This is a genomic window from Pseudomonas sp. SB113 (assembly GCF_040754745.1).
In the GTDB taxonomy this organism is placed as follows: domain Bacteria; phylum Pseudomonadota; class Gammaproteobacteria; order Pseudomonadales; family Pseudomonadaceae; genus Aquipseudomonas; species Aquipseudomonas grimontii.
Genome location: NZ_JBFMHW010000015.1, coordinates 1 through 165,361 on the forward strand (window position 1 = coordinate 1; position 165,361 = coordinate 165,361).

Annotated in this window: 168 protein-coding genes, 1 tRNA gene and 3 pseudogenes; 74 read left to right on the forward strand and 98 right to left on the reverse strand. The window is 59.2% G+C overall.

The features are described from left to right. Positions 1-102: 102 nt before the first annotated feature. On the reverse strand, positions 103-1,155 hold the full coding sequence (locus tag AB1462_RS19440) for an NAD(P)-dependent alcohol dehydrogenase (protein ID WP_259191276.1): 1,053 nt from the start codon (positions 1,153-1,155) through the stop codon (positions 103-105). A gap of 221 nt (positions 1,156-1,376) precedes the next feature. On the opposite strand from AB1462_RS19440, the gene AB1462_RS19445 reads away from it, so the two are divergent. After that, positions 1,377-2,270 carry an AraC family transcriptional regulator gene (locus tag AB1462_RS19445; protein WP_259191275.1) on the forward strand — a complete coding sequence of 298 codons (894 nt, stop codon included), beginning with the start codon at positions 1,377-1,379 and terminating at the stop codon, positions 2,268-2,270. 108 nt (positions 2,271-2,378) lie between these two features. On the opposite strand, the gene AB1462_RS19450 is transcribed toward AB1462_RS19445, so the two are convergent. Continuing rightward, the gene (locus tag AB1462_RS19450; RefSeq protein WP_367247650.1) at positions 2,379-4,043 is read right to left on the reverse strand and encodes an electron transfer flavoprotein-ubiquinone oxidoreductase; all 1,665 of its coding nucleotides are present in this window, start codon (positions 4,041-4,043) and stop codon (positions 2,379-2,381) included. 529 nt (positions 4,044-4,572) lie between these two features. On the opposite strand from AB1462_RS19450, the gene AB1462_RS19455 reads away from it, so the two are divergent. The 14 genes from AB1462_RS19455 to AB1462_RS19520 all read left to right on the forward strand — a co-directional run bounded on the left by AB1462_RS19455 (position 4,573) and on the right by AB1462_RS19520 (position 16,226). After that, positions 4,573-5,322, forward strand: coding sequence for an electron transfer flavoprotein subunit beta/FixA family protein (locus AB1462_RS19455; protein WP_090400395.1), 750 nt, complete (start codon positions 4,573-4,575; stop codon positions 5,320-5,322). A 2-nt stretch (positions 5,323-5,324) separates the two neighbouring features. After that, a complete protein-coding gene (locus tag AB1462_RS19460; protein WP_090400394.1) occupies positions 5,325-6,254 on the forward strand; it encodes an electron transfer flavoprotein subunit alpha/FixB family protein in 930 nt (309 codons plus the stop codon). An 84-nt stretch (positions 6,255-6,338) separates the two neighbouring features. Further along, a complete protein-coding gene (locus AB1462_RS19465) occupies positions 6,339-7,154 on the forward strand; it encodes a substrate-binding periplasmic protein (protein ID WP_367247652.1) in 816 nt (271 codons plus the stop codon). 9 nt (positions 7,155-7,163) lie between these two features. Beyond that, complete coding sequence (locus AB1462_RS19470) at positions 7,164-7,526, forward strand: DUF4398 domain-containing protein (protein WP_090400393.1); 363 nt, start codon at positions 7,164-7,166, stop codon at positions 7,524-7,526. Beyond that, complete coding sequence (locus AB1462_RS19475) at positions 7,523-8,338, forward strand: OmpA family protein (RefSeq protein ID WP_090400392.1); 816 nt, start codon at positions 7,523-7,525, stop codon at positions 8,336-8,338. Before AB1462_RS19470 ends, AB1462_RS19475 begins: the two co-directional genes overlap by 4 nt. A 271-nt stretch (positions 8,339-8,609) precedes the next feature. Next, positions 8,610-10,049, forward strand: a complete 1,440-nt coding sequence (locus AB1462_RS19480; RefSeq protein ID WP_090400391.1) for a PLP-dependent aminotransferase family protein — start codon at positions 8,610-8,612, stop codon at positions 10,047-10,049. Between the two features lie 104 nt (positions 10,050-10,153). After that, a complete protein-coding gene (locus AB1462_RS19485; RefSeq protein WP_090400390.1) occupies positions 10,154-10,645 on the forward strand; it encodes a translation initiation factor 2 in 492 nt (163 codons plus the stop codon). A gap of 162 nt (positions 10,646-10,807) precedes the next feature. Beyond that, the gene (locus tag AB1462_RS19490; protein ID WP_017527406.1) at positions 10,808-11,062 is read left to right on the forward strand and encodes a YkgJ family cysteine cluster protein; all 255 of its coding nucleotides are present in this window, start codon (positions 10,808-10,810) and stop codon (positions 11,060-11,062) included. A 41-nt stretch (positions 11,063-11,103) separates the two neighbouring features. Further along, positions 11,104-11,709, forward strand: coding sequence for an START domain-containing protein (locus AB1462_RS19495; protein ID WP_090400389.1), 606 nt, complete (start codon positions 11,104-11,106; stop codon positions 11,707-11,709). A gap of 103 nt (positions 11,710-11,812) precedes the next feature. Next, complete coding sequence (locus AB1462_RS19500; RefSeq protein WP_090400388.1) at positions 11,813-12,049, forward strand: hypothetical protein; 237 nt, start codon at positions 11,813-11,815, stop codon at positions 12,047-12,049. Positions 12,050-12,262: 213 nt separating this feature from the next. Next, on the forward strand, positions 12,263-12,604 hold the full coding sequence (locus AB1462_RS19505; RefSeq protein WP_015885395.1) for a ribonuclease E inhibitor RraB: 342 nt from the start codon (positions 12,263-12,265) through the stop codon (positions 12,602-12,604). Positions 12,605-13,061: 457 nt separating this feature from the next. Further along, positions 13,062-14,471: a circularly permuted type 2 ATP-grasp protein gene (locus AB1462_RS19510; RefSeq protein ID WP_090400387.1), complete on the forward strand. Its 1,410-nt coding sequence runs from the start codon at positions 13,062-13,064 to the stop codon at positions 14,469-14,471. Between the two features lie 4 nt (positions 14,472-14,475). After that, positions 14,476-15,426 carry an alpha-E domain-containing protein gene (locus tag AB1462_RS19515; protein ID WP_090400386.1) on the forward strand — a complete coding sequence of 317 codons (951 nt, stop codon included), beginning with the start codon at positions 14,476-14,478 and terminating at the stop codon, positions 15,424-15,426. Beyond that, positions 15,423-16,226 (forward strand): transglutaminase family protein, encoded by an 804-nt coding sequence (locus AB1462_RS19520; protein WP_090400385.1) that lies wholly within the window; start codon positions 15,423-15,425, stop codon positions 16,224-16,226. Before AB1462_RS19515 ends, AB1462_RS19520 begins: the two co-directional genes overlap by 4 nt. A 28-nt stretch (positions 16,227-16,254) precedes the next feature. Here the strand turns inward: AB1462_RS19520 and AB1462_RS19525 are convergent, their stop codons facing one another. Beyond that, positions 16,255-17,061: a cytochrome c gene (locus AB1462_RS19525; protein ID WP_090400384.1), complete on the reverse strand. Its 807-nt coding sequence runs from the start codon at positions 17,059-17,061 to the stop codon at positions 16,255-16,257. A 646-nt stretch (positions 17,062-17,707) separates the two neighbouring features. Here AB1462_RS19525 and AB1462_RS19530 point away from each other — a divergent pair. The 3 genes from AB1462_RS19530 (at position 17,708) to AB1462_RS19540 (ending at position 21,896) form a co-directional block, all read left to right on the forward strand. Further along, a complete protein-coding gene (locus AB1462_RS19530) occupies positions 17,708-18,913 on the forward strand; it encodes an acetyl-CoA C-acetyltransferase (RefSeq protein ID WP_367247653.1) in 1,206 nt (401 codons plus the stop codon). A 16-nt stretch (positions 18,914-18,929) separates the two neighbouring features. Continuing rightward, positions 18,930-21,077, forward strand: a complete 2,148-nt coding sequence (locus tag AB1462_RS19535) for a 3-hydroxyacyl-CoA dehydrogenase NAD-binding domain-containing protein (protein ID WP_367247655.1) — start codon at positions 18,930-18,932, stop codon at positions 21,075-21,077. 93 nt (positions 21,078-21,170) lie between these two features. After that, complete coding sequence (locus AB1462_RS19540) at positions 21,171-21,896, forward strand: amidotransferase (RefSeq protein WP_090400381.1); 726 nt, start codon at positions 21,171-21,173, stop codon at positions 21,894-21,896. On the opposite strand, the gene AB1462_RS19545 is transcribed toward AB1462_RS19540, so the two are convergent. From AB1462_RS19545 to AB1462_RS19555, 3 genes are all read right to left on the reverse strand, one after another. After that, entirely contained in the window at positions 21,893-22,864 is a 972-nt protein-coding gene (locus AB1462_RS19545; RefSeq protein ID WP_090400380.1) for a magnesium and cobalt transport protein CorA, read from the reverse strand. The two genes, AB1462_RS19540 and AB1462_RS19545, sit on opposite strands and share 4 nt — an antisense overlap. Positions 22,865-22,906: 42 nt before the next feature. Further along, positions 22,907-23,653: a 1-acyl-sn-glycerol-3-phosphate acyltransferase gene (locus AB1462_RS19550; RefSeq protein ID WP_259191260.1), complete on the reverse strand. Its 747-nt coding sequence runs from the start codon at positions 23,651-23,653 to the stop codon at positions 22,907-22,909. Positions 23,654-23,865: 212 nt separating this feature from the next. Next, positions 23,866-24,558, reverse strand: a complete 693-nt coding sequence (locus AB1462_RS19555) for a crotonase/enoyl-CoA hydratase family protein (protein WP_259191259.1) — start codon at positions 24,556-24,558, stop codon at positions 23,866-23,868. A 336-nt stretch (positions 24,559-24,894) separates the two neighbouring features. On the opposite strand from AB1462_RS19555, the gene AB1462_RS19560 reads away from it, so the two are divergent. Beyond that, a tRNA-Ser gene (locus AB1462_RS19560) sits at positions 24,895-24,984 on the forward strand. Positions 24,985-25,267: 283 nt separating this feature from the next. Beyond that, positions 25,268-25,543 carry a hypothetical protein gene (locus tag AB1462_RS19565; protein WP_367247656.1) on the forward strand — a complete coding sequence of 92 codons (276 nt, stop codon included), beginning with the start codon at positions 25,268-25,270 and terminating at the stop codon, positions 25,541-25,543. Between the two features lie 49 nt (positions 25,544-25,592). Here the strand turns inward: AB1462_RS19565 and AB1462_RS19570 are convergent, their stop codons facing one another. From AB1462_RS19570 to AB1462_RS19630, 13 genes are all read right to left on the reverse strand, one after another. Beyond that, complete coding sequence (locus tag AB1462_RS19570) at positions 25,593-26,759, reverse strand: DUF3596 domain-containing protein (RefSeq protein ID WP_367247658.1); 1,167 nt, start codon at positions 26,757-26,759, stop codon at positions 25,593-25,595. Between the two features lie 94 nt (positions 26,760-26,853). Further along, positions 26,854-27,063, reverse strand: coding sequence for a hypothetical protein (locus AB1462_RS19575; RefSeq protein WP_367247659.1), 210 nt, complete (start codon positions 27,061-27,063; stop codon positions 26,854-26,856). Between the two features lie 170 nt (positions 27,064-27,233). Further along, positions 27,234-28,076 carry a phosphoadenosine phosphosulfate reductase family protein gene (locus AB1462_RS19580; RefSeq protein ID WP_367247749.1) on the reverse strand — a complete coding sequence of 281 codons (843 nt, stop codon included), beginning with the start codon at positions 28,074-28,076 and terminating at the stop codon, positions 27,234-27,236. Positions 28,077-28,362: 286 nt separating this feature from the next. After that, complete coding sequence (locus AB1462_RS19585; protein WP_367247660.1) at positions 28,363-28,989, reverse strand: hypothetical protein; 627 nt, start codon at positions 28,987-28,989, stop codon at positions 28,363-28,365. Between the two features lie 51 nt (positions 28,990-29,040). After that, positions 29,041-29,304 (reverse strand): hypothetical protein, encoded by a 264-nt coding sequence (locus AB1462_RS19590; protein ID WP_367247662.1) that lies wholly within the window; start codon positions 29,302-29,304, stop codon positions 29,041-29,043. 58 nt (positions 29,305-29,362) lie between these two features. After that, positions 29,363-29,569 (reverse strand): hypothetical protein, encoded by a 207-nt coding sequence (locus AB1462_RS19595; RefSeq protein WP_367247663.1) that lies wholly within the window; start codon positions 29,567-29,569, stop codon positions 29,363-29,365. Next, positions 29,566-29,913, reverse strand: coding sequence for a hypothetical protein (locus AB1462_RS19600; protein WP_367247665.1), 348 nt, complete (start codon positions 29,911-29,913; stop codon positions 29,566-29,568). The genes AB1462_RS19595 and AB1462_RS19600 overlap by 4 nt, the downstream gene beginning before the upstream one ends. A 24-nt stretch (positions 29,914-29,937) precedes the next feature. After that, complete coding sequence (locus AB1462_RS19605; RefSeq protein WP_367247667.1) at positions 29,938-30,756, reverse strand: hypothetical protein; 819 nt, start codon at positions 30,754-30,756, stop codon at positions 29,938-29,940. Positions 30,757-30,781: 25 nt separating this feature from the next. After that, a complete protein-coding gene (locus AB1462_RS19610) occupies positions 30,782-33,499 on the reverse strand; it encodes a toprim domain-containing protein (RefSeq protein ID WP_367247669.1) in 2,718 nt (905 codons plus the stop codon). A gap of 12 nt (positions 33,500-33,511) precedes the next feature. After that, positions 33,512-33,745, reverse strand: a complete 234-nt coding sequence (locus AB1462_RS19615) for a hypothetical protein (RefSeq protein WP_154949476.1) — start codon at positions 33,743-33,745, stop codon at positions 33,512-33,514. A gap of 76 nt (positions 33,746-33,821) precedes the next feature. Then, the gene (locus AB1462_RS19620; RefSeq protein ID WP_367247671.1) at positions 33,822-34,193 is read right to left on the reverse strand and encodes a hypothetical protein; all 372 of its coding nucleotides are present in this window, start codon (positions 34,191-34,193) and stop codon (positions 33,822-33,824) included. Further along, entirely contained in the window at positions 34,193-34,480 is a 288-nt protein-coding gene (locus AB1462_RS19625; RefSeq protein WP_065882220.1) for an ogr/Delta-like zinc finger family protein, read from the reverse strand. Before AB1462_RS19625 ends, AB1462_RS19620 begins: the two co-directional genes overlap by 1 nt. Positions 34,481-34,492: 12 nt before the next feature. Next, the gene (locus AB1462_RS19630) at positions 34,493-34,684 is read right to left on the reverse strand and encodes a hypothetical protein (RefSeq protein ID WP_367247672.1); all 192 of its coding nucleotides are present in this window, start codon (positions 34,682-34,684) and stop codon (positions 34,493-34,495) included. Between AB1462_RS19630 and AB1462_RS19635 the strand changes: the two genes are divergently transcribed. Next, a complete protein-coding gene (locus AB1462_RS19635) occupies positions 34,683-34,898 on the forward strand; it encodes a hypothetical protein (RefSeq protein WP_154949472.1) in 216 nt (71 codons plus the stop codon). The genes AB1462_RS19630 and AB1462_RS19635 overlap by 2 nt on opposite strands. A 10-nt stretch (positions 34,899-34,908) precedes the next feature. On the opposite strand, the gene AB1462_RS19640 is transcribed toward AB1462_RS19635, so the two are convergent. Both AB1462_RS19640 and AB1462_RS19645 read right to left on the reverse strand, forming a co-directional pair. After that, the gene (locus AB1462_RS19640) at positions 34,909-35,382 is read right to left on the reverse strand and encodes a YmfL family putative regulatory protein (protein WP_094950363.1); all 474 of its coding nucleotides are present in this window, start codon (positions 35,380-35,382) and stop codon (positions 34,909-34,911) included. A gap of 40 nt (positions 35,383-35,422) precedes the next feature. Next, on the reverse strand, positions 35,423-35,671 hold the full coding sequence (locus tag AB1462_RS19645; protein ID WP_367247750.1) for a hypothetical protein: 249 nt from the start codon (positions 35,669-35,671) through the stop codon (positions 35,423-35,425). Between the two features lie 101 nt (positions 35,672-35,772). Here AB1462_RS19645 and AB1462_RS19650 point away from each other — a divergent pair, with 101 nt between their 5' ends. The 3 genes from AB1462_RS19650 to AB1462_RS19660 all read left to right on the forward strand — a co-directional run bounded on the left by AB1462_RS19650 (position 35,773) and on the right by AB1462_RS19660 (position 38,668). Next, positions 35,773-36,189: a helix-turn-helix domain-containing protein gene (locus AB1462_RS19650; protein ID WP_367247674.1), complete on the forward strand. Its 417-nt coding sequence runs from the start codon at positions 35,773-35,775 to the stop codon at positions 36,187-36,189. Positions 36,190-36,378: 189 nt separating this feature from the next. Next, positions 36,379-37,833, forward strand: coding sequence for an AAA family ATPase (locus tag AB1462_RS19655; RefSeq protein WP_367247676.1), 1,455 nt, complete (start codon positions 36,379-36,381; stop codon positions 37,831-37,833). Next, positions 37,826-38,668 (forward strand): DUF4435 domain-containing protein, encoded by an 843-nt coding sequence (locus AB1462_RS19660; protein ID WP_367247677.1) that lies wholly within the window; start codon positions 37,826-37,828, stop codon positions 38,666-38,668. Before AB1462_RS19655 ends, AB1462_RS19660 begins: the two co-directional genes overlap by 8 nt. A gap of 65 nt (positions 38,669-38,733) precedes the next feature. Here AB1462_RS19660 and AB1462_RS19665 read toward each other — a convergent pair whose 3' ends face one another. The 26 genes and pseudogenes from AB1462_RS19665 to AB1462_RS19790 all read right to left on the reverse strand — a co-directional run bounded on the left by AB1462_RS19665 (position 38,734) and on the right by AB1462_RS19790 (position 57,228). Beyond that, positions 38,734-39,999: a phage late control D family protein gene (locus AB1462_RS19665; protein ID WP_367247678.1), complete on the reverse strand. Its 1,266-nt coding sequence runs from the start codon at positions 39,997-39,999 to the stop codon at positions 38,734-38,736. After that, a complete protein-coding gene (locus AB1462_RS19670) occupies positions 39,996-40,436 on the reverse strand; it encodes a phage tail protein (protein WP_367247680.1) in 441 nt (146 codons plus the stop codon). The genes AB1462_RS19665 and AB1462_RS19670 overlap by 4 nt, the downstream gene beginning before the upstream one ends. Positions 40,437-40,441: 5 nt before the next feature. Further along, positions 40,442-43,117 carry a phage tail tape measure protein gene (locus AB1462_RS19675; RefSeq protein ID WP_367247682.1) on the reverse strand — a complete coding sequence of 892 codons (2,676 nt, stop codon included), beginning with the start codon at positions 43,115-43,117 and terminating at the stop codon, positions 40,442-40,444. Then, a complete protein-coding gene (locus AB1462_RS19680; protein WP_083207100.1) occupies positions 43,107-43,226 on the reverse strand; it encodes a GpE family phage tail protein in 120 nt (39 codons plus the stop codon). The genes AB1462_RS19675 and AB1462_RS19680 overlap by 11 nt, the downstream gene beginning before the upstream one ends. Positions 43,227-43,234: 8 nt before the next feature. Next, positions 43,235-43,570, reverse strand: a complete 336-nt coding sequence (locus AB1462_RS19685; RefSeq protein ID WP_367247683.1) for a phage tail assembly protein — start codon at positions 43,568-43,570, stop codon at positions 43,235-43,237. 51 nt (positions 43,571-43,621) lie between these two features. Continuing rightward, complete coding sequence (locus tag AB1462_RS19690; RefSeq protein ID WP_367247684.1) at positions 43,622-44,137, reverse strand: phage major tail tube protein; 516 nt, start codon at positions 44,135-44,137, stop codon at positions 43,622-43,624. 57 nt (positions 44,138-44,194) lie between these two features. Beyond that, complete coding sequence (locus AB1462_RS19695) at positions 44,195-45,370, reverse strand: phage tail sheath protein (RefSeq protein WP_154845359.1); 1,176 nt, start codon at positions 45,368-45,370, stop codon at positions 44,195-44,197. A gap of 109 nt (positions 45,371-45,479) precedes the next feature. Next, the gene (locus tag AB1462_RS19700) at positions 45,480-45,905 is read right to left on the reverse strand and encodes a phage tail protein (RefSeq protein WP_367247685.1); all 426 of its coding nucleotides are present in this window, start codon (positions 45,903-45,905) and stop codon (positions 45,480-45,482) included. Positions 45,906-45,916: 11 nt separating this feature from the next. Beyond that, positions 45,917-47,662, reverse strand: a complete 1,746-nt coding sequence (locus AB1462_RS19705; RefSeq protein ID WP_367247687.1) for a phage tail protein — start codon at positions 47,660-47,662, stop codon at positions 45,917-45,919. Further along, positions 47,659-48,276 (reverse strand): phage tail protein I, encoded by a 618-nt coding sequence (locus tag AB1462_RS19710; protein ID WP_367247689.1) that lies wholly within the window; start codon positions 48,274-48,276, stop codon positions 47,659-47,661. Before AB1462_RS19710 ends, AB1462_RS19705 begins: the two co-directional genes overlap by 4 nt. Continuing rightward, positions 48,276-49,187 carry a baseplate J/gp47 family protein gene (locus AB1462_RS19715; RefSeq protein WP_367247690.1) on the reverse strand — a complete coding sequence of 304 codons (912 nt, stop codon included), beginning with the start codon at positions 49,185-49,187 and terminating at the stop codon, positions 48,276-48,278. Before AB1462_RS19715 ends, AB1462_RS19710 begins: the two co-directional genes overlap by 1 nt. After that, positions 49,184-49,528, reverse strand: coding sequence for a GPW/gp25 family protein (locus tag AB1462_RS19720; RefSeq protein WP_367247692.1), 345 nt, complete (start codon positions 49,526-49,528; stop codon positions 49,184-49,186). The genes AB1462_RS19715 and AB1462_RS19720 overlap by 4 nt, the downstream gene beginning before the upstream one ends. Then, entirely contained in the window at positions 49,525-50,097 is a 573-nt protein-coding gene (locus AB1462_RS19725; RefSeq protein WP_367247693.1) for a phage baseplate assembly protein V, read from the reverse strand. The genes AB1462_RS19720 and AB1462_RS19725 overlap by 4 nt, the downstream gene beginning before the upstream one ends. A gap of 72 nt (positions 50,098-50,169) precedes the next feature. Continuing rightward, positions 50,170-50,889: a DUF4145 domain-containing protein gene (locus AB1462_RS19730; RefSeq protein WP_367247694.1), complete on the reverse strand. Its 720-nt coding sequence runs from the start codon at positions 50,887-50,889 to the stop codon at positions 50,170-50,172. An 88-nt stretch (positions 50,890-50,977) separates the two neighbouring features. Next, on the reverse strand, positions 50,978-51,436 hold the full coding sequence (locus AB1462_RS19735; protein WP_367247696.1) for a phage virion morphogenesis protein: 459 nt from the start codon (positions 51,434-51,436) through the stop codon (positions 50,978-50,980). Further along, the gene (locus AB1462_RS19740; RefSeq protein WP_367247698.1) at positions 51,426-51,908 is read right to left on the reverse strand and encodes a phage tail protein; all 483 of its coding nucleotides are present in this window, start codon (positions 51,906-51,908) and stop codon (positions 51,426-51,428) included. Before AB1462_RS19740 ends, AB1462_RS19735 begins: the two co-directional genes overlap by 11 nt. Further along, positions 51,905-52,090 (reverse strand): annotated as a pseudogene (lysC, locus tag AB1462_RS19745) (Rz1-like lysis system protein LysC); the annotation flags it as partial. The gene AB1462_RS19740 and the pseudogene lysC, both read right to left, overlap by 4 nt. Continuing rightward, a pseudogene (lysB, locus tag AB1462_RS19750) lies at positions 52,008-52,448 on the reverse strand (Rz-like lysis system protein LysB); the annotation flags it as partial. The pseudogenes lysC and lysB, both read right to left, overlap by 83 nt. Then, on the reverse strand, positions 52,445-52,648 hold the full coding sequence (locus tag AB1462_RS19755; RefSeq protein WP_367247699.1) for a hypothetical protein: 204 nt from the start codon (positions 52,646-52,648) through the stop codon (positions 52,445-52,447). The gene AB1462_RS19755 and the pseudogene lysB, both read right to left, overlap by 4 nt. Beyond that, complete coding sequence (locus AB1462_RS19760; RefSeq protein ID WP_367247701.1) at positions 52,645-53,487, reverse strand: N-acetylmuramidase domain-containing protein; 843 nt, start codon at positions 53,485-53,487, stop codon at positions 52,645-52,647. The genes AB1462_RS19755 and AB1462_RS19760 overlap by 4 nt, the downstream gene beginning before the upstream one ends. Continuing rightward, positions 53,484-53,807 (reverse strand): phage holin, lambda family, encoded by a 324-nt coding sequence (locus AB1462_RS19765; RefSeq protein ID WP_186296032.1) that lies wholly within the window; start codon positions 53,805-53,807, stop codon positions 53,484-53,486. Before AB1462_RS19765 ends, AB1462_RS19760 begins: the two co-directional genes overlap by 4 nt. A 45-nt stretch (positions 53,808-53,852) precedes the next feature. Beyond that, entirely contained in the window at positions 53,853-54,065 is a 213-nt protein-coding gene (locus AB1462_RS19770; RefSeq protein ID WP_367247702.1) for a tail protein X, read from the reverse strand. Beyond that, positions 54,065-54,526 (reverse strand): head completion/stabilization protein, encoded by a 462-nt coding sequence (locus tag AB1462_RS19775; protein ID WP_367247703.1) that lies wholly within the window; start codon positions 54,524-54,526, stop codon positions 54,065-54,067. Before AB1462_RS19775 ends, AB1462_RS19770 begins: the two co-directional genes overlap by 1 nt. Positions 54,527-54,628: 102 nt before the next feature. After that, positions 54,629-55,330 carry a terminase endonuclease subunit gene (locus AB1462_RS19780; RefSeq protein WP_281111977.1) on the reverse strand — a complete coding sequence of 234 codons (702 nt, stop codon included), beginning with the start codon at positions 55,328-55,330 and terminating at the stop codon, positions 54,629-54,631. 4 nt (positions 55,331-55,334) lie between these two features. Then, positions 55,335-56,357: a phage major capsid protein, P2 family gene (locus AB1462_RS19785; protein ID WP_367247705.1), complete on the reverse strand. Its 1,023-nt coding sequence runs from the start codon at positions 56,355-56,357 to the stop codon at positions 55,335-55,337. Positions 56,358-56,397: 40 nt separating this feature from the next. Continuing rightward, a complete protein-coding gene (locus AB1462_RS19790) occupies positions 56,398-57,228 on the reverse strand; it encodes a GPO family capsid scaffolding protein (protein WP_367247707.1) in 831 nt (276 codons plus the stop codon). A gap of 155 nt (positions 57,229-57,383) precedes the next feature. Here AB1462_RS19790 and AB1462_RS19795 point away from each other — a divergent pair, with 155 nt between their 5' ends. Both AB1462_RS19795 and AB1462_RS19800 read left to right on the forward strand, forming a co-directional pair. After that, a complete protein-coding gene (locus AB1462_RS19795) occupies positions 57,384-59,141 on the forward strand; it encodes a terminase ATPase subunit family protein (RefSeq protein ID WP_014717573.1) in 1,758 nt (585 codons plus the stop codon). Then, positions 59,141-60,190, forward strand: coding sequence for a phage portal protein (locus tag AB1462_RS19800; protein WP_367247709.1), 1,050 nt, complete (start codon positions 59,141-59,143; stop codon positions 60,188-60,190). Before AB1462_RS19795 ends, AB1462_RS19800 begins: the two co-directional genes overlap by 1 nt. Positions 60,191-60,269: 79 nt before the next feature. On the opposite strand, the gene AB1462_RS19805 is transcribed toward AB1462_RS19800, so the two are convergent. The 9 genes from AB1462_RS19805 to AB1462_RS19845 form a co-directional block, all read right to left on the reverse strand. Then, positions 60,270-61,730, reverse strand: coding sequence for a hypothetical protein (locus tag AB1462_RS19805; protein ID WP_367247710.1), 1,461 nt, complete (start codon positions 61,728-61,730; stop codon positions 60,270-60,272). A 246-nt stretch (positions 61,731-61,976) separates the two neighbouring features. Continuing rightward, positions 61,977-62,654 (reverse strand): SOS response-associated peptidase family protein, encoded by a 678-nt coding sequence (locus AB1462_RS19810; RefSeq protein WP_367247712.1) that lies wholly within the window; start codon positions 62,652-62,654, stop codon positions 61,977-61,979. Positions 62,655-62,679: 25 nt separating this feature from the next. Beyond that, on the reverse strand, positions 62,680-63,018 hold the full coding sequence (locus AB1462_RS19815) for a hypothetical protein (RefSeq protein ID WP_367247713.1): 339 nt from the start codon (positions 63,016-63,018) through the stop codon (positions 62,680-62,682). Between the two features lie 801 nt (positions 63,019-63,819). Then, a complete protein-coding gene (locus tag AB1462_RS19820; protein WP_367247715.1) occupies positions 63,820-65,490 on the reverse strand; it encodes an ATP-dependent endonuclease in 1,671 nt (556 codons plus the stop codon). 99 nt (positions 65,491-65,589) lie between these two features. Then, positions 65,590-65,805 (reverse strand): hypothetical protein, encoded by a 216-nt coding sequence (locus AB1462_RS19825; RefSeq protein ID WP_367247717.1) that lies wholly within the window; start codon positions 65,803-65,805, stop codon positions 65,590-65,592. Between the two features lie 1,050 nt (positions 65,806-66,855). After that, the gene (locus AB1462_RS19830; RefSeq protein WP_367247718.1) at positions 66,856-67,896 is read right to left on the reverse strand and encodes an EamA family transporter; all 1,041 of its coding nucleotides are present in this window, start codon (positions 67,894-67,896) and stop codon (positions 66,856-66,858) included. Positions 67,897-67,958: 62 nt separating this feature from the next. Beyond that, positions 67,959-68,294 (reverse strand): hypothetical protein, encoded by a 336-nt coding sequence (locus AB1462_RS19835; protein ID WP_032887540.1) that lies wholly within the window; start codon positions 68,292-68,294, stop codon positions 67,959-67,961. 91 nt (positions 68,295-68,385) lie between these two features. Next, positions 68,386-68,964: a DUF4337 domain-containing protein gene (locus AB1462_RS19840; RefSeq protein WP_367247720.1), complete on the reverse strand. Its 579-nt coding sequence runs from the start codon at positions 68,962-68,964 to the stop codon at positions 68,386-68,388. A gap of 55 nt (positions 68,965-69,019) precedes the next feature. After that, a complete protein-coding gene (locus AB1462_RS19845; protein ID WP_259191242.1) occupies positions 69,020-69,385 on the reverse strand; it encodes a DUF2784 domain-containing protein in 366 nt (121 codons plus the stop codon). Positions 69,386-69,493: 108 nt separating this feature from the next. Between AB1462_RS19845 and AB1462_RS19850 the strand changes: the two genes are divergently transcribed. Beyond that, on the forward strand, positions 69,494-70,183 hold the full coding sequence (locus AB1462_RS19850) for an HAD-IA family hydrolase (RefSeq protein ID WP_090400369.1): 690 nt from the start codon (positions 69,494-69,496) through the stop codon (positions 70,181-70,183). 64 nt (positions 70,184-70,247) lie between these two features. On the opposite strand, the gene AB1462_RS19855 is transcribed toward AB1462_RS19850, so the two are convergent. Continuing rightward, positions 70,248-70,994 (reverse strand): 3-oxoacyl-ACP reductase family protein, encoded by a 747-nt coding sequence (locus tag AB1462_RS19855; protein ID WP_090400368.1) that lies wholly within the window; start codon positions 70,992-70,994, stop codon positions 70,248-70,250. A gap of 126 nt (positions 70,995-71,120) precedes the next feature. Here AB1462_RS19855 and AB1462_RS19860 point away from each other — a divergent pair, with 126 nt between their 5' ends. Beyond that, positions 71,121-72,044, forward strand: coding sequence for a LysR family transcriptional regulator (locus AB1462_RS19860; RefSeq protein ID WP_315337938.1), 924 nt, complete (start codon positions 71,121-71,123; stop codon positions 72,042-72,044). A 51-nt stretch (positions 72,045-72,095) separates the two neighbouring features. Here the strand turns inward: AB1462_RS19860 and AB1462_RS19865 are convergent, their stop codons facing one another. From AB1462_RS19865 to AB1462_RS19875, 3 genes are all read right to left on the reverse strand, one after another. After that, the gene (locus AB1462_RS19865) at positions 72,096-72,824 is read right to left on the reverse strand and encodes an aspartate/glutamate racemase family protein (protein ID WP_090400366.1); all 729 of its coding nucleotides are present in this window, start codon (positions 72,822-72,824) and stop codon (positions 72,096-72,098) included. A gap of 13 nt (positions 72,825-72,837) precedes the next feature. Further along, positions 72,838-74,367, reverse strand: coding sequence for an NCS1 family nucleobase:cation symporter-1 (locus tag AB1462_RS19870; protein WP_259191239.1), 1,530 nt, complete (start codon positions 74,365-74,367; stop codon positions 72,838-72,840). A gap of 409 nt (positions 74,368-74,776) precedes the next feature. Beyond that, on the reverse strand, positions 74,777-75,511 hold the full coding sequence (locus tag AB1462_RS19875) for a phosphoadenylyl-sulfate reductase (RefSeq protein ID WP_027603661.1): 735 nt from the start codon (positions 75,509-75,511) through the stop codon (positions 74,777-74,779). A gap of 151 nt (positions 75,512-75,662) precedes the next feature. Between AB1462_RS19875 and thrH the strand changes: the two genes are divergently transcribed. Next, positions 75,663-76,280, forward strand: coding sequence for a bifunctional phosphoserine phosphatase/homoserine phosphotransferase ThrH (thrH, locus tag AB1462_RS19880; RefSeq protein ID WP_367247724.1), 618 nt, complete (start codon positions 75,663-75,665; stop codon positions 76,278-76,280). Positions 76,281-76,419: 139 nt separating this feature from the next. On the opposite strand, the pseudogene AB1462_RS19885 reads toward thrH, so the two are convergent. From AB1462_RS19885 to AB1462_RS19905, 5 genes and pseudogenes are all read right to left on the reverse strand, one after another. Further along, positions 76,420-76,599 (reverse strand): annotated as a pseudogene (locus AB1462_RS19885) (type II toxin-antitoxin system HigA family antitoxin); the annotation flags it as partial. Positions 76,600-76,787: 188 nt separating this feature from the next. Then, complete coding sequence (gene pabB / locus AB1462_RS19890; protein WP_367247726.1) at positions 76,788-78,131, reverse strand: aminodeoxychorismate synthase component I; 1,344 nt, start codon at positions 78,129-78,131, stop codon at positions 76,788-76,790. Positions 78,132-78,233: 102 nt separating this feature from the next. Continuing rightward, positions 78,234-79,220 carry an alpha-L-glutamate ligase-like protein gene (locus AB1462_RS19895; RefSeq protein WP_090400363.1) on the reverse strand — a complete coding sequence of 329 codons (987 nt, stop codon included), beginning with the start codon at positions 79,218-79,220 and terminating at the stop codon, positions 78,234-78,236. After that, positions 79,220-80,752, reverse strand: coding sequence for an inactive transglutaminase family protein (locus AB1462_RS19900; protein WP_090400362.1), 1,533 nt, complete (start codon positions 80,750-80,752; stop codon positions 79,220-79,222). The genes AB1462_RS19895 and AB1462_RS19900 overlap by 1 nt, the downstream gene beginning before the upstream one ends. Before the next feature lie 5 nt (positions 80,753-80,757). Then, on the reverse strand, positions 80,758-81,294 hold the full coding sequence (locus AB1462_RS19905; protein WP_027603668.1) for an ATP-dependent zinc protease: 537 nt from the start codon (positions 81,292-81,294) through the stop codon (positions 80,758-80,760). 273 nt (positions 81,295-81,567) lie between these two features. Here AB1462_RS19905 and AB1462_RS19910 point away from each other — a divergent pair, with 273 nt between their 5' ends. The 5 genes from AB1462_RS19910 (at position 81,568) to prpF (ending at position 88,269) form a co-directional block, all read left to right on the forward strand. Then, positions 81,568-82,278 (forward strand): GntR family transcriptional regulator, encoded by a 711-nt coding sequence (locus tag AB1462_RS19910; RefSeq protein ID WP_090400361.1) that lies wholly within the window; start codon positions 81,568-81,570, stop codon positions 82,276-82,278. Continuing rightward, entirely contained in the window at positions 82,275-83,168 is an 894-nt protein-coding gene (gene prpB, locus AB1462_RS19915) for a methylisocitrate lyase (RefSeq protein WP_027603670.1), read from the forward strand. Before AB1462_RS19910 ends, prpB begins: the two co-directional genes overlap by 4 nt. Before the next feature lie 42 nt (positions 83,169-83,210). Continuing rightward, the gene (gene prpC / locus AB1462_RS19920) at positions 83,211-84,338 is read left to right on the forward strand and encodes a 2-methylcitrate synthase (protein WP_259191227.1); all 1,128 of its coding nucleotides are present in this window, start codon (positions 83,211-83,213) and stop codon (positions 84,336-84,338) included. A gap of 134 nt (positions 84,339-84,472) precedes the next feature. After that, positions 84,473-87,067, forward strand: a complete 2,595-nt coding sequence (gene acnD / locus AB1462_RS19925; RefSeq protein WP_259191226.1) for a Fe/S-dependent 2-methylisocitrate dehydratase AcnD — start codon at positions 84,473-84,475, stop codon at positions 87,065-87,067. Between the two features lie 11 nt (positions 87,068-87,078). Next, positions 87,079-88,269 (forward strand): 2-methylaconitate cis-trans isomerase PrpF, encoded by a 1,191-nt coding sequence (gene prpF / locus AB1462_RS19930; protein WP_259191225.1) that lies wholly within the window; start codon positions 87,079-87,081, stop codon positions 88,267-88,269. A 448-nt stretch (positions 88,270-88,717) separates the two neighbouring features. Here the strand turns inward: prpF and AB1462_RS19935 are convergent, their stop codons facing one another. Next, on the reverse strand, positions 88,718-89,323 hold the full coding sequence (locus AB1462_RS19935; protein ID WP_090407140.1) for a TetR/AcrR family transcriptional regulator: 606 nt from the start codon (positions 89,321-89,323) through the stop codon (positions 88,718-88,720). A gap of 291 nt (positions 89,324-89,614) precedes the next feature. On the opposite strand from AB1462_RS19935, the gene AB1462_RS19940 reads away from it, so the two are divergent. Then, positions 89,615-90,529 (forward strand): DUF808 domain-containing protein, encoded by a 915-nt coding sequence (locus AB1462_RS19940; protein ID WP_367247729.1) that lies wholly within the window; start codon positions 89,615-89,617, stop codon positions 90,527-90,529. Between the two features lie 155 nt (positions 90,530-90,684). Here the strand turns inward: AB1462_RS19940 and AB1462_RS19945 are convergent, their stop codons facing one another. From AB1462_RS19945 to AB1462_RS19955, 3 genes are all read right to left on the reverse strand, one after another. Beyond that, on the reverse strand, positions 90,685-91,113 hold the full coding sequence (locus AB1462_RS19945) for a hypothetical protein (protein WP_367247730.1): 429 nt from the start codon (positions 91,111-91,113) through the stop codon (positions 90,685-90,687). 316 nt (positions 91,114-91,429) lie between these two features. Continuing rightward, a complete protein-coding gene (locus AB1462_RS19950; protein ID WP_367247731.1) occupies positions 91,430-92,218 on the reverse strand; it encodes a VacJ family lipoprotein in 789 nt (262 codons plus the stop codon). Continuing rightward, complete coding sequence (locus AB1462_RS19955) at positions 92,211-93,509, reverse strand: serine/threonine protein kinase (protein ID WP_027607050.1); 1,299 nt, start codon at positions 93,507-93,509, stop codon at positions 92,211-92,213. Before AB1462_RS19955 ends, AB1462_RS19950 begins: the two co-directional genes overlap by 8 nt. 236 nt (positions 93,510-93,745) lie before the next feature. Between AB1462_RS19955 and AB1462_RS19960 the strand changes: the two genes are divergently transcribed. Continuing rightward, the gene (locus AB1462_RS19960; RefSeq protein WP_090407125.1) at positions 93,746-94,168 is read left to right on the forward strand and encodes a hypothetical protein; all 423 of its coding nucleotides are present in this window, start codon (positions 93,746-93,748) and stop codon (positions 94,166-94,168) included. On the opposite strand, the gene AB1462_RS19965 is transcribed toward AB1462_RS19960, so the two are convergent. After that, positions 94,113-95,666, reverse strand: coding sequence for a glycosyl hydrolase family 17 protein (locus AB1462_RS19965; RefSeq protein ID WP_315339257.1), 1,554 nt, complete (start codon positions 95,664-95,666; stop codon positions 94,113-94,115). The two genes, AB1462_RS19960 and AB1462_RS19965, sit on opposite strands and share 56 nt — an antisense overlap. Before the next feature lie 333 nt (positions 95,667-95,999). Here AB1462_RS19965 and AB1462_RS19970 point away from each other — a divergent pair, with 333 nt between their 5' ends. From AB1462_RS19970 to AB1462_RS19980, 3 genes are all read left to right on the forward strand, one after another. Next, on the forward strand, positions 96,000-96,851 hold the full coding sequence (locus AB1462_RS19970) for a glycine betaine ABC transporter substrate-binding protein (protein ID WP_146371517.1): 852 nt from the start codon (positions 96,000-96,002) through the stop codon (positions 96,849-96,851). 262 nt (positions 96,852-97,113) lie between these two features. Beyond that, positions 97,114-97,425 carry a DUF485 domain-containing protein gene (locus AB1462_RS19975; protein WP_024074297.1) on the forward strand — a complete coding sequence of 104 codons (312 nt, stop codon included), beginning with the start codon at positions 97,114-97,116 and terminating at the stop codon, positions 97,423-97,425. Continuing rightward, positions 97,422-99,080, forward strand: a complete 1,659-nt coding sequence (locus tag AB1462_RS19980) for a cation acetate symporter (RefSeq protein WP_090407113.1) — start codon at positions 97,422-97,424, stop codon at positions 99,078-99,080. Before AB1462_RS19975 ends, AB1462_RS19980 begins: the two co-directional genes overlap by 4 nt. Before the next feature lie 178 nt (positions 99,081-99,258). Here AB1462_RS19980 and gltA read toward each other — a convergent pair whose 3' ends face one another. After that, positions 99,259-100,548 (reverse strand): citrate synthase, encoded by a 1,290-nt coding sequence (gene gltA, locus AB1462_RS19985; protein WP_090407109.1) that lies wholly within the window; start codon positions 100,546-100,548, stop codon positions 99,259-99,261. Between the two features lie 365 nt (positions 100,549-100,913). On the opposite strand from gltA, the gene sdhC reads away from it, so the two are divergent. The 11 genes from sdhC to AB1462_RS20040 all read left to right on the forward strand — a co-directional run bounded on the left by sdhC (position 100,914) and on the right by AB1462_RS20040 (position 114,843). Then, complete coding sequence (gene sdhC, locus AB1462_RS19990; RefSeq protein ID WP_003172804.1) at positions 100,914-101,288, forward strand: succinate dehydrogenase, cytochrome b556 subunit; 375 nt, start codon at positions 100,914-100,916, stop codon at positions 101,286-101,288. Beyond that, complete coding sequence (gene sdhD / locus AB1462_RS19995) at positions 101,282-101,650, forward strand: succinate dehydrogenase, hydrophobic membrane anchor protein (protein ID WP_090407106.1); 369 nt, start codon at positions 101,282-101,284, stop codon at positions 101,648-101,650. Before sdhC ends, sdhD begins: the two co-directional genes overlap by 7 nt. 3 nt (positions 101,651-101,653) lie before the next feature. Further along, positions 101,654-103,426 (forward strand): succinate dehydrogenase flavoprotein subunit, encoded by a 1,773-nt coding sequence (gene sdhA, locus AB1462_RS20000; protein WP_053130512.1) that lies wholly within the window; start codon positions 101,654-101,656, stop codon positions 103,424-103,426. 11 nt (positions 103,427-103,437) lie between these two features. Then, positions 103,438-104,142, forward strand: a complete 705-nt coding sequence (locus tag AB1462_RS20005; protein WP_003172807.1) for a succinate dehydrogenase iron-sulfur subunit — start codon at positions 103,438-103,440, stop codon at positions 104,140-104,142. Between the two features lie 261 nt (positions 104,143-104,403). Continuing rightward, positions 104,404-107,235: a 2-oxoglutarate dehydrogenase E1 component gene (locus AB1462_RS20010; protein ID WP_090407103.1), complete on the forward strand. Its 2,832-nt coding sequence runs from the start codon at positions 104,404-104,406 to the stop codon at positions 107,233-107,235. Between the two features lie 44 nt (positions 107,236-107,279). After that, positions 107,280-108,503, forward strand: a complete 1,224-nt coding sequence (gene odhB / locus AB1462_RS20015) for a 2-oxoglutarate dehydrogenase complex dihydrolipoyllysine-residue succinyltransferase (RefSeq protein ID WP_065924489.1) — start codon at positions 107,280-107,282, stop codon at positions 108,501-108,503. A 99-nt stretch (positions 108,504-108,602) separates the two neighbouring features. Beyond that, positions 108,603-110,039: a dihydrolipoyl dehydrogenase gene (lpdA, locus tag AB1462_RS20020; protein ID WP_367247734.1), complete on the forward strand. Its 1,437-nt coding sequence runs from the start codon at positions 108,603-108,605 to the stop codon at positions 110,037-110,039. 204 nt (positions 110,040-110,243) lie between these two features. Next, the gene (sucC, locus tag AB1462_RS20025; protein WP_003233235.1) at positions 110,244-111,410 is read left to right on the forward strand and encodes an ADP-forming succinate--CoA ligase subunit beta; all 1,167 of its coding nucleotides are present in this window, start codon (positions 110,244-110,246) and stop codon (positions 111,408-111,410) included. Then, a complete protein-coding gene (gene sucD / locus AB1462_RS20030) occupies positions 111,410-112,291 on the forward strand; it encodes a succinate--CoA ligase subunit alpha (protein ID WP_003172813.1) in 882 nt (293 codons plus the stop codon). The genes sucC and sucD overlap by 1 nt, the downstream gene beginning before the upstream one ends. 356 nt (positions 112,292-112,647) lie before the next feature. Then, on the forward strand, positions 112,648-113,961 hold the full coding sequence (gene brnQ, locus AB1462_RS20035; RefSeq protein WP_090407095.1) for a branched-chain amino acid transport system II carrier protein: 1,314 nt from the start codon (positions 112,648-112,650) through the stop codon (positions 113,959-113,961). 144 nt (positions 113,962-114,105) lie between these two features. Further along, complete coding sequence (locus AB1462_RS20040; protein ID WP_090407092.1) at positions 114,106-114,843, forward strand: DUF599 family protein; 738 nt, start codon at positions 114,106-114,108, stop codon at positions 114,841-114,843. Positions 114,844-114,945: 102 nt separating this feature from the next. On the opposite strand, the gene AB1462_RS20045 is transcribed toward AB1462_RS20040, so the two are convergent. Then, a complete protein-coding gene (locus AB1462_RS20045; protein WP_090407089.1) occupies positions 114,946-115,197 on the reverse strand; it encodes a hypothetical protein in 252 nt (83 codons plus the stop codon). 158 nt (positions 115,198-115,355) lie between these two features. Here AB1462_RS20045 and AB1462_RS20050 point away from each other — a divergent pair, with 158 nt between their 5' ends. From AB1462_RS20050 to AB1462_RS20075, 6 genes are all read left to right on the forward strand, one after another. Then, positions 115,356-115,832, forward strand: a complete 477-nt coding sequence (locus AB1462_RS20050; protein WP_367247735.1) for a PaaI family thioesterase — start codon at positions 115,356-115,358, stop codon at positions 115,830-115,832. Beyond that, a complete protein-coding gene (locus tag AB1462_RS20055; protein ID WP_090407082.1) occupies positions 115,829-116,281 on the forward strand; it encodes a PaaI family thioesterase in 453 nt (150 codons plus the stop codon). Before AB1462_RS20050 ends, AB1462_RS20055 begins: the two co-directional genes overlap by 4 nt. An 89-nt stretch (positions 116,282-116,370) precedes the next feature. Continuing rightward, on the forward strand, positions 116,371-118,275 hold the full coding sequence (htpG, locus tag AB1462_RS20060; RefSeq protein WP_090410088.1) for a molecular chaperone HtpG: 1,905 nt from the start codon (positions 116,371-116,373) through the stop codon (positions 118,273-118,275). A gap of 111 nt (positions 118,276-118,386) precedes the next feature. Continuing rightward, positions 118,387-119,115 (forward strand): dienelactone hydrolase family protein, encoded by a 729-nt coding sequence (locus tag AB1462_RS20065; RefSeq protein WP_090407079.1) that lies wholly within the window; start codon positions 118,387-118,389, stop codon positions 119,113-119,115. Between the two features lie 219 nt (positions 119,116-119,334). Further along, positions 119,335-120,729, forward strand: a complete 1,395-nt coding sequence (locus tag AB1462_RS20070; RefSeq protein ID WP_259192073.1) for an aspartate aminotransferase family protein — start codon at positions 119,335-119,337, stop codon at positions 120,727-120,729. Between the two features lie 82 nt (positions 120,730-120,811). Then, positions 120,812-121,033, forward strand: a complete 222-nt coding sequence (locus AB1462_RS20075) for an MbtH family protein (protein WP_017527671.1) — start codon at positions 120,812-120,814, stop codon at positions 121,031-121,033. 152 nt (positions 121,034-121,185) lie between these two features. Here the strand turns inward: AB1462_RS20075 and AB1462_RS20080 are convergent, their stop codons facing one another. The 7 genes from AB1462_RS20080 to minC all read right to left on the reverse strand — a co-directional run bounded on the left by AB1462_RS20080 (position 121,186) and on the right by minC (position 127,943). After that, positions 121,186-123,354 carry a mechanosensitive ion channel family protein gene (locus AB1462_RS20080; protein ID WP_090407073.1) on the reverse strand — a complete coding sequence of 723 codons (2,169 nt, stop codon included), beginning with the start codon at positions 123,352-123,354 and terminating at the stop codon, positions 121,186-121,188. A gap of 52 nt (positions 123,355-123,406) precedes the next feature. Continuing rightward, positions 123,407-123,583: a hypothetical protein gene (locus tag AB1462_RS20085; RefSeq protein ID WP_010208820.1), complete on the reverse strand. Its 177-nt coding sequence runs from the start codon at positions 123,581-123,583 to the stop codon at positions 123,407-123,409. A gap of 207 nt (positions 123,584-123,790) precedes the next feature. Beyond that, positions 123,791-125,080, reverse strand: coding sequence for a M18 family aminopeptidase (locus AB1462_RS20090; protein WP_090407071.1), 1,290 nt, complete (start codon positions 125,078-125,080; stop codon positions 123,791-123,793). A gap of 122 nt (positions 125,081-125,202) precedes the next feature. Next, positions 125,203-125,838: an RluA family pseudouridine synthase gene (locus AB1462_RS20095; RefSeq protein ID WP_090407068.1), complete on the reverse strand. Its 636-nt coding sequence runs from the start codon at positions 125,836-125,838 to the stop codon at positions 125,203-125,205. Positions 125,839-125,934: 96 nt separating this feature from the next. Then, positions 125,935-126,189, reverse strand: a complete 255-nt coding sequence (gene minE, locus AB1462_RS20100) for a cell division topological specificity factor MinE (RefSeq protein WP_003175252.1) — start codon at positions 126,187-126,189, stop codon at positions 125,935-125,937. Between the two features lie 3 nt (positions 126,190-126,192). Then, positions 126,193-127,005, reverse strand: coding sequence for a septum site-determining protein MinD (gene minD / locus AB1462_RS20105; RefSeq protein ID WP_065927233.1), 813 nt, complete (start codon positions 127,003-127,005; stop codon positions 126,193-126,195). A 200-nt stretch (positions 127,006-127,205) separates the two neighbouring features. Beyond that, positions 127,206-127,943 carry a septum site-determining protein MinC gene (gene minC, locus AB1462_RS20110; RefSeq protein ID WP_090407066.1) on the reverse strand — a complete coding sequence of 246 codons (738 nt, stop codon included), beginning with the start codon at positions 127,941-127,943 and terminating at the stop codon, positions 127,206-127,208. Between the two features lie 119 nt (positions 127,944-128,062). On the opposite strand from minC, the gene AB1462_RS20115 reads away from it, so the two are divergent. Beyond that, positions 128,063-128,998: a lipid A biosynthesis lauroyl acyltransferase gene (locus AB1462_RS20115; RefSeq protein WP_090407063.1), complete on the forward strand. Its 936-nt coding sequence runs from the start codon at positions 128,063-128,065 to the stop codon at positions 128,996-128,998. Between the two features lie 29 nt (positions 128,999-129,027). Then, the gene (locus AB1462_RS20120) at positions 129,028-130,176 is read left to right on the forward strand and encodes a patatin-like phospholipase family protein (protein WP_259192070.1); all 1,149 of its coding nucleotides are present in this window, start codon (positions 129,028-129,030) and stop codon (positions 130,174-130,176) included. Between the two features lie 109 nt (positions 130,177-130,285). Here AB1462_RS20120 and AB1462_RS20125 read toward each other — a convergent pair whose 3' ends face one another. From AB1462_RS20125 to puuE, 7 genes are all read right to left on the reverse strand, one after another. Next, positions 130,286-131,071: an outer membrane protein OmpK gene (locus AB1462_RS20125; RefSeq protein WP_090407057.1), complete on the reverse strand. Its 786-nt coding sequence runs from the start codon at positions 131,069-131,071 to the stop codon at positions 130,286-130,288. Positions 131,072-131,302: 231 nt separating this feature from the next. Then, a complete protein-coding gene (locus AB1462_RS20130) occupies positions 131,303-132,652 on the reverse strand; it encodes a nucleobase:cation symporter-2 family protein (RefSeq protein ID WP_090407053.1) in 1,350 nt (449 codons plus the stop codon). 195 nt (positions 132,653-132,847) lie between these two features. Further along, positions 132,848-134,134 carry a urate hydroxylase PuuD gene (locus AB1462_RS20135; protein WP_090407050.1) on the reverse strand — a complete coding sequence of 429 codons (1,287 nt, stop codon included), beginning with the start codon at positions 134,132-134,134 and terminating at the stop codon, positions 132,848-132,850. Positions 134,135-134,185: 51 nt separating this feature from the next. Further along, positions 134,186-134,689, reverse strand: a complete 504-nt coding sequence (locus AB1462_RS20140) for an ureidoglycolate lyase (protein WP_090407047.1) — start codon at positions 134,687-134,689, stop codon at positions 134,186-134,188. Positions 134,690-134,774: 85 nt separating this feature from the next. Then, the gene (alc, locus tag AB1462_RS20145; protein ID WP_090407044.1) at positions 134,775-135,770 is read right to left on the reverse strand and encodes an allantoicase; all 996 of its coding nucleotides are present in this window, start codon (positions 135,768-135,770) and stop codon (positions 134,775-134,777) included. 41 nt (positions 135,771-135,811) lie between these two features. Continuing rightward, positions 135,812-136,327 (reverse strand): 2-oxo-4-hydroxy-4-carboxy-5-ureidoimidazoline decarboxylase, encoded by a 516-nt coding sequence (gene uraD, locus AB1462_RS20150; RefSeq protein ID WP_367247738.1) that lies wholly within the window; start codon positions 136,325-136,327, stop codon positions 135,812-135,814. Continuing rightward, entirely contained in the window at positions 136,324-137,250 is a 927-nt protein-coding gene (gene puuE / locus AB1462_RS20155; RefSeq protein WP_090407038.1) for an allantoinase PuuE, read from the reverse strand. Before puuE ends, uraD begins: the two co-directional genes overlap by 4 nt. A gap of 350 nt (positions 137,251-137,600) precedes the next feature. Between puuE and uraH the strand changes: the two genes are divergently transcribed. Both uraH and AB1462_RS20165 read left to right on the forward strand, forming a co-directional pair. Continuing rightward, entirely contained in the window at positions 137,601-137,984 is a 384-nt protein-coding gene (gene uraH, locus AB1462_RS20160) for a hydroxyisourate hydrolase (RefSeq protein ID WP_186731518.1), read from the forward strand. Positions 137,985-138,139: 155 nt separating this feature from the next. Beyond that, on the forward strand, positions 138,140-143,401 hold the full coding sequence (locus tag AB1462_RS20165; RefSeq protein WP_367247739.1) for a DUF6543 domain-containing protein: 5,262 nt from the start codon (positions 138,140-138,142) through the stop codon (positions 143,399-143,401). Here the strand turns inward: AB1462_RS20165 and AB1462_RS20170 are convergent. From AB1462_RS20170 to AB1462_RS20180, 3 genes are all read right to left on the reverse strand, one after another. Beyond that, positions 143,376-144,017: a LysE family translocator gene (locus tag AB1462_RS20170; protein WP_090407029.1), complete on the reverse strand. Its 642-nt coding sequence runs from the start codon at positions 144,015-144,017 to the stop codon at positions 143,376-143,378. The two genes, AB1462_RS20165 and AB1462_RS20170, sit on opposite strands and share 26 nt — an antisense overlap. Positions 144,018-144,081: 64 nt before the next feature. Next, positions 144,082-145,428, reverse strand: coding sequence for an NCS2 family permease (locus AB1462_RS20175; RefSeq protein WP_367247740.1), 1,347 nt, complete (start codon positions 145,426-145,428; stop codon positions 144,082-144,084). A gap of 213 nt (positions 145,429-145,641) precedes the next feature. Then, a complete protein-coding gene (locus AB1462_RS20180; RefSeq protein WP_090407023.1) occupies positions 145,642-146,076 on the reverse strand; it encodes a MarR family transcriptional regulator in 435 nt (144 codons plus the stop codon). An 81-nt stretch (positions 146,077-146,157) separates the two neighbouring features. Here AB1462_RS20180 and AB1462_RS20185 point away from each other — a divergent pair, with 81 nt between their 5' ends. Together AB1462_RS20185 and AB1462_RS20190 are read left to right on the forward strand one after the other, a co-directional pair. After that, entirely contained in the window at positions 146,158-147,324 is a 1,167-nt protein-coding gene (locus AB1462_RS20185) for a PLP-dependent aminotransferase family protein (protein WP_367247741.1), read from the forward strand. A 10-nt stretch (positions 147,325-147,334) separates the two neighbouring features. Further along, positions 147,335-147,937, forward strand: a complete 603-nt coding sequence (locus AB1462_RS20190; protein ID WP_090407018.1) for a glutathione S-transferase family protein — start codon at positions 147,335-147,337, stop codon at positions 147,935-147,937. 46 nt (positions 147,938-147,983) lie between these two features. On the opposite strand, the gene AB1462_RS20195 is transcribed toward AB1462_RS20190, so the two are convergent. Next, positions 147,984-148,880: a LysR family transcriptional regulator gene (locus AB1462_RS20195; protein ID WP_090407015.1), complete on the reverse strand. Its 897-nt coding sequence runs from the start codon at positions 148,878-148,880 to the stop codon at positions 147,984-147,986. A gap of 130 nt (positions 148,881-149,010) precedes the next feature. Between AB1462_RS20195 and AB1462_RS20200 the strand changes: the two genes are divergently transcribed. The 3 genes from AB1462_RS20200 to AB1462_RS20210 are packed head-to-tail and all read left to right on the forward strand — an operon-like array spanning position 149,011 to position 151,947. After that, entirely contained in the window at positions 149,011-150,303 is a 1,293-nt protein-coding gene (locus AB1462_RS20200; RefSeq protein ID WP_016976366.1) for a CitMHS family transporter, read from the forward strand. Position 150,304: 1 nt separating this feature from the next. Then, entirely contained in the window at positions 150,305-151,630 is a 1,326-nt protein-coding gene (locus tag AB1462_RS20205; protein ID WP_367247743.1) for an acyclic terpene utilization AtuA family protein, read from the forward strand. Then, positions 151,627-151,947 (forward strand): hypothetical protein, encoded by a 321-nt coding sequence (locus AB1462_RS20210; protein WP_259192062.1) that lies wholly within the window; start codon positions 151,627-151,629, stop codon positions 151,945-151,947. Before AB1462_RS20205 ends, AB1462_RS20210 begins: the two co-directional genes overlap by 4 nt. Before the next feature lie 49 nt (positions 151,948-151,996). On the opposite strand, the gene AB1462_RS20215 is transcribed toward AB1462_RS20210, so the two are convergent. The 5 genes from AB1462_RS20215 to AB1462_RS20235 all read right to left on the reverse strand — a co-directional run bounded on the left by AB1462_RS20215 (position 151,997) and on the right by AB1462_RS20235 (position 154,779). Further along, positions 151,997-152,368 carry a glutathione S-transferase N-terminal domain-containing protein gene (locus AB1462_RS20215; protein WP_259192061.1) on the reverse strand — a complete coding sequence of 124 codons (372 nt, stop codon included), beginning with the start codon at positions 152,366-152,368 and terminating at the stop codon, positions 151,997-151,999. A 101-nt stretch (positions 152,369-152,469) separates the two neighbouring features. Continuing rightward, positions 152,470-153,015, reverse strand: coding sequence for a GTP cyclohydrolase I FolE (folE, locus tag AB1462_RS20220; RefSeq protein ID WP_003442011.1), 546 nt, complete (start codon positions 153,013-153,015; stop codon positions 152,470-152,472). A gap of 78 nt (positions 153,016-153,093) precedes the next feature. Further along, on the reverse strand, positions 153,094-153,651 hold the full coding sequence (locus AB1462_RS20225) for a Smr/MutS family protein (RefSeq protein WP_090407003.1): 558 nt from the start codon (positions 153,649-153,651) through the stop codon (positions 153,094-153,096). Positions 153,652-153,726: 75 nt separating this feature from the next. Continuing rightward, positions 153,727-154,047, reverse strand: coding sequence for a hypothetical protein (locus AB1462_RS20230; protein ID WP_090406999.1), 321 nt, complete (start codon positions 154,045-154,047; stop codon positions 153,727-153,729). 141 nt (positions 154,048-154,188) lie between these two features. Then, a complete protein-coding gene (locus AB1462_RS20235; protein WP_090406996.1) occupies positions 154,189-154,779 on the reverse strand; it encodes a cysteine hydrolase family protein in 591 nt (196 codons plus the stop codon). 239 nt (positions 154,780-155,018) lie between these two features. Here AB1462_RS20235 and prmB point away from each other — a divergent pair, with 239 nt between their 5' ends. After that, positions 155,019-155,927 (forward strand): 50S ribosomal protein L3 N(5)-glutamine methyltransferase, encoded by a 909-nt coding sequence (gene prmB, locus AB1462_RS20240; protein WP_259192056.1) that lies wholly within the window; start codon positions 155,019-155,021, stop codon positions 155,925-155,927. Between the two features lie 68 nt (positions 155,928-155,995). On the opposite strand, the gene AB1462_RS20245 is transcribed toward prmB, so the two are convergent. Both AB1462_RS20245 and AB1462_RS20250 read right to left on the reverse strand, forming a co-directional pair. Then, entirely contained in the window at positions 155,996-156,805 is an 810-nt protein-coding gene (locus AB1462_RS20245; RefSeq protein ID WP_090406992.1) for a hypothetical protein, read from the reverse strand. Between the two features lie 99 nt (positions 156,806-156,904). Continuing rightward, complete coding sequence (locus AB1462_RS20250) at positions 156,905-157,867, reverse strand: alpha/beta hydrolase (RefSeq protein WP_090406990.1); 963 nt, start codon at positions 157,865-157,867, stop codon at positions 156,905-156,907. Between the two features lie 143 nt (positions 157,868-158,010). Here AB1462_RS20250 and aroC point away from each other — a divergent pair, with 143 nt between their 5' ends. The 4 genes from aroC (at position 158,011) to AB1462_RS20270 (ending at position 161,279) form a co-directional block, all read left to right on the forward strand. Then, complete coding sequence (aroC, locus tag AB1462_RS20255) at positions 158,011-159,102, forward strand: chorismate synthase (RefSeq protein WP_027603936.1); 1,092 nt, start codon at positions 158,011-158,013, stop codon at positions 159,100-159,102. A 10-nt stretch (positions 159,103-159,112) separates the two neighbouring features. Next, positions 159,113-160,273: an MFS transporter gene (locus AB1462_RS20260; protein WP_090406988.1), complete on the forward strand. Its 1,161-nt coding sequence runs from the start codon at positions 159,113-159,115 to the stop codon at positions 160,271-160,273. Beyond that, entirely contained in the window at positions 160,270-160,800 is a 531-nt protein-coding gene (locus AB1462_RS20265) for an acireductone dioxygenase (RefSeq protein ID WP_367247747.1), read from the forward strand. Before AB1462_RS20260 ends, AB1462_RS20265 begins: the two co-directional genes overlap by 4 nt. A 209-nt stretch (positions 160,801-161,009) precedes the next feature. Next, positions 161,010-161,279, forward strand: a complete 270-nt coding sequence (locus AB1462_RS20270) for a response regulator transcription factor (protein ID WP_090406982.1) — start codon at positions 161,010-161,012, stop codon at positions 161,277-161,279. Positions 161,280-161,341: 62 nt separating this feature from the next. Here AB1462_RS20270 and AB1462_RS20275 read toward each other — a convergent pair whose 3' ends face one another. Next, the gene (locus AB1462_RS20275) at positions 161,342-161,620 is read right to left on the reverse strand and encodes a DUF3509 domain-containing protein (protein WP_003172952.1); all 279 of its coding nucleotides are present in this window, start codon (positions 161,618-161,620) and stop codon (positions 161,342-161,344) included. Between the two features lie 395 nt (positions 161,621-162,015). On the opposite strand from AB1462_RS20275, the gene AB1462_RS20280 reads away from it, so the two are divergent. The 4 genes from AB1462_RS20280 to AB1462_RS20295 all read left to right on the forward strand — a co-directional run bounded on the left by AB1462_RS20280 (position 162,016) and on the right by AB1462_RS20295 (position 165,285). Further along, positions 162,016-163,842 carry a long-chain-acyl-CoA synthetase gene (locus tag AB1462_RS20280; protein ID WP_259192052.1) on the forward strand — a complete coding sequence of 609 codons (1,827 nt, stop codon included), beginning with the start codon at positions 162,016-162,018 and terminating at the stop codon, positions 163,840-163,842. Positions 163,843-163,938: 96 nt separating this feature from the next. After that, positions 163,939-164,454 (forward strand): ankyrin repeat domain-containing protein, encoded by a 516-nt coding sequence (locus tag AB1462_RS20285; RefSeq protein ID WP_090406976.1) that lies wholly within the window; start codon positions 163,939-163,941, stop codon positions 164,452-164,454. A 41-nt stretch (positions 164,455-164,495) separates the two neighbouring features. After that, positions 164,496-165,026, forward strand: coding sequence for a hypothetical protein (locus AB1462_RS20290; protein WP_090406973.1), 531 nt, complete (start codon positions 164,496-164,498; stop codon positions 165,024-165,026). Positions 165,027-165,093: 67 nt separating this feature from the next. After that, entirely contained in the window at positions 165,094-165,285 is a 192-nt protein-coding gene (locus AB1462_RS20295) for a PLDc N-terminal domain-containing protein (protein ID WP_090406970.1), read from the forward strand. Positions 165,286-165,361 lie beyond the last annotated feature (76 nt).

Genomic DNA, 165,361 nt, shown 5'->3' on the forward strand with positions numbered 1-165,361 from the left:
TCAGCGGTGTATCTGACACACCGCAACGCAGCCTCGCTTGCGCTCGGCAGCTGCTACGGGTTTACGCGGTGTTGGTATCTACTGGGAGTGGGGTGAGGGCACTCAGACCTTCAAGGTCGCCATGTCGATGACAAAGCGGTACTTCACATCACCGGCGATCATACGGGTGTAAGCCTCGTTGATCTGGCGGATGTCGAGCATTTCGATGTCACAGGTGATGCCATGTTCGGCGCAGAAATCCAGGACTTCCTGGGTTTCGGCAATGCCACCGATCAGTGAACCGGCCAGCACTTTACGGCCCAATACCAGTTTGGCGGCGTTGACCGGTGGGTCCACCGGCTCGATCAGGCCAACCAGGATATGCACGCCATCAAAGCGCAGCACGTCGAGGTAGGGGTTCAGGTCGTGCTGCACCGGGATGGTGTCGAGCAGGAAGTCGAAGCTGCCGGCGGCGGCTTGCATCTGCTCGGCGTCGGTGGACACGATCACATGGTCGGCGCCCTGGCGACGGCCTTCTTCAGCCTTGCTCGCCGAGCGGGTGAACAGTGTGACTTCCGCGCCCATGGCCTTGGCGAACTTGATGCCCATATGGCCCAGGCCGCCCATGCCGAGAATCCCGACTTTGTCGCCGGCCTTGACGCCGTAGTGTTTGAGCGGCGAATAGGTGGTGATGCCCGCGCACAGGATCGGCGCGGCGCTGGCCAGGTCGAGATTGGCCGGGATCTTCACTACGAAGTGCTCGCTGACCACGATGCTGTCGGAGTAACCGCCCATGGTGTTGCTGCCGTCGACGCGGTCCGGGGTGGCGTAGGTCATGGTCGGGCCTTCGAGGCAATATTGCTCGAGGTCCGATTTGCACGCTTCGCAGTGGCGGCACGAATCGACCATGCAGCCCACGCCGACGAGGTCGCCGACTGTATGCGCGGTAACGCTGGCGCCGACGGCGGTGACCTTGCCGACGATCTCGTGGCCGGGCATCAGCGGGTAGACGGCGATGCCCCATTCGTTGCGGGCCTGGTGGATGTCGGAGTGGCACACGCCGCAGTAGAGAATCTCGATGGCCACGTCATCGGCGCGCGGGCTGCGGCGTTCAAACGACATGGGGGCGAGGGGAGTGGTGGCCGACTGGGCGGCGTAACCGATGGCGGTATACATGGCGAAACCTCGCAAAAGCAGTGACAGATGAGGCGGGCCATTCTCCGCGCCACCCCCTGATGCGGCCATGGTGATTGCTCCGAGTCTCATGCCTAAAGCTCCGGAGGAGCAGCTAAAAGCAGCAAGCTACAAGTCGCAAGCTATAAACTGCGTGCTCTCTTGCAGCTTGAGGCTTGAAGCTTGCTGATGCTCAGATCTGAACACTCCCGAGAACTGCTTTTATGCTATTGACCCGCCATCTTGATGCCAACGCCACGCTGGTTTCCCTGATCGAGGGGCTGACGTCTCGCGATGGTTTCTCCCCGACCCACCTGCCGGGTGTGCAAGTGCTGCGCGCCAGTTGCGATGTAGCGCGCGGCCCGCAGATCTACGAGCCGAGCCTGATGTTCGTGGCCCAAGGCAGCAAGGTTGCCTACCTGGGCCCGCGTACCCTGGAGTATGGCGCCGGGCACTACCTGATCCAGGCGATGCCGGTGCCGTTCGAGTGCGAGACGTTCGCCATGGCGCCCGGTGCGCCGCTGCTGGGCGTGACCGTGGGCATTGACCGCGTGGTGCTGGGTGAGTTGGTGATGGCCATGGGCATGCATGCCGGGCCTCCGCCGACCGCGCAAACCCTGGAGTCGATGAGTTCGGTGGTCTTGGATGACGCCATGCGCGGCTGCGTCGAGCGGTTGCTGCAGTGCCTGCACGATCCACTGGAAAGCCGGATCATGGGCCCGGCGCGGGTACGCGAATTATTGTTCACCGCCTTGCGCGGCCCGCAGGCCGATGTGCTGCGTGCGTTGGTAGAACAGCAAGGGCAGTTCTCACGAATCGCCACGTCGTTGAGTCACCTGCATGCCCATTACGCCGAGCCGCTGAATATCGAGACGTTGGCGGGGTATGCGCATATGAGTGCGTCGACGTTTCACGAACATTTCAAACGCTGCACATTGTTGTCGCCGGTGCAGTACTTGAAGCGTTTGCGCTTGCTCAAGGCTCAGCAGTTGCTGCTGGTTGAAGGCATGGGCGTTGCGCAGGCGGCGCATAGCGTGGGGTATCAGAGTACGTCGCAGTTCAGTCGCGAGTACAAGCGCTACTTCGAGCGCAACCCTGGCGAAGAGCGGGCTGCATAGTCATTTCAGGTAAATGCACAATCCAAGTGTGGGAGGGGCAAGCCCCCTCCCACATTTGACCGAGTTTGACTCCATAAAAAAGGCTCCCAGTTGGGAGCCTCGTTTGGCTTACATATTCGGGTAAGTCGGCCCACCCGCGCCTTCCGGCGTCACCCACGTGATGTTCTGCGAAGGGTCCTTGATGTCACAGGTCTTGCAGTGCACGCAGTTCTGGGCGTTGATCTGGAAGCGCTTCTCGCCGTCTTCCTTGGTGATCACTTCATACACGCCAGCCGGGCAGTAGCGCTGCGCCGGTTCATCGTAGAGCGGCAGGTTGGTGCCGATCGGGATGCTTGGGTCTTTCAACTTCAAGTGGCACGGCTGCTCTTCTTCGTGGTTGGTACCGGAGATGAACACCGAGCTCAACTTGTCGAAGCTCAGCTTGCCGTCGGGTTTGGGATAGTCGATTTTCTGGCTGTCTTTGGCCAGTTTCAGGCAGGCGTAGTCCGGCTTGGTGTCGTGCAGGGTGAACGGCATCTTGCCGCCGAGGATGTTCTGGTCGAACCAGTTGAAGCCGGCGCCGATGATCGGGCCGAACTTGTGCATCGCCGGGCCGAAGTTGCGGCTGGCGAACAGTTCTTCGTAGAGCCAGCTGGCTTTGAAGCTGTCGACGTAGTTGGTCAGCTCATCGCCGCCTTTGGATTCGGCAAACAGGCGCTCGGCCACGGCGTCGGCGGCGAGCATGCCGGACTTCATGGCGGTGTGGCTGCCTTTGATCTTGGCCACGTTCATGGTGCCCAGGTCGCAGCCGATCAGGGCGCCGCCCTTGAACACCATCTTCGGCAACGAGTTGATGCCGCCCTTGGCCAGGGCGCGTGCGCCGTAGCTGATGCGCTTGCCGCCTTCGAGGTACTGGGCCAGCACCGGGTGGTGCTTGAGACGCTGGAACTCATCGAACGGCGACAGGAAGGTGTTGCTGTAGGACAGGTCGACGATTAGGCCAACGACCACCTGGTTGTTTTCCAGGTGATAGAGGAACGAGCCACCGGTGTTCTCGTTGCTCATGATGTCCAGCGGCCAACCGGCGGTGTGCACCACCAGGCCTGGCTGATGCTTGGCTGGGTCGATTTCCCAGATTTCCTTGAGGCCGATGCCGTAGTGCTGGGCGTCGGCGTCGCTGTCCAGGTTGAAGCGCTGGATCAACTGCTTGCCGATATGCCCACGGCAGCCTTCGGCGAACAGCGTGTACTTGCCACGCAGTTCCATGCCCGGGGTGTAGACGCCTTCTTTTGGTTGGCCTTCACGGTCGACGCCGAGGTCGCCGGTGATGATCCCGCGCACCACGCCGTTTTCATCGAACAGCGCTTCCTGGGCGGCGAAGCCTGGGTAGACTTCCACGCCCAGGTTCTCGGCCTGCTGGGCCAGCCAGCGGCACAGGTTGCCCAGGGAGATGATGTAGTTGCCTTCGTTGTGCATGGTCTTGGGCACAAAGAAATCAGGCACCTTGGTGGAGGTCTCGCGGCTGCGCAGGACATAGATGTCATCGCGCACCACGGGGGTGTTGAGCGGGGCGCCGAGTTCCTTCCAGTCCGGGAACAGTTCGTTCAGGGCGCGTGGTTCAAACACGGCACCGGAAAGGATGTGTGCGCCCACTTCGGAGCCTTTCTCGACCACGCAGACGCTGATTTCCTTACCGGCTTCGGCGGCCTTCTGCTTCAGTCGGCAGGCGGCAGACAGGCCCGCCGGGCCAGCGCCGACGATGACCACGTCGAATTCCATGTATTCGCGTTCCACAGGCTATCTCCTACTCAAGGCTCAACAGGCTTTTTTCTAATGGGTGGAGGTTCGGTGTCGTGTCCATCATTGCCGTGCGCAAGGGCAGGGCATGACCCACCTTTCTCTCTAGGTGGCGCATTATATATAGACCACTGTCAGCGTCCAATACAAACGTTTGTTTGAATTGCCCGCAGGCTAGGTAAATCAAAGCAACGCGGCTTATGACTGGCCATTTTGCCGTATTGACCGGAATAGGCGTTCCGGTCAATATACGGTCGGTTTTGCGCATACCGTAGGCAGACTAGCGGTTTCAGGCGCACGTCCAAAGACAGGCAAAGGCAAAAAAGGTGACGCGTGCCCAAACAATGGCGCGCAGTTTACACGCCGCGATAAAGAATGACCTCTCAGTCACCACTGACGAACGGTCATCACTTCCCGTGAGCAAGGTCACGCCGAGGTTTTTGGAGGTGCCCTTGTGTGCCGATGAGCATCAACCGCCAGGTTCGCCTAGGCGACTTTCTTTTCACCGGAGAGTAACGAGGAATCCATGAAGGTTCTTGTAGCTGTCAAACGCGTTGTCGATTACAACGTGAAAGTTCGCGTCAAGGCGGACAATTCCGGCGTCGACCTTGCTAACGTCAAGATGTCGATGAACCCTTTCTGTGAAATCGCCGTGGAAGAAGCCGTACGCCTGAAAGAAAAAGGCGTGGCGACTGAAATCGTCGTGGTTTCCGTCGGCCCGACCACTGCTCAAGAGCAGTTGCGTACTGCCCTGGCACTGGGCGCCGACCGCGCCATCCTGGTCGAGTCCGCTGAAGAGCTGACCTCCCTGGCCGTGGCCAAGTTGCTCAAAGCCGTTGTCGACAAGGAACAGCCTCAGCTGGTGATCCTTGGCAAACAGGCGATCGACAGCGACAACAACCAGACTGGCCAGATGCTGGCTGCACTGACCGGTTACGGCCAGGGCACCTTCGCGTCGAAAGTCGAAGTGAGCGGCGACAACGTTGCCGTGACCCGTGAAATCGACGGCGGCGCGCAGACGGTCTCGCTGAAACTGCCGGCCATCGTCACCACCGACCTGCGTTTGAACGAGCCGCGCTACGCGTCCCTGCCAAACATCATGAAAGCCAAGAAGAAGCCTCTCGAAGTGCTGACTCCGGACGCTTTGGGCGTTTCCACCGCCTCCACCAACAAGACCATCAAGGTTGAAGCACCGGCTGCACGCAGCGCGGGCATCAAGGTCAAGTCGGTGGCTGAACTGGTCGAGAAACTGAAAAACGAAGCGAAGGTAATCTAACCATGACTATCTTGGTAATCGCAGAACACGACAACAAAGTGCTGGCCCCGGCCACCCTGAACACCGTTGCTGCTGCCGCTAAAATCGGTGGCGACATCCACGTACTGGTCGCCGGTCAAGGCGCTGGCGCCGTGGCTGATGCCGCAGCCAAAGTGGCTGGCGTGAGCAAAGTACTGCTGGCCGACAACGCCGCTTACGCTCACCAGTTGCCGGAAAACGTTGCTCCGCTCATTGCTGAGCTGGCCGCCGGCTACAGCCACATCCTGGCTGCCGCCACTTCCAACGGCAAAAACATCCTGCCACGCGTTGCCGCGCAGCTGGACGTTGACCAGATCTCCGAGATCGTTTCGGTCGAAAGCGCCGACACTTTCACACGCCCGATCTACGCCGGTAACGCCATTGCCACCGTGCAATCGACCGCTGCCGTCAAGGTCATCACCGTGCGTGCCACAGGTTTCGATCCGGTTGCCGCCGAAGGTGGTTCGGCGGCTGTTGAGGCTGTTTCCGCTGCCCACGACGCAGGCACGTCCAGCTTTGTTGGCGAAGAGCTGGCCAAGTCGGACCGTCCTGAGCTGACCGCTGCCAAGATCGTCGTTTCCGGCGGCCGTGGCATGCAGAACGGTGACAACTTCAAGCACCTGTACGCCCTGGCCGACAAGCTGGGCGCTGCGGTCGGCGCTTCCCGCGCCGCCGTCGACGCAGGTTTCGTACCCAACGATATGCAGGTCGGCCAGACCGGCAAGATCGTTGCGCCACAGCTGTACATCGCCGTCGGTATCTCCGGCGCGATCCAGCACTTGGCCGGTATGAAAGACTCCAAAGTGATCGTCGCGATCAACAAGGACGAAGAAGCACCGATCTTCCAGGTGGCCGATTACGGCCTGGTCGCGGACTTGTTCGAAGCTGTACCTGAGTTGGAGAAGCTGGTCTAATCCAGCCGCTTCACTTATAAAGAGCCCGGTCTTGTGACCGGGCTTTTTTTGGCCTGGGCTTTTTTGAACATCGGAGAAACCGCCATGGAACTGCGCCCCTGGGCCGTACTGCTAGGCCTTACGTTGTTGCCGGGCCTGGCCCTGGCTGCCGGCAAATGTGATCGCCTGGTCATCACCGGCAGCCCGGACGCACCGCCGCTGCTGTGGCGCGATCCCCAAGACCCGACGCATCTGATCGGCGCCACCGCCGATGTCTTGCAACAGGTGGCCAAGGACCTCGGCCTGAAAATCGACCTGCTCTACGGTGGCATTCGTTCCCTGGCCCTGGACGAAGTGCGCAGCGGGCGCATGGACATCCTCGCCGATGCGCCGCTGAACCTCGGCGAGTTGGAAAACCTCGACTACATTCACCCGGCGCTGGTGCAGCTCGATTACCTGGTCTGGACCCGCAAGGATTCGGCGCTGGTCTATACCTCGGCGGCCGACCTGCATGGTCACAAGGGCGCGGTGTCGGAGCGGGCGCGCTTGAGCCGCGACTTTGAAACCTTCGCCGGCCAGCAACTGACCCTGCAACGCCTGCCCACATTGACCGCGGCCTTCCAGAAACTGCTGCTGGGGGAAGTGGACTACGTGCTGGCCGGGCGTTACTCCGGCATGGCCATGGCCCAGACGCTGGGCATGAGCAACGACCTGATCGCCCGTGATATTCCCATCGACCAGCCCGGCCTGTACCTGGCGATTTCCCACAACTCCGCCTGCAATGATCCTTGGCTGCGCGGACAGCTGGCCAAAAAGATGACAGAATTGCCCGGGTCTGGTGTGACGGAAGCCGCGCTGCAGCGCAATCTGGAGCGTTGGAAAGCGCAATTGCAACAACCCGTCGGCACCCCAACAAAGTAGGGATTTTCAGTGACTCTTCGACCTTTTTTCGCGGCCCTCGCCGTTGTCGCTCTGGCGGGATGTGCAGCCGATCCTGCGCCGAATGAACAAATTCGCCTCACCCAGCAAGCCCTGGAACAAGCCAACGCCGTGGGCGCCAGCGCCGATGAATCCCCCGAACTGAAACTGGCCGAAGACAAATTCGCCCAGGCCAAGACCGACATGGCCGAGCAATCCTACAAGGACGCGCGCATGCAGGCCGAACAGGCCGAACTGGATGCGCGCCTGGCCGAAGCCAAAGTGTTGACCCGCAAGAGCCAGGAACAACTGAACGTGCTCAACACCCGCATCACGCGCCTGCGCAAGCAATTGCAGTTGGGAGAAGCCCAATGAGCCCGATGATCCGTGGTTTGAGCTGTGCCGTGTTGCTGGGCAGTGCGGCACTCGGCGGTTGTGCCAGCCACCCCAGTGGCGAACAGGCCTTGCAACAGGCGGGCAGCGACTTCCAGAAGGTCAAGGAAGACGCCAACGTGCTGCGTATCGCGCCCAAGGATGTGATTCGCGCCGGTGAATCCCTGGCACGGGCCGACCGCTTGTCCAGCTACTGGGGCAGCGGCCCCGACGTGGTGCATTACGCCTACCTGAGCCAGCGCTACAGTGCCATCGCCCGCGAACACACCGAGCAGGCGCTTAACGAAGAGCGTGGCGCCAAGCTCGAACTGGAACGCCAGCGCCTGCAACTGGCCCTACGTGAAAGCAAGCTGATCAGCGTGCAGCAGCAGGGTAAATGGCTCGAAGAACAGATCGCCAGCCTGACCACCACCCAGACCGATCGTGGTTTGGTGATGACCCTGGGCGACGTGCTGTTCGATACCGGTGAAGCGGAGTTGAAAAACTCGGCCAACCGCACCGTGTTGAAAATCGTGCAGTTCCTGCAACTGAACCCCAAGCGTGTGGTGCGCATCGAGGGGTACGCCGACAATACGGGTGGTCAGCAGGAAAACCTCAAGCTGTCCCGTGACCGCGCGCAATCGGTGGCCGATGTGCTGGTGGACCTGGGGATCGACGAGAAACGCATCCAGGTCGAGGGCTACGGCGACCAGTATCCGGTGGAAGCCAACGCCTCCGAACGTGGCCGGGCGCAGAACCGTCGCGTGGAAATAGTGTTCTCCGATGAAAAAGGCCAACTGGGCGCCGCGCGCTAAAGCCTTTCACCGATCAAGAATGTGGGAGGGGGCTTGCCCCCGATAGCGGTGGATCAGCCACTATTTGCGGCGACTGACACTCCGTCATCGGGGGCAAGCCCTTTCCCACATTGTTCTGTATACATCTGAATATTCTCTCCACTCACCTTACAGTTTTTACTGTCACTCCCACGCGCGCTCGACTATTGTGGCAACTGTTCCCGTACACTTCTAAACTGTGCCGGTATGTTTCACACAAAAATAAAATACCCGTGAAATCGAGTGCTGCGTCATGACCAATCTGTTGCTTTACCAACGTATCGCCCAGCAACTGGCTGAGGACATCCGTCGCGGTGTCTATCAACCTGGCGAGCGCGTGCCCTCGGTGCGCAAGATGAGCTCCCAGCTCAATGTCAGCCATGCCACGGTATTGCAGGCCTACGCCAACCTGGAAGACCAGGGGTTGATCCGGGCGCGGCCGCAGTCTGGTTACTACGTGCACCAGACGCCAGCGCTCACGGCGCCGACGCCGGACATCGCGCGGGTCGAGCGCCCGGGGTTGGTCACCCGCAGCAGCATTATCCAGCAGGTATTGGGCGAGTCGCGCCGCGAAGGTGTATTTCCGCTGGGCGCCGCCGTGCCGAGCGTCGACTATTTACCGGTGAGGGCGCTGCATCAGCAGTTGGCCAAGGTCACGCGCTTCCAGAGCCCACGTGCCTTCAGTTACATGTTCAGCCCCGGTTTTGAGCCGCTGCGCCGCCAGGTGGCGATTCGCATGCGTGACGCCGGCGTGGTGGTGGACCCCTCCGAAGTGGTGATCACCCACGGCTGTGTTGACGCATTGCAGATGTCCCTGCGGGTGCTGACACGCCCCGGCGACTTGATCGCGGCTGAATCACCGACCTATTACGGTTTGCTGCAACTGGCTGACCTGTTGGGCCTCAAGGTCATCGAGATCCCCAGCGACCCGTCCACCGGCATGAGCCTGGAAGCCTTGCAACTGGCAGCCAACCAATGGTCGATCAAGGCCCTGGTGCTGACCACGCGCCTGAGCAATCCACTGGGCGGCACCATGCCCGAGGAGCGGCAGAAACAGTTGCTGCGCCTGGCTTCGGATTTCGATATCCAGATTGTCGAAGACGATATTTACGGTGAACTGATGTTCGAGTTGGGCCGCACCAAGGCCCTCAAGGCCTACGACCGCCTCGACCGAGTGATCTATTGTTCAAGTTTCTCCAAGACCTTGTCGCCGGGCGTGCGCATCGGCTGGATGATCGCCGGCAAATACCAGCAGGAAATCCAGCGCCTGCAAATGTTCAGCACCCACTCGGCATGCAGCGTCACCCAGATGGGCGTTGCGGCGTACCTGGAGAACGGCGGCTACGACCGGCATCTGCGTTATATCCGCCAGGAATACCGCAAGAACCTCAGCGCGTTCCAATTGGCGGTGCAGCAGTATTTCCCGGAAGGTACCCAGATGACCCGTCCGAAGGGGGGCTTTATTTTGTGGGTCAGTTTGCCTGGGCGGGTCAATACCCAGGAACTGCACGTGCGTGCCCTGCAACAGGGCATCAGCATCGCGCCGGGGTTGATCTTCAGCAATACCGAGCAGTTCAACCACTGTATTCGCCTCAACTGCGGCACCCCGTGGAACCGCGAAGCAGAGCGTGCGCTGATGACCCTGGGCATGCTGGCCAGCCAGTTATGCCAGGAAACGGCAGCCGGTTTTTGAGGTGTTGAACGGGGGCAACTCCAATAGTTGGCTAATCACCGCGCTTGTCATGCCGTGCACAACAAGCGAGCATATGGCCCTCTGCCGTTAATGCTGTAGGCAATATGACCTCGATTGTTCGCGCTGCTTTGGTGATTGGCCTGTTTAGCCTGTGTAACGTCAGCACAGTGCTGGCGGCAGCACCTGTGGCTGAAAACAAGCCCGCTGCCAATACCCAGCAGGATGCTCCGGTACAAAAACCGAGTCCCGCCAAACAAGCCCCCGTCGCTAAGAAGCCAACCGCCACGGCGAAAAAACGTGCGTCGGCGGCGAAAAAATCCAAGTCAGCCCAGGAAGTGGCACAGACCAAACTGCCACCGGCACAGTTGGATTTGTCCCTGCCTTCGGACATGGTCAGGCATCTACAGCCCCTGGGTACTGTGCCCAAGCCCAAGAGCGTGCCGTTGCTGCCGCCGATGTTTGGTGAAAAGCCCACCGACAACAGTGCGTTCCAGATCAACGGCCGTTTGCTCAGCAATGAGATGAAGCTGCAATTGCGCAACGAAGAGCGCCGTGATGTGGAAGGTGCTGCGTTGGAATTCGAGTTCAAACAGTAAACTTTTCCTGCAACGGTGACGCAGGCCTTCGACCATCTGTCGCAGACTGGTCGGTCACTTTTGTTTTGTGCGAAAAACCCCTGTTAACCCATTTTAAAACGGCTGTTTAAGGGCGTACTCTAGCCCGGCCATCCCTACTGAGTCGTCGAGGACCTGCTGGTCATGAATTGCCGTGAAGGCTGTGGCGCTTGCTGCATCGCCCCCTCCATCAGTTCGCCCTTACCCGGAATGCCCAATGGCAAACCGGCGGGCGAACGCTGCCTGCACCTGTCGGTCGAACAGCTGTGCCAACTGTTCGGCCAGCCGGAACGCCCGGCGGTGTGCAGTGATTTCAAGGCGGATATCGATGTCTGCGGTACCGACCAGGCCGATGCGATCCGGTTGATCGGCTGGTGGGAGCAGATGACGGCGGCTTGATGGGCTTTACTATTGGAACTTCAACAATAAGGAATACAACAATGGGTTCGCTGAAACGAATGGCTGTGCTGTGCGGTTTTACGCTGTTATTTGCTGCCACTGCCCAGGCTGAGGATTGGCAAGTCGCCAAGGACGAAGGCGGTATCAAGGTGTCCCTGAGCGAAGTTGCCGGCTCCAAATACAAGGCGTATCGCGGTGTGACCGTGATCAAGGCGCCTGTCGCCAAGATCCAGGCACTTCAGGAAGATGTGGTCGGCGCCTGTTCGTGGATTCATGAGTGCAAATCCCAGAAGCTGGTCGACAAGAAAGGCGATGAGGCCTGGACCTACACCCAGTTCAACGCGCCGTTCCCGGTGACCGATCGTGATTCGTACATCCATGTCACCACCACCAAGGACGCCGACGGCAACGTAACCCGCAAGTTGCAGGGCGTGCCGACCTACAAGCCCGAAGAAAAAGGCTACGTGCGTGTCGCCCAGGTCGAGGGCTTCTGGAAACTGGTGCCTAAAGGCGCCAATGAGACCGAAGTCACCTACCAGGTACACACCGAGCCGGGCGGCAGCGTGCCGTCGTGGTTGGCCAACAAGTTCGTGGTGGACGCGCCGTTCAACACCTTGAAAGCCTTGAAAGAACACGCTGAAAAATAAATGCAGTTGATCCGGTGCCTCCTGACGTGAGTGGAACGTTTGCCGAGCCCTCAAGGTCCAGATAGTTGTAAGCCCACACACGGGTTTTATCGAGGAGGCACCGATGCAAAAGTGGCAGATTACCTTCGTTGATGATCACGGCGTACGGTCCGTGGAGCAGTTCACCTGCGAGCAGAAGCCCAGCCTCGAAGATGCGGCACACATGATTCGCAACAAGCTGGTGCCCGTGGCCGCCGAACTCGACCTCAATGACCTTGAGGGCCGCAAGCCTGAGCCAACGGTCAAGATCCTCAAAGACCAGAACAGTATTCAAATCCTCGACATCTCTCCCGCCGCCTGAACATTCCCTGTATGCCATTCAAGCACCTCTGGTGGAGGTGATAGCTTCGCGCTACTCTGCAAGTGAGATCAGCGAATGAATCGCTAAGGTCTGGTCTTGTCAGCTACATGCTTGTTTTCCCGTGGTGATGTTATTGCCGTGGTACCCGCGCCGGTAACGCGCGGGCTTTGGGAAGCACGGAAAGTCTATCCATCGGTTTGAGGAGGACGTTTCATGAGCACAGCCTATCAAGAAGACATCAGCACCAACGTTCTGCGCCGCATGAAGGAAGGCGGCTTCGACTTCTCACGTTTCCACCCCATTGAGTTCTACGCCATTTTCCCGGATGAGGAACGGGCGCGCAGGGCTGCGGGTGAATTTCGTGGTGAGTCCCTGAATGCCCAGGTCAGTGCGCGCGACGATGGCGCCTGGTACCTGGAACTGAGCAAGATCATGTTTGCAACCTACGACGGCATAGGAGACTTCGAGCAAGACTTTGAAGCAGTGGTCGAACCGCTGGGCGGGATCATCGAAGGATGGGGCGTCAAGCAAGAGGTGCGTGGGTTACCCATGTAGCGCAATTGTATGAGCAACGCAGCGTATCGGCTGACCCTAGGGTCGGCCGATTTTGTGTGTGCAGTGAGAAAATCTACGGAACTAGCACAGCCCTTTTTTGCACCAAAAAAAAGGCCACCCGAAGAGGGTGGCCGAAAGGGAAGACCGGAGGAGTCGGTCGGTACACGAGCTGTCACGGTACCGATTGCGCGATGGTTAAAGCTGTAGGACACATCCTGTTCAGCTGATGGGGATGATTATCCGCAGGCTTCGGCGGGCAGTGAAATCAACTCTGGCTATGCTGTTGATAGCCAAAGCTTGCATTGCCATGAAGCGTGCTGCATTGCAGCGCGCATTCTGCGCACCAGGACGGTGCGACCAGGTCTTTGCTTATATTTAACCCACTGATTTTTAAGTGTTTATGCCGCTGGCACGGGCCTTGCGATGGTTCTTGCGTCCGGGTGACAAGGAGTACGGCATGATCCGCACTTATTACGACGAAATGTACGATGGGGCAGGGCAGGTTCGCCCTCACTACCGCGAGTTCGCCCGCTGGTTGGCCGACACCCCCGCTGAACTGCTGGCCCAGCGCCGGCGCGAAGCCGACTTGCTGTTCCACCGCGCCGGGATCACCTTCACGCTTTACGGGGACGAGCAGGGCACCGAGCGTTTGATTCCTTTCGACACCATCCCCCGCAGTATTCCCGCCAGCGAATGGCGCATGGTCGAGCGTGGCTGCATTCAAAGGGTCAAGGCGCTGAACATGTTTCTCGCCGACCTCTACCACGAACAACGCATCATCAAGGCTGGGATCATTCCGGCTGAACAGGTACTGGCCAACGAGCAATACCAGTTGGCGATGCAGGGGCTGAACCTGCATCGCGACCTTTATTCCCACATCTCCGGGGTCGACCTCGTACGCGATGGCGACGGCACCTACTACGTGCTGGAGGACAACCTGCGTACGCCGAGCGGCGTGAGCTACATGCTCGAAGACCGCAAGATGATGATGCGCCTGTTCCCTGAGTTGTTCGCCGCCCAGCGCATCGCGCCGATCGATCACTACCCCAATCTGCTGCTCGATACCCTGAAAAGCGCCAGCCCCCTGGATAACCCAAGCGTGGTGGTACTGACCCCTGGGCGTTTCAACAGCGCGTTTTTTGAGCATGCATTTTTAGCCCGGGAAATGGGCGTGGAGCTGGTGGAAGGCGCGGATCTGTTCGTGCGCGATGACCGTGTGTTCATGCGCACCACCGACGGCCCCAAAGCCGTGGACGTGATCTACCGTCGCCTCGACGATGCGTTCCTCGACCCGCTGGCGTTCAACCCGGACTCCATGCTCGGCGTGCCCGGCCTGCTGGCGGCGTATCGCTCGGGCAACGTGGTACTGGCTAATGCGATCGGCACCGGGGTGGCGGATGACAAGTCGGTGTACCCCTTCGTCACCGAGATGATCCGTTTTTACCTGGATGAAGAACCCATCCTGCAGAACGTTCCCACATTCCAATGCCGTAAGCCCGACGAATTGTCCCACGTGCTGGCCAACCTACCGGACCTGGTGGTGAAGGAAACCCAGGGCTCCGGCGGCTACGGCATGCTGGTGGGGCCTGCGTCCACGGCAGCCGAAATCGAAGCCTTCCGTGCGCGTATCAAGGCCAAGCCCCAGGCCTATATCGCACAGCCAACCCTGTGTTTATCCACCTGCCCGACCTTTGTCGAAAACGGTATCGCACCGCGCCATATCGACCTGCGCCCGTTCGTGTTGTCCGGCAAGGAAACCCGTGTGGTACCCGGCGGTTTGACCCGTGTAGCGCTGCGTGAAGGGTCACTGGTGGTTAATTCGTCCCAGGGTGGCGGCACCAAAGACACCTGGGTGGTCGAGGACTGATGCCATGTTGAGTAGAACTGCCTCGGATTTGTACTGGATGTCGCGCTACCTGGAACGCGCTGAAAACCTCGCGCGTATGCTCGATGTCAGTTATTCGCTGTCGCTGATGCCCCAGGATGGGCGCGGTGATGGCCTGCATGAGTTGGCCATGCCGCTGCTGATCACCGGCACGCTGGATGACTACCGCGAACGCCACGGTGAACTGCACGCCGAACGCCTGTTGCATTTCTTCGCCCTGGATGCGGCCAACCCGGCCAGTATCTACAGTTGTCTCGGCGCGGCGCGGGCCAGTGCCCATGCCGTGCGTGGGCGAATTACCGCCGACATGTGGGAAAACATCAACGCCACGTGGCTGGATATTCGCGAAATCTCACAGCAGGGCCTCAGCCGCTACGGCATGAGTCGGTTCTGCGAGTGGGTCAAGGAACGTTCCCATCTGTTCCGGGGGGCAACCTACGGCACCATCATGCGCAACGACGCCTTCCGTTTTATTCGCCTGGGCACCTTTATCGAACGCGCCGACAACACCCTGCGCCTGCTGGATGCGCGTTATGAAATGGCCGGCGACCAGGCCGAAGCCGTCACCGATGGCACCGCCCACGCCTACTATCAGTGGAGTGCCTTGCTGCGCGCGTTATCGTCGTTCGAGGCCTACACCGAGATCTACCGCGACGCCCCAGGCGCCCGACAAGTCGCGGAGCTGTTGCTGTTGCGCGCCGATGTACCGCGCTCGCTGCGGGCCTGCAGCGAAGAGATCGACCAGATCCTCGCCAGCCTGCCCGGCATCAACGGCCGTCCGGCCCAGCGCCTGGCGGCCGAGATGGATGCGCGCCTGCGCTTCACCGCGATCGATGAAATCCTCGAGGAAGGCCTGCACGCCTGGCTGACCGACTTTATCCCCTTGGTCCGCCAGTTGGGCGACGCCATCTACAGTTCCTACCTGGAGGCTGCATGAGACTCTCCATCAGTCACGAAACCACCTACCATTACGACGACCAGGTACGCGCCAGCATCCAGTACCTGCGCCTTACGCCCCACGACAGCGAGCGTCAGCATGTGCTCAGTTGGCAGCTGGACCTGCCACGCCCGGTGCGTGCGCAGATAGATCCGTTCGGTAATATCCTGCACGTGCTGACCCTGGACGAACCCCACGACGCCATCATCATCGGCGCCCGTGGCCAGGTGGATATCGATGAGTTGCGCGAGGCCGAGCATGAGAGCCAGTCAGCCTTTCCGTTCCTGCGCTGCACCCGCCTGACTGAGCCGGACGAAGCCCTGCGCGCCTTTGCGCAACAGCATTGCCACCAGCGTCGTGATCGCACCGCGTTGATCGACCTGATGCACGCCCTCAACCAGTCGATGGTTTACACGCCGGGTGCCACCGAAGTCGACACCTGTGCCGCCCAGGCCTTCGCAGGGCGGGCGGGGGTGTGCCAGGACCATACCCATGCGTTCCTGGCCTGCGCGCGCAGCCTGGGCATTCCTGCGCGGTATGTGTCGGGGTATTTGTACACGGAAGACAGCACCCACCTGGCCAGCCACGCCTGGGCCGAAGCCTGGCTGGATGACGCCTGGTACAGCTTTGACGTGACCAACCAACTGGCCCGGCCGGAGCGGCATTTGAAACTGGCCGTGGGCCTGGACTACCTCGACGCTTGCCCGGTGCGTGGCATGCGCCGTGGCGGCGGGCATGAGCAGATGCATGCCAAGGTGTTCGTGGCGCCGACGCCGGTGATCTCGGTCCAGCAGCAATAATCCACTTGCCACAGGGATTGTGGTGGATTCAAGGTAGTTGCTTACGCCCCGCCATATGCTTCAAGTACCCCACCAGCAACTCCAGCTCGCTGTCAGGCAACACACTGGCGGCGAACGCTGGCATCTTCGCCTGTGGCCAGTGCCTCAAGCTCTGCGGATCGCGGATATAGCGCTTGAGGAAGTCGCCGCTGAAATATTCCGTAGGGTTGTAGGGAATATTCAGGTCCGGTCCCACCTGTGCATCGCCGCCGCCATTGAGGCGGTGGCAGGCCAGGCAGTTCTTCTGGAACAGCGCAAAGCCCTGGTTGACCGGATCATCGGCCGCCAGCCTCGGGTCGGGCAACAACGCCGGAAAACGTTCGGCCACCGTCGTCAGCTGCTTGATCCCGGAGATCTGGAACGGCCACTGTTCCGGGCTGATATGCCCGGCTTGGGGATCGGTCCACACCAGGTAGAACGGCCCGGCGCTCGGCTTGCCGTCTGCCAATGGCGGCCAGGGGTGGGCCGGGTCTTCCACGGCCAGCCAGGCGCGCGCGCCGTTTTTTTGCAGCAACGGTGCGGCCGTCAGTTCCGCGGCGAATCCATCGAGGGCAACGGCTTGCAGATGCTTATCGGGCGGGAGACCCGGTAGGAGCACTGCCAGCGGTACGGCGCGATAGGTCATGTTGCGTTTGTAGGAGACGTCATCGACGACCTGCACCGTTTGCGCGTCCGGATGCTTGAGCAGGTCGGCGGTTTCCCACGTTTTGCGGGTGTGATCCAGCTCGACGGTCAATTGTGCCGCCGAGGCGGGCAGGGCGAGCAACAAGGCAAGGAGTGCGAAGGTCGGTTTCAAGACGGCGGCCCCGTGTTAAGTGGCGATGGGGCCCACGATACCGGAAAAGCGCGCGTAAAAAGGCAGCCCCTGCAACAGGATCGCTATGCACGAAGTCCCGACAGGTGCTGCCAAAAGCGGTAATCCCGATGCAATAAGTGCACAGAATGGAGGGCGGACCGTTAGCCAATAACCTTGGTCAGGTTGGGCAAGATCAGAATCAGGGTGGTGGCGAACAGAATAAGTCCCGCCTGACGTACTTTCGAATGTTTGAACATGGCTGACTGCCTTTTGTTGTTATTCCTGAGCGTCAAATGCGTGCCGGTGTGATGAGTATCGCAAGGTGACGTGTCGCTTTTCTTACAGCTGCTCCAGCAAAACCCGGCAGCAACTTCTTACTGATTGAACCTTAGAGCCCTCGTTCTTTGCGGCTTAGACCCATTTAATATCACTTAATAAGAGTTTCAGCTTAAAAAGACATGAGGCATAACGCCATCTTGGCGCCAATGCCTTGGCTAGACAGCTAAAACGATTAATCACGCAATTACCTTAGGTACCTACCGTTCGTCCGAGTGTGGCGGTCAAAAGCAATGAGCGCATCCGTCATTGAAACCGTGTCAATCGGGCCTAAGGTAAGGGCACTACTGCGCAATGGTTCGAGGACGTCATGACCCAAGCTTTGATCTTTGATGCGATACGCACGCCCCGCGGCAAAGGCAAGGCCGACGGCGCCCTGCACAGCGTCAAGCCGGTAAACCTGGTGGCCGGCCTGCTCACCGCGCTGGCGCAACGCAGCGACCTCGACACCCAGCAGGTGGATGACATCGTGCTCGGTTGCGTCACCCCGCTGGGCGACCAGGGCGCCGACATCGCCAAGACCGCCGCCCTGGTGGCGGACTGGGCCGTCAGCGTCGCCGGTGTACAGATCAACCGTTTCTGCGCCTCGGGCCTGGAAGCGGTCAACCTCGGCGCGATGAAAGTGCGCTCCGGCTTTGAAGACCTCGTGGTGGTCGGCGGCGTGGAGTCCATGTCCCGCGTGCCGATGGGCAGCGATGGCGGGGCCTGGGTACTCGACCCGCAGACCAACATGCACAGCCACTTCACGCCCCAGGGCATTGGCGCCGACCTGATCGCCACCTTGGAAGGTTTCACCCGCGAGGACGTCGATACCTTTGCCCTACAGTCCCAGCAGAAAGCCGCCAGGGCACGTGCAGACGGTTCCTTCAACAAGTCGTTGATCGCGGTGCAGGACCAGAACGGCATTGTGCTGCTGGACCACGATGAGTTTATTCGCGCCGACTCCACCCTCGAAGGCCTTGGCAAGCTCAAGCCCAGCTTCGAAATGATTGGCCAGATGGGCTTCGACGCCACCGCGTTGCGGGTCTACAGCCATGTGGAACGCATTCACCACGTCCACACACCGGGCAATAGCTCCGGCATCGTCGACGGTGCCGCGTTGATGTTGATCGGTTCCGAAGCAAAGGGCCGCGAGCTGGGCCTGCAACCTCGGGCGCGCATCGTCGCCACCGCCGTCACCAGCACCGACCCGACCATCATGCTCACGGGCCCGGCACCGGCCACCCGTAAAGCGCTGGCCAAGGCCGGTTTGCGCATAGAAGACATCGACCTGTTCGAGGTCAACGAGGCCTTTGCCTCGGTGGTGCTCAAGTTCATCAAGGACATGGGTATCGACGCCGCGCGCGTCAACGTCAACGGCGGCTCCATCGCCATGGGCCACCCGTTGGGCGCCACGGGCTGCGCGATCCTCGGCACCCTGCTCGACGAACTGGAGGTGCGCCAGCAGCGCTACGGCCTGGCCACCCTGTGTGTCGGCGGCGGCATGGGCATCGCCACTATCATCGAACGTCTCTGAGCCCAAGGACTTTGTCATGACCGATGCCATTCGTTACGAAAAAGGCCAGGACCAGATCGTGGTGCTGACCCTCGACATGCCCGGCCAGAGCGCCAACACCATGAACGCCGCGTACCGCGACGCGATGGCGGCCACCGTCGCACGCCTGCAAGCGGAAAAGGACGACATTGCCGGTGTGGTTATCACCTCGGCGAAGAAGACTTTTTTCGCCGGCGGCGACCTCAATGAACTGATCAAGGTCGACAAGGCTCACGCCAAGGATTTCTACGACAGTGTGGTGGTGTTGAAGGCGCAACTGCGCAGCCTGGAAACCCTCGGCAAGCCGGTGGTGGCCGCCATCAATGGCGCAGCCCTCGGCGGTGGTTGGGAGGTCTGCCTGGCGTGTCATTACCGCGTCGTGCTGGATGACAAGTCGGTACAACTCGGTTTGCCGGAGGTCACCCTCGGCCTGCTGCCGGGCGGCGGTGGCGTGGTGCGTATGGTGCGCATGCTTGGGCTGGAAAAAGCTTTGCCGTATTTGCTCGAAGGCAAAAAAGTCCGGCCCCAGCAGGCGCTGCAAGCCGGGTTGGTGGATGAACTGGCGGCGGATCGCACTGAACTGCTGGCCAAATCCCGCGCCTGGATTCTCGCCAATCCGCAGGCCAAGCAGCCGTGGGACACCAAGACTTATCAGATTCCCGGTGGCACGCCGTCCAGCCCGAAAGTTGCGCAAATGCTCGCCATCGCACCGTCGATCTTGCGCAGCAAAACCAATGGCTGCTTCCCGGCCCCGGAGAAAATCCTCTGCGCCGCCGTGGAAGGCGCGCAGGTGGATTTCGATACCGCGCACCTGATCGAAACCCGCTACTTCACCGAACTGGTCACCGGGCAGGTGGCGAAAAACATGATTGGCACCTTCTGGTTCCAACTCAATGAAATCAACGCCGGCAGCTCGCGGCCTCAGGGCTTTGCGCCGTACGTGACGTGTAAGGTCGGGGTGCTTGGCGCCGGGATGATGGGCGCAGGCATCGCCTATGTCAGCGCCTGCGCGGGCATCGATGTGGTGCTCAAGGACATCAACCTGGCGGCCGCCGAGAAGGGCAAGGCGCATTCGATGGCGCTGTTGGACAAGAAGGTCAGCCGTGGGCAATTGACCGCCGAGCAGCGCGAAACCACCCTCGCGCGGATTCATCCTACGGCTTCGGAGGCTGATCTGGTCGGTTGCGACCTGATCATCGAGGCGGTCTTCGAAGATCGTGAACTCAAGGCCAAGGTCTCGGCTGCCGCACACCGTGTGGTCGGCGCCGACGCGGTGATCGCCTCCAACACGTCCACCTTGCCCATCAGCGGCCTGGCCACGGCGGTGCCGGATCAAGGCAAGTTCATCGGCCTGCATTTCTTCAGCCCGGTGGACAAGATGCCCCTGGTGGAAATTATCAAGGGCGCCCGCACTTCGGACGAAACCCTGGCCCGGGGGTTCGATTTCGTCCTGCAAATCAAGAAAACTCCGATCGTGGTCAACGACAGTCGTGGGTTCTTCACCTCGCGGGTGTTCGGCACCTTCACCCATGAAGGCATCGCCATGCTGGGCGAAGGTGTGGCTGCGCCGATGATCGAGACCGAGGCGCGCAAGGCGGGTATGCCGGTAGGGCCGCTGGCGGTGTCCGACGAAGTGTCCCTCAGCCTGATGAGCCATATCCGACAGCAGGCTGCCAAGGATCTGCAGGCTGAAGGTAAAGCAGTGCCGAGCCATCCGGCGACGGTGGTGATTGATCTGTTGGTGAACGAGTACAAACGCGCGGGCAAGGCGGCGGGGGGCGGTTTCTACGAGTACCCGGCGGGCGGGCAGAAGCATTTGTGGCCTGAGTTGAAAGCGCGCTTTGAGCGAGCCGACCAGCGGATTTCAGCGCAGGATGTGCGCGACCGTCTGCTGTTTATCCAGGCCATCGAGACCGTGCGATGCGTGGAGGAGGGCGTGTTGATGTCCACCGCTGACGCCAACGTGGGGTCGATCTTCGGGATTGGCTTTGCCGCCTGGAGTGGTGGCGCGTTGCAGTTTATCAACCAGTACGGCCTCAACGACTTTATTGCCCGCGCCCGCTACCTGGCCGAACAGTATGGGGAGCGGTTCTCGCCGCCGGCGTTGTTGCTCGACAAAGCCGCACGAGATGAAGTGTTTCGGTGATCAAAGAGCATCCAGCGGGGCTTGCCTTGGAGGGGTATTTCAAGGCAGGCTCTGGGGTGTGCATTATTCCCATCACCGTGTCAGGTATTTTTTATGTCGCTACGCGTCTGTATCCTGGAAACCGATATCCTGCGTCCAGGCTTGATCGATCAGTACCAAGGGTATGGGCAGATGTTCAAGCGCCTGTTCTCCAAGCAGCCGATTCCTGCCGAGTTTGTCGTGTACAACGTGGTGCAGGGCGAATACCCGTCGGACGACGAAGTGTTCGATGCCTACCTGGTGACCGGCAGCAAGGCCGATTCCTTCGGCACCGACCCATGGATCCAGACCCTCAAGACCTACCTGCTCGAACGCTATGAGCGCGGCGACAAGTTGCTGGGCATCTGCTTCGGCCACCAATTGCTGGCGCTGCTGTTGGGCGGCAAGGCCGAGCGCGCCGGCCAGGGCTGGGGCATGGGCATTCACGATTACAAACTGGATACCAAGGCCCCGTGGATGAGCCCCGAAGTGCCAGAGCTGACGCTATTGATCAGCCATCAGGACCAGGTCACGACCTTGCCGGACAACGCCACGGTCATCGCCTCCAGCGAGTTTTGCCCGTTCGCCGCGTACCACATCGGCGACCAGGTGCTGTGCTTCCAGGGGCATCCGGAATTTATCCATGACTATTCCCGCGAGCTGCTGGAGATTCTTCAGACAACCCTGGGTGAAAAAGTCTACACAAACGGCGTAGCCAGCCTGGCGCGCGACCACCACGGCGTCACCGTGGCGGAATGGATGATGCGCTTCGTGGCGCACAAGCCCGAGGCCCGGGTTTAAAGCCAGCCCGAGCGCTTGAAACTGGCCCACAAGCCCGTGCAGCCGAACGCAATAAACCCGAGCACTGCAAAATAGCCGTAGTGCCATTGCAGCTCGGGCATGTTCTGGAAGTTCATCCCATAAATCCCCGCCACTGCGGTGGGGAACGCCAGGATCGCCGCCCACGCGGCAAACTTGCGCTGCACCACGCTCTGGCGCGAGGCCTCCAGCAACACACCGATCTCGATGGTCTGGCTGGCGATGTCGCGTAGGGTGGTGAGGTCTTCCATCTGCCGTGTCACGTGGATCTGCACATCACGGAAATACGGGCGCATGTTTTTGTCGATAAACGGGAAGCTCAGCTTCTGCAGCTCCTGGCTGATCTCCACCATCGGCGCTACATAGCGCTTGAGCCGCAGTACATCGCGGCGCAGGCCATGGATCTTCTGGATATCGCGCTCGCTCAACGAGCTGCACAATACGTTGTGCTCCAGTTCATCGATCTCGGCGTGGATCGCCTCGCTCACCGGCTGGTAGTTTTCGGTGACGAAATCCAACAGTGCATACAGTACGAAATCTTCCCCATGCTCCAGCAACAGCGGGCGCGCCTCACAACGCTGGCGGACAAAGCCGTAGGACGCCGAGTGACCATTGCGTGCGGTAATGATGTAGCCCTTACCGGCAAAGATATGGGTCTCGATAAACTCCAGCTTGCCGTTCTCGCGTACTGGTGAATAGGTGACGATAAACAGCGCATCACCGAAGGTTTCCAGCTTGGGGCGGCTGTGTTTTTCCAGGGCGTCTTCGATGGCCAATTCATGCAGGTTGAACTGGCGTTGCAGGTTGGTCAGCTCCTGGGCGTTGGGCTCTTCCAGGCCGATCCACACAAAGTGGCCGGGTTTGGCGGCCCAGGCCGCGCCTTCGTCGAGGGTGATATCAGTGACTTTCTTTCCGGCGCTGTACACGGCGGCCGCAACAACTCTACCCATGGTGCTGATCACTTCTTATTAGGGGGACAGGTGTTGGGCAGCTTAGCTGGATGCGAGTTCGATTGTTGCCGAGGATTGCAGTGCACGGTCCATGGCCGTGATGCACTCATCCATCTGCGCCTGACAGGTCTGCATCAACTGCGGGATGTCATCCGAAGTCAGGCCCACAGTAGGAATCGGTGGCAACGAGCGTATGAGCACATCACCGCTGTTCCAGCGATTAAGCCGCATATGGGTGACGTAATTGCTGACACACACCTGCACGATGGGCACGCCAGCGGCGATGGCCATATGAAACGCGCCTTTCTTGAACGGCAACAGGCCTTTGCCCAGGTTGCGCGTGCCCTCCGGAAACACCCAGATCGACGTGTCTTGATGCTGCAACGTATGAGTGGTGGTGAGCATCGCGCGACGTGCCTTGTGTGCATTGCCGCGGTCGATCAGCACATTGCCCGCCAGCCAGAACAGCTGGCCGAACAGCGGGACCCATTTCAGGCTCTTTTTGGCGATACACACAGTGCGATGGGGCACGACGGTGCCCAACACAAACAGGTCATAGTTGGACTGGTGGTTGGCGATGATCACGCACGTGCCCGGCTTGTTGCGCAGGGAGTCGACATCGGTCTTCACCTTCAGCCGCAGAATCCACATGGCCGGCAGCGCATAGAGGCGCGCGCACAAACGACTGTTGTCCGGGTTGAACGGCCGGCAGGCCCCGAGCAGGACGCCCAGCACACCGGCGACCATAAAGTGCAGGCCCATCAATAACATACGTAACAGAAAAAGCATCGACACGGCCCATCGTGACAAAAGGTGGCGCAGTGTACGGATGTGCACTGTATTCGGCAATTGTCCCTAAAGAGGTAGGAGATGGGCGATGTTTAAGCACATGTTTCAATATGTACCAACATAGGCAGGCTAGAGCGGCTAAAGATGTTTCGGATTAATTTGTAAGAAAAAGCCCGGCGCAAGGTCGGGCTTTGATGTTTCGGTTGTAGGTATTAACTCAGGATATGGCCCTGATCCTGGATGATTGCCTCATCCAACGCCTCCAGCAGCGCCTTACGCACCTTCAGTTTGGTGTGCTTATGCGCGTTCATATTCAGTTTCTTCAGCTGACGCGCCGCTTCCAGCGCTGCTGCATGCAGCTCTTCAGGTGCCACCACCTTGTCGAGGAAGCCAGCCTGCAACGCGCCCTGCGGGTCAAACATCTCGGCATTGATCACCGACCGATGAAACGCCGACTTACGCAAACGGTCCCGCGCCAACTCGATACCGGCGTGGTGCATGGTCATGCCGATCGCCACCTCATTCAGGCCAATGCTGAACGGGCCTTCCACCCCAATCCGATAATCCGCCGACAACAACAGGAAAGCCCCCTTGGCCACCGCATGCCCAGGGCACGCCACAATCACCGGGAACGGGTGCGACAACAGGCGACGCGCCAACGTCGAACCCGACGTCACCAGGCCGATCGCCTCTTTAGGGCCGGCCGTCATCACCTTCAAGTCATAACCACCCGACAGAATCCCCGGCGTGCCGGTGATCACCACCACCGCCCGATCTTTCTCGGCCTGGTCCAGCGCTGTATTGAACGCACTGACCACATCCGGAGAAATGGCATTCACCTTGCCGTTGCTCAGGGTCAGGGTCGCGATACCGTCTTCGAGGTGGTAAGCAATCAACTCACTCATGACGCGGTTCCTTGTAGGATTTGTTATAGAGAGGCTGTTTATAGAGGCACATGCACAGACGTTACCCACCACGCCCGCCCCGGTAAAGCACCATGACTGACTGCCCAGTCAGACTTTTCCCGCAGGGTGGGCGCTGGAAGGCCTGGGGCAGGGCGCAACACCCGCCCCAGACGCAGGCCGCCCATGCCCAAGAATGGCAGAATCACCACCCCTTGCCGGGCCAGTACCGGCATAGCCGTCTAACCGCATGAAAATTCTGAAAAAAACCTTTGCCATCAGAAAGGCTTTCGACTACATTAGCGCGCCTCGACAGACTGAACTGGTTTGACGAGATACGGTGAAGTGTCCGAGTGGCTTAAGGAGCACGCCTGGAAAGTGTGTATACAAGAAATTGTATCGAGAGTTCGAATCTCTCCTTCACCGCCAAATTTGAAACGACTAAACCCCTGAAAACGTTAAAGTTTTCAGGGGTTTTGTGTTTCCAGGGGGCCAAAAAAGGCCCATATGGGAACATCCATGGGAATACACGTTGCTTCCTACGCAATTGACGGCTCGCATTAGGAGCCAAAATTTGGGAGAAATTTGGTCGTGTTTGGATGCTGGCTCTTTCCTGAGAAACGAAAATCCATCTCCCGGCGCCGTAGTGGCAAAATAGAATCTTTAAGCTAGCCTGCTTCGTTAGGCATTTCGCCTAACAGGAGCGATGGTGATGGCTGTGTTTTTTATTGGCTATGATTTGATCAAGCCGGGGAAAGATTATTCAAAAATCGTTCCTGCAATTCAAAAGAGCTTTCCAAATTACTGGCACTGTTTGGACTCAACTTGGTTGGTAAATACTGACCACACAGCCAAACAGATTGCGGATTATTTGCTTCAGTTCATTGATGGTAACGACCGACTCTTGGTAGCCCCTGTGTCCAAAGGAGCGGCCTGGACCATAAGCTTCAACAAGGGTTGCCAAGACTGGCTTTCTGCCAATTTGTGATTTCAAACCTGAACTTCTTTTCTTAGCGCAAAAAAGGAGTTCAGGGGTTTTACATTCTGAGCGCGTTTTGAAGTAATGCGATCACATCTGGCCCATCCTCGTTGATCCACATGCCATAGTGCTGCCGAATCATATTCGCACTGGTATGCCCCATCTGCTCCGCGATCCAGTCAACCGAAGCCACGCCGGTGGTAAGCAGCTGGCTGGCGTAGGTGTGCCGACACTGGCCAGGTCCGCGATAACGAACGCCGGCAGCTTTCAAGTGCGCTTTGAAGAACCTGTCCCTCACGACAAAGTCGCTGACGTGCGGCAAGCCGCTCTTGGTGTTCAGGAACACGAAGTGCAGTTTGTGCTTGCGGATGGTCTTGTTGTCCCGCTCGACGACGTCGACCGTGTCCACGGTCTTGAGCTGGTTAATTGCGTCCAGCTTGCGTAAGGCGTCCCACGCTGGCTCCAGCAAACGCACTTTGCGCGTAGAGCGCCGGGTCTTCGTCACCCGGTAGGCCCCGCGCACCTTCGATCGACGAAAAGTCACCGTCCCCTGTTTCAGATCGACGTCCTCCCAAGCCAGCGCGATGGTCTCCGACACGCGTGGCCCTGCCCAAATCATGAACTGCACCATCAGCAGCTCCTGGGTTCGGCTGGTGTGTGTTTCGAGGATCTGCTTGATTTCCGCCCTGGTGAACGGGTCCGGGGCTTCTGGGTCGGGCAGGCGAACGAATAACCCCTCGGTTGGGTCGTGTGCGACCTTCTTCCGGGTGCGGTAAAGCCGGAACACCTGGCGCACGTTGCTGATGATGTCGCGGATGGTCTTGTTCTTCAGGCGCTTCGACAGCGGCCCCTGAATCCACTCTTGCAGGTCAAGGTGGTCAATCTGATCGATCTGAACGTCACCCCAGCGCGGCCTAACATGGACCTCAGCCTTGTTCTTGTACCCCCGGAAAGAGGTCGCGGCCACGCTGTTGCTCTTGATGGTCAGCCACAGGTCCAGGTAGTGCCCAAAGCTGTTCTCTGCCAACTTGGTCGACTCGGGAAAATGCCGGCGGTAATCGAAGGTGCCGGCCTGGATCTCGTACTCGATCACCGTGACCAGGCGCTTTGCATGCTCGCGATTGGCCGGTGTGTTGCCGCCGGGCACCAGCTCCCGGCACAGCTCGCCATTAAAACGAAAATAGACCCGTACCGAATTGCCACGGGCCTCTACGCCATCTGCCATATGCGTCCCCACGCGATGTATTGAAAGATTCTTCCAGGTGAAAGAACAAAGGCCCGTCTCCGGGCCTTTGTGTATTGCGGTGAAGTGTTGCCGATCACTGCTGGCGAAGTAACCAGAACAGGCTGGCACTTTTTCTAGGTGCCGGTGAGGCTCCCGCTAGGGCTTCTTCGGCCCGACGCTTGGCGTTGATGGCCTGGCGCGCTTTACTGCATTTTTGATGGTTGTCGTGGGCGCGGGATCTACCGCACTGATCGCAGACGCCGGTTAGGTCGAGGTTCCAGGGAAACGATTTACCGTTGTTCATGGAAACCCTCATTACCTGTGGTTTGTTGGGGAAGTTTGAGCAGTTCAAGGGTTTTATCCACGGCAGAATCCCACCATTCCAGTGACAGCCCACCACAGATCCTGCGAAGCCATAAAGCCGATGCCGGCGAGAAAGCCGATGGAAATTGCTTTGGTTATCATGGTTTTTCCTCAATCGCCGCAGAAGCAGGCAATAGCCTCGTCGTGGTCGGCAAACATGTCGAATTGGGTGTCGGAGTAGTCGACCATTTGCTGGTAGCTGGGGCGATCGAAGCGAAAGCGGGCTCCGTCACCGGTGAACTTACCGCCGGATACAACTTCGCTTTCCATGCGTGACCACCACGCGGCTTTCTGGCGATCGCTGGCGATGATTGAATAGATCTGCTTGGCCCCCTTGAGAAAGCAGAGGTCACAGTTGCCTTCCAGGGTGCGCCCGTTGATGGTCGTCAACATCAGGTCGAACGGCTGACTGGCCCAAAAGCCCGTCACATCCTGTACGCCAACACCAGCGTCAGCCAGGGGCATCACCATTGAGGCCCACTTGCTTTCAGTGGTGCTTTTGCGGGCTCGTATTTTTGCCACCCGGAGTGGCTCGTCGGCGCGAATTCCCGTCATCATGTCTACCGGTGCTGCCTCGCTTGAAAGGCCAAGGCTGCGCAGGTATTTGTGGATGATTCGAATTTTCAGGTCGACGGTACAGAACCGGGTTACCGGGTTTGGCAAGTACTTCCGTTTCCGGATCAGTGCTTCGAACGGCTCGCCCTGCCGGCTTGCGGTGGCGTATTCCACCACCGCAAACCCGGCGTCATCATCGCGAAACTCCAGCCAAACGATCGGCATCGCCCAGCGCTCGGCGCATTCCTGCACGAACTCCAAAGTTGCAGGGTGTTCCTTACCAGTGTTGGCAAAAGTGACCACCAGATCGGTCAAGTCTTCGTTGTTGTCCAGTACCTGTCGCAGCATGTAGGCGCTTGTCCGGCCACCGGAAAAGCTCACTACAGTCGGCCCAGACATTTTGTAAGGAGAGCTTGATTGCATAGACACTCTCCTATTCACATCCGAAACGATTGATGAATGAACGCAGGCAGAGCCTTATGTTCTGCTGGTTTGGCCCCGTCCCCCTGGATCTCGCACACGAACCGATGCCGCTTCCGGTTGGGCGGAGTCAGTGCCTCAGTCAACCCTGGTACGACGTCGACGCATTGCTCGTAGGCGCTAGGGCCACTCCAGCTATCAGCCCTCACCACCTGGCAATCCGTACGGGTCGCATCCGCGCACAGGTAAAGCAAAAGGAAAACCGTCATGGTGCGTTCCCCGCGCCGCAGTTCGGGCAGTCGTCGAAGCGCTGGCGCTCGCTGAGAAAGCGCCCGCAGCCTTCGCAGTTGATCCGGTCGCGGTAGATGCGGTTGCGCGGGCGCTTGAGCTTGGGCAGCTTGAAGCCGACTGAGCGCAGTGCCTGCCTGTGGTCGAGCAGCGTGGCCTGGACCACCGGCCGTGAGCGCTCGACGATGTATCCGCATGGCCAAAGCTCTAAGCCTTGGGCCAGGTACCCAGCGGCATCTTCCGCCCCCGGGTGGATGGCGTCATCCAGGTTGGCGGTTGGGCCTTTGCCGCCGCGCCACACCAGATCATTGCCGTCCCACTCGCGTGAGTAAGCTACATATACGCGGCCGTCTTCGTTGCGGTAGGCCTCGGCCTCTGACCTGCTGAGGTACTGGCAGTCAACGCCGACCTCTGCGCGAGTGCCGACGTACTCCACTGGCCAGGGCAAATCGGTTTCCCTGCACTCGTATTGCTTCAATGCGTGTTCCCACGAGAACTGCTCTGCCTCGTCGAGATTCGAGGTGTAGCCGCCGCCGTTACGCCAAAACATCGCCCGGCTACCGACGTTACTGCGGCTGTCCTGCAAGAAGAAGAGTTCAGACATGACCAACCTCCTGCTGAGCCACGCTTAGCGCAATCACCACCGACTGCATGATCACTGCCCTCCCATGAACATGCGTGTCAGCGCGTTGGGCTGGCCGTCCGGTGTCATCAGATCGAAAGGAACCCATACCTTTCGGCCGTTTCGGTATTTCACTCGCGCCATGGAGTGCGTGACTTCAACTACCTCTCCTTGTTTGGAACTCATATTGATTGTGCGGCCGGTCTCCCGCGTGACCACGAAGTTCACCTTGTCGCCGACTTTGAAGGCTGGTGTGCTAGCCTCTGCTCCGCTGCTGCTTGGGTTCTGTGCTTGCATGGTGCTGCTCCTTTGTAGTGGTAGGTGTCGGGGAGTTGGCGCTCCTCGACACCATCTTTCAGGCCGGTTTGGCCTGGTCTTTCTCAATGATCGTTATGACTTCGTCCCGGTCTTTCGCATAAGTGAAGGGCAGTTCTCCCCCTGGGCGAGTGATGGGGTAGCGCGACTCAGGCAACCGGCACAGCGCGACGGTGTAGCCGTTGTCGGTAACCCAGCAGTTCTGCTGGACTTGTCCATCCCTATTGCGTTTCGGCGCCCATTTCATGTCCAGGTACCTATCAGTTCTTCCCAGATCGCATCGCCGTCGGGGAGGTACGTGTGCACCTCTTGCTCTGGCGAGTAGTCCAGTTGCAGCACCGCCAGGCAGTCGTCGAACAGCGCGGTGTCGAGGCCTCGCAGGCTGGTCAGCACGAAGGGATAGTCGTAGCCGTTGTAGAGCCCGAGCAGGAAGCGACCGATCACCTCGCTTTGGCCTGTACCGCGCTGGGCGACAGTGACCAGGCGGGCCAAAGCCTCGATACCGGCCTTGCGGATGGCTGGGCGCTTTGCTTCGAACTCTTGCAACTGCTGAAACCAGTTGGGCTGTGGTTTTTCTGGGGTTGTGTTCATGCGAAGTCTCCTTTCGAAAGGCAATCAGAAGGGGTGGAAGTCTTCGTCGATAATCAATTTGATACTGTCCAGCGCGGTGAGGCGCTGCACATCGCTCAGGTCGAGCATTGAGCTGAGCACATCCACCCAGGCCATCAGCTGCCCGCCGTTTTTTGCAGCGCGCGGCGACGGCCCTGCACTCTCTTCGAACCATGCTGCTGTATAGGCGGGTGCGAGCTTGTTGAAGGTGCTGAGGTGATGCTGCCGACGGTGCTCCACTGCGAGCCCAAACACGCCGGCTTGCTTGGCTGACAAGCCTCTCAACGCCAATGCGCCGTTCATGCCTTCTTGCGTGTGCGCACTGCTCAGCTCAATTCGGGCAATGCGCTGGTCGAGCAATTCGCTGCACTTCAGGGGGGAGTTGCTGATGATCGACAGGGCGCCGCGAAAGCGGGTTTCTTCTGCTCCACTCTGCTGGGCGTGGCGGGGGGGGCCGCCGCTGCTGTAGAGGTCGCGCAGCTCATCCCAGTCAAAAGTCGACTCTGTGTTTGGTACCGACTCAAGAATAACGATGGGCTTGCTAGCGTTGAATAATGAGCGTGTACGGCCCGCCGGAGTCGCGTATTCCGGTGAACAGGCCGTGAACTCTTCTTCGCCGAGGAGCTTCCAGAGGTAGCTGATAAGGAACGTTTTCCCGCTACCGGGCCCGCCTACGATATGCAGGAACGGGAAGCTCTGATGTTCAGTTCGGACTTGTTCAGCGTGCAGCGCGCCGAGCCACCACGCCATTGCCACCACACCTTTCGAGCGGAATGCAGCGTAGAAGTCGTCAAAGCGGATCGCGGTTTTCAGTTCGTTTTGCATGTTATTGCTCCTGTTGTTGCGGTTGTTAAACGCCCTGGAATACCCAGCAGCGAATGGTTTTAGGTTTGTCGAAGGCGTCGACCTGGCGAGCCGAGTTGACGGGCTTGTTCGACTCCAGAAATTTGGGCGACTTGCTGGTCTTCAGCAGGCGTTTCAGGTCGCTCAGCGGCGGTACCTGCTGACGTTTGTTGGCAGCCATCTCCACGAACTCGTTGAGGTTCACGGCGATCAGCCCATCGCGACGCGCATGGTTCAGCGCGGCTTTCTCGTCCATGCCATTGAGGAATTCGTACAGGTCCCAAAACTCGCGCACGGTCGGGTGGTCGGCGTTGATTGCCTGCTGCCGCTCCAGGGCCATGCGGTTGATTTCGGCGTGTGCGAGGGCCTTACGGCGTTCACCGAGCGGCACGACACCGGCCAGTGCATCCACCAGACTGCGCAATTGGGCGTGGTTCTTGGCGATACGTACGGTGCGCACACCGGGCTGGGCCAGCAGCTCCTGTTCGTAGCCGGAAGTATTTTCTTCCATCAGGCGCATGGTTTCGGTTTCGCGTTGCAGCGCCTTGACCAGGAAGCCGCTGATGCTGTCCATCGGCATACGCTCCAGCTGCTCGGCGTACTGCTTGGTTTCCGGCGTGTGGTGCTCGCGTGTCAGGTGGACGTGGCAGATACGCTGCAGGATTGGTTCTGATGCGTTCACCGGGTTGTTCTGCGCGATCAGCAGTGCGGCGCGGAACGGCGGTTCGTGGGTGTCGTTGCCGTTGTTTTTCACGCCGGTGGAGCGAACGCTGCGGCCGTTGTAGGCGGTTTTTAATTCGTCCCAGTCGAAGTGTTTAACCGGCTGGCCTTCCTTTTGTTCACGCTCGGACTCGATCAGCACCACCGGTAAGTTGCTGACCTGCGAAAAGTTGCGCGCACGGCTGGCGGGGGTCGCTTTGGACGGGTCGAAGCCTTCGTAATCAGTACGCCCGACCGACTTCCACAGCAGCTCCACCAGGGTGGTCTTACCCGAGCCGGCTTCGCCAACCAGTTCCAGGAACATCAGTGACTTGTGGATTTGGCGGATCTGCTCGGCGTGCAAGGCGCCCAGCCACCAGGCCAGCACCACCAGCCCCTGCACCCCAAAGCAGCGCCAGTAGATGTCGAACCAATCTTCGTTGTAGGTATTGAGGTCGGTGTTGATGTGCAGCACCGGCGACTGGCTCTGCGATTTGATGCTCAGTTTGCCCAGGTCGAAGAAGTCTTCCTTGTTGCGGACCTGCACCTTGCCGGCGTGAAAGGCCAGGTCGTTGAAGACATAGGCGCCATGGTCGCGGCTGTAGCCGATCCATTCGATGGTGTTGACGGTTTTGAGGTTGTCGAGCTGGGGCGCCAGAATTCGTTTCAGCTGTTGGGCGCTGCCCTCAAACATCGCCCCATTGGAGACGTTGAGCAGACGATTTGCGAACTCGGGCGCCGACGTGAGTTGTTTGGCCGTGAACGTGCTTTTAATCGCCGGCCCCTGCGGGCGCTCAATGCGGAAGTAGTACCAGGCCTCATCGGTCAGGTCGTTGCGCATGTAATACAGCGCCTGGAAATTGCAGTTGGCGATGCTGGTCACTGAGCCTGATTGGCGCAGAGCCTTGTAGCGCCGCTGTTCATCAGTCAGCAGTTGGTCTTCATGCCGCTCGGAGCTCTCCAAATCGCCCATGGCGCGGTCGTACTTATCGAGGTCCAGCCGAAACCAGTACAGGCGCTTGCGGAACGTGAAGTTGAATTCCTTGCGCTCGTCGCGCAGGTAGATCAGAAACCCCTTTTCCTCCGCCGAATCAGCCAGCAGCAAGTCGCCGTGGTGGCGGGCTTCGTCCAGATCCTGCTCTATCCGCTCGGCACGTTTGTCATCACCCTCAATCGGCTTCCAGCGCAGGTGAAGGTCGTTCCAATCAACCTTTTTACCGTTGGGCTGCGGTATCACTGCCGCCTTGCAGGTGAAGCCCAGGTCACGGGCTTCTTTCGCCCAGCGGCGTATGTTGGCCTTGGCGACGGGCTCGTTATCCAGTGCCCACACCAGCAGTGGCAAGCGCTTGTCGGCGTCGTGACGCAGTTTGGCCAGGGCCTTGAGTGAGTCGATCGGGCAGGGGGCGCTGGACATCATCGACACGGCCGACACGTCGTTATGCAGCAACGCGATGGCGTCGAAGATGCCCTCTGTTATCCAGAGTTCGTCGACCTCCAGCAGGTCCAAGCTCGGCGGGCACCACCAGACGCCTTTGTAACCGGTCAAGCCTTCGCCGGTAGGGCGGAAGCGCGCTTTCATCTTGCCAAAGCGGTCTGGCCGATCGATCAGCCGTTCCCAGTACCCACCTTTTTCCAGGGCGAAACGCACCGTGGCGCTGCCGATGTTCAGTCGACTGTCCCAGTAGTTTTCCTGGGTGAACCAACCGGCGATCAGCTCAAATTTGAATCCCCGTGCAAACTCCAGATAGGCGCGCGCAGTGGCAAGCGGGTTCTCCGGCGTTGACGGCGCAGTCTTGCTCCAGTCGTTGAACAGGTCGTCGTAAACGTCTTTTACATGCACACGGTGGTCGCACTTTTCCGGCCGTCCGCAGATCAGTGTCCAGGGCGCGTTGTAGAAGGTGTAGAGGGTCTTCTGGCCGCAGGCAGGGCAAACGCCCTTACGCATATAGTCGGTGCCGCGCATGTGCTTGAGCTGGTAATCCCGCTCAATGCGTTGGATGACGTCGGCGCGCAGCCTTTCTTTCATTTCCATCGTGGCTTACTTCGCTTCGTCGAGGCTGTGTTTAAGGGCGCCAATCAGGCTTTTTCGTGCAGCCATCGCAGGGAAGGCCACCAGCAACGAGCCATGCCGCAAACCCTCGGGGATCATGCGAAAGCGGTCGTCATACCAATGCTCGTTGAGCAGCACCGCGTACTGCGCACGCAACTCAACGAGCAGTGCCTCAGCGTGGTCGCGGGGCAGTTTTGCGGTGATGGCGATGTCGATTTCCATGGTCCACCTCGGATTGCGGGCAAAGCTCACCCAAACCCATTGGGAATGGGGCAGGGCAGGGGTTTAAAAGGGAGCGTTACTGAGGGTGTGGCTTGTGTACGGTGCTGCGCTGGTCGAGTAGTTTTTGTGGCAGAAACCGAGCCGGTACCGGGAAGCGTTGGTCAGCGCGGACATCCACCAGGTGGACGCGGGAACTGTCAGGCGCAGTGCCCCAATCCACTCCAATCCAAGTGCGCTGTTTGATGACCTGCAGTTCAGTCCAAGCGTTGTGGACAAGCTTGGGTGCCATGAACACAGGCACTTCCAATGCAAGGGTCAGGTGGCGAATGCAGCGATCGAATAACAGATCGGAATCCACCAGGTGTTCTGCCTCATGGCGTTGCAGGTAAGCGAAAGCAGCGTGTTGCATGCTGCTGCGGTAGTCATGAGTCTGTTGATCAAGGTTCATCACGCACGCTCCATTTCCAGTTGGTCCAGCAGATCGGGTTGATCGTTGGCCGTTTTCATTGCCTGACGACGAATGACCACGTCTGCAACTGGCAGCTTTACAGCTGGGTTGGGCATGCCGCTTGGGCTCAGTTCGTGGGTCATTTGAAACTCAGCACGCACCGCCCAGCCGCAGGCTTCGTTCGTGCATTGCATGTAAGTGATGCGTAGGAAAATGTGTTGGCCTTCGCTGGTACGGATGCGCATGCGGCCGTGGCAGTGGGGGCAGACCAGCTTGTAAGTGCTCATAAACGGCGTCCTTTACAGCGCTTCCGCAGCTTCTTGGGCAATGTTCAGCGGCGTGATTGCGTCACCGATGGCCAGGCGGATGTCAGTGCCGGAGCAGTCATGATTGGTGGTGGCGACGATTTCTTTTAATGTGTCCAGTCGCTGTTGAGCGATCACCAGCAGATCCGATAGATGTTTCCTTTCTTCTTCAAGGATGTAGGTCATGGGTACTCACTCAAAAAAAGAAGTCGAACGCTTGCTGCAACGTTTGCAGGAGCGGCATGAAGCGTTAGAGAAGGTCATGCGTGGTCGAGATGCGATAAAGCTGAGCGACAAGGAAGCGCCGGGGCTAGTCGTGAGCGCCGAAGACATTCGTTTTGCCGTCGACGATGTGGCCACTGCGTTGAAAGAGATCAAGGCGCGGCTCGGCAAGGGCTGAAGGCAAGAACTCACTGGACGGCTCCTTGGCTATAAAGCTGGATCGTCGCGAACACTTCTGCGTAGCGGGCCGACATGTAGGTGATTAGGGCGGCGATGATCGCGTCGGCTTCACGCCTTTCGATCACGCCGTCATCCAGGGCCGCAGACATGATCTGGTCGACCTTGCCTCGCTGGGCCGAGGCCTTGAGAGAACGGCTGTACAACTCCACGTTGTCCAGGTTTTCCGGGACGCTCAGCGGTACGAACATACCGCCGTACATTGAGGCGATGTAGTCGGCCAGGAATGTGGTCCCGGCTACTTGCTCCAAACGGTGAATGTGTTCATCGGTCAGCGGGCGGCTGCCGGCGTTCTCGTAGGCCTGGTTGTCGAACTTCTTCAGCGGCATGCCGAGGTCTGCCGAGGCATACGACCGACCGCCTGGGTAGGCGCCGATGACGGCCATTACGACGCTCTTTCTGCTGTCTAGAACTGGGCGTTTCATCTTCTGGTTTCTCCCTGGAGTCGTCGCCCCTACAGTCATTTCATACGGCCTGTGCTGAGATTTGCTCGGTGGTCTCCGCAAGGATTCCCGGCAGCACTTCCTTGCCTATTACCCGCGAAAGGTCTTGCAGGATCTGGAACGTCAACCGGCCACGAGGCAGCTTTTTGTTGCCAGCCCAGCGCTGAACCACTTGCGTCACCGTGCGCACTTCATAGCCGTGACTTAGGGCGAACTGACGGAAGTTGCTGCCGCGCTCGATCAGCTGTGCTTGGATCTGGCGTTTTTCCATGGCTTGGCTCATGGTTGATGTGTTCCTACTTGGTTAAGATGTACTCATTGCGCATAAGCCTATTTATTCTATTCAAATAAATCAAGCGGTATTTACTCAAAATGCAGAAAAAGTCTCTCGATGCCGTGCTTGAACGCTTGATGACGGTCTTTGCCGTTGATAGCGATAGCGAGCTGGCGCGTAAGCTGGACGTTAATCGACAGACGTTGGGAAGCTGGCGTAGTCGGCAGTCCATCCCTTATGCGTTATGCGTAAACGTAAGCGAGGCTGAAGGCGTTTCGCTGGATTGGCTGCTCACTGGGGAAGGGACAATGTTGCGAGGTGGGTCAGTCGCACCCACTGCTTCGCCAGTCACTAGCCCTCAGGAAGATGCAATCCTGGCTTTGTTCCGGTCCTTGGAAGAGACCGACAGGCGGGAGATACAAAGCGCTGCTGAAGAAAAGAAACGCATAAGGGATATAGAGCAGCGCCTAAAGGATTTGACGGAAGCCCTTGCTGATACTAAACGGCCGGCATAGCCTGTTTCCTTGTTTTCAGATTTTGGTAGGCACAGATCCATAAAATATTAAAAAGAAATTGTGTGCGATAGATGAGGCGTGGAAGCCTTCTTGAGGCCAAATGCCAAATGCGAAAGCGCTCTTGTTTATTGGCCTAGAGATTTTATCCAATTACTTGTTAATGAATACTTTAGGGAAGAGTAATATAAATTGAATATACCTTTGATTTCCACGATTTGTGTTGAAAAGCTTTTTGGGCTGTACGCTTACCGGCTGCCAAACGAGGGAGAGTTATCTAGTGCATCTATCCTTTATGGGGATAATGGGGTGGGTAAAAGCACTATACTTAGGTTGGTATTTCACCTTCTATCTTCGGCAAGCGATAAAGGTCATAGAAAAGCCTTGTTTGTGGCGCCTTTTGAAAGTTTAGAAGTGACTTTGAGTAATGGTGTCAGGCTTGAAGCAACGAGACCTGAAGTTGATGATGCTGAAAGTTTTATTAATGACTGGGGGCGAGATTTAAGGCTGAGTATTTTCAAGGATGGAGTTCTTTTAGGTCGGTGGGACTTTAATCCTGAAAAGCCTAGAGGCGCAGAGGGGATGTATTTAACGGGAAGAAAAGATTTATATAGGACGAAAGTTTACGGGTCAAAAGTCAGTAGCAGAAATTATGCTGAATATTCAAAGGCAATGGCCAGTCAAGGGCGTTTGGAGTTAGGGGATGATGCTTCTAATGAGGTTTACGGAGAGCTAGCTTACATAACGGCATTAGAGCAAAATGTCCCAACTATGTTTATCCTGAATGCCGACAGAAGATTGGACTCGGATGCGGTCTCTGACCCGGGGGATGAAATAGAATTTCGGCAGGTAATGAGATACGAGGAGCCTAAGCGAATAAATGACTTGGTAGTTAGATCTAGAGAGATTGCACTATCTCAAGCTCTGGGCTCAGCGGCAAAATGGGTATCAGGTAAAGCTGTACAGAGCGCTAACTTGGGTACTGAGAACGTTCATTCTGTATACGTTAACGTCGTAAAACATCTCGTGTCCACTTCAAAAAAGAAAGCAGAGGGCGGCCTGCCAAATACTGATGACTTGCTTAAGATGCTTGCGGAAGTTGAGTTGAAGAGTAATGAGCTTGCGATATACGAGTTGGCCGCGCCATTGTCAATAGTTGAGCTAAAGAAATCATTAACGACACGATCTAAAGCAAAAAGAGATCTGGCGGCGGGTTTTTTGAAACCATATGTTGAAAGCCTCAAGGGGCGGATCGAGGCTGTAGATCCGATATATAATGTGCTTCATAGATTTGTGAAAATTGTAAATGACTTCTTAGTCGATAAGAAAATTGAGTACAAAGTGAGTCGTGGATTCAATATTGTTAGCAGTTTAGGTGTGGATTTGACACCGAATCACTTGTCGTCGGGTGAACAGCAACTTCTTTTACTTTTTTGTTATGTGTTGACCGGTAGAGATAAACCTTGCGTTTTTATGATTGATGAGCCTGAAATTTCTCTAAATGTCAAATGGCAGCGTAAGTTGGTCAAGACGTTGCTAGATATCACAGAAGGGGCAAATATACAGTTTGTCTTCGCATCTCACTCTATAGAATTACTTACTCAACATAGGAATCGTGTTGTAAAGTTGGTGAATACGAATGTCTAGTATTCCACGGCGTAGTATTGATGAATTGCTGGCTCGTTATGAGTACGAGCCTGAGCTGAAAGACGTGTATGTCGAAGGGGTATTTGATAAAGAAGTGTTTTCCATGTTGCTGGAAGATACGGAAGGTGTTGTTGAAGCTATTTATGAAATTGACTCTGTTGATGTTCCTGCAGATGTTTTGGCTGAGTTGGGCCTAACTAGCGGAAATAAGCAGCGTGTTATAGCTCTGGCGAAAAAACTATCCGTATTGGGCGATGAGCCAAAATACCGGTGTGTTGTAGATAAGGATCTTGATCACTGGCTTATGAAAGTTGAGGATGTTCCAAAACTTTTTTGGACCGCCCACACGTCAATTGAGATGTATTTTTTTACTGCTGATATTTTGCGCAGAATACTTTTGGTTGGATCAAAAGCAAAAATTGCTAACCTTGAGTCATATTCTTCTTCCGCTATTGGTGCCCTTAGATCAGTATACGCAATGAGGTTAGTCGATCGAGAGTTAGATTGGTGTATGGAATGGGTAGACCCTACAGCTCAGTTTTCAGAAAGGGCTGGAGTTATATTTTTTAATGAGGAAAGCTATGTGAGGCGATTGCTTTCTAAAAATAATAAAATGGCGCTTCTGTCAGAATTTAACGCGGCGCTTGCTGTTTGGCAGGCTAAACTTTTGGGTGATCCTAGAAGTCATATTCGTGGGCATGATTTCGTAAGTATGCTTGCATGGTCTGTGAAAGAGTTTAAAGGGCTCAGAGAGTTTCAGACAACAACAGCAATTGAGCGGATGCTCATACTTACTGCTTCCAAGGCAACTGATTTGATGACTTTGGTACGTTGATTTTTTGACCTCTCTATGATTTTTGAGAGGTCAGCTTCCCTTAATTTTAACTAAATACCGAAGAGTTATCTCGCCGAAGTTACCTTCGCAATCTCACGATTTATAGCCCGCCTTGCATTTTTTTCATTTGCATACAGCCACCGCAACCGTCTCGGCTTAGCCTGATCCCCCGCCGTAATCGTCTTTTCCTTCCCTGTTTTTTGGTCGCGGTAGTACGCGATGATCCCCGTGTAATCGCCCTTGTTCTCCTCCGCCAGATCTTCAACGTTGTCCTCCGGCAGCTTGCTCTCCAGCTCCAGGCTGACGGTATAGCCACCATCCGCACTCAGGCTGTGTTGCACGTTGCCGCCGTACCAGATGATCTCGTCGATTTCCGCCTTCACGCCCTGGAGCGTGTACGTCAGCTCGGGGATCAAATCGGGCCGACCCATGGCCAGGTTGTAGCTGAGCGTGGCGCTGCCGCGTTGTAGGCGCCGGAATTCCGCACGGGCGGCGCGCAGGGCTGACTGCTGGTCGCTGTACGTGTGGCGCAGGTCTTTGAGGTTGTCGCCGCCGCCGGCAATGGCTTCCTGTTTCTTGGCGCTGTTCACGTCGTAGTAATAGGCGCGTACGCCGTCGTAGCTGTCGCGGTCGGCTTGCAAGTAACGGTGCTGGTCGCCGTCGGCACGGGTGAGGGTGATGTGCGGCAAATCCAGACCGCTGGCGGTCTTGCCGCCGCCCGCCGGCAAGCACAGCAGGCACCCTGCTTTGACGCTGGCCACCGCGTCGAATTCTTCACCCAAGCGGCTTATCAGGTTGGCGTCGGATTCGTTGGCCTGGTCGAGCTGCAGGATGGGCAAACCGTCGAGCGCGCCGGCGATGGTGGCGGTGAGGCCGTTGCCAATAGCTATATCGCCCAGGACGTCGCCGAGGGTGGTGTTGCTCCAGCTGCGCTCGCGTTTGGTTTTCAGGCCCTTGCGTAGATCTGCCGATCGAGCGCGGATGCTGAGCACGTCCGGCGCGCCGCTGTGTTCGGTTTCGTCGACGGTGTAGGTGCCTTTGTCGACCAGGCCGGTGTCGCTCCAGCCCAGCCACAGCCGCAGCACCGCGCCCTTGGGCGGGATCGTCAGCAGGCCGTCGTGGTCGCTCAATGTGATGCTCAGTTGGTCAGCCTCGACGCCGCGGTTGTCGGTCAGCTCCAGGCTCATCAGCCGCGGGCTGATCAGTTTGGCGATGTCCAGGCCGTCGACGGTGAGCCGGAAGGCAGGCACGGGATAGGCCGCATCACGGACGTAGCGTTCGGCGGTGTTGCGCAGGTAACCGGTGACCTTGGCGATGACTGGCTCGATCACAGTAGGCCTCGCAGGATGTTGACGCCGATGCTGGTAGCGGCGCCGAGCAGGTCGATGCGGTCGTCGTCGGTGCGCTTCAGGCTCAGGGTGAACTCAATACGCCGTGGGGTGCCGTCGGGGAAAAAGATGGTTTTGTTCTCGCCCAGCCCGTCGATGATCCAAAGCCCATAAATCCGCCCGGTACCCTCGACCATGGGCCAGGCCTTGCCGGTGTTCGCCATCAAGCGTATCGCGTCGAGGCTGAGGGCGCTGCCGGCCAGCTCGGGATAGATGATGCCGGGTAGGGTGATGGCGTCATCACCACGGCCCACGAATTGCCGCGCGGGAGCGGCGCCGACGCGGTTGTTGCTGGCGTGGCGCCAATCGGTTTGGCGTTGCAGTTCCTGGTAGGCGGCAGTTTTGAGGCTGAACACGAACATGCCGAGGGCCATCATCATGGTGGTTATTCCAGGTCAGAGAGTTTGCTGCGCTGACGCGCTTTCTTTTCGTTTTCGATGCGAGCCATCATCGCGCGCACGCTCTTTTCCAGGCTTTGCATGTCGGTGCCAGGTCCTGCCGTGATGGTGATTTCGTAGGTGTCGTGGCTGTCGTAAACAGCGGCTGCGGGCGAGCTGCTGATTGGCGGCGTGCTGTCCACGGCGAACGCAGGCATGGCCGTGGCGCCCAGGGCTAAGGTGCCTGCCGCTGTCAGCTGCTTGCTCATGCTGGTCAGGGCGTTCAACGGTCCTTTCTGCCCACCTTCAAGGCCCTGGGTAAGCCCGGCCATGGTGAACCCGCCCAACTCCGCGAACACGCGCGACGGGCTGTGGATACCGAGTTTTTCCTTGAACCAACCAATGCTGCTGTCTCCGATCGAGCCGATGGCATCTTTCACAGCGCCCAGGCCGGCGGTGAGACCGTTGACCAGGCCGTTGACGATCATGCTGCCGAACTCGGTGAAACGGCTGGGCAATTCGATGCCCAGATAACTCAGCACACCAGCAAATGCCTGGTACACAAGGCCGAGCGGGCTGAAGTTGACCAAGGTGGTGATGATGCCGCCGATGCCCCCGTCGAAACCTGCCTTGATCTCGGTCCAGGCGTTGGTGAAGTAGTTCTTCACCGCGTCCCAGTTTTTGTAAATCAGGTAAGCGCCGGCAGCCAACGCGGCAACAACGGCGGCGATGATCAAGACAATTGGGTTGGCTGCGAGCCCCCACAGTGCAATGCCTACGGTACGCAGAGCCGTGACCAGCGCGCCGCCCATTGTCATGGCGAGCATTCGAACGCCCTGGGCGAACATGGGGAAGACGTTGCGGGCGAGCCCGGTCAGCGTTGGCATAAGCCGGCCGAGCATTTTGGTGATGCCGCCACCCTGAAGGCCGAACATGGTCATGCCGTAGCGCAGCACTGCGAACGGACCCAGCATGCTTGCCATGGTCAGCGCCAAGCCGCCGAACACGAATGCCAGTGCAGCGATTGCGGCCACGACCTTGACCAAGCCACCGGCCAGTTTTGGGTTCTCTCGGGCCCAGGCGCCGACGCTATTGGCGATCTCGCCCAGCGTATTGATCAGGTCTTTCAGATCAGGCGCTACCGCTGCACCGAACTCAGCCATGGCGTTGGTGAAACTGCCTTCTGCGGCCTCCATGACGTTGGTTAGGGTGCCTAGCTGTTCATTCACACGGGTGCGTAGGTCTGCTTGAGTTTGCAGCTTCTGCTGGACTTCCCGATATCCCGCCAGACCCTTGTTCATCATGGCGTCCAGAGTCGACATCGTCTCCGCATCATCCCCGAACAACGTCTGTTTTATTTCTGTTCGATCGGTATCGTTCAGGCCCTTCAGCTTCTCAATTTGCGCATACAGATTTTCCAGTCCAGCAAAGTTGCCCTTGTCATCCGTAAACTTGAACGACATCCCCGGTTTAGATTTCGCGAGCGCTTTGTTCGCTTTGTCGACTTTGTCTTGATTCAGCCCCGCTTGGAAAATTTTGCGGAAGGCGTTGCCTGCGGAACCACCGTCCATAGCTGCCTGGTCCATCATGATTAGCAGCGGCGCCAGTTCCTTTGCAGCATCGATCCCTGACTTCTTGATTACGTCCATCACTGGGGCAATCTTGCTGAAGCCCTGTAGCATGTTTGTTGGGTCAACACCGGCATAGAAACCACGCTGGATGGTATCCATCAGCCCCATCATGTCTTTTTCGCTGGTACGCGTGGCGTCCTGCATCTTGGCGGCGAATTCAGCCGCCTCTGTGGCTCCCATATTCAACTGGACGCCGAGGTATGCTGCGGCCTCACCGGTGCCGCCCAGGATGCTCTGAGCGCTGATGCCCTGGCGCCGAAGCATGGTCATCATGTTTTGGAAGTCGGCCGTGGTACCTGGCAAGCGGTCGCCCAGCTTGGTGGCCAGGTCGGTGATCTTCTGGAAGTCCTCCGAGACCTTGCCGGTGTCGTCCATCATCGACACCTTGAGCTGTGTGGCGGAATCCTCATTGGGCGCAAAGGCCTTCACTGCGGCCGCAACGGGCCGGCTCGCTGCATAGCCAACGCCCAAGCCAGCGGCGCCGTTCACGGCGAGATTGCCGGCGGCACGTTGTGATTTTTCCATCTGATTGCGTGCTGCCGCCGCACGCTTGTGCTGGGCACTCAGCTCGGCCATACGCTTTGATTGCGTACTAATACTGGCATTGGTGGCGTTGATCTGCTCGCGCAGCTGGCGCTCGTGGGTGCCAAGGTTTGTGGTGCTGATGCCGGCGTCATAGAGCTTCGATCGCAGCCCTTGCAGCTGTACGCTCTGTTGTTGGTGCTGCTGCTTGAGCCGAGTTGCCTCGCGCACCGCTGCCTGGAAACTCCGGGTCATTGCCCTGGTCGGCGTGTCGGTGGCTGCGAGTTCCTGACTCAGGGATTTGACGCGGTCCCGTGCTGCGGTGAGAGACGCGCCGGTTTGCTCAGCAGCCGCACGCTGAGCCCGCCAGGCGCTGACGTCTTTCTGTTGGGAGGTGAGTTCTTTCAGGCGGTCGCGAGCGTCCTTCAGGGCGCGTGCAGTCTGGATGCCCCCTTCGCTGATGTGCTTCAGGGGGCGGGTAGCTTTGTCGATGGTACTGAGCAGCACCTGAAGTTTCAGATCATTTGCCATCGGTGGAGCTCCGTACCCTGGCACGCTCGCGCCAGTCCATCAGTTCCTTCAGGCCCAGCTGATCCATGTCAGCCGGTGCCCAGTGAAAAACCACGGCCAGGTCGGCCATGGCGTCCTCTACGCAACGAGGGATGCGTCCGTCTTCATCGATTTCTGTAGCAAAAAACCAGACACCTTGGTGCCAAGGGCAAACAGGTCGGCCGGGTCCATCGACGTGACTTCGACGGCGGTGAGGGTAGGGGTGCTGATGCGCGGCACCACCTTGACCAGGCTGTTGACGTCCATATTCAGCAGCTCTGCCAGGCTCACGCCGCGCAGCTCTCCCGAGTTGGGTTTGCGCAGTGTGATGCTGTCGATGCTGGTGATGCCACGGCGGATAGGCGTGTCGAGGATGACGGTGTTGTCGTCGGCCAACGGTTTTACTTCGGCTTGTTCGGTGGCTTCGTCTTTCATGGGTAGAGCTCCTGGTGCTGAGGGTAGGTGGTTATCGATCGAGGACGGGTATCAGAGGCCGATGGCGCTACGCTGTTTCTCCAACATGTCGACGCCGCCGACCTTCTCGATGAAGTTGAGCAGGTCGATTTCGATGATGTCTTCGTTGTCGACGGTCAGCTTGTAGTAGCTGCAAGTGGTGGTGATGGAGTGCTCGGTGTCTTCACCTGGTGTGGCGTCACCCATTTCAATGGTTTCGTGACGGCCGCGAACGGTCACCTCTACGGCGCTGATTTCCCCGGTGTCGTCCTGCTGGAAGGCACCGGCGAAACGCAGGGGAATGCCCGCTGCGTTGACCGCGCCGAACTGCTTGAGCACGATCAGGTCCAGGCCGCCCAGCTTCCATTCCAGCTGGATGCCGTCGTCGGACATGCCCAGGTCAGCCTTGACCGGGCCATTCATGCCGGCGGCGCGCCAGGCTTCCATTTTGCGACCCAGTGCGGGCAGGGTGACGGTCTTGACCTTGCCCGCGTAGCTGCCGCCGTCGTTGAACAAGTTCATGTTTTTCAGTTTGTGAGGCATGGCCATGGCGGGGATCTCCGGGGTTATGGCACGGGGTTAACTCCCCTCGCGGGGAGGCCCGGTTTATGCGGCAATTGCGGCGGCGAACTGCATCAGGTAGCGGTCGGTGATGCGCTGACGCAAGGTGAGGTCTTCCAGGGGCGGCACGGGGGTGTAGTCGTAGTCGAGGGTCAGCTTGCCGGCCTTGAGTGTGTCCTTGTCGTTGATGTCTTCCGGGTACCAGCACTGCCCGCCGATCAGGTAACCCTGGGCAATCAGCTCTCGGAACTTGGCGTTGATCCCATTGATGATGTCTTTGACCAGGGAGGCGTGCATCGGCTTGTCCATGGCCCACATGTGCGCCTCGGCCATGGTGTCGGCGATGATCTGCGCGGTGCGGGTGTAGTTTTCGAACGCGAACAGCGGATCGTCGCTGCACGTACGGCTGCCCCAGAAGCGGAAGCCACCCTCATTGATCAGAGTGGTGACCTCGTTGCTGTTGAGGTAGTTGGCGTCGGTGGCTGGGTTTTGCAGATCCCAGAACACATCGGCGCTGATGCCGGTCACGCCGTTGACCGCGACGTTGGAGAGGGTCTTGTGCCAGCCGGTTTCTTTGTCAATTTTCGCCCGCAGGCCCAGGGCACGGGCCACCGCCGACGCGGTAACGGTCGCGCTGGTGACCGTGTCCCAGTTTTGGAACTCCGGCCAGATCACCATGACCTCACGTGCGCCGAAGTTTTCGCGGTAGGCGACTACCTCTTCCTTGGTTTTGCAGTCCCAGGCGCTGACGTAGGCGAAGGCGCGCAGGTCCTGGGCAATCGATACCAGGGCGGTGGCCACCGGCTGACTGTCGAGGCCTGGCACGCCGAGAATGCGTGGCGTCATGCCCACGCGGGCCTTGGCCGCTAGCAGGGCCTTCATGCCGGTGTATTTGCCGTCAGCGGTGGTGGTGCCGATCAGGGCGGTGGTGGTAGCAGCTGCGTCTGCGCCTTCCTTCACCCGCACCACGATGGTGTAGGGCTTGGTCTGGTCGGCGATGGCCTGCAGGCTCTTCGCCAGGGTGCCTTTGACGCCGGCTTTGGCGATGGCAGTTTGCACATTGGTCAGCAGGACAGGGGTGTCCAGCGGGAAAGCGAGCGGGTCTGCATCTTCAGCCGTACATACCAGGCCGATGACTGCGGTTGCGATGGTGCGAATGGGGCGGGTGCCGTCGTTGAGTTCGAGAACCCGCACGCCGTGGAGATAATCTGAACCGGCCATGGGTGGTTGCCTGCGCTGTGATGGAATGACAGTGCACAGGCTGCCGCGCGCGCGCCGGTTGGGCGAGCGCGGGGAGTTGTAGCGAGGGTGGGTACAGGTGAACCGTGAGTTATTGAACCTGGTCCGCCAACCATGTAGGAGGGAAGGGTCTCAGTTCGGTCTCAGGAAATACGTCGGCCGACGGCCAATCGCGCAATGCCTGGCGGTATTGCAGAAGCTCGGCAAACTGCTGCGGTGTCAGGGTTGTGCCACCCATCATGTCTTGTTCATCGCGGTGACGGGCGACCACCCATTCATAGCGAGAGAGTTCGGTGGTTCGCCATGTGCGCTCACGTTCATTCAACTCCTGCGAGGACGGCGGTGCTGGCTCGGAAAGCTGCGGCTCGCCATCTTCGCCCGGTCGTAATACCTTTCCGTTGGAGCATGCCTCCAGCAGTTGGGTATGTCGCTCGCGAGTGATTTCATACCCACCATTGTCGATAAGCGCAAAGGCAAAACGCTGATCGTCCTCAACCCATTTAGCCCAGATACTCATGCTGTATCCCCTCAGTAACCAAGCGCGATCCACCGAATGTATGCGGTGCCGCTGAATGTGAAAGTTGAGCCGATATCCTCTCGACGAGATTGAAAGCCTGTCGCGGTAAGGATTCGCCCTTGTGTTGTCACTCCTGACTGACCTTGGGTTGCTCCATCATGGGTTAACCAGGACACACATCCGGGTATTACGTTGAATGAAACGGGGAATGTCACAGAGGTTTCAGCATCAGGAGTGTTCGCAATATGTACGCCCCACTGGACGATTAACCCGCCCAACCACGATGGGAAAACGATTGCACAGTTGCCGTTTCCACCGCCTTTGATAAAGCTGAAACCGAATTTTAAAGTGCGCGGTGTAACCACAGCGGTGTTGCTAGTGCTCGCATCGATCTCGTTTTGGGTTCCGATGGTCCCAGCCAAAAGCGACTGACCGTTCCATTTCAAAGTACCCAGTGCATCCATGATCAGTCGGCCAGTGGTGCGCCCCAACCAATGGAACCCAATAGACGGCGCGTAGGCTTCTGTATCCTGGGCGGCACCTACTTCGCCAGCTTCACGCACAATCATTGCTGAAGCGTCGTAATTATTACCGCTCTTGGATGCCGCTACGATTGGAACCTGTTGACTGACGCTGCCCACAGCCAGCGCCTTATCCTTTTCTGCTTTCAGCGCTAACGCGTTTATAACAGTGGTGGCAAAATTTGGGTCTCCACCCAGTGCGTCAGCCAGTTCTTTCAGCGTGTCCAAAGAACCAGGCGCCGCTGCTACGATGCTTTCGATCGCCAGTTGAACAAATTCGGTAGTGCTCAGTTGTTTAGTTCGAGTACCGACGGCAGCTGTAGGCGCGGTAGGTGTACCGGTGAAAGCGGGGCTGGCTAGGTTGGCTTTCAGCTGTGGGTCAAAGTTCCCGTCATGCCAGACGGTTCTCCACACGAAAGTTCCATCAGCCAGCACTCGCCTGAAGCAAAACTGGTCAGTGCCGTTTCCTAAGTGTCCGGCGATATCGAAAGCCGCGTTCGTCGCTGGGAATTTGATGCGTACGAATACTCCATCCGAGCTGGGCCTATCAGGTGTCGTGGCGACATACGAGCCGAATGTCGTTTTCGTGATGTCTGCAATGGTGCCCACGAGCCCCGGTTGCGCAGCGGACGATATCGCGTCTGTGATGCCGTAACCGCCCAACGTAGTCGGGTTAGTGCCGGACACCACGATTCCATATTTATTGATTGTGACTTGACGGTAAGTCCCAGGCGCTTTGTTGCCTGGCAGGATTGCTTCAAGCGATTCGTCGACGTATTCGCGAGTCGCCAGAACAACGCTTGGATCGATCTTCAGTTCAATGTTGGCCGTGCTGCTGACGATCAGGTTGATCCGAATCACCTGGGTTCGGCCCGACCCTTGGGCCAGCAGCGGTTTGTAAGTCGGCGCACAGTTGGCGACGGCAACCATGTCTCCATCTGTGTCGTACAGCGCAAGCTCACGCACCCACCAACCGCCGACGCTTTCCGGGATGATCTGCTCGGCGATGATTACGCTGGGGTTCGTCGGGTCGACCTTCACCTGGTTGAGCGGCGCACGTCGACGTTCATTGATCAGCTTGGTTTGCAAGCGGTTGGGGATAGGTGCAGTTTCGTTGGCATCCCCCACCCCCATCTGGGCGAAGGTCCAGGACGTACCTAGGGCCGCAGCGTTAGCCTGTTTGGCTTCGCCGACGGCGGTGAGGATCGCGAAGAACTGGCTGTTTTGGTCGGTCATGAGTAAATGTCCATCGTGTCGATATGGTGTTCGCGGCCACCGATGAGGGTCACACCGCTGACGTCAATGTCGCGCTGTGTCGGTGGGTAAACGCTGAGTTCGTCGCCTTCGTACACACAGGCCCCGATAAATACGGTGCCGGTGCTTTCCAGGCTGATGGCCAGGCCTGTCAGGTGGCGGGTGAGCGGCTTGGCGTCATCGATCAGCCAGGTCAGCTCCTGGTACATTTCTTCGGTGATGCCGGTGTCCAGCACGCCGACCTTCAAGGCGAAGGTAGCGGGCACTCCCTCGGGCACCGTCTCCCACCACTCCTGCACCTCAATCAGGTAACCCAACGGCTCGACAACGCGGCGCAGGGCGCCGATGGTGCCTTTGTGCGCGTGGATGTAACGGGATGAACGGATGGCCGCGCGCTTGGTTGCTTCGGTCCAACTGCTGTCCCAGCGGTCGACGGAAAAGGCCCAGGCCAGGTAAGGCAGCGCAGGCAGTGGGCAGGTATCCGGGTTGCACAACTGCCGCAGAGGAATCGGCACCCGTTGAATCTCCGCCAGTGCTTGAGCTGCTTGGCGTTCAAGAAGCGTGGAGTTTCCCGGCAGCAGTTGCTGAGCGCCCATTACTCGGCACCCCGCGTCACGGTCACACCGGTGCAGTAGGGCGCTTGGGCCTTGGTAGCGACGATGTCGACCCAGTTTTCCAGCTCAACCTTGCGCACACCCTCGACAAACAGTGCTGCGTGCAGGGCGGATTCCGACACTTCCATTGCCAGGCGCCGGCGTTGGCTGACGTAGGTCAGTAAGCGTTGCTCAGCGGCGGCAAGAATCGGTTCGGACTCAGGGCCGCTTGTCAGCAAGTAGAGCTTGGCTTTGACCTGGTAGGGGAGGATTTGCGCGCCCTGCACGGTCAGGCGATCACCCACGGGCCGGCGGTCATCGTCGCTCAGGTAGGTCTTGACTCTGGCGAGCAGGTCAGCCGGCGCAGTACCGTCACCGAGTAGCGATTGCACAGTGACTACTGCTACGGCAGGGGATGGGCTTTCAGCTGTGGCGTCGGCAACTCGACCGTCCGCCCCTCGGGCGTGAAAGATGTAGCTGTTGCGCGGGCCTGCGGTACTCAGTCCCTCCCAGGACATTTGCGCCCGTTCGCGCAAACTGTCGTCGCTTTCCATAATCCGCGCGACAGGCGGGACCGCCGTCGGCTTGGCTTCCTGAACCACCAGGCGCTGAACGTTGAAGTTACCCGCCAGTTGGTCCAGGTCGGGGCCTTTGGCCAGGGCCAGCAGGTTCGCCATGGACGCCTCATTCACCCGCTGGCGCCAGATGGTCTCGCGGTAGGCGTTCTCTTGCAGCAGCTTTGCCAGGGGTTCCGATTCCAATTCGAGGCGGGCGGCAATCTGCGCCTGTTCCTCGATCGGCCATAGGCTGATCATGTAAGCCTTACGCTCGGCCAGGATCAATTCGAAGTCGATCTGCTCGACGATCTGCGGCGCCGGGAGCTGGCTGAGGTCAATCGCGGCAAAGGAATTCATACGCTGCCACCCATCTGCAACGGCACGCTCAAGCTCAGCGGCTCATTGCTGTCGATGACAGAGCCTTCCAGCTCCAGCACCGATTGCCCTTGCAGGTTCGCGCCGATGAACTGCACGCGGCTGAGGCTGATGCGGGTTTCCCATCGCATCAAAGCCATGACGGTGCCCGCGTACACGCGAAGGCGGGTGGCGTCGTTGAAAGGGTGGTCCACTAGCTCTGGCAGCAGACTGCCGTATTCGCGGCGCATCACGCGCGTGCCGATGCGCGTGGTGAGAATGTCCGTGATGCTCTGGGCGATGTGGTCCAGATCGCTGATGGTTGCTCCGGTTTCGCGGTTCATTCTGGTTTCCCCGTCTTCGCGCCGCCCGGCAGCACGCCACCGTGCAGGTGCTTGACCACGCTGATGGTGGCCGCGACCACGTCTTCGGAGACTGTCACCAGGCCGACCACGTTCTGGTTGCCGGTTTGGTTGTAATCGCCCTGGTGATTGATGGGGCCGATGATGTTGATCCCGCCCTTGCTGATCAGGCTGGTGGTGCCGCTTTCGGGTAGGGTGGCGTTCAGGTGATGGGCGACGCTGTCGTACTCGATCACCGCGCCGTCAGCGTAGGTGCGACGGTGCAGGCCCGCGCGATTGCCGTTGGCGGGAATGTGGTCGCTGAACAGGCCGGTTACGACGACGCCGTTGGCGAGTTGGCCGGATGGACTGAACAGGATCACCTGTTCGCCTTCGGTGGGCGGATCCCAATCCTGGTCGGCTCCGGCACGCAAGGCGAGCCACGGTAGCCAGGCGGTAGTCAGCGTTCCGGTTTTTACCTGCACGCGCGGGGGTTCCATCTGCACGGCGGCGACGACGCCGAAGCGGATGAGGTTTTCGAGCATGCGGGAGAGGGCGGCGAAGTCGTTCATGGCGCCGATGTTGGCGCCACGCGCGTGGAAGTGCAGCCTAGGCGGGTTGTAATACGTGGCAGTACAAGTTAACTATGCCGCTGGTTTTGGTTGTTTTTTGGGGCGCCGAGGACGAGTAGGGATTTCGCCGGTTAGATCCAGTGCGGCTTTGTCAGTGACGATGACTCGATATATAAACTGCTCAAGAGTTGCAATCAGTATTTTGAATGCTCGTGGATCAGGTGCCCATCCGCGATGTGCAGCGGCACTTCCCGCATCGGTGACAACGCGGAGCGTACTAGCTTCGGTTTCGCCGATAAAACCATCATCTAACAACTTCGAAACTTTTTCTTGTAGAGAAAGGGTTTCGTCTATTTTTAGATGTTCCGTGACTCGATCAAAAGCAGTTCTTAAACCTACGGAAGCAAGTATGAAAGAGTTTGATTCATAAGCTTGATAGGTCTCATCTAGGATTCTGTAAAGTTGCGGGTCAACTCGTCCAATACCCCACACCCAGTCGGGCTTATGGGTCTTTTTTTCCGGCGTAGGATAGGTTTCAATTTTTTTGGGGTAAGAAATAATAGTTTCCCCTGTGACAGGGTGATAGTCACCATCCCAATCTTGATCGTCCCAACTACTTCTATAATAAAATACTTTTTTGCAACCGGCGCACTGAACTAGCTTATGATCTATTTGCCCTTCCATATGGTTTCTACCATCATCCACTACCCACGGCTGATCGAATTCACCATGAATTATGCAAGCTCTCTCTCCATCGCATAGAGGGCAATGTGCAAGGAACTCCTCTGTCATCTTAATAACCCCATTCTGTTCAGTTTAAGTTTTGCTCAGTTTCAAGCTGAACCTTTGAACAGTTTTAACACCGGTAACGCTGTGGAGTCTATGCAGTCAAATGAGAGAGCAAGCTATCCCGAATCAGATCAAGGTCATTGTCGGTAAATCCTAGAACCTCACGTTGCTCATAGCGCACGTCGGGAGCACCGCGCTCTGCACGATCTTTCAACCCGAACTGGTGAACTCTGGCAATCCGAGCGATACGCCCAGTGAACCCCATAGTGATACTGCTGCTGTCACCACGGACCTTCAGATAGGACGCTGTGCGCAACTTTTTGAACATCGTCAGCTTCCGCTGGACCCGGCCCTGTTTACCGCGCAGGTTCCGCTGTTTGCGCGGCGCAAACTTGCTCCCGTCGGGGTTTTCCTGAGCCATGACACGTTTCTGCTGACTGCGGCGCAGCTCCTGCCCAATGCTACGTGCCAGTTTGCCTCGCTCACCTGGCTCCAGCCGATCCAACAGTACCGCCGCCCAGGTCTCCAACGCTTCCAGATTACTCGCCATCAGGCACTCGCCACTCACTAGTGTTGCCCTGGGCCCCAGGCTTCCAGTTCGGATCGAGGTATCCCGCCACATACTGCGGTTCGTTCGGATGCTTCACGGTGGTTTTGCCCTGGTCATCGTTGCCAACGACTACGCGCTCTGTCAGCGCCAGGGTAATGCTGAGGTCCACTTTGTCCTTGTCGAGGATGTCCGCTTCGAACTGAATGCCGTTTTTGACCTTGTCGAGGTTCTCCAGCAACTCGGACTGGTTAACGCTCAGCCAGCCCAGGATTGGCAGAAACACGCTGTCGGGGTGTCCGGCGAACTCGGTGAGGATGATCTGCAGGTCAAAGCTGTACTCAAACGACAGGGTGTGTGCGGCGGTGCAACGGACCTTGCCGTTGTCGATGAAGATCAACAAACGGTCGGGGTTGTGCTTGAACTCGGCGACAGTTGCCAAGAGGTGAGCGCGTAGGCTCTCGGGCTTGTTCATGGGTTGGCCTGCTGGTGTTTGTAGACCATGTCGACCTGGGCCGCGCAGTCAGCCCAGGCAGCTTCGGCGCGGTCTTCGTCAGTCAGTAGGTCACCGTTTTTGAGGGGACTGGTCGCTGGTAGGTGGCACGGCACCACGGCCGGACAGCCAGTCACGATAAGCGGCGGCGCCGGTGATGGCGGGGCGCTCGCGCAGCCGACGAGCAGCATCAGGCAAAAGCTGAGTAGCCCAGTCGCGCAGTTCGGAGTTTTCACGTTTGAGTTCCTCTATAGCTCGCTCGCGTTTTGCCAGGCCCTGACGCAATAGGTCTTGCTGCGTGCGCAGGGCGCCTTGATTTTCGCGTTCCTGTTTCAGGGTGTCGGCGAGGGTGTTGGCGGTTTTCAGGTTGCGGTCGGCGTCGTCGCGGGCTGTCTTTGCCGCATTTTGCGCCCGTTCGGTTTTGCCTTCAGCGACGTCGATGCGTGTTTCCTGGACCCAGATCAGCAACGCGAGGGCGCCGAGAAGGGCGAGGCCGTACAGAGCCTGGCGCAGGGTGCTCACGCGCGGTACCAGCCGAGTTTGTTCATGGCCGCGGCGTCGAGCTGCTTGATGGGGCCGCGCACGATCACGGCCCGAGCGCCGTCCATCAACTGGATGGCCTCGGCCAACAGCAACATATCGTCCTGTTCGGTCGACTCAGGCACCACCAGCAAGTCACCGTCCTGCATCCGTAATTTCTTCACCGCGTCGAAGTCGATCATGCCGCAACCCCTTGCCCGCACTCGCAGCTGGCGTGCCGTTCGTACGCACGTTGTAGCTTTGCGTCGTAGAGATTCCGCAGGTAATCCGGGCCGTTGTAGAGCTTGGCAAACTCGGCCCATTTACGGGCCTTCAGCGCCTTGTGTAGCACCGGGTCGGTTTCAAGGAAGCGGGTGAAGGCGTCAAACTGCTGCGATTCGCCGGCACTCATCGCCGCCACAAAGTCCTGCACGCTGGCGTAGCCGAGGCGCTTCCAATGGAACCCCATGATCTGGAAGGCTCCCCAGGACGCCGACTCCAGGGCGGCGGTGTCGTCGATCAGGCGGGCCATGGCCAGGCGCTGGTGCTCGGAGGTACCGCCGATGTATCCACCAGGCTTTGGGTTGACCAGGGCAGGGTTGGCGGTGGCGAGTTGGTCGGCGTGCCGCTTGAGTTCGCCTGGGTCATCGCCGGCAAGGCGAGCGGTGGCGAGCTGGCGGTACATGATGTGCCGTTCGAACAGGATCACCGGCTTGCCGTTGTCGAGAAAGCCCTTGCCCTTTGACTCGACCTCATTGACCGCGTAGATGCTTGCCAACGGTACGTCGAGGCGTTCGGCTGCGGTCACCAGGTCGTTGTTGCGCAGCAACTGGGCGCAATCGCCGCCGGCCAAGCTGGTCTGGGTTTTGGTGCCAGCGATGCCGTCGGCGACCAAGCCGACTTTTACCTGGTAGGCGCGGACGGCGGCTTCGGTGGCGTTGCCGTACTCACCGTCCGCCACCAGGTTGGCACCGTACTTGTTGAGGTTCTTTTGCAGGATCAGCACTGCTTGCGAGCGATCCCCGTGGCGAAGGGTTGTCATAGTTGCTCTACCTTTCGGTTGAAAAACTTTTTGGCCGCTGCACGCGTACCTTCGACGCCCAGCAACCCGATCACCCCACCGAAAAAAGGCGCAGTGGACGTCGGGATACCGAGCAATGCCAGGCCATGGCTAGCCGCCAGGGCCAGGGTGCCGCACAGCGGCGCCTCGATCAGCATGCGGCGCAGGGTGCCGCCGCCATACATGATCCGAAGGGCCGCGATGACCAAGGCGAGGACCCCGGCGTAAAGAGTCGGCCAGTTTTGTTCGAGCCAGGCGGCGAGCCAGGCCCATGTGTCGGGACGGTCAGGCATGCGCTTCATTCCGTTGTCCAGGGTTGGTGGGTTCAAGGGCTTGGTGCCGAGGTGTCAGTCCCATAGCTGCACCATCTGCCGTTGAGGCGCGCTGGTTTGAGCGTCGGGCATGTTGATGACAAGGCCTTGCGGCAGGATGGGGCCGTGGTCAGCCAGGCCGGGGTTGGCCTCAAGTACGGCTTCGGTGACGCCCGCAGTGCGGCCGTAGAACCGCCAGCAGAGGGCGTCGACGGTGTCGTTTTGGTTGGTGCGGATGGCGACGGGCATCAGATCAGTTCCACAGTGGTACGGGTGCGACCGAGGAAGTCGCGCACAGCCCAGCGTAGGTCGCGTCGGTAGTCGTCGATGTTCGGCGTTAGTGCATCAGCCTTGTCGCTGCCGGTGTTGGTGGCGCTGTAGTCGCGGTAACGCTCGCAGACTTCGGCGCCGGTGCCAGCCTCAATCGCACGGCGGTACAGATGAATCTTTACCGATACGTCCTTGATGCGATCCCCCGGCACGTCAGCCAACGTGGCGTAGCCAGCTGTCTGTTGGCGGATTCGCCATTCGCTCAGTTCGTTGTTGAGATTGATCGCGGCTGCGATCACGGCGGTCTCCAAGCGGGCCGGGGTGACGCTTGCGTCGATGCGCAGGGTGGCGCGCAGGCCGTCCAGATCAATCGAAGGCCAGAACGGGTCAGTGTTGATATGGCCGCTGTCGACTGTGCCGCTGGCTACAAATGCGCTCATGACTGCACTCGAAAATAGATCGCCGGTGGTCGGGGCTTCACGTTCAGGAGGAGCGGCCTGGCCGATCCGCCCCGAGCCGGCGGGGTGCGTGGGGACGCTCGGTCAACTGCCAGTGGCAGCGTGTTTTTTCAGGAGGCGCTCGGCGCTATCCAAATCCTTCTTGCCGCCGCAGCCGTCGTGCAGCTCGATCGCCCGCTTGAGCAGGTCGATACCGGCCTGAATCTGTCCGGGCTGGCCTGGCTCCTCGGCGGTGATGCCATCCAATGTCGCGCGGCCGGTTGCCAGGTACAGCTTGGCGCGCGCCTGGTCGGGCATGTCTTCGGCGTCGGTCAGTTCGACGGTGCGATGCAAGATGCTCAAGTCGAAACTGCCATTGGCCTTTTGCGCTTTCAGCGCGGCCGTGGCGATTTCTTCCGCCACCAGGCAGCCGGTGGTGCGTTCGAAACGGTCCGGCATGATCAGCTTGTGCTTGAGCACGTAGTCGGCGATGTCCAGGGCACCGCTGTAGTCCTCGACGTCAACGCGCCAAACCATGACGGTGGTCATGACGTCGTCCTGAGCACCGTTGCCTGCGGCAAGTACACCCTCGACATACGGGATGTACTCGGGCAACAACTGAGCCTTGAGTGCAGCCTTGCCCTCGTTGGACTGGATGGCTTTCAGGCGCAACCGGTCTTGCAGCAACTGATTCAACTGGTGCTCGTACGCGGTTGCACCGGCCATGGATTGCTGTGGTGCCGTTTTCGCTGCCTCCATGGCCGCGCGTGCGCGGCGCTGGTGGGCTTGGGCGATGCTGAGTGCCATGGGGTTAACCCTCGCTGCCTGCGTCTTCAACCGGCGTGATGTTTTCCAGCAGGCAGCCCAGGCCATATTCCTCGACCACGTACGCCTCGTTCGACGATTCGAAGTTGCTCACGCGGTTCCACTCCGGCTCCTCCTTGAGGTAGCGGCGACGCCCGCCGATCTGCCAGTACACCGACAGGTTGGCGAAGGTGGTGATGAGGATCGTGCCTTCGGGGATGTACGGCACCTCGTACAGCGGCAGACCACCGACGCGGCGTTGCGAGATGATCAGGTCGCTCGCCAGAGTGTTGGTCGCGTCCTGGTCTTTGTTGACTAGGGCCAGGAACTTGTCGTGGACCAGCTCGCGGCCGGTCAGCACCACCAAGCCAGGGTTGCGGCGGTACCAAGGGTCGAGCAACTGGATGGCGTCGTAAACCAGGGCGTCGATGTTCTTGAAATCACCGGTTTTGCCAATGGTGATCTTGCCGGCGACGGCACCTTCCTTCAGCACACGGTCGGGTGCGTGGGTGCGGTACTGCTGGAGCCAGCCGATGTTGACGTCTTCCAGCAGCGGGTGCGCGGTGCGGTCGGTTTGCTCTGCCGCCGAAACTCCGTAGAAACCGATCTGGATACGGTCGAGCGCCTGACGTTGGGCGATGGCGCTGGACAGGCGGGTTTGGAAGTCCGGGAACTTGGCCCAGGCGTCGAGCTGTTTGTAGCTGACGAAGGTGTCGAAGTCGGTTTGTTCGGCCTTGTACTTGTCGCTCGACAGAGTGCCGATGCTGCGCGGCTCACGTTTTTTGACGTTGGTGTTGGTACGGCTGGCAACGGTGCCGCCCACGCCCAGGCCGACCTTTTCGCCTTCCTGTTCATCGACGCCGATTACGTTGACCTTGGTCAGGAACTCGCTCGACTCCTGAATCTTGGTTTCCAGGCGCTGCTGGATGGTTGGGTCGACGCTGAATGTGGCGGTGGCCGATTCAACGCCGTTGAGCAGTGCGACCTGGCCGAGGTAGCCGGTGAAGAGTTTTCGAGTGTCGTTACGCATGGGTGTCTCCGATAGTGGGCTGGGCGGTGTAGGCCGCAGGTCAGAACTCAGCCAGGGCTTGTTTGCCGCCGCCGGTTACCGGTGGGCGCTGGGTTTGGGAGTGGTCTTGGGTTTTGCCGAGGGTGGTTTTCAGCTCGACCAGGTCTTTGCTGAGCTGCTCAACCTTGGTGCTCAGTTCTCCGGAGAACTTCTTCTCGGCGGCCAACTGATCGGGCAGATCCTTGACGTGGTCGGCAATCGCTTCGACGGCCTGGCCGATTTGGGCGAACTCGGCGTCGTCCTTCGCCTGTTTGCCGCCGAGTAGTGCCTGCACCTTGCTGAAGAGCTGGGCGCCGAGGCTGGGTTTGTCCTCGATTTCCTCAAACTGCAACTCGGTTTCCACCGCCTCGGTGAACATCGATGTTGCGGAGTAATGACGGTCTTTGAATGGGCTGGATTCTGGCTTCTGCGCGGAAAAAGACAGTACATCGGTGCCCAGGCTGGCCGGGGAGTCAGTCACCGCCAGGCCGACGATGTAGGCCTCGCCGGTGTCCGAAAAGCTGTCGTCGATTTCGATCGATGTATAAATCTTCTGCTTGGCCTTGTTCATGGCGATCAGATCGGGCGTCGGCTCGACCTGGGCGAACAGGGCCAGCTTCTTCTGGCCGTTGATTTCCACTTCTTCGGTCTTGACCGCGAGCACGTCACCGTAGGCCTTGAAAGGGCTGTCGGGCAGCAGGCTGCGGAAGTGCTCCAGCCAGATGCGAGCACCATAGGTGGCTGGATTGAAGTTCTTCGCCGCCTGTTCCAGCCAGCTACGTTTGATGGTGCGCTTGTCCGAGGTAGCGCCCTCGACGGCGACACGGAACCAATTGCTGCGAAATTTCTTCATGCCGGGAATCCTCAATGCGTTGGGCGCTAAGTGCGTTGCAATGAGGGGCATGGTCGTGACGCGCGCGAGTTGCGGCAACGGGACGGGATTGTAGAGAGCGGGACTACAAGGGGCGGTGCTACTGACTCGCAGGCGTGGGCGGCAGCATCGCGGCCATGACTACGACTGAACTGCTCCCAATCGATCCCCGACGCCAATCCAAGTTCCTGTATTGGATGGGTTGGCGTATCTGCGAGATTGCCGAGGCTACGGGCGAAAAGGAAAAAACGCTACACAGCTGGAAGGCCCGCGACGAGTGGGACCGGGCGGATAATGTCGAGCGCATCGGTGGGGCGCTGGAAGCGCGTCTGGTGCAGTTGATCCTCAAGGAAGGCAAGAGCGGCGGGGACTTCAAAGAGATCGACCTGCTGCACCGGCAGTTAGAGCGACAGGCCCGCATCCAGCGCTTCCAGGGTGGCGGTACCGAAACCGAACTCAATCCCAACCTCGCCAAGCGCAACGAAGGGCCGAAGAAGAAAACGCCGAAAAACGACATCAGCGAAGACCAGATCGAGCTGCTGCGCGAGGCGTTTATCGATGGATGTTTCGACTACCAGAAAGACTGGTACCGGGCGGGCAATCAGCGCACCCGCGTCATCCTCAAAAGCCGGCAGATCGGCGCCACTTACTACTTCGCCCGAGAGGCGTTTATTGATGCGCTGGAAACCGGGCGCAATCAGATTTTCTTGTCGGCGTCGAAGAATCAGGCCTACCTGTTCCGTGGGTACATCCAGGCGTTTGCCCGCGAGGTCATCGGCGTCGAGCTGACCGGTGATCCCATCGTGCTGCCGAACGGCGCCGAACTGTTTTTTCTCGGTACCAACGCGCGCACTGCCCAGGGCTACCATGGCAATTTCTACTTCGACGAATTCTTCTGGACGTTCAAGTTTGAGGAGCTGAACAAGGTTGCGTCGGGTATGGCGATGCACAAGAAGTGGCGCAAAACCTACTTCTCGACGCCGTCTACCATGGCCCATGAGGCCTACACCTTCTGGACGGGCGAGCGCTTCAACAAGGGCAAGCCGGCGGCGCAACACACCAAAGTCGACGTATCCCACGGGGCGCTCCAGCAGGGTAGGTTCTGCGAAGACCGGCTGTGGCGACAGATCGTCACCATCCTCGACGCGGAGCAGGGCGGTTGCGACCTGTTCGACATTGAAGAACTGCGGCGGGAGTACAGCCCGGAAGCGTTCGCCAACCTGCTCATGTGCGAATTCGTCGACGACGGCGCGAGCATTTTCCCGCTGACGGTGTTGCAGCCCTGCATGGTCGACAGCTGGGTCGAATGGGCCGAGGACTATAAGCCGTTTGCGATGCGGCCGTTCGGCGACCGCCAGGTGTGGGTGGGTTATGACCCGGCGGAAACCGGCGATTGCTCGGGCCTGGTGGTGGTCGCACCGCCTTTGGTACCAGGGGGCAAGTTCCGGGTACTGGAGCGTCACCAATTCCGAGGTATGGACTTCGCGGCGCAGGCGAGCGTGATCAAAGCCGTCTGCGACCGCTACTGGGTGACGTACATCGGGATCGATGTCACCGGTCTGGGCAGCGGCGTGGCGCAGCTGGTGCGCCAATTCTTCCCCAATGTCACCACGTTCAGCTATTCGCCTGAGGTCAAGACCCGACTGGTGCTGAAGGCCTACGACGTGATCCACCGGGGCCGGCTGGAGTTCGACGCCGGCTGGACCGACATGGCGCAGTCGTTGATGGCGATTCGCAAGACCATCACCGCAGGCGGTCGCCAATTTACCTACACCGCCGGCCGCAACGACAACACCGGCCACGCCGACTTGGCGTGGGCGCTTTTTCATGCATTGCACAACGAACCGCTGGAAGGGCAGACCACTGCCAATACCGGGCGGATGGAGATTTTTTGATGTCAAACCGCCGCAGAAATACCAAGCAAGTGGCCCAGGCTTCCACGGTTGTAACGCAGGAGTTTATTCCTCGCAGTGAAAGCAAGATGGAGGCGTTCAGTTTTGGTGACCCGTCACCGGTCCTGAGTGGCCGGGAGGTGTTTGATTATCTGGAGTGCTGGTTTAACGGGCGGTGGTACGAGCCGCCGCTATCGCTGGACGGTCTGGCACGGTCTGTGGGTTCCAGCGTGCACCTTCACTCGGGGCTGATGTTCAAGCGCAATTTGCTGAGCAAAACCTTCATTCCACACCGGCTGCTGTCGCGGGCAGCGTTTGAACAGTTCGCCCTGGACTTCCTGTGCCTGGGTAATGGCTATCTGGAAGGACGGCGCTCGATGCTCGGCCCGGTGCGCGAGCTGGTACCGCCATTGGCGAAGTACATGCGCACGGGCAAGGACGGCCGGCAGTTCATGGTCCAGGGCTGGAAGGAAGAGCATGAATTTGAACCGGGTACCGTTTTTCACCTGCGGGAAGCGGATCTGCACCAGGAAGTGTATGGCCTGCCCGAGTGGATCAGCGCCTTGCAGTCGGCGTTGCTGAATGAATCGGCCACGCTGTTTCGCCGCAAGTATTACGAGAACGGTAGTCACGCTGGCTTCATTCTCTACATGACCGACGCCGCGCAGAACGAAGCGGATGTCGATTCACTGCGCAAGGCGCTGAAAGACTCCAAGGGGCCTGGCAACTTCCGCAACCTGTTCGTGTACTCGCCGAACGGCAAAAAGGACGGGTTGCAGATCATTCCGGTCAGTGAAGTGACGGCCAAGGACGAATTCAACTCGATCAAAAACCAGACCCGTGACGACGTGCTGGCAAGTTTGCGTATTCCGCCGCAGCTGATGGGCATCGTGCCGCAGAACGCGGGAGGGTTTGGGTCGATCAGGGAGGCGGCGCAGATCTATGCAGCCAATGAACTGGAGCCGATTCAGGCGCGTATGGCGCAGGTAAATGACTGGCTCGGGGATGAGGTCGTGCGCTTCAAGCCCTATGAAATTCCCGTGGGGGCCTAAAACCCTGCGCAGCAAACGAGGCGACGAACCGGTGCGTCAACACCGGTTCGACGCTGGGGCATTCCACTTGATGATATGTTCAACCGTGGGCGAGGTTTTTTCTTATTTCAAACTCTTCATCTATGCTGATCATTAATCTTTGATGTGCCCTCATTAAATGTTGTGCATCAGTTCCCCAAAATTTTGAATTCTTTTTCATTGTCGCTGGTAATGCCGCAATCCACTTATCGGCCTCGTCAGCAACAAAACTATGCCCCATAAGTTTGTCGTCAAGTACGTCTTGAGCGACGTGTGCCATAGTGAATCGTCTTCCCTCAGGGGTGTTGACGGCTTGAATGCATTTTGTAATCGAACTTTCTAAACTGCTCTCACCTCTTTTATGTGATTCCAAGAGCGACTCAAAAGTGTTGATGGTAAGGAAAATCACGTCGGCAAAAGGGATTGGGGTTTCATTGAATTCGTCCTGTGTTTCCTTGGCAAGCTCAGGATCAACATATTTGGAGATGTCTTCACCTGTCGCAAACCAAAAATCTTCGTGGGTTATAATGACTAGTACGAATTTTTCGTTTTTATAGTTTTCTGTTTGCTTTAGGTTGTACGCTGTTCTCTGACCTTGTTTTATCGATTTTATTAGGCTGGCGGGCAGGCTGCGTTTTAACAATGCTTGGTCAGAAGTTGACTGAACTATTTCTCCTGGCTCAATGGCCTTGCTTTCAAAAATTATGTTTGTATCGTTGCTGTATAAAAAGTCGCATACCTTTCCTTTTAAGCCATTTTTCTTATAGATTTCTTCTATGTTTTTTTCGTTGAGGACTTCAATTTTTGCGTCTATAAATAACTTTGCAATGTAATTTTCCAAATCGATGCCAAAGCGAGCTTTGTAATCAGCCGCTAATTTTTCTTTTAGAAGAGTTGGGATGAAAGTCGCTAGTCCTCCAGTACAGACCATAGAGTTAAAAATGTAGACTCTATCTCCATCTATCAGCAAAGGCCTTTTTCTAAACGTAGCTGGCTGAAAATATTCCCCTTGAGGCTCATCGGCAAGTTCGTTCTCCTTGAAAAAATCTGGAAGGTCATTAATCCGAATGCCGGTGAGAATAAAGTAATTTCTAATATGAACGGCGGGGATGCTTGGACAAAGGGAGTGAAGTAAACTAAGTATGTTTAGCTCAGCGACCCCGTTTTTTGCGTCGTTACACGCGTATAGAAAAACGAATAAGCTTATAGTTATGTAGGAGTCGATAGAAAGGCCGGTAATGCGAGAAAATTCAATGTCATAATAATCGTTTTCTGCGAACCAAAGCCTTTGGCGAAAGATTGTGTACCAGTCCCAATGTGAAGGGCGCTGGTACCAAGCTTGCTGCATTATCATTGGACGAAGGACGGGTATAGGGTCTCCATTTTTTAAATCAACAGCTAAGTGTTGCATTTTATAAATGTTGTTTATGATTTCTCTGAAGTGGTTTTTTGTTATTTCACGTTTCCCGATTGCCCCCTCAATCATTGAAAGTTTAATAGAAAACATAGTGATCCACGGCATTGACTCACTTGGTCTCTCGGAGTCGTTGAATTCGCCAAGGTAACTTATTCCTTCATTTAGTACTGATAGTGGACAGAAAGACGAAAGTTCAGACTTTATGTTGCGTATCTCTCGCTTGTACTTTGTTGTGCTCATTATGAAGGCGTCCTTGGCGATTTAATTGCGGCTTTGGTGAGTTGCCGGAGCTGATGACAGAATTTAACCGAAGATGTTTTTAATATGATAGGAGTCGTATCCCGGTGTGTTTTAGGTTGGCAGGATTAAACTGTCTTCCTTTGCTCTCACGTTACCCACCGCGCTGCTGACCTTGAACCATTCAAAGGCCTCGGCCGGCTCGCCCTGGTGCAACACCATCTGCTCGGCGCGTTCTTTTGGCGTTGCCGGGTCAAGCCATTCGCGGGCAAGGTCCGGCGTCAGTACCACAGGCCTGCGGTCGTGGATGTCCACCATGCCGCCGGCACTATCGGCGGTGATGATCACAAAGCCGTCATGCTCGCCTGGGCCTTCATCGGCGTCTGGCAACTGGCCGATGGCCGCGCACAATACCGGCGCGGCGTCCCGTCTGCGGATCAGATAGGGTTGTTTCTTCGGACCGCCTTCATCCACCCACTCAAACCAGCTGTCGATGGGCGTGATTGCTCGGTGAGGCCAGATCGCCCGGAAGAACGGGCTGTGGGCGACCTTCTCGACACGAGCATTGATCGGCGCGGCGCGGTCCTTCGCCCAATGCGGTCGCCATCCCCAAGTCACCGGATCTGCGTGCAGCAAGTCTCCTTGCATGTGTAACAGCGCAACTTGGGTCGTTGGTGCGACGTTGTAGCGCTCGATGGGCTGGTCTCCCACAGAGTTGACCAGGGCATTGGGCATGCTCAAGGCCGCGACAAAGTCATGAATACCTCGGTACTGCGACAGTCTTCCGCACATGGCTAAGCCCTCTCTCGGTTTGATCTTAGACAATCGTGGTCGGTCGAGGCCTCATTTCATTGACGATCCGTCGCAACTCTTCCGCTTCTCGCTTGTTCACGTAGTTCGACGTGGTCAGGTCTGAGATCTGCTTTCGCATTGCTGCGGCTTCGGCACCGCGCTCTCGGAGATAACCAGCGAACTCGCTGTTCTTGGCTTGTGTTTCCAACAGCATCTGGCTGATCCCGAAAACGTCTGCCCGCGCTTTGCGTAATTGCGCGTTCAGTTCCTGGATCTCATTCTCCAGTAGGCGGCAGTGTTGTCGGTACATCTGTAGTGGAGAAGGGAGGCCGAGCCATCCGAGGGTGTCGCCATCATTGTTCATACGTTCGAACTCAATACTGTATGCGCATACAGTAAATGACGTTTTTCCATGACGCGATTTGAGGCGACGAGCTGTAGGGGAAGAGGGGATTGTGGGTCAGCAAAGTCAGCTGGGATAGATGAAAGTTTGCCCTTCAGCAGCATGAAAAAACTCACTCCAACATAGCATTTGCCGGATGTAGCGGCAAGCGTGAGCGGCTGTACGCCCAATAAACACGGGGCTTGCGGCACATTCGGGTACTACTCAGCCAGGCCTGAGACAGCGGCTGGTATGCCGTCATCGGCGCGGGGTATTGGCGTGCTAAATGCGGGGGTTGACGTGCCACATCGGGGCATTGACGTGCTTCATCACCCGGCGCGCGCCGTCGTCCCCCCACCTCGCCTGCGGGCTAAATGGGTCTCTTTTTCCGCACTTCTGCACTCCCTCCAAAACTAGTGCGGCTGGGGGCTGTCGGGACGTTTCAATACTGTCAAAAGCCTGCGGAAACCTGCGAGGGTGGGTGCGTTTCAATGATGCTCATGCGAACGAACAGCCAAGTATATTCGGGAGTCGGCTCGGGAAAGGGGGAGGGCGCTGGCCGAGGTCCATCAGAAGTTGTGCACGCACGTTGCTGCACAAACACTCCCGGGATTTCAGTAATTGTCACCAAAACTGTCACCAGCTTTGCGCAACGTCACATCGGTACCGCTGGAAGCCTTGAAAATAGTGGAGCAGGTGAAGGGAATCGAACCCTCGTTATCAGCTTGGGAAGCTGGTAGCGAGAGTCCGTAATAATTTAGCTTTGAATTTTTAACAGGGTCTTTACACGGGAATACCCTTTCGATTGGAATCGAAGTGCCATGATCTAATCTTTGATAAAAACTCCCACACGTCACCTGTGGTTGGTTTGATATAGCCAGTAGACGATGGGTCTTCACCCATCTTTTCGAACACTTCAATGAGCCATGATGGTCCGTGCCCAGTTGCTTTGGTTTCGGGTAACCAAGATTCTAACTCACCCTTAGGGACTGTGAACATTCCATATTCTGAAAGTTGACTTAGAAGATTCAATGCCGCCTCTCTCTCTTCTTCATTTAAAATGTCGACTCCTCCATCTCTTTTCATGTTCTTACCCGTGTCGTCCATTGCCTTTTTAACGGCCCCCCTCATCGATGCTAGTGAGTTATGCGATATTTGTGGGACATTCATGCTTATAAGCATGTTTGTCCATGTACTGCCGCCATCCTTTAATACGTCAATATCCACTATGCCCGCTGCCGGTATGCCTAATTGTCTTAATGGTCTAATTATTGTTTGAATTGTTTGTTTGTTTTGGGCGTTTATGAATAAGCAGTTTGGAATTCCTTGTTCGGGAGAGAATCGGAGCAAACGCTCGTTTATTTCCTGATAAAATGCACGGTCTGCGTCGGATTCTGTAACAATCACAAATTCATAGAATAGGCCGCTTAGAACTCCAGTTGAACGCAAAAGAGGGTTTCTCATTAACTCAAGGATGTCTCCGCTCGGTAATACTCTCGATGTTGCGAATCCGCCTCTATAAGTCAGTCTAATTATATTTACCGGTGCTCCTGAGTGGACACATCCCATTACAAACGCTGGGCTATGTGTAGATATGAATACCCGTTTGTTTTCAGAAAGAGCCGCACGCGAGATCTCCAGCCCTAGCTTAGAGGCGAGTGATGGATGAAGGAAAGCTTCTGGCTCGTCAATCAGAATGACTTTGGGATCTCCCGCAATGAGCTCAGTTATAATTCCAGTGAAAGCTTTAACTCCGTCGCTTGCTGCATCTATCAGAAGTGCTTTTGAATGGAAATCGACAGCCTCTGCGTGTATACCTCGTTCCTCAATGTCGTTTAGTGGGGCACGCTTCGAGAGGCGAATCCGTAATTTTCCAAGTAATGTTGGGTCAACCACAAAGTGGGTATCAAAAGCTTCACGAACTATTCGTCTAACCTCATGTCGCTTAGTATCGTCTCGAAGTAATACTTGAAGGCTAGTGTGTGGCGGCTGCTGCAGATCCCCGGCAGGTTGCTCGTTTACAAGATTAATACGGCTGCTGCCGTCCAGCATTAAGGTGGCGTGTGTCAAAAACCATGTGCAAAACGCCCTGGTATTAGAGTCTGGCGATATAATGAATTGTTTTAAAGTTTGAGAGTCGATATTGTTTCTGACGCGAGGTGTTCCGAATATTATAGAGCCTGGGCTAAGTAGGTCGCCTGGGGAAGGTTCTAGGGTGTACTTGCTAATTTCCTTTAAGGCATTTTCTTCGTTATTGTTTTCGAAAGTTAATTTATTTAAAATTAATGTGTTAGTTGAAAGGATTCCAGTGTGGCAATATGAGGCTATCTCAGATATTACTTTGCTTTTCCCAGAGTTGTTAGGTCCTACAAATACAGTTATAGGTGGAATGGAGATTTCTTCAGGTTTGGAGGTTGGAGTACGTCCAAACTTAAGCTCTATATTTTTTATCATTCGACCGTCCACTGGTTGAGTTTGTTTTTCGATTTAATTACTACGGAGAGGGAAGTTGGCTAATTTCAGAACTTCAAACCTCATCTGTAGTCACCCCAGTTACTTATGATTTTCGGTTTTTAGTCGTGCCAAGCCTTGTTTAATGTGCCCGGCGTTTTCACCTATGGTTTCGAGTGCCCCCCGGATATTTTGGCTCACAGTCGATGCGTTTTGCTGCTCTGCCCACAGAGTCAATTCCATCAGAGCAGCTTCCAAGGCCAGTTGGTTTTGATAAAAGCGTTCTAAAACTTCTGCCAGTGAATATTCGTCTGCCACTATTTCCTGCTCCCTCTGAAAATAGCTCAAGCATAGCATTGGGAATGATCCGGAACGCTGTCGCCCACAGAAAGGATAGGACGCGTTGGTACTAAAGTGGTACGTACAGAGGAAGATTGGGCTGCAACTGGCGTGTTATATGGCTTACAGACTTAGTCATTCCAATCCATCATGGGGGCGATGGAGAAGCGGCGCGAGAGGGATCGCGGTGGGGCTAGGTCTGAGGGCTTTGGGATCTGGAACGGATAATGCGAAGGGTCGGCAGTTTATCAGGAATGGGTCAGAGGGGGCTGTGTCTTGATCGTGCGACGCGAAACCCAGTGTTAAGCAAATCTGTCCCCTTTTTTCTTGCACCGAGGGGGCTTTCCCGAAAGGTCTGGAGGCATTGCTGTGCAGGCAGAGGGGGGGTATTTCAAAAAGAGTAATTTCAGTAACCACGTTTGGGTAATGGGCTGGAGGCCGCATATTCCGCAGGGTTCGGTGTTACAAAAAGGAGTAACAGAGAAGTAATTGAAAAGGTAATTTTTTTCCAACTTGTTGTTTTTAAATGGTTTTTATAAAAATGAGAATTACATTTATGAAGAGTAATCAGATTACTTCAATATTACTTAAAAATTACCTTTTGGCCTGAATATAAAACCATTTAAATTCAACGGGTTGAGTGTGAAAAACGGTCAAGATTACTTATGTTACTCTTTTTTTTGCCCCCCTCTAGATTTCGAATCTCGACCCCCTTCGCATGTGATGCGCGCGTAACGCGGTGCAATCTGAGGTCCGTGGGAATGGCTTGGGAACACTTTTGCGCAACCGGCACCGCTGGAGCCCTTGTATTCCGGGTCCTCGGCCGAGCGATCGAGGGTGCGGGTACTTTCGAATCTCTCCTTCACCGCCAAATTCGATGTAAACAAAACCCCTGGTTTCGAAAGAAACCAGGGGTTTTGTGATTTCCGGGGTTTGAAAAACTAACCTCTGTCAAATCACGCAAGTTGGCGAACCGGAATAATAACGGACAAAAACCGGCAGACTCGAAAGTCTCCCCCACACCCGTCATCAATGCCGATGCCGATGATGCACATCCGGAAAATGCGCATGGCTATGCCTCAGCGGACTGTGCACATGCACATGGCTATGGGGTTCCGCTGGATCCCACTCAAACCCATGCTCATGCTGATGATGTTCATCATGCACATGCCGATGCCCGTGTTCCGTCGCGTCATGCTGATGATCATGGGCATGCCGTTCCGTCAGGTGCAGCCAAACGCCCACGGCCATCAACGCCGATGCAATCCAGAAGGCCACTGTCACGGACTCACCCAACATCAGCACCGCAATCGCGGCACCCAGGAACGGCGCGGTGGAAAAATAGGCGCCCGTGCGTGCACTGCCCAGTCCGCGCAACGCCAGCACGAACATCACCAGGCTGATGCCATAGCCCAGAAAACCAACCAGCAAGATCGGCGCCAGCTGCGCCATGCCCGGGATCTGCGCCCCGAGATAAAGCGCCAACCCACTATTCACCAGCCCCGCAATCAACCCTTTGGCCCCGGCGATAAACAGCGCGTCCGACGCCGATACTTTGCGGGTCAGGTTGTTATCGATCCCCCAGCACAGGCACGCCACGGCAACCGCCAGCGGCCCTGTCCAGTCATGGTTGGTGCCACCGCCGTCGGCCCCTGACAACACCACGCCGCCCAGCACGATGGCGATCATCCCCAGGACGATGCGACGGTCGGCGTTTTCCCTGAACACGACCCAGGCGATGACGGCGGTCAGTACCGCTTCCAGGTTGAGCATCAGGGAGGCGGTTGCGCCGGCCGTGCGTGTCAGGCCGAACATCAACGCGACAGGCCCGAGGATGCCGCCGAATGCGATGGCGCCGAGCAGCCAGGGCCATTCCGATGGGCTCAGTCCGCTGGGTTTCCAGCCACGATCACGGATCAGGCGCACGCCGGCGAGGCCGACGCCACTGCCGAGGTAGAGCAGGCCGGCGAGCAGCACGGGCGAGAGGCCCAGGCCGAGGTTTTTGGCGAGCGGGGTGCTGGCGCCGAACAGGGCGGCGGCGGCGAGTGCGTAGACGATACTGAGGTTCATGGGCCATCCTCGAAAGGTTGGCCCATGATACGTCGCGGGTTTAGGTGAAAGCCCGAGCGAATTTACTGCGCGGTTTTCAGCTTGATCACATCACCGGAAATCTTGGTGGTGTAACCGCTGAGCACCCAGGCCCAGAACCAGTTTTCCTGTACTTGGGTGTTGATCAGCGCATCGCCGCCTTTTGCTTTGATGGCGGCATCCTGGGCGCGCACGAAACGGCTGTTCTGGCCGATCGGGATCACGCCGAACAACATGATGCCGGTGGCGCTGGCTTCACTGTGGCCCAGGACGGTGTATTGGCTGCTGTCGTATTGCGGGGATTTGATGGCGGTGCCGGTGCAGCCTGCAAGCGTGAAACCGAGAACTGCTGCTGCAACCACTTTACTGATGTACTTCACTGGGAAACTCCATGGACTAAAGCCCGAGATTCAATTCTCGGGGGCCGCACTTTAATCGCTCCGGCAAGGGATTGAAATCAATCTTCCCTCGTCAGATGTGCAACCACGCCAGGCTACCTAGCACCACCGCCACACCCGCCGCCGCATACGACATGCGCTTCAACCACTCCCTTCTCGTCAACAACGTAATCGCTGCCAGCGAAATCGCGATCTGAATCGCGGTCATCGCCTGGGCCCAGCGATGGTGCTGGTGCAGCGCTTCTTCGGACTTCTGATCCCACTCCCGTGAGGTGGCCTCGAGCTTTTCGGCCTGCTGGCGCACGTCTTCCTTCTGGTGCTTGTAGCGCTCGACTTCTTCCTTGTAATGCGCCGCATCCACCCCCGGAATATGGGTGGCCAGTTCCGCCAGGTTCTGCCGGCTGGACTTGGCCTGGTAGTAGCTCCATTGGTTGGCGGCTTCGGTCTTGATGATGGCCGCGTTGTTCTTGTCCATCGCCGCCTCGCTCTCGGTGGAGCCGGCCTGGTAGCTGAGCATGGCGCCGAGGGTGGCCATCAGCGCGGTCATGACGGCGATGCGACTGGCGAAATTATCCCCACGGCCGTGGGCATGTTCGGTGGTGTGTTCAAGGTGTTTTTCGTGAGGGCTGGGAACTTCGAAGGCTTCGGACATGGGGCGCGCCGGTGAAGGGACTGGGGGAGTCTGATTCTTCACCAGTGAAGCTGTCTCAAGCCTGTCCGTAACGCCGGATCAGGCGCACATACACTGCGATATTGATCGCCAGCACCAACGCGCCCAGGCCCAGTTGGATCTGTGGGGTCAGCCCGGCCGGGTAGATCAGCGTGAGGATGTAATGCTCGATAAACCCACCGCCATAACCGTCCTGCCCGGCGAGGTGGCGAAACAGGTTTTCCCAGCGGGTCAGCGGGCAGGGCAGGTGAAACACTTCGACCGCTACACCCCACGCAGCGGCGGGCAGGTGCAGCCAGACAACCGGGCGCCATTTCAGGGCCAGCAGCCCACCAAACAGTACGAACAGGATGAAACACAGGTGGAACAGCACGAGGCTGTCTGCGGCTAGACGATAGAGCATTGCGCGCGCTTCGAAAGGAGGGGGCGCACAGTCTAAAGGGTTGCTAGCGGGCAAGCGTGGCCGTTATTGTGCTGAATCCTTTTAGTCCTTCCTCCAGGGTTTGTTGTGATGAATGCACCGCGTACCGCAGTCGGTCCGATCAAGGCCGTGATTTTCGATATGGACGGGTTATTGCTGGATACGGAAGGCATCTACACCGAAGTCACGCAGATCATCGCTGAACGCTACGGCCGAACCTACGACTGGGGCATCAAGCAGCACATCATCGGGCGCGGTGCCCAGGATTTGGCCGACTATGTGGTCAAGGCACTGGACCTGCCGATTACTCCGGCTGAATTTCTCGAAATTCGCGAACCGCTGATGAGCGAGCGCTTTCCCAAGGCTTTGGGCATGCCTGGCGCGGAGGCGCTGGTGCGGCACTTGAAGGCGCACAACATTCCGATTGCCGTGGGCACCAGTTCGTCGCGCAATTCGTTTGGCCACAAGACCACCTTGCACCGCGAGTGGTTTGCCTTGTTCGGCACCATCGTCACCGCTGACGACCCGGAAGTCGGCGCGGCCAAGCCCGCGCCGGACATCTTCCTCACCGCTGCGCGCCGCCTGGGCGTTGCCCCTGAGGATTGCCTGGTGTTCGAGGATTCGCCGTTTGGTGTAACGGCTGCGAAGGCCGCCCGTATGACCGCCATCGCCGTGCCCGATGAAGCCATGGCCGACAGCAAGTACCAGCATGCCGACCAGATCATCCGCAAGCTTGCGGACTTCGACCTGGCGGCCTATGGCCTGCCGCCAATCTCCTGACCCTACTTGGTAAAAAATGTGGGAGGGGCGGTGCGACGATTCGACTTGCCCCTCCCACATTGGGTTATGCGCTGAACCCACCATCGATGGTCAGGCTGGCACCGGTGATATACCCCGCTTCCGGCCCGGCCAGGTAGGCCACAAAACTGGCTATCTCTTCCACATGCCCGTAACGCCCCACCGCCATCAACCCGATCAGGCTCTCGGCGAAATCGCTGTTTGCCGGGTTCATATCGGTGTCCACCGGCCCAGGTTGCACATTGTTGATGGTGATGCCACGCGGCCCCAAGTCCCGCGCCAGACCCTTGGTCAGGCCGACCAGCGCCGCCTTGCTCATCGCGTACGGGCCACCACCGCCAAACGGCATGCGTTCGGCATTGGTGCTGCCGATGTTGATCACTCGGCCGCCTTCGCCCATATGTCTGGCGGCTTCCTGGGTGGCGATAAACACGCTGCGCACGTTGATCGCCAAGGTCTGGTCGAAGTCTTCCAGCTTGAAGTCTTCCAGCGGTGCGATGGCCAGCACGCCGGCGTTATTCACCAGGATGTCCAGGCGGCCAAAGGCTTCCACGGTGGCGTTGACCGCGTTGCGGATCGCCGTGGCGTCGGCGCTGTCGGCGTGAATCGCCAGGGCTTTGCCGCCTTCGCTGATCACGCTGTTCTGCAGGGCTTCAGCTTTGGCGGCAGAGCTGACGTAGGTAAAGGCAACGGCTGCACCCTGGGCTGCCAGACGCTTGACGATGGCGGCGCCGATGCCGCGGGAACCGCCTTGGATCAAGGCGACTTTGCCGCTGAGGTTGTGTGTGGTCATGTCGATCTCCGAGTCATTCAAGGCCCAATGCCCTGTTGTTGGAGCCGAGTATCGACCTCACTCACCGCTGCCGGTAGACCGTGATTGCTATAGTCTGTGTAAACCAAAAGTTTAGAGTGGGCCAATATGGAGAGCTTTGGCAGTATCGAATGCTTTGTGCGCAGCGCCGAAGGTGGCAGCTTTGCCGAGGCGGCCCGGCACCTGAGCCTGACCCCGGCGGCGGTCGGCAAAAGCGTCGCCAAGCTGGAGGTGCGCCTCGGCGTGCGGCTGTTCCAGCGCAGCACCCGGCGTCTGGCGCTGACCGAAGCCGGCAAACTGTTCCTGGCCGAAGTCAGCGGCAGCCTCACCACCATCCAGAACGCCGTGGCCAACCTGGCCAGCGCCGAAGGGCGGCCGGTGGGCACGCTCAAAGTCAGCATGGGCACGGTGTTTGGCAATCGCTATGTGGTGCCGTTGCTGGGAACGTTCATGGCGCGCTTTCCGGACATCAGCCCGGACTGGCATTTCGACAACCGCCAGGTGGACCTGATCGGCCAGGGCTTCGATGCCGCCATCGGCGGCGGTTTTGAGCTGCCCCAAGGCGTGGTGGCGCGTAAGTTGACGCCGGCGCATCGGGTGCTGGTGGCTTCACCGGGTTACCTGGCGCAACGCCCAGCGGTGCGCGAGCCCGAAGACTTGTCGCGGTGCAACGGTATCCTGATCCGCTCGCCGCAAACCGGGCGTATCCGTTCCTGGCAGTTGACCAGTGTCGAACGTGAACACCGCCCGCTGGTGCTCAAGCCCGGCATGACCATGAGCGACTCCGAAGCCGCCTGCTGCGCCAGCGCCCAAGGCCTGGGGGTTGCGCTAGTGAGCATGCCCATGGCCGTACCGTTCCTCGACAGCGGCGAGGTGGTCAGGGTGTTGCCCGACTGGTACGTCGACGACGGCAATATTTCCATCTACTACGCCGAGCACAAACTGCTGCCCGGCAAGACCCGGGCGTTTGTGGATTTCATCATCGAGCAGTTTGCCGAAAAGAACCTGGGGCAAAGGTTCAGCGCAATCTAAAACCAGGCGCAGATCAAAACGTGGGAGGGGGCTTGCTCCCACATTGGATTTTCAGCGGCCGAACCGGGTCGGCCAACCAATGACCTTCTTCGGCCGAGGCGTTGCGTACGTCCGGATCTTCGACGTGGAAAGCCCCAACCGCACCAGGGATTCGGCAATGGTCACCGCCGCCGTCACGCCATCCACTACCGGCACCCCGGTGCGCTGGCGAATCTGCTCATCCAGCCCGGCCATGCCGCCGCAGCCCAGGCAGATTACTTCGGCCTTGTCCTCGCTAATGGCCAGTTCCGCCTGGCGCACGATGGCTTCCATGGCGGCCAGCGGGTTTTCTTCCAACTCCAGCACCGCCATGCCGCTGGCGCGCACCGAGGCGCAGCGCTGGTAAAGGCCGGCGAGTTTCAGGCGGTCTTCGATCAGCGGCACGGTGCGGTCCAGGGTCGTCACCACTGAATACGCATGGCCCAGGAACATGGCGGTGCTGGCCGCCGCTTCGGTGATGTCCACCACCGGCACATTCAATAGCTCCTGCAGACCTTCCCGGCCGTGCTCGCCGTAGCCCGCCTGGATTACCGCATCGAAGGGTTGGTCGTAAGCCATCACCCGGTCCATCACGGCGATGGCGGCCAGGTAGCTTTCAAAATTGCCCTCCACCGATTCCGCGCCGAAGTACGGGGTAAGCCCGACAATCTCAGTGCCCGGCGAGGCCACGGCCCGCGCTTGCTGGGCGATGGTTTCAGTGATGGATTCGGTGGTGTTGACGTTGACCACGAGGATACGCATGGAAGGTCCTTACTCAGTGACTGACGTTATCGACGGCAATGCTTTCGCCGCTGACATCGGCGTAGAACGGCTGGCGCTTGGCGATCAGCAGGTACAGCAACCCTGCAATACCGGCGCCAAACAACCAGGAAAACGGTGAGACGCTGGCAAATCCCGGCAACAGCGCCAGCAGGATGGCGATCACGGCTGCAGGAATAAACGCCGCCACTGCGCGCATATTCACCCCACGGCTGTAGTAATAAACGCCATTCGGATCTTCGCTATACAGCTGCGGAACGTCCACCTGGCTTTTACGAATCAGCCAGTAATCGACCATGATCACCCCGTACAACGGCCCCAGCAGCGCGCCCAGGCCGGAGAGGAAATACACGATCACCAACGGGCTATTGTAGAGATTCCACGGCAGGATCAGCACGGCCACGGTGGCGCTGATCAGGCCGGCGCGGCGGAAGTTCAGGTACTTGGGCGCCAGGTTGCTCAGCACAAAGGCTGGCGCGACAAAGTTGGCCATGATGTTCACCGCCACGGTGACGATCAGGAATGCCAGGCAGCCCAGCACGAGAAAGAAGGTATTGGGGATGGCGGCGATGATTTCAGTCGGGCTTTCGATCACCCGGCCATTGAGTTGGAATTGCCCGCCGCACAGCAGCACGGTGATCGCGGCAAACACCAGGATATTCACCGGCAGGCCCCAGAAGTTGCCGACCAGGATGGTCTTGCGGCACGGCGAAGAGCGTGCGAAGTCGCAGAAGTTGAGGATCAGCGTGCCGTAGATCGCCAGCCACAGCGCGCCCCCGGCGAAGATATTGCGCCACATCTCGCCGCCGCTCAGCGGTTCGCGGATCGACCAGGCAATGTTGCCGCCGGCCTGGAAGTACATCCAACCGGCCAGCGACGCGACAGTCAGCAAAATCACCGGCCCGGCAAAGCCTTCATAACGGCGCACCATCTCCATGCCATAGGCCAGGATCACCAGTTGCACGAACCAGATCGCCACAAAACACACCCAGCCCAAGGTGGATAACCCCAGGATCGAGTTGTGGTCATAGTCGGCAAATCCTGGATGAATCGCCGTCAGCAGTACGCGGAAAACCACCGACGCCAGGTAGGTCTGGATACCAAACCAGGCAATCGCGATCACTGCGCGGATCAACGCCGGAATCTGCGCGCCGTGAATGCCGAAACTGATGCGGCTGATCACCGGAAACGGCACGCCGGTCTTCTGGCCCATATACCCGGACAAGTTCATGAAGAAGTACACCAGCGCCGCACCGATGCCCAGGGACAACAGGATCTGCCAGCCGCCCAGGCCAAGCGCATAGAGGCCGATGGCGAACGAATAGTTGGCGATGTTGTGCACGTCATTGGTCCACAGCGCGAAGATGCTGTAGCGCCCCCAACGTCGGCCTTCGACCTTGGTCGGCGCCAGATCCTTGTTGTGCAGGCGTGGGCTGAGCACCAGGGGACCGGGGCTCGCGGCGTCTGGGTTCAGGGCGGAGGAGGGCAGATCCAGTGCGATGTTATTCGAGAGGCTTGTACGCATTCCGGCAGGCTCCAGCACATCTGCCGGGAAGCCGCAGATGGCAAAGTGTATGTAGGTTTTGTATTTATTGTATACAAAGAACATTCCACCTTAAGCCACATGCGTGCCAGTTTTGGATCTATGAAAGTCCTGGGTAATTTGATCTTTATAGGTTGGTTAAATAACTGGCTGAATTTGAAGAAATATAAATTGACCGTTTGAACAGCTATTTATTTTTTGGGCGGTCAGCGTGCGATTCGCCAGGCCAACCCGGGGGAGGGGAGAGGTGTTACGTTATGGTGCGGCTGAAGAAAAATTGCACACATAAATGGCACCAATGGTTACATTTGTGTGTACATTTCCAACACTCAACACAAAAAAAATGTGGGAGGGGGCAAGCCCCCTCCCACATTTTTTTACAGCATCAACTTCAAGCCTTGCTGATGATATTCCCCGCATGCAGCCCGCATTCCTTCTGCGTGGCTTCTTCCCACCACCAACGACCTTCGCGCTCGTGCTGGTTCGGCAGCACAGGACGGGTGCACGGCTCGCACCCGATGCTGATAAAACCGCGCTCATGCAGGCTGTTGTACGGCAGCTCCAGCATACGGATGTAACCCCAGATCTCCTCGCTGGTCATCTGCGCCAGCGGGTTGAACTTGTACAGGGTGCGTTCCGGGGTGGAGAAGGCCGTGTCGATTTCCAGCGCCGCCACCTGGCTGCGGGTGCCGGGGCTCTGGTCGCGGCGCTGGCCGGTGGCCCAGGCGCTGACGCCGGAAAGCTTGCGGCGCAGCGGCTCGATCTTGCGCACGCCGCAGCATTCGCCATGGCCGTCCTTGTAGAAGCTGAACAGGCCTTTCTCCTTGACGAAGGGTTCCAGCTTGCTCTGGTCCGGCGAGATCAGTTCGATATCGATCTTGTAGAAATCGCGCACCTGCTCGATAAACCGGTAGGTCTCCGGGTGCAGGCGGCCGGTGTCGAGGCTGAACACCTTGACGTTCTTGTTCAGCTTCCAGGCCATGTCCACCAGCACCACATCCTCGGCGCCGCTGAAGGAAATCCACAGGTCATCACCGAACTGGCTGAACGCCAGCTTGAGAATGTCCTGGGCAGACTTGTTGGCATAAGTCGTGGCGAGTTCAACGACGTCAAAGGCTTGGTTCATCAGGACGGTTCCTACAGGTCAATGGCGCTGAGCGCTCTATAGGGGAGCGATGGTATCAAAATCCGCCCTGCGTTGCGGCGGCGGGCTTGAATCGCTAGAGTTCGGCAGTCCTTTTGCTCGCTCAACTAACAACATCTAATGGGAGTGTCTTGTGGAAATTGCCTGTCTCGACCTGGAAGGGGTGCTGGTCCCGGAAATCTGGATCGCCTTCGCCGAAAAAACCGGTATTGAATCCCTGCGGGCCACCACTCGGGACATTCCCGACTACGACGTGCTGATGAAGCAGCGCCTGCGCATCCTCGACGAACACGGGCTCAAGCTCGCCGACATCCAGGAAGTGATCGCCACCCTCCAACCGCTGGACGGCGCCATCGAGTTCGTCAACTGGCTGCGCGAGCGCTTCCAGGTGGTGATCCTGTCCGACACCTTCTACGAATTCTCCCAGCCGCTGATGCGCCAACTGGGCTTCCCGACCTTATTGTGCCACCGCCTCATCACCGACGAAAACGACCGCGTGGTCAGCTACCAACTGCGCCAGAAAGACCCCAAGCGCCAGTCGGTATTGGCGTTCAAGACCCTCTACTACCGCGTGATCGCCGCTGGCGATTCCTACAACGACACCACCATGTTGGGCGAGGCCGACCGTGGGATTCTGTTCCATGCGCCGGAGAATGTGATTCGCGAATTCCCGCAATTCCCGGCGGTGCACACGTTTGAAGATTTGAAGAAGGAATTCATCAAGGCTTCGAATCGGCCGTTGAGCCTGTAATTTCTTTCGGTCCGGCTGAGGGCCCTATCGGGAGCAAGCCCCCTCCCACATTCGACACCATTCCAACAGATAAACGAGGTCGAATGTGGGAGTGGGCTTGCTCCCGATGGGGAAGGTAGCGCCACTACCAATGTTCCTGTCAGTCCCCTGCAAGCAATCGCTCATAAGGAATACTCAAGCCTTCATGCAGTCGCTTGATCATCGACAGGCTCAGCTTGCGCTTGTGATTCAGCACTTCGGATACACGTCCGCTCGTCCCGATGAAAGGCTCAAGATCCCGGGTGGTCATGCCTAGCTGCTCCATGCGAAATTTAATCGAGAGGAGATGCAATCTCGGAAGTATTTCCTGACGGGTAGGCAGTCGCTTCATGTGATCCTTCACAGACGGCGGGCGGACGGTTGAAGCCGGACGCTATCCTCCGACGTTCAACTGCGTCTACTGTGGGTCTGATTCAGGTTTTTTCTACTGCTTGGCTCTGCGTCTGAGAGCCAGGAAGGAACTGCGCGCTACAGGTTTTCCAGCGTTTGTAACAACACCCGTACCTTCGTCAGTGACTCCTGATACTCCGCTTCCCACTGCGAATCCGCCACGATCCCACCGCCGCCCCAGCAACACACCTGGCCATCCTTGACCAGCAAACTGCGGATGGCGATGGAGCTGTCCATCTCGCCGCGCACATCCAGGTACACCAACGAACCGCAGTACAGCCCGCGTCGGGTCGGCTCGAGTTCGTCGATGATCTGCATCGCGCGAATCTTCGGGGCGCCGGTGATCGAACCGCCGGGGAAGCTGCCGGCGATCAGGTCGAGGGCGTCTTTGTCGTCGGCCAATGTGCCGGTCACGCTACTGACCAAGTGATGCACGTTGGGGTAGCTTTCCAGGCTGAACAGTTCCGGCACGTTTACCGAGCCAGTGCGGCAGGTGCGGCCGAGGTCGTTGCGCAGCAGGTCGACGATCATCAGGTTCTCGGCGCGGTCCTTGGGGCTGGCCAGCAGTTCGGCGGCGTTGGCGGCGTCTTCTTCCGGCGTGAGGCCGCGCGGGCGGGTGCCTTTGATCGGGCGGGTTTCGACGTGGCGCTCGCTGATGTGCACGAAACGCTCCGGCGACAGGCTCAGTATCGCGCCGTCGTCCGGCAGGCGCTGGAACCCGGAAAACGGCGTCGGGCAGGCTTCGCGCAGGGCGCAGTAGGCTGCCCAGGGATCGCCCATGCATGGCGCGCGAAAACGCTGGGCGAAGTTGACCTGGTAGCAGTCGCCCGCCTGGATGTAGTCCTGGATGCGCACGATGGCCAGGCGGTAGGCCTCGGCGGTGAGGTCGGGCGCCATCGGGCCCTGGAGTTTGAACGTCGCGCAGGTGTCGACAGCCCCCTGGCTGAACAACGCGATCAGCCGTTGCCGTTCGCTATCTGCCAGCGAGGGATGAAACACCAACTGGCTGCTCTGCGCCTGGTGGTCACTGATCAGCGCCCAGGCGTACAGCCCGAAGCGCGCGTCCGGCAGGTGCAGGTCATCCACCGCCAACTGCGGCATGTGCTCCAGGTGCCGACCGAAGTCGTAGCTCAGGTAGCCGATCAAGCCGCCGGCGAACGGCAACTGCAAGCCGGCCGGGATTGCGGCTTCACCCAATCGCGTCAGGTTTCCCCGCAAGCGTTGCAGGAAAGCAGTGCCGCTTTCGTCAGGGGCTACCGTCAAGGTCGCTTCGGGCCAGGCGCTGAGCAGGTCGTAACGCCCACGCTCGGCCGCCGGGCGGCCGCTGTCGAGCAGTACCGCGCCGGGAGCATGGCGAATCGCCGCAAAATACTCGGCGGGGTTGGCCCGGTAGGGCAATGGGTGTACGGAGCAGGTCGACATGCGGGGCCTTGGCGGCAGCGGCAAGCTTCAAGCTTTCAGCTGCAAGTTAAAAAACGGTTGCACATTCTTGCAGCTTACAGCTTACAACTCGTAGCTGTTTTTCTAGCCTTCCACGGGCGGAATATGCCCGAACATCTCCTGCACAAACTTCACCCGCTCTTCCGGGGTTTCCGTCACGCCGGCGGCCTTCAGTTCTTCCAGTCGTGCCTCCACCGCATGGGTGCGCAGGGTCAGGCCGCAGTCGTTGGCGATCTGGATATTGAGCCCTGGCCGCGCATTCAGCTCAAGGATCAGCGGGCCTTTTTCCTGGTCGAGCACCATGTCCACGCCGATATACCCCAGCCCGCACAGCTCGTAGCAGCCGGCCGCGAGCTTCATGAACCCGTCCCAGTTGGGCAGTTGCACGCCATCCACCGCGTTGGTGGTGTCGGGGTGCTTGGTGATGATGTTGTTCAGCCAGGTACCGCGCAGGGTCAGGCCGGTGGCGAGGTCGACGCCCACCCCTATCGCGCCCTGGTGCAGGTTGGCCTTGCCACCGGACTGGCGGGTCGGCAAGCGCAGCATCGCCATCACCGGGTAACCCATCAGCACGATGATGCGAATATCCGGCACGCCTTCGTAGCTGATGCTCTTGAAGATCTGGTCGGGCACCACGCGGTATTCGATCAACGCACGGTCGCGGTGGCCACCCAGGGAATACAGGCCAGTGAGGATGCTGGAAATCTGATGTTCGATCTCTTCATGGCTGATGATCTTGCCCGACACCGTGCGGTAGCGCCCCTCAAAACGGTCCGCCACTACCAGGATGCCGTCGCCGCCGGCGCCCTGGGCCGGTTTGATCACGAAATCGCTGCGCCCGCCAATGATCTCGTCGAGCTTGTCGATTTCTTTCTCGGTGGAGATCACCCCGTACATTTGCGGCACATGGATGCCGGCGGCGATGGCCCGTTCCTTGGTGATGATCTTGTCATCCACGATGGGGTACAGGCTGCGCTTGTTGTACTTGAGCACGTAGTCGGCATTGCGCCGGTTGATGCCCATGATCCCCCGCGCTTCCAGGGCTTTCCAGGTCTTCCAGAAGCCGAACATTACGAGTCAGCCTTGAGGAAGGCCTTGAACCGCACCAGTTCGGTCAGGCGGTAGCCGCGATAGCGACCCATCGCCAGCATGAAGCCCACCAGGATCAGCAGGATCGCCGGGAAGGTGAATACAAAGTAGATCAGCTCCGGCACGCTCATGATGATGTGCGCCAGGGAAGCGGCGAACAGCGTACCAATCGCCACCTTCATGGCATGGCCACCGCCGCGCTCTTCCCAGGTGATCGACAGGCGTTCGATGGTCATGGTCAAAATCACCATCGGGAACAGCGCCACCGACAGCCCGCGCTCCAGCCCCAGCTTGTGGCTGAACAGGCTGATGGCCGCGATCAGCACCACGACGAAGGTCAGCACCACCGACAACCTCGGCAGCATCTGCAACTTCAAGTGTTCCAGGTACGACCTGAGGGACAGGCCCAGCGCCGTGATAATCGTAAACAGCACGATCCCGAAGCCCAGCTGCGTCTCGCGAAATGCCAGGGCAATCAGCACCGGGGTAAATGTGCCCAGGGTCTGCAGGCCGATCAGGTTGCGCAGGATCAGGATCACCAGCACGCCAATCGGGATCATCACCATGATCATGAAGGTCTGCTGGGTTTGCAGCGGCAGGCCGTACAGCGAGTACTCGAGGAAGTTGGCGTCGGTGTTCTCGTCGGTCAGCTTGGCCAGGCGAATCGCGTTCATTTCGCTGTTGTTCAGGCTGAAGGTGACCATGGCTTTCTTGCCGCCATCGACGGTGATCAGGTTTTCATCGCCGGTCCACCACAGCAGGCGGTCGGTGGGCAGGCCTTGCTCGCCGGTTTCCGGGTTGAAGTACAGCCAGTCGTTGCCATTGAAGCTACGCAGCCACAGTTCCGGGGTTTGCGGCTGGTCGGCCACCAGGCGGATGGTGTGGACCTTTTCCACCGGCACATGGGCGATGGACAGCAGCAACTCGACGATCTTGGCCTTGTGCGGCGTGGATGGATCGCCCGCCAGCAACAGCTTCACATTGTCGTCGTTGAGGTTGTTGGTGCGCTTGATGGCTTCGGTGATAAAGGTCTCGACGTCGGCCGAATGCTGGCGGATCGGCGCCAGCAGGGCTTCGGCGGCAATTTTTTCCGGGCCTTCCACGGCGATACTGTCGCGGAACGTCGGGCCCTTGATCTTGGTTTTTTCGCCGCTGTAGCGCTTGGTCAGCACCAGGCGGTAATACAGGGTCTGGTTGCCTTTGGCGCGGCGTGCCGACCAGGTGACCTTGCGGTTGCCGTCGATGCGGTTGACGCTCACCCCGTAGTTATTCGAGATAAAGCTCTCATTAAGGCTGACGAAGTCGCGGCTCAACGGCGGCACGAACATCTGGATCTTCACCGGGTCTTTCGGGTTGGCGACGAACTCGACCTTGGCGTCGATGTTCCACAAGTCGTCGGTGGCGTCCTCGGTGACGGGAATGCCCAGCACGAAAATCTGGTAGGCGGTGACCGAAATACCCAACACCACCAGGATGGCGATCAGGATTCTCAGGTGCAGGGTTAGAGAGCGCATTCGGTTTACTCGGCGGTATGAGCGTCGGCGGCGCAGGCAGGTTTGCCTGCTGCGTATTTAAGACTGGGGTCGACCAGCGCATCAAAGCGTTTGAGCGCTTCGGAGCCGATCAGCAGCGGGTATTGGAAAGCGCTGCGGTCAGTCAAGTTCACTTCGATGCTGCGTAAAGCGGTGCCCATGCAGATGTCCAGGGCAATCACTGGGCGGGCGGTGTAGTTCTTGTCCTCATCGGGGTCGTAGTCACCGGCGCGTCGCTTGATCTTGCTGACGCGGGCCAGGGGGCGTTCGATGGGGTGGGAATGGGCGGTGTCGATGGCCAGGTAGAAGCGCACCCAGGATTCGCCGTTGCGCTTGAAGCGCTTGATGTCGCGGGCGCTGAGGGAGGCGGTCTTGGCGCCGGTGTCGAGCTTGGCGGCCACTTCCAGGTCGATGCCGGCCAATTGGGCGTATTCGTTGAGGCCATACACGGTCTTCTCGGCGGCAGCGCCAAGGCTCGGTATGGACAATAGGCAAAACAATAGGGGGAAGGGCTTGAGTCTCATAGATCCTGAGGCGGTGCAGTGCGATGTTCAATTCAAGGCGACTGGCATTGCTGCGCAAACTCCCTTCGTGCGCCGTTTCATCAAGCGATGTCAGGCAAATGCGGGCGGCATTCTAACATGATGCTTTTTCGGCGCCAGCGCTGGCAGCCGGCCATGCCCCGGTGGAGTGCAGTAGGGGTTATTAGACGATTGTCGACAATGTTGATTTATTCTTTGACTATTCGGGCCTGATTGGCTAGTTTTTGCGACATTGCTTTTAAAGGTGTCGACAATATGCTCGATCAAGCGGAAGCCCCGGTGGCACCGTCAGACGAATCCCAGACCATGTCGGAAAACGTCTTCCGGCGTATCCAGGCCGCCATCGTCAAGGGCGAGATTGCCCCCGGCAGCAAGATCTCCGAGCCGGAACTGGCCCGCACCTACGGCATCAGCCGTGGCCCGCTGCGCGAGGCGATCCACCGCCTGGAAGGCCAGCGCCTGCTGGTGCGCGTGCCCCATGTAGGCGCCAGGGTCGTGTCCTTGAGCCACGCCGAGCTGATCGAACTCTATGAAATCCGCGAGTCCCTGGAAGGCATGGCCTGTCGCCTGGCCGCCGAGCGCATGACCGACGTGGAGATCGAAGAGCTGCGTCAGGTGCTGCACACCCACGAGCGCGACGCAGCGTTCCAGGCGGGTGTCGGCTACTACCAGCAGGAAGGCGACTTCGATTTTCATTACCGGATAATTCAAGGTGCGGGCAACCGCACCCTCACCCAAATGCTCTGCGGCGAGCTGTACCAACTGGTGCGCATGTACCGTATCCAGTTCTCCGCCACCCCCAATCGTCCACGCCAGGCCTTTGCCGAGCATCACCGCATTCTTGATGCGATTGCCGATCGCGACGGTGAACTGGCCGAGTTGTTGATGCGCCGGCATATCGGTGCTTCCAAACGCAATATTGCCCGTCATTTCCCAGGCGGCGCCCCTGATAGAGGTGAGTCATGAGTTCGAACAATAAAAGCACACCCGGCCAGCGTTTCCGTGACGCGGTCGCCAGCGAGCACCCCTTGCAGGTGGTGGGTGCAATCAATGCCAACCATGCGCTGTTGGCCAAGCGCGCCGGCTTCAAGGCGATCTACCTGTCGGGTGGCGGCGTAGCGGCGGGTTCTCTCGGCGTGCCGGACCTGGGCATCACCGGCCTGGATGACGTACTCACCGACGTGCGCCGTATCACCGACGTCTGCGACTTGCCGCTGCTGGTAGACGTGGACACCGGTTTCGGCTCCTCGGCGTTCAACGTCGCGCGCACGGTCAAATCAATGATCAAGTTCGGCGCCGCCGCGATTCATATCGAAGACCAGGTCGGCGCCAAGCGCTGCGGCCATCGTCCGAACAAAGAGATCGTGTCCCAGCAGGAAATGGTCGACCGCATCAAGGCCGCCGTGGATGCGCGCACCGATGACAGCTTCGTGATCATGGCGCGTACCGATGCCCTGGCCGTCGAGGGCCTGGAGTCCGCGCTGGAGCGTGCCGCCGCCTGCATCGAAGCCGGCGCTGACATGGTGTTCCCGGAAGCCATCACTGAACTGGAGATGTACAAACTGTTCGCCGCCCGTGTGAAAGCGCCGATCCTGGCCAACATCACCGAGTTCGGCGCAACTCCCCTGTACACCACCGAACAGTTGAAATCTGCCGATGTTTCCATCGTGCTGTACCCGCTCTCGGCCTTCCGCGCCATGAACAAGGCCGCCGAGAATGTCTACACCGCGATCCGTCGCGACGGCACTCAACAGAACGTGATCGACACCATGCAAACCCGCATGGAGCTTTACGACCGCATCGACTACCACACCTTCGAGCAGAAGCTTGACGCGCTGTTCGCCGCGAAAAAGTGACGAACACGCCTCCCTGAATAACGACAAAATTGGAGAAAAACCATGGCTGAAGCAAAAGTACTGAGTGGCGCCGGCCTGCGTGGCCAGGTAGCCGGGCAGACCGCACTGTCCACCGTGGGCCAGGCCGGTGCCGGCTTGACCTACCGTGGCTACGATGTGCGCGAACTGGCCGCCGATGCGCAGTTTGAAGAAGTTGCCTACCTGCTGCTGTACGGCGAACTGCCGACCCAGGCCGAACTGGCCGCCTACAGCGCCAGGCTGAGTAAGCTGCGTGACCTGCCGCAAGCGCTGAAAGAAGTGCTCGAACGCATCCCCGCCGACGCCCACCCGATGGACGTGATGCGCACCGGTTGCTCGTTCCTCGGCAATATCGAGCCGGAAAAAGACTTCAGCGTGCAACGCGACGTGACCGACCGCCTGCTCGCCGCGTTCCCGGCGATCATGTGCTACTGGTACCGCTTCAGCCACGACGGCAAGCGCATCGACTGTGTGACCGACGAGCCGAGCATTGGCGGCCACTTCCTGCACCTGCTGCACGGCAAGAAGCCGAGCGAACTGCATGAAAAAGTCATGAACGTGTCGTTGATCCTTTACGCCGAGCACGAGTTCAACGCCTCGACGTTCACCGCGCGGGTGTGTGCCTCGACATTGTCCGACCTGTATTCCTGCGTCACCGCCGCCATTGGCTCCCTGCGCGGCCCACTGCACGGCGGCGCCAACGAAGCGGCGATGGAAATGATCGAGCGTTTCGGCTCGGCGGAGGAAGCCGTCGAAGGCACCCTCGGCATGCTGGCGCGCAAGGACAAGATCATGGGCTTCGGCCACGCGATCTACAAAGACAACGACCCGCGTAATGAAGTGATCAAGGGCTGGTCGAAAAAACTTGCTGACGAAGTGGGCGACACCGTGCTGTTCCCGGTCTCCGAAGCCATCGACAAGACCATGTGGGAACAGAAAAAACTGTTCCCCAACGCCGACTTCTACCATGCCTCGGCGTACCACTTCATGGGCATCCCGACCAAGCTGTTCACGCCGATCTTCGTCTGCTCGCGGCTTACAGGCTGGGCCGCGCATGTGTTCGAGCAGCGCGCCAACAACCGCATCATCCGTCCAAGCGCCGAGTACATCGGCGTCGAACAGCGCAAGTTCGTGCCAATCGAACGTCGCTGAATGGGAATACCGACGATCCCGAAGTGGAAACCGGACCAAGTGTGGGAGGGGGCAAGCCCCCTCCCACATTTGCATCGCATTCCAGCCCCGGATCAGCCGGCTCCGTTTGTAATCACCGTGACCGAGTCCTGACGATGAACACTGAGTTTCGCAAACCGCTCCCCGGCAGCCGCCTGGATTACTTCGACGCCCGCGCGGCAGTCGATGCAATCAGCCCCGGCGCCTACGCCACCTTGCCCTACACCTCTCGTGTGCTCGCCGAGAACCTGGTGCGCCGCTGCGACCCGGCCACCCTCAATGCTTCCCTGAGCCAACTGATCGAACGCAAGCGCGACCTCGACTTCCCTTGGTTCCCGGCCCGCGTGGTGTGCCACGACATCCTCGGCCAGACCGCGCTGGTCGACCTCGCCGGCCTGCGTGATGCCATCGCCCTGCAAGGCGGCGACCCGGCCCAGGTCAACCCGGTGGTGCCGACCCAGTTGATCGTCGACCACTCCCTGGCCGTCGAAGCCGGTGGTTTCGATCCGGACGCGTTCGAGAAAAACCGCGCCATTGAAGACCGTCGCAACGAAGACCGCTTCCACTTTATCGAGTGGACCAAAAAGGCCTTCAAGAACGTCGACGTGATCCCGCCGGGCAACGGCATCATGCACCAGATCAACCTGGAGAAAATGTCCCCGGTGATCCAGGTGCGTGACGGCGTGGCCTTCCCGGATACCTGCGTCGGCACCGACAGTCACACCCCCCACGTGGATGCCCTGGGCGTGATCGCCATTGGCGTCGGTGGCCTGGAAGCCGAGAGCGTCATGCTTGGCCGCGCCTCGTGGATGCGCCTGCCGGAAAGCGTTGGTGTCGAACTGACCGGCAAGCTGCTGCCGGGCATCACTGCCACCGACATGGTGCTGGCCCTGACCGAGTTCCTGCGTCAACAGAAAGTGGTCGGCGCCTGGCTGGAGTTCTTTGGCGAGGGCGCGTCCAAACTGACCCTCGGTGACCGCGCGACCATCTCCAACATGGCCCCGGAATACGGTGCCACGGCGGCAATGTTTTATATCGACCAGCAGACCATCGCCTACCTGAAACTCACCGGCCGCGAAGACGAACAAGTCACCCTGGTCGAGCAATACGCCCGTCAGACCGGCCTGTGGGCAGATGACCTTAAAGGCGCGCGATACGAGCGTGGCCTCACCTTCGACCTGTCCAGCGTCGTGCGCAACATGGCTGGCCCGAGCAACCCGCACGCCCGCGTCGCCACCCGCGACCTGGCTGCCAAGGGCATCTCCGGGCAGTGGGATGACGTGCCGGGGCAAATGCCCGACGGCGCAGTGATCATCGCCGCCATCACCAGCTGCACCAACACCAGCAACCCGCGCAACGTGATCGCCGCCGGGTTGCTGGCGCGTAATGCCAACAAGCTTGGGTTGACGCGCAAGCCGTGGGTCAAGTCGTCCCTGGCTCCGGGTTCGAAAACCGTGGCCATGTACCTGGAAGAAGCCGGCCTGGGCCATGAGCTGGAAAAGCTCGGCTTTGGTGTGGTGGCATTTGCCTGCACCACCTGCAACGGTATGTCCGGCGCGCTCGACCCGGTGATCCAGCAAGAGATCATCGACCGCGACCTGTACGCCACCGCCGTGCTCTCGGGTAACCGTAACTTCGACGGGCGTATTCACCCTTACGCCAAGCAGGCGTTCCTGGCTTCGCCGCCGCTGGTGGTGGCCTATGCGATTGCCGGCACCATCCGCTTCGACATCGAGAAGGACGTGCTCGGCCTCGACGCCGACGGCAAGGAAATCCGCCTGCAGGACATCTGGCCGAGCGACGAAGAGATCGACGCGGTGGTCAAGGCCTCGGTCAAGCCGGAGCAGTTCCGCGCGGTGTATATCCCGATGTTCGCGATCCACGAAGACACCGGCCCGAAGGTCGCGCCGCTGTACGACTGGCGCCCGCAGAGCACCTATATCCGCCGCCCGCCATACTGGGAAGGCGCGCTGGCCGGTGCGCGGCCGCTCAAGGGCATGCGCCCGCTGGCGGTGCTGCCGGACAACATCACCACCGATCACCTCTCGCCGTCCAACGCGATCATGCTCGACAGCGCCGCCGGCGAATACCTGGCGAAAATGGGCCTGCCGGAAGTCGACTTCAACTCCTACGCCACTCACCGTGGCGACCACCTGACCGCGCAGCGCGCGACGTTCGCCAACCCGAAACTGTTCAACGAAATGGTGCGGGAGAACGGCAAGGTCAAGCAGGGCTCCCTGGCGCGGATCGAACCGGAAGGCAAGGTCACGCGGATGTGGGAAGCCATCGAAACCTACATGGAGCGCAAGCAGCCGCTGATCATCATTGCCGGCGCCGACTACGGCCAGGGCTCGTCCCGCGACTGGGCCGCCAAGGGCGTGCGCCTGGCGGGTGTGGAAGCGATTGCCGCCGAAGGTTTCGAGCGCATCCACCGCACCAACCTGGTAGGCATGGGCGTGTTGCCCCTGGAGTTCCTGCCGGGCACTGACCGTCACACCTTGCAGATTGATGGCAGCGAAACCTACGACGTGATCGGCCAACGCACCCCGCGTGCGCAGTTGACGCTGGTGATCAATCGCAAGGATGGCGAACGTGTCGAGGTGCCGGTGACGTGCCGCCTGGACACCGCCGAAGAAGTGTCGATCTACGAGGCGGGCGGCGTGTTGCAACGTTTTGCCCAGGATTTCCTGGAATCGGCGACCACCGCCTGAAGAGGATGACCATGGCACACGCAGCGCAAATCAAGATCCCCGCCACCTATATGCGTGGCGGTACGAGCAAGGGCGTATTTTTCAACCTCAAGGACCTGCCCGAGTCGGCGCAGGTGCCGGGAGCGGCGCGGGATGCCTTGCTACTACGGGTGATCGGCAGCCCCGATCCCTACGACAAGCAAATCGACGGCATGGGCGGTGCTACATCGAGCACCAGCAAAACCGTGATCCTCGCCAAAAGCACCCGCGCCGATCACGACGTGGACTATCTGTTTGGCCAGGTCTCCATCGACAAACCTTTTGTCGACTGGAGTGGCAACTGCGGCAACCTGTCGGCGGCGGTGGGTTCGTTCGCCATCAGCGCGGGGTTGGTCGATCCGGCCCGCGTGCCCCGCAACGGCGTGGCGGTGGTGCGGGTCTGGCAGGCGAATATCGGCAAGACCATCATCGCCCACGTGCCGATCACCGACGGCGCGGTGCAGGAAACCGGCGACTTCGAGCTGGACGGCGTGACCTTCCCGGCTGCTGAAGTGCAGCTGGAATTCATGGACCCGGCAGCGGAAGAAGAGGGCGGCGGCGGCTCGATGTTCCCCACCGGCAACCTGGTCGACGACCTGGAAGTGCCGGGTGTCGGCACCTTCAAGGCGACGCTGATCAACGCCGGTATCCCGACGATTTTCATCAATGCTGAAGACCTCGGTTACACCGGCACCGAGCTGCAAGGCGCGATCAACAGCGACCCCAAGGCCCTGGCGATGTTCGAGACCGTACGGGCCTATGGCGCGTTGCGCATGGGGCTGATCAAGCACCTCGACGAAGCGGCCCAGCGCCAGCACACGCCGAAGGTTGCGTTTGTGGCCAAGCCTGCGGATTACATGGCGTCGAGTGGCAAGGCGATCAAGGCCGGCGATGTGGATTTGCTGGTGCGCGCCCTGTCCATGGGCAAGCTGCATCACGCGATGATGGGCACGGCGGCGGTGGCGATCGGCACGGCGGCGGCGATTTCCGGCACCTTGGTCAACCTCGCCGCGGGCGGCATTGAGCGTAATGCCGTGCGCTTCGGGCATCCCTCCGGCACGTTGCGCGTGGGGGCTGAGGCCACCCAGGTGAACGGTGAATGGGTGGTGAAGAAAGCCATCATGAGCCGCAGTGCAAGGGTGTTAATGGAAGGTTTCGTTCGCGTCCCCGGCGACTCTTTCTAAAGTCCAACACCAATCCCCTGTGGGAGGGGGCTTGCCCCCGATAGCGGTGTGTCAGTCGACACATTCATCACTGATCCACCGCCATCGGGGCATAGGTATCTACACATCTTGAGCCGAGCCCCCTGCGTAGATACCGTCTTATCCAGCACCGCGTAAAACCCCGTAGCAGCTGCCGAGCCCCGGCGAGGCTGCGTTGGCCGCGACTCGAGCTTGAATCGGCAGCGCGCCTGACGCAGCCTCGCTTGCGCTCGGCAGTTGCTACGGGGGGAGGCCTTGATGGGGTTGGCATTCGTAGCAGCTGCCGAGCCCCGGCGAGGCTGCGTCGGCCGCGACTCGAGCTTGAATCGGCAGCGCGCCTGACGCAGCCTCGCCGGGGCTCGACAGCTGCTACGCGTTATCCTACTGACGTTGTGTAGATACTTATGCTCATCGGGGGCACCTCAGTGTGTCAGTCGGGTTCACAGCCCTTGAGCACCAACCGAATAATCGTCTGCGCCGCCGCTTCATAATCAGCCTCATCCAGCTTGGCCTTGCCGGTCACCGCCGAAATCTGCCAGTCGAAATCCGCATACGTCTGCGTCGCCGCCCAGATGCTGAACATCAGGTGATTGGGGTCGATCGCCGCGATCAACCCGCGATCCACCCAGCTCTGGATGCAGTCGATATTGTGCTTGGCCTGGGCGTTGAGTTGTTCGACCTGATCGGCACTCAGGTGCGGCGCGCCATGCATGATTTCGCTGGCGAACACCTTGGAAGCGAAGGGCAGGTCGCGGGAGATGCGGATTTTCGAGCGGATATAATTGCTCAGCACTACCGAAGGCTCACCCTCGGGATTGAACGGCGTGGAAGCCGCCAGGATCGGCTCGATAATGCTTTCGAGCACCTCGCGGTAGAGGTTGTCCTTGGACTTGAAATAGTAATAGACGTTGGGCTTGGGCAGCCCGGCCTTGGCGGCGATGTCGCTGGTTTTGGTCGCGGCGAAGCCCTTGTCGGCAAACTCCTCGCTCGCCGCCCGCAGGATCTTTTCTTTGTTGCGCTCGCGAATGGTGCTCATAAAATGCTCAGTCTCACAGATACTGTTTCTTTTTGACGGCGTCTATTGCCGCCATTCTGCGTCGCCGCTCCTCCCCATAGCGAGCTATGAGTCGTCGCGGCTCCTTGCCTGACGACAACAGCCACTCGCCAAAAGAGAAACGTATCTATGAAACTGAGCACGGGAGGTTTCCTTGCCAGGACAGGCGGTTGCGCATGGTAGCACCGGCCATCCGCGGGCCTCAACAATGTGCCCGCAAAGCTCTGCGCCACGTTATGCTCGCCCTATCTCCCCCTTACGGATGTCCGATTCATGGCAGGAAGCAGCTTGTTGGTGTTGATTGATGATATCGCCGCGGTACTCGATGACGTTGCCCTGATGACAAAAGTGGCCGCGAAGAAGACCTCCGGCGTGCTGGGTGACGACCTGGCGCTTAACGCCCAGCAAGTTTCCGGTGTGCGCGCCGAGCGGGAAATTCCCGTGGTGTGGGCGGTGGCCAAGGGCTCGTTTGTTAATAAGCTGATCCTGGTGCCGACGGCGCTGTTGATCAGCGCCTTTGCTCCCTGGGCGGTGACGCCCTTGTTGATGCTCGGCGGTGCGTACCTGTGTTTCGAAGGCTTCGAGAAGCTCGCGCATAAATTCCTGCACAGCAAGGCTGAAGACCAGGCCGAACACACGCAATTGGTCGAAGCCGTGGCCGACCCGGCGATTGATCTGGTGGCCTTCGAAAAGGACAAGATCAAAGGCGCGATCCGCACCGACTTCATCCTCTCGGCCGAAATCATCGCCATCACCCTCGGCATCGTGGCTGATGCGCAACTGATGCAGCAGGTGATCGTGCTGTCGGGCATCGCCATTGTCATGACCATCGGCGTCTACGGCCTGGTGGCCGGTATCGTCAAGCTCGATGACCTGGGCCTATGGCTCACCCAGAAGCCCGGCCGGATCGCGCGCAGTGTTGGTGGCGCTATCCTGCGTGCGGCACCGTACATGATGAAGGGCCTGTCGGTGATCGGCACGGCGGCCATGTTCATGGTCGGCGGCGGCATCCTCACCCATGGCGTACCGGTGGTGCATCACTGGATTGAGAGCGTGAGCCAGGGCGCCGGCGGCATCGCTTGGTTGATGCCGACCTTGCTGAACGCCATGGCGGGGATTGTCGCCGGGGGGCTGGTGTTGATGATGGTGTCGCTGGTTCGCACGGTATGGCAGCGCACCAAAAGCTAGGCGTGGCATTCATCGTCACGCGCGCTCCCCGTTCCAGCGATTTACCGAGTTTGGATACATAAAAATTATTCCGACGTTATCGGAATAATTTTTATGGAGGCGGCCAGTATTGCGTTCAGGACGCCATAGGGCCGTCAGCATCAGCGTAGCGCTGCTTATCTTGGACCGGGTTGCAGCCCTGGATAGCCTTGTTCGATGAAGCGCACAAGCATGCTCGCTTCGGAATTCCAAAGATGCATCTGGCCGTTGTTCGGCGTTGAAGAGTTGCGCGCGGACGGGGTTTTAAAACCAGTGTCTATGCGGTCGTTGTTGGGCGTCGAAAATGCATGTGGGGTGCTATCAATGTATGTAAGTACCCGCAGGGCATTGGCTGCGATGTTAGCGCGGTCGTAGGGCGTGAGTTTATGCAGATCATGCTGGGGCACACCGCCGACTTTGATGAAAAAATCCTGAAGTTGGGCTTGAGTGAGCACGGAGGGGGTGGTGCTAGTGCCAAAAATCGAACTAAAAAGAGGCGCTTTGTAGAGGTCGTGGTGGCTACGATGGTCACCCTTGTCCCTCCCGGTATTTTGGGTTGGGGGCATGTGCTTTACTTCGTTCTGATGTGTGGACGTAGTCGTAGGAATCGTTTCCACGTTTGAGTTTGTTGCTGGAGGGCTGGATAACAGCATCTGTGTCGGCCTTTAAAATAGAGCGTCTGATGGGATGTTTTCAGGTAGGTGATCGTCAGGTGCTTCAGGCATTAACTGAACCTGATAGGCACGCTCTTAGTATTGAGTTTTTTTCTCGGATAGTTCCCAGGCGAAGTGCGCGCACTGTGTGGGAGATGCTTGAGTCTGTTGTGCGAAAAAAAAGGCCATCCAGATTATCTGGATGGCCTTTGAATGCTGCTGGAGATGGCTACTCGGCAATCTGCAACTTGCGCGACTCGGTATAGATATACCGCACCTTCTCATACTCGAACGGCGAGTTCATCTGGCCATAACGGAAGCTGGTCTGGTAGCGCTTGTCCACCGCGCGCAGGGCCCAGATTTCCGGGTGGTTGGAGCTGACTTCGGAGACGTTCAGGAAGTTGATCTGCGACTCGGCGGTGTAGTCCACCAGCAAACCGCCGGTGTCGCGCAGGTTCGATGGGCCGAAGATCGGCAACACCACGTAGGCGCCACCGGGCACGCCGTAGAAGCCCAGAGTCTGGCCGAAGTCTTCGCTCTGGCGCGGCAGGCCCATGGCGGTCGCCGGGTCCCACAGGCCGGCGATACCGACGGTGGTGTTGAGCAGCAGGCGCCCGGTGGTTTCCAGGGAACGGTGGCCCTTGAGTTGCAGCAGGCTGTTCAACAGGTTGGGCACGTCGCCCAGGTTGTTGAAGAAGTTGCTCACCCCGGTGCGCAGGAAGCTTGGCGTGACGTAGCGGTAACCGTCGACCACCGGCAGGAACACCCATTGGTCAAAGCGGTAGTTGAAGTGGTACACGCGGCGGTTCCACGATTCGAGCGGGTCATACACGTTGAGGGCGTTGACGGAGGAGCGTTCGAATTCGCGCTGGTCCAGGCCCGGGTTGAACTTGAGTTTGCTCAACGGCTCCTTGAAACCATCGGAGTCCATCACCACAGGGGCGTGAGCCTTGCTGTTGTCGGCATTGGCTACGCCCGCACACATCAGGGCGGTGAGCAGCAGAAGATATTTAGCCACGGAAGAACTCCAGCATGGCGTCGGCGTTGACGCGGTAATTGAGGTTGCCGCAATGGCCGCCCAGCGGGTAGACGGTCAAGCGATCGCCGAAGGTTTTACGCAGGAAACCGAGGTCGCCCGGGCCGAGGATCACGTCGTCGGCGTTGTGCATGACCGCGATTTTCGGGCTCGCGTGCAGGTAGTCCTTGAGGGCGTACAGGCTCACCTGGTCGACCAGTTGCAGCAGGCTGCCGCCGTCGGAGCGGGCGCGCCACATCGGGATCACTTGTTCGGTGAGGTAGCAATCGAAGTCGCATTGCAGCGCACGCTTGAGGAACGGCGTAAGGCTGGTGCCTTCGCTGATCGGGTACTTCGGCGGGATGATCAGGCCACGGCGGTTGATCAGGTCCGAAGTAAAGGCGATGTCGGCCGCCGAGAAGCGGAACGAGGTGCCGATCAGCATGGCCATCTGTTCGTTGGTCAGGTGCTGCTTGGATTGCTGGAAGTCGTAGAGCAGGGCGTCGTTGAGGTCGATGTAGCCCTTTTGCTGGAAGTAACGGGTCAGCTTGTTCAACACCAGTTCATAGAACGTGGTGGTGTTGTTGATGCCCTTGACCTCGGTTTGTACCAGCTTGTCGAGGTTGGTGATCGAGGTGTAGAGATTGACCGGCGGGTTGAGCAGCAGCACTTTCTTGAAGTTGAAGCTGCGGCGGGTCTCGTCGAGCTTGCTGACAAACGCCGCATCCAGCGCACCGAGGCTGTAGCCGGTGAGGTAGAAGTCGGTCACCGGCAGCGAGGCATTCTGTGCGCGCACGGCCTGCATCACACGGTACATGTCTTCGGCGTCTTCCTGGCTGATGCCGGGGGTGGCGAAGCGCGACGCTGAGGCGATGAAGTCGAAGCTGGTGGGCGACGACAGTTGCACCACGTGGTAGCCGGCCTGGTAGTACAGTTTTTTCAGGTATTCGTTGATGCTGCTGTCAAACCGTGCACCGGTGCCCGCGATCAGGAAGATCAGCGGCGCGGCGCGGTCTTGCTTGGCGATGCGGTAAGTGAGCTTCTTCACCGCCCAGAAATTGTCCGGCAGGCTGAACTCGCGCTCGGGGCGCATATTCAGGGTGTAGTCGGACTGGTTGATCTCGTCATCGGTCGGCAATGTAGGCCGAAGGTCAGGCGGTGTGGTGGCGATGGTCGCTTCGAACGGGTTGGTCAAAGGGTAGCCATAGCTGGCTTGGTCGATATCGACGGCCAGTGCTGACGCACTCAAAAAAAGGCTGCCCAGCAGAGCAGCACAGCGCAAGGAACGGAGCATGACTTAATCCCTAAGAGGAAACGTGCTTAATGAAGTTCGCAGGCTATGACCACCGCGTTGCCACCGAAGTGCCAGCCTTCGGCACGAAAAGTCGGAAAATAACGTCGGAATCGGGGTAATAGTAGCGAGACGATACACTTTGCCATGCATTAGTGAACACTAATTGTGTGTATGCACCTTGCTAACGGCCACTGGCGCATTAAGCTGAGCGCCGTTTTTGCCTATCGGAGTGCTCCATGTCCCGCCGCTTGCCGTTGATTCTGCTGCTTATTGCCCTGCCGTTATGGCTGGCTGCCAGTTATGGCGCACGTTACGGCTTTATGGAAGATGGCCAGTGGGTCGGCATCTGTGCCGACGAGGCCAGCCGCTGGGAATGCCAGGTGCGTTCGAACCTGGGCTTGATGATTCACTTCAAGGTGCTGGGCTGGGCCGCGCTGGTGACTTCGGTGCTGGGGTTTTTCGTGCCGGGTCGCGCGGGCTGGGGCTTGGCGGTGCTGGGGCTGGTGTTTGGGTTTCCTGCGCTGGCGTTGTACAACACCACGTTTGCGGTGTTTGCAGTAGTGATTGCGGGGTTGCGGTTGGTCAGGCAGCCGCGGGGCGGTCTCAAGTCCTGCGCATCCGCAAGCACCGCCACAAAGCCACCACCATCAACACGCTGACCAGCGCCCAACCCCAAGCCTGTTGGTTCAGCAAGCCTTCTCGGTACAACTGCGGCGCAATGCCGGCACCGATAATGAAGGTCAGCAGCGCGATCTCCCGGCGCGGCCCGGTCACCGGGCGAACCAGGTACACCAAGGCCGGCAGCAGCAGTGCCGCGCTCGGGAAGCTGCGGTAGCGTGGGTCAAACACCAGTGCGAGCATCATCACCGCACCCGCGAACCCGGCGATTGCCACCAGCCAGCCTGCACGTTGTTCCAGCCAGATGAACACCCGTTCGCGCCAGCCTTCACGGGCACTCAGGGCCAGGGCCGCGTGAGTCAGCACCAGCAGGTTCAGCGCCACCAGTAAACCGGCCCACACCCACTCATCGTTGAAGCGCGCAGTCACGCGGGTCAGTTCAGCCCAGGTGCCGATGGAGCAGGCAGCCACTGCACCCAGCAGTGGCAGGGTCAGCGCGGCGCGAGTGCTGCGAACGCGACCACCGAGCACCAACGTGCCCAGCAGGATGAGCCCGCCCACCCCCAGCCACAACGGCCAGTACGGCACGTTGGTGACGGGACCGGCGAGGATGCCCTTGTCCTGGCGATCGGCATCGAACAAGCCCCAGTAACCCCCTACTGCGCCTTCACTGGCGCGCTTCCACGGCTGGTCAAACGCTTCGATCAGGTTGTAGTGCCAGCCATTGGCTTCGGCCATGGCCACGAAACCACGCATGAACTTGGCTTCGTTGACCCGGCTCGGCACCGCGGTTTCGCGCTGGCGGCCTTCGCTGGGCCAGCCGGTCTCGCCGATCAATATGTCCTTGGGCGCGAATTTGTTGCCAAAGGTCTGGCGTACATCGCCCACATGCTTGAGGGCCTGGTCGATGCCGGAGGGGTCATCTTCCCAGTAAGGCAGCAGGTGGATGGTCAGGAAGTCCACCGCCGGGGCGATTTCCGGGTGCTGCAGCCAGAACTCCCAGACGTCGGCATAGGTGACCGGTTGCTTGATCTGGCTTTTGACTGTGTGGATCAGCGTCACCAGCTGTTTGGCGGTGACTTCCTTGCGCAGCAGGGCTTCGTTGCCGACGATCACCGAGGTGATCACGTCGGGGTTGGCGTTGGCCGAGGCGATCAGCTCGTCGATCTCCTTTTCGGTTGTCACTGGGTCACTGCTGACCCAGGCACCTGCCATCACCTTCAACCCATGCTTGCGCGCCAGGCCCGGCAAGGCTTCCAGGCCGGTCATGGAGTAGGTGCGAATGCATTCGAAGCGGGTAGCCAGCAGGGCCAGGTCGGCGTCCATGCGCTCGGGGCGCAGTTTGAAGGGTTGGTCGAAGGGCGATTGGTCCTTGTCGAACGGTGTGTACGACGCGCATTGCAGCTTGTGGCTGGCACTGGCGACATCCGGCAGCACCACCGGCCGGCCGAGGCCATACCAGTAACCAGTCAGGGCCAGCAGGCCGAGGATCAAAGCGAGGCAATAGGGCAGGGCAGGAAAGCGGGCAGTCGCGGGCATGGTCGGCTTAATCTGGGGGAGCAAAGGCGCGCATCTTACCCGGATTTGCGCTATCCCAGTGGGGCTGCATAATTTTGACATGCAAAGTTCAGGCGGGATTGTGGGGTTAAGTCCTACAAAAAGTCCTGCTGGCGATGTGATGTCGTTTCTTGCTTGCATGAGGTCGCTGACAGAGCAGGTCGAAGGCCCCGGCAGGTTGATGATCGACGTGTCAGCACTCCACTGATGTCGCAGCAGCCGGATCGATGCGCGTGAAGGGGGCGCGGTGCACCACATAACAACAGGTTGACGTCGCTCGGCATCCGCCGGGCGCAGCACTTTCGGGGAAGTACGATGAAGATGCGACGACTCTTGGGCGCAGCTGCCACTCTGGTAGTTGCGATGAGCTCCACACTGGCCAGCGCCGACAGCAAAACCCTGAGCATCGGTTATGTAGATGGTTGGTCCGACAGCGTTGCCACCACGCACGTGGCGGCAGAGGTGATCAAGGCCAAGCTCGGTTATGACGTGAAACTGCAAGCGGTCGCCACCGGGATCATGTGGCAGGGCGTGGCCACCGGCAAGCTCGATGCCATGCTTTCCGCCTGGCTGCCCGTGACCCACGGTGAGTACTGGGCCAAGAACAAGGACAAGGTGGTCGACTACGGCCCCAACTTCAAGGATGCGAAGATCGGCTTGATCGTGCCGGAGTACGTCAAGGCCAAGTCCATCGAAGACCTCAAGACCGATACCACCTTCAAGAACAAGATCGTCGGCATCGACGCCGGTTCAGGCGTGATGCTCAAGACCGACGAAGCCATCAAGCAGTACGGTCTCGATTACAAGCTGCAAGCCAGTTCGGGCGCCGCCATGATCGCCGAACTGACCCGCGCCGAAGACAAACAGGAATCCATTGCGGTCACCGGCTGGGTGCCACACTGGATGTTCGCCAAGTGGAAACTGCGTTTCCTGGACGATCCAAAAGGGATTTATGGTGCTGCTGAAACCGTCAACAGCATCGGCAGCAAGGGCCTGGAGAAGAAAGCGCCGGAAGTCGCGGCCTTCCTGAAGAAATTCCAGTGGGCCTCCAAGGACGAAATCGGCGAAGTCATGCTGGCTATCCAGGAAGGTGCCAAGCCTGATGCGGCCGCCAAGGACTGGGTTGCCAAGCACCCTGAGCGTGTAGCCGAGTGGATCGGTAAATAACGCCCCAATGCCTTGATACAACCCCTGTGTGAGGGGGCTTGCCGCCGATAGCGGAGTGTCAGTCAGCTTATCTGTAGCTGACTCACTGCCATCGGGAGCAAGCCCCCTCCCACATTATTTTCGTCACCCGTAAATGTTTCTGCGCCCTCTCAATCCCTCGCTACACTCCCTCTACTACTAAGGTCGTCTGGAACCTGTTCCGCAGCCGCATACAGTGGATACGTTCCAATAATAAAAAAGCTGTGCTGCGAGGATAAAAACAATGAACGACAGCATTTACCTCTCGATTCAAAACAGCCCGCGTTTCAAGGAGCTGGTGAGAAAAAGGGAAAGGTTCGCCTGGATTCTCTCGGCGATCATGCTCGGGCTGTACTCCGGATTCATCCTGTTGATCGCCTACGGGCCACAAATACTGGGGGCTAAACTCAGCCCCGGCTCATCCATCACCTGGGGCATCCCCATCGGGGTCGGGCTGATTGTCTCGGCCTTTGTCCTCACCGGCATCTATGTGCGACGCGCCAACGGCGAATTCGACGACCTGAACAATGCGATTCTCAAGGAGGCTGCGCAATGATCCGTCGTCTATTGGCTGTATTCGGCGCTTCGGTCTTCGCGCCCGCTGTTTGGGCCGCGGATGCATTGACCGGTGAAGTGCACAAACAACCGCTGAATATCGCAGCGATCCTGATGTTCGTGGCCTTTGTCGGCGCGACGTTGTGCATCACCTACTGGGCGTCCAAGCGCAACAAGTCGGCGGCCGACTATTATGCGGCCGGCGGCAAGATCACCGGTTTCCAGAATGGCCTGGCGATTGCCGGTGACTACATGTCGGCCGCGTCCTTCCTGGGTATTTCCGCGCTGGTGTTCACCTCTGGCTACGACGGCCTGATCTACTCGATCGGCTTCCTGGTGGGCTGGCCGATCATTCTGTTCCTGATCGCCGAGCGCCTGCGTAACCTGGGCAAGTACACCTTTGCCGACGTGGCGTCCTATCGCCTCGGGCAAACCCAGATCCGCAGCCTGTCGGCCTGTGGTTCCCTGGTGGTGGTGGCGTTCTACCTGATCGCGCAAATGGTGGGTGCGGGCAAGCTGATCCAGCTGCTGTTCGGCCTCGACTACCATGTGGCGGTGATCCTGGTCGGGATCCTGATGTGCATGTACGTGCTGTTCGGCGGCATGCTGGCGACCACCTGGGTGCAGATCATCAAGGCAGTGCTGTTGCTGTCCGGTGCCTCGTTCATGGCGCTGATGGTGATGAAGCACGTCAACTTCGATTTCAACATGCTGTTCTCCGAGGCGATCAAGGTTCACCCTAAAGGTGAAGCGATCATGAGCCCCGGCGGCCTGGTGAAAGACCCGATCTCCGCGTTCTCCCTGGGCCTGGCACTGATGTTCGGTACCGCCGGCCTGCCGCACATCCTGATGCGCTTCTTCACCGTAAGCGACGCCAAGGAAGCGCGTAAGAGCGTGCTGTATGCCACTGGCTTCATCGGCTACTTCTATATCCTGACCTTTATCATCGGCTTCGGCGCTATCCTGCTGGTCAGTACCAACCCGGCGTTCAAGGATGCTGCAGGTGCCTTGCTGGGCGGTAACAACATGGCGGCGGTGCACCTGGCCAACGCGGTGGGCGGCAGTATCTTCCTGGGCTTCATCTCGGCTGTGGCCTTCGCCACCATCCTGGCAGTGGTTGCCGGTTTGACCCTGGCGGGTGCTTCGGCGGTGTCCCATGACCTGTACGCCAGCGTGATCAAGAAAGGCAAGGCCAACGAGAAGGATGAGATTCGCGTATCGAAGATCACCACCATCGCCCTGGCAGTGCTGGCAATCGGCCTGGGTATCCTGTTCGAAAGCCAGAACATCGCGTTCATGGTCGGCCTGGCGTTCTCGATTGCCGCCAGCTGTAACTTCCCGGTACTGCTGCTTTCCATGTACTGGAAAAACCTCACCACCCGTGGCGCGATGATTGGCGGCTGGTTGGGCCTGGTCAGTGCCGTTGGCCTGATGATCCTGGGTCCGACCATCTGGGTCTCGATCCTGCATCACGAAAAAGCCATCTTCCCGTACGAGTACCCGGCGCTGTTCTCGATGATCATCGCGTTCGTCGGCATCTGGTTCTTCTCCATCACCGACAAGTCGGCGGCGGCAGAGAAAGAGCGTGCGCTGTACTTCCCGCAGTTTGTGCGTTCGCAGACTGGCCTGGGGGCAAGTGGGGCGGTGAATCATTGAGGAGTTGCAAGCTTTAAGCTACAAGCTGCAAGTTAGAAGCAGTGTTGTGTAGAGAAATACCCCTGTCGTGAGGCAGGGGTATTTTTTTGCCTGTAGCTAATAGCTTGAAGCTTGCAGCTCACTAAATCCCAGCCAAAAAAAACGGCCTCATAAGGAGGCCGTTTTATTTGGCTGGGATTTAGTGCCGATCTTCCAGCTTGGTAATGTCACGCGACTCGTAGCCGGTGTACAGCTGGCGCGGACGGCCAATCTTGTACGGGCTGGAGAGCATTTCTTTCCAGTGGGAGATCCAGCCCACGGTCCGCGCCAGGGCGAAGATCACGGTGAACATGCTGGTTGGAATGCCGATCGCCTTGAGGATGATCCCCGAGTAGAAGTCGACGTTCGGGTACAGCGAGCGTTCGATGAAGTACGGGTCGGTCAGGGCGATCTCTTCCAGGCGCATGGCCAGTTCGAGTTGCGGATCGTTCTTGATGCCCAGTTCCTTCAACACTTCGTCGCAGGTCTGCTTCATGACGGTGGCGCGCGGGTCGCGGTTCTTGTAGACCCGGTGACCGAAGCCCATCAACTTGAACGGATCGTTCTTGTCCTTGGCCTTGGCGATGAACTTGTCGATGTTGGACACATCGCCGATTTCATCGAGCATGGTCAATACGGCTTCGTTCGCACCGCCGTGGGCAGGGCCCCACAGTGCGGCGATACCGGCGGCGATACAGGCGAAGGGGTTGGCACCCGAAGAGCCTGCCAGACGCACGGTAGACGTCGAGGCGTTTTGCTCGTGGTCGGCGTGGAGGATGAAGATCCGGTCCATTGCCTTGGCCAGCACCGGGCTGATCGGTTTGATCTCGCACGGGGTGTTGAACATCATGTGCAGGAAGTTTTCCGCGTACGTCAGGTCGTTGCGCGGGTACATCATGGGTTGGCCCATGGAGTACTTGTAAACCATTGCGGCCAAGGTCGGCATCTTGGCAACCAGGCGGATCGCGGAAATTTCGCGATGCTGCGGGTTATTGATGTCGAGGGAGTCGTGATAGAAGGCCGACAGGGCACCAACCACGCCGCACATGACGGCCATCGGGTGGGCGTCGCGACGGAAGCCGTTGAAGAAGGTCTTCAACTGCTCGTGAACCATGGTGTGGTTCTTCACGGTGCTGACGAACTGGGCTTTTTGCTCGGCTGTTGGCAGTTCGCCATTTAGCAGCAGGTAGCAGGTTTCCAGGTAGTCCGACTGTTCAGCCAGTTGTTCGATCGGGTAGCCGCGGTGCAGCAGGATGCCATTGTCGCCGTCGATATAGGTGATCTTCGACTCGCAAGAGGCGGTCGACATGAAGCCTGGGTCGAAAGTGAAACGGCCCGTGGCCGTCAGGCCCCGTACGTCGATAACATCGGGACCAACGGTGCCGGTTAAAATGGGCAGCTCGACGGGGGCTGCGCCCTCGATGATCAACTGCGCTTTTTTGTCAGCCATGTGGCCTCCTATTTATGCTTCAAATCATCAGACAGACCCCCCACGCAGGGCCCGCACCACTATAGTGAGATAAATTCAGATGTCAATTTGCCTAAAGTCTTGCCCCAGAAGGCTTTAACCGTACTTTTTCCTCGAAATTGCCTGCCATTTACGCCTTTTATCCCGCCAGCGCAATCCGCTATTAGGGTGAGGAGCGCGCGTTGTCATTAGTAACCTAACTGTCTATACTCGGCCACCGACCGCCAAGGGCTTTTGGGCTTGCTTTCATTGGGGGTCGCACTCCCTGGGTGGTGCTTACCTGACCAGTCGCACTCCCCAACAACTTTGCCCTGATTGTTAGGGGCTCTTCAGTGTGAAAAAAAGCCGTGAATAGCCAACGACCTGTAAACCTAGACCTAAGGACCATCAAACTCCCCATCACCGGCGTTACGTCGTTCCTGCACCGTGTTTCCGGCATCATCCTGTTCCTGGGCTTGGGCATCATGCTTTATGCATTGAGCAAATCCCTGGGTTCCGAGGAAGGATACGCCGAGGTGAAGGCATGCTTGACCAGCCCGCTGGCCAAGTTCGTAGCATGGGGCCTCCTGTCCGCTCTGCTGTATCACCTGGTAGCCGGTGTGCGCCACTTGATCATGGATATGGGCATCGGTGAGACGCTGGAAGGCGGCCGCCTGGGCTCGAAAATCATCATCGCCATTTCCGTGGTGCTGATCGTTCTGGCAGGAGTTTGGATATGGTAACCAGCGTTACGAACCTATCGCGTTCGGGCCTCTATGACTGGATGGCACAGCGTGTGTCTGCGGTCGTTCTCGCGGCTTATTTCATTTTCCTGATCGGATACCTCATCGCAAACCCGGGCATTGGCTACGAGCAATGGCACGGGCTGTTTTCCCACAATGCGATGCGAATCTTCAGCCTGCTGGCCCTTGTAGCCCTGGGTGCTCACGCCTGGGTCGGCATGTGGACCATCGCGACTGACTACCTGACGCCGATGGCGCTGGGCAAGTCCGCGACCGCAGTCCGTTTCCTCTTCCAGGCAGTATGCGGCGTCGCGATGTTCGCTTACTTCGTCTGGGGTGTGCAGATTCTTTGGGGTATCTGATTCATGGCTAACATTCCAACTATTTCCTTCGACGCCATCATCATTGGTGGCGGCGGTGCAGGCATGCGCGCAGCGCTGCAGCTGGCCCAGGGCGGTCACAAGACTGCCGTGATCACCAAGGTGTTCCCGACGCGCTCCCACACTGTATCGGCCCAGGGTGGCATCACCTGCGCCATCGCGTCCGCCGACCCGAACGATGACTGGCGCTGGCACATGTACGATACCGTCAAGGGGTCCGACTACATCGGTGACCAGGACGCTATCGAATACATGTGTCAGGAAGGTCCGGCCGCGGTGTTCGAGCTGGACCACATGGGTCTGCCGTTCTCCCGTACCGAACAAGGTCGTATCTACCAGCGCCCATTCGGCGGCCAGTCGAAGGATTACGGTAAAGGCGGGCAGGCTGCCCGTACCTGCGCCGCGTCCGACCGTACCGGTCACGCGCTGCTGCACACTCTGTATCAGGGCAACCTGAAAGCCGGCACCACGTTCCTCAATGAGTACTACGCGGTTGACCTGGTTAAGAACGCACAAGGCGAGTTCGTCGGTGTGATCGCCATCTGCATCGAAACCGGTGAAACCACCTACATCCGCGCCAAGGCTACTGTTCTGGCGACTGGCGGTGCAGGTCGTATCTACGCGTCGACCACCAATGCCCTGATCAACACCGGTGACGGCGTCGGCATGGCCCTGCGCGCCGGCGTGCCGGTGCAAGACATCGAAATGTGGCAGTTCCACCCGACCGGCATCGCCGGCGCCGGTGTACTGGTCACCGAAGGTTGCCGTGGTGAAGGTGGTTACCTGATCAACAAGCACGGCGAGCGTTTCATGGAGCGTTATGCTCCAAACGCGAAAGACCTGGCAGGTCGTGACGTTGTTGCCCGTTCGATGGTTAAGGAAATCATCGCCGGTAACGGCTGTGGCCCGAATGGCGACCACGTACTGCTGAAGCTCGATCACCTGGGTGAAGAAGTACTGCACAGCCGCCTGCCGGGTATCTGCGAACTGTCCAAGACCTTTGCCCACGTTGACCCAGTGGTTGCTCCGGTTCCGGTTGTTCCAACCTGCCACTACATGATGGGCGGTGTTCCGACCAACATTCATGGCCAGGCGATCACCCAGAACGCCGACGGCGTGGACGAGATCATCCACGGTCTGTTCGCGGTAGGCGAAGTGGCTTGCGTATCGGTACACGGTGCCAACCGTCTGGGCGGCAACTCGCTGCTCGACCTGGTGGTATTCGGCCGCGCGGCTGGCCTGCACCTGGAAAAAGCCCTGACCGACGGCATCGAATACGATGACGCCACCGACGCCAACATCGAGGCCGCCCTGGCGCGTCTGAACGCTCTGAACGAGCGTACCGATGGCGAAGACGTGGCAACCCTGCGTCGCGAGCTGCAGAACTGCATGCAGAACTACTTCGGTGTATTCCGTACCGGCGAATACATGCAGAAGGGTATTGCCCAGCTGGCCGATCTGCGCAAGCGCATCGCCAACGTCAAGATCAACGATAAGAGCCAGGCGTTCAACACCGCTCGTATCGAAGCCCTTGAATTGCAAAACCTGCTGGAAGTGGCTGAAGCGACCGCAATCGCCGCCGAGGTTCGTAAAGAATCCCGTGGTGCACACGCTCGTGAAGACTTTGAAGATCGCGATGACGAAAACTGGTTGTGCCACACCCTGTACTTCCCGGGTGACAAGCGCGTAACCAAGCGTGCCGTGAACTTCTCGCCGAAGACGGTTCCGACGTTTGAACCGAAGATTCGGACTTACTAAGGGTGGCTGCCATGTTGAAAGTCAGTGTTTATCGCTACAACCCTGATCAGGACGCTGCGCCGTTCATGCAGGAGTTCCAGGTCGATACCGGTGGTAAAGACCTGATGGTGCTGGATGTATTGGCACTGATCAAAGAGCAGGACGAAGGTTTCTCCTATCGTCGCTCTTGCCGTGAAGGTGTGTGCGGTTCCGACGGCATGAACATCAACGGCAAAAACGGCTTGGCGTGCATCACGCCGCTGTCCGCCGTTGTTAAAGGCAACAAGCTGATCGTTCGTCCCCTGCCAGGTTTGCCGGTTATCCGTGACCTGGTCGTCGATATGAGCATCTTCTACAAGCAATACGAGAAAGTTAAGCCGTTCCTGCAGAACGACACGCCGGCTCCGGCCATCGAGCGTCTGCAGTCCCCTGAAGAGCGTGAAAAGCTCGACGGTCTGTACGAGTGCATCCTGTGCGCTTGCTGCTCGACCTCGTGCCCGTCCTTTTGGTGGAACCCGGACAAGTTCCTGGGTCCAGCTGCCCTGCTGCAAGCGTATCGCTTCCTGGCAGACAGCCGTGACACCAAGACGTCCGAGCGCCTGGCTTCGCTGGATGACCCGTTCAGCGTATTCCGCTGCCGCGGGATCATGAACTGCGTCAACGTATGTCCCAAAGGCCTGAACCCGACTAAGGCTATTGGTCATATCCGTAACATGCTTCTGCAAAGCGGCGTGTAACTGACGTTGTAACAAGGCAGGACCGTTGTGCCCGTAAATGCTGCGGCGCAGGCTTCAACCGGCGCCGTAGTTTTAACTTGAGCAGCGACTTACAAAGCCGCGGCTCTTATTTTGAAGAAATGAGACAAGCAGGGGCATTCGGGTTGGTACCCGAACTATCAGCGTGATCCTAAGTGGCTTGTTTTGGTCGCTGCACTTGGCCTTTTGCAAGCAAACTCGGTGTTTTCGCCGGTGGTGTCCCCAAATCGAGGGTGACCAAGCATGCAAGAAAGCGTGATGCAGCGCATGTGGAACAGCGGCTATCTTTCAGGTGGTAACGCTGCCTATGTGGAAGAGCTTTATGAGCTCTACCTGCACGACCCTAACGCTGTGCCAGAAGAATGGCGCACCAAATTTCAGACGTTGTCTTCAGACGGCAACGCTGCCACCGATGTATCGCATGCAACAATTCGCGATCAGTTCGTGCTGCTGGCAAAGAACCAGCGCCGCGCCCAGCCGGTTTCCGCCGCAAGCGTGAGCAGTGAGCACGAGAAGAAGCAAGTTGAAGTACTGCGACTGATCCAGGCCTACCGGATGCGTGGCCACCAGGCGGCCCAGCTTGACCCGCTGGGGCTCTGGCAGCGTCCTGCACCTGCTGACCTGTCGATCAATCATTACGGCTTGACCAATGCCGATCTTGATACGACCTTCCGTGCCGGCGACCTGTTCATCGGCAAAGAGGAAGCGAGCCTACGCGAAATTCACGAAGCGTTGCAGCAGACATATTGCCGCACCATCGGCGCTGAGTTCACGCACATCACCGATTCCGAGCAACGCCACTGGTTCCAGCATCGCCTGGAAGGCGTGCGTGGCCGTCCGGTGTTGTCCGCCGACGTGCGCAGCCACCTGCTTGAGCGCGTGACCGCAGCCGAGGGCCTGGAAAAATACCTGGGTACCAAATACCCGGGCACCAAGCGTTTCGGCCTGGAAGGCGGCGAGAGCCTGATTCCGATGCTCGACGAGCTGATCCAGCGTTCCGGCTCCTACGGCACCAAGGAAATCGTGATCGGCATGGCCCACCGTGGTCGCCTGAACGTGTTGGTCAACACCTTCGGCAAGAACCCGCGTGAGCTGTTCGACGAGTTCGAAGGCAAGAAGAAGGTCGAGCTGGGTTCCGGTGACGTTAAATACCACCAGGGCTTCTCGTCCAACGTGATGACCACCGGCGGTGAAGTTCACCTGGCCATGGCCTTCAACCCATCCCACCTGGAAATCGTTTCTCCAGTGGTCGAGGGTTCGGTCCGTGCTCGCCAGGATCGTCGTAACGACACCACCGGTGAAAAGGTCCTGCCGATTTCCATCCACGGTGACGCGGCATTCGCCGGTCAAGGCGTGGTCCTGGAAACGTTCCAGATGTCGCAGACCCGCGGCTTCAAGACTGGCGGTACCGTTCACATCGTCATCAACAACCAGGTTGGCTTCACCATCAGCAACCCGTTGGACGCGCGTTCCACCGAGTACGCCACCGACGTTGCCAAGATGATCCAGGCGCCGATCCTCCATGTGAATGGCGATGATCCGGAAGCCGTGCTGTTCGTGACCCAACTGGCTGTCGACTACCGCATGCAGTTCAAGCGTGACGTGGTGATCGACCTGGTTTGCTACCGCCGTCGCGGTCACAACGAAGCCGACGAACCAAGCGGCACCCAGCCGTTGATGTACCAGCAGATCACCAAGCAGCGCACCACCCGTGAGCTGTATGCCGAAAGCCTGACCAAGGCCGGTATCGTTGACGATGCACGTGTTCAGGCGAAAATCGATGAATACCGCAACGCGCTGGACAATGGTCTGCATGTAGTAAAAAGCCTGGTCAAGGAGCCGAACAAAGAGCTGTTCGTTGACTGGCGTCCGTACCTGGGTCACACCTGGACGGCGCGTCACGACACCTCGTTCGATCTGAAGACCCTGCAGGAACTGTCCGCCAAGCTGCTGGAAATCCCGGATGGCTTCGTGGTGCAGCGCCAGGTTGCGAAAATCTACGAAGACCGTCAGAAGATGCAAGCCGGCGGCCTGCCGATCAACTGGGGTTACGCCGAAACCATGGCGTACGCGACCCTGGCGTTCGAAGGTCACCCGATCCGCATGACCGGCCAGGACATCGGCCGTGGTACGTTCTCGCACCGTCATGCGGTATTGCACAACCAGAAAGACGCGGGCACCTACATCCCGTTGCAGAACCTGTACGAAGGCCAGCCGCGTTTCGACTTGTACGATTCGTTCCTGTCCGAAGAAGCCGTACTGGCGTTCGAATACGGTTACTCGACCACCACGCCGCAGGCGCTGGTGATCTGGGAAGCCCAGTTCGGCGACTTCGCCAACGGTGCCCAGGTGGTGATCGACCAGTTCATCACCAGCGGCGAGCACAAGTGGGGCCGTCTGTGCGGTCTGACCATGCTGCTGCCACACGGTTATGAAGGTCAGGGTCCGGAGCACTCCTCGGCCCGTCTGGAGCGTTACCTGCAGCTGTGCGCCGAGCACAACATCCAGGTGTGCGTGCCAACCACCCCGGCGCAGATCTACCACTTGCTGCGTCGCCAGGTAATCCGCCCGCTGCGCAAGCCGCTGGTAGTGCTGACCCCGAAATCGCTGCTGCGTCACAAATTGGCCATCTCGACCCTGGAAGATCTGGCGGACGGTTCGTTCCAGACCGTGATCCCAGAGATCGATACGCTGGATGCGGCCAAGGTCACTCGCCTGATCCTGTGCAGCGGCAAGGTCTACTACGACCTGCTGGAAAAACGCCGTGCCGAAGGCCGCGAAGACATCGCCATCGTGCGTATCGAGCAGCTTTACCCGTTCCCGGAAGATGACCTCATGGAGATCATCGCGCCTTACACCAACCTCACCAATGTGGTGTGGTGTCAGGAAGAACCGATGAACCAGGGCGCGTGGTACAGCAGCCAGCATCACCTGCGTCGCAGCATCGGTAACCACAACAAGGCCCTGGGCCTGGAGTACGCCGGCCGTGATGCTTCCGCTGCACCTGCGTGTGGTTATGCGTCGATGCACGCCGAGCAGCAGGAAAAACTGCTGCAAGATGCTTTCACTGTTTAACGCCTTCGCGCTGACTGAAACCGAATTTTAAGGACCCACAGATAATGGCTATCGAAATCAAAGCCCCGTCATTCCCGGAATCGGTTGCCGATGGCACCGTTGCCACCTGGCACAAGAAACCAGGTGAGGCCGTCAAGCGTGACGACCTGATCGTCGACATCGAGACCGACAAAGTCGTGTTGGAAGTGTTGGCCGAAGCTGACGGCGTGCTGGGCGCAATCGTTGCCGAAGAAGGCGCTACCGTTCTGTCGAACCAGGTACTGGGCTCGATCGAAGAGGGCAGCGCTGCCGCTGCTCCTGCTGCCGCTGCTGCACCGGCCGCTGCCTCGGCGCCTGCTGCCGCTCCGGCTGCGGGTGGCGAAGATCCAATCGCTGCACCGGCTGCTCGCCAGTTGGCGGAAGAAAACGGCATCAACCTGGCTTCCATCAAGGGCACCGGCAAAGACGGCCGTGTGACCAAGGAAGATGTGGTTGCTGCTGTTGAAGCCAAGAAAAACGCTCCGGCTGCTGCGCCTGCCAAGGCTGCTGCCCCGGCTGCCGCTGCTCCTGTGTTCGCTGCCGGCGACCGCACCGAGAAGCGTGTACCGATGACCCGCGTTCGCGCCACCGTGGCCAAGCGTCTGGTTGAAGCACAGTCGAACATGGCGATGCTGACCACGTTCAACGAAGTCGACATGACCGAAGTCATGGCCCTGCGTTCGAAGTACAAGGATCTGTTCGAGAAGTCCCACAACGGCGTGCGCCTGGGCTTCATGTCGTTCTTCGTGAAAGCGGCCACCGAAGCGCTGAAACGCTTCCCGGCAGTCAACGCCTCCATCGACGGCGGCGACATCGTTTACCATGGCTACGCAGACGTCGGCGTTGCCGTGTCCAGCGACCGTGGCCTGGTGGTTCCGGTCCTGCGTAACGCCGAGCTGATGAGCCTGGCCGAAATCGAAGGCGGCATCGCCGGCTTCGGCAAGAAAGCCCGTGACGGCAAGCTGACCATCGACGAGATGACCGGTGGTACCTTCACCATCACCAACGGTGGTACCTTCGGCTCGATGATGTCGACTCCGATCGTTAACCCGCCACAAGCCGCGATCCTGGGCATGCACAACATCATCCAGCGTCCGATGGCCATCAACGGCCAAGTCGTGATCCGCCCAATGATGTACCTGGCGCTGTCGTACGATCACCGCCTGATCGATGGTAAAGAAGCCGTGACTTTCCTGGTGACCATCAAGAACCTGCTGGAAGACCCGGCTCGCTTGCTCCTGGATATTTGATTGGAGCAGCTTCAAGTTGCGAGCTGCAAGCTGCAAGTAAATGCAGTTTGGCTTGCAGCTTGAAGCTTGACGCTTGAAGCTAATAGAGGATCTATTTTCATGACACAGAAATTTGACGTCGTAGTGATTGGTGCAGGTCCTGGCGGCTACGTTGCCGCCATCAAGGCCGCACAACTGGGCCTCTCGACTGCTTGCATCGAAAAATACACCGACAAGGAAGGCAAACTGGCACTGGGCGGTACTTGCCTGAACGTTGGTTGCATTCCTTCCAAGGCGCTGCTGGACAGCTCCTGGAAATTCCACGAAGCCCAAGACGGCTTCGCGATCCACGGCATCAACCATGCTGGCGTGACCATGGACGTGCCAGCAATGGTCGGCCGTAAAGCCAACATCGTTAAAGGCCTGACTTCCGGCGTTGCGACCTTGTTCAAGGCCAACGGCGTGACTTCCCTGCAAGGCCACGGCAAACTGCTGGCCGGCAAGAAAGTTGAAATCACCAAGCCGGACGGTTCGGTAGAAATCATCGAAGCCGAGAACGTGATCCTGGCCCCAGGTTCACGTCCAATCGACATTCCACCGGCTCCGGTTGACCAGAACGTGATCGTTGATTCGACCGGCGCCCTGGAATTCCAGGCTGTGCCTAAGCGCCTGGGCGTGATCGGGGCTGGCGTGATCGGCCTGGAGCTGGGTTCGGTCTGGTCCCGCCTGGGTTCCGAAGTGACCGTGCTGGAAGCCCTGGAGACGTTCCTGCTGGCTGCCGACACCGCAGTGTCCAAGGAAGCGCTGAAAACCCTGACCAAACAAGGTCTGGACATCAAGCTGGGCGCTCGCGTGACCGGCTCGAAGGTTAACGGCGAAGAAGTCGTCGTGACCTACACCGACAAGGATGGCGAACAGACCATCACTTTCGACAAGCTGATCGTAGCCGTTGGTCGCCGTCCAGTGACCACCGACCTGCTGGCTTCCGACAGCGGCGTGAACATCGACGAGCGTGGCTTCATCCACGTTGACGATCACTGCGCTACCACTGTTCCTGGCGTCTACGCCATTGGCGACGTGGTTCGCGGCATGATGCTCGCGCACAAAGCTTCCGAAGAAGGCATCATGGTTGTCGAGCGCATCAAGGGCCACAAAACCCAGATGAACTACGACCTGGTCCCATCGGTTATCTACACCCACCCGGAAATTGCATGGGTCGGCAAGAACGAACAGCAGTTGAAAGCTGAAGGCGTTGAAGTTAACGTCGGCACCTTCCCGTTTGCCGCTTCTGGCCGTGCCATGGCAGCCAACGACACCGGTGGTTTTGTCAAAGTCATCGCTGATGCCAAGACTGACCGCGTATTGGGCGTCCACGTGATTGGCCCAGGCGCAGCAGAACTGGTTCAGCAGGGCGCGATCGGTATGGAATTCGGCACCAGTGCCGAGGACATCGGCATGATGGTCTTCTCCCATCCGACCCTGTCCGAAGCGCTGCACGAAGCCGCGTTGGCAGTGAATGGCCATGCCATCCACATCGCCAACAAGAAGAAGCGCTAAGCGAGATAATAAGAAACCACGGCGGAGTTGCCCGTCGTGAGCCTTGCGCGCAAGACTCACCGCGGAATATCCGCTGGACGCAGTCTTGCGCAGCTTTACGGGCCTTGAGCCCCGCAAGTTGCGCAAGCAGCAGTCACAGGTGGCGCGGCACTCATAATGAGCGCAGCGCCGAATGCGCAGTACCTAACGAAGACGGTAAAAAGCATGAATCTTCACGAGTATCAGGGTAAGCAGCTGTTCGCTGAATACGGCCTGCCAGTTTCCAAGGGCTACGCAGTAGACACCCCGGAAGCAGCAGCAGAAGCTTGCGACAAAATCGGCGGCACCGAGTGGGTTGTCAAAGCCCAGGTCCACGCTGGTGGTCGCGGTAAAGCGGGCGGCGTTAAGCTGGTTCGCAGCAAAGAAGACGCCAAGGCCTTCGCACAGCAGTGGCTGGGCAAGCGTCTGGTGACTTACCAGACTGATGCCAATGGCCAGCCAGTCACCAAGATCCTGGTTGAATCGTGCACTGATATCGCTAAAGAGCTGTACCTGGGCGCTGTCGTTGACCGTTCGAGCCGTCGCATCGTGTTCATGGCTTCCACCGAAGGTGGCGTGGACATCGAGAAGATCGCTCACGAAACCCCAGAAAAAATTCTGAAAGCCACTATCGATCCACTGGTTGGCGCTCAGCCATTCCAGGGTCGCGAGCTGGCTTTCCAGCTGGGTCTGGAAGGCAAGCAAGTTGCCCAGTTCGCCAAGATCTTCGTAGGTCTGGCCAAGCTGTTCCAGGATCACGATCTGGCCCTGCTGGAAGTGAACCCGCTGGTGATCAAGGCTGACGGCGATCTGCATTGCCTCGACGCCAAGATCAACATCGACGCCAACGCCATGTACCGTCAGCCTAAGCTGAAGACTTTCCACGATCCGTCGCAAGACGATCCGCGCGAAGCGCACGCTGCCAAGTTCGAACTGAACTACGTAGCCCTGGAAGGTAACATCGGTTGCATGGTCAACGGTGCTGGCCTGGCCATGGGTACCATGGACATCGTCAACCTGCATGGCGGCAAACCAGCCAACTTCCTCGACGTAGGCGGTGGTGCTACCAAAGAACGCGTAACCGAAGCCTTCAAGATCATCCTGTCCGACTCCAACGTCGCTGCAGTACTGGTCAACATCTTCGGCGGCATCGTTCGTTGCGACATGATTGCCGAAGGCATCATCGGTGCAGTGAAAGAAGTCGGCGTTAAAATCCCGGTTGTTGTTCGCCTTGAAGGCAACAACGCTGAACTGGGCGCTAAAGTACTGGCAGAAAGCGGTTTGAACATCATCGCGGCTACCAGCCTGACCGACGCTGCTCAACAAGTTGTCAAAGCTGCGGAGGGCAAATAATGAGCGTCCTGATCAATAAAGACACCAAAGTTATCTGCCAGGGTATTACCGGTTCGCAAGGTAGTTTCCACACCCAGCAAGCCATCGAATACGGCACCAAGATGGTTGGCGGCGTAACTCCGGGCAAAGGCGGCACCGAGCACCTGGGCCTGCCAGTGTTCAACACCGTGAAAGATGCTGTAGCTGCCACTGGCGCCACCGCCAGCGTGATCTACGTTCCAGCTCCTTTCTGCAAGGACTCGATCCTGGAAGCAGCATTCGGCGGCATCAAGCTGATCGTTTGCATCACCGAAGGCATTCCTACCCTGGACATGCTCGACGCTAAAGTTAAGTGCGACGAGCTGGGCGTAGTCCTGATCGGCCCTAACTGCCCAGGCGTGATCACTCCAGGCGAATGCAAGATCGGCATCATGCCAGGTCACATTCACTTGCCAGGTAAAGTCGGTATCGTTTCCCGTTCCGGCACCCTGACCTACGAAGCTGTGAAGCAAACTACTGACGCCGGTTTCGGTCAGTCGACTTGCGTCGGCATCGGCGGTGACCCGATCCCAGGCTCCAACTTCATCGACATCCTGAAACTGTTCCAGGAAGACCCGAAGACCGAAGCGATCGTGATGATCGGTGAGATCGGCGGTTCGGCTGAAGAAGAAGCGGCTGCCTACATCAAGGCACACGTGACCAAGCCGGTTGTTTCCTACATCGCTGGTGTGACTGCCCCTGCGGGCAAGCGCATGGGCCATGCTGGCGCAATCATCTCTGGCGGCAAAGGCACTGCAGACGAGAAATTCGCTGCACTGCAAGACGCAGGCGTTAAAACCGTGCGTTCGCTGGCAGACATCGGCAAGGCCTTGGCTGAGCTGACCGGTTGGGCTGTCAAGTAAGCCTCGCGCTTAGCTGACGCTTCACCACACAAAGGCCACCTTCGGGTGGCCTTTGTGCATTCTGAAAGTGAGTGAAAGCTCAATGTGGGAGGGGGCTTGCCCCCTCCCACAATTTTGTTTGTATTGCCAAATTAAGTATGAAAACGCGACATTCAGATGTCGCTTATCGGACAGTGCGCCCCGCAACAGTGCGTTTGTCAGGCTAATTCTGTACCCTAGCCGCCTCTTTATGCGTCCGCCTCCCAAAAGGAAGCTGCGCGCTAGACCGGTCGGTGCCCATAAGGGCCGGCGGCATTTCCCTCATCCATAGGGAATCCCTCTCTAAATTCCGATTCAGTAGTGTGGTATTTCCTCAAATGAAAGTGTTGAAAAGCCAGGACATCCTGGCGTTGGGCTTCATGACCTTCGCCCTGTTCGTGGGCGCCGGCAACATCATCTTCCCGCCTATCGTTGGTTTGCAGTCCGGGCCTCATGTCTGGATGGCGGCGCTGGGCTTCCTGATCACCGCCGTCGGCCTGCCGGTGGTCACCGTGATCGCCCTGGCCAAGGTCGGCGGCGGTATGGACGCGTTGAGCAGCCCGATCGGCAAGATCGCCGGTGGCCTGCTCGCGGCGGCGGCGTATCTGGCGGTAGGGCCGCTGTTCGCCACCCCGCGTACCGCGACCGTGTCTTTTGAAGTGGGCCTGGCACCGCTGACTGGCGAAAGCCCGCTGGCGTTGTTTCTCTACAGCTCGGTGTATTTCCTGGTGGTGTTCTTTGTCTCCCTGTACCCAGGCCGACTGCTGGACACCGTGGGTCGCTTCCTGGCGCCCCTGAAGATCATCGCGCTGGCCATCCTCGGCATTGCCGCGTTTGCATTGCCGGCCGGTGAGGTGGGTGTCGCCACCCCGGAATACGTCGCCGCACCGTTCTCCCAGGGCTTTATCAATGGTTACCTGACCATGGATACCCTGGGTGCGCTGGTGTTTGGCATTGTGATCGTCAACGCGATCCGTTCCCGTGGTGTCGAGTCGCCCAAGCTGATCACCCGTTACGCGATCATCGCCGGGTTGATTGCCGGTGTAGGTTTGGCGCTGGTGTACATCAGTCTGTTCCGCCTTGGGGCGGGCAGCCATGAAGTCGCTGCCGGCGCTGCCAATGGCGCGGCTGTATTGCATGCCTATGTGCAACACACCTTCGGTTCCCTGGGCAGTGGTTTCCTGGCGGTGTTGATTTCGCTCGCATGCCTGGTCACCGCCGTCGGCCTGACGTGCGCTTGCGCCGAGTACTTCAGCAAAATCCTGCCGCTGTCCTATAAGACCCTGGTAGTGATCCTGGCGCTGTTCTCGCTGTTCGTGTCGAACCTGGGCTTGACCAAGCTGATTGCGTTCTCGATCCCGGTACTCACCGCGATCTACCCGCCGTGCATCGTGCTGGTGGCCTTGAGCTTCTGCAAAGACTTCTGGCAGGAGCAGGGCCGTATCGTCGGACCGGTGATGCTGATGTCGTTCATTTTTGGCTGCATCGACGCGCTCAAGGGCGCCGGCCTGGCGGGCTGGATGCCTTCGCAGCTGGCGAACCTGCCGCTGAGCGAGCAAGGCCTGGCCTGGCTGGTGCCTTCGGTGATGACGCTGGTTGTGGCGGTTGTGATTGATCGTATGCTGGGTAAGCGCAGCGAAGTCACCGCGTAACAGGCAGGTTTCATGCAGTGCAGAAATGCCCCGTATCAATCGATATGGGGCATTTTTTTTGAGCGGCGGGCAGTGTCTTTTTCTTTGCGCTAACGTCGAACAGACGCGAAAAAGTTTTTCAATCTTATTTCTGCAAGGACCCGCATGTCGTTCGTCGAAGCCAATCAGATCCACCTGCTCGCTGCCCTCTGGTTCATCCTGTGCTGGGGCGGCTACACCCGTTATGCCACCTGGAAGGCGCGGGACACCGCGTGCCTGGCCAGCGTGCTGCATTTGTATCGCGAGGACTGGATGCGCCGCATGTTGCTGCGTGACAACCGGATTGCTGACGCCAGCGTGATCGGCAACTTGGAGCGTAATGCCTCATTCTTCGCCTCCAGCACCTTGATCATCCTCGCCGGCATTCTTACGGTGTTGGGTGCCTCCGAGCGGGCGGTGTCATTGCTGGCGGACATCCCCATGGTGCAGCAGGCCTCCCAGGGCATGTCGGAGATCAAGCTGCTGTGCCTGGCGCTGGTCTTCGTCTATGCCTTCTTTACTTTCAGTTGGTGCATGCGCCAGTACAACTTTGCAGCGGTGCTGGTAGGGTCGGCGCCGATGATTGGTGAGCGGCATGTGTCGGAGCAGGAACGCAAGGCGTTTGCCCTGCGTGCGGCGCGTGTGATCTCCATGGCCGCCAACCAGTTCAACTTTGGCCTGCGTGCTTATTATTTCGGCATGACCATGCTGGCTTGGTTCGTCAGCCCTTGGTTGTTCATGTTGATGAGCAGCGGGGTAGTGTTGGTGCTGTACCGTCGGGAGTTTCATTCCGATGTACTGCAAGTGATGGTGTATACACAGACTGATACGCCGGTATCGGAACCCGCCAAAGAGGCGGCTTAGTCCGATCCGGGCACTTACGCGGCGAATAAAAAAGCAGACAAAGTAAAGCCCGCTATTTAAGCGGGCTTTCTTTTTGCAGCGAAGCTATTTCATGCCGCGGTATCAAGAACCGGTGGCAGGGGTAGCAGGTGCTGCTTCTTTTGCGGCGGCGTCGTTCGATTCAGCCTGAGCTTTGGCAGCATCGGCGTTTTCTTTCGCAGCGTCGTTCACTTTATCCTGAGCTTTCGCCATGTCTTTTTGAGCTTGCTCAGAGTGCGCTGCGGCGTCTTGGGCTTTGTCTTCGGATTTTTTGTCGCAAGCAGCGAGACCGAGGGCAGCGGCCAACATCATGGAAATAGCTAAAGTCTTACGCATGGGGTGTTTCTCCTTAGTGAAGATATCTACTGGCCTTTCGAGCGTAGGGGTTCAGCATTAGTTCCTTTTATTCCACAGATATATAAACAACGGCTTCAAAGGAACTTTCGCCGGTACCGTCTATTTCGCACATCAACACTAATAAGAGTCTGCAACGAATGACCGAAAATCCCTTGTTAGAGCGCGCGAAGCGCTTTGTCTCGGCCTTGCGCCATTGCCAGGTGCTGGGTATTGCCGCTCATCATGCCAGCGAGGAGGGCATCACCTTGGTCATGCCTTACGCCGCACACCTGGTGGGTGATCCCCAGACCGGCGTGATCCATGGTGGCGCTTTGACCTCTTTAATGGACACTGCCTGCGGTATGGCCACCCTGTGTGTCCTGCCGGAGTTCGAGGTGTGCCCGACCCTGGATCTGCGCGTCGACTATATGCATCCCGCCGAGCCGCATAAGCCGGTGTATGGCTTCGCCCAATGCTACCGCGTGACGACCGACGTGATCTTCACCCGTGGTGTTGCCTACCAGGACGACCCGCAACAACCCATCGCCCATGTGGTCGGCACTTTCATGCGCATGGGCAAGCGTCTCAAAGGCACCCACGGATTGGGTAGCGCCATCAAGGGAGAGCAGGCATGACACATCGATTCAAGACTCGTCTGGAGCAGGCCCACCAGCGCGGCAACTACGAGGCCCTGCTGGACCTTATCCCGTACGCCAAACTGATCGGTATCGAATGCACCCGGTTGGGGGATGAGTTGCTGTTTCGCCTGCCGGCCCACAAGGACAATATTGGTAACCCCATATTGCCGGCGCTTCACGGCGGGGTGATTGCCGGCTTTATGGAACTGGCAGCGGCGTTGCACCTGCTGGTGTTTACCGGAGCGCCGGGCATCCCGAAAATCATCGATTTTTCGCTCGATTACCTGCGCGCCGGCCAGTTTCGCGACACTTACGCCAAATGCCAGGTGTGGCGCCAGGGCCGACGGGTGGCGAATGTGGCGATCACCGCCTGGCAAAGCACCGCCGCCGAACCGATTGCCACCGCCCGTGCGCATTTCAAGATCGAGGAAGGCAGCCGCCCTTGAAATCCTGGTCTTAGCCCCCAACTTTGATGACAACCCGCCGCCAACCCTCAAGGGCGCGGCCACTGCCATCCAATTGGAGTTTGATGACCATGAGTGTGGAAACTCAAAAGGAAACCCTGGGCTTCCAGACCGAGGTGAAGCAACTGCTGCACCTCATGATCCATTCGCTGTATTCCAACAAGGAAATCTTCCTTCGCGAATTGATCTCGAACGCCTCTGACGCTGTCGACAAATTACGTTTCGAAGCCCTGTCCAAGCCTGAACTGCTGGAAGGTGGCGCGGAACTGAAAATCCGTGTGAGCTTCGACAAAGACGCCAATACCGTCACGCTCGAAGATAACGGTATCGGCATGAGCCGTGACGATGCGATCACCCACCTGGGGACCATCGCCAAATCCGGCACCGCCGACTTCATGAAAAACCTGTCTGGCGACCAGAAGAAAGATTCGCACCTGATCGGCCAGTTCGGCGTGGGCTTCTACTCGGCCTTCATCGTAGCCGACAAGGTTGAAGTGTTCAGCCGTCGTGCCGGCCTAGACGCCAGCGAAGGCGTGCACTGGTCTTCCAAAGGTGAGGGCGAATTCGAAATCGCCACCATCGAAAAGGCTGATCGTGGTACCCGCATCGTCCTGCACCTCAAATCCGGTGAAGACGAGTTCGCCGATGGCTGGCGCCTGCGCAATATCATCAAGAAGTACTCCGACCATATCGCCTTGCCGATCGAGCTGCCGAAAGAACAAGCGGCCGTCGAAGGTGAAGAGAAGCCTGCCGAGGAATGGGAAACCGTCAACCGCGCCAGCGCCCTGTGGACCCGTCCGCGTACCGAAATCAAGGACGAGGAATACCAGGAGTTCTACAAGCACATCGGTCACGACTACGAAAACCCGCTGAGCTGGAGCCACAACAAGGTCGAAGGCAAGCTGGAATACAGCTCGCTGCTCTACGTGCCGGCCCGTGCGCCGTTCGACCTGTACCAGCGTGAAGCGCCGAAAGGCCTGAAGCTGTACGTGCAGCGCGTGTTCGTGATGGACCAGGCGGAGTCCTTCCTGCCGCTGTACCTGCGCTTTATCAAGGGCGTGGTCGACTCCAATGACCTGTCGCTGAACGTGTCGCGGGAAATCCTGCAAAAAGACCCGATTATCGACTCCATGAAGTCGGCGCTGACCAAGCGCGTACTCGACATGCTGGAGAAACTGGCGAAGAACGAGCCTGAGCAATACAAGGGCTTCTGGAAAAACTTCGGCCAGGTCATGAAAGAAGGCCCGGCAGAAGATTTCGCCAACAAGGAAAAAATCGCCGGCCTGCTGCGTTTCGCTTCCACCTTGGGTGAAGACGGCGAACAGGTCGTTTCCCTGGCCGAGTACCTGGCACGTGCCAAGGAAGGCCAGGACAAGATTTACTACCTGACCGGCGAAACCTACGCACAGGTCAAGAACAGCCCGCACCTGGAAGTCTTCCGCAAGAAAGGCATCGAAGTGCTGCTGCTGACCGACCGTATCGATGAGTGGCTGATGAGCTACCTCAACGAGTTTGACGGCAAATCCTTCGTCGACGTGGCCCGTGGTGACCTGGACCTGGGTAACCTGGACTCCGAAGAAGAGAAGAAAGAAGCCGAAGAAGTCGCCAAGGCCAAAGAAGGCCTGGTTGAGCGGATCAAGGCATCCCTGGGCGATGCCGTCAGCGAAGTGCGGGTTTCGCACCGTCTGACCGATTCCCCGGCGATCCTGGCCATCGGTGAGCAGGACCTGGGCATGCAGATGCGCCAGATCCTCGAAGCCAGTGGCCAGAAGGTCCCGGACTCCAAGCCGATCTTCGAATTCAACCCGGCTCACCCGCTGATCGAGAAACTCGACGGCGAGCAGAGCGAAGAGCGGTTTGGCGACCTGTCGCACATCCTCTTCGACCAGGCGGCCCTGGCCGCTGGCGACAGCCTGAAAGACCCGGCCGCCTACGTGCGCCGACTGAACAAGCTGTTGGTTGAACTGTCGATCTGACACCGTTGTAGAAAAACCCGCTTCGGCGGGTTTTTTTGTTTGTAGGAACTAGGCGTCCCCCTCGCTCCTACAGCCCATTTCCGTTCTACTGATCTTCAACTGGAGTAAATGATGAGCCAAGTCACTGTGCGTTCCGTGGTCTATCAGATTGATGGCCAGTCTTATGAAAGCCGCCTGGCGTTCGATGCCAGCCAGAAGAACCCACTGCCCGGCCTGCTGATGGCGCCGAACTGGATGGGTGTAAGTGCGGGTGCCGAAGAGATCGCCAAGAGCGTTGCCGCCAAGGGCTACGTGGTGCTGATCGCCGACCTCTACGGGCAAACCGTGCGCCCGTCGAATGGCGATGAAGCCGGTGCGGCAATGATGCCGTTGAAGAATGATCGCCCGTTGCTGAACAAGCGCATGCAGGCTGCCCTTGAGCAACTGCAGGGCCAGACCGAAGCGGCGGTGGATACCTCGAAACTGGCCACCTTTGGTTTCTGCTTCGGCGGTTGCTGCTCCCTGGAACTGGCGCGTACCGGTGCGCCGTTGAAGGCTGCCGTATCGTTCCACGGCACTCTGGATACGCCGAATCCGGCAGATGCGAAAAACATCCAGGGTTCAGTGCTGGTGCTGCACGGGGCTTCCGACCCGCTGGTGCCGAAAGAGCAACTGCCGGCGTTCGAAGATGAAATGAACGCGGCCGGCGTGGATTGGCAATTGCTGAGCTACGGCGGTGCGGTGCATTCCTTCACCGACCCGGATGCCAATGTGCCAGGCAAGATGATGTATGACGCGAAGACTGCTGCACGGGCCTTCCGGTCGATGCATAACTTGTTGGATGAAGTGTTCAAGGGCTAAATCTTCAGCGTCTGTTCCGGCCTCATTGGGGGGCAAGTCGAATCGTCGCACCGCCCCTCCCACATTTGGATCTTCATACATCAGTTACCGACATCAGCCCCTAAATCCGCTTGAAGCTGGTGCGTTTCCATAACAGGAAATCCGTGCGCATGCCCTTGGGCCAGACGCCAACGGATCGGCAGTTTGGTCACCATCATCCGCGTATTGAGGGATCGAGAGATGTCAGTCGCTACCAGCCGTATCGAAGATACCCAGGTGCATGAAACGCTTTATCAGTTCGACGAAAGCCCGCTGCTGGCCCGCCAGCGCCAGCAGGAGTCCAACGCCCGCAGTTACCCACGGCGCATCCCCCTGGCGCTCAAGCGCGCCAAGGGGATCTACGTGGAAGATGTGGAAGGCCGCAGTTTCATTGATTGCCTGGCCGGCGCCGGCACCCTGGCGTTGGGGCACAACCACCCGGTCGTGATCCAGGCCATCCAGCAAGTGCTGAACGACGAATTACCGTTGCATACCCTGGACCTGACCACGCCGGTCAAGGACCAGTTCGTGCAGGACCTGTTCGGCCTGCTGCCGGCGGAACTGGCGCGGGAAGCCAGGATCCAGTTCTGCGGCCCCACCGGTACCGATGCCGTGGAAGCGGCGTTGAAGCTGGTGCGCACCGCCACGGGGCGCAGTACGGTGCTGTCGTTCCAGGGCGGTTATCACGGCATGAGCCAGGGCGCGTTGAGCCTGATGGGCAGCCTGGGGCCGAAAAAACCCTTGGGTGCCTTGCTCGGTAATGGCGTGCAGTTTTTGCCATTTCCCTATGACTACCGTTGCCCGTTCGGTCTCGGCGGTGCAGAAGGTGTGCGGGTCAACCTGCATTACCTGGAAAACCTGCTCAACGACCCGGAAGCCGGGGTGTTGCTGCCGGCGGCGGTGATTGTCGAAGTGGTGCAGGGCGAGGGCGGGGTGATCCCGGCCGATCTCGACTGGCTGCGCGGCCTGCGGCGCATCACCGAGCAGGCGGGTGTGGCCTTGATCGTCGATGAGATCCAGAGCGGTTTCGCTCGTACCGGCAAGATGTTTGCCTTCGAACACGCCGGCATCATTCCGGATGTGGTGGTGATGTCCAAGGCCATCGGCGGCAGCCTGCCGTTGGCGGTGGTGGTGTATCGCGACTGGCTCGACACCTGGCTGCCGGGCGCCCATGCCGGGACGTTCCGTGGCAATCAGATGGCCATGGCGGCGGGTTCGGCGGTGATGCGCTACCTCAAGGAGCACGACCTGGCCGGCCATGCGACGGCCATGGGCGAGCGCCTCGGCGAACACCTGCGCATCCTGCAGCGTGACTATCCGCACCTGGGGGATATTCGCGGGCGCGGGCTGATGCTCGGCGTTGAACTGGTGGACCCGGACGGCACCCCGGATATTCAGGGCCACCCGCCAGTGCATCGCCAGCTGGCACCGCTGGTACAGCGCGAATGCCTCAAGCGCGGCCTGATCCTCGAACTGGGCGGGCGGCATGGCAGCGTGGTGCGTTTCCTGCCGCCACTGGTGATCACCGCCGCTGAAATCGACCGCGTGGCCGAGATTTTCGGGCGCGCCCTGGCGGCAGCTGTCGCGAGCCTCTAATTTTTCAGCGTGTTGGTACGTTTCTACCAATATCAGCACTGCGCGTGGTGCGCAGCCAGCCTTTGAACGATGGAGAACAGCAATGACCTCAGTATTTGACCGCGACGACATCCTGTTTCAGGTAGTGGTCAACCATGAAGAACAGTATTCCATCTGGCCCGACTACAAGGCCGTGCCGGAAGGCTGGCGCACCGTGGGCAAGAGTGGCCTGAAGAAAGAGTGCCTGGCCTACATCGAAGAAACCTGGACCGATATGCGTCCGTTGAGCCTGCGCCAGAAGATGGACGGCGCTGCACTGGCCTAATGGTCGGTAGCAGCTGCCGAGCGCAAGCGAGGCTGCGTCAGGCGCACTGCCGATTCAGGATCAAGTCGCGGCCGACGCAGCCTCGCCGGGGCTCGACAGCTGCGGATTTGCGCGGTGTTGGGTAAGACGGTATTTACGCAATAACACATTGCCTAGGCGTTCTTGCCCTTCTCCAACCCACCCGCAGCCCCCGTCACCACCTGCACACTCAAGCGCGGCGTCGCCAGGTCCAGCCCGGCTTCGTCCAGATGACGTTTGAGCGACAAGTTGAACGCCCGCGACACTTCCCACTGTTTGATCGGCGCCGTCTTGAATCGCGCGCGCAGGATCGCACTGCCCGACTCGAAACTTTCCACCCCCTGAATCTCCAGCGGCGACCAGATATTGCGGCGTTGCAGCGGGTCGTTGCGCATTTTCTGGCCGACATCGCGCATCAGCTTGATCGCGTCGTCGATTTCCATGTTGTAGGGGATGGCCACTCGGAAGATTGCGTAGCCGAACTCCCGCGAGTAGTTCTTGATGCTCTTGATCTCGCTGAACGGGATAGTGTGCACGATGCCGTCAATGTCGCGCAGGCGCACGGTGCGGATGGTCAGGCCTTCGACGGTACCGAGGTGGCCGCCGACGTCCACGTAGTCATCAATCGCCAGGGAGTCTTCGATGATGATGAACAGGCCGGTGATCAGGTCCGCCACCAGTGATTGCGCACCAAAACCGATTGCCAGGCCGATCACACCGGCACCGGCCAACAGTGGCGTGACGTTCATGCCCATGTTCGCCAGGGCGACGATGGCGGCGATGATAAAAATGGTCACGAACAGCACGTTGCGGATCAGCGGCATCATGGTTTGCGCGCGGGCATTGGCCAGGCCTTTGCGCGAGCGGGTGAGGGCGTGATGGATCGCGGTGTCGCTGAGAATCCAGATCAGCCACGCAAACAGCAGCGTGCCGCCCAGGCCAAACAGCTTGACGCTGACTTCATGGCCATCGCCTTCGGTAAAGCGAATCAGCGACAGGCCCCAGACCCGCAGCCCCAGTTCGATAAACACCAGCCACACCACCAGATGGGCGAGGGTGTAGACAAAGCTTTTCAGGCGTTCGGAGTACAGCGCATGGCGCTTGTGCCCACGTTGCGGCTTGAGCGCATGGCGACGCACCAGGCCGTTGATCACCATGCACAACACCAGCAACACCGTGCACAACAGCGACTGGCGCAGGGCGGTGCTGGTGTCTCCGGCGGAGACGAAGGTGGCGAACAGCGAGATACCCACCAACAGCAGGGCCGGGATGTACCAGAACGTGCCGATGATCTCGATTGTGTCGCTGAGGGCGCGACGGGTCAGGCGGCGTGATAGGGGCTGGTTGCGGATCAGGTGGGCGATCGGCCGACGGAAACGCAGGATAAACACGCCAGTGGACAGCGCGGCCATCACATTGGCGATGGTCGCTGCCGTGTGGGCCAGGTGCTGGCCGAGCGCGATTACCAACCGTGGATCACTCAAGGCTTCGCCAAAGGCGGCGAAGCTGCCGATCCACCACAGCGGGCGGAAGGCCTGGTGGCGCAGGATATACAGGGCGCGGTGGCGGTGCGGGCCGTCGAGCACCGAGAAGGCAATCACACAGATCGCCGAGAAACAGGTGCCGACCACCAAGGCGTAAGCCAGCACCATCGCCAAGGATTTGCCCAGGGACGAGGGCAGGGCGTAGCTCAGGTAAACGGTGATCACCAGCGCGATCAGCCAGGGCCCCAGTTTGCGCAGGGCGAAGCGCAGCATGTCCCAGGTCCGCGGGTGTTGCGGCAACTCCTCGGGCAGGCCGAAGCGCTCGCGTACCCGGTGGCTCAGCCAGATCAATGCGGCAGCCAGCAGGCTCCACACCGCAAGGATCACCGCAAAGCCGAAAATGATCGGCACCCATTCGCTGGCCGGCAGCATCAACGCACTGAACTCATCCTTGGCCAGGTCGATTTCATTCGACCAGCGCCCCAGCGGGCTGTCGGCGCCGGAGAACTGCTGCTCCAGGCCTGACAGCGTGCTGCCAATCAGCCCGAGCACACCTTGCTCGGCGACGGGCTGGGCTTTCTGGGTGGCGGCGCGCAGCTTCTTCAAGTCGCTCAGCAACTGCGTGCGTTGCTGGTCGTTTTCCAGGGTCTTGATCACCTCGTCCAGCGACTGCCCCAACGGCACTTCGGCCTGGGGCTGGGTCTTGCTGGTACTGCCCAGCAGCCCAGGCAAGCCCACCGCTTGGGCGGGTGTGAGCGGCAGCAGCGTGAGCAGGGCGATCAGGAAACAGCAGGGCAGGGCAAACAGACGGGAAAGCACGAGGCGGTCAACCTTGAAAACGACGGGTTGAGCGAGTGTACGAGGGCAATCGTCATTCGGCCAGTTTGGCGAGGATCTTGTACACCACGGTGCCCAGGATCAGCAGCATACCGATCCACATGCCGAACACGCCCAGGGGCTTGTCGCGAAAATTGAAGCCGACCGCGAGCATGATCATGCCGATCAGAATAGGGATAAGCATGGCGTGGAAAGAGGACATGGAGATCATGGGCGACGGCCTTGTCGGAGTGGGAATACTGACAAGTCTAGGTCGGATTGCGGGAAATGCAGGTGATATAGATCAGGTGTACGTAAAACCAAATGTGGGAGGGGGCTTGCCCTCGATAGCGGTCTGTCAGTCAGCTTGTTTTTAGCTGACCCACCGCATCGGGGGCAAGCCCCCTCCCACATTTCTGGCTGTATTCAGCCTTTTGGATCAGGGCAGGTCGTGGCTGGCGTAGAACGCGCCCAACACCTTCACCAAATGCGCCAGGTCATGGCTGCCGCACAGTTCGCGAATGGAGTGCATGGCAAACGTTGGCAAACCAATGTCAACCGTACGCACACCGAGGTGGCTGGCGGTGATCGGGCCGATGGTCGAGCCGCAGCCCATGTCGCTGCGCACCACGAAGCTCTGCACCGGTACTTCTTCGGCCATGCACAAGTGGCGGAAGAACCCGGCGGTTTCGCTGTTGGTGGCGTAGCGCTGGTTGCTGTTGACCTTGATCACCGGGCCGGCATTGAGCTTGGGGCCGTGGTTGGCGTCGTGCTTGTCGGCGTAGTTGGGGTGTACGCCGTGGGCATTGTCGGCCGACACCAGCAGGGATTTCTGGATGGTGCGTACGAATTCATCGCCTTCAGGCAGCAGGCGACGCAGGGTCTGTTCCAGCATCGGGCCATCGGCACCGCAGGCCGAGCAGGAACCGACTTCTTCGTGGTCGTTGCACACCAGCACGCAGGTTTCGTCGGTCTCACTGGTGAGCAGGGCTTGCAGGCCGGCGTAGCACGACAGCAGGTTGTCGAGGCGCGCGCCGGCGATGAAGTCGCCATTGAGGCCGATCACGGCGGCGCCCTGGGTGTCGTAGAAGCTCAACTCGTAGTCGAGCACCACATCGGCGTTCAACCCATGTTCGCGGGCCAGTTGTTCGGTGAGCACGGCACGGAAGTCCACGCGCTCATCACCGGCAAATTGCGCGAGGATCGGCGGCAACTCGGTCTGGGCATTGATCGCCCAGCCCTGGTTGGCTTCACGGTTCAAGTGAATGGCCAGGTTGGGAATGATGGCGATGGGCAGCTTGAAGTCGATCAGCTGGCTTTCGACCTTGCCGTCACGACGGAAGGTGACGCGGCCGGCCAGGGACAGGTCGCGGTCGAACCACGGCGCCAGCAGCGCGCCACCGTAGACTTCCACGCCGAGTTGCCAGAAGCCCTGGCGTTGCAGCTCAGGCTGGGGCTTGACCCGCAGGCACGGGCTGTCGGTATGGGCGCCGACCAGGCGAATCCCGCCTTGCAGCGGCGAGTGGCGGCCGAGCTTGAAGGCGATGATCGAGGAGTCGTTGCGGGTCACGTAGTAGCGACCGCTGGCTTCGGTGGTCCAGGTTTCGCGCTCGTCGAGGCGCTGGAAACCGGCCGCTTCCAGGCGCTGGGCCAGGGCGGCTGTGGCATGAAAAGGAGTAGGGGAGGCCTTGAGGAAATCGATCAGGCCTTGATTCAACGCTTCGCGCATAAATAGCTCCAGACAGCAATGCGCGGAGTTTACCGTATTGGTTTAACTCGGTGGCGAGAACTGATGCAGAACTAAATGTGGGAGGGGCTTGCCCCCTCCCACATTTGAATGCATTTGCAGCTTTAGAACGGTGCAGGGCACTCAAAGCGCAAGCGCTCACCGCTTTGCGGATGAGTGAAGCTCAGCATGCTCGCGTGCAGGCACAGGCGCGGCCACGCAGCCAGGGCCTGTTCGTGGGCATACAAACCATCACCCAGCAACGGATGGCCGATGGACAACATATGCACACGCAACTGGTGTGAGCGCCCGGTGATCGGCGTCAGCTCGACGCGGCACCACTCGCCACAACGTTCCAGGACTTTCCAGAAGGTCAGCGCGTGCTTGCCGAACTCGTGGTCCACCACGTGGCGGGGTTTGGTCGGCGGGTCGTAGCGCAAGGGCAGGTCGATGCTGCCGCTGTCCAGTTCCGGCTGGCCCCAGGCCAAAGCGGTGTAGGCCTTTTCGGTTTCACGGTCGTGAAACTGGCGGGACAGTTCGCGATGGGTATCGGCGTCCCGGGCCAGCAGGATGATCCCTGACGTTTCCCAGTCCAGGCGATGGACGATGCGGGCTTCGGGGTAGCCGTTTTCCTGCAGGCGGGTGATCAGGCAGTCCTTGTTGTCGTCGGCGCGGCCAGGCACCGAGAGCAACAGGGTCGGCTTGTTCACCACGAGGACAGCGTCGTCCTGATGCAGGATATGAATAGTGGACAGCGGCATTAAACAGCCTCGTAACAAACGCCAACGGCGGCTCGACCACCCGGTTCCCGTAAGGGAATCAAGGTGACCGAGCCGCCGTGGCGGCCGCCTGTTCGATCAACGATCAGGCAGGGTGATATTGAGTTCCAGGATCGAGCAGCTGCCGTCATTTTCCAGGGCGACATGCACGTCATCGTTGCCGATATTGACGTACTTGCGGATCACCTCCACCAGTTCCTTCTGCAAGGCGGGCAGGTAGTCCGGGGTGCTGCGTTGGCCGCGTTCGTGCGCCACGATGATCTGTAGACGCTCTTTCGCGACCGACGCGGTGCTTGGCTTTTTGTTGGCGCGAAAGAAGTCGAGAAATTTCATTGTTTAGTTGCCTCCAAAGATACGCTCGAAGAATCCCTTCTTCTTAACATCGAGGAAGCGATGTTCCACGGTCTTGCCCAGCAAGCGATCAACCGCATCGCTGTACGCCTGGCCGGCGTCGCTCTGGTCGTCAAGAATCACCGGGACGCCCTGGTTGGAAGCCTTCAGCACCGCCTGGGATTCCGGGATCACGCCCAGCAGGGTCACTGCGAGGATGTCCTTGACGTCTTCAACACCGAGCATTTCGCCGTTGCTGACGCGCTCAGGGTTGTAGCGGGTGAGCAACAGGTGTTCCTTGATCGGGTCCTGGCCTTCCTCGGCGCGCTTGGACTTGCTGGCCAACAGGCCGAGCATGCGGTCCGAGTCGCGTACCGACGACACTTCCGGGTTGGTCACCACGATGGCTTCATCGGCGAAGTACATCGCCAGGTGAGCACCGGTTTCGATACCGGCCGGGGAGTCGCACACCACGAATTCGAAGGTTTCCTTCAGTTCGGCAAGAACCTTGCCTACGCCTTCTTTGGTCAGCGCATCTTTGTCGCGGGTCTGGCTGGCGGCCAGTACGTACAGGTTCTCAAGGCGCTTGTCCTTGATCAGGGCCTGCTGCAGGTTGGCTTCGCCGTTGACCACGTTGACGAAGTCGTACACCACGCGGCGTTCGCAGCCCATGATCAGGTCGAGGTTACGCAAACCGACGTCGAAGTCGACGATGACTGTCTTGTGGCCGCGCAAAGCGAGGCCGGTACCGATAGCGGCGCTGGTGGTGGTCTTACCCACACCACCCTTGCCGGATGTAACCACGAGAATCTTGGCCAAGGTGTTTCACCCCTAAGGAAAAAGGACTTTTCAGTCCCTGAAAAACATCTCTTGGAACTCGCCGCAGGCGGACAGCCTTTGTAGGAAAAAGACGGGTTTTCGCAGGAAAAACGCCAACCTTCATGTATTCCTACGCAAGTAATGCCAGTTTCGCTGTGCTATCAGAGTCTAGAGATGCTTGGAAAATGCGGCAGTATCCGTTAAAGACGGATGATGTTCAACACATCGCCCGACAGGCTGACCTGCACCGCGGCCCCCCACAGCGGATCACGGCGCAAATCTTCTGAAACCTTGTACTGGCCTGCGATGGACACTAGCTCAGCGGTCAATTGCTGGCAAAAAATGCGGGCCTTGGTATCACCCTTGATGCCGGCGAGGGCACGTCCGCGCATCGGGCCGTATACATGGATGTTGCCATCGGCGAGAAGTTCCGCGCCGGGACTGACCGAGGCGATCACCACCAGGTCGCCGCCCTGGGCGTAAATCTGCTGCCCGCCGCGTACGGGCGTGGTGATTATCTTTGTAGGCTTGATCGTAGGTTCCGGTGGTTTTTCCGGTTTTTTCGCCACCTCTCCGACCAAAGGTTCCAGTGGACGCTCACGCGCACCAGACGGCGGCAGTACTGGCAGTTCAATGGCGATGGCTGCGGCAATGTCTTCGATACGGCTGGCGCGAATCGCCAGGGTCCGCAGGCCATGGGAGCGGCATACACGCATCAGGCCGGGCAGGTCGATGACGCCTTGGCCGGCCGGCAGTTTATCCAGGGCCAGTACCAGCGGGGCGTTGTTGAAGAAGTTTGGCGCCAGGGCAACCTTGGCGGCGAGCTGGCGGTCCAGGGCGTCGAGGTCGTTGCGGGCCAGTTCCAGCACGGTGATGGCGAGCATGCTGCCTTTCAGCTGGAACACGGGATCTTGGTCTAGCGGTTCGGTTTGGCTCATGGTCGGCAAAAAGCGGCTTGTCACGAAAAGTGTCGAGACTTATAACGAGAACACTCACTGGCCGCAAGCCGAGTCGAACCGTTGTAGAATGCGCGGCCCTGTCTTTCCCGGAATCTGTAATGGATCGCCCGCGTTTTCGAGCTGTATTTTTTCACCCGCGCTTTTGGCTGTTATGGCTGGGACTCGGCCTGCTGTGGCTGGTCACCCAACTGCCGTACCGCGCGCTGCTGACCATTGGTCGCCTGCTGGGTGCGGGCATGTACCGAGTGGCCGGTGAACGTCGCCGCATCGCCGCACGCAACCTGGAACTGTGCTTCCCGGAAAAATCCGCCGCAGAGCGCAAGAAGCTGCTCAAGGAAAACTTTGCCTCCACCGGCATCGCCTTTTTTGAAATGGCCATGAGCTGGTGGTGGTCGCGCCAGCGCCTGGCGCGCCTGGCCCATGTCGAAGGCCTGGAGCACCTCAAGCAGGCCCAACTGGATGGCAAGGGCGTGATCCTCATGGCCCTGCACTTCACCACCCTGGAAATCGGCGCGGCCTTGCTGGGGCAGAAGCACACCATCGATGGCATGTACCGCGAGCACGGCAACCCGCTGTTCGACTTTATCCAGCGCCGTGGCCGCGAGCGGCATAACCTCGATTCCCTGGCGGTCGAGCGCGAAGACGTGCGCGGTATGCTCAAGCTGCTGCGCGCCGGTCGCGCCATCTGGTATGCGCCGGACCAGGACTACGGCGCCAAGCAGAGTATCTTCGTGCCGCTGTTCGGCATCCAGGCCGCCACCGTGCCCGCCACCAGCAAGTTCGCCAAGCTGGGCAAGGCGCTGGTGGTGCCGTTCACCCAGCAGCGCCTGGCGGACGGCAGCGGTTACCGCCTGGTGATCCACCCGCCGTTGACTGACTTCCCCGGCGAAAGCGATGAGGTCGACTGCCTGCGCATCAACCAGTGGGTCGAAGCCTCGGTGCGTGAGTGCCCCGAGCAATACCTGTGGACCCACCGCCGCTTCAAGAGCCGGCCCCCGGGCGAACCCAAGCTGTACGAAAAACGCCGTCGCTAAGACCGACTTCCCCCCTATGGAGTGACGCAATGCGCCCAGCTGAACCGGTTACAGGCTTGATTCTTTCCGGCGGTGGGGCGCGAGCGGCGTATCAGGTGGGGGTATTGGCGGCGATTGCCGAGCTGTTGCCGCCAGGGGCACCCAACCCCTTTCCGGTGATCGTCGGCACCTCGGCCGGCGCGATCAATGCGGTGACCCTGGCCAGCGGCGCCATGGACTTCACTGCCGCTATCGGGCGCCTTACGGCCTTCTGGCAGGGCTTTCGCAGCCATCTGGTGTTGCGCAGTGATTGGCCTGGGGTGATCCGCCAGGCGAGCCGCTTCCTTATCCACAGCCTGCTGGGCATCGGCGCCCAGGTACCGGTGGCGTTGCTCAATAGCTCACCGTTGCGCGACCTGCTGCTCGAGCGGTTGAACCTCGATGGCATCGACGAAGCTATCCGCCACAAGCATCTGCACGCCGTGGCGGTGACGGCCTTCGGCTACGAGTCCGGGCAAGCGGTGACCTTCTATCAAGGTGGCGGCACCATCGACGCCTGGTTGCGCCATCGACGTATCGGCGTGCCGACGCAACTGACGGTTGAACACCTGCTGGCCAGTTCGGCGATCCCCTTGCTGTTTGCCCCGGTGAAACTCGACCAGGAATATTTCGGTGACGGCGCGGTGCGCCAATCCGCGCCCATCAGCCCGGCGCTGCACCTGGGGGCGACCCGCGTGCTGGTGGTGGGCGTCAGCGGCAACCCACGAGGCAATGAGCCGGCGGTGCAACGTACCTACACCGGGCAGGAACCGACCCTGGCCCAGATCGGTGGGCATATGCTCAACAGCACCTTCATCGACAGCCTGGAAAGCGATATCGAATTGCTGGAGCGTCTGAACCAGTTCAGCCATCACCAGCCCGCCGACAGCGCGGCCCGTGGCCTGGCACCGGTGGAAGTGCTGGTGATTGCGCCAAGCCAGCCGATCGACGAAATCGCGGCAAGGCATCGGCAGGAATTGCCGGCGGCGTTGCGGTTGTTCCTGCGTGGGCCGGGGGCGACCAAGACGAGCGGGGCGGGGGTGTTGAGTTACTTGCTGTTCGAGGCGGGGTATTGCAGCGAGTTGATCGAGTTGGGCAGGAAAGATGCGCTGGCCAAGCGTGAAGAGATCACCCGGTTCCTGGGCCTGCCGCCTATCTGAATGTGGGAGGGGGCTTGCTCCCGATAGCAGTGTGTCAGTCAACAAATAGAGTGACTGACACTTCGCTATCGGGAGCAAGCCCCCTCCCACATTTGTCTTGCAGTGGCTTTTAGAAGTGATACTTGACCAGGAAGCTCGCCGTGTCCTGGTTCGTCTTGAACGCGCCCGAATCCTCGATCCCGTACTTGTTCTTCCAGTAGTCGTATTCAAACCCCACATACAACTGCTTGTCGCCCCAATGCAGCGCCTTGCCCAGGTCGTATTTGACCTGCGGGTTGAAGTGCAGGTTGGCGTGGTAAGTGCCACGGGCGTTCTTGTCGTTGTCCACCACCCAATCCATAAAGCCGTCGATCAGGATGTCGGAGTTGCCCACGGGGAGGGTGTACGCCCATACCGGGGTGATCTGCCACACACCGTCACCCGGGCGATTGCCTTCGGTCTGGCGCTGGTAGAAGTTCAGCTGGAAGTAGTCGAAGCCCGGGACGTTCAGGTCAAAGCCAGGGCCGAGCAGGTACGACTCGTTATCGCCCTCGCCGAACTCATAGGTGAAGGCCAGCAACACATCCTTGATCGGGCCGAAGGACAGGTCCTGGTCAAAAATCTTACCGAACGACAGTCGCGGGCTGATCTCGCCGTAATACGTACTGGGGCCGACGTTGCCGTCTTCCTTGCCGTTGTAAAAGATGCGGTCGACGAAGACGAAGTTGTCGCCGTACTTCCAGGCATCGGCATGTTCGAACGTGACGGTTTGCTGGATCTGTGGGTTGACGGTAAAGCTCTTGCCCCACAGATACGTCAGGCTGTTGTTCTGCCACTGCAACAAGTCACCGGCCACGGCCTGGCCGCCGGCCAGCAGGGATCCCGCCAGCATCAGGCCTTTGAACATAGGTTTCATTCGGTTGCTCCCGAGTTAAAGTTTTATGGTTTTTCTTCTACGCAGACGCTCTGGTGCGGCGCCTTTGGGTGGTAATAAAAGTGGTCTGAATGGTCAGCTTTATTGCTACAGCAAGACCCGCGCCAAGGCGGTAAACAACCGTCGATTCAAGCGGGCGCGGAGAATACTGGCTCCCACGTCAGGGCTCAAGTGCGCCGTTACAGCGCGCACAGGGCGACAATGGGGCATGCGTCAGGTGTGTGCGGGGCCGACTACAGGGCGTTCAGCACCGCCGAGGATGTTGAACAGGATATTCAGCGATAGCGCGCTGAGGGTTGCCATGGCGATGCCGCTGTGGGTGATCGGGCTCATCCACAGTGGCAACTGTGCGAAGAACTCCGGGCGTACTACCGGGATCAGGCCCATGCCGATGCTCACTGCCACCAGTAACTGATTGCGACGGTCGGCGATGTCGGCTTCCTGGAGGATCTTGATGCCGGTGGCCGCCACCATGCCGAACATGGCAATCGCCGCACCACCGAGCACCGCCGGAGGAATCGACGCCACCAGGTACGCGGCCTTGGGCAACAGGCTGAGCACAATCAGAAAGGCACCGGCCATGATTGTCACCGAGCGGCAACGCACGCCGGTCATCTGCACCAGGCCGATGTTCTGCGCGAAGGAGGAGTGCGTGAAGGTGTTGAAGAAACCGGCGAAGAACGATGCACCGGCATCACACAGCAAGCCACGACGCAGCATTTTCGGCGTGACGTCCTGGCCGGTGATCTTGCCCAGCGCAAGGAACATCCCGGTGGATTCGACGAAGATGATCACCACCACCAGGCACATCGACAGGATCGGCGCCAACTCGAACGTCGGCATGCCGAAGTGCAGCGGCGTCACCACTTGTACCCACGGCGCCTGGGCCAGGCCGCTGAGGTCGACCATGCCGATGGCGCCGCACAAGGCGTAACCCAGGCCCATGCCGATCAGCACCGAGATATTCACCCAGAAACCGTGCATGAAACGGTTGATCAGCAGGATGGTGGCCAGTACCAGGGCGGCAATCGCCAGGTAAATCGGTGAGCCGAAGGTGGCCGCCGCGCTGCCGCCACCGGCCCAGTTCACGGCCACCGGGAACAGCGACAGGCCGATGGCGGTGATCACGGTGCCGGTCACCAACGGCGGGAAGAAGCGCACGACCTTGGACATGAACGGCGCGATCAGCATGCCGAAGAACCCGGCGGCGATGGTGGCGCCGAAGATGCCCTGCAAGCCGATACCGGGCATGCCCGCCATGGCGACCATACTGCCGACGGCGGCGAAACTGGCGCCCATCATCACCGGCATGCGGATGCCCACCGGGCCTATGCCGAAGGACTGCACCAGGGTGGCGATACCGGCTACCAGCAGGTCGGCGTTGATCAGAAAAGCGATTTCTTCACGGCTCAGGCCCGCGGCCTGGCCAATGATCAGGGGGACGGCGACGGCGCCGCCGTACATCAGCAAGACGTGTTGCAGGCCTACCAGAATCAGTTGCAAGAGGGGCAGCCGCACCATGGCGGGCGCGGCAGGAATCTGCGGTTCGACTAACTCGGTCATGCAACACCTCGGATCTTTTTTATTTTTGTGTTGTTTGGCATTCAATTGCCGGGTGCAACTCAATCTTCAAAACACTGCATGTCCAAATGTGGGAGGGGGCTTGCCCCCGATAGCGGAGTGTCATTCACAACATCATTGACTGAACTACAGCAATCGGGGGCAAGCCCCCTTCCACATTGGAACTATGTGAATCTGTTAGTTGGTCCGCGCCCCCTGGTTGATCCAGGTGCCAATCAAGTCCCGTTCCTGCTGGGTCATCTGGGTGATGTTGCCCAGCGGCATGATCTGGCTCGCCACGGCCTGCGCCTGGATACGCGCCGCTTGTTGCTGGATCTGCGCCGGGGTATCGAACATCACGCCGGCCGGCGCGGTGCTGAACAGCGGGCTGGTGGGCTTGGCCGAATGGCACACGGCGCAGCGTTCCTGGATCACCCCGTGGACCTTGTCGAAATCAATCGTCGCCTGGGCAGGCGCAGCTGCAGCAGGTTCGGTCGCAGCAGGCGCGGCGGGTTTCAAGCCACCGCCCAAGGCGGTTTCCGGCAACGGTTGGTACTCGATGGCCGCAGGTGCCTTGGCAATCGGTTCGGCCGGCTTGGGCCCGGTCACATACGCCAGGCAAATCATGGCCAACGCACCCACCGGCAAGGTCCACGCATACTTCTGGCTGTTATGCCGAGTGTTGAAGTAGTGCCGCACCAACACCGCCGCCACCGCGATCCCGGCCAGGATCAGCCAGTTGTATTGGCTGCCGTAGGTGCTCGGGAAGTGGTTGCTGATCATGATGAACAGCACCGGCAGGGTGAAGTAGTTGTTGTGCCGTGAACGCAGCAGACCCTTGGCCGGCAGGGTAGGGTCGGGCGTGCGGTTCTCGGCGATCGCCGCCACCAGCGCGCGCTGCGCCGGCATGATGATGCGGAACACGTTACCGACCATGATGGTGCCGATCACCGCACCCACGTGCAGGTACGCACCCCGGCCGCTGAACACTTTGCTGAAGCCGTACGCGGCGGCAATCAACAGCACGAACAGGATCAAACCGAGCAGGGCAGGGCGTTTGCCCAGGGCCGAGTCGCAGAGGAAGGAGTAGATGAACCAGCCGGCGAACAGTGAGCCGATGCCCAGCAATACACCTTCGCTGCCACTGAGGCTGCTGCCGGGGGCGAGCAGGTACAGCGTCGGGTTGAGGTAGAACACCACGCACAGCAGCGCAACGCCCGACATCCAGGTGAAATAGGCTTCCCATTTGAACCAGTGCAGGTTGTCCGGCATGGTCGGCGGGGCCAGTTTGTATTTTTCCAGGTGGTAGATACCGCCACCGTGGATCGCCCACAAGTCACCGGACAGGCCGTCCTTGGGGTTGACGCGGTTGAGGTTGTTTTCCAGCCAGACGAAGTAGAACGAAGCGCCGATCCAGGCGACGCCAGTGATCATGTGAACCCAGCGCACGCTGAGGTTCAGCCATTCCAACAGATGTGCTTCCACAGTCTTTACCTCTCGCCTGTCACCCTTGTTGTCGGGTGATCCGGCCTTCTCTTATTGGTGGGGGGCGAGGATCAACCGCTCATCCTCTTTGAAAAAATGCTCATCGCAGTTATTGCCTGTGCCACTGCGATCAACCACCAGGAAGTCATCCCGCTTTTCGATCGTCAGCACCGGGTGGTGCCAGACGCCGCGATGGTAATTAATGCCCTGCCTGCCGTTGGTGACGAAGGCGCGGACCAAGCCTGATACAGGTGCATCGCCAAGTGGCGCGACCACGATCAGAAAGGGGTTGCCGAGCAGCGGAATGAACGCCTGGCTGCCCAGCGGGTGTCTCTCCAGCATGCACACGGTCAGCGGCATATCCAGCGCGTCGGCGCGGAAGATGCTGATGATCGCGTTGTCTTCAGGCTGTGCGGTTTCTACCGTTGCCAGCTTGTGAAAGCGCATGGTCGACCCGTTGTTGATCATGAAGTGATCGCTGCCCTCGGTTTCGATAACGTCTCCGAAAGGGGCGAAGGCTTCTTTGGTCAGGGGTTCGATCATCAGTGTGCGCATGGCTGTCTCTTATCCGGATTCTGTGTTGTGTCATTCAGTTCATGTGGCGAGCGGGGCAAGCCCGCTCGCCACAGGGGTTCACTGCTTACTTCGAAACTTTACCCAGTACGCGCAGGCGGCTCACACCGCCATCCGGGAACACGTTCAGGCGGATATGGGTGATCGGGCCCAGCGCCTTGATTTGCTCGGCAAACGTATGTTCTGCGTGCATTTCCAGTTTCTGCGCCGGCAGCAGTTCGCGCCAGAACAGCGATTGGGTTTCGATCTGGCTGTCGGTACCGCCCTTCACGAAGGCGCCCTGGATCGAGCAGGTGTCCGGGTAGTTGCCCTTGAAGTGTAGGGTGTCGACGATGATCTTCTCGATTTCGCCGGGGTGGCCCAGGGCGACGATCACCCAGTCATTGCCTGGCGTACGACGACGGGCGGTTTCCCAGCCGTCACCCATGTTGACGCCACGGCCTGGGTTGAGAATGTTGCTCATGCGGCCGAAGTGCTCGTCGGAACACGCCAGTGCGCGGCCACCGTTCAGTGCTGCCGCCAGATCGATCTGTTCGTTGTCGCCCACTGCCGACCAGTCGCGGAACGGCACGCCGTATACACGCAGGCGGGCCACGCCGCCATCCGGGTAGATGTTGAAGCGCAGGTGGCTGAACGCCTGGTCGTTGCTGATCTCGTGGTAATGGTGGCTGTTGCCTTGCAACTCGACGGCCGACAGGACTTCCACCCACTGGGTGTTGTCGTCAGGCTCGCCCGAGGCCAGGAAGCAGGCTTCCAGGGACGCCGACGGCGGGTAGTTGCCGGTGAAGAATGAAGTGTCGATGTCCACGCCTTTGATCGAGCCCGGTACGCCCAGGCGGATCACTGCGCTGTCGTAGCCTTCGAAGCGCTTGCGGCGCGACTCCCAGCCGTCCATCCACTTGCCGTTGTCATCGAAAACGCCCTCCTTCCACACGGCCGGGGTCGGCTGGAACAGGCGGTTGGCGTCGGCGAACCAGTCATCCGTCACGGAGATGATCTTGGTGCCCAGGCGGGCGTCGGCCAGGTTGACGAACTTCTCGAAAGGTACGGGTTGCGCTTTCATTCTTCTTGTCTGCCTTAAATAGAGTGGCTGGGGATGGTCGTTTAGAGGGTCAGTAAACGAAACAACGCGATCTTGTTGATCTCGGCCAGCGCGCAGTTGAACTCGGTGTCTACCGAGTGGTGAATGCGCGTTTCGAACGCGGCGAGAATCTGGTGCCGGTTGCTGCCTTTTACCGCCATGATGAAGGGAAACTTGAACTTGGCCTTGTAGGCATCGTTCAGCTCGGTGAAGCGTGCGAACTCTTCGGCCGTGCATTGGTGAATCCCCGCGCCCGCTTGCTCATCGGTGCTGGCTTGGGTGAGTTGGCCCTGGACGGCAGCTTTGCCCGCCAGGTCCGGGTGAGCGTTGATCAATGCCAGCTGACTGGCGTGATCGGCGCTTAACAGGATGTCGCTCATGCGTTGATGCAGGGTTTCGATCTGGTCGATCGAGGCGTCCTGGCCCAGGTCATAGGCCTTTTCTGCCACCCATGGCGAATGTTCGTAGATGTCGGCGAAGGCCAGGACGAAGGCGTCGCGGCTCAAGGTCGAGGGCTTCAGGGTTTGGAAAGCAGTCATTTGGCCGCACCCTGAAAAGGGTGTACGTCATGCCAGTGGCGGGCGATGTCGACGCGGCGGGTGAACCACACCTGGTCATGGCCTTTGGCGTATTCGATAAAGCGCTTGAGGGCGGCGAGGCGCGCGGGGCGGCCGATAAGACGGCAATGCAGGCCGATGGAAAGCATCTTCGGTGCCTCGGCGCCTTCGGCATACAGCACGTCAAAGGCGTCCTTGAGGTACTCGAAAAAGTCATCGCCCTTGTTGAACCCCTGCACCTGGGTGAAGCGCATGTCGTTGGTGTCCAGGGTGTAGGGGATTACCAGGTGCGGCTTGCCGTTGGGGGTGTTGGGTTCCCAGTAGGGCAGGTCGTCGTCGTAGGTGTCGCAGTCGTACAGGAAGCCGCCTTCCTCCATCACCAGCCGCCGCGTGTTGGGGCCGGTGCGCCCGGTGTACCAGCCCAACGGGCGCTCACCGGTCAGTTCGGTGAGGATGCGGATGGCTTCGAGCATGTGCTCGCGCTCCTGGGCCTCGTCCATGTATTGGTAGTCGATCCAGCGATAGCCGTGGCTGCAGATCTCGTGGCCGGCGTCGACCATGGCGCGGATCACATCCGGGTGGCGCTGGGCCGCCATGGCCACGGCGAAGATGGTCAGCGGAATGTCGAATTCCTTGAACAGCTTGAGGATGCGCCACACGCCGGCACGGCTGCCGTATTCGTACAGCGACTCCATGCTCATGTTGCGCTCGCCTTGCAGCGGCTGGGCCGAGACCATTTCCGAGAGGAAGGCTTCGGACTCTTTGTCACCATGCAAAATGTTGCGCTCGCCGCCTTCTTCGTAGTTGAGTACGAAAGACAGCGCGATGCGCGCGTTGCCCGGCCAGTGGGGGTGAGGAGGGTTACTGCCGTAACCGATCAGGTCGCGTGGGTAGTCAGCGCTCACTGCAGTCTTCCTTCTTGTTCGTGGTAGCAAGTGTGTGGCGGCCAGCGGAAAGACTGGGTGGCGTCACAGCGATGGGCTGATTGTATACAACTTGATGGTCACTTTGTAAGCCTGTATTTCCGCATTTTTTCCGCGCGGTTGCCACCGCTTAACGCTGCAAGAAACTTGCCCAGTTGGTCAGTAAACGGACAAAAGGTCTTTTAAAAGCAAGGCTTGCTGGGAAATCGTGCGGATGATCGAGGTGCCGAAGGGCGTGCAAAACTTTGTGATTTTTATTGTGTACAATTTTTATTAAAAGTGTCTTAATCGTTGCGTCCACGGCTTTTTCGCGCCTCGTAAAGGTGCAGCCTATTTCACTTCATGCAAGGGAGCCCCGCCCCATGGGACGACTGACCACACACGTACTGGACGCCGCCCACGGCTGCCCCGGCAGCGCTATCCTGGTTGAGCTGTACCGCGTCGAAGGCGCACAGCTTGAGCTTGTGAGCACCGCCGTGACCAACAGCGACGGCCGCTGCGACGCACCGCTGTTGCAAGGCGATGCCTACCGCAGTGGCGTGTACCAACTGCAATTCAGCGCCGGTGACTATTACCGCGCCCGTGGCGTGCAGTTGCCGGAGCCGGCCTTCCTGGATGTCGTGGTGCTGCGCTTCGGTATCAGCGCCGAACAGGAGCATTACCATGTGCCCCTGCTGATTTCGCCTTACAGCTACTCCACCTATCGCGGTAGCTGAGGCGTCACCTCGTTTCACACCCCCAAGCTCTTCGTTGGTTTTTCGCCCGCCCACACTGCGGGCTTTTTTTTGCTCGCGGCAGCGTTCAACTATCTAACGCCTCATCCGTGTCAGCGCTGCATAGGCTAGGTGTTTTCCTTTATGAAGATACCGCCGTGACCTTACCTGACGACCCCGATGTGCCCGACGACGATGAGTTGCAGGCCATGCGTACCCAGCTGACGCAACGGATCAACGCCAGCCACCCTCCCAGCCTTCTGATCAATCGGCTGGCGATTGCCGACCTGCGCTGTGCCGATTCGCAAAAGTGGCTGTTCCGCCTGATCTCAGGCGCGCCCAAGGTCCTGCGGGTGATTCGCGCCGAGCTGCATAAGGCCTTTGGGCTGGACCCGAACAACGTGCTGTTTACCGAGCCCAAACCGCCGGCCGCGGCGCAAAAAGTCGACAGTTTGACCGACCGCACGTTGCGGCTGCTGGTCCTGCCTTCCGTGTCGATCAACGTCAATCAATTCACGGCGCTCAGCCTCAAGGACGATCCAGCCCGCCGCGTACCCTTTACCCCCCTGGAGGCGTTGCAACGGGTCGTTGCGCTCAATCTGTTTGCGCGGCTCGCCCGTGCGCAGAGTGATTACTGGCAGGCGCTGGTTCCTGGCTCCTGGCTGACACGCAACGAGCGCTGGGTTGAGTTGTACAAGCATCTGTTCGCCGACCAGGCCTTTGTCGCGCGGCAACTGGGCGAGCTGTCGAGTGCGGGACTGGTCATGGTGCAGGCGCTGGTGGATGCGCCGACGGCTGAGGCTCGTCGGCGCGCGGGCGAGCAATGGGCCAGCCTCCAGGTGTGCAAGGTCATGTGGCCAGGAGCGCAGACGCGACTGACCCCGATCCCCGGCGCACTGCACATTTATCGTGAGGGCGACCCGGCGGGTATGCCCCATGTGATGTATCTACCGGGTGTGCACCGCAACTACTACGAGTACCCGTCTTTCGAGCAGTTGCAATGTGGGCTGGTGGCGCTGATCAATAGCGCCTTGTTCGACGACCTGTGGCAGTGCCTGCCACTGCGGCGTCGGCATGAGGTATGCCGGCCTGCTGAGGACGCTGCCGCCACTGGCCTGGCGAATGTTCGCGGTTTGGCATTGAGGGACGACGCGTTGGCGATCAGCGCCCAGGCGGTTCTGGATGGGCAATGGGAAAATGAGTTGGCCTGTGCGTTGTCGATCAACCTCGCGCAGGTTTTTTCTGGCAGGCGCGAGCCTTCAGTGATGAATGCGGCGCGTTTTCTCGCCTACATCCAGGGCACCCGTAAACATTGGGTAGGCAGGGCCCGGTTGGGGAGTATCCGCCGTGAATTGCTGGAATGGGATCAGCATCGGCGACGCCACGAAATTATCTTTGCCAGCACGGCTCCGGGGCTGGCTTTGAACACAGCGCGGCAACAGGTCAAGCGTTATGAACGGGCGCTGATGACTCTCCTCAATCCACAGGATCCCGGTGAGGATACTCAAGCGTTTCGAGAGTTTGTGGCGCTGGAGGATCAGCTCAAGGTCCAGGCGGCTGCCTTGCGCACGTTGATACAGGATGCGCAGTTGCAACTCTTCGACGTGGCATTTTGGGCGGCGCGGCCGACCGGTAAACCTAGGCATGTGACCGCGCTTATCCGCGTATGGATCGACAGGTTGCGCGGTGAAATCCAGTTGCAACACCAACTCAAGTTGATCAGCAAAACCTATCTGGATCTGATGATAGACGTACTGGACAAGCCGCTAGCCAGTAAACGCCAGGGCAGTGAAACGCGCGTGTTATCGGTGCTGGTGGGGGCTGAGCCCGATGCCGACACCTACCACCCCCTGCACAGTGTGTTTGCGGTCACGCTTGCGGCAGCGGTAAGTGATCACAGTCGGCGGGTGCCCGTTGTGTTGTGTGTGCTCGGGCGTGAGGGCGGCGTGGTCACCTTTGGCAGTCTCGGCGCGTTGACCCTTGGCATCCAGGCCAGCCTTGGCAGCCGCGATGAGTCGGTGCTATGGCGCTATGTCACGCGGCAAAAACGCAAGGCCGTGCGTGAGCATGTAGCCTGCCAAACCCTGGCAGTGCGCTACGAACCGATTGAGGGGAACCCTGTGATGCTTGCCGTCAAAAGGCTCCTCAAGAGCTACATTCTTGTGCATCGCAGCATTGATGGCGGCGCGAGTATTTTCAGTGAAACCGATAATGCGCTACTGAGCCGGCTGCTATTGGCGGTCGAGCTGGATGAACACCTGAGCGCGCCAGCCAATGATGCTCTGGTTCAAGCGCGGACTGATTTCGATGTGGTGCGAAAAGCGGCGGCCGCGAAGCAAAGAATGCCGGCCTGGATCACCGATGCGACGGGGGGCCAGCGTAAGCGTTTCAAGTATTTGCAAGGTCGCTATCTGGGCAGTGCCTTAGCGTTTGAAGACCGCCTGGAACAGCGTTTGCCGGATCTGCCGACCTTCGCCCGCGAGCTCTTGATTGCCCGCTTGCGCGAGGACGGCCTGTACCCGCAACTGGACATCGACACGCCCTTTATCGAGATGCCTGACCAGGTCAGTGGCAGGTTCTGTGGTTGGGAAAGTGCCTGTACGGTGGGGGATCGCAAGGAGATCCTGACACCAAGCGATGAGCGTACGCGCTTCAGTCTGCTGCAACTGGCACTGCATAATTTAGACCCGCAGATAAAGCCGACACGGTGGCGTTTCAAGTACGCCGAGTACCTGAAACCGGCCTGGAAACAGCAACTGCCCCCCCAATACTTGATCAGTATGGTGTCTGCGCTGGATATCGGCGGGCGTTATGAGGCGTTGATCAGCAGTGTGTTTTACCCTGCCGACGTCGGTAGGCGCCGGCTAAGCGACTCACGTGTGCCTGAACTGTTGACGCGGGTTTTACAGGCAGGTACCGAGGCTAATCTCTATTCGGCGGTGCAGCAGGGGCTGACGGAGAGTGCACAGAGCCTATTCAATACGGCAATGGCGGCACGCACCCCTCAAGACTTGAATAAGCATGGTCATCAAGTGCAGTTGTATGTGGTTCATCTGGTGGGCCATACCCTCCAGCATGATCGCTACATGGCCGGAATCCTGGTGTTTCATGACCTGCTTTCCCAGCACTGCCTGGTCTACTGGCCCGCCGCTCCGGATGCCAGGAGCATCAGCGAACACGTCAGTCTGCAACACGCTCGGGAGCACCTCAATCGCATCGGCTCATTGCCCGGTAACGTCACGGCATTGGCTCGGCAGGTCGCACCCGGTTGGGCGTTCGAGGTCATCACTCATCATCCTGGTGAAACATTCGAAGAGCCTCTATTCAATCCCCTCTCGCTAATCCCCGGCTTTCACATGTTGCAGGGGATCTGGCGGGGCGTTGAGTTCGTTCGTTCTTTCAAGATCAAACACCTGGTGCCCACGGCACATGTCGATGAGATTGAAAAGCAGACCCTTGAGCAGATTGCCAGTGACCCGCTGAACTGGTTAGCGCTGGTGCCTACCTCACATTGCGATGCCGGGGCCCTGTTGTATCGGGCTTGGATGTTTGAGCTGCAACGTCAAGCGCAGGCAAACAGTAACTCCAACAAGGTCTTGGATAAGTACCGGGAACAGCGCCGGAAGGAAGAACGAGATACTCGCACGCGAGCGTTGTTGTCTATCGGCTCACCACTTTTTGATTTAGGTAACCAACTGTATGAGTTGCTGCTCACCTCGCGACGTTATCACCGCAGTGGTGATCCTCGTGATGCGGTGGACGTGGCGTTTGGTACGATTTTTTTGGCGGTGGAGCTTTTGCTGAACTTTGTACCGGGTCCCAAACCCAAGAGCGGGACATTGGTTCGCCCGAGGATAGGTTCGATAGGCACCGGCCTGAATCGGATCCATCGTGCGGCAGTCTCGCAGGTTGGCCGGGTTTTCGATGTGCCCAAGCCGCCATCAACGATTTCCCGGCTCAAGCCCCTGGAGCGTTTCAGGACCGAGGGTGTACCGCAGGACGCCGTTGCGTTGAAAGGGCCGGGCGAAAAGGGTATCTACGTGAAGGGCGGCGAGTACTTCACCGTAGATGATACGCACCACATCCCCATTTACCGACGAGACAACGAACGGTCTTTTCGCCTGAAGAACAAGGAGGCGCCGGGCGAGGATGAATTGATTTTGAATACTTCTGTGAACAGGGAAGTGCTTGTGACCAGGGAAGTGCTGTTGGGGGCGGATGCGCCAGTGGCCGGTCCAAGTTCTGGGGTACTGCATCCGTGGCGAGCATCGGTCGAGCCGGTGGACTGGCGGCCACCCACTGTCCGTAGTGCTACGGAAAGTCGAATTTATCAGTCATCCGTGTCGGGTACCGATTGGTTCAGTTGGCGCACTCACGCATCCGAGGGCCAGATCGCGGCGCCTTCGGCGCACGGGGTATCCCGTGTACACATAGCGCCTCCAGGATTCAGCTACGACGCTATCTATGTGGGCTCATGGTATGACACTGCGACAGAGTCAGGGGCCGGGCATTACCGGTTGCTCTACCAGGGTGATCAAGCGCCATTGGACAAGATTGCTTTTATCGCCAGGGATGAGCCGCTGGTCTCAAAGGCGCACGTTGATATTGAGCGTTGGACAAGCACCGCTGCCGCTCGTCTTGAGCAGCCTATCCCGGTGTCGCGCGGCCCAACCGGCGAGTGGCAACTCCATGCGCCGCTGTTCCACAGGTCGTTGGAGCACTCTGTGGGCACGGCTTTCCCCACCATGACGACCCACAGCCGCAGATTTTTAGTCGTAAGGATGATTGAGTTGGCAGACGCTTCCCGCCCAGTTACGGCCAGTCATCTGCTGAATATCCGTGCGACGCTGGACAACTGGTTGCCCGCCGCTGCCGGCAGCCTTGGGCAGACGGATGAGGTGCTGCAAATGTTGAGGGCCGTCAAAGTGAAGCCCAATGTTTTCGTCGGCTACGAAGGCAAGGCACCCGGTTTCACTCGCGTTGACTTCAGGCCGTCTGTCGCATTGGACCCGACGCTCAAACCCGGTGGTTCGCAGGTCCTTGCCGCGAGAAATACCGCTCAGCGTGCTCAAGTCAGGACGGTGCTGGAGCAGCAAGGCTTCAACTGCCAGGACGTGCAAGTAAAGCGCGCTAATGTCCTTAGTCATGAGTTGATTGCTACGCATCCCAACTCAAACAAACTCTATTACGTGTCTTACCATTGGATTGAGCACGGGAGCATCAAGTTGATGAGGCGGTTTACGGATGAGTGGTTGAACTACGCAATCAAGAAAAATCCCGATTCACTTGCCTTTACGGGAGTTAGAAGTGCGATGCGAGAACAGCGTTTGACCCGGATCGTGGCAGGTATCCACTGGCCGAAAAAGGGCATGCTCCCTCCCACTGTTTATTTCGTCAAAGTGAGCCCCCTCGCGCCTTGAGCAACGATAGAACCCCGGCGCCACTGAATAACCCGGCACTGATCCGGTTGAACCAGCTCTGGCCCCTTCCGCTGCGCAGATAACGCGCCGCACCATGGGCGCTCAGGCCGTAGGCCAGCTTGCACAGCAGGTCGAGAACGGTCCAGGTGGCGATCATGATCAGCAGTTGGGGCAGGAACGGCTGTTGACTGCTGAGGAATTGCGGCAGGAAGGCGGCAAAAAATAGAATATCTTTGGGGTTGCTCGCGCCCAGTACAAAGGCCCGCCCAAACAATGCGCGAAAGCGTGGTACCGGCGGCGTTTGTGGCACTTCGGCGCCATGGGCAGGTTGGCGAGATTGCTGCCAGCTCTGCCAGGCGAGGTAAAACAGGTACAGCGCGCCGACGATCTTCAAGGCACTGAACAATTGCTCCGACGCCAACAGCAGGGCGCCCAGGCCCAGGGCCGAAGCGCTCAGCAGGCAGATCGAGGCAAACACGCCGCCGAGAAACGCCGGGTATGAACGGCGCAGGCCGTAGTTGAGGCTGTTGCTGATCATCAACAGCGACAGCGGGCCGGGAATCAGGATCACCACCAAAGCAGCGCCGCTGAACAACAGCCAGGTTTCCAGGTTCATTTACAGTTCTCCCTTCATGCAAAAGCCCCACCCGAGGGTGAGGCGGTTTTCGGCCGGTTCCTGCTTACAGGAACATAAACTTGGCGATGAAAATCGCGCACAACACCCACAAACTCACGGAAATCTCGCGGTACTTGCCCGTACCCGCCTTGAGCGCCACGTAGGTGATAAACCCCAGGGCAATGCCGTCGGCGACCGAGAAGGTCAAGGGCATCATGATTGCAGTGACAATCGCCGGAATGCTGTCGGTGGCTTCATCCCAATTGATATGGGCCATGCTCGCCATCATCAGCATCGCCACGTAAATCAGCGCACCCGCGGTGGCATAGGCCGGGATCATGCCCGCCAGCTGTGCGAAAAACATCGCCGCCACAAACAGGATACCCACGGTCACGGCCGTCAGCCCGGTGCGGCCACCGGCGGCGACACCCGCAGCGCTTTCCACATAGCTGGTCACCGGCGGTACGCCGACCATGGCACCCAACACACTCGAAGCGCTGTCGGCCTTCAGGGCGCGGGACAGGTTATCGATCTTGCCATCGGCATTGACCAGCCCGGCGCGTTGCGCAACGCCCATCAGTGTACCTGCAGTGTCAAACATGTGTACAAACAGGAAGGCAAATACCACGCTGATCATGCTGACATTGAACACACCTTTCACATCCATCGCCATCCAGGTCGGTGCCAGGCTCGGTGGCGTGGCGAGAATCCCGTTGTAGTGCACCAGGCCCAGGCCCCAGCCTGCGAGGGTCACGGCAATGATGCTGATGAGGATCGCGCCGAACACCCGGTGATAGCTGAGGATCGCAATCAGCAGGAAACACACCGCCGCCAGCAGCGGCGCCGGCTCGTGCAGTGAACCGAGCTTGATCAGCGTGGCCGGGCTGTCGACGATGATGCCGGCGGTCTTCAGGCCGATCACCCCGAGAAACAGGCCGACACCGGCGCCCATGGCATGGCGCAGGCTTACCGGGATGCTGTTGAGCAGCCATTCACGCACGCGCGAGAGCGTCAGGCCCATGAACAGCACGCCCGAGATAAATACCGCGCCGAGCGCCGTCTGCCAGGTGTAGCCCATGGTGCCGACCACGGTGTAGGTAAAAAATGCGTTCAGGCCCATGCCCGGCGCGAGGCCCACCGGCCAGTTCGCGTACAGGCCCATCAACAGGCAACCCAGTGCGGCGGCGATGCAGGTGGCGACGAACGCCGCACCGTGGTCGATGCCGGCGTCGGCCATGATGTTGGGGTTGACGAAGATGATGTAGGCCATGGTGATGAAGGTGGTGAGGCCGGCAAGCAGCTCGGTCTTCACTGTGGTGCCATGCAGGCGCAGTTTGAACAGGCGTTCCAGCCAGCCGTTCTGTGAGGGTGCAAGGTCCAGCGTCGGGGCTTCGGATTTGCGGCTATCCACAGCGAGTACTCCTCAAGCATTTTATTGTTATGTCCAGCGCGGGGCGCTGTGAGGTACTGGCGGGTTTTGTTGACTGATAGGTCAGGAACTCGCACGAAGCGAATTATGCTTTTGTATACAAAGAAAGCAAATAATGTTTTCTATTTTCTGCGTGAAAAGGATGAAAGGCAAAGCTCGAGCGCTTTTGTTGCGAGCGGGCCAACTCCAGGGGGGTCAGGGCTGGCCTGCAAGCGCCTGGTTCACTGCGAGCCAGCCGTTTACCGCTTCTTCGCCCGCTTCGCTGAACGCGCGCTGCAACAACTTCACCTGTTCACGGCGCAGTGACTGCTCGAAACGCAGGCCTTCCTCGGTCAATTCCAGCAGGCGTTTGCGCTTGTCGGTCTCGGACGCAACGCTGTCCACCAGGTGCATTTCCTGCAATTGGCGCAGCGGCATGTTCAGCGCCTGCTTGCTCACGCCGAGCAATTCCAGCAGTTCCTTGACGCTCAAGGCCGGGTAGCGCGCGATAAAAAACACAATGCGCTGGTGCACTCGGCTCAGGCCTCGGCGTTCGAGCATTTCGTCGGCTTTGGCAGTGAATGCCTGGTAGCCGAAGAAAAACGCTTCCATGGCTTGTTGCTGGCTGCTTTGGTTTTTAAGGTCAAGCATATTGACGTATCCACTCAAGCTGTCGTAATTTCGGTCAACCAGTTTGACGTATTTCCCACAGGCTTCGCTAGCGGTGACCTTATGGCCTTCTCTGAACGTGTTACGCGCCTCAAAAGCTCCTTGATCCGTGAAATCCTCGCGGCCGCCCAGCGCCCGGAAGTGATGTCGTTCGCCGGTGGCCTGCCGGCCGAAGCCATGCTGCCCGCGCTGGACTGGAATGACATGCCGCTGAACATCGGCCAATACGGCATGAGCGAAGGCGAGCCGCAGCTGCGTGAACTGCTCGCCGCCGAGGCGCGCGCGTTGGGTGTGCCGTGCCAGGCCAGCCAGGTGCTGGTGGTCAGCGGTTCCCAGCAAACCCTGGACCTGGCGGCCAAGCTGTATATCGACAAAGGCACCAAGATCCTGCTGGAAGGCCCGACTTACCTCGCCGCACTGCAGATCTTCCAGCTGTTCGGCGCCGATTGCCTCACCGTGCAACTGGAGGCAGACGGCCCCAACGTCACCAGCCTGCGCGCCAACCTCGAGCGCCATCGCCCGGCGTTCATCTACCTGATCCCGACGTTCCAGAACCCTTCGGCCGTGCGCTACAGCGAAGTCAAGCGCGAGGCCGTCGCCGCCTTGCTCGATGAGTTCGGCGTGACCCTGATCGAAGACGAACCCTACCGTGAGCTGACGTTCGATGGCGGCAGCGCGCAGCCCATCGTCGGCCGCCTGAAAAAAGCCAGCTGGATCTACACCGGCACGGTCTCCAAGACCTTGCTGCCCGGTCTGCGCGTGGGGTACCTGATTGCCAGCCCCGACCTGTTCCCGCACTTGCTCAAGCTCAAGCAATCGGCGGACCTGCACACCAATCGCGTCGGCCAGTGGCAGGCCATGCAGTGGATCGGCACGCAGAAATACCAGCAGCACCTGGAGGAACTGCGCAGCTTTTACCGCGGGCGCCGTGACGCGTTCCAGGCTGCACTGGCGCATCACTTCGCCGATTTGGCCGACTGGCAAGTGCCCCAAGGCGGATTATTCTTCTGGCTGACCTTGAAACAGCCGCTCGACACCCGCACCTTGTTGGCACCTGCGCTCGATCAGGACGTCGCGTTCATGCCCGGTGAACCGTTCTTTTCCGAGCCGGACCAGCACTTAGGCTCACTGCGACTCAATTTCAGCCATATCGACCCGGCCCGCCTGGACGAAGGGCTCAAACGCCTGGCCGCGGTGGTCCGTCAAGCACAGCACGCGCAAGCGGCATAAGGGGAGCCCCATGTACAAGGTTTATGGCGATTACAAGTCGGGCAACTGCTACAAGGTCAAATTGATGCTCAACCTGCTGGGCATCCCGTATCAATGGGTGGATATCGACATCCTCAACGGCGACACCGCGACCCCTGAGTTCCTGGCCAAGAACCCCAACGGTAAGATCCCGGTGCTGGAACTCGAAGACGGCACCTGCCTGTGGGAGTCCAACGCGATCCTCAACTTCCTTGCCGATGGCAGCGAATTCCTGCCCACCGAGCCACGCCTGCGCACGCAAGTGCTGCAATGGCAGTTCTTCGAGCAGTACAGCCACGAGCCATATATTGCGGTGGCGCGGTTTATCCAGTTCTACCTGAACATGCCGGAAGATCGCCTGGAAGAATACAAGACCACCCACAAGGGCGGTTACAAGGCCCTGCGGGTGATGGAACGTCAGTTGCAGGCCACGCCGTACCTGGTGGGCGACCAGTATTCGATTGCCGATATTGCGCTGTATGCCTACACCCATGTGGCCCATGAAGGTGGTTTTGACCTGGCGCCTTACCCGGCGGTGCAGGCGTGGTTGCAGCGCGTGGCCAGTCATCCCAAGCATGTGCCGATGATCGACTGATTGATGCGGTCAAAAATGTGGGAAGGGGGCAATCCCTGTCCCACATTCAGCTCGATGTCGTGTCAGATAATTCATCGTTCAACAGGTCAAAACAACGCTGCGCTGCCGGGCTCAGGCCCATGCCGCTGCGACTGATCAACCCGATCTCCCGGTTCACCCCAGGATGGTCAATGTCGATGCGCTTCAACCCCGCCAGGCTGTCCGCCGCCGACTCCGGCAGCACACTGATCCCCAGGCCCTGGCGCACCAACGCCAGCACCGTCGACATGTAGTTGGCCTCCATCCCGGCATTCATCGTCAGCCGCGTTTCATCAAACAGTGCATCCACCTGCTCACGCACGCTGCTGTCGCGACCGGTGAGGATGATCGGCTGGTCCGCGAGTTGCTCCAGGGTCAATTGGCGATGGTGGGCGAGGGGGTGATCCAGCGGCACAAAGGCACACAATCGATCATTCAGGACCGGCACGAACTCCAGGCCATGGCTTAGCCGCGCCCGTACACCAATACCAAAATCCACTTCGCCTGCGCGCACCTGGGCATGAATACGGTGGGCCACCAGGTCTTGCAAACGCACTTCGATCCCGGCAAAACGCTCGCGAAACAGGCGCAGGGCCGGGGGCAGGGCGCCGGCGCAGACCGAGGGCAGGGCCGCGATGGTGACCACGCCACGGCGCAAGGCCGCGAGGTCGCGGGAGCCGGTGACGATGTTGTCCAGGTCCAGCAGCAGTTTTTCCATCGGGCCACGGGCTTCCTGGCCGGCGGCGGTGATGCTCACATGGCGGGGGCTGCGGTCGAGCAGGGCGACGCCGAGCCAGTCTTCCAATTGTTGCACCTGCACGGTGAGCGCCGAGGGCGAAAGATGCAGCTCATTGGCGGCCTTGGTAAAGCTGCCGGTACGGGCCACCGCCAGGAACGCTTGAATATGCTGGATCGAATTTTTCATTGTTGTTTTTCTCGAGCGTTTTGTTTTTACGAATATGACTGGCTGAACATTCCAATTTACAAAGACTAACCCGCTTCCAATACTCCAGGGAAAACAATAACCGGCCACCAAGGCCGCTCTGGAGTAACCCATGCTCGCTACCCTGGGTGTCATTACCATCCTGTGCCTGCTCGCTGCCGTCATGAGCAAACGCCTCTCGCCACTGGTGGCCCTGATCGCCTTGCCGATCATCGCCGCGCTGCTCGGTGGGTTCGGCCTGCAAACCAGTGCCTTCATCATTACCGGCATCAAGAACGTGGCCCCTGTGGTGGGCATGTTTGTGTTCGCGATCCTGTTTTTCGGGATCATGACCGATGCCGGGATGCTCGACCCCATCATTGATCGCATCCTGCGCACGGTAGGGACACGTCCTACACGGATTGTGGTCGGTACCGCGACCCTCGCGCTGCTGGTGCATCTGGACGGCTCCGGCGCGGTGACCTTTCTGGTAACGGTGCCGGCGATGCTGCCGTTGTACACACGGCTGGGCATCGATAAACGCATCCTCGCCTGTGTCTGCGCAATGGCGGCGGGGGTAAACTTCCTACCCTGGACCGGCCCGGTGCTGCGCTCTTCGGCGGCTTTGCATGTACCGGTGGCGGACCTGTTCCAGCCGCTGATCCCGGTGCAGATCGTCGGCCTGATCTTTGTCTTTGCCTGCGCCTGGTGGCTCGGCCGGCGTGAAGAAAAACGCCTGGGCCTGGGCGCCGGCTCCACCGTGGATGCAGTGCCACAACGGGTACTCAGCGACGACGACATCAAGCTACGCCGCCCACGCCTGTTCTGGGTCAACCTGATCCTGACCGTGCTGGTCATGGTGGTGATGATCGCCGGCTGGGTCGATCCGGTGGTGATGTTCATGCTCGGCACCGTGGTGGCGTTGTGCATCAACTACCCGAACGTGGACGCCCAGCGCGCCCGCATCGATGCCCATGCGAAAACCGCCCTGACCATGGCCAGTATCCTGCTCGCCGCCGGGGTGTTCACCGGCATCATGCAAGGCACCGGCATGCTCAAGGCCATCGCCGAAGTGGCGGTAGCGCAGATTCCGGCGGGCCACGGCAAGCTGATCCCGGCAGTGGTGGGCTTCATTTCCATGCCACTGAGCATGTTGTTCGACCCCGACTCCTACTATTTCGGCGTGATGCCGGTGATTGCCGAAGTCGGCAAGGCGCTGGGCGTCGACCCGCTGCAAGTGGCCCAGGCGTCGTTGCTGGGCGTACACACCACCGGTTTTCCGGTCAGCCCGCTGACCCCGGCGACCTTCCTGCTGGTGGGCCTGTGCAAGATCGAATTGGCCGATCACCAGCGCTTCACCATCCCCTTTCTGTTTGCTGCGTCGGTGTTGATGACCCTGACTGCGTTGCTCCTGGGAGTGATTTGAGATGAAAACCTTGCGCATCGGTTCCGGCGCCGGCTATTCCGGCGACCGCATCGAACCTGCCGTGGAACTGGCCGAACTGGGCGACCTGGATTACCTGGTGTTCGAGTGCCTGGCCGAACGCACCATCGCCTTGGCGCAACAGGCGCGAATCAGCGACCCGCAGGGTGGTTATGACCCGCTGCTCAGTGAGCGCATGCAGCGTGTGTTGCCTTACGTCGGCCGCCATGAAGGGCGCCGCCGCCTGCGGGTAATCACCAATATGGGCGCGGCCAATCCGGTGTCGGCGGCCGTCGAAGTACGCCGTATCGCCACGGCGCTGGGCCTGCACCTCAAGGTCGTGGCCGTGGTGGGCGATGATGTTTTGGCGGCCTTGCGGCCCGAGCAATTGCTGGATAACGGCCAGACCGTGGGGGCACTCGGCAAGCGCCTGGTTTCCGCGAATGCCTACCTCGGCGTCGATGGCATTTTGCACGCCCTGCGCGCCGATGCCGATGTGGTGATCACCGGGCGCGTGGCCGACCCGTCGCTGTTCCTGGCGCCGCAGATGTTTGAGTTCGGCTGGGCGGCGGACGACTGGCAGCGCCTGGGGCGCGGCACGTTGGTCGGGCACTTGCTTGAATGTGCCGGGCAGGTCAGCGGCGGTTATTTTGCCGACCCCGGTTTCAAGGACGTGGACGATTTGGCGCGACTGGGTTTCCCCTTGGCCGAGATCGATGCCGACGGTGAGGCCGTGATCACCAAGGTTGCGGGCTCCGGGGGGCGGGTCAGCCGCGGCACCTGCACTGAACAACTGATCTACGAAGTACATGATCCCGCGGCGTACCTCACCCCGGACGTGACCGCCGATTTCTCCCAGGTGGGGTTCGCCGAGGAGGGCGTTGATCGGGTGCGCGCTCAAGGTGCCGATGGCCGCGCACGGCCCGAACAGTTGAAGGTGAGCGTTGGTTATCTGGATGGCTGGATTGGCGAAGGGCAGATGTCCTACGGCGGTCCCGGCGCGGTCGCACGGGCGCAGCTGGCGCGGGATGTCGTACTCAAGCGTTTGGAACTGATGGGGGTGAAGATGCAGGACCTACGCGCCGAACTGATCGGCATGGACTCGCTGCACGGTCCACGCAGCAGCGTAGAGCCCTGGGAAGTGCGCCTGCGCGTGGCTGCCCGCTGTGAAGAACGCAGCGAAGCGGTGCGGGTCGGCAATGAAGTGGAAACCCTCTACACCAACGGCCCGTCCGGCGGCGGCGGTGCGAGCAAGAGCGTGCGGCAGGTGGTGGCGGTGGCGTCGTTGCTGCTGCCCCGTGACGCGGTCAACCCGAGGATCGAAGCATGAAACTGCACACGCTGGCCCATTCCCGTACCGGCGATAAGGGCGACACGTCGAACATTTCGATTATTGCTTACCGGGCCGAGGATTATCGGCTGTTGTGTGAACAGCTTACCGCGGAGCGCGTGGCCGCCTTTTTTGCCGGCCTGCTGGAGCCGGGTGCGGCCCCCGTGCGGCGCTATGAACTGCCGAATGTGCAAGCGCTGAACTTTGTACTGCCGGGGATATTGCGCGGCGGCGTAACCCGCTCGCTGGCATTGGATGCGCATGGCAAGTGCCTGGGCTCTGCATTACTGGCGCTGGATTTGCCCACACCGAACTGAATGTGGGAAAGGGGCAAGCCCTCTCCCACATTGGATCTCAGCAGGTCTGTCAGACCGCCGCGAAACGCTTGTCCAGGTAATCGATGATCACTTTGGAGTCATACATCCAGGTGGTCTGGCCATTCTCTTCGATGCGCAGGCACGGCACCTTGATCTTGCCGCCTTGCTCCAGCAGGGTCTGGCGGTCCTGCTCGTTGTTCTTCGCATCCTTCAGCGCCACCGGCACATTCAGGCGGTGCAGGGTGCGGCGGGTCTTCACGCAGAACGGGCAGGCGTGGAATTGATACAGGGTCAGGTCCTTGGCCGCAGCGTTCACCTGCGCCTGTTGTTCGGCAGGGCGCTGCTTTTTGCGCGGGCGGGTAATGAAGTCGCCGGCGATGATGACGTGGCCGAGGCCCACTCGAAGTGCTTTGACGAACATGGCTGAAACCTCTTGCCCATGAAGAAGGGGCCGCAGCTTACCTTAATTCTGCAGGCGAAAAAAAACCGACGATGAGCGCCGGTCTTTTCCTACGAAGCCTGTTACTTGATCAGGCTGAGAAATTCGCTGCGGGTGGCCGCGTTTTCGCGGAACTCACCCAGCATCACCGACGTGATCATCGACGAATTCTGTTTCTCCACACCGCGCATCATCATGCACATGTGCTTGGCTTCGATCACCACGGCCACGCCCAGTGCGCCGGTCACTTGCATCACGGCATCGGCGATCTGGCGGCTGAGGTTTTCCTGGATCTGCAGGCGGCGCGCATACATGTCGACAATCCGCGCGACCTTCGACAGGCCCAGCACTTTGCCACTCGGGATATACGCCACATGCGCCTTGCCGATAAACGGCAGCAGGTGGTGCTCGCACAACGAGTACAGCTCGATGTCCTTGACCAGCACCATTTCGCTGTTGTCGGAGCTGAACAAGGCACCGTTGGTGACTTCTTCGAGTGTCTGTTCATAGCCGCGGCAAAGGTACTGCATCGCCTTGGCGGCACGCTTAGGCGTGTCAAGCAGGCCCTCGCGGGAGACGTCCTCGCCGAGTTGGCCGAGGATCGCGGTGTAATTCTGTTCCAGGGACATGAAACTACCTGTGGGATTTTCGCAAAGCGCAAGGTTACGGTGGCCGACACATCGCTGCAAGCCTGACGATGGCACTTGTTACTCGTCGCGCCCTTCCAGCATCGTGCGCTTGAGCATCACATACACCGCACCCGCCCCACCGTGACGGGCCTGGCACGAGGTAAAGCCGAGCACCTGGGCATGCTGGCGCAGCCAGGTGTTGACGTGACTCTTGATCATGGGCTTCTTGCCATCCAGCCGCACGGCCTTGCCGTGGGTGACGCGCACGCAGCGGATTTCGAACTTGGTGGCTTCGGCGAGGAAGGCCCACAGGGTTTCCCGGGCTTTTTCCACGTTCATGCCGTGCAGGTCGAGGCTGCCTTCGAACGGGATCTGGCCAACCTTGAGCTTGCGCATCTGGCTTTCCTGCACGCCGTCGCGGGCCCACATCAGTTCGTCTTCAGGGCCGACGTCGATGACGAACTGGTCCGACAGGCCATCCACGGTGGTGGCGTCGGTGCGTACGGTCGCGGCCTGGCGCAACTTGGCGATCTGCGCCCGGTCGGCCTTGGGTTTGCCAGTGTCGGCGCGGTCGTGCTTGATCGGCTTGACGCCGCGCAGCTCGTTCTTGAACAGGGAAAAATCGTCGTCTTGCATGTCAGCCTCCGCGAAGGGCGGGCAGTTTACCTAAATCGCGGCGGCCAGGGCGTAGGAAACGCTATCCAAGCGCCATCAGTCGTGCTTTTTCATCAGGTGCGAGGCGATGTTCAGTGACAACGGCTGGCGCATCTTCCGACGGCTGCGACGCCACAACCATACACCCAGCCACAGCACCAACAGTCCGACCACCGCCAGGATGGCCGAACCGCCAGGGCTGGCATTCAGTTCGCCAAGGGCCGGCGAGTGACCAAACAAACCGGCGCCACCAGCGCCGGTCAACAGCAAACCTACTATCGCCAGCAGCGCGGCCATGCCGGCCACCAGGCGCAGACGCCAGTTGCTTGGCCCCTTGGGGCGCAAGCGACGAGCGTCAAAACCATCGGATATCTTCATTCCGACCTTTCCTCCAGGGTATCGGCCCTTCGACCGGAAGTTACACAGGTTGTTCCTGTGCCAGAGGTAATTGCAGCAAATGACAGGCATTTGCGGATGAGCGGAGACATAAACACGCCGTGCCGCTCATCAGACGGACGATCAGATCAGGTCTTTGGTCAGGGCAAGGGTGGCGAAGTTATCGGCCATGATGGCCATTTCGGTCTGCTGCACATGCTCGGCGCTCAGGATGCCGCCCTTGTAAGGCAGGTCGCGGGTGGCGCAGGCGTCTTCCACCAGGGTGCAGCGAAAGCCCAGGTTCTTGGCCGCGCGCACGGTGGTGCTGACGCTGGAGTGGCTCATGAAACCGCAGACGATCAGGTCGAGGGAGCCGAGGTCTTGCAGGTGTTTTTCCAGGCCGGTGCCGTGGAAGGCGCTGGGCAGCAGCTTGCCGATGATGGTTTCGTCACCTTCAGGCTCGAGGCCGGGGATGAATTCACCGCGCTCGCCCTGCGGGTCAAACAGGCCGCCCACTGTGCCCAGGTGGCGCACGTGCACGATCGGGCGCCCGGCGTTGCGTGCGGCGGCGACCAGTTGCTTGATATTGCCGACCGCTGCGTCCATGCCCGAGAGGGCGAGTGGACCGTTGAGGTATTCCTTCTGGGCGTCGATGATCACGAGGGTCGCATGGCTAAGGTTGGCAGCTGCGTAACCACGACCGCTGAGTTGAAACATCGTCTTTGGAACGGACATTCTGGGGCTCCTGTGAGGGGGGCTTTTGCGCCATTGTCCACTGGCTGAGCGGTTCTGTGAATCGCTACTATCGTAAGGTACGCCGTTGCTGGCGTGCAGCCATGTCAAGTGGCGGCGATGTTTAACCGAATGATGGCGATTTGAATGAAATCCGACGTACGGCGACAGGTTTTCGTACATCGTCGGTACAGGCGAAGGCTGTTAGAATCGCCAGTCGTTTTTTCCAGGAGTCTGCCCCCGTGATCACATCCCGCCTGCGCACTTTGCGCGACCACATCCGTTGGGCTGTCAGCCGTTTCCATGGGGAAGACCTGTTTTTTGGCCATGGCACCGACAATGCCTGGGACGAAGCCCGGCAATTGGTGCTTGGCGCCTTGCACCTGCCGTGGGAAATTGCCGACAGCTACCTAGATTGCAACTTGGAAGAAGAGGAAATCTCTCACGTACAGCGTTTGTTGCATCGCCGTATTCATGAGCGGGTGCCGACGGCGTACCTGTTGAAGGAAGCGTGGTTCTGCGGCATGTCGTTTATCGTTGACGAGCGCGTGCTGATCCCGCGTTCACCCATCGGTGAGTTGATCGAAAACCGCTTCGAGCCGTGGCTGGCCCAGCCGCCGGCGCGCATCCTCGACCTGTGCACCGGCTCCGGCTGCATCGGCATTGCCTGCGCCTACGAGTTCCAGGACGCCGAAGTGGTACTCGGCGACTTGTCCTTCGAAGCCCTGGAAGTGGCCAACCAGAACATTGAGCGCCATGGTGTCGACGAACGTGTGTACACCGTACAGGGCGACGGCTTCGATGGCCTGCCGGGCCAGCGGTTTGACCTGATCGTGTCCAACCCGCCGTACGTGGATGCCGAAGACTTTGCCGATATGCCGGACGAATACCAGCACGAGCCGGAACTGGGCCTGGCCTGCGGCGACGATGGCTTGAACCTGGTGCGGCGCATGCTGGCTGAGGCGGCGGACCACCTGACCGAGAAAGGTTTGCTGATCGTTGAGGTGGGCAACAGCCAGGTACATGTTGGCGCGCTGTACCCTGAAGTCGACTTCGCCTGGCTGGAATTCCAGCGGGGTGGGCATGGGGTGTTCATGCTCACGGCTGAGCAGTGCCGGGAACATCAGGCAATCTTCGCCGCTCGGGTTTAACCAGCCTTACAGTAGAAAATATGGGAGGGGGCTTACCACCTCCCACATTTTGATTGCATTCCAGCCGGCTACCGGTGCGTGGCAATCCAGATCAACAACCCCGCCTGAAACACGGTAAACGCCACCAGGCAGGTGATGGTAAACCGCAACCCGCTGTCCTCACGCTTGAACTTGGTGACCTTTTCTTCTTCCTTGCGCAGCTTCACTTCCTGCTCCAGCAGGTTGTGCTCGGCCTGTTGCAGCATCTGCGCGGCTTCAAGGATCTCCACGAACTGCACCTTCTCGGTGTTCCAGCTATCCAGCACGCCGCTGACCTTGCCAGGCTGCACGTTGCCTTTGAGGTGCTGCACATCGGCGTAGGCCACGTCGAAACCCTGGACGCGCAGGAAGTGATCGCGGCGCAGGCGTGTGGCTTCGTTGAGTGCATCCTTGTTGGCCAGGTCCACACCGTCGACGCGGTAGTGCGACCATTTCTTTTTCGCCCACGCAGCGGCTTGGGCCACCAGGAAGCGACCGAGGCCACGGTTGGCCGGTTCGATTTCCAGGCTGTTGCCTGGGCCGAAGTGCACGCGGTGTTTATCGTGATCCACCCAGATGTCCAGATGGTTCTGCTCACGGCGAACCCGCTGCCCCGGCAACTGGATGACCATGCGCAACAGGCTGTGGTGTTTGTCATGACGCTCGGCATAGCCGAATTGCACGAACCGTAGCGGCCGCAGGCCGGTGGCACGGTCGGTGGCCAGCGGGGCCAGGCGCAGCATCTTGAAATGCTCGGCCTGAACGTCCGCCCACGGCAGGGGAGCCGCCGTGTCGATGGCCTCGGTTTTTTCAGCCGGGGTGTCGGCGGTCGGTTCCGGTGTTGCTTCAGTGGTTGTCATGCGGTGTGATCCTGTCCAAGCCCTGCAAGTCGGCAGTCTTTTTGCTGTCGACTCTGGGCTTATCGGCCGCTTTCTGCAGGACTGGAGGCAAATTGTCGGTTAACGGGGTTGAAGTCCGTCGATAAAACGCACCAGCCGGCTGCCCAACTCAGCGGCCAGAGGCAATTGTGGGGCATTGTAGGAGGCCAATTGTTGCTTTACGTCGTTGGGCACGATGCGCATCACGTGGTTCATGCCTTCGATCACCGTCAGCTCGGCATCGGGCTTGGCCCTTTTAAGTTGCTGAGCGTCGCCGACACCTACCTGAATATCGTTGGTGCCCTGGATGATCAACGCCGGCATGCGCAGTTTCGCAAAGGCCGCTGAAGGGTCGACGCGAAACAGGCTGATCAGATAAGGCTGCACGCTGGGTCGGAAAATGCCCTCCAATGGTCCAGGCACGTCGGCATCCACCTGGCCGGCCTTGAGGTGATCAAGGATTTCATTGCTGCGCAGCAGCAGGGCAGGAGGCAGGTGATCGGCCAGTTGCTGGCGGATTACCTGATCGACCGGGCGGGCGCTGCCGGACAGGGAGATCACCCCGGCCGGGTCGAGCTGTGGTGCGGCCAGTGCGGCCACCAGCGCGCCTTCGCTGTGGCCCAGCACGATCAGCGGGCCCATGCGTTTGTCGGCCTTGAGCAATTTGCCCCAGGCCACCGCATCGGCCACGTAGGCATCGAGGGTCAGGTTGCGTTCGTCGGGCGTGGCGGCCAGGCTGGCGGCCACACCGCGCTTGTCGTAGCGCACGCTGGCGATGTTGTGCCGGGCCAGCACCCAGGCCAGGCGCTTGAGGCTGTCATTGCGTGCGCCGTCGGCGCTGTTGCCGTTGCGGTCGGTGGGGCCGGAGCCGGCGATGATCAACACCACGGGCACTGGTTTGTCGGACTGGGGCAGCAACAGCGAACCGAACAGCTCGCCGCTGCCGGTGTCCAGGCTGATCGGGCGTTGCAGGACGACAGGGGAGGCGGCATGGGCCACGGCGGTAAACAGGGTCAGGGTAAACAGAAGAACTCGCAGCATCATCGCGCCATCATCAGGAGGGTGCCGGTTGGACCAAGGTCTACCGGTAAGGTTTCGAGGATGAACTAGTCGGTTAGCCTGCGTATACTGGCCGCCTTAAGTTATTACGGTTGACTTGATTCAACTGATTTCACGGAGCGCCCTGCATGTCCGGCAATACCTTCGGCAAGCTGTTCACTGTCACCACCGCGGGCGAAAGCCATGGCCCGGCGTTGGTCGCCATTGTCGACGGCTGCCCGCCCGGCCTCGAGCTGTCCCTGGAAGACCTGCAGCGTGACCTCGACCGCCGCAAGCCCGGCACCAGCCGTCACACTACCCAGCGCCAGGAGCCCGACGAAGTCGAGATCCTCTCCGGGGTGTTCGAAGGTCGCACCACCGGGTGCGCCATCGGCCTGTTGATTCGTAACACCGACCAGAAGTCCAAGGACTACTCGGCGATCAAGGATCTGTTCCGCCCGGCCCACGCCGACTACACCTACCACCACAAATACGGCGAACGCGACTACCGTGGCGGCGGCCGCAGCTCGGCCCGCGAGACCGCGATGCGCGTGGCGGCCGGGGCCATCGCCAAGAAATACCTGGCGACCCAGGGCATCGTCATCCGTGGCTACATGAGCCAGTTGGGCCCGATCGAAATCCCGTTCAAGACCTGGGACAGCGTGGAAGATAACGCCTTTTTCTGCCCTGACCCCGACAAGGTCCCGGAGCTGGAAGCCTATATGGACCAGTTGCGCCGCGACCAGGATTCGGTCGGCGCCAAGATCACCGTGGTGGCCGAAGGCGTCAAGCCGGGCTTGGGTGAGCCGATCTTCGACCGCCTTGACGCCGAACTGGCCCACGCGCTGATGAGCATCAATGCGGTGAAAGGCGTGGAAATCGGCGCCGGTTTCGCCTGCGTCTCCCAGCGCGGCACCGAACACCGCGATGAACTGACGCCGGAAGGCTTCCTCAGCAACAACGCGGGCGGCATCCTCGGCGGTATTTCCTCCGGCCAGCCGATTGTTGCGCACCTGGCACTCAAGGCCACGTCGAGCATCACCACGCCGGGCCGTTCGATCGATGTGCACGGCAACCCGGTGGACGTGATCACCAAGGGCCGTCACGACCCCTGCGTGGGCATCCGTGCCACGCCGATTGCCGAAGCGATGATGGCTATCGTGTTGATGGATCACTTGCTGCGCAATCGCGGGCAAAATGCCGACGTGCGCGTGAGTACCCCGGTGCTGGGCCAGCTGTGACGGCTCGGCGGTGACAGCCCTCCCATACTGGCGCCTCTCCAGCTTCTACCTGTTCTACTTCGCCCTGCTTGGGGCGACGGCGCCGTTCCTGGCGCTGTACTTCGATCACCTGGGGTTCTCCAGCGCGCGCATCGGCGAGCTGGTGGCCATTCCCATGCTGATGCGCTGCGTGGCCCCCAACCTGTGGGGCTGGCTGGGCGACTACACCGGCCGGCGCCTGGCCATCGTGCGCTTCGGCGCGGTGTGCACCCTGCTGAGTTTTTCGTTGATCTTCGTCAGCCATACCTACGCCTGGCTGGCCCTGGTGATGGCCCTGCATGCGTTCTTCTGGCACGCGGTGCTGCCGCAGTTTGAAGTGATCACCCTGGCTCATCTGCAAAACCAGACCTCGCGCTATAGCCAGGTACGCCTGTGGGGCTCCATCGGTTTTATCCTCACCGTGGTGATCATGGGTCGCCTGTTCGACTGGCTGAGCCTGGATATTTATCCGGTGGTGGTCGTGGTGATCATGGCCGGCATCATCGGTGCCAGCCTGTGGGTGCCGAATGCGCAGCCCGCCAGCCACGGCAATCGCCTGGCCGGTGACGGGTTCCTCAAACAACTGCGCAGTCCCGGCGTACTGGCGTTTTACGTCTGTGTGGCGCTGATGCAAATGAGCCATGGCCCGTATTACACCTTCCTGACCCTGCACCTGGAACACCTCGGCTACAGCCGTGGTTTGATCGGTATGCTGTGGGCCCTGGGGGTGGTGGCGGAAGTGCTGATGTTCCTGGGCATGAGCCGCATCCTCACGCGTTTTTCGGTACGCCGGGTGCTGCTGGCCAGTTTCCTGCTGGCGGCGCTGCGCTGGTTGCTGCTGGGTTCATTTGCCGAGCTCCTGTGGGTGCTGTTGCTGGCGCAGGTCATGCACGCTGCCACGTTCGGCAGCTTTCACGCGGCGGCGATTGCCTTTGTGCAGCGCAGCTTTGGTGATAAACAACAAGGCCAGGGCCAGGCGCTGTACGCTGCCTTGGCCGGCACCGGCGGTGCGCTGGGCGCGCTGTATTCCGGCTACAGCTGGAACCTGCTGGGGCCGACCTTCACCTTTAGTCTTGCCAGCGTCGCCGCCCTGGCCGCTGCCGTTATCATCGGTTTTCGATTGCAAGAGCAGAACCAAGGAACCCCTCAATGAGTTATGTCGCCGTCTACCCCGTCGCTTCACCGGATACCCCGAACAAGGTCCTGACCCATGTCGACGACATCGCCGCCACCCTGGCCGAGCATGGTGTGCGGTTCGAGCGCTGGCAGCCTGGGCTGATCGAGAGGGGCGCCAGCGACGCTGAAATGATTGCCGCCTATCAGCCGCAGATCGATGCACTCGGCTACGGTGCGGTGGCGGTGTTGAGTGTCACGAGCGAGCACCCGCAGAAAGCCCAATTGCGTGCCCGGTTCCTCGATGAGCGCCGTTATAGCGAAGACGACGCGCGTTTTTTCATCGCCGGCCAAGGCCTGTTCTCGCTGCACATTGGCGACTATGTGTACGCTGTGCGTTGTGAGAAAAACGACCTGCTGGTGATTCCGGCTGGCATCGCGCACTGGTTTGATATGGGCGAGAACCCCCACCTGGTCATGCTGCACTTGTTCAACACCGTGCAGGGGTGTGTGCCGGCGTTCACCGGCGACGATGTTGCCAGCCATTTCCCAGGGTTGGACGATTGAACTCAGATAATTGAAACCTTCAACCCCGGCGAGTTGGAAGTTGTTGTGGGAAGAAGCTTAGTTACGCGTAGGGCTTGGCTGTTTATCCAGGACAGTGCGCACTGAAACCATTCGTTATGTAACTCTCTGCGGCGCCAGTGTTTGTACCGCCTGTCAATAGGAGAAATCCGAATGGTGGTAGGGCATCAGCCAATAAAAGGAGAGATGTAATGAGTGGCCCAGAGGAGTCGTGTCCGCCGCCGTGTTTCGTACCCAATGCCGTCAGGAGACGCCTAAGCCTGTCCGGTAAGCCCTTGACCCCAGCGGAATTGGAGATCTTACGCTGGGCCTCGGAGGGCAAGACTGTCTGGGAAATCAGCCAGATTCGTGCCACGTCCGAAGCCACGGTCAAATTTCACCTGCGCAATATCTACGGCAAATTGGAAGTCACTAACCGTGTGCAGGCGATGAATGAGGCGGCGCGCCAAGGGCTGTGGTGACACGCAGACATAAAAAGGCCGCGACGCTGTTGAGCGCCGCGGCCTTTTTTTGCCTGCGGTATTTACGCCGAGTGATAGGTCGGCAGGGCAAAGCGGTTCTGGCTTTGCAACATCGAAATTTGCGGCAGTTCACTGGCTTGTTCAGCCAGGTCGCGGCGAATCGCGCTGATCACCCAGGTCAATTGATCGGCGGTGTGCAACTGCTGGTAAGAGATCGAACGCTTGACCTGTTTGCCTTCACTGTTGCGCAGGGTCAACAGGATGCCGCCGTCAGGGCGTGGCTGAGTGGTGACGTCGTAGTTGGAGAATACTGAAGCGAATTTATCTTGGATCAGGCTCATGTCTATCAGCTCCGTTGGCTCAAGTTGGCAAGCATGGAGTGATAGGTGCAGTGATTGTGCCAGCTCAGGATTTATATAAATATTCTTGTAAATCAATGAGTTGAGAAATTCGTAGATTTTCGGTTTCGTGCAATTTGCATGAATGGCCATCATGCATCCTGCATTTTGCGCTACTCAACGCAGTGGGATGGACGCCCCGATATCCCTAAAGACTGTTTTTGCTCAGCTAAATTCCTTTTTTGAGAGCATGCCGGTTGGGATACAAAACTTTTCAAATCCCGCGTGTACAGCCGAAGAACGGCTGACGTATTTTCCTGCAATGCATTCGGCCTTCCGCTTACGGAGGTATCGGTGCTTTTGGATCAGACGAAGAATAAGAAAAAGGACGTTCCTCCATGAGCCACCCGCACAACGACATGATTACCTGGGGCAAGCTGCTGAGTAAGGTGCCGGCCATCGTCCGTGCCTTGCCTCGCGTAGTGCGCGGCATGCGAGCCGCCAATGTCACCGACCCCGCGCAGCCTTGCGGGTTGGGCTGGCACTTTGAGCAAGCCACCTTGCGCAACCCCGACGGCAATGCGTTGCTGTACGGCGACCAGGTGCTCAGCTACATCGACGCCAACCAGCGCGCCAACCGTATTGCCCATCACTTGCAAGCCCAAGGCATCGGCAAGGGTGACGTGGTGGCGCTGTTTATCGAAAATCGCCCCGAATTACTCTTGAACGTGCTGGCCGTGGCCAAGCTGGGGGGCATCTGCGCAATGCTCAATACCGCGCAAACCCAGGCGGCGCTGGTGCACAGCCTGAACCTGGTGAGCCCGGTAGCCATTATTGTCGGTGCGGAATTGGTCGCCCCCTATGACGCGGTGCGCGATCAGGTGGCCATCGCGGCTGATCGAACCTGGTTCGTTGCCGATCAGCCGTCCAGCGGAGTGCCGCAGGGTTATCTCGACCTGTTGGCGGCGAGCGCCGAATGCCCGGTGGACAACCCGGCCAGCACCGCGCAGATCTTCTTCAACGATCCTTGCTTCTATATCTACACCTCCGGCACCACCGGCCTGCCCAAGGCCGGGATCATGAAACATGGCCGCTGGACCAAAACCGCCGTCAGCTTCGGCAGCATCGCGCTGGACATGGGCCCGGACGACGTCCTGTATTGCACCTTGCCGCTGTACCACGCCACCGGGCTCTGTGTGTGCTGGGGCTCGGCGATTGTAGGGGCGTCGGGCTTCGCCATTCGCCGCAAGTTCAGCGCCAGCCAGTTCTGGGACGATGCGCGCAGATTCAAGGCGACCACTCTCGGCTATGTCGGTGAATTGTGTCGTTACTTGCTCGACCAGCCACCCGGCGACCACGACCGCGATAACCGCGTGACCAAGATGGTCGGCAATGGCCTGCGTCCCGGCGTGTGGGCGCAGTTCAAGGCGCGTTATGGCGTGGAGCATATCTGCGAGCTGTACGCGGCCAGTGACGGCAATATCGGTTTTACCAACGTATTGAATTTCGACAACACCATCGGCTTCTGCCTGCAGCACTGGGCACTGGTGGACTACGCCCATGACAACGGCGAGCCGCTGCGGGGCAGCAATGGCTTTATGCGCAAAGTCCCCACGGGCGGGCAGGGCCTGTTGCTGGCCAGGATCGATGAAAAATCGCCCTTCGACGGCTACACCGACCCGGAAAAGAATCGCAGGGTGGTACTCACCGACGTGTTTGAAAAAGGTGACCGTTACTTCAATACCGGCGATTTGTTGCGCAGCATCGGCTTTGGTCATGCGCAGTTTGTGGATCGCCTCGGGGATACCTACCGCTGGAAAGGTGAAAACGTCTCCACCACCGAGGTCGAAAACGTCCTGCTGCAACACCCGCAGATCGCCGAAGTGGTGGCCTATGGCGTCGAGATCGAAAACACTAACGGCCGCGCGGGCATGGTCGCCATCACTCCGAGTGAATCCCTGGCTTCACTGGACATGCGCGAGTTGCTGCAATTCGCCCACGGCCAGTTGCCGCACTACGCGGTGCCGCTCTTCCTGCGGATCAAGGTCAAGATGGAAACCACCGGTACCTTTAAGTACCAGAAGGTCAAGCTCAAGGAAGAAGCCTTTGACCCGGACAAAGCCGGCAACGACCCGGTGTATGCCTGGTTGCCGGGTTCGGACTGCTATGTGCCGGTCACCGGGCAACTGTTGGCGCAGATCCAGGGTGGCCAGTTCCGCTATTGATTCTGTCTATGGCCGCTTTTGCTAAAAAGGGCATGACAGGGGGGAACTCCCTCGCGACACTGGCGGCCTATAAAGCACCAGACAAGGAGCCCCCACATGTCAGACCAAGCCAAACAAATGACTGAAGACGAAGCCGCCGAATTTGCCGAGCAGGTCTTCGACGTGGCGCGCAAAGGCGACGCCGCCATGCTCGCCGCGCTGCTGGCCAAAGGCTTGCCGGCCAACTTCCGCAACCACAACGGCGACACCTTGCTGATGCTTTCTGCCTACCACGGCCATGCCGAGGCGGTAAAAGTGCTGTTGGAGTTCAAGGCCGACCCGCTGATCGCCAATGACAAGAACCAACTGCCGATCGCCGGCGCCGCGTTCAAGGGCAATTTGCCCGTGGTCAAGGCGTTGATTGAAGGCGGCACGCCGATCGAGGCCGCTTCGTCCGACGGTCGTACCGCGCTGATGATGGCCGCCATGTTCAACCGTGTCGACATGGTCGACTACCTGCTCAGCCAAGGCGCCAACCCCAAGGCCACCGATGCTCAGGGCGCGACTGCGCTGGCGGCGGCGCAGACCATGGGGGCGAAGGACACGGCGGCGCAACTGGAGAAACTGGTGTAGGCTGTGCGCCCTCAAAAACCAGTCCGCTACAGGATCACCCCATGAAAACCGCCCTCGTCGAACTTATCAGCAAAATCAGCGCCGGGGTCATGGGCGAAGACGAGGTGGCGCGCATCGCCGAGGAAGCCGCCCAGGCCTACGCCGATCCGGCGGCATTCCTGACGGCCAACCCGGACATCAACTACGACGACAGCTTTCCCATCCCGCTGGGGGAGTGGGTGGTGGTCGGCAGCCTGCCGGACACCGTGCTGTTCCAGGCCGATACCTATGGCGACCTGTTTGCGCAGATCGTCGCGTCTTTCGGCCCTGGGGTTGCGTTCAACCTCAAGCCCAAGCAACTGGCCAAGACTGAAGACCTCACCGCGTTGAACCGTATCCAGATCCAGATGAGTGCACTGAGCCCGGAAGACGGCGGCTATGTGCTGCTCAATTTCAGCCAGCCGCTGGATGACGAGATCCAGGCCGTGCTGGTGTTCGGTAATGACCTGCCGCGCGTGCTGGCGTTGTGCGCCGACGTCGGCATCAAGGCCGAGCCGTCCCTGGAAGCGCTGAAGGTCGCCGTGCACGTCTGAAATAAAACGGAACCCCGACCAGGGCTGGCTATCCTACAAGGGCATGCCCTCACTTAGGAGCGACACCATGGGTTCCACTTTTAACAGCCTGATCGGGTTGATCATCCTGGCGCTGGACATCTGGGCGATCATCAACGTGTTCAAAAGCGGCGCGAGCACGGGCGCCAAGGTCTTGTGGATTCTGTTGATCCTGTTGCTGCCGTTGCTGGGCCTGATCATCTGGGCCATCGCCGGGCCACGCGGTAACGTGCGGATCTGACCCCACACCCTCTTCGTAGCAGCTGCCGAGCCTTGGCGAGGCTGCGTGTGCGGTGTACCCGACACACCGCAAACGC

Coding starts and splice junctions, on each gene's coding strand:
- AB1462_RS19440 (WP_259191276.1), bottom strand. CDS start 1,155: ATGTATACCGCCATCGGTTACGCCGCCCAGTCGGCCACCACTCCCCTC.
- AB1462_RS19445 (WP_259191275.1), top strand. CDS start 1,377: ATGCTATTGACCCGCCATCTTGATGCCAACGCCACGCTGGTTTCCCTG.
- AB1462_RS19455 (WP_090400395.1), top strand. CDS start 4,573: ATGAAGGTTCTTGTAGCTGTCAAACGCGTTGTCGATTACAACGTGAAA.
- AB1462_RS19460 (WP_090400394.1), top strand. CDS start 5,325: ATGACTATCTTGGTAATCGCAGAACACGACAACAAAGTGCTGGCCCCG.
- AB1462_RS19465 (WP_367247652.1), top strand. CDS start 6,339: ATGGAACTGCGCCCCTGGGCCGTACTGCTAGGCCTTACGTTGTTGCCG.
- AB1462_RS19475 (WP_090400392.1), top strand. CDS start 7,523: ATGAGCCCGATGATCCGTGGTTTGAGCTGTGCCGTGTTGCTGGGCAGT.
- AB1462_RS19480 (WP_090400391.1), top strand. CDS start 8,610: ATGACCAATCTGTTGCTTTACCAACGTATCGCCCAGCAACTGGCTGAG.
- AB1462_RS19485 (WP_090400390.1), top strand. CDS start 10,154: ATGACCTCGATTGTTCGCGCTGCTTTGGTGATTGGCCTGTTTAGCCTG.
- AB1462_RS19490 (WP_017527406.1), top strand. CDS start 10,808: ATGAATTGCCGTGAAGGCTGTGGCGCTTGCTGCATCGCCCCCTCCATC.
- AB1462_RS19495 (WP_090400389.1), top strand. CDS start 11,104: ATGGGTTCGCTGAAACGAATGGCTGTGCTGTGCGGTTTTACGCTGTTA.
- AB1462_RS19500 (WP_090400388.1), top strand. CDS start 11,813: ATGCAAAAGTGGCAGATTACCTTCGTTGATGATCACGGCGTACGGTCC.
- AB1462_RS19505 (WP_015885395.1), top strand. CDS start 12,263: ATGAGCACAGCCTATCAAGAAGACATCAGCACCAACGTTCTGCGCCGC.
- AB1462_RS19510 (WP_090400387.1), top strand. CDS start 13,062: ATGATCCGCACTTATTACGACGAAATGTACGATGGGGCAGGGCAGGTT.
- AB1462_RS19515 (WP_090400386.1), top strand. CDS start 14,476: ATGTTGAGTAGAACTGCCTCGGATTTGTACTGGATGTCGCGCTACCTG.
- AB1462_RS19520 (WP_090400385.1), top strand. CDS start 15,423: ATGAGACTCTCCATCAGTCACGAAACCACCTACCATTACGACGACCAG.
- AB1462_RS19530 (WP_367247653.1), top strand. CDS start 17,708: ATGACCCAAGCTTTGATCTTTGATGCGATACGCACGCCCCGCGGCAAA.
- AB1462_RS19535 (WP_367247655.1), top strand. CDS start 18,930: ATGACCGATGCCATTCGTTACGAAAAAGGCCAGGACCAGATCGTGGTG.
- AB1462_RS19540 (WP_090400381.1), top strand. CDS start 21,171: ATGTCGCTACGCGTCTGTATCCTGGAAACCGATATCCTGCGTCCAGGC.
- AB1462_RS19545 (WP_090400380.1), bottom strand. CDS start 22,864: ATGGGTAGAGTTGTTGCGGCCGCCGTGTACAGCGCCGGAAAGAAAGTC.
- AB1462_RS19550 (WP_259191260.1), bottom strand. CDS start 23,653: ATGCTTTTTCTGTTACGTATGTTATTGATGGGCCTGCACTTTATGGTC.
- AB1462_RS19555 (WP_259191259.1), bottom strand. CDS start 24,558: ATGAGTGAGTTGATTGCTTACCACCTCGAAGACGGTATCGCGACCCTG.
- AB1462_RS19565 (WP_367247656.1), top strand. CDS start 25,268: ATGGCTGTGTTTTTTATTGGCTATGATTTGATCAAGCCGGGGAAAGAT.
- AB1462_RS19570 (WP_367247658.1), bottom strand. CDS start 26,759: ATGGCAGATGGCGTAGAGGCCCGTGGCAATTCGGTACGGGTCTATTTT.
- AB1462_RS19575 (WP_367247659.1), bottom strand. CDS start 27,063: ATGAACAACGGTAAATCGTTTCCCTGGAACCTCGACCTAACCGGCGTC.
- AB1462_RS19580 (WP_367247749.1), bottom strand. CDS start 28,076: ATGTCTGGGCCGACTGTAGTGAGCTTTTCCGGTGGCCGGACAAGCGCC.
- AB1462_RS19585 (WP_367247660.1), bottom strand. CDS start 28,989: ATGTCTGAACTCTTCTTCTTGCAGGACAGCCGCAGTAACGTCGGTAGC.
- AB1462_RS19590 (WP_367247662.1), bottom strand. CDS start 29,304: ATGCAAGCACAGAACCCAAGCAGCAGCGGAGCAGAGGCTAGCACACCA.
- AB1462_RS19595 (WP_367247663.1), bottom strand. CDS start 29,569: ATGAAATGGGCGCCGAAACGCAATAGGGATGGACAAGTCCAGCAGAAC.
- AB1462_RS19600 (WP_367247665.1), bottom strand. CDS start 29,913: ATGAACACAACCCCAGAAAAACCACAGCCCAACTGGTTTCAGCAGTTG.
- AB1462_RS19605 (WP_367247667.1), bottom strand. CDS start 30,756: ATGCAAAACGAACTGAAAACCGCGATCCGCTTTGACGACTTCTACGCT.
- AB1462_RS19610 (WP_367247669.1), bottom strand. CDS start 33,499: ATGAAAGAAAGGCTGCGCGCCGACGTCATCCAACGCATTGAGCGGGAT.
- AB1462_RS19615 (WP_154949476.1), bottom strand. CDS start 33,745: ATGGAAATCGACATCGCCATCACCGCAAAACTGCCCCGCGACCACGCT.
- AB1462_RS19620 (WP_367247671.1), bottom strand. CDS start 34,193: ATGAACCTTGATCAACAGACTCATGACTACCGCAGCAGCATGCAACAC.
- AB1462_RS19625 (WP_065882220.1), bottom strand. CDS start 34,480: ATGAGCACTTACAAGCTGGTCTGCCCCCACTGCCACGGCCGCATGCGC.
- AB1462_RS19635 (WP_154949472.1), top strand. CDS start 34,683: ATGGGTACTCACTCAAAAAAAGAAGTCGAACGCTTGCTGCAACGTTTG.
- AB1462_RS19630 (WP_367247672.1), bottom strand. CDS start 34,684: ATGACCTACATCCTTGAAGAAGAAAGGAAACATCTATCGGATCTGCTG.
- AB1462_RS19640 (WP_094950363.1), bottom strand. CDS start 35,382: ATGAAACGCCCAGTTCTAGACAGCAGAAAGAGCGTCGTAATGGCCGTC.
- AB1462_RS19645 (WP_367247750.1), bottom strand. CDS start 35,671: ATGGAAAAACGCCAGATCCAAGCACAGCTGATCGAGCGCGGCAGCAAC.
- AB1462_RS19650 (WP_367247674.1), top strand. CDS start 35,773: ATGCAGAAAAAGTCTCTCGATGCCGTGCTTGAACGCTTGATGACGGTC.
- AB1462_RS19660 (WP_367247677.1), top strand. CDS start 37,826: ATGTCTAGTATTCCACGGCGTAGTATTGATGAATTGCTGGCTCGTTAT.
- AB1462_RS19670 (WP_367247680.1), bottom strand. CDS start 40,436: ATGATGATGGCCCTCGGCATGTTCGTGTTCAGCCTCAAAACTGCCGCC.
- AB1462_RS19675 (WP_367247682.1), bottom strand. CDS start 43,117: ATGGCAAATGATCTGAAACTTCAGGTGCTGCTCAGTACCATCGACAAA.
- AB1462_RS19680 (WP_083207100.1), bottom strand. CDS start 43,226: ATGGCCGACCTGGCCGTGGTTTTTCACTGGGCACCGGCTGACATGGAT.
- AB1462_RS19685 (WP_367247683.1), bottom strand. CDS start 43,570: ATGAAAGACGAAGCCACCGAACAAGCCGAAGTAAAACCGTTGGCCGAC.
- AB1462_RS19690 (WP_367247684.1), bottom strand. CDS start 44,137: ATGGCCATGCCTCACAAACTGAAAAACATGAACTTGTTCAACGACGGC.
- AB1462_RS19695 (WP_154845359.1), bottom strand. CDS start 45,370: ATGGCCGGTTCAGATTATCTCCACGGCGTGCGGGTTCTCGAACTCAAC.
- AB1462_RS19700 (WP_367247685.1), bottom strand. CDS start 45,905: ATGAGTATCTGGGCTAAATGGGTTGAGGACGATCAGCGTTTTGCCTTT.
- AB1462_RS19705 (WP_367247687.1), bottom strand. CDS start 47,662: ATGACCGACCAAAACAGCCAGTTCTTCGCGATCCTCACCGCCGTCGGC.
- AB1462_RS19710 (WP_367247689.1), bottom strand. CDS start 48,276: ATGGGCGCTCAGCAACTGCTGCCGGGAAACTCCACGCTTCTTGAACGC.
- AB1462_RS19715 (WP_367247690.1), bottom strand. CDS start 49,187: ATGAATTCCTTTGCCGCGATTGACCTCAGCCAGCTCCCGGCGCCGCAG.
- AB1462_RS19720 (WP_367247692.1), bottom strand. CDS start 49,528: ATGAACCGCGAAACCGGAGCAACCATCAGCGATCTGGACCACATCGCC.
- AB1462_RS19725 (WP_367247693.1), bottom strand. CDS start 50,097: ATGAACGACTTCGCCGCCCTCTCCCGCATGCTCGAAAACCTCATCCGC.
- AB1462_RS19730 (WP_367247694.1), bottom strand. CDS start 50,889: ATGACAGAGGAGTTCCTTGCACATTGCCCTCTATGCGATGGAGAGAGA.
- AB1462_RS19735 (WP_367247696.1), bottom strand. CDS start 51,436: ATGGCGAGTAATCTGGAAGCGTTGGAGACCTGGGCGGCGGTACTGTTG.
- AB1462_RS19740 (WP_367247698.1), bottom strand. CDS start 51,908: ATGAACAAGCCCGAGAGCCTACGCGCTCACCTCTTGGCAACTGTCGCC.
- AB1462_RS19755 (WP_367247699.1), bottom strand. CDS start 52,648: ATGATCGACTTCGACGCGGTGAAGAAATTACGGATGCAGGACGGTGAC.
- AB1462_RS19760 (WP_367247701.1), bottom strand. CDS start 53,487: ATGACAACCCTTCGCCACGGGGATCGCTCGCAAGCAGTGCTGATCCTG.
- AB1462_RS19765 (WP_186296032.1), bottom strand. CDS start 53,807: ATGAAGCGCATGCCTGACCGTCCCGACACATGGGCCTGGCTCGCCGCC.
- AB1462_RS19770 (WP_367247702.1), bottom strand. CDS start 54,065: ATGCCCGTCGCCATCCGCACCAACCAAAACGACACCGTCGACGCCCTC.
- AB1462_RS19775 (WP_367247703.1), bottom strand. CDS start 54,526: ATGAGCGCATTTGTAGCCAGCGGCACAGTCGACAGCGGCCATATCAAC.
- AB1462_RS19780 (WP_281111977.1), bottom strand. CDS start 55,330: ATGGCACTCAGCATCGCCCAAGCCCACCAGCGCCGCGCACGCGCGGCC.
- AB1462_RS19785 (WP_367247705.1), bottom strand. CDS start 56,357: ATGCGTAACGACACTCGAAAACTCTTCACCGGCTACCTCGGCCAGGTC.
- AB1462_RS19790 (WP_367247707.1), bottom strand. CDS start 57,228: ATGAAGAAATTTCGCAGCAATTGGTTCCGTGTCGCCGTCGAGGGCGCT.
- AB1462_RS19795 (WP_014717573.1), top strand. CDS start 57,384: ATGACTACGACTGAACTGCTCCCAATCGATCCCCGACGCCAATCCAAG.
- AB1462_RS19800 (WP_367247709.1), top strand. CDS start 59,141: ATGTCAAACCGCCGCAGAAATACCAAGCAAGTGGCCCAGGCTTCCACG.
- AB1462_RS19805 (WP_367247710.1), bottom strand. CDS start 61,730: ATGCCGTGGATCACTATGTTTTCTATTAAACTTTCAATGATTGAGGGG.
- AB1462_RS19810 (WP_367247712.1), bottom strand. CDS start 62,654: ATGTGCGGAAGACTGTCGCAGTACCGAGGTATTCATGACTTTGTCGCG.
- AB1462_RS19815 (WP_367247713.1), bottom strand. CDS start 63,018: ATGAACAATGATGGCGACACCCTCGGATGGCTCGGCCTCCCTTCTCCA.
- AB1462_RS19820 (WP_367247715.1), bottom strand. CDS start 65,490: ATGATAAAAAATATAGAGCTTAAGTTTGGACGTACTCCAACCTCCAAA.
- AB1462_RS19830 (WP_367247718.1), bottom strand. CDS start 67,896: ATGAACCTCAGTATCGTCTACGCACTCGCCGCCGCCGCCCTGTTCGGC.
- AB1462_RS19840 (WP_367247720.1), bottom strand. CDS start 68,964: ATGTCCGAAGCCTTCGAAGTTCCCAGCCCTCACGAAAAACACCTTGAA.
- AB1462_RS19845 (WP_259191242.1), bottom strand. CDS start 69,385: ATGCTCTATCGTCTAGCCGCAGACAGCCTCGTGCTGTTCCACCTGTGT.
- AB1462_RS19850 (WP_090400369.1), top strand. CDS start 69,494: ATGAATGCACCGCGTACCGCAGTCGGTCCGATCAAGGCCGTGATTTTC.
- AB1462_RS19855 (WP_090400368.1), bottom strand. CDS start 70,994: ATGACCACACACAACCTCAGCGGCAAAGTCGCCTTGATCCAAGGCGGT.
- AB1462_RS19860 (WP_315337938.1), top strand. CDS start 71,121: ATGGAGAGCTTTGGCAGTATCGAATGCTTTGTGCGCAGCGCCGAAGGT.
- AB1462_RS19865 (WP_090400366.1), bottom strand. CDS start 72,824: ATGCGTATCCTCGTGGTCAACGTCAACACCACCGAATCCATCACTGAA.
- AB1462_RS19870 (WP_259191239.1), bottom strand. CDS start 74,367: ATGCGTACAAGCCTCTCGAATAACATCGCACTGGATCTGCCCTCCTCC.
- AB1462_RS19875 (WP_027603661.1), bottom strand. CDS start 75,511: ATGAACCAAGCCTTTGACGTCGTTGAACTCGCCACGACTTATGCCAAC.
- pabB (WP_367247726.1), bottom strand. CDS start 78,131: ATGTCGACCTGCTCCGTACACCCATTGCCCTACCGGGCCAACCCCGCC.
- AB1462_RS19895 (WP_090400363.1), bottom strand. CDS start 79,220: ATGTTCGGCTTCTGGAAGACCTGGAAAGCCCTGGAAGCGCGGGGGATC.
- AB1462_RS19900 (WP_090400362.1), bottom strand. CDS start 80,752: ATGCGCTCTCTAACCCTGCACCTGAGAATCCTGATCGCCATCCTGGTG.
- AB1462_RS19905 (WP_027603668.1), bottom strand. CDS start 81,294: ATGAGACTCAAGCCCTTCCCCCTATTGTTTTGCCTATTGTCCATACCG.
- AB1462_RS19910 (WP_090400361.1), top strand. CDS start 81,568: ATGCTCGATCAAGCGGAAGCCCCGGTGGCACCGTCAGACGAATCCCAG.
- prpB (WP_027603670.1), top strand. CDS start 82,275: ATGAGTTCGAACAATAAAAGCACACCCGGCCAGCGTTTCCGTGACGCG.
- prpC (WP_259191227.1), top strand. CDS start 83,211: ATGGCTGAAGCAAAAGTACTGAGTGGCGCCGGCCTGCGTGGCCAGGTA.
- acnD (WP_259191226.1), top strand. CDS start 84,473: ATGAACACTGAGTTTCGCAAACCGCTCCCCGGCAGCCGCCTGGATTAC.
- prpF (WP_259191225.1), top strand. CDS start 87,079: ATGGCACACGCAGCGCAAATCAAGATCCCCGCCACCTATATGCGTGGC.
- AB1462_RS19935 (WP_090407140.1), bottom strand. CDS start 89,323: ATGAGCACCATTCGCGAGCGCAACAAAGAAAAGATCCTGCGGGCGGCG.
- AB1462_RS19940 (WP_367247729.1), top strand. CDS start 89,615: ATGGCAGGAAGCAGCTTGTTGGTGTTGATTGATGATATCGCCGCGGTA.
- AB1462_RS19945 (WP_367247730.1), bottom strand. CDS start 91,113: ATGCCCCCAACCCAAAATACCGGGAGGGACAAGGGTGACCATCGTAGC.
- AB1462_RS19955 (WP_027607050.1), bottom strand. CDS start 93,509: ATGCTCCGTTCCTTGCGCTGTGCTGCTCTGCTGGGCAGCCTTTTTTTG.
- AB1462_RS19960 (WP_090407125.1), top strand. CDS start 93,746: ATGTCCCGCCGCTTGCCGTTGATTCTGCTGCTTATTGCCCTGCCGTTA.
- AB1462_RS19965 (WP_315339257.1), bottom strand. CDS start 95,666: ATGCCCGCGACTGCCCGCTTTCCTGCCCTGCCCTATTGCCTCGCTTTG.
- AB1462_RS19970 (WP_146371517.1), top strand. CDS start 96,000: ATGAAGATGCGACGACTCTTGGGCGCAGCTGCCACTCTGGTAGTTGCG.
- AB1462_RS19975 (WP_024074297.1), top strand. CDS start 97,114: ATGAACGACAGCATTTACCTCTCGATTCAAAACAGCCCGCGTTTCAAG.
- AB1462_RS19980 (WP_090407113.1), top strand. CDS start 97,422: ATGATCCGTCGTCTATTGGCTGTATTCGGCGCTTCGGTCTTCGCGCCC.
- gltA (WP_090407109.1), bottom strand. CDS start 100,548: ATGGCTGACAAAAAAGCGCAGTTGATCATCGAGGGCGCAGCCCCCGTC.
- sdhD (WP_090407106.1), top strand. CDS start 101,282: ATGGTAACCAGCGTTACGAACCTATCGCGTTCGGGCCTCTATGACTGG.
- sdhA (WP_053130512.1), top strand. CDS start 101,654: ATGGCTAACATTCCAACTATTTCCTTCGACGCCATCATCATTGGTGGC.
- AB1462_RS20005 (WP_003172807.1), top strand. CDS start 103,438: ATGTTGAAAGTCAGTGTTTATCGCTACAACCCTGATCAGGACGCTGCG.
- AB1462_RS20010 (WP_090407103.1), top strand. CDS start 104,404: ATGCAAGAAAGCGTGATGCAGCGCATGTGGAACAGCGGCTATCTTTCA.
- odhB (WP_065924489.1), top strand. CDS start 107,280: ATGGCTATCGAAATCAAAGCCCCGTCATTCCCGGAATCGGTTGCCGAT.
- lpdA (WP_367247734.1), top strand. CDS start 108,603: ATGACACAGAAATTTGACGTCGTAGTGATTGGTGCAGGTCCTGGCGGC.
- sucC (WP_003233235.1), top strand. CDS start 110,244: ATGAATCTTCACGAGTATCAGGGTAAGCAGCTGTTCGCTGAATACGGC.
- sucD (WP_003172813.1), top strand. CDS start 111,410: ATGAGCGTCCTGATCAATAAAGACACCAAAGTTATCTGCCAGGGTATT.
- brnQ (WP_090407095.1), top strand. CDS start 112,648: ATGAAAGTGTTGAAAAGCCAGGACATCCTGGCGTTGGGCTTCATGACC.
- AB1462_RS20040 (WP_090407092.1), top strand. CDS start 114,106: ATGTCGTTCGTCGAAGCCAATCAGATCCACCTGCTCGCTGCCCTCTGG.
- AB1462_RS20045 (WP_090407089.1), bottom strand. CDS start 115,197: ATGCGTAAGACTTTAGCTATTTCCATGATGTTGGCCGCTGCCCTCGGT.
- AB1462_RS20050 (WP_367247735.1), top strand. CDS start 115,356: ATGACCGAAAATCCCTTGTTAGAGCGCGCGAAGCGCTTTGTCTCGGCC.
- AB1462_RS20055 (WP_090407082.1), top strand. CDS start 115,829: ATGACACATCGATTCAAGACTCGTCTGGAGCAGGCCCACCAGCGCGGC.
- htpG (WP_090410088.1), top strand. CDS start 116,371: ATGAGTGTGGAAACTCAAAAGGAAACCCTGGGCTTCCAGACCGAGGTG.
- AB1462_RS20065 (WP_090407079.1), top strand. CDS start 118,387: ATGAGCCAAGTCACTGTGCGTTCCGTGGTCTATCAGATTGATGGCCAG.
- AB1462_RS20070 (WP_259192073.1), top strand. CDS start 119,335: ATGTCAGTCGCTACCAGCCGTATCGAAGATACCCAGGTGCATGAAACG.
- AB1462_RS20075 (WP_017527671.1), top strand. CDS start 120,812: ATGACCTCAGTATTTGACCGCGACGACATCCTGTTTCAGGTAGTGGTC.
- AB1462_RS20085 (WP_010208820.1), bottom strand. CDS start 123,583: ATGATCTCCATGTCCTCTTTCCACGCCATGCTTATCCCTATTCTGATC.
- AB1462_RS20090 (WP_090407071.1), bottom strand. CDS start 125,080: ATGCGCGAAGCGTTGAATCAAGGCCTGATCGATTTCCTCAAGGCCTCC.
- AB1462_RS20095 (WP_090407068.1), bottom strand. CDS start 125,838: ATGCCGCTGTCCACTATTCATATCCTGCATCAGGACGACGCTGTCCTC.
- minE (WP_003175252.1), bottom strand. CDS start 126,189: ATGAAATTTCTCGACTTCTTTCGCGCCAACAAAAAGCCAAGCACCGCG.
- minC (WP_090407066.1), bottom strand. CDS start 127,943: ATGAGCCAAACCGAACCGCTAGACCAAGATCCCGTGTTCCAGCTGAAA.
- AB1462_RS20115 (WP_090407063.1), top strand. CDS start 128,063: ATGGATCGCCCGCGTTTTCGAGCTGTATTTTTTCACCCGCGCTTTTGG.
- AB1462_RS20120 (WP_259192070.1), top strand. CDS start 129,028: ATGCGCCCAGCTGAACCGGTTACAGGCTTGATTCTTTCCGGCGGTGGG.
- AB1462_RS20125 (WP_090407057.1), bottom strand. CDS start 131,071: ATGAAACCTATGTTCAAAGGCCTGATGCTGGCGGGATCCCTGCTGGCC.
- AB1462_RS20130 (WP_090407053.1), bottom strand. CDS start 132,652: ATGACCGAGTTAGTCGAACCGCAGATTCCTGCCGCGCCCGCCATGGTG.
- AB1462_RS20140 (WP_090407047.1), bottom strand. CDS start 134,689: ATGCGCACACTGATGATCGAACCCCTGACCAAAGAAGCCTTCGCCCCT.
- alc (WP_090407044.1), bottom strand. CDS start 135,770: ATGAAAGCGCAACCCGTACCTTTCGAGAAGTTCGTCAACCTGGCCGAC.
- uraD (WP_367247738.1), bottom strand. CDS start 136,327: ATGACTGCTTTCCAAACCCTGAAGCCCTCGACCTTGAGCCGCGACGCC.
- AB1462_RS20170 (WP_090407029.1), bottom strand. CDS start 144,017: ATGAACCTGGAAACCTGGCTGTTGTTCAGCGGCGCTGCTTTGGTGGTG.
- AB1462_RS20180 (WP_090407023.1), bottom strand. CDS start 146,076: ATGCTTGACCTTAAAAACCAAAGCAGCCAGCAACAAGCCATGGAAGCG.
- AB1462_RS20185 (WP_367247741.1), top strand. CDS start 146,158: ATGGCCTTCTCTGAACGTGTTACGCGCCTCAAAAGCTCCTTGATCCGT.
- AB1462_RS20190 (WP_090407018.1), top strand. CDS start 147,335: ATGTACAAGGTTTATGGCGATTACAAGTCGGGCAACTGCTACAAGGTC.
- AB1462_RS20195 (WP_090407015.1), bottom strand. CDS start 148,880: ATGAAAAATTCGATCCAGCATATTCAAGCGTTCCTGGCGGTGGCCCGT.
- AB1462_RS20200 (WP_016976366.1), top strand. CDS start 149,011: ATGCTCGCTACCCTGGGTGTCATTACCATCCTGTGCCTGCTCGCTGCC.
- AB1462_RS20205 (WP_367247743.1), top strand. CDS start 150,305: ATGAAAACCTTGCGCATCGGTTCCGGCGCCGGCTATTCCGGCGACCGC.
- AB1462_RS20210 (WP_259192062.1), top strand. CDS start 151,627: ATGAAACTGCACACGCTGGCCCATTCCCGTACCGGCGATAAGGGCGAC.
- AB1462_RS20215 (WP_259192061.1), bottom strand. CDS start 152,368: ATGTTCGTCAAAGCACTTCGAGTGGGCCTCGGCCACGTCATCATCGCC.
- folE (WP_003442011.1), bottom strand. CDS start 153,015: ATGTCCCTGGAACAGAATTACACCGCGATCCTCGGCCAACTCGGCGAG.
- AB1462_RS20225 (WP_090407003.1), bottom strand. CDS start 153,651: ATGCAAGACGACGATTTTTCCCTGTTCAAGAACGAGCTGCGCGGCGTC.
- AB1462_RS20230 (WP_090406999.1), bottom strand. CDS start 154,047: ATGAAGATATCCGATGGTTTTGACGCTCGTCGCTTGCGCCCCAAGGGG.
- AB1462_RS20235 (WP_090406996.1), bottom strand. CDS start 154,779: ATGTCCGTTCCAAAGACGATGTTTCAACTCAGCGGTCGTGGTTACGCA.
- AB1462_RS20245 (WP_090406992.1), bottom strand. CDS start 156,805: ATGACAACCACTGAAGCAACACCGGAACCGACCGCCGACACCCCGGCT.
- AB1462_RS20250 (WP_090406990.1), bottom strand. CDS start 157,867: ATGATGCTGCGAGTTCTTCTGTTTACCCTGACCCTGTTTACCGCCGTG.
- aroC (WP_027603936.1), top strand. CDS start 158,011: ATGTCCGGCAATACCTTCGGCAAGCTGTTCACTGTCACCACCGCGGGC.
- AB1462_RS20265 (WP_367247747.1), top strand. CDS start 160,270: ATGAGTTATGTCGCCGTCTACCCCGTCGCTTCACCGGATACCCCGAAC.
- AB1462_RS20270 (WP_090406982.1), top strand. CDS start 161,010: ATGAGTGGCCCAGAGGAGTCGTGTCCGCCGCCGTGTTTCGTACCCAAT.
- AB1462_RS20275 (WP_003172952.1), bottom strand. CDS start 161,620: ATGAGCCTGATCCAAGATAAATTCGCTTCAGTATTCTCCAACTACGAC.
- AB1462_RS20280 (WP_259192052.1), top strand. CDS start 162,016: ATGAGCCACCCGCACAACGACATGATTACCTGGGGCAAGCTGCTGAGT.
- AB1462_RS20285 (WP_090406976.1), top strand. CDS start 163,939: ATGTCAGACCAAGCCAAACAAATGACTGAAGACGAAGCCGCCGAATTT.
- AB1462_RS20290 (WP_090406973.1), top strand. CDS start 164,496: ATGAAAACCGCCCTCGTCGAACTTATCAGCAAAATCAGCGCCGGGGTC.
- AB1462_RS20295 (WP_090406970.1), top strand. CDS start 165,094: ATGGGTTCCACTTTTAACAGCCTGATCGGGTTGATCATCCTGGCGCTG.